209 protein-coding genes, 1 rRNA gene, 7 pseudogenes and 2 riboswitches (1 of these 219 cut by a window edge) are annotated in these 225,184 nt (G+C 72.8%); of the genes and pseudogenes, 101 read left to right on the top strand and 116 right to left on the bottom strand.

The genetic code is table 11. The annotated features are described in order from the left end of the window. Positions 1–1,482 carry the 5' portion of a choline dehydrogenase gene (gene betA, locus ACIRPX_RS17610; RefSeq protein WP_404194792.1) on the bottom strand. The gene continues 189 nt to the left of window position 1, outside the view, so the window shows 1,482 of its 1,671 coding nt (coding positions 1–1,482); the start codon lies at positions 1,480–1,482; its stop codon lies off the left edge, out of view. 201 nt (positions 1,483–1,683) lie between these two features. Here betA and ACIRPX_RS17605 point away from each other — a divergent pair, with 201 nt between their 5' ends. After that, positions 1,684–2,430 carry an IclR family transcriptional regulator gene (locus ACIRPX_RS17605; protein ID WP_404194882.1) on the top strand — a complete coding sequence of 249 codons (747 nt, stop codon included), beginning with the start codon at positions 1,684–1,686 and terminating at the stop codon, positions 2,428–2,430. Between the two features lie 15 nt (positions 2,431–2,445). On the opposite strand, the gene ACIRPX_RS17600 is transcribed toward ACIRPX_RS17605, so the two are convergent. From ACIRPX_RS17600 to ACIRPX_RS17575, 6 genes and pseudogenes are all read right to left on the bottom strand, one after another. Continuing rightward, positions 2,446–3,579 (bottom strand): aromatic ring-hydroxylating dioxygenase subunit alpha, encoded by a 1,134-nt coding sequence (locus ACIRPX_RS17600; protein ID WP_404194790.1) that lies wholly within the window; start codon positions 3,577–3,579, stop codon positions 2,446–2,448. A 110-nt stretch (positions 3,580–3,689) separates the two neighbouring features. Then, positions 3,690–4,850, bottom strand: coding sequence for an NAD(P)/FAD-dependent oxidoreductase (locus ACIRPX_RS17595; protein WP_404194787.1), 1,161 nt, complete (start codon positions 4,848–4,850; stop codon positions 3,690–3,692). 23 nt (positions 4,851–4,873) lie between these two features. Next, positions 4,874–5,017 (bottom strand): annotated as a pseudogene (locus ACIRPX_RS17590) (bifunctional 3-phenylpropionate/cinnamic acid dioxygenase ferredoxin subunit); the annotation flags it as partial. Between the two features lie 157 nt (positions 5,018–5,174). Further along, positions 5,175–5,807 carry an MBL fold metallo-hydrolase gene (locus ACIRPX_RS17585; protein WP_404194784.1) on the bottom strand — a complete coding sequence of 211 codons (633 nt, stop codon included), beginning with the start codon at positions 5,805–5,807 and terminating at the stop codon, positions 5,175–5,177. Beyond that, positions 5,807–6,895, bottom strand: a complete 1,089-nt coding sequence (locus tag ACIRPX_RS17580; RefSeq protein WP_404194781.1) for an S-(hydroxymethyl)mycothiol dehydrogenase — start codon at positions 6,893–6,895, stop codon at positions 5,807–5,809. Before ACIRPX_RS17580 ends, ACIRPX_RS17585 begins: the two co-directional genes overlap by 1 nt. A gap of 229 nt (positions 6,896–7,124) precedes the next feature. Continuing rightward, on the bottom strand, positions 7,125–10,499 hold the full coding sequence (locus ACIRPX_RS17575) for a pyruvate carboxylase (RefSeq protein ID WP_404194879.1): 3,375 nt from the start codon (positions 10,497–10,499) through the stop codon (positions 7,125–7,127). Positions 10,500–10,931: 432 nt separating this feature from the next. Between ACIRPX_RS17575 and ACIRPX_RS17570 the strand changes: the two genes are divergently transcribed. After that, on the top strand, positions 10,932–12,197 hold the full coding sequence (locus ACIRPX_RS17570; RefSeq protein WP_404194779.1) for a YhgE/Pip domain-containing protein: 1,266 nt from the start codon (positions 10,932–10,934) through the stop codon (positions 12,195–12,197). A 103-nt stretch (positions 12,198–12,300) separates the two neighbouring features. Here the strand turns inward: ACIRPX_RS17570 and ACIRPX_RS17565 are convergent, their stop codons facing one another. Next, positions 12,301–12,732, bottom strand: coding sequence for a hypothetical protein (locus tag ACIRPX_RS17565; protein WP_404194777.1), 432 nt, complete (start codon positions 12,730–12,732; stop codon positions 12,301–12,303). Positions 12,733–13,271: 539 nt separating this feature from the next. Here ACIRPX_RS17565 and ACIRPX_RS17560 point away from each other — a divergent pair. After that, on the top strand, positions 13,272–14,195 hold the full coding sequence (locus ACIRPX_RS17560) for a L,D-transpeptidase family protein (RefSeq protein ID WP_404194774.1): 924 nt from the start codon (positions 13,272–13,274) through the stop codon (positions 14,193–14,195). A 74-nt stretch (positions 14,196–14,269) separates the two neighbouring features. Here the strand turns inward: ACIRPX_RS17560 and ACIRPX_RS17555 are convergent, their stop codons facing one another. From ACIRPX_RS17555 to ACIRPX_RS17500, 12 genes are read right to left on the bottom strand one after another with little or no spacing between them, the layout of a single operon-like run. After that, complete coding sequence (locus ACIRPX_RS17555; RefSeq protein ID WP_404194772.1) at positions 14,270–15,274, bottom strand: sugar kinase; 1,005 nt, start codon at positions 15,272–15,274, stop codon at positions 14,270–14,272. Continuing rightward, positions 15,271–16,146 carry an SMP-30/gluconolactonase/LRE family protein gene (locus tag ACIRPX_RS17550; RefSeq protein WP_404194769.1) on the bottom strand — a complete coding sequence of 292 codons (876 nt, stop codon included), beginning with the start codon at positions 16,144–16,146 and terminating at the stop codon, positions 15,271–15,273. The genes ACIRPX_RS17555 and ACIRPX_RS17550 overlap by 4 nt, the downstream gene beginning before the upstream one ends. Further along, the gene (locus ACIRPX_RS17545; RefSeq protein ID WP_404194766.1) at positions 16,143–16,775 is read right to left on the bottom strand and encodes a bifunctional 4-hydroxy-2-oxoglutarate aldolase/2-dehydro-3-deoxy-phosphogluconate aldolase; all 633 of its coding nucleotides are present in this window, start codon (positions 16,773–16,775) and stop codon (positions 16,143–16,145) included. Before ACIRPX_RS17545 ends, ACIRPX_RS17550 begins: the two co-directional genes overlap by 4 nt. A gap of 26 nt (positions 16,776–16,801) precedes the next feature. After that, positions 16,802–17,599 (bottom strand): hypothetical protein, encoded by a 798-nt coding sequence (locus tag ACIRPX_RS17540; protein ID WP_404194763.1) that lies wholly within the window; start codon positions 17,597–17,599, stop codon positions 16,802–16,804. Then, the gene (dgoD, locus tag ACIRPX_RS17535; protein WP_404194760.1) at positions 17,596–18,741 is read right to left on the bottom strand and encodes a galactonate dehydratase; all 1,146 of its coding nucleotides are present in this window, start codon (positions 18,739–18,741) and stop codon (positions 17,596–17,598) included. The genes ACIRPX_RS17540 and dgoD overlap by 4 nt, the downstream gene beginning before the upstream one ends. Continuing rightward, complete coding sequence (locus ACIRPX_RS17530) at positions 18,738–19,478, bottom strand: FadR/GntR family transcriptional regulator (protein WP_404194758.1); 741 nt, start codon at positions 19,476–19,478, stop codon at positions 18,738–18,740. The genes dgoD and ACIRPX_RS17530 overlap by 4 nt, the downstream gene beginning before the upstream one ends. Before the next feature lie 40 nt (positions 19,479–19,518). Beyond that, positions 19,519–20,292, bottom strand: a complete 774-nt coding sequence (locus ACIRPX_RS17525) for an SDR family NAD(P)-dependent oxidoreductase (RefSeq protein WP_404194757.1) — start codon at positions 20,290–20,292, stop codon at positions 19,519–19,521. A 52-nt stretch (positions 20,293–20,344) separates the two neighbouring features. Beyond that, positions 20,345–22,438, bottom strand: coding sequence for an alpha-galactosidase (locus ACIRPX_RS17520; RefSeq protein WP_404194755.1), 2,094 nt, complete (start codon positions 22,436–22,438; stop codon positions 20,345–20,347). After that, positions 22,435–23,283 carry a carbohydrate ABC transporter permease gene (locus ACIRPX_RS17515; RefSeq protein ID WP_404194752.1) on the bottom strand — a complete coding sequence of 283 codons (849 nt, stop codon included), beginning with the start codon at positions 23,281–23,283 and terminating at the stop codon, positions 22,435–22,437. The genes ACIRPX_RS17520 and ACIRPX_RS17515 overlap by 4 nt, the downstream gene beginning before the upstream one ends. Continuing rightward, the gene (locus tag ACIRPX_RS17510) at positions 23,283–24,218 is read right to left on the bottom strand and encodes a carbohydrate ABC transporter permease (protein WP_404194750.1); all 936 of its coding nucleotides are present in this window, start codon (positions 24,216–24,218) and stop codon (positions 23,283–23,285) included. The genes ACIRPX_RS17515 and ACIRPX_RS17510 overlap by 1 nt, the downstream gene beginning before the upstream one ends. Position 24,219: 1 nt before the next feature. Next, complete coding sequence (locus tag ACIRPX_RS17505; RefSeq protein WP_404194747.1) at positions 24,220–25,512, bottom strand: ABC transporter substrate-binding protein; 1,293 nt, start codon at positions 25,510–25,512, stop codon at positions 24,220–24,222. 14 nt (positions 25,513–25,526) lie between these two features. Next, positions 25,527–27,632, bottom strand: a complete 2,106-nt coding sequence (locus tag ACIRPX_RS17500; RefSeq protein WP_404194744.1) for a glycoside hydrolase family 27 protein — start codon at positions 27,630–27,632, stop codon at positions 25,527–25,529. 161 nt (positions 27,633–27,793) lie between these two features. Here ACIRPX_RS17500 and ACIRPX_RS17495 point away from each other — a divergent pair, with 161 nt between their 5' ends. From ACIRPX_RS17495 to ACIRPX_RS17485, 3 genes are all read left to right on the top strand, one after another. Beyond that, positions 27,794–31,864 carry a discoidin domain-containing protein gene (locus ACIRPX_RS17495; protein ID WP_404194742.1) on the top strand — a complete coding sequence of 1,357 codons (4,071 nt, stop codon included), beginning with the start codon at positions 27,794–27,796 and terminating at the stop codon, positions 31,862–31,864. Between the two features lie 109 nt (positions 31,865–31,973). After that, on the top strand, positions 31,974–32,351 hold the full coding sequence (locus ACIRPX_RS17490) for a DUF779 domain-containing protein (RefSeq protein ID WP_404194739.1): 378 nt from the start codon (positions 31,974–31,976) through the stop codon (positions 32,349–32,351). A gap of 192 nt (positions 32,352–32,543) precedes the next feature. Beyond that, a complete protein-coding gene (locus ACIRPX_RS17485) occupies positions 32,544–33,695 on the top strand; it encodes a phosphodiester glycosidase family protein (RefSeq protein ID WP_404194736.1) in 1,152 nt (383 codons plus the stop codon). Between the two features lie 3 nt (positions 33,696–33,698). Here the strand turns inward: ACIRPX_RS17485 and ACIRPX_RS17480 are convergent, their stop codons facing one another. The 6 genes from ACIRPX_RS17480 to ACIRPX_RS17455 form a co-directional block, all read right to left on the bottom strand. Continuing rightward, positions 33,699–33,893, bottom strand: coding sequence for a hypothetical protein (locus tag ACIRPX_RS17480; protein WP_404194734.1), 195 nt, complete (start codon positions 33,891–33,893; stop codon positions 33,699–33,701). Positions 33,894–34,016: 123 nt separating this feature from the next. Further along, positions 34,017–34,880, bottom strand: coding sequence for a phosphatidylinositol-specific phospholipase C/glycerophosphodiester phosphodiesterase family protein (locus tag ACIRPX_RS17475; protein WP_404194731.1), 864 nt, complete (start codon positions 34,878–34,880; stop codon positions 34,017–34,019). A 171-nt stretch (positions 34,881–35,051) separates the two neighbouring features. Continuing rightward, entirely contained in the window at positions 35,052–36,134 is a 1,083-nt protein-coding gene (locus ACIRPX_RS17470) for an acyl-CoA dehydrogenase family protein (RefSeq protein WP_404194728.1), read from the bottom strand. Further along, positions 36,131–37,312 (bottom strand): acyl-CoA dehydrogenase family protein, encoded by a 1,182-nt coding sequence (locus ACIRPX_RS17465; protein ID WP_404194726.1) that lies wholly within the window; start codon positions 37,310–37,312, stop codon positions 36,131–36,133. Before ACIRPX_RS17465 ends, ACIRPX_RS17470 begins: the two co-directional genes overlap by 4 nt. After that, positions 37,309–38,286: an NADPH:quinone oxidoreductase family protein gene (locus tag ACIRPX_RS17460; protein ID WP_404194723.1), complete on the bottom strand. Its 978-nt coding sequence runs from the start codon at positions 38,284–38,286 to the stop codon at positions 37,309–37,311. The genes ACIRPX_RS17465 and ACIRPX_RS17460 overlap by 4 nt, the downstream gene beginning before the upstream one ends. Positions 38,287–38,379: 93 nt before the next feature. Next, the gene (locus ACIRPX_RS17455) at positions 38,380–38,991 is read right to left on the bottom strand and encodes a helix-turn-helix domain-containing protein (RefSeq protein WP_404194721.1); all 612 of its coding nucleotides are present in this window, start codon (positions 38,989–38,991) and stop codon (positions 38,380–38,382) included. Between the two features lie 80 nt (positions 38,992–39,071). Here ACIRPX_RS17455 and ACIRPX_RS17450 point away from each other — a divergent pair, with 80 nt between their 5' ends. The 10 genes and pseudogenes from ACIRPX_RS17450 (at position 39,072) to ACIRPX_RS17405 (ending at position 49,166) form a co-directional block, all read left to right on the top strand. Beyond that, positions 39,072–40,037 carry an NAD(P)/FAD-dependent oxidoreductase gene (locus ACIRPX_RS17450; protein WP_404194718.1) on the top strand — a complete coding sequence of 322 codons (966 nt, stop codon included), beginning with the start codon at positions 39,072–39,074 and terminating at the stop codon, positions 40,035–40,037. Positions 40,038–40,088: 51 nt separating this feature from the next. Further along, complete coding sequence (locus ACIRPX_RS17445) at positions 40,089–41,627, top strand: ATP-dependent DNA ligase (RefSeq protein ID WP_404194715.1); 1,539 nt, start codon at positions 40,089–40,091, stop codon at positions 41,625–41,627. After that, positions 41,624–42,100, top strand: coding sequence for an NUDIX domain-containing protein (locus ACIRPX_RS17440; protein WP_404194713.1), 477 nt, complete (start codon positions 41,624–41,626; stop codon positions 42,098–42,100). The genes ACIRPX_RS17445 and ACIRPX_RS17440 overlap by 4 nt, the downstream gene beginning before the upstream one ends. Before the next feature lie 78 nt (positions 42,101–42,178). Then, positions 42,179–43,573 (top strand): NADP-dependent succinic semialdehyde dehydrogenase, encoded by a 1,395-nt coding sequence (locus ACIRPX_RS17435; RefSeq protein WP_404194710.1) that lies wholly within the window; start codon positions 42,179–42,181, stop codon positions 43,571–43,573. Between the two features lie 25 nt (positions 43,574–43,598). Then, positions 43,599–43,835 (top strand): DUF6213 family protein, encoded by a 237-nt coding sequence (locus ACIRPX_RS17430; protein ID WP_404194707.1) that lies wholly within the window; start codon positions 43,599–43,601, stop codon positions 43,833–43,835. A 284-nt stretch (positions 43,836–44,119) separates the two neighbouring features. Next, a pseudogene (locus ACIRPX_RS17425) lies at positions 44,120–45,193 on the top strand (type III polyketide synthase); the annotation flags it as partial. 5 nt (positions 45,194–45,198) lie between these two features. Then, on the top strand, positions 45,199–46,413 hold the full coding sequence (locus ACIRPX_RS17420; RefSeq protein WP_404194704.1) for a cytochrome P450: 1,215 nt from the start codon (positions 45,199–45,201) through the stop codon (positions 46,411–46,413). Positions 46,414–46,420: 7 nt separating this feature from the next. Then, on the top strand, positions 46,421–46,942 hold the full coding sequence (locus ACIRPX_RS17415) for a cupin domain-containing protein (protein ID WP_404194702.1): 522 nt from the start codon (positions 46,421–46,423) through the stop codon (positions 46,940–46,942). Between the two features lie 246 nt (positions 46,943–47,188). Then, the gene (locus tag ACIRPX_RS17410; RefSeq protein ID WP_404194699.1) at positions 47,189–48,517 is read left to right on the top strand and encodes a sensor histidine kinase; all 1,329 of its coding nucleotides are present in this window, start codon (positions 47,189–47,191) and stop codon (positions 48,515–48,517) included. Continuing rightward, complete coding sequence (locus tag ACIRPX_RS17405; RefSeq protein ID WP_404194696.1) at positions 48,486–49,166, top strand: response regulator; 681 nt, start codon at positions 48,486–48,488, stop codon at positions 49,164–49,166. Before ACIRPX_RS17410 ends, ACIRPX_RS17405 begins: the two co-directional genes overlap by 32 nt. 122 nt (positions 49,167–49,288) lie before the next feature. Here ACIRPX_RS17405 and ACIRPX_RS17400 read toward each other — a convergent pair whose 3' ends face one another. Continuing rightward, a complete protein-coding gene (locus ACIRPX_RS17400; RefSeq protein WP_404194693.1) occupies positions 49,289–50,515 on the bottom strand; it encodes an acyl-CoA dehydrogenase family protein in 1,227 nt (408 codons plus the stop codon). Between the two features lie 171 nt (positions 50,516–50,686). Between ACIRPX_RS17400 and ACIRPX_RS17395 the strand changes: the two genes are divergently transcribed. Next, positions 50,687–51,340: a TetR family transcriptional regulator gene (locus ACIRPX_RS17395; RefSeq protein WP_404194689.1), complete on the top strand. Its 654-nt coding sequence runs from the start codon at positions 50,687–50,689 to the stop codon at positions 51,338–51,340. 6 nt (positions 51,341–51,346) lie between these two features. Here the strand turns inward: ACIRPX_RS17395 and def are convergent, their stop codons facing one another. Further along, positions 51,347–51,892 (bottom strand): peptide deformylase, encoded by a 546-nt coding sequence (gene def / locus ACIRPX_RS17390; RefSeq protein WP_404194687.1) that lies wholly within the window; start codon positions 51,890–51,892, stop codon positions 51,347–51,349. 111 nt (positions 51,893–52,003) lie between these two features. On the opposite strand from def, the gene ACIRPX_RS17385 reads away from it, so the two are divergent. The 7 genes from ACIRPX_RS17385 to ACIRPX_RS17355 all read left to right on the top strand — a co-directional run bounded on the left by ACIRPX_RS17385 (position 52,004) and on the right by ACIRPX_RS17355 (position 59,989). Next, the gene (locus ACIRPX_RS17385; RefSeq protein ID WP_404194685.1) at positions 52,004–53,242 is read left to right on the top strand and encodes a MurT ligase domain-containing protein; all 1,239 of its coding nucleotides are present in this window, start codon (positions 52,004–52,006) and stop codon (positions 53,240–53,242) included. Between the two features lie 17 nt (positions 53,243–53,259). After that, positions 53,260–53,988 (top strand): type 1 glutamine amidotransferase, encoded by a 729-nt coding sequence (locus ACIRPX_RS17380; protein ID WP_404194682.1) that lies wholly within the window; start codon positions 53,260–53,262, stop codon positions 53,986–53,988. A 201-nt stretch (positions 53,989–54,189) separates the two neighbouring features. Continuing rightward, positions 54,190–55,215, top strand: coding sequence for a 6-phosphofructokinase (locus tag ACIRPX_RS17375; protein WP_404194679.1), 1,026 nt, complete (start codon positions 54,190–54,192; stop codon positions 55,213–55,215). A gap of 173 nt (positions 55,216–55,388) precedes the next feature. Beyond that, a complete protein-coding gene (locus tag ACIRPX_RS17370; protein WP_404194676.1) occupies positions 55,389–56,339 on the top strand; it encodes a cytochrome c oxidase assembly protein in 951 nt (316 codons plus the stop codon). 109 nt (positions 56,340–56,448) lie between these two features. Continuing rightward, positions 56,449–57,927 carry a DUF6777 domain-containing protein gene (locus tag ACIRPX_RS17365; RefSeq protein ID WP_404194673.1) on the top strand — a complete coding sequence of 493 codons (1,479 nt, stop codon included), beginning with the start codon at positions 56,449–56,451 and terminating at the stop codon, positions 57,925–57,927. 27 nt (positions 57,928–57,954) lie between these two features. Beyond that, complete coding sequence (locus tag ACIRPX_RS17360) at positions 57,955–59,802, top strand: protein kinase (protein ID WP_404194670.1); 1,848 nt, start codon at positions 57,955–57,957, stop codon at positions 59,800–59,802. A 13-nt stretch (positions 59,803–59,815) separates the two neighbouring features. Continuing rightward, a complete protein-coding gene (locus tag ACIRPX_RS17355) occupies positions 59,816–59,989 on the top strand; it encodes a hypothetical protein (RefSeq protein WP_404194667.1) in 174 nt (57 codons plus the stop codon). 3 nt (positions 59,990–59,992) lie between these two features. Here ACIRPX_RS17355 and ACIRPX_RS17350 read toward each other — a convergent pair whose 3' ends face one another. The 4 genes from ACIRPX_RS17350 to ACIRPX_RS17335 are packed head-to-tail and all read right to left on the bottom strand — an operon-like array spanning position 59,993 to position 64,079. After that, positions 59,993–61,243, bottom strand: a complete 1,251-nt coding sequence (locus ACIRPX_RS17350) for a sensor histidine kinase (RefSeq protein ID WP_404194664.1) — start codon at positions 61,241–61,243, stop codon at positions 59,993–59,995. Beyond that, positions 61,240–62,952 (bottom strand): cation acetate symporter, encoded by a 1,713-nt coding sequence (locus ACIRPX_RS17345; protein ID WP_404194662.1) that lies wholly within the window; start codon positions 62,950–62,952, stop codon positions 61,240–61,242. Before ACIRPX_RS17345 ends, ACIRPX_RS17350 begins: the two co-directional genes overlap by 4 nt. Before the next feature lie 12 nt (positions 62,953–62,964). Then, positions 62,965–63,327: a hypothetical protein gene (locus ACIRPX_RS17340; RefSeq protein ID WP_404194659.1), complete on the bottom strand. Its 363-nt coding sequence runs from the start codon at positions 63,325–63,327 to the stop codon at positions 62,965–62,967. Between the two features lie 2 nt (positions 63,328–63,329). Beyond that, the gene (locus ACIRPX_RS17335) at positions 63,330–64,079 is read right to left on the bottom strand and encodes a LytR/AlgR family response regulator transcription factor (RefSeq protein ID WP_404194657.1); all 750 of its coding nucleotides are present in this window, start codon (positions 64,077–64,079) and stop codon (positions 63,330–63,332) included. A gap of 77 nt (positions 64,080–64,156) precedes the next feature. Between ACIRPX_RS17335 and ACIRPX_RS17330 the strand changes: the two genes are divergently transcribed. The 6 genes from ACIRPX_RS17330 (at position 64,157) to ACIRPX_RS17305 (ending at position 71,731) form a co-directional block, all read left to right on the top strand. Continuing rightward, positions 64,157–64,654: an Lrp/AsnC family transcriptional regulator gene (locus ACIRPX_RS17330; RefSeq protein WP_404194655.1), complete on the top strand. Its 498-nt coding sequence runs from the start codon at positions 64,157–64,159 to the stop codon at positions 64,652–64,654. A gap of 152 nt (positions 64,655–64,806) precedes the next feature. Next, the gene (ddaH, locus tag ACIRPX_RS17325) at positions 64,807–65,631 is read left to right on the top strand and encodes a dimethylargininase (RefSeq protein WP_404194653.1); all 825 of its coding nucleotides are present in this window, start codon (positions 64,807–64,809) and stop codon (positions 65,629–65,631) included. Further along, the gene (gene rocD / locus ACIRPX_RS17320; protein ID WP_404194650.1) at positions 65,628–66,848 is read left to right on the top strand and encodes an ornithine--oxo-acid transaminase; all 1,221 of its coding nucleotides are present in this window, start codon (positions 65,628–65,630) and stop codon (positions 66,846–66,848) included. The genes ddaH and rocD overlap by 4 nt, the downstream gene beginning before the upstream one ends. A 128-nt stretch (positions 66,849–66,976) precedes the next feature. Continuing rightward, positions 66,977–69,439: a SpoIIE family protein phosphatase gene (locus ACIRPX_RS17315; RefSeq protein ID WP_404194646.1), complete on the top strand. Its 2,463-nt coding sequence runs from the start codon at positions 66,977–66,979 to the stop codon at positions 69,437–69,439. A gap of 68 nt (positions 69,440–69,507) precedes the next feature. After that, positions 69,508–70,737 carry a PP2C family protein-serine/threonine phosphatase gene (locus tag ACIRPX_RS17310; RefSeq protein ID WP_404194876.1) on the top strand — a complete coding sequence of 410 codons (1,230 nt, stop codon included), beginning with the start codon at positions 69,508–69,510 and terminating at the stop codon, positions 70,735–70,737. A gap of 262 nt (positions 70,738–70,999) precedes the next feature. Next, positions 71,000–71,731 carry a lysophospholipid acyltransferase family protein gene (locus ACIRPX_RS17305; protein WP_404194643.1) on the top strand — a complete coding sequence of 244 codons (732 nt, stop codon included), beginning with the start codon at positions 71,000–71,002 and terminating at the stop codon, positions 71,729–71,731. Positions 71,732–71,796: 65 nt separating this feature from the next. Here ACIRPX_RS17305 and ACIRPX_RS17300 read toward each other — a convergent pair whose 3' ends face one another. The 8 genes from ACIRPX_RS17300 to ACIRPX_RS17265 all read right to left on the bottom strand — a co-directional run bounded on the left by ACIRPX_RS17300 (position 71,797) and on the right by ACIRPX_RS17265 (position 78,903). After that, positions 71,797–73,401 (bottom strand): alpha/beta hydrolase, encoded by a 1,605-nt coding sequence (locus ACIRPX_RS17300; protein ID WP_404194640.1) that lies wholly within the window; start codon positions 73,399–73,401, stop codon positions 71,797–71,799. 128 nt (positions 73,402–73,529) lie between these two features. Then, positions 73,530–74,297 carry an urease accessory protein UreD gene (locus ACIRPX_RS17295; RefSeq protein WP_404194637.1) on the bottom strand — a complete coding sequence of 256 codons (768 nt, stop codon included), beginning with the start codon at positions 74,295–74,297 and terminating at the stop codon, positions 73,530–73,532. Further along, positions 74,285–74,968 carry an urease accessory protein UreG gene (gene ureG, locus ACIRPX_RS17290; RefSeq protein ID WP_404194634.1) on the bottom strand — a complete coding sequence of 228 codons (684 nt, stop codon included), beginning with the start codon at positions 74,966–74,968 and terminating at the stop codon, positions 74,285–74,287. Before ureG ends, ACIRPX_RS17295 begins: the two co-directional genes overlap by 13 nt. 118 nt (positions 74,969–75,086) lie before the next feature. Next, complete coding sequence (locus ACIRPX_RS17285; protein WP_404194631.1) at positions 75,087–75,761, bottom strand: urease accessory protein UreF; 675 nt, start codon at positions 75,759–75,761, stop codon at positions 75,087–75,089. Between the two features lie 55 nt (positions 75,762–75,816). Continuing rightward, a complete protein-coding gene (locus tag ACIRPX_RS17280; RefSeq protein ID WP_404194629.1) occupies positions 75,817–77,538 on the bottom strand; it encodes an urease subunit alpha in 1,722 nt (573 codons plus the stop codon). After that, positions 77,531–77,842, bottom strand: coding sequence for an urease subunit beta (locus tag ACIRPX_RS17275; RefSeq protein ID WP_404194627.1), 312 nt, complete (start codon positions 77,840–77,842; stop codon positions 77,531–77,533). The genes ACIRPX_RS17280 and ACIRPX_RS17275 overlap by 8 nt, the downstream gene beginning before the upstream one ends. Further along, the gene (locus tag ACIRPX_RS17270; protein ID WP_404194624.1) at positions 77,839–78,153 is read right to left on the bottom strand and encodes an urease subunit gamma; all 315 of its coding nucleotides are present in this window, start codon (positions 78,151–78,153) and stop codon (positions 77,839–77,841) included. The genes ACIRPX_RS17275 and ACIRPX_RS17270 overlap by 4 nt, the downstream gene beginning before the upstream one ends. Before the next feature lie 111 nt (positions 78,154–78,264). After that, positions 78,265–78,903 (bottom strand): TetR/AcrR family transcriptional regulator, encoded by a 639-nt coding sequence (locus tag ACIRPX_RS17265; RefSeq protein ID WP_404194622.1) that lies wholly within the window; start codon positions 78,901–78,903, stop codon positions 78,265–78,267. A 137-nt stretch (positions 78,904–79,040) separates the two neighbouring features. On the opposite strand from ACIRPX_RS17265, the gene ACIRPX_RS17260 reads away from it, so the two are divergent. Further along, on the top strand, positions 79,041–80,054 hold the full coding sequence (locus tag ACIRPX_RS17260; protein WP_404194619.1) for an ABC transporter permease: 1,014 nt from the start codon (positions 79,041–79,043) through the stop codon (positions 80,052–80,054). Between the two features lie 116 nt (positions 80,055–80,170). Here ACIRPX_RS17260 and ACIRPX_RS17255 read toward each other — a convergent pair whose 3' ends face one another. Further along, positions 80,171–80,449: a type II toxin-antitoxin system Phd/YefM family antitoxin gene (locus ACIRPX_RS17255; RefSeq protein WP_404194617.1), complete on the bottom strand. Its 279-nt coding sequence runs from the start codon at positions 80,447–80,449 to the stop codon at positions 80,171–80,173. Positions 80,450–80,522: 73 nt separating this feature from the next. Here ACIRPX_RS17255 and ACIRPX_RS17250 point away from each other — a divergent pair, with 73 nt between their 5' ends. The 3 genes from ACIRPX_RS17250 (at position 80,523) to ACIRPX_RS17240 (ending at position 82,501) form a co-directional block, all read left to right on the top strand. After that, entirely contained in the window at positions 80,523–81,158 is a 636-nt protein-coding gene (locus ACIRPX_RS17250) for an ATP-dependent Clp protease proteolytic subunit (protein ID WP_404194614.1), read from the top strand. 8 nt (positions 81,159–81,166) lie between these two features. Continuing rightward, the gene (locus ACIRPX_RS17245; RefSeq protein WP_404194611.1) at positions 81,167–81,475 is read left to right on the top strand and encodes a hypothetical protein; all 309 of its coding nucleotides are present in this window, start codon (positions 81,167–81,169) and stop codon (positions 81,473–81,475) included. Positions 81,476–81,812: 337 nt separating this feature from the next. Then, a riboswitch (cyclic di-AMP (ydaO/yuaA leader) is annotated at positions 81,813–82,024 on the top strand. Between the two features lie 3 nt (positions 82,025–82,027). Beyond that, complete coding sequence (locus tag ACIRPX_RS17240) at positions 82,028–82,501, top strand: C40 family peptidase (protein ID WP_404194609.1); 474 nt, start codon at positions 82,028–82,030, stop codon at positions 82,499–82,501. A gap of 290 nt (positions 82,502–82,791) precedes the next feature. Here ACIRPX_RS17240 and ACIRPX_RS17235 read toward each other — a convergent pair whose 3' ends face one another. Continuing rightward, positions 82,792–83,250 (bottom strand): ATP-binding protein, encoded by a 459-nt coding sequence (locus ACIRPX_RS17235; RefSeq protein WP_404194606.1) that lies wholly within the window; start codon positions 83,248–83,250, stop codon positions 82,792–82,794. Between the two features lie 213 nt (positions 83,251–83,463). On the opposite strand from ACIRPX_RS17235, the gene ACIRPX_RS17230 reads away from it, so the two are divergent. Both ACIRPX_RS17230 and ACIRPX_RS17225 read left to right on the top strand, forming a co-directional pair. After that, entirely contained in the window at positions 83,464–84,324 is an 861-nt protein-coding gene (locus tag ACIRPX_RS17230; RefSeq protein ID WP_404194604.1) for a helix-turn-helix domain-containing protein, read from the top strand. Positions 84,325–84,333: 9 nt separating this feature from the next. Next, positions 84,334–84,561 (top strand): DUF397 domain-containing protein, encoded by a 228-nt coding sequence (locus tag ACIRPX_RS17225; protein WP_404194601.1) that lies wholly within the window; start codon positions 84,334–84,336, stop codon positions 84,559–84,561. 41 nt (positions 84,562–84,602) lie between these two features. Here ACIRPX_RS17225 and ACIRPX_RS17220 read toward each other — a convergent pair whose 3' ends face one another. Then, positions 84,603–85,730 (bottom strand): 8-amino-7-oxononanoate synthase, encoded by a 1,128-nt coding sequence (locus tag ACIRPX_RS17220; protein ID WP_404194599.1) that lies wholly within the window; start codon positions 85,728–85,730, stop codon positions 84,603–84,605. 147 nt (positions 85,731–85,877) lie between these two features. On the opposite strand from ACIRPX_RS17220, the gene bioB reads away from it, so the two are divergent. Genes bioB through bioD form a run of 3 tightly spaced genes read left to right on the top strand, consistent with a single transcriptional unit; the run spans position 85,878 to position 89,066 of the window. Further along, complete coding sequence (bioB, locus tag ACIRPX_RS17215) at positions 85,878–87,074, top strand: biotin synthase BioB (RefSeq protein WP_404194596.1); 1,197 nt, start codon at positions 85,878–85,880, stop codon at positions 87,072–87,074. Next, positions 87,067–88,347 carry an adenosylmethionine--8-amino-7-oxononanoate transaminase gene (locus tag ACIRPX_RS17210; protein ID WP_404194593.1) on the top strand — a complete coding sequence of 427 codons (1,281 nt, stop codon included), beginning with the start codon at positions 87,067–87,069 and terminating at the stop codon, positions 88,345–88,347. The genes bioB and ACIRPX_RS17210 overlap by 8 nt, the downstream gene beginning before the upstream one ends. A gap of 2 nt (positions 88,348–88,349) precedes the next feature. After that, on the top strand, positions 88,350–89,066 hold the full coding sequence (gene bioD, locus ACIRPX_RS17205; protein ID WP_404194873.1) for a dethiobiotin synthase: 717 nt from the start codon (positions 88,350–88,352) through the stop codon (positions 89,064–89,066). 60 nt (positions 89,067–89,126) lie between these two features. On the opposite strand, the gene pqqE is transcribed toward bioD, so the two are convergent. From pqqE to ACIRPX_RS17175, 6 genes are read right to left on the bottom strand one after another with little or no spacing between them, the layout of a single operon-like run. Continuing rightward, complete coding sequence (gene pqqE / locus ACIRPX_RS17200) at positions 89,127–90,308, bottom strand: pyrroloquinoline quinone biosynthesis protein PqqE (RefSeq protein WP_404194870.1); 1,182 nt, start codon at positions 90,306–90,308, stop codon at positions 89,127–89,129. Then, the gene (gene pqqD / locus ACIRPX_RS17195; RefSeq protein WP_404194591.1) at positions 90,296–90,565 is read right to left on the bottom strand and encodes a pyrroloquinoline quinone biosynthesis peptide chaperone PqqD; all 270 of its coding nucleotides are present in this window, start codon (positions 90,563–90,565) and stop codon (positions 90,296–90,298) included. Before pqqD ends, pqqE begins: the two co-directional genes overlap by 13 nt. After that, positions 90,562–91,278 (bottom strand): pyrroloquinoline-quinone synthase PqqC, encoded by a 717-nt coding sequence (gene pqqC / locus ACIRPX_RS17190; protein WP_404194867.1) that lies wholly within the window; start codon positions 91,276–91,278, stop codon positions 90,562–90,564. Before pqqC ends, pqqD begins: the two co-directional genes overlap by 4 nt. Positions 91,279–91,292: 14 nt before the next feature. Continuing rightward, complete coding sequence (pqqB, locus tag ACIRPX_RS17185; protein ID WP_404194588.1) at positions 91,293–92,192, bottom strand: pyrroloquinoline quinone biosynthesis protein PqqB; 900 nt, start codon at positions 92,190–92,192, stop codon at positions 91,293–91,295. A 9-nt stretch (positions 92,193–92,201) separates the two neighbouring features. Further along, positions 92,202–92,342 carry a pyrroloquinoline quinone precursor peptide PqqA gene (gene pqqA / locus ACIRPX_RS17180; RefSeq protein ID WP_404194585.1) on the bottom strand — a complete coding sequence of 47 codons (141 nt, stop codon included), beginning with the start codon at positions 92,340–92,342 and terminating at the stop codon, positions 92,202–92,204. 47 nt (positions 92,343–92,389) lie between these two features. Beyond that, positions 92,390–93,523, bottom strand: a complete 1,134-nt coding sequence (locus ACIRPX_RS17175; RefSeq protein WP_404194582.1) for a PQQ-dependent sugar dehydrogenase — start codon at positions 93,521–93,523, stop codon at positions 92,390–92,392. A gap of 350 nt (positions 93,524–93,873) precedes the next feature. Here ACIRPX_RS17175 and ACIRPX_RS17170 point away from each other — a divergent pair, with 350 nt between their 5' ends. Further along, positions 93,874–94,575 (top strand): class I SAM-dependent methyltransferase, encoded by a 702-nt coding sequence (locus tag ACIRPX_RS17170; RefSeq protein WP_404194579.1) that lies wholly within the window; start codon positions 93,874–93,876, stop codon positions 94,573–94,575. On the opposite strand, the gene ACIRPX_RS17165 is transcribed toward ACIRPX_RS17170, so the two are convergent. Both ACIRPX_RS17165 and ACIRPX_RS17160 read right to left on the bottom strand, forming a co-directional pair. After that, positions 94,576–94,953 (bottom strand): fic family toxin-antitoxin system, toxin component, encoded by a 378-nt coding sequence (locus tag ACIRPX_RS17165; protein WP_404194577.1) that lies wholly within the window; start codon positions 94,951–94,953, stop codon positions 94,576–94,578. It lies immediately after the preceding gene. Positions 94,954–94,957: 4 nt separating this feature from the next. Beyond that, a complete protein-coding gene (locus tag ACIRPX_RS17160) occupies positions 94,958–95,200 on the bottom strand; it encodes a toxin-antitoxin system HicB family antitoxin (RefSeq protein ID WP_404194574.1) in 243 nt (80 codons plus the stop codon). Between the two features lie 238 nt (positions 95,201–95,438). Here ACIRPX_RS17160 and ACIRPX_RS17155 point away from each other — a divergent pair, with 238 nt between their 5' ends. The 10 genes from ACIRPX_RS17155 (at position 95,439) to mug (ending at position 106,043) form a co-directional block, all read left to right on the top strand. After that, a complete protein-coding gene (locus tag ACIRPX_RS17155; protein WP_404194571.1) occupies positions 95,439–96,257 on the top strand; it encodes an ABC transporter ATP-binding protein in 819 nt (272 codons plus the stop codon). Between the two features lie 4 nt (positions 96,258–96,261). Then, entirely contained in the window at positions 96,262–98,829 is a 2,568-nt protein-coding gene (locus ACIRPX_RS17150; RefSeq protein ID WP_404194569.1) for an ABC transporter permease, read from the top strand. A 46-nt stretch (positions 98,830–98,875) separates the two neighbouring features. Then, positions 98,876–99,763, top strand: coding sequence for an LLM class F420-dependent oxidoreductase (locus tag ACIRPX_RS17145; RefSeq protein WP_404194566.1), 888 nt, complete (start codon positions 98,876–98,878; stop codon positions 99,761–99,763). 63 nt (positions 99,764–99,826) lie between these two features. Then, positions 99,827–100,252, top strand: coding sequence for a GNAT family N-acetyltransferase (locus ACIRPX_RS17140; RefSeq protein ID WP_404194563.1), 426 nt, complete (start codon positions 99,827–99,829; stop codon positions 100,250–100,252). 177 nt (positions 100,253–100,429) lie between these two features. Next, positions 100,430–101,782 carry a hemolysin family protein gene (locus tag ACIRPX_RS17135; RefSeq protein WP_404194560.1) on the top strand — a complete coding sequence of 451 codons (1,353 nt, stop codon included), beginning with the start codon at positions 100,430–100,432 and terminating at the stop codon, positions 101,780–101,782. After that, positions 101,779–102,792, top strand: a complete 1,014-nt coding sequence (locus ACIRPX_RS17130) for a hemolysin family protein (protein ID WP_404194558.1) — start codon at positions 101,779–101,781, stop codon at positions 102,790–102,792. The genes ACIRPX_RS17135 and ACIRPX_RS17130 overlap by 4 nt, the downstream gene beginning before the upstream one ends. A 60-nt stretch (positions 102,793–102,852) precedes the next feature. Then, entirely contained in the window at positions 102,853–103,635 is a 783-nt protein-coding gene (locus tag ACIRPX_RS17125) for an SGNH/GDSL hydrolase family protein (RefSeq protein WP_404194555.1), read from the top strand. A 50-nt stretch (positions 103,636–103,685) separates the two neighbouring features. Next, positions 103,686–103,985 (top strand): hypothetical protein, encoded by a 300-nt coding sequence (locus ACIRPX_RS17120; protein ID WP_404194552.1) that lies wholly within the window; start codon positions 103,686–103,688, stop codon positions 103,983–103,985. Positions 103,986–104,058: 73 nt separating this feature from the next. Continuing rightward, entirely contained in the window at positions 104,059–105,501 is a 1,443-nt protein-coding gene (gene purB / locus ACIRPX_RS17115) for an adenylosuccinate lyase (RefSeq protein ID WP_404194549.1), read from the top strand. Continuing rightward, a complete protein-coding gene (mug, locus tag ACIRPX_RS17110; RefSeq protein ID WP_404194863.1) occupies positions 105,498–106,043 on the top strand; it encodes a G/U mismatch-specific DNA glycosylase in 546 nt (181 codons plus the stop codon). Before purB ends, mug begins: the two co-directional genes overlap by 4 nt. Positions 106,044–106,047: 4 nt before the next feature. Here the strand turns inward: mug and ACIRPX_RS17105 are convergent, their stop codons facing one another. Next, on the bottom strand, positions 106,048–106,443 hold the full coding sequence (locus ACIRPX_RS17105) for a hypothetical protein (protein WP_404194546.1): 396 nt from the start codon (positions 106,441–106,443) through the stop codon (positions 106,048–106,050). Between the two features lie 168 nt (positions 106,444–106,611). Between ACIRPX_RS17105 and ACIRPX_RS17100 the strand changes: the two genes are divergently transcribed. After that, positions 106,612–107,769 carry an ROK family transcriptional regulator gene (locus ACIRPX_RS17100; protein WP_404194543.1) on the top strand — a complete coding sequence of 386 codons (1,158 nt, stop codon included), beginning with the start codon at positions 106,612–106,614 and terminating at the stop codon, positions 107,767–107,769. 58 nt (positions 107,770–107,827) lie between these two features. On the opposite strand, the gene ACIRPX_RS17095 is transcribed toward ACIRPX_RS17100, so the two are convergent. Both ACIRPX_RS17095 and ACIRPX_RS17090 read right to left on the bottom strand, forming a co-directional pair. Next, positions 107,828–108,589: a GntR family transcriptional regulator gene (locus ACIRPX_RS17095; protein WP_404194541.1), complete on the bottom strand. Its 762-nt coding sequence runs from the start codon at positions 108,587–108,589 to the stop codon at positions 107,828–107,830. 193 nt (positions 108,590–108,782) lie between these two features. After that, the gene (locus tag ACIRPX_RS17090) at positions 108,783–109,661 is read right to left on the bottom strand and encodes an RNA polymerase sigma-70 factor (RefSeq protein ID WP_404194538.1); all 879 of its coding nucleotides are present in this window, start codon (positions 109,659–109,661) and stop codon (positions 108,783–108,785) included. Between the two features lie 111 nt (positions 109,662–109,772). Here ACIRPX_RS17090 and ACIRPX_RS17085 point away from each other — a divergent pair, with 111 nt between their 5' ends. Together ACIRPX_RS17085 and ACIRPX_RS17080 are read left to right on the top strand one after the other, a co-directional pair. Continuing rightward, entirely contained in the window at positions 109,773–110,426 is a 654-nt protein-coding gene (locus ACIRPX_RS17085) for an NADPH-dependent F420 reductase (protein ID WP_404194535.1), read from the top strand. A 103-nt stretch (positions 110,427–110,529) separates the two neighbouring features. Further along, positions 110,530–111,378 (top strand): alpha/beta fold hydrolase, encoded by an 849-nt coding sequence (locus ACIRPX_RS17080; protein WP_404194532.1) that lies wholly within the window; start codon positions 110,530–110,532, stop codon positions 111,376–111,378. 45 nt (positions 111,379–111,423) lie between these two features. Here the strand turns inward: ACIRPX_RS17080 and ACIRPX_RS17075 are convergent. After that, positions 111,424–112,260: pseudogene (locus ACIRPX_RS17075) on the bottom strand (EamA family transporter); the annotation flags it as partial. A gap of 47 nt (positions 112,261–112,307) precedes the next feature. On the opposite strand from ACIRPX_RS17075, the gene ACIRPX_RS17070 reads away from it, so the two are divergent. From ACIRPX_RS17070 to ACIRPX_RS17050, 5 genes are all read left to right on the top strand, one after another. Next, positions 112,308–113,783 carry a PLP-dependent aminotransferase family protein gene (locus ACIRPX_RS17070; RefSeq protein WP_404194530.1) on the top strand — a complete coding sequence of 492 codons (1,476 nt, stop codon included), beginning with the start codon at positions 112,308–112,310 and terminating at the stop codon, positions 113,781–113,783. Positions 113,784–113,978: 195 nt separating this feature from the next. Continuing rightward, positions 113,979–115,562, top strand: a complete 1,584-nt coding sequence (locus ACIRPX_RS17065; protein WP_404194528.1) for an alkaline phosphatase D family protein — start codon at positions 113,979–113,981, stop codon at positions 115,560–115,562. A gap of 138 nt (positions 115,563–115,700) precedes the next feature. After that, positions 115,701–117,107 (top strand): SWIM zinc finger family protein, encoded by a 1,407-nt coding sequence (locus tag ACIRPX_RS17060; RefSeq protein ID WP_404194525.1) that lies wholly within the window; start codon positions 115,701–115,703, stop codon positions 117,105–117,107. Further along, positions 117,104–119,764 (top strand): DUF6493 family protein, encoded by a 2,661-nt coding sequence (locus tag ACIRPX_RS17055; protein WP_404194522.1) that lies wholly within the window; start codon positions 117,104–117,106, stop codon positions 119,762–119,764. Before ACIRPX_RS17060 ends, ACIRPX_RS17055 begins: the two co-directional genes overlap by 4 nt. 151 nt (positions 119,765–119,915) lie before the next feature. Then, positions 119,916–121,190 (top strand): GNAT family N-acetyltransferase, encoded by a 1,275-nt coding sequence (locus ACIRPX_RS17050; protein ID WP_404194519.1) that lies wholly within the window; start codon positions 119,916–119,918, stop codon positions 121,188–121,190. An 18-nt stretch (positions 121,191–121,208) separates the two neighbouring features. Here ACIRPX_RS17050 and ACIRPX_RS17045 read toward each other — a convergent pair whose 3' ends face one another. Next, on the bottom strand, positions 121,209–122,408 hold the full coding sequence (locus tag ACIRPX_RS17045) for a trans-sulfuration enzyme family protein (RefSeq protein ID WP_404194516.1): 1,200 nt from the start codon (positions 122,406–122,408) through the stop codon (positions 121,209–121,211). Between the two features lie 59 nt (positions 122,409–122,467). Between ACIRPX_RS17045 and ACIRPX_RS17040 the strand changes: the two genes are divergently transcribed. Together ACIRPX_RS17040 and ACIRPX_RS17035 are read left to right on the top strand one after the other, a co-directional pair. Then, positions 122,468–122,959 carry an Lrp/AsnC family transcriptional regulator gene (locus tag ACIRPX_RS17040; protein WP_404194513.1) on the top strand — a complete coding sequence of 164 codons (492 nt, stop codon included), beginning with the start codon at positions 122,468–122,470 and terminating at the stop codon, positions 122,957–122,959. A gap of 33 nt (positions 122,960–122,992) precedes the next feature. After that, positions 122,993–124,684, top strand: coding sequence for a DUF885 domain-containing protein (locus tag ACIRPX_RS17035; RefSeq protein ID WP_404194510.1), 1,692 nt, complete (start codon positions 122,993–122,995; stop codon positions 124,682–124,684). A 33-nt stretch (positions 124,685–124,717) separates the two neighbouring features. Here ACIRPX_RS17035 and ACIRPX_RS17030 read toward each other — a convergent pair whose 3' ends face one another. The 3 genes from ACIRPX_RS17030 to ACIRPX_RS17020 all read right to left on the bottom strand — a co-directional run bounded on the left by ACIRPX_RS17030 (position 124,718) and on the right by ACIRPX_RS17020 (position 126,735). After that, positions 124,718–125,563, bottom strand: a complete 846-nt coding sequence (locus ACIRPX_RS17030; protein ID WP_404194508.1) for an SDR family oxidoreductase — start codon at positions 125,561–125,563, stop codon at positions 124,718–124,720. A gap of 136 nt (positions 125,564–125,699) precedes the next feature. Then, positions 125,700–126,212 carry an immunity 21 family protein gene (locus ACIRPX_RS17025; RefSeq protein ID WP_404194506.1) on the bottom strand — a complete coding sequence of 171 codons (513 nt, stop codon included), beginning with the start codon at positions 126,210–126,212 and terminating at the stop codon, positions 125,700–125,702. 46 nt (positions 126,213–126,258) lie between these two features. Continuing rightward, complete coding sequence (locus ACIRPX_RS17020; RefSeq protein ID WP_404194504.1) at positions 126,259–126,735, bottom strand: rhodanese-like domain-containing protein; 477 nt, start codon at positions 126,733–126,735, stop codon at positions 126,259–126,261. Between the two features lie 94 nt (positions 126,736–126,829). On the opposite strand from ACIRPX_RS17020, the gene ACIRPX_RS17015 reads away from it, so the two are divergent. Beyond that, positions 126,830–127,276: an Lrp/AsnC family transcriptional regulator gene (locus tag ACIRPX_RS17015; RefSeq protein WP_404194501.1), complete on the top strand. Its 447-nt coding sequence runs from the start codon at positions 126,830–126,832 to the stop codon at positions 127,274–127,276. An 18-nt stretch (positions 127,277–127,294) separates the two neighbouring features. Here the strand turns inward: ACIRPX_RS17015 and ACIRPX_RS17010 are convergent, their stop codons facing one another. From ACIRPX_RS17010 to ACIRPX_RS16990, 5 genes are all read right to left on the bottom strand, one after another. Then, the gene (locus ACIRPX_RS17010) at positions 127,295–130,288 is read right to left on the bottom strand and encodes an AAA family ATPase (protein WP_404194499.1); all 2,994 of its coding nucleotides are present in this window, start codon (positions 130,286–130,288) and stop codon (positions 127,295–127,297) included. Then, complete coding sequence (locus tag ACIRPX_RS17005) at positions 130,285–131,448, bottom strand: exonuclease SbcCD subunit D (protein WP_404194497.1); 1,164 nt, start codon at positions 131,446–131,448, stop codon at positions 130,285–130,287. Before ACIRPX_RS17005 ends, ACIRPX_RS17010 begins: the two co-directional genes overlap by 4 nt. A gap of 107 nt (positions 131,449–131,555) precedes the next feature. Beyond that, positions 131,556–132,182, bottom strand: a complete 627-nt coding sequence (locus ACIRPX_RS17000) for a YigZ family protein (protein WP_404194494.1) — start codon at positions 132,180–132,182, stop codon at positions 131,556–131,558. A 25-nt stretch (positions 132,183–132,207) separates the two neighbouring features. Next, on the bottom strand, positions 132,208–132,762 hold the full coding sequence (locus ACIRPX_RS16995) for a SixA phosphatase family protein (RefSeq protein ID WP_404194492.1): 555 nt from the start codon (positions 132,760–132,762) through the stop codon (positions 132,208–132,210). Beyond that, entirely contained in the window at positions 132,759–133,484 is a 726-nt protein-coding gene (locus ACIRPX_RS16990; RefSeq protein WP_404194490.1) for a hypothetical protein, read from the bottom strand. Before ACIRPX_RS16990 ends, ACIRPX_RS16995 begins: the two co-directional genes overlap by 4 nt. A gap of 504 nt (positions 133,485–133,988) precedes the next feature. Here ACIRPX_RS16990 and ACIRPX_RS16985 point away from each other — a divergent pair. The 3 genes and pseudogenes from ACIRPX_RS16985 to ACIRPX_RS16975 all read left to right on the top strand — a co-directional run bounded on the left by ACIRPX_RS16985 (position 133,989) and on the right by ACIRPX_RS16975 (position 136,151). After that, positions 133,989–134,396 (top strand): CoA-binding protein, encoded by a 408-nt coding sequence (locus ACIRPX_RS16985; RefSeq protein WP_404194487.1) that lies wholly within the window; start codon positions 133,989–133,991, stop codon positions 134,394–134,396. Between the two features lie 194 nt (positions 134,397–134,590). After that, a pseudogene (locus tag ACIRPX_RS16980) lies at positions 134,591–134,839 on the top strand (amino acid permease); the annotation flags it as partial. Positions 134,840–134,930: 91 nt separating this feature from the next. Then, positions 134,931–136,151, top strand: a complete 1,221-nt coding sequence (locus ACIRPX_RS16975; RefSeq protein ID WP_404194484.1) for a 4-hydroxybenzoate 3-monooxygenase — start codon at positions 134,931–134,933, stop codon at positions 136,149–136,151. Positions 136,152–136,175: 24 nt separating this feature from the next. Here ACIRPX_RS16975 and ACIRPX_RS16970 read toward each other — a convergent pair whose 3' ends face one another. Then, positions 136,176–136,535: an ArsR/SmtB family transcription factor gene (locus ACIRPX_RS16970; protein WP_404194481.1), complete on the bottom strand. Its 360-nt coding sequence runs from the start codon at positions 136,533–136,535 to the stop codon at positions 136,176–136,178. 61 nt (positions 136,536–136,596) lie between these two features. Here ACIRPX_RS16970 and ACIRPX_RS16965 point away from each other — a divergent pair, with 61 nt between their 5' ends. Then, positions 136,597–137,685 carry a cation diffusion facilitator family transporter gene (locus ACIRPX_RS16965; protein WP_404194478.1) on the top strand — a complete coding sequence of 363 codons (1,089 nt, stop codon included), beginning with the start codon at positions 136,597–136,599 and terminating at the stop codon, positions 137,683–137,685. Positions 137,686–137,743: 58 nt separating this feature from the next. Here ACIRPX_RS16965 and ACIRPX_RS16960 read toward each other — a convergent pair whose 3' ends face one another. Both ACIRPX_RS16960 and ACIRPX_RS16955 read right to left on the bottom strand, forming a co-directional pair. Beyond that, the gene (locus tag ACIRPX_RS16960; RefSeq protein ID WP_404194476.1) at positions 137,744–138,298 is read right to left on the bottom strand and encodes a YbaK/EbsC family protein; all 555 of its coding nucleotides are present in this window, start codon (positions 138,296–138,298) and stop codon (positions 137,744–137,746) included. A gap of 46 nt (positions 138,299–138,344) precedes the next feature. Continuing rightward, entirely contained in the window at positions 138,345–138,917 is a 573-nt protein-coding gene (locus tag ACIRPX_RS16955; protein WP_404194473.1) for a helix-turn-helix domain-containing protein, read from the bottom strand. Positions 138,918–139,068: 151 nt separating this feature from the next. On the opposite strand from ACIRPX_RS16955, the gene ACIRPX_RS16950 reads away from it, so the two are divergent. After that, positions 139,069–139,926: an EamA family transporter gene (locus tag ACIRPX_RS16950; RefSeq protein WP_404194470.1), complete on the top strand. Its 858-nt coding sequence runs from the start codon at positions 139,069–139,071 to the stop codon at positions 139,924–139,926. A gap of 67 nt (positions 139,927–139,993) precedes the next feature. Here ACIRPX_RS16950 and ACIRPX_RS16945 read toward each other — a convergent pair whose 3' ends face one another. Beyond that, positions 139,994–140,758, bottom strand: a complete 765-nt coding sequence (locus tag ACIRPX_RS16945; RefSeq protein WP_404194468.1) for an acyltransferase — start codon at positions 140,756–140,758, stop codon at positions 139,994–139,996. A 157-nt stretch (positions 140,759–140,915) separates the two neighbouring features. Here ACIRPX_RS16945 and ACIRPX_RS16940 point away from each other — a divergent pair, with 157 nt between their 5' ends. The 6 genes from ACIRPX_RS16940 to ACIRPX_RS16915 all read left to right on the top strand — a co-directional run bounded on the left by ACIRPX_RS16940 (position 140,916) and on the right by ACIRPX_RS16915 (position 148,080). Then, positions 140,916–141,563: a hypothetical protein gene (locus ACIRPX_RS16940; protein WP_404194465.1), complete on the top strand. Its 648-nt coding sequence runs from the start codon at positions 140,916–140,918 to the stop codon at positions 141,561–141,563. Continuing rightward, positions 141,560–142,006 (top strand): RDD family protein, encoded by a 447-nt coding sequence (locus ACIRPX_RS16935; protein ID WP_404194462.1) that lies wholly within the window; start codon positions 141,560–141,562, stop codon positions 142,004–142,006. Before ACIRPX_RS16940 ends, ACIRPX_RS16935 begins: the two co-directional genes overlap by 4 nt. Before the next feature lie 127 nt (positions 142,007–142,133). Continuing rightward, the gene (locus ACIRPX_RS16930) at positions 142,134–142,550 is read left to right on the top strand and encodes a hypothetical protein (protein ID WP_404194460.1); all 417 of its coding nucleotides are present in this window, start codon (positions 142,134–142,136) and stop codon (positions 142,548–142,550) included. Positions 142,551–142,568: 18 nt separating this feature from the next. Then, positions 142,569–143,492 (top strand): polyphosphate kinase 2 family protein, encoded by a 924-nt coding sequence (locus tag ACIRPX_RS16925; protein ID WP_404194457.1) that lies wholly within the window; start codon positions 142,569–142,571, stop codon positions 143,490–143,492. Between the two features lie 41 nt (positions 143,493–143,533). Beyond that, positions 143,534–146,419 carry a cation-translocating P-type ATPase gene (locus tag ACIRPX_RS16920; RefSeq protein WP_404194455.1) on the top strand — a complete coding sequence of 962 codons (2,886 nt, stop codon included), beginning with the start codon at positions 143,534–143,536 and terminating at the stop codon, positions 146,417–146,419. After that, positions 146,308–148,080 (top strand): SulP family inorganic anion transporter, encoded by a 1,773-nt coding sequence (locus tag ACIRPX_RS16915; RefSeq protein WP_404194452.1) that lies wholly within the window; start codon positions 146,308–146,310, stop codon positions 148,078–148,080. The genes ACIRPX_RS16920 and ACIRPX_RS16915 overlap by 112 nt, the downstream gene beginning before the upstream one ends. 396 nt (positions 148,081–148,476) lie before the next feature. Here ACIRPX_RS16915 and ACIRPX_RS16910 read toward each other — a convergent pair whose 3' ends face one another. After that, a complete protein-coding gene (locus ACIRPX_RS16910; RefSeq protein ID WP_404194449.1) occupies positions 148,477–149,793 on the bottom strand; it encodes a diacylglycerol/lipid kinase family protein in 1,317 nt (438 codons plus the stop codon). A gap of 160 nt (positions 149,794–149,953) precedes the next feature. Here ACIRPX_RS16910 and ACIRPX_RS16905 point away from each other — a divergent pair, with 160 nt between their 5' ends. After that, positions 149,954–150,487: a gamma carbonic anhydrase family protein gene (locus ACIRPX_RS16905; protein WP_404194447.1), complete on the top strand. Its 534-nt coding sequence runs from the start codon at positions 149,954–149,956 to the stop codon at positions 150,485–150,487. A 72-nt stretch (positions 150,488–150,559) separates the two neighbouring features. Here ACIRPX_RS16905 and ACIRPX_RS16900 read toward each other — a convergent pair whose 3' ends face one another. Both ACIRPX_RS16900 and ACIRPX_RS16895 read right to left on the bottom strand, forming a co-directional pair. Next, complete coding sequence (locus ACIRPX_RS16900) at positions 150,560–151,219, bottom strand: DedA family protein (protein WP_404194444.1); 660 nt, start codon at positions 151,217–151,219, stop codon at positions 150,560–150,562. A gap of 359 nt (positions 151,220–151,578) precedes the next feature. Beyond that, positions 151,579–153,159: a ricin-type beta-trefoil lectin domain protein gene (locus ACIRPX_RS16895; RefSeq protein ID WP_404194441.1), complete on the bottom strand. Its 1,581-nt coding sequence runs from the start codon at positions 153,157–153,159 to the stop codon at positions 151,579–151,581. A gap of 361 nt (positions 153,160–153,520) precedes the next feature. On the opposite strand from ACIRPX_RS16895, the gene galU reads away from it, so the two are divergent. Beyond that, the gene (galU, locus tag ACIRPX_RS16890; protein ID WP_404194438.1) at positions 153,521–154,465 is read left to right on the top strand and encodes a UTP--glucose-1-phosphate uridylyltransferase GalU; all 945 of its coding nucleotides are present in this window, start codon (positions 153,521–153,523) and stop codon (positions 154,463–154,465) included. A gap of 57 nt (positions 154,466–154,522) precedes the next feature. Here the strand turns inward: galU and ACIRPX_RS16885 are convergent, their stop codons facing one another. Then, entirely contained in the window at positions 154,523–154,975 is a 453-nt protein-coding gene (locus tag ACIRPX_RS16885) for a DUF4442 domain-containing protein (protein ID WP_404194435.1), read from the bottom strand. A 340-nt stretch (positions 154,976–155,315) separates the two neighbouring features. Between ACIRPX_RS16885 and ACIRPX_RS16880 the strand changes: the two genes are divergently transcribed. Continuing rightward, complete coding sequence (locus tag ACIRPX_RS16880) at positions 155,316–156,356, top strand: hypothetical protein (RefSeq protein ID WP_404194861.1); 1,041 nt, start codon at positions 155,316–155,318, stop codon at positions 156,354–156,356. A 378-nt stretch (positions 156,357–156,734) separates the two neighbouring features. Here the strand turns inward: ACIRPX_RS16880 and ACIRPX_RS16875 are convergent, their stop codons facing one another. The 3 genes from ACIRPX_RS16875 to ACIRPX_RS16865 all read right to left on the bottom strand — a co-directional run bounded on the left by ACIRPX_RS16875 (position 156,735) and on the right by ACIRPX_RS16865 (position 159,885). Beyond that, positions 156,735–157,580: a spermidine synthase gene (locus tag ACIRPX_RS16875; protein ID WP_404194432.1), complete on the bottom strand. Its 846-nt coding sequence runs from the start codon at positions 157,578–157,580 to the stop codon at positions 156,735–156,737. A 91-nt stretch (positions 157,581–157,671) separates the two neighbouring features. Continuing rightward, positions 157,672–158,847 (bottom strand): elongation factor Tu, encoded by a 1,176-nt coding sequence (gene tuf, locus ACIRPX_RS16870; RefSeq protein ID WP_404194429.1) that lies wholly within the window; start codon positions 158,845–158,847, stop codon positions 157,672–157,674. Between the two features lie 315 nt (positions 158,848–159,162). Then, positions 159,163–159,885 (bottom strand): DNA alkylation repair protein, encoded by a 723-nt coding sequence (locus ACIRPX_RS16865; RefSeq protein WP_404194427.1) that lies wholly within the window; start codon positions 159,883–159,885, stop codon positions 159,163–159,165. Positions 159,886–159,934: 49 nt separating this feature from the next. Between ACIRPX_RS16865 and ACIRPX_RS16860 the strand changes: the two genes are divergently transcribed. Then, entirely contained in the window at positions 159,935–160,702 is a 768-nt protein-coding gene (locus ACIRPX_RS16860; RefSeq protein ID WP_404194424.1) for a TVP38/TMEM64 family protein, read from the top strand. A 97-nt stretch (positions 160,703–160,799) separates the two neighbouring features. On the opposite strand, the gene ACIRPX_RS16855 is transcribed toward ACIRPX_RS16860, so the two are convergent. Next, a complete protein-coding gene (locus tag ACIRPX_RS16855; RefSeq protein ID WP_404194421.1) occupies positions 160,800–161,969 on the bottom strand; it encodes a thiolase family protein in 1,170 nt (389 codons plus the stop codon). 106 nt (positions 161,970–162,075) lie between these two features. Between ACIRPX_RS16855 and ACIRPX_RS16850 the strand changes: the two genes are divergently transcribed. The 5 genes from ACIRPX_RS16850 to lnt all read left to right on the top strand — a co-directional run bounded on the left by ACIRPX_RS16850 (position 162,076) and on the right by lnt (position 166,324). Next, the gene (locus ACIRPX_RS16850; RefSeq protein ID WP_404194419.1) at positions 162,076–162,546 is read left to right on the top strand and encodes a winged helix-turn-helix transcriptional regulator; all 471 of its coding nucleotides are present in this window, start codon (positions 162,076–162,078) and stop codon (positions 162,544–162,546) included. 137 nt (positions 162,547–162,683) lie between these two features. Next, a complete protein-coding gene (locus ACIRPX_RS16845) occupies positions 162,684–163,559 on the top strand; it encodes an undecaprenyl-diphosphate phosphatase (RefSeq protein ID WP_404194416.1) in 876 nt (291 codons plus the stop codon). A 135-nt stretch (positions 163,560–163,694) separates the two neighbouring features. After that, on the top strand, positions 163,695–163,880 hold the full coding sequence (locus ACIRPX_RS16840; RefSeq protein ID WP_404194413.1) for a hypothetical protein: 186 nt from the start codon (positions 163,695–163,697) through the stop codon (positions 163,878–163,880). 313 nt (positions 163,881–164,193) lie between these two features. After that, positions 164,194–164,679, top strand: a complete 486-nt coding sequence (locus ACIRPX_RS16835; protein ID WP_404194411.1) for a nuclear transport factor 2 family protein — start codon at positions 164,194–164,196, stop codon at positions 164,677–164,679. A 70-nt stretch (positions 164,680–164,749) separates the two neighbouring features. Further along, a complete protein-coding gene (gene lnt, locus ACIRPX_RS16830; protein WP_404194409.1) occupies positions 164,750–166,324 on the top strand; it encodes an apolipoprotein N-acyltransferase in 1,575 nt (524 codons plus the stop codon). Here the strand turns inward: lnt and ACIRPX_RS16825 are convergent. Beyond that, positions 166,248–167,153, bottom strand: a complete 906-nt coding sequence (locus ACIRPX_RS16825) for a Gfo/Idh/MocA family protein (protein ID WP_404194406.1) — start codon at positions 167,151–167,153, stop codon at positions 166,248–166,250. The genes lnt and ACIRPX_RS16825 overlap by 77 nt on opposite strands. Before the next feature lie 216 nt (positions 167,154–167,369). Here ACIRPX_RS16825 and ACIRPX_RS16820 point away from each other — a divergent pair, with 216 nt between their 5' ends. The 3 genes from ACIRPX_RS16820 to ACIRPX_RS16810 all read left to right on the top strand — a co-directional run bounded on the left by ACIRPX_RS16820 (position 167,370) and on the right by ACIRPX_RS16810 (position 169,116). Then, positions 167,370–167,972, top strand: coding sequence for a TetR/AcrR family transcriptional regulator (locus ACIRPX_RS16820; protein WP_404194403.1), 603 nt, complete (start codon positions 167,370–167,372; stop codon positions 167,970–167,972). A 42-nt stretch (positions 167,973–168,014) separates the two neighbouring features. Then, entirely contained in the window at positions 168,015–168,536 is a 522-nt protein-coding gene (locus ACIRPX_RS16815; RefSeq protein WP_404194401.1) for a DinB family protein, read from the top strand. A 112-nt stretch (positions 168,537–168,648) separates the two neighbouring features. Then, the gene (locus ACIRPX_RS16810) at positions 168,649–169,116 is read left to right on the top strand and encodes a hypothetical protein (RefSeq protein WP_404194398.1); all 468 of its coding nucleotides are present in this window, start codon (positions 168,649–168,651) and stop codon (positions 169,114–169,116) included. A 17-nt stretch (positions 169,117–169,133) separates the two neighbouring features. Here ACIRPX_RS16810 and ACIRPX_RS16805 read toward each other — a convergent pair whose 3' ends face one another. The 7 genes from ACIRPX_RS16805 to ACIRPX_RS16775 form a co-directional block, all read right to left on the bottom strand. Beyond that, positions 169,134–169,655: a hypothetical protein gene (locus tag ACIRPX_RS16805; protein WP_404194395.1), complete on the bottom strand. Its 522-nt coding sequence runs from the start codon at positions 169,653–169,655 to the stop codon at positions 169,134–169,136. A gap of 169 nt (positions 169,656–169,824) precedes the next feature. Further along, positions 169,825–170,508 carry a uracil-DNA glycosylase gene (locus tag ACIRPX_RS16800; protein ID WP_404194392.1) on the bottom strand — a complete coding sequence of 228 codons (684 nt, stop codon included), beginning with the start codon at positions 170,506–170,508 and terminating at the stop codon, positions 169,825–169,827. An 89-nt stretch (positions 170,509–170,597) separates the two neighbouring features. Continuing rightward, positions 170,598–172,181 carry an ABC transporter substrate-binding protein gene (locus ACIRPX_RS16795; RefSeq protein ID WP_404194389.1) on the bottom strand — a complete coding sequence of 528 codons (1,584 nt, stop codon included), beginning with the start codon at positions 172,179–172,181 and terminating at the stop codon, positions 170,598–170,600. Positions 172,182–172,392: 211 nt separating this feature from the next. Further along, the gene (locus ACIRPX_RS16790; protein ID WP_404194386.1) at positions 172,393–173,154 is read right to left on the bottom strand and encodes an SDR family oxidoreductase; all 762 of its coding nucleotides are present in this window, start codon (positions 173,152–173,154) and stop codon (positions 172,393–172,395) included. Between the two features lie 14 nt (positions 173,155–173,168). Beyond that, positions 173,169–173,930, bottom strand: a complete 762-nt coding sequence (gene fabG / locus ACIRPX_RS16785; protein ID WP_404194384.1) for a 3-oxoacyl-ACP reductase FabG — start codon at positions 173,928–173,930, stop codon at positions 173,169–173,171. Positions 173,931–174,104: 174 nt separating this feature from the next. Continuing rightward, positions 174,105–174,554 (bottom strand): DUF3037 domain-containing protein, encoded by a 450-nt coding sequence (locus ACIRPX_RS16780; RefSeq protein WP_404194382.1) that lies wholly within the window; start codon positions 174,552–174,554, stop codon positions 174,105–174,107. Next, a complete protein-coding gene (locus ACIRPX_RS16775; RefSeq protein ID WP_404194379.1) occupies positions 174,551–175,315 on the bottom strand; it encodes a HipA family kinase in 765 nt (254 codons plus the stop codon). The genes ACIRPX_RS16780 and ACIRPX_RS16775 overlap by 4 nt, the downstream gene beginning before the upstream one ends. A 189-nt stretch (positions 175,316–175,504) precedes the next feature. On the opposite strand from ACIRPX_RS16775, the gene ACIRPX_RS16770 reads away from it, so the two are divergent. Continuing rightward, on the top strand, positions 175,505–175,978 hold the full coding sequence (locus tag ACIRPX_RS16770; protein WP_404194376.1) for a Rieske (2Fe-2S) protein: 474 nt from the start codon (positions 175,505–175,507) through the stop codon (positions 175,976–175,978). On the opposite strand, the gene ACIRPX_RS16765 is transcribed toward ACIRPX_RS16770, so the two are convergent. Continuing rightward, on the bottom strand, positions 175,965–176,612 hold the full coding sequence (locus tag ACIRPX_RS16765) for a cysteine hydrolase (RefSeq protein ID WP_404194374.1): 648 nt from the start codon (positions 176,610–176,612) through the stop codon (positions 175,965–175,967). The genes ACIRPX_RS16770 and ACIRPX_RS16765 overlap by 14 nt on opposite strands. Before the next feature lie 137 nt (positions 176,613–176,749). On the opposite strand from ACIRPX_RS16765, the gene ACIRPX_RS16760 reads away from it, so the two are divergent. Next, positions 176,750–177,217: a pyridoxamine 5'-phosphate oxidase family protein gene (locus ACIRPX_RS16760; protein WP_404194371.1), complete on the top strand. Its 468-nt coding sequence runs from the start codon at positions 176,750–176,752 to the stop codon at positions 177,215–177,217. Position 177,218: 1 nt separating this feature from the next. On the opposite strand, the gene ACIRPX_RS16755 is transcribed toward ACIRPX_RS16760, so the two are convergent. After that, positions 177,219–178,121 (bottom strand): LysR family transcriptional regulator, encoded by a 903-nt coding sequence (locus tag ACIRPX_RS16755; RefSeq protein WP_404194369.1) that lies wholly within the window; start codon positions 178,119–178,121, stop codon positions 177,219–177,221. Between the two features lie 73 nt (positions 178,122–178,194). Between ACIRPX_RS16755 and ACIRPX_RS16750 the strand changes: the two genes are divergently transcribed. Beyond that, entirely contained in the window at positions 178,195–179,127 is a 933-nt protein-coding gene (locus ACIRPX_RS16750) for a DMT family transporter (protein WP_404194367.1), read from the top strand. Between the two features lie 19 nt (positions 179,128–179,146). Here ACIRPX_RS16750 and ACIRPX_RS16745 read toward each other — a convergent pair whose 3' ends face one another. After that, complete coding sequence (locus tag ACIRPX_RS16745; protein ID WP_404194365.1) at positions 179,147–180,478, bottom strand: aminotransferase class I/II-fold pyridoxal phosphate-dependent enzyme; 1,332 nt, start codon at positions 180,476–180,478, stop codon at positions 179,147–179,149. Positions 180,479–180,555: 77 nt separating this feature from the next. On the opposite strand from ACIRPX_RS16745, the gene ACIRPX_RS16740 reads away from it, so the two are divergent. After that, complete coding sequence (locus tag ACIRPX_RS16740; RefSeq protein WP_404194362.1) at positions 180,556–181,239, top strand: pyridoxamine 5'-phosphate oxidase family protein; 684 nt, start codon at positions 180,556–180,558, stop codon at positions 181,237–181,239. Further along, positions 181,239–181,886, top strand: a complete 648-nt coding sequence (locus ACIRPX_RS16735; protein ID WP_404194360.1) for an FMN-binding negative transcriptional regulator — start codon at positions 181,239–181,241, stop codon at positions 181,884–181,886. Before ACIRPX_RS16740 ends, ACIRPX_RS16735 begins: the two co-directional genes overlap by 1 nt. 187 nt (positions 181,887–182,073) lie before the next feature. Here the strand turns inward: ACIRPX_RS16735 and ACIRPX_RS16730 are convergent, their stop codons facing one another. From ACIRPX_RS16730 to ACIRPX_RS16720, 3 genes and pseudogenes are all read right to left on the bottom strand, one after another. Then, on the bottom strand, positions 182,074–183,027 hold the full coding sequence (locus ACIRPX_RS16730) for a DMT family transporter (RefSeq protein ID WP_404194357.1): 954 nt from the start codon (positions 183,025–183,027) through the stop codon (positions 182,074–182,076). A gap of 175 nt (positions 183,028–183,202) precedes the next feature. Beyond that, positions 183,203–184,206: pseudogene (locus ACIRPX_RS16725) on the bottom strand (EamA family transporter). A 46-nt stretch (positions 184,207–184,252) separates the two neighbouring features. Continuing rightward, positions 184,253–184,798, bottom strand: coding sequence for a Clp protease N-terminal domain-containing protein (locus ACIRPX_RS16720; protein ID WP_404194354.1), 546 nt, complete (start codon positions 184,796–184,798; stop codon positions 184,253–184,255). A 199-nt stretch (positions 184,799–184,997) separates the two neighbouring features. On the opposite strand from ACIRPX_RS16720, the gene ACIRPX_RS16715 reads away from it, so the two are divergent. Both ACIRPX_RS16715 and ACIRPX_RS16710 read left to right on the top strand, forming a co-directional pair. Beyond that, positions 184,998–185,186, top strand: coding sequence for a hypothetical protein (locus tag ACIRPX_RS16715; protein WP_404194352.1), 189 nt, complete (start codon positions 184,998–185,000; stop codon positions 185,184–185,186). Positions 185,187–185,292: 106 nt separating this feature from the next. Then, positions 185,293–185,721 carry an SRPBCC family protein gene (locus tag ACIRPX_RS16710; RefSeq protein WP_404194350.1) on the top strand — a complete coding sequence of 143 codons (429 nt, stop codon included), beginning with the start codon at positions 185,293–185,295 and terminating at the stop codon, positions 185,719–185,721. A gap of 84 nt (positions 185,722–185,805) precedes the next feature. On the opposite strand, the gene ACIRPX_RS16705 is transcribed toward ACIRPX_RS16710, so the two are convergent. The 3 genes from ACIRPX_RS16705 to ACIRPX_RS16695 form a co-directional block, all read right to left on the bottom strand. Continuing rightward, a complete protein-coding gene (locus ACIRPX_RS16705; RefSeq protein ID WP_404194347.1) occupies positions 185,806–186,444 on the bottom strand; it encodes a PadR family transcriptional regulator in 639 nt (212 codons plus the stop codon). A 145-nt stretch (positions 186,445–186,589) separates the two neighbouring features. Next, positions 186,590–188,230, bottom strand: coding sequence for a thiamine pyrophosphate-binding protein (locus ACIRPX_RS16700; protein WP_404194344.1), 1,641 nt, complete (start codon positions 188,228–188,230; stop codon positions 186,590–186,592). Beyond that, positions 188,227–189,012, bottom strand: a complete 786-nt coding sequence (locus ACIRPX_RS16695; RefSeq protein ID WP_404194341.1) for a cyclase family protein — start codon at positions 189,010–189,012, stop codon at positions 188,227–188,229. Before ACIRPX_RS16695 ends, ACIRPX_RS16700 begins: the two co-directional genes overlap by 4 nt. A 153-nt stretch (positions 189,013–189,165) precedes the next feature. On the opposite strand from ACIRPX_RS16695, the gene ACIRPX_RS16690 reads away from it, so the two are divergent. Continuing rightward, complete coding sequence (locus ACIRPX_RS16690) at positions 189,166–189,975, top strand: PhzF family phenazine biosynthesis protein (RefSeq protein WP_404194339.1); 810 nt, start codon at positions 189,166–189,168, stop codon at positions 189,973–189,975. 6 nt (positions 189,976–189,981) lie between these two features. On the opposite strand, the gene ACIRPX_RS16685 is transcribed toward ACIRPX_RS16690, so the two are convergent. Further along, complete coding sequence (locus ACIRPX_RS16685; RefSeq protein ID WP_404194336.1) at positions 189,982–190,782, bottom strand: CPBP family intramembrane glutamic endopeptidase; 801 nt, start codon at positions 190,780–190,782, stop codon at positions 189,982–189,984. A gap of 120 nt (positions 190,783–190,902) precedes the next feature. Here ACIRPX_RS16685 and ACIRPX_RS16680 point away from each other — a divergent pair, with 120 nt between their 5' ends. Continuing rightward, on the top strand, positions 190,903–192,666 hold the full coding sequence (locus tag ACIRPX_RS16680) for a substrate-binding and VWA domain-containing protein (protein ID WP_404194334.1): 1,764 nt from the start codon (positions 190,903–190,905) through the stop codon (positions 192,664–192,666). A 28-nt stretch (positions 192,667–192,694) separates the two neighbouring features. Here ACIRPX_RS16680 and ACIRPX_RS16675 read toward each other — a convergent pair whose 3' ends face one another. Further along, positions 192,695–194,212 carry a glutamate-cysteine ligase family protein gene (locus tag ACIRPX_RS16675; protein ID WP_404194332.1) on the bottom strand — a complete coding sequence of 506 codons (1,518 nt, stop codon included), beginning with the start codon at positions 194,210–194,212 and terminating at the stop codon, positions 192,695–192,697. A 560-nt stretch (positions 194,213–194,772) separates the two neighbouring features. On the opposite strand from ACIRPX_RS16675, the gene ACIRPX_RS16670 reads away from it, so the two are divergent. Both ACIRPX_RS16670 and ACIRPX_RS16665 read left to right on the top strand, forming a co-directional pair. Beyond that, positions 194,773–195,357 (top strand): hypothetical protein, encoded by a 585-nt coding sequence (locus tag ACIRPX_RS16670; RefSeq protein ID WP_404194329.1) that lies wholly within the window; start codon positions 194,773–194,775, stop codon positions 195,355–195,357. Positions 195,358–195,744: 387 nt separating this feature from the next. Beyond that, positions 195,745–195,951, top strand: coding sequence for a DUF5999 family protein (locus tag ACIRPX_RS16665; RefSeq protein ID WP_108010071.1), 207 nt, complete (start codon positions 195,745–195,747; stop codon positions 195,949–195,951). A gap of 589 nt (positions 195,952–196,540) precedes the next feature. Here the strand turns inward: ACIRPX_RS16665 and ACIRPX_RS16660 are convergent. The 9 genes from ACIRPX_RS16660 to ACIRPX_RS16620 all read right to left on the bottom strand — a co-directional run bounded on the left by ACIRPX_RS16660 (position 196,541) and on the right by ACIRPX_RS16620 (position 206,896). Then, the gene (locus ACIRPX_RS16660; RefSeq protein ID WP_404194325.1) at positions 196,541–197,593 is read right to left on the bottom strand and encodes an endo-1,4-beta-xylanase; all 1,053 of its coding nucleotides are present in this window, start codon (positions 197,591–197,593) and stop codon (positions 196,541–196,543) included. Between the two features lie 52 nt (positions 197,594–197,645). Next, a complete protein-coding gene (locus ACIRPX_RS16655) occupies positions 197,646–198,410 on the bottom strand; it encodes a carbohydrate ABC transporter permease (RefSeq protein ID WP_404194858.1) in 765 nt (254 codons plus the stop codon). A 65-nt stretch (positions 198,411–198,475) separates the two neighbouring features. Further along, positions 198,476–199,474, bottom strand: a complete 999-nt coding sequence (locus ACIRPX_RS16650; RefSeq protein WP_404194322.1) for a carbohydrate ABC transporter permease — start codon at positions 199,472–199,474, stop codon at positions 198,476–198,478. 9 nt (positions 199,475–199,483) lie between these two features. Further along, positions 199,484–200,776, bottom strand: a complete 1,293-nt coding sequence (locus ACIRPX_RS16645) for an extracellular solute-binding protein (protein ID WP_404194855.1) — start codon at positions 200,774–200,776, stop codon at positions 199,484–199,486. Between the two features lie 420 nt (positions 200,777–201,196). Then, positions 201,197–201,829 (bottom strand): potassium-transporting ATPase subunit C, encoded by a 633-nt coding sequence (locus ACIRPX_RS16640; RefSeq protein WP_404194319.1) that lies wholly within the window; start codon positions 201,827–201,829, stop codon positions 201,197–201,199. A gap of 24 nt (positions 201,830–201,853) precedes the next feature. After that, positions 201,854–203,941, bottom strand: a complete 2,088-nt coding sequence (gene kdpB, locus ACIRPX_RS16635; RefSeq protein ID WP_404194853.1) for a potassium-transporting ATPase subunit KdpB — start codon at positions 203,939–203,941, stop codon at positions 201,854–201,856. A gap of 53 nt (positions 203,942–203,994) precedes the next feature. Then, complete coding sequence (gene kdpA / locus ACIRPX_RS16630) at positions 203,995–205,656, bottom strand: potassium-transporting ATPase subunit KdpA (RefSeq protein ID WP_404194315.1); 1,662 nt, start codon at positions 205,654–205,656, stop codon at positions 203,995–203,997. 7 nt (positions 205,657–205,663) lie between these two features. Beyond that, the gene (gene kdpF, locus ACIRPX_RS16625; RefSeq protein ID WP_404194312.1) at positions 205,664–205,753 is read right to left on the bottom strand and encodes a K(+)-transporting ATPase subunit F; all 90 of its coding nucleotides are present in this window, start codon (positions 205,751–205,753) and stop codon (positions 205,664–205,666) included. Between the two features lie 543 nt (positions 205,754–206,296). Further along, positions 206,297–206,896, bottom strand: coding sequence for a DUF1707 domain-containing protein (locus tag ACIRPX_RS16620; protein WP_404194309.1), 600 nt, complete (start codon positions 206,894–206,896; stop codon positions 206,297–206,299). A gap of 95 nt (positions 206,897–206,991) precedes the next feature. Here ACIRPX_RS16620 and ACIRPX_RS16615 point away from each other — a divergent pair, with 95 nt between their 5' ends. The 5 genes from ACIRPX_RS16615 (at position 206,992) to ACIRPX_RS16595 (ending at position 210,915) form a co-directional block, all read left to right on the top strand. Further along, positions 206,992–207,387, top strand: a complete 396-nt coding sequence (locus ACIRPX_RS16615) for a molybdopterin-binding protein (RefSeq protein ID WP_404194307.1) — start codon at positions 206,992–206,994, stop codon at positions 207,385–207,387. A 283-nt stretch (positions 207,388–207,670) separates the two neighbouring features. After that, positions 207,671–208,498 carry a molybdate ABC transporter substrate-binding protein gene (gene modA, locus ACIRPX_RS16610; protein WP_404194850.1) on the top strand — a complete coding sequence of 276 codons (828 nt, stop codon included), beginning with the start codon at positions 207,671–207,673 and terminating at the stop codon, positions 208,496–208,498. Beyond that, entirely contained in the window at positions 208,495–209,352 is an 858-nt protein-coding gene (gene modB, locus ACIRPX_RS16605) for a molybdate ABC transporter permease subunit (protein ID WP_404194304.1), read from the top strand. The genes modA and modB overlap by 4 nt, the downstream gene beginning before the upstream one ends. Then, complete coding sequence (locus ACIRPX_RS16600) at positions 209,349–210,467, top strand: ABC transporter ATP-binding protein (RefSeq protein WP_404194302.1); 1,119 nt, start codon at positions 209,349–209,351, stop codon at positions 210,465–210,467. Before modB ends, ACIRPX_RS16600 begins: the two co-directional genes overlap by 4 nt. A gap of 28 nt (positions 210,468–210,495) precedes the next feature. Further along, positions 210,496–210,915 (top strand): molybdopterin-binding protein, encoded by a 420-nt coding sequence (locus tag ACIRPX_RS16595; RefSeq protein ID WP_404194300.1) that lies wholly within the window; start codon positions 210,496–210,498, stop codon positions 210,913–210,915. 72 nt (positions 210,916–210,987) lie between these two features. Here ACIRPX_RS16595 and gcvP read toward each other — a convergent pair whose 3' ends face one another. Continuing rightward, on the bottom strand, positions 210,988–213,873 hold the full coding sequence (gene gcvP / locus ACIRPX_RS16590) for an aminomethyl-transferring glycine dehydrogenase (RefSeq protein ID WP_404194298.1): 2,886 nt from the start codon (positions 213,871–213,873) through the stop codon (positions 210,988–210,990). A 175-nt stretch (positions 213,874–214,048) separates the two neighbouring features. Further along, positions 214,049–214,144: riboswitch (glycine riboswitch) on the bottom strand. 113 nt (positions 214,145–214,257) lie between these two features. Here gcvP and ACIRPX_RS16585 point away from each other — a divergent pair. Continuing rightward, positions 214,258–214,626 (top strand): annotated as a pseudogene (locus ACIRPX_RS16585) (PRC-barrel domain-containing protein); the annotation flags it as partial. Here ACIRPX_RS16585 and ACIRPX_RS16580 read toward each other — a convergent pair. The 11 genes and pseudogenes from ACIRPX_RS16580 to rrf form a co-directional block, all read right to left on the bottom strand. Next, positions 214,551–215,993: pseudogene (locus tag ACIRPX_RS16580) on the bottom strand (DNA polymerase IV). The pseudogenes ACIRPX_RS16585 and ACIRPX_RS16580 overlap by 76 nt on opposite strands. A gap of 76 nt (positions 215,994–216,069) precedes the next feature. Next, complete coding sequence (locus ACIRPX_RS16575) at positions 216,070–216,741, bottom strand: MerR family transcriptional regulator (RefSeq protein WP_404194296.1); 672 nt, start codon at positions 216,739–216,741, stop codon at positions 216,070–216,072. A gap of 272 nt (positions 216,742–217,013) precedes the next feature. After that, positions 217,014–217,487: a bifunctional nuclease family protein gene (locus tag ACIRPX_RS16570; protein WP_004002801.1), complete on the bottom strand. Its 474-nt coding sequence runs from the start codon at positions 217,485–217,487 to the stop codon at positions 217,014–217,016. Positions 217,488–217,571: 84 nt separating this feature from the next. Further along, positions 217,572–218,306 carry a MerR family transcriptional regulator gene (locus ACIRPX_RS16565; protein WP_404194293.1) on the bottom strand — a complete coding sequence of 245 codons (735 nt, stop codon included), beginning with the start codon at positions 218,304–218,306 and terminating at the stop codon, positions 217,572–217,574. Positions 218,307–218,349: 43 nt separating this feature from the next. Then, entirely contained in the window at positions 218,350–219,255 is a 906-nt protein-coding gene (locus ACIRPX_RS16560) for an FHA domain-containing protein (RefSeq protein WP_404194291.1), read from the bottom strand. Between the two features lie 64 nt (positions 219,256–219,319). Beyond that, on the bottom strand, positions 219,320–220,234 hold the full coding sequence (locus ACIRPX_RS16555) for a DUF881 domain-containing protein (RefSeq protein WP_404194288.1): 915 nt from the start codon (positions 220,232–220,234) through the stop codon (positions 219,320–219,322). Positions 220,235–220,239: 5 nt separating this feature from the next. Continuing rightward, on the bottom strand, positions 220,240–220,572 hold the full coding sequence (locus ACIRPX_RS16550; protein ID WP_003988855.1) for a small basic family protein: 333 nt from the start codon (positions 220,570–220,572) through the stop codon (positions 220,240–220,242). Beyond that, positions 220,569–221,483 carry a DUF881 domain-containing protein gene (locus ACIRPX_RS16545; protein WP_404194286.1) on the bottom strand — a complete coding sequence of 305 codons (915 nt, stop codon included), beginning with the start codon at positions 221,481–221,483 and terminating at the stop codon, positions 220,569–220,571. The genes ACIRPX_RS16550 and ACIRPX_RS16545 overlap by 4 nt, the downstream gene beginning before the upstream one ends. 98 nt (positions 221,484–221,581) lie before the next feature. Further along, complete coding sequence (locus ACIRPX_RS16540) at positions 221,582–224,077, bottom strand: sugar phosphate nucleotidyltransferase (RefSeq protein ID WP_404194283.1); 2,496 nt, start codon at positions 224,075–224,077, stop codon at positions 221,582–221,584. Between the two features lie 90 nt (positions 224,078–224,167). Continuing rightward, positions 224,168–224,800 (bottom strand): CDP-alcohol phosphatidyltransferase family protein, encoded by a 633-nt coding sequence (locus ACIRPX_RS16535; protein ID WP_384265865.1) that lies wholly within the window; start codon positions 224,798–224,800, stop codon positions 224,168–224,170. Between the two features lie 109 nt (positions 224,801–224,909). Next, positions 224,910–225,026: ribosomal RNA gene (gene rrf / locus ACIRPX_RS16530) — 5S ribosomal RNA — on the bottom strand. Positions 225,027–225,184 lie beyond the last annotated feature (158 nt).

The following is a 225,184-nucleotide window of genomic DNA, read 5'->3' as shown; positions in this document are numbered from 1 at the left end:
CCGCATGCTGGTGGGGTCGACGACCGACATCTCGTCGGTGCCCATCTTGCAGGTGCAGGACGGGTGCAGGGCGGTCTCGCCGTCCTTGGCCACCCAGGCGAGGATCTCCTCGTCCGTCTCCACCGACGGGCCGGGCGAGACCTCTCCGTCGTTGTAGGGGGCGAGCGCCGGCTGGTTGAGGATCCTGCGGGCCACCCGGACGGCCTCGACCCACTCGCGGCGGTCCTGCTCGGTGGAGAGGTAGTTGAAGCGCAGCGCCGGGTGCTCGTCCGGGTCCTTGCTCCTGATCTTCACCGAGCCGACGGCGTCGGAGTACATGGGGCCCACGTGGACCTGGTAGCCGTGGCCGCCGGCCGGCACGGAGCCGTCGTAGCGGACCGCGATCGGCAGGAAGTGGAACATCAGGTTGGGGTAGTCGACGTCCTCGTTGCTGCGGGCGAAGCCGCCGGCCTCGAAGTGGTTGGTCGCCGCCGGGCCCGTGCGGAACAGCCACTGCAGGCCGATGAAGGGCGCCCGCCACTTCGCCAGGTACGGCTGCATGGAGACGGGCTGCTTGCAGGCGTACTGGATGTACACCTCCAGGTGGTCCTGCATGTTCTCGCCGACGCCCGGCAGGTCGTGCACGACGTCGATGCCGAGCGCGCGCAGCTCCTCGGCGTTGCCGACGCCGGACAGCTGCAGCAGCTGCGGGGAGTTGATCGCGCCGCCGCAGAGGATGACCTCCTTGGCGCGGACCTGCTGCAGGGCGCCCCCGCCGCGCCGGAACTCCACCCCGACCGCCTTCTTGCCCTCGAACAGGACGCGGGTGACCAGGGCGCGGGTCTTCACGGTGAGGTTGGGCCGCTTCATGGCGGGCTTGAGGTACGCCTTCGACGCCGACAGCCGGCGCCCGCGGTGGACGTTGCGGTCGAACGGGGCGAAACCCTCCTGGCGGTAGCCGTTGACGTCGCTCGTCGGGGCGTAGCCCGCCTCCTCGGTGGCCTTGAGGAAGGCGCCGAACAGCGGGTTGGTGGCCGGGCCGCGCTCCAGGACGAGGGGGCCGTCGTGGCCACGGAACTCGTCGTCCGGGTCGGCCGCCAGGCAGTTCTCCATCCGCCGGAAGTACGGCAGGCAGTGCGCGTAGTCCCAGCTCTCCATGCCGGCGTCGGCGGCCCAGCGCTCGTAGTCCATGGGGTTGCCGCGCTGGAAGATCATGCCGTTGATGCTGCTGGAGCCGCCCAGGACCTTGCCGCGGGCGTGGTAGACGCGCCGGCCGCCCATGTGGGGCTCGGGCTCCGACTCGTACTTCCAGTCGTAGAAACGGCTGCCGATCGGGTAGGTCAGCGCCGCGGGCATGTGGATGAAGACGTCCCACGGATAGTCGGACCGGCCGGCCTCCAGGACCAGCACACGGTGGGCCGGATCGGCGGTGAGTCGATTCGCCAGCGCACTGCCGGCCGAACCGCCGCCGACGATGACGAAGTCGTATTGCAGGGGAGCCATGGTGCCTCGTCTCGCTCGCGCCGTCGATGTGCGGAGCATGCTAGCGCCGGTATCGCCATGCGCACCAGGTTGCGAACGACGCAACTTCTCATACCTTCGTCCGGTCCCGCTACTTGCAGTAGTGTTGTTTACTGCGCGTATAGTTTCGTTGTGAGCAACCACAGCCAAGACACCGAGACAGGCAATGCGCAGGCCGGCGGAGTGCAGTCGGTGGACCGCGCCATCAGCGTCCTGGAGATCCTCGCCCAGCGCGGCGAGGCGGGCGTGAGCGAGGTCGCCGGAGAGATCGACGTCCACAAGTCCACCGCCTTCCGCCTGCTCGGCGCGCTGGAGGCGCGCGGGCTGGTGGAACAGGCGGGCGAGCGCGGCAAGTACCGGCTCGGCTTCGGCATCGTGCGCCTCGCCGGCGCCGTCACCGGACGTATCGACATCACCCAGCAGGGCCGGCCGGTGTGCGAGCGGCTCGCCGAGGAACTCGGCGAGACCGTCAACATCGCGGTTCTGCAGGAGCATTTCGCGATCAACCTCTACCAGGTGCGCGGCCCGGGCGCGATCACGGCGCACAACTGGGTCGGACAGCTGACCCCGCCGCACGCCACCTCCAGCGGCAAGGTCCTGCTGGCCCACCTGCCGGCCAAGGAGCGTGCCGCACTGCTGGCCGAGACCGGTCTGAAGAGGGTCACCCCGCACACGATCACGGCGAAGACGAAGCTCGAGAAGAACCTCGCCGAGGTGCGCGAGCGGGGCTACGCCTGGACCGTGGAGGAGTTCGAGATCGGCCTGCACGCCATGGCCGCGCCGGTTCGCAACCGTGACGGCGAGGTCATCGCCGCACTGAGCGCCTCCGGCCCGGGGTACCGCTTCACCGAGGAGCGGATGCACGAGCTGGCACCGAACCTGCTCAAGGGCGCGGAGGAGATCAGTCACCGGATGGGCTACCTGGGCTGAGCGGCCCGCAGGCCGTCACCCGGGCCGGCGGGCGCCCAGACGCTCACCGATCCAGTCGTGGAACGCACCGATGTGGTGCTCGCTCGGGACCAGCACGCCGCCCTTGGCGTACAGCCGGGAGCCCATGCCGGGCTGGGTGCGTTCGCAGGCGTCGAAGTCCTGGCGGTTGACCCGGTCGAAGAGCTCCACGGACCGGCTGACGTCCTTGCCGCTCTCGACGACGTGCGGCAGATAGAGCCAGTCGCACTCCACGACCGTACGGTCGACGGCCACCGGGTACATGCGGTGGAAGATCACGTGGTCGGGCACGAGGTTGATGAACACCTGCGGCCGCACCGTGATCGCGTAGTAGCGGCGGTCCTGGTCGTCGCCGACACCCGGGATGCGGTCCAGGCCCTCGGAACCGTCGACGGTGAAGCCCTGGACGTCCTCGCCGAACTCCGCGCCGTGGCCGACGTAGTACTGCGCGGCGTAGCCGTCGGCGAACTCCGGGAGCACTTCGGTCAGTTCGGGGTGGATCGTGGCGCAGTGGTAGCACTCCATGAAGTTCTCGATGATGAGCTTCCAGTTGGCCCGCACGTCGTAGACGATCCGCCTGCCGACGGAGAGGCTGCCGATGTCGTAGCGCTCGATCGACTCGACGTCCCCGAGGCGGGCGACCACGTCCCCGACGACCTCCTCCTCGAAGGAGGGCGGGTTCTCGGCGAGGCAGACCCACACGTAGCCGAGCCATTCGCGCACGGCGACGCTCACCAGGCCGTACTCGGTGCGGCCGATGTCGGGCATCTTGGTCAGGTTGGGCGCCGCCACCAGCTTGCCGTCCAGGCCGTAGGTCCAGGCGTGGTACGGGCACTGGAACGCCCGCTTGACCTCGCCGGACTCCTCCGTGCACAGCTTGGCGCCACGGTGGCGGCACACGTTGAAGAAGGCGCGGACCGAGCCGTCGCGTGCGCGGGTGACGAGGATGCTCTCGCGGCCCACGTCGACGGTGCGGAAGGCTCCGGGCCGGGCGAGCTCGGACGAGCGCACGGCGCAGAACCACATGGTCTCGAATATGCGCTCCTGCTCCAGGACGAAGGTCGCCGGGTCCGTGTAGGAGGAGCCGGGGAGGGTGGCGATCAGGCTGTCCGGCAGGCTGGTCGAGGTCACGGTGCACTCCTCGGGAACGGTGGATTCGGGGAGCGCCCCGATGGGGGCGCGGGCAACTGCGCGACCGGCCGCAACGGCGCCGCGCACGGACAACGGACCCATCTCGCTCGTCACAGCGAAGCGCCGAGTTGCTTGCGCAGGCGCATGAACAGCCGCGGCTGGTTCATGCCGAGCACGGCGACCGGGACGCCGGCCCGCCGGTAGACGGCCAGGACGTTGCGGTCCTCCGCGGCGCCTTCCTCGACGGTCACGCTGTCGGCGCCCGCGGCGTGACCGGCGAACTGGATCTTCACTCCGTACTGGTCGGACCAGAAGTACGGCGGCCGGGGCACACCCGGCTGCACCGCCCCGCCCGCCAGCAGGGTGGCGATCGCGGCGTCGGGGCGCTCGCGCGCGCCGGTCCAGTGCTCGACGCGGCGGTGGGCGCCCGCGCGCGGGTCGTACCAGTTGGCGCAGTCGCCGACCGCGACCACTCCGGCCAGGCTCGTACGGCCGTCGGCACCGCACTTGACGCCGTTGTCGAGTGCGACGCCGGAGCCTTCCAGCCACTCGACGCACGGGCGGGCACCGACTCCGACGACGACGATGTCCGCGGGAACGGTGCGGCCGTCCTCCAGCAGTACCGCCTCGACCTGGTGCTCGCCGCTGAGGCCCTTGACGCCGACGCCGCACAGCAGCCGTACGCCGTGGTCCGCGTGGAGACCGGAGACGATCGCCCCCATCTCCTCGCCGAGCGGTCCGGCGAGCGGGGTCGGGGCCGCCTCGATCACGGTCGCCTCCAGACCGAGGGCGCAGGCGGTGGAGGCCACCTCGGCACCGATGAAGCCGCCGCCGATCACCACCAGCCGCCCGCCGCGGGCCAGTTCGGCCCGCAGGGCGCGGGCGTCGTCCAGCGTGCGCAGGGTGTGCACCCCGGACAGGCCCGCGGAGCCCGGCAGGCTGCGCGCGGCGGCGCCGGTGGCGATGACGATCCCGTCGGCCCGCACCTCGGTGCCGTCGGCGAGCCGGACCGCGCGGCGCGCCGGGTCGAGTGCGGTGGCCCGGACACCGAGCAGCCACTCGGCCCCCAGGTCCTCGCCGTCCGTCTCCAGCACGAGATCGGCCTCGCCGATCGTGCCGGCCAGGAACTCCTTGGACAACGGCGGCCTGTCGTACGGGCGGTGGGGCTCGTCCCCGATGACGACGAGCTGCCCGTCGTAGCCCTGCTTGCGCAGGGAGCGCGCCGCCGACAGACCGGCCAGCGAGGCCCCCACCACGGCGACCTTCCTCACGCGAGACCTCCGGCGGGCCGGGCCGCGGCGTCCTGGCGGGTGCGGGTGTCGTCGAGGGCGAGGAGCTCGCCGTCGCCGGTGCGGAACACCGTGACCGGCGGATCGGTCTCGAGCCGGAAAGCCTCACCTCGCGGAAGGTCCGCGAGACGGCACGCGGGAATCATCATGACACCTCGGTGCGTATAGCGAAACGGATTGCGGTAAGCGCAACATCAGTCTGGGGTCGCCCCGAACCCCTGTCAAGAAGTTCAGGGGCCAGGTTCATGCGAGAAGCGACGTTGCTTCATATGAAACGCGCAGCACGATGAGAAACGATGGCCGCGGTCAGAAACCGCGGTCGATCCACTCCTGGAGATGCGGCGCCTCGGCGCCGACGGTGGTCGTCTCCCCGTGCCCCGTGTGCACCACGGTGTCCGCCGGGAGGGTCAGCAGCCGCTCCCGGATCGACTCGACGATGGTCGGGAAGTGGCTGTACGACCGCCCCGTGGCCCCTGGCCCGCCCGCGAAGAGCGTGTCGCCGCTGAAGAGTGCCCCCAGGGCCGGCGCGTACAGGCATACGGCGCCGGGCGCATGGCCCGGCGTGTGCAGGACGGTCAGCTCGATGCCGGCCACCGCCAGGGGCTGCCCGTCGGCCAGGTCGGCGTCGGGCATCCGGCCGGGATGCGTCAGCTTCCACAGCGGCAGGTCGTCCGGATGCAGGAGGACCGGGGCGCCGGTGCGGGCGGCCAGTTCGGGCGCCGCGCCGATGTGGTCGTCGTGCGCGTGGGTGCACACGACGGCCTTCAGCGCGCGCCCGCCGACCGCGTCCGCGATCGCGCCGGCGTCATGGGCCGCGTCGACGACGATCGCCTCGTGGTCGTCGCCGACGATCCACACGTTGTTGTCGACCTCCCAGGTGCCGCCGTCCAGGGAGAACGTGCCGGAGGTGACGAGCCGTTCGACGTGGACCCGGCCCATCAGAACACCACCACCGAGCGCAGGACGTCCCCGCCGCGCATCCGCTCGAAGGCCTTCTCCACCTCGTCCAGGGCGATCGTCTCGGTGACGAAGGCGTCCAGGTCCAGGCGGCCCTGGAGGTAGAGGTCGATCAGCATCGGGAAGTCGCGGCCGGGCAGGCAGTCGCCGTACCAGGACGACTTCAGGGCGCCGCCGCGGCCGAAGACGTCGAGGAGGGGCAGTTCGAGCTTCATCTCGGGGGTGGGCACGCCGACGAGGACCACCGTGCCGGCGAGGTCGCGGGCGTAGAAGGCCTGCCGGTACGTCTCCGGGCGGCCGACCGCCTCGATGACGACGTCGGCGCCGAAGCCGCCGGTCAGTTCGCGGATCGCCTCGACCGGGTCGGTCTCCCGGGAGTTGACGGTGTGGGTGGCGCCCAGCTTCCGCGCGGTGGCCAGTTTGCGGTCGTCCAGGTCCACGGCGATGACCTTCGCCGCGCCCGCCAGGTGCGCCGCGGCGATCGCCGCGGCGCCGACCCCGCCGCAGCCGATGACGGCGGCCGTGTCACCGCGGCCGACCCCGCCGGTGTTGATCGCCGCTCCGATGCCCGCCATGACGCCGCAGCCCAGCAGGCCGGCGGCGGCCGCGGACGCCTTCCGGTCGACCTTGGTGCACTGCCCGGCGGCGACGAGGGTCTTCTCGGCGAAGGCGCCGATGCCCAGCGCCGGGGACAGCTCCTCGCCGGTCGCGGCGAGGGTCATCCTCTGCTCGGCGTTGCGGGTGTCGAAGCAGTACTGCGGGCGCCCGCGCAGACAGGCCCGGCACCGACCGCACACGGCACGCCAGTTGAGGATCACGAAGTCGCCGGGAGCGACGTCGGTGACGTCCTCCCCCACCGACTCCACGACGCCCGCCGCCTCGTGCCCGAGCAGGAAGGGGAAGTCGTCGCTGATCCCGCCCTCGCGGTAGTGCAGGTCGGTGTGGCACACCCCGCAGGCCTCGACCCTCACCAGCGCCTCGCCCGGACCGGGGTCGGGCACGATGATCGTTTCCAGGCCGACCGGGGCCCCCTTGCCCCGCGCGACGACAGCGCGGACCTGATGCGTCATGACCACTCCTCGGCTGTGGAGAACTGAAACAGGGAAGCCACTCGAGATCGAGTTGCTCAATGCGGCACGTATTTCGTGTGCCGCAACACAGCATCATGGAGCGCCGACCGTGGGTCAAGGCTCGGGATCCGGCCGCGCGGTCAACGGCCCCGGCATCCCCCCACCGCACGCAGAGGCCCCGGCACGGCAGGAGCCGTACCGGGGCCGTCCGACGGGGCCGGAGCCGGGATCACCCGATCTCGACGAGCAGGTCACCACCCTCGACCTGCTGGATCTTGTTGATGGCCAGCCGGGACACCCGGCCCGCCTTCGGGGCCGTGATCGCGGCCTCCATCTTCATCGCCTCGATCGTCGCCACCGTCGCCCCGGCGTCCACCTCGTCGCCCTCGGAGACCGCGAGCGTGACCACGCCGGCGAACGGCGCGGCGACATGGCCCGGATCGGTCCGGTCGGCCTTCTCCGTGGCCGGGACGTCGGAGGCGGCGGAGGTGTCGCGCACCTGGATCGGCCGGAGCTGGCCGTTCAGCGTGGACATCACGGTCCGCATACCGCGCTCGTCGGCCTCGCCGACGGCCTCCAGCTCGATCAGCAGCCGGACGCCGGGCTCCAGGTCGACGGCGTACTCCGTCGCCGGACGCAGGCCGTAGAAGAAGTCCTTGCTGTCCAGCACGCTGGTGTCGCCGTAGACCTGGCGGTGGGCGTCGAAGTCGCGGGTCGGGCCGGGGAACAGGAGCCGGTTGAGCGTGGCACGGGGCTCCTTCGCCAGGCCCTCGCGGTCCTCCGGCGTCAGCTCCTGCACCGGCCGGGGCTCCGCGCGCCCCTCGAGTGCCTTGCTGCGGAAGGGCTCCGGCCAGCCGCCGGGCGGAGTGCCCAGCTCGCCGCGCAGGAAGCCGACGACGGAGTCGGGGATGTCGTAGCGGTTCGGGTTCGCCTCGAAGTCGGCCGGGGCCACCCCGGCGCCCACCAGGTGCAGGGCGAGGTCGCCGACCACCTTGGAGGACGGGGTGACCTTGACCAGGCGGCCCAGCATCCGGTCGGCCGCGGCGTACATCGCCTCGATGTCCTCGAACCGGTCCCCGAGCCCGAGCGCGACGGCCTGGGTGCGCAGGTTGGAGAGCTGGCCGCCGGGGATCTCGTGGTGGTAGACGCGCCCGGTCGGGGAGGCGAGGCCCGCCTCGAAGGGGGCGTAGATCTTGCGGACGCTCTCCCAGTACGGCTCCAGGTCGCCGACCGCCTGGAGATCGAGACCGGTCGGCCGGTCGGAGTGGTCGGTCGCGGCGACGATCGCCGACAGTGAGGGCTGCGAGGTCGTACCGGCCATGGAGGCGACCGCGCCGTCCACCGCGTCCGCACCCGCCCGGATCGCGGCGAGGTAGGTGCCGAGCTGGCCGCCCGCGGTGTCGTGGGTGTGCAGGTGCACCGGCAGGTCGAACTCGCGGCGCAGCGCGGAGACCAGCGTCGCGGCGGCCGGGGCGCGCAGCACACCGGCCATGTCCTTGATCGCGAGAACGTGCGCGCCCGCCTCGACGATCTGCTCGGCCAGGCGCAGGTAGTAGTCCAGCGTGTACAGGCGCTCGTCCGGGTTCGACAGGTCCGCCGTGTAGCAGAGCGCCACCTCGGCGACCGCGGTGCCCGTCTCGCGCACCGCCTCGATGGCCGGGCGCATCTGGCCGACGTCGTTGAGCGCGTCGAAGATGCGGAAGATGTCGATGCCGGTGGCGGCGGCCTCCCGCACGAAGGCGTCGGTCACCTCCGTCGGGTACGGGGTGTAGCCGACGGTGTTGCGGCCGCGCAGCAGCATCTGCAGACAGATGTTGGGGACGGCCTCGCGCAGGGCGGCCAGCCGCTCCCACGGGTCCTCGGCGAGGAAGCGCAGTGCCACGTCGTACGTCGCACCGCCCCAGCACTCCAGCGAGAGCAGCTCGGGCAGGGTGCGCGCGACCACCGGGGCGACCGCCAGCAGGTCCTTGCTGCGCACGCGGGTGGCGAGCAGCGACTGGTGGGCGTCGCGGAAGGTGGTGTCCGTGACGCCGATGGTCGGCGACGCACGCAGCCGGCGGGCGAAGCCCTCCGGGCCGAGCTCGACGAGCCTCTGCCGGGAACCGGCCGGCGGCTCGCCCGCGGGCAGCGGGGGCAGCTTGGTGGCCGGGTCGATCAGATGGGGGCGCTCGCCGTGCGGCTTGTTGACCGTGACGTCGGCGAGGTACGTGAGCAGCTTGGTGCCGCGGTCCGCGGAGGAGCGGGCCGTCAGCAGGTGCGGACGCTGCTCGATGAACGACGTCGTCACCCGCCCGGCCCGGAAGTCCGGGTCGTCCAGCACGGCCTGCAGGAACGGGATGTTCGTGGCCACGCCGCGGATGCGGAACTCGGCCACCGCGCGCCGCGCCCGGCCGATCGCGGCCTTGAAGTCCCGGCCCCGGCAGGTCAGTTTGACCAGCATCGAGTCGAAGTGGGCGCTGATCTCCGTACCGGCGTGGGTCGTTCCGCCGTCGAGGCGGATGCCCGAGCCGCCGGGCGAGCGGTAGGCGCTGATCCGGCCGGTGTCCGGGCGGAAGCCGTTGGCCGGGTCCTCGGTGGTGATACGGCACTGCAGGGCCGCGCCGTGCAGCTTCACCGTCTCCTGCGACAGGCCGAGGTCGGCGAGCGTCTCGCCGGAGGCGATCCGCAGCTGGGCCTGGACGAGGTCGACGTCGGTGACCTCCTCGGTGACCGTGTGCTCGACCTGGATGCGCGGGTTCATCTCGATGAAGACGTGGTTGCCGTCGGGGTCGAGCAGGAACTCCACGGTGCCCGCGTTGCGGTAGCCGATCTCGCGCGCGAAGCGCACCGCGTCGGCGCAGATGCGGTCGCGCAGCTCGGGGTCGAGATTGGGCGCCGGGGCCATCTCGATGACCTTCTGGTGGCGGCGCTGGAGCGAACAGTCGCGCTCGAAGAGGTGGATGACGTTGCCCTCGCCGTCGGCGAGGATCTGCACCTCGATGTGGCGGGGGTCGACGACGGCCTTCTCCAGGAAGACGGTCGGGTCGCCGAACGCGGAGGCCGCCTCACGGGAGGCCGCCTCGATGGACTCGCGCAGCGCGGCCGGGTCCTCGACGCGGCGCATGCCGCGCCCGCCGCCGCCCGCGACCGCCTTCACGAACACCGGGAAGCCGATCTCCTCGGCGGCGCGCACGAGTTCGCCGACGTCGTCGGAGGGCTCGGAGGAGCCGAGGACGGGGACGCCGGCGGCGCGGGCGGCGGCCACCGCGCGCGCCTTGTTGCCGGTGAGCTCCAGCGTGCGGGCGCCGGGCCCCACGAAGGTGATGCCCGCCTCCTCGCACGCGCGCGCGAGCTCGGGGTTCTCGGACAGGAACCCGTACCCCGGGTACACCGCGTCCGCGCCCGCCTGCCGCGCGGCGCGCACGATCTCCTCGACGGAGAGATACGCCCGCACCGGATGCCCCTGCCGGCCGATCTCGTACGCCTCGTCGGCCTTGAGCCGGTGCAACGAGTTGCGGTCCTCGTGCGGGAAGACGGCGACGGTCCTTGCGCCGAGCTCATAGCCGGCGCGGAACGCCCTGATCGCGATCTCACCACGGTTGGCGACCAGCACCTTGCGGAACATCACCGCTCCCTTCAGCCTGCCGATGACGTGCACCATGGTGTCGGTCACGATCCTGTCACGCCATGTGAGCCGGACCACTCACATCAAGGTGTGATCTCGGTTGGCGCCGTCCTGATTGCCTCGCGTGTGCGCGGGTAGCCGTCGCGCCGCCACATGTCCTCGATCCGGCTGGGGCGGCCTCGGGTGCGGGCGGCTCAGGATGCGGGCGGTCCTGCCGGGTGGGCCGGCACCGGCGCGGCCGGGGGCAGGCCGCGCGTGCCTGGACGTGGGCGTCGGACGCGGCCGCCGCCCCGGGCTCAGCGGCGCCGCCCGCGATGACTTCCGGCCTCACGCGCGCGGCTTGCCCTCCTTCGCCCCCTCGCCTCCGTAGGCTCTGGGTCCGTACCGGAGCCCTGCGGTGGACCCCCGTCCTCCGCCGACCCACGGAGAGCCATGGCCGACGCCAGCCCCCAGGCCCGTGCCGCCAGTCTGCTGGGCCACCCCAAACTGTGGCTCGTGCCCACCGTCCTGACCGGACTGCTCGCCATGCTGCTGGCGCTGCTGTACATGGGCGGCATCGTCAACCCGCAGGGCGCCCTGCACCATCTGCCCATCGCGCTGGTCAACAGCGACGCCGGCAAGCCGCCGCCCGGGCAGAGGCAGAACGCGGGCGCGCAGATCGCCGCGGCCATCACGTCCAGCACCTCCGACGACAGGGCCCAGTGGCGCACCCTCACCCGCGCCGAGGCCCAGGACCAGCTGGACTCCGGCAAGATCTACGGCGCCCTGGTCATCCCGCCCGACTTCACCGCGTCGCTCACGGCGCTCACCACCGCCCATGCCACGACCCGGCCGACGATGACGGTGCTCACCAACCCCGGCAAGGGCAGCCTGGGCTCCTCGCTCGCCAGTCAGATCACGACGGCGGCGGCGCACCAGTCCTCGCAGACCATCGGCAAGCAGCTGACCGCGGCCGCGGGAGGCCGGGCGAACGCCACGACCGGACTGCTGCTCGCCGACCCGGTGAACGTCGTCACCCAGGTCGGGCACCCGATCGGCAGCCACAGCGGGCTCGGGCTGAGCGCCTTCTACTACACGCTGCTGCTGGTGCTGGCGGGCTTCATGGGCGGGAACATCATCACCAACGCGGTCGACACCGCCCTCGGCTACACCGACAGCGAGATCGGCCCCTGGCACACCCGCCGCCCCACCGTGCCGATCAGCCGGACGCAGACGCTGCTGCTGAACATGGTGCTGACCGCGGGCATCACGGTCGTCAGCGTCACCCTCGTCATGGTCGCCACGATCGGCATCCTGGGCATGGACGCCACCCACATCCCGCTGCTGTGGGTCTACTCCTACTGCGCGGCCCTCGCCGTCGGGCTGGGTGTGCAGGCCATCAACGCCGCGTTCGGCGGAGTCGGCCAGCTGGTCTCCATGTTCGTGTTCATCGTCCTGGGCCTGCCGTCCTCGGGCGCGACCGTGCCGCTCCAGGCGGTCCCCGGCTTCTACCGCTTCCTCTCCCACTTCGAGCCCATGCGCCAGCTCAGCGACGGCGTCCGCGCCATCCTCTACTTCGACGCGCGCGGCGACGCCGGCCTGGCACGCTCCTGGATCATGATCGCGCTCGGCGCGGTGCTGGCCCTGCTCTTCGGGTTCGCGATGACGCGGTACTACGACCGCAAGGGGCACAAGCGGCTGACGCCGCAGCCGGCGTGAGCGCCGTGCCGGCGGCGGCGTACCTCCACCGGCTCCTCCCCGGGAAGGACGCCCCGCTCCCGGGGCTCCGCTCCGGGCAGGGCGTCGCCCCGAAGCGGCCCGTTCAGGCGGAGGCCCGCCGGGCCCGCCCGTGCAGAGTGAGATAGAAGGTCTGCAGGGACGCCTCCGGACCCCCGGTCTCGAACCGGTTGACGACCCGGCCGAGGGGGTTCCACATCCGCCCGTCGGGCATCCGCACACCCACCGGCTGGCGGAAGTAGGTGCGCTCGTGCTCGTCGAAGTCCACCCACACCGCCCCGGCACGCCGCACGAGCACCTCACCGACGTACGCGCCGAGCCCGAAGAGCGTGTCCCGCGCCTGCTCCAGGTCCGCCCCGCCCTTGCGGAGCCCGTCGACGAGGAAGTCGACCATTCTCAGGCTGCGTGCGGAGTAGTCCAGCGGCAGCCTGTTGCGGGCGGTCAAGCGGGCGACGAAGTCCGCCGTGTACGACCGCATCTCGTCCGCGCCTGGCCCGTGCTTGCCCACTTCACCCATGACCTGCTCCCCCTTCATCGGATCAGGAGGAACACGCCGTCTGCTCCCCCCGGTTGATGAAGCGGATACCGGCTCTCGAACATCACGGCCGGCCGCAGTGCCGAACACCACACAGCGAGGTCACGGCCGGCGCACAACCTTTTTGCCACTCACGCGTCCTTCGGCGACATTGCACCGAGCCGCGCAACGGTGTGCGGCTCGCCGGGAGGAGCTTTCCGCGATTGCGCCTCAATACGGTGTCCGCATCGGCTCGTTCGGACAGCAGTCCATATGCGATGCGCCCGAAATCAGGGTGCGCATCCGCGGCCGCCTCGCCATGGAAATCCACGAGGCGTGAGCCGAACCGGTCACCGGGTGTCCGATATTTCTGCTCGCTGGCAACCGGTCCGACGCATCGTGTACAACCGCCCGGTCCGACGCCCAGTGTTTTGATTTCGCGGGGAACATTCACGGGCGGACAGCCCGGAAATCTCCTGCCGTCCTCCGTTCCCCCGCTGGGCCCCGTTCACCCGGTTCACCCCGTTGGCAAGGAGCACAGTGTGCAGGTCTTCTCCCGTCAGATCCTCATCGCCACCGCCGTTCTCGGCGTCCTGGCGGTGACGTCCGCCTGCGGCGGGCAGGACGATCGGCAGGCGGCGGGCTCGGATTCGGCCGAGGTGCCGCAGACGCCGGAAGCGAGCCCCACCGTCGCCGCCGCCTCGGCATCGCCCAGCACCTCCGCATCCACGTCCGCCGACCCCTCCGCCTCCGACCGCGCGTCCGCGTCGGCATCCGCCTCCGCACCGGGCGGCACCGCGAAGAAGACCGCCGGCGCGGCGAGCGGCACGGGAACGGAGTCCGGCCGTACGGCGGCCCCGGCACCCGCCGCACCCGACTTCCCGGTACCGGTCGAGGCCGGCGACGCGACGCAGCTGATCACCGTCCGGGCCAGTGGCTCCTACGCCACCGTCACGGCCTGGGCCAAGGGATCCTCCGGCTGGAAGGCGCAGTTCAGCACGAGTGCGGGCCGGGTCGGCTCCAACGGCGTGACCGACGGGGCGACCCGGCGGCAGGGCACCTACACCACGCCCACCGGCACCTACACGATCACCGAGGGGTTCGGCGTCGGGGCCGGCGGCACCGCCATGCCGTACCACGTGGTCGCCTCCGACGACTGGTGGGTGGAGGACCCGGAGTCGAAGTTCTACAACTCCATGCGCGGCGAGCAGGGCGCGGACTTCCCGCTCACCGAGGCCGGCGACCGCGGCAGCGAGCACCTCGTCAACTACCCCACCCAGTACGCCAAGGCGCTGGTGATCAACTTCAACCGGTGGCCCGCCACCCCCGGCCGGGGCGCCGGCATCTTCCTCCACGTCAACGGCAACGGCGCCACCGCCGGCTGCGTCTCGGTCCCCCGAGCCACCATGGACCGCATCATGGGCTGGATCACACCGTCCGCCCACCCCCGGATCGCCATCGGCTGACCGGTCCCGGGACCGGCACCGGTCATCACACGAGGTGCTCCCCCTCATCGCGGGACCTGGCCGTTGATCGCCGGTCAGCGGGCGGTGCGGGCGCCCGCCGGCCAGTCCTCGTCGCCGAGGTCGAGGAGGCAGGAGATCGTGGCGGCGTCCGGCAGCGGGCCGTGGTCACCCGTCACGCGGAGCGCGGACGAGGCGGTGACGTGGCCCAGGCGCAGGGCGCGCCGCAGGTCCTCACCGCGCAGCAGCCCGGCCAGGAAGCCGGCGGCGAAGGCGTCGCCCGCGCCGACGGGTTCCACGACCTCGGTGCGCGGGGCCGGCACGGTGCACACCTCGCCGGCCGCCCCGGTGAAGGCGTGGGCGGCCCGCCCGCCGTCCTTGACGACCAGGACGCGCGGGCCGGTCAACAGCCGCCGCACGTCGCCCGGTTCGAGCTCGGCGCCCCACAGGTCCTGCGCCTCGTCGAGACCGACGAAGACGATGTCGGCGCGGTCGGCCAGGGCCCGCAGCACCTCGGCGGCCGTGCCCTGCGGCCAGAGCGCCGGGCGGTGGTTGACGTCGAAGCTGACGGCGTACGGGCGTCGGCAGGGTGGGGTGGCCAACGCCCGCTCCACCAGCTCCCGGCAGGACGGGGACAGCGCGGGCGTCACTCCCGTGAGGTGCAGCAGGGCCGCGGACCGCACCCGCTCGTCCTCCAGCCACTCCGGTCCCAGGGCCGAGGCCGCCGAACCGCGGCGGTAGTAGTGGACGCGGGTGCGCTCGCGCCCCGGGTCCTTGACGAGCAGTCCGGTGGGCCGCCGCGGGTCGGTCCGTACGCCCGTGACGTCGACGCCCGCGGCGGCCACGGCCGCCCGCACCCGCCGGCCGAAGGCGTCGTCGCCGAGGGCGGAGAGCCAGGACACGGCCCGGCCGAGGTCGGCGAGGTACATGGCGACGTTCGACTCGGCGCCGGCCACCGACAGGCGCAGGTCCTCGGCGGTGTCGAGGGGGCCGGGTGCGGAGGGCGCGAGGGCGGCCATGGTCTCGCCGAGGCAGACGACGGGGCCGTCCGGCGGGAACGGGACTCCGGGGGTGCCGTTCATGACACCTCCGGGGCGGGCCGGTAGGCGGCGGCCGGGGTGCCCGGCACGTCGACCCGGGCGGTGAACAGGGCGCCGTCCAGCGGGCCCGGTGCGGGCAAGCCCACACGGGCGGTCGTGACGTGCAGGACGTCCTCCCGCAGGCAGACCCCGGCGGGCAGGCTCACGGGCAGCCGGACGACGCGGTCGAGCCGGCCGTCCGGCAGATACCGGCGTACGGTGCCGGTGCCCCACACCGCGATCCACACGGCCCCCTCGACGTCGACGGTCATGCCGTCGGGGCTGCCGTCGTCCACGGTCACGAAGGGCTCCGGCGCGCCGAGTTCACCGCTCGCCGGGTCGACGGGGTGGCGGCGGACGACGCCGCGGGCGCTGTCGGCGAGGTACATCGTGGCGCCGTCGGCCGTGAACGCCGGCCCGTTGGGCACGGTGATGCCGTCGAGGACGCGGGTCACCGTGCCGTCGTGGTCGACCCGGTACAGCGACCCCGCGTCCTCGTCGGCGTCGTAGGCCATGCTGCCCGCCCAGAACCGGCCGGCGGGGTCGGCGGCCGCGTCGTTCATGCGCAGCGGGAGCGGGGCGCCGTCCTCGGGCCGCGCCAGCCAGCTCGGCGATCCGTCGGGACCGAGCAGGCAGATGCCTGTGCCGGCGGCGGCGATCCAGCTGCCGGGCCGGCCCGCGACGGGGGCGACCGCGCCCAACGGGACGGAGAGCCGGGCCAGTTCCCTCAGCGGGGCGGCCGGCTCTTCGGGCGCGGCGAGCAGCCGGCCCGTCAGGATGTCGACCAGCACGACGCCGGAGCCGGTCCAGCGGATGCCTTCGCCGAGTTCCAGGCGGTCGGGGCCGAATGCCTCGTCGGCTACCAGGGTCTTCACGGGGCGGACTCCCCCACCACGTTCCTGAAGGCGCGGGCGCGCGCCCGCAGTTGCGTGATGCTGCCGCCGTCCGCCGCGTCGCCGGCCAGGGGCGAGCCGACGCCGACCGCGATCGCGCCGGCGGCCAGATAGGCACGCGCGGCCGCCTCGTCCACGCCGCCCACCGGCACGAGCGGCGCGTCGGGGAACGGTCCGCGCAGCGCCTTGACGTAGGCGGGGCCGCCCGCCTGCGCGGCCGGGAAGATCTTCAGGGCGGCGGCGCCGAGGCCGCGGGCGGTCACGATCTCGGTCGGTGTCATCACCCCCGCCAGGACCGGCAGGCCCAGCTCCCGTGCCGTGCGGACACCTTCGCCGAGCGCGGGGGTGACGGCGAAGTCCGCCCCCGCCCCGTGCGCGGCCCGGGCGTCGTCGGCCGTCAGGACGGTGCCAGCGCCGAGGGGGCGGTCGGGGCCCAGTGCCTGCCGGGCCCGCTCGATGACGGTGAGGGCGTCCTTGCCGGTCAGCGACACCTCGATCAGCTCGATGCCCTCGGCGGCGAGCGCCAGCACGGTGCGCAGCGCGGCGGCGGGGTCGTCCCCGCGCACGATGGCGACGAGCCGGTGGGCGGCCAGGGCCGCTCGCAGATCCATGAACAGATACTCCAATGCGTGCGGTTTCAGGGGCAGTTGCAGTCGGCCGTCACGGTGAGCCGCCAGCGGGCCTCACCGCTCGCGGGCACCTCGGCCGCGTCGCCGGGGCCCGCCTCGGCGAGGTCGAAGACGCGGCCGAGCATCGGCTCGACGCCCGTGCTGCGGTAGGGGGCGGGGTCCGGGAAGCCGCCGAGGTTGCGCCAGAGCGCGATCGACAGGGGCTGGGCGTCTTCCCCGAGGACGTCGAGGGTGAACGACAGACGGTCCTCGCCGTCGTGGACGCAGGCGCGGGAGGCCTCGACGACCGCCCCGAGCGCCGTGCCGTCGTCCGGGCCGAAACGGTCCAGGCGTACGCCCCGGGGCGCGGGCCAGCTCCCCTCCACCCACGAGCCGTTCGCCGTCGGGTAGAGGCGCGTGGCCGCCCCCTCGGGCAGCTCCACCGTCGCCCGCTCGGAGAGATCGAGCAGTGCGTGCGCCGCCCACACGAACCGGAATCCGGGGTCGGCCGACAGCACGTAGTCCACCCGGCCCCCGTCCCGCACGGCCCGGCTCAGCGCGAACCGCTCGCAGCGCACGCTCTGCGTCCCCGTCCCGTCGCCGGTCCACGCCCGGGACCAGGCGTCCCCGTGGTCGGGCGTGCCCCGCACGGTCGGCACGCACTCCTCCAGGCCGCCCGCGTCCACGAACGCGTCGCCCGGGGACACACCCCCGCGCCCCGTCGGGGGCTCCCGCCGCCACAGCCACTCGCGCCCGCCCGCGTGCAGCGAGGTCCACCGCCCGCCGTGCGCCGGGTCGGTGACGATCCGAGGCGGGCCCACGGTCACCACTCCGCGAACGAGCCGTCCGCGTGCCGCCACACCGGGTTGCGCCAGGCGTGCCCGGTGCGGTCGGCGGCGCGTACCGCGGCCTCGTCGACGGCGACGCCGAGACCCGGGGCGTCGCCGCGCGGCGCGTGCCCGTCGACGAACCGGAACGGCTCGGGGTCGACGACGTAGGAGAGCAGGTCGGCGCCCTTGTCGTAGTGGATGCCCCGGCTCTGCTCCTGGATGAGGAAGTTCGGTGTGGCGAAGGCGACCTGGAGGCTGGCCGCCAGGGCGATCGGGCCGAGCGGGCAGTGCGGGGCGATCTGGGCGCCGTAGGTCTCGGCGAGCGAGGCGATGCGGTGGACCTCGGAGATGCCGCCGGCGTGCGAGAGGTCGGGCTGGGCGACGGCCACACCGGCGGCGAGGACGGGCAGGAACTCGGAGCGGGAGTAGAGGCGTTCGCCGGTCGCCAGCGGCACGGACGAGGAGGTGACCAGGCCCGGCAGCAGACGGCTCTGCTCCGGCAGCACCGGCTCCTCCACGAACAGCGGGTGCAGCGGGGCGAGTTCGGACAGCACGCGGCGGGAGGCGGCGGCACTGAAGCGGCCGTGGAAGTCGACGGCGACGTCACGGTCCGGGCCGAGGGCCTCGCGGGCGGCGGACACCCGGGCGACGACGGCCGCGGTCTCGGCGGCGGTGGAGACCGGCGAGGTGGCTCCGGCGCCGTTCATCTTCACCGCGGTGAAGCCGGCCGCCACCTGTTCGGCTATCTGCTCGGCGAGCTCGGCCGGCTCGTCGCCACCGACCCAGGCGTAGACCCGGACCCGGTCGCGCACGGGACCGCCCAGCAGGGCGTGCACCGGGGCGCCGTACGTCTTGCCCGCGATGTCCCACAGCGCCTGGTCGAGCCCGGCGACGGCGCTGGAGAGGATCGGGCCGCCCCGGTAGAAGCCGCCCTTGGTGAGGACCTGCCAGTGGTCCTGGATACGCAGCGGGTCCTGGCCGACGAGGTACTCGGCAAGCACCTCCACCGCGGACCGGACCACCTCGGCGCGGCCCTCCACGACGGGCTCGCCCCAGCCGACCACGCCGTCGTCGGTCTCGACGCGGCAGAACAGCCAGCGCGGTGGGACCAGGAACGTCTCGATACGGGTGATCTTCACTGGGGGCGGGTGCCTTCCGTCTCGTCGTCGGCGGTGCCGATCCGGTCCAGGTCGCGCCCGGCCTGGTCGAGCAGGGCCCGCATGGCGGCCTCGGCGGCCCGCGGATCCCGCTCGCGCACGGCGTCCAGGACCGCACGGTGGGCCGGTATCGGGTCCTCGCTGTGCGGGGAGCTGTGCACGATGCGGTCGCGGTGGGCGAGGCCGGACTCGATCACCATCTCCATGCGTTCGAGGAGTTCGTTGTGGGTGGCGGTGAGCAGGGCGCGGTGGAAGGCGAGGTCGGCCTCGACGGCGTGGGCGGCCCCGGCGCCCTCCTCCCCCATCGCCGCGATCGCCGCGTCGAGGGCGACCAGGTCGGCGTTGGTGCGGCGCTCGGCGGCGAGGCGGACGGCGGCGGGCTCGATGATGGCGCGGACCTCGGCGAGGTTGCGCAGCAGCGACCGGTCGGCCTCGCCGGCCCGGCCGCCCTCGAACTGCCAGCGCAGCACGTCGGCGTCGAGCAGGTTCCAGTCGGCCCGGGAGCGGACGAAGGTGCCGCGCTTCTGGCGGGCGTCGACCATCCCCTTGGCGGCGAGCACCTTCAGCGACTCGCGCAGGGCGGTGAGGCTCACGTCCAGCTCGCTCTGCAGCGCCACCAGGTCGAGCGTGGCCCCCTCGGGGATCTCGCCGCCCAGGATGCGGCGGGCGAGGGCCTCCACGGTCTGGCCGTGCACGCCGCGGCGGGCGTAGGGCGTCATGTCGTACAGCCTTTCTTCGTCTGCTTCACGGTGGGCGCGGTCATGCCGATGCCTTCACGACGCTCCAGCCGCCGTCCACCACGAGACTCGTGCCGGTGATGTAGGACGCCTCGTCGGCGGCGAGGAAGGCGATGGCCGCGGCCACCTCCCCGGGCGTCCCGAAGCGCCGGGCGGCGGTCTCCGCGACGCTGCGCCGGCGCTCCTCCTCGGGCACCCTGTCCCAGGCCCCGGTCAGGATCGGTCCCGGTACGACGGCGTTGACCCGCACCTCGGGCCCGTACTCGACGGCGAGCTGCCCGCACAGGGATAGCAGGGCGCCCTTGGCGGCGGCGTACGCGGGATGCCCGGGGATACCGCGGTGTGCGTGCACGGAGGACGTCAGCACCACCGCGCCGCTCCGCTCCCGGAGATCGGCCAGGAGGGCCCGGACGCCGAGGAAGCTGCCGGTCAGGTTCACGTCGAGCTGGCGCTGCCAGGACGGCAGGGTCATCTCGTGGGCGGGTGTGACGTCGACGGTGAAGGCGTTGCTGACCAGGACGTCCACCGGCCCGAAGGCGCGCGCGGCGGCGGCGACCCTCGCCCAGTCCTCCTCGGCCGCGACGTCGGCGGTCACGAACCGGGCCCGCCCGCCGTCCTTGCCGATCCGCTCCGCCACCGCCGCGCCGCGCTCCTCGGCGACGTCGGCGAGCACGACGGCCGCTCCCTCACCGGCCAGACGTGCGGCGGTCGCGGCTCCGATGCCGGAGGCCGCTCCGGTGACCACGGCCGTGCGGCCGGTGAAACGGGCGCCGTGCCGTCGTACGGGCTGGTCCATCGTGGAATCCGACTCCTTCGAAAGGGCTTGCTCGAAAACATAAGGGGCTCGCTCACCGGCCGGCACGACCGGGTTCACGTGTCAGCACGACCAGGTCCGCGTCGTAGCGGGCGCTCCAGGAGAACGGGAGCCCGTGGTGGAGCAGGTGGGCCCCGCCGTACGGCGTCCCGGTCGCCGTGTCGCGGTAGCGCGCCGCCGGGTCGAGTCCCCGCAGCCGCAGCCGGTCGGGGCGGCCGGGCAGCAGCGGGGCGCCGTCCAGGCGGCCGGTGCTCAGCGCGGCGACGACCGTCCGGTCGCCCGCGTCGTACTGCACGCCGCAGGTGCTGTCCTCGGGGCCGCCGAGCAGCCGGGCCTCCCCGTGGTGGATCACGTCCCGCACCTCCTTGTACCGGGCGATCCACCGCGCGGCCTCGGTCCGCTGCTCCGGGCTCCAGGCGCGGAAGTCGGCGCCGATGCCCAGGACCCCGCACATGGCGTTGACGAAGCGGAAGGCGAGGCTGCGCGGGCGCGGGTCGAAGATGCCGGGGGCGTCGGTGACCCAGGAGCTCATGAGGTGCGGGGCGTGCGCGTGCAGGAAGCCGTGCTGGGTGGCGAGCCGGTCCAGCGGGGCGGTGTTGTCACTGGGCCAGACGACGTCGGTACGGGCGATCGTGGCGTGCTCGATCCTGCCGCCACCGCCCGCGCAGCCCTCGACGGTGACGCCGGGGTGGGTGGTGCGCAGGTGGTCGAGGACGCGCAGGTATCCGGCGACGTGTCCGGCGTCGAGGTCGAGGCGCTCGGCGGCCCCGGCGCCGGGGCGGCCGCGCTCGGTGGGCGGGCGGTTCATGTCCCACTTGAGATAGCTGATGGCGTGGGCGCCCAGCAGCCGGTCCAGCGTGCCGATCACGAAGTCCTGCACGTCCGCGCGGCCGAGGTCGAGCAGGAGCTGGTTGCGGACCAGGCGGGCGGGGCGGCCCTCGATCCGGTAGACCCACTCGGGGTGCTCGGCGTACAGCCGGCTGCCCGGGCTGACCGCCTCGGGCTCGACCCACAGGCCGAAGTCCAGGCCCAGCGCGCGGACGTCGTCGACGAACCGCCCGAAGCCGTCCGGGAACGCCGCGGGGTCGGGGTCCCAGTCGCCGAGCCCCCCGGTGTCGTCGCCGCGCCCGGTGAACCAGCCGTCGTCCACCACGAACAGCTCGGCGCCGATGCCGGCGGCCGCCTCGGCCAGTTCGAGCTGCCCGGCCGCCTCGACGTCGAAGCCGGTCGCCTCCCAGGAGTTGTAGAGCACCTTGCGCGGGCGGTGCAGCCGCTCGCCGGAGAGCCGGCGCTCGTAGCGGTGCCAGACGCGGGAGAGGCCGTCGAGCCCTTCCGGGCTGAAGGCGCAGGCCAGACGGGGGGTCACCAGGGTCTCGCCGGGGGCCAGCGGCACGGCGCCCTCGTGCGGGACGCGGCCGGCGCGCACGCGCACGCTGCCGCCCGGCTCGGCCTCCGCCGTCATGTGCCAGTTGCCGGACCACTCCAGGGCGATGCCGTACGCGGCGTCGGCGTCCCCGTCCTGCACGGCGAGCCAGGGCGCGTAGGCGTGTCCGGGCGCGCCCTGCCGGCTGCCGATGCCGAACGTGCCGCGGGACAGGTCGAGTCGGGTGCGCCGGAACTCCTGCGACCACTGGCCGGAGAGGTAGGTGAGCCGAGCGGCCTCCCCGGTGACGGGGACGGTCACCGCGGCCGAGTCGAACCGCTCCAGCCGCAGTTCCTCCGGGCCGGCGGTGTGCTCCGTCCAGCGGAGGACCACGTCCGTGTCCGGCACGGTCTCGTAGCACAGGACCGTACGGAGGCCGAGCAGGCGGTCGGCGAAGGCCAGGCGCAGGGTGCCCTCGCCCTCCTCCGCGCCGTCGAACTCCCACCACACGCCCCGCTCCTGGCCCGGTCGCGCCGCCACCAGGTCGGCGCCGGCGAACGGCCGCAGCCCGTGGGGCAGGTACTCGGCCGGGGCCGCGTCGGCGGGTGTGACGAAGTGGGTGCGGTGCGACCAGTCCAGCGCGGAGGGGCCGTCCTCGACGCCGAGCGGGCCCCAGGCGTCGAGCTCGGCCCACGGGCCGTCCGGGGACAGGCGCACGGTGTAGCTGGTGTGCCCGGTGCGCAGGGTCCAGCGCCGGTGGGTCACTTGACGGCTCCCAGGTTGAGGCCGGCCACGAAGTGCCGCTGGAAGCGCAGGAAGACGGCGACCGTCGGGGCGGCGGCGATGACGGAGCCGGCGGCGATCACGTTCCACATCGACACGTACTGGCCCTGGAGCCCGATGAGCGCGGCGGTGATCGGCATCTTGGTGTCGCTGCGCAGGACGGTGATCGCCCACAGCAGGTCGTTGAAGATCCAGGTGAAGGACAGGGCGCTCAGCGCGGCCAAGGCGGGGCGGGTCAGCGGCAGGATGATCCGCCAGAAGATCTGCCAGGGTCCGGCGCCGTCGACGACCGCGGCCTGCTGGATCTCGGCCGGGATGGACCGCATGAAGCCGTGCAGGACGAAGACGTAGAAGCCGACGCCGAAGCCGATCTGCACGCCGATCAGCGCGGGCAGGGTGTCGTAGACGCCCATCATCTCGCTGAGCTTGGAGACCGGGATCAGCAGGATCTGGGGCGGGAGCAGGTTGCCGCCGAGCATGAGCAGCAGCAGCGCGCGGCGGAAGGGGAGTGCGTAGCGGCTGAGGGCGAACGCGGCCATCGCGGCGAGGGCGAGCGTGATCAGGACGCAGGGCACGGTCACGATCAGGCTGTTGATCAGGGCGCGCTGCTGGCCGCCGTCGGACCACGCCCGACCGAAGTTGGACAGGGTGAAGGAGTGCGGCCGGCTGCCCAGGCCGTGGGCGGCGATGTCGTCGAAGGAGCGCAGGCTGGTCACGAGGACCAGGGCGATGGGCAGCAGCCACAGGACGGCCAGGGCGCCCGCGCCGAGGTGGAATCCGGCCGTCGTGGCCCGCTTACGGCGCACCGCCGTGGAGTTGGCGGACATCAGTCGGCCTCCCGGAAGGCGCGGACGAGGTAGGAGGCGATGACACCGAAGGCCAGCACGAAGATGACGACGGCGAGGGCGGAGCCGTAGCCCAGGCGCAGGGACTGGAAGGCGGTCGAGTACATGTAGGTGCTCAGCAGCTCGGACGAGTGGTAGGGGCCGCCGCGGGTCAGGGACCACACGACGTCGAAGGAGCGCAGCGAGTCGATGATGATGACCGACAGAACGACCGCGTTGACGCTGTGCAGTTGGGGCAGGGTGACGTGGCGGAAGCGCTGCCAGGCGCTCGCGCCGTCGACCTTCGCGGCCTCGTAGAGCGCCGGGTCGATGCCCTTGAGCCCGGCCAGGTACAGGACCATGACGTAGCCGATCTGCCGCCACAGCGCGGGCACGATCACCGCGTACAGGGCGGTGTCCTGGTCGGCGAGCCAGGGGTGCCGGAGGCCGCCGAAGCCGACCGCGTCCAGCAGGCGGTCGAGGACGCCGTCGGGCTGGTAGATCGCCTGCCAGACCAGGGCCGTCGCGACCAGGGAGAAGACGACGGGCAGGAACAGCGCGGCGCGGTAGAAGCCGACGCCCCGCCGCTCCTGCTGGAGCAGCAGGGCGGCGGCGAGCCCGAGCACGGCGGACAGGCCGCCGAAGACGACCAGCCACAGCACGGTGTGGCCGGCCGCGCTGCGGAAGACGTCGTCGTGGGCCATCTCCCGGAAGTTGTCCAGGCCGACGAACCGTGGCGCCGAGACGCCGTCCCACCTGGTGAGGGCGAGGTAGAAGCCCTGCAGCGCGGGCCAGAAGACCCACACGGACTCGGCGAGCAGCGGGACCAGGACGAAGGCGAGGACGAGGGGCGGGGTGCGCCGGGAGCCCCGGGCCCGCCTGCCGCCCGCGGGCGCGCGGGCCGGGGACTTCCGTTCGGGTGCGGTCAGGACGGCCATCTCAGGCGTTCCAGATCTTCTCGGCGTCGCGCTGCCAGTCGGTCAGGATGGAGCCGATCGACTTGGGCCTGGCCAGGAACTTGGTCAGCGCGGTGTCCGCGGTGGGCTGGAGCGCGTCGCTGGAGTCGCGGTTGAAGAACTGGGTGATCTCGGCGGCCGAGTCGACGTGCTCGCGGCCCTTCTTCACCAGTGCGGTCCCGGCGTCCTTCGCGTCGGGGTTGCAGGGCAGGACGGTGCCGGAGGACCCCTTGATGTAGGTCTCCTGGGCCTCCGCGGTGGCGAGGTAGCGCATCAGGTCGTAGACCTGCTCGCGACGGCCGGTGCGGGCGCTGGCGAAGTAGCCGTCCACGGGGGCCTCCTCGGCGAGGGGGACCTTGGCGTCGATGACCGGGAAGCGGAAGAAGTCGATGTCGTCCAGGGCGTTCTTGGGCGCGGCGTCGGCGAAGAAGGTGCCGATGAGCATCATGCCGGTCTTGCCGTTGAGCAGGGCGGTCGTGGCGTCCTGGAAGGGGATGGCGACGCCGTTCGGGTCGAAGTAGGGATGCGCCTCCTGCCAGCGGTCGAAGACCCTGCGCACCTCGGGGTCGTCGAACCGGTGCTTCCCGGCGAGGAGTTCGCGGTGGTACCGGGCGCCGTTGATCCGTATGTCGAGGTAGTCGAACCAGGCCGACGCCACCCAGGGCGTGTTGCCGCCGGCGCCGAGCCCGATCGGCGCGATGCCCTTGCTCTTGAGCTTGTCGCACAGGCCGAGGAAGTCGTCCCAGCTCTTGGGGAGTTCGCGCACGCCCCACTTGGCGAAGTGGGACTTCCGGTAGAACATGCCCCACCAGTAGTAGGTGGCGGGCACGAAGACCTTCTTGCCCGAACTGGCGGTGCACAGACGGTTCTGCGCCGTGGAGTAGCGCTTGAGGTCGGGCGAGGAGTCCCACACCTCGTCGAGGTCGAGCAGCAGGTTCTTCCTGGCGTACGCGTCCGCCACCGAGCCGGGGTACCAGGTGTAGACGTCCGGCGGGTTGGCCGAGGTGAGGTACGTGGGCAGCTGGGTGCGGAAGGTCTCGGCGGCGACCGTGTTGAGACTCGCCCTGCCGGAGCCCTTCTTGGCGTAGGCCGCGACGATGTCCTGCATCGCGGCCTTGGCCTGCGGGGCGGAGAGGTTGGACTGGAGGGTCACATCTCCCTCGGAGGACGTCTTGCCCGAGGAGGTCGAGGTGACGCAGCCGCTGAGCAGTGCCGCCGTCCCGGCGGCTCCGAGTCCGGCCAGGACCCGGCGGCGGCTGGGCTGAAGGTTGGTCATGTCGGATTCCTCATTTACGTGAACTGGATGCGGTGCAGGTAGCCGTCGACTCCGCGGAAGACCGCGTCCACGGCTCCGTCCGCTCCGGCGACCGCGCCGAGCGAGCCGTCGAAGGCCGCGCTCGGGAACTCCTGGTGCTTGCTCCACCCCTGCCAGGCGCCGTCGGCGTACCGCTGCTGCCAGAGGGTGTAGTCGGCGGCCCGCGCGTACAGCAGCACCGTGTCCCCGGTGGCGACCAGGGTCGGGCTGCCGCTGACGGTCCCGCCGAGCGAACTCCACGGCGACCACTGGCCCGACGCGTCCCGCGTCCGGGTCCAGATGTCGTCCGCGGCCGTGCGCACGGCGACATGCACGCGGCCCGCGGCGTCGACGGCGGCGGACGGACGGCCGTAGGTCTGCCTGCCGCCCGGCAGCCCGAGCGAGGTCCAGCCGCCCGCCGGGCCGCGCCGGACGACCGAGCCGTCGGCGCCGCGCGCGAACAGCGTCCAGTGCGCCGGGCCGGAGAAGGCCACCGAGGGCGCGTCGGTCAGCTGCCCGCCCAGGCTCTGCCACGGGCCCCAGCGGCCGTGGTCGTACACCCGCCGGTAGGCGCGGTCGTCGGTGCCGCGCACGAACACGTCGACACGGCCGCCGGCGGAGGCGTAGGCGGCGGGCTGGCCGAGGATCCTGTGGTGCACGGGCCCGCCCAGGCGGCGGGCCCGTGCGCCGTCGGTGCGCTGGACGAGCGCGCCGTCCGGCCCCCGGAAGAACGTGGTCAGCCCGGATCCGTCGCGCACCACGGCCGGGCTCGCGGACGTCCGTTCGCCGAGGCTCGTGCCGGGCACGGCGTCCGCGCCGGTCAGCTTCAGGAACGCGGTGCCGTGCGCGGGGACCTCGACGGTGTACGAGCTGGCGTGCGTGCCCCGGTCGGCGCGTGCCCGCAGGTCGCGGACCCGCACCCGGCCGCCGAGGCCGACGTCGGCGAAGCGCACGGTCCGCTCGGCCGCCCGGTCGGACCGGTTGAGCAGGACGACCGCCCGCCGGCCGTGTCCCTGCAGGACCTTGCTGTAGACGTCGCCGGTCGCGTCGGTGGCCACCCGTACGCCCTGGACGGCGAGCGGGTCCTGGTCGACCGCGATGATCTCCGGGTTGCGCAGCGTCCTCAGCATCTCGTCGGAGAGGGTGCGCGGATCGGAGCCGAGCATCAGCGGCGAGCCCATCTCGGCCCACATCACGAACTGGCTGGTGGACTCCTCCCGCGTCAGCTCGTACGTCCCGTCGGTCATCCTCCGCATCGGGATGAGGTAGTCGGGGTCGTTGTAGTGGCCGGGGCCCTGGGCCTCCGGGTGCCAGGCGTTGGCGTCCATGTTGCGCAGGATGTTGGGCCACTGGCCGGGACTCGGGGTGCCCCAGGCGATGTCGGTGCCGGTGCGCCAGGAGTCGGCGGTCGTCGGGCCGTAGACGTAGGTGTTGTGCGCGTCCTGCTCGGGGGTGTGCGGCAGCCCCCAGTCGTCGGTGAGCGGGTTGCACAGGTTCAGCAGCATCTTGCGGCCGGACTTGGCGACGGCGTCGCTGAACTCCTTGAACGCGGGCCCCGGATCGAGCTGGGCGCCGATGCCGCACAGGAAGTCGACCTTGATCGCGTCGACCTTCCAGTCGGCGAACTGCCGCGCGTCCTGGTCGTAGTGGCCGCGGCTGCCCAGCCCGCAGCTCTTGCCGCCGTCGTAGGTGCCCGCGTCGGTGTAGATGCCGACCCGCAGCCCTCGCTCGTGCAAAGCGGAGACCAGCGCCGGGATGCCGGAGGGGAATCGCTCCGGGTTGGCGGTCAACCGGCCCTGTGCGTCACGGGGGTTGTCGGCCTGCCAGCCGCCGTCGAGCCACACGATGTCGTAGCCGGCGTCGCGCAGACCGCTGTCCACCAGTGTGTCGGCGACGGCGCGCACCTCCTTCTCGGTGGGTGCGCCAAGACCGTAGTAGGTGTTCCAGCCCATGTAGGGCCGGGGCGCGAGACCGCTGTCGTAGTAGGCGGGAGCGCCCTGGTCGACGGCGCTCTGCGCGGTGGCCGTGGGGACGGCGGTCACGGTGAGAACGGTCGCGATGGCGGCGGTCGCCGCCAGTCCTTGCAGGGGTGAAGTCGTCACGGCGAAGACTGTGGCCCGTGGCCGGAATCCTGTCAATATTAATTCCTAATTTATTCAAACAAGCCGATGGAGCGCGTCGCGGGCCTTGACACCACCCAGGCCCGGGTGCACTGTTTGGCAACGTTGTCAGAGGTCAATGTCCCTGATCGGAGCCGCAGTTCATGTCGGACCAGTCCTTCAGACCGTCGCGTCGCACCCTGCTCTCCACCGGGTCCACGCTCCTCGCGGGTTTCGGCCTCGGCACGGCCTTCCCCGCCGACGCCCTCGCGTCCGTTTCCGGCCGGCCGGCCCGGCCCGGCGAACTCGCCGCCTACCGCCCGGTCGCGGTGTCCTCCACGGACTACGCGCCCACTCCCGCCGAGTTCGCGGTGGACGGCGTCCCCCGGGCGGGCGTACGCGGCACCGGCTGGCGCGCGGCGGCCGGCGACCCGCAGTGGATCTCCGTCGACCTCCAGGCGCAGTGCGAGGTCACCTCCGTCCACCTCACCTTCGAGGCGACCTCGGACGACCCGCCCTACGTCGACGCGCCCGGCGGCAACCCGCGCAACGACACCACGGGGCAGGAGATCCTCTCCAGCTGCGCGGTGGAGTACGTCGTCGAGACCTCGCGCGACCACACGACGTGGACCGAGGTCCACCGGACCGACTCGGGCCAGGGCGGGGCGGTGGAGATCGAGCTGGCGAAGCCGGTCACCGCACGCTGGGTCCGGATGACCGTGCACAAGCGCTCCAACGCGAACCCGCTGGGCCTCAACGGCTTCCAGGTGTACGGCACGTGCCGCGGCGGCCGCCCGCACGTCACCGGCTGGACCGACTGGGGCACCCACCACCGCACTCCCCCGGCCCTGAAGGTCGCCGCCGACGGCACCGTGCCGCTGGAGTCCGGCTGGGACCTGACCATGGACGACTGGGCCGGCGCGGACGGCGCCGCGCTCTCCGGGCCGTCGGCGGTTACCAGCCGGTGGCTGCCCGCGACCGTGCCCGGCACCGTGCTGACCTCGCTCGTGGACCAGGGCAAGCTCCCCGACCCGGTGGCCGGCCTCAACAACCTCCACGTCCCGGAGGCCCTCTCGCGTCACTCCTGGTGGTACCGGCGCGCCTTCGGCCTGCCCAAGGGCCTGCGCACCGGCGCCGGGCGCCACCTCTGGCTGGAGTTCGACGGGGTCAACCACAAGGCCGAGGTGTGGCTGAACGGCAGCCAGGTCGGCGACGTGACCTTCCCGTTCGCCCGCGCCGCCTTCGACGTGACGAGCCTGATCGGCGACGTCGACGGCGGCGACGGTCCCGGCGGCAAGGGGGAGCACGCGCTGGCCGTGCGGATCTCGCCGATGCCGTTCCCGGGCAGCCCGGGTGACAAGGGACCGGCGGGCCTGTCCTGGGTGGACGCCGGTGCGAACATGATGAACCGCAACTCGCCCACGTATCTGGCCTCTTCGGGCTGGGACTGGATGCCCGCCGTGCGCGACCGCGCGGCCGGCATCTGGAACCACGTCCGGCTGCGCTCCACGGGTGCCGCGGTCCTCGGCGACCCCCGGGTCGACACCCGGCTGCCCGACCTGCCGGGCACCACCACCGCCGAGCTGACGATCCTCGTCCCGGTGCGCAACGCCGACGCCGACGACCGGCGTGTCACCGTCTCCGCGGCCTTCGGCGGCATCCGCCTGAGCCGGACCGTCACGGTCCCCGGCGGCAAGACGGCGGACGTCACCTTCGCACCCGCCGATCACCCACAACTGCGCCTGAGAAACCCGAAGCTGTGGTGGCCCAACGGCTACGGCGACCCCGCCCTGCACGACCTCACCCTCACCGCCACGGTCGACGGCGCGGAGAGCGACCGGCGCACCACCCGGTTCGGGATACGCCAGTTCGGCTACGAGTGGGACGTGCCGCTCACCTTCCAGTCCGGCAGCGACGCGTACGCGCAGACGGTGACCTTCACCCGCCGTACCGCCCGTCACGTCCGCATCATGTGCCGTACCAGGGCGACCAGTTGGGGCTCGTCCATGTGGGCCCTGAAGGTGGCCGACAGCTCCGCGCCCGACACGGACCTCGCCCTGCACAAGGACGCCACCGCCTCCTCCGTCGACGACCCGGGGAACAAGGCCGCCAACGCCACCGACGGCGACGACGGCACGCGCTGGTCCTCGGCGTACGAGGACGACCAGTGGATCCGGGTCGACCTGGGGGCGTCCGTCTCCTTCGACCGCGTGGTCATCACCTGGGAGCAGGCCTACGCCCGCACCTTCACCGTCCAGGTCTCCGACGACGGCGACAACTGGACGGACGCGGCGGACGTCGACAACACGGCGGTCCCGCTGCCGTTCCGCAGCAGCGGCTCGGCGGCCCTGCAGACCGTGGACTTCACCGCGCGGACGGCCCGGCACCTGCGGGTCTTCTGCCACCAGCGGGCCACGAGCTGGGGGGCGTCGATGTGGAGCCTGTCGGTCCTGGACAGCTCCGCCCCCGGCAAGGATCTCGCCCTGCACCGGCAGGCCACGGCGTCGTCGGCCGACGAGGACGACCACGAAGCGGGCAACGCCACCGACGGCGACCCCGACTCCCGCTGGTCCTCCTCCTTCGAGGACGACCAGTGGATCCAGGTCGACCTCGGCTCACCGGTGACGTTCGACCGCGTGGCGATCCTGTGGGAGACGGCGTACGCGAGGACGTACACCGTCCAGGTCTCCGACGACGGCGAGACCTGGACGGACGTGAAGTCCGTCGACAACGACACCGTCCCGCTGAAGATCAGCGTCAACGGTGTGCGGGTCTTCTGCCGCGGCGGCAACTGGGGCTGGGACGAACTGCTGCGCCGCATGCCGGCCTCCCGCACGGACACCGCGGTGCGGATGCACCGGGACATGAACTTCACCATGATCCGCAACTGGGTGGGCAGCGCCGACCGCGAGGAGTTCTACGCCAGTTGCGACGAGCACGGGCTGCTGGTGTGGAACGACTTCCCCAACGCCTGGGGCATGGACCCGCCGGACCACAAGAGCTTCCTGGACCTGGCCGAGGACACGGTGCGCCGCTACCGCATCCATCCGAGCGTCGTCGTGTGGTGCGGCGCCAACGAGGGCAACCCGCCCGGGCCGGTCGACGACGGCATGCGGGCCGCGGTGCGCGGCCAGGCACCGGACGTGCTCTACCAGAACAACTCGGCGGGCGGGATCGTCTCGGGCGGCGGCCCCTACGGCTGGGTGGAGCCGGAGCGCTACAACTCCCCCGCCACGTACGGCAGCGGCAGTTTCGGGTTCCACACCGAGATCGGCATGCCGGTCGTACCCACCGCGGACTCGATGCGCGGTCTGGTCGGCGACGGGCCCGAATGGCCGATCGGCGGCGCCTGGTACTACCACGACTGGAGCACCAAGGGGAACCAGGCCCCGCAGAACTACCGCGCCGCCATCGAGAGCCGGCTCGGCACGGCCGAGGACCTCGACGACTTCTGCCGCAAGGCGCAGTTCGTCAACTACGAGAACCACCGCGCCATGTTCGAGGCCTGGAACGCCCACCTGTGGCACGACGCGAGCGGGCTGATGCTGTGGATGTCCCACCCGGCCTGGTACAGCACGGTGTGGCAGACGTACGACTACGACTTCGACGTCAACGGCGCCTACTACGGGGCCCGCAAGGCCGGTGAGCCCGTCCATGTGCAACTGGGCGCCGAGGACGGCCGGGTGATCGCCGTCAACCACACCCCCGGCTCGATCGAGGGCGCCACGGTCTCCGCCCGCCGCTACGACCTGGCGGGCCGTGCGCTCGGTGCCGAGCGGCGCGCCTCCGTCGACGTGGCCCCCTCGTCGACGGCGGACGCGTTCACCCTGGACGGCGGGGACGGCCTGCCGGCGCTCCACCTGCTGCGCCTGCGGCTGACGGACGCGCACGGCGGACTGCTCTCCGAGAACACCTACTGGCGCTACGGCAAGCCCGGGGACATGCGGGCGCTGAGCTCCCTCGCCCCGTCGCGGGTGTCCGTCGACACCACCGGGAGGCGCCGCACGGGCCCGCGCCGCGAGCTCACGGCGCGGCTGCGCAACCGCGGTTCCTCGGTGGCGGCGATGGTCCGCGTCTCCCTCGTCGACGCGAGGGGGCACCGGGTGCTGCCCGCCCTGTACAGCGACAACTACCTGTGGCTGCTGCCCGGCGAGTCCCGCACGCTGACGGTGTCGTGGCCGGCCGAGGCGGCGGCGGCCGCGACGCTGCGGGTGGAGCCGTACAACACCCGCTGACAACACCCGCTGAGCGGGTCGGGCGGCGTCCGCCGCCTCCGGCAGCGACCCGATCTGCCGCCGGGCCGGTGCAACCCTCTCGCAACCTTGCCCGTGCTGCTGTGGTGGCATGGCTGAGGAGAGCTCGCAGTACGAGGAGATCCCGCGCGTCGAACTCACGCCCGCGGCCGCCGATCTGGTGCGGCATCTGCGTGCCACCCATGGTCCGCTGATGTTCCACCAGTCCGGCGGCTGCTGCGACGGCAGCGCCCCCATGTGCTACCCGGAGGGCGAGTTCCGCACCGGGGGCTCGGACGTGCTGCTGGCGGAACTGCGGGTCGAGGGGGTGGTGGAGCCGGTGACGTTCTGGATGTCGCGCAGCCAGTACGAGGTGTGGAGCCATACCCGGCTGATCGTGGACGTCGTGGCGGGCCGTGGCAGCGGCTTCTCGCTGGAAGCACCCGAGGGGGTGCGTTTTCTCACCCGTTCTCGCGTCGTCGACGCGTAGCCGTCCCCCGGACCGCCCCGGTCTGCTGCACTTCCCCTGAGACACCCGTCGGTTGACGAACCCTCAGGGGGCACTGTGACGCATCGTCAGAGACGTTCCGCAGCAGTCAGGTCGGACGGACCGGTTCGGAGGCCGGCGAGATCCGCGCTGACGTTTCTCACGGCATTCGGCGCGCTGGCCGGTGCGGCCCTGGTGGGGGCGGCACCGGCCGGCGCCGTGCAGCGCTCCACCCCGCTCGCGCCGGGGGTCACCTACCGGCAGTTCGACATCCAGGGCGCCAAGGGCCCGGTCCACGCCCATGTGGTCACCGTCGACCTGCGCGACAGGCACGTACGGCTCGGCCTGCTCCACCCGGGGGCGGTGGCCGCGCGGGCACCCGTGTCCCGAATGGCCGACGCCCAGGGCGCCGTCGCGGGCGTCAACGGCGACTTCTTCGACATCACCGAGACCCAGCACCCGGGCGTGGAGGCGACGGGCTCGACCGACGGCCCGGCGATCACGCACGGGCACGTGCTCAAGGCCGCGGTGCCCGACGGGCAGCGCTTCGGGCCCGCGCTGCCGCCCGGCACCAGCACCCGGGACGTCCTCGGCGTGGGCGTGGACCGGCGGGCCCGCCTCGACGACATGACCCTCACCGGGTCGATCCGCACGTCCGCGGGACGGCTGCCGCTCGGCGGGTTCAACCAGTACGCGCTGCCGGAGGGTTCGATCGGCGCCTTCACCTCCGACTGGGGCAGCGTCTCCCGCCTCCGCGCCACCTGCGGCACGGACACCGACCGGGCGGCCCCCTGCAGTACGGACACGTATGAGGTGACGGTCCGCGGCGGCCGGGTCGTCGCCGCGTCCGACAGCCCCGGCACGGGCGCCGTCCCGAGGGGCACCACGGTCCTCGTCGGCCGGGAGGCGGGCGCGCAGCGGCTGCGGAAGCTCTGGGCGGGCGAGCCGGTGAAGGTCGCGCACGCGCTGGTCGCCGCCCGCTCCCGCATCCCGTACAGCTTCGCGCTCGGCGGCTATCCGGTGCTGCGGGGCGGGAAGCCGGGGGCCGGGCTGGACGACGCGACCGCGGCGGTGCGCACCGCCGTCGGCATCGCGGCGGGCGGCAGGCGTGTGTTCCTGTTCGCGCTGGACGGCGCGCCCGAGTACCGCAAGGGCCTCACGATCGCCGAAGTGGCCGCCGCCATGCGGGCGCTGGGCTCGGTCGACGCCTTCAGCCTGGACGGCGGCGGGTCGACGACGCTGGTCGCCCGCGCCCCCGGGGCGAGCTCGGCGACCGTGCGCAACCACCCGTCCGGGGGCGCGGAACGTCCGGTCCCCAACGGCATCGGGGTGTTCAGCGGCCCGTGATCCTCACGGCCGCAGACTGCCGACGATCTCCGCCGTCGCCGTGACGCCGCTGCGGATGGTGGGCGCGATGCTCGTGCTCGCGAGACAGAAGCCGAGCAGCGCGCACACCAGCGCGTGGGAGAACTTCAGCCCTCCGCCGCGCACGAAGATCACCGCAAGGATGGTCAGCAGCAGCACCACAGAGAGGGAAATCGTCATCGTCGGCCTCCTCCGCCACGCCGCCGGGTCCGGTGCACGGCGTTCGACCGTCAGTGTGGCGCGGCGGAGGGTTCGTCGGGACGGCTGGGCCGTCGTCCGAACGGGTGGTGTCCGGACCGATCCTCAGGCCGCCCGGTGGGCGTCCAGGAACGCCTCGAGTCCGGCCAGGTCGTCGGTGTTGAGGTAGTCGACGCCGGCCGCGAGGAGTTCGGCCCACAGGGCGTCCCGGGCGGGACCCGCCAGGTCGGGCGTGTTCCAGAAGCGCACCTTCTGCCCGCGCCGATGCGCCTGGCCGACGATGCTTCGCAGCGTGTGCCGCTCGGCGTCGGGGAACGCCCCCTCGCCCAGCCAGGTGAAGTGGAGCTGCCAGTTGTCGCTGATCAGCGGGACGAAGGAGGCGGGCGCGGTGGTGCCGAGGTCGGTGAGCCGGCCGTCGTAGAAGGCGCGCCGTACGGTCTGGGCCTCCATCGGCGTACGGGCGGCGCGGTCGCCGGAGATCACGTTGGTGACCGCGCCGGGGTACACCCGCCCGTGGGCGTACGTGGTGAACAGGTGCCGGTGGCGACGGAGATGGCGGTCGAGTTCGAGATACGTCGACGCGCCCTCGGTCTTGATGTCGATCAGCAGCTGCAGGGACCCGCGGTGACCGCGGTACACGGAACCGTGGTTGGCCTCGACGATCCTGGCCAGCGGGTCGAGGTAGAGCGACTCCAGGGTGCGGGTGGGGTCCAGGTCGTCCGGGGTGTGCCCGATCAGCAGCTGGTCGCCGACGAGGAAGATGTCTGCCTCGACGCTGCCGAAGCGGTGGTCGAGGGCGTCGAGGAGGGGGTGCGGGTGCTCGTAGTCGTTGTGGGCGTGGGCGCGCCACAGCGGGCGGGGCCGGTGCCTGTTCCCCTCGGCGAACGCGCTGCCGGCGGGCGGGGCGAGTACGGCGGCGAGTGCGGCACCGAACGTGCCGAGGGCTCTGCGGCGGGTGGTGAGGGCCATGGTGTGCCTCCCTGTGGGGCGGGTCGGAACCACAGGGAGTATGGGGCGGATCACCCCTCAACGAACCTGTACACGGCAGGAGTTGGCCGGACGGCCGCCCCTTGTTCACTCCTTCCGCGCAGCCGCACGCAAAAGCCCGCCCCAGGTGGGGCGGGCTTCACGGGCAGGCGGTCAGGGGGCTTGCAGACCGACGAGTTCGGCCACGGCGGACCGGTGGGCGCCGGCCGATCCGTAGGCGATCGAATCGGCCTTGGCCCGCTTGAGGTAGAGGTGGACCGGGTGCTCCCATGTCATGCCGATACCGGCGTGCAGCTGGAGCGCCTCCTCGGCGGCGTGCACGGCGACCGGTGCCGCGTAGGCCTGCGCGACGGCGACCGCGACGTCGACGTCCTCGCCGGTGGCGAGTGCGTCCGCCGCGTTGCGGGCGGCGGCGCGCAGGTGGACGGTCTCCAGCCACAGCTGGGCGAGCCGGTGCTTGAGCGCCTGGAAGCCGCCGACCGGCCGGTTGAACTGCTTGCGCTCCTTCAGATAGCGCACGGTCTCCGTCAGCGCCCAGTCGGCGAGGCCGAGTTGCTCGGAGGCCAGCAGCCCGGCGCCGGCCCGCAGGGCACGGCGGACGGCGGGCTCGGCGGCACCGAGCCGGCGTGCCCGGGCCCCGTCGAGGGTGACGGTCGCCAGCGGCCGGGTGAGGTCGAGGGACGCCTGCGGAGTGACGGTGGCGTCGGAGGCGTCCACCGCGTACAGCCCGCCGTCCTCGGCCGGCACCAGCAGCACGTCCGCGGCGGCCGCGTCCGCGATGCCTCTCAACTCCCCGTGCAGGGCGCCGCCGTCCAGCCGTACGGAGTGGAAGGCGGTCCCGGGGGCGCGGTGCAGGCCGACCGCGAGCACACCGACGGCGCGGCCGGAGGCCAGCCGCTCCAGCAGCTCCTGGTCCCCGCACTCCAGCAGGGCCTCGGTGGCCACGACGGCGCTGGAGAGGTAGGGCACGGGAGCGACCGCACGCCCCAGCTCCTCCAGGACCACGGCGGCTTCGCGGTGGGTGGCGCCCTGGCCGCCCTGTGCCTCGGGCACCAGCAGGCCGGCCAGGCCCATGCCGTCGGTGAGCGCCTTCCAGGCCGCGAGGTCGTGCGGGGCGCCGGACTCGGTGCGCGCGATGACGCCGGGCGCGTCGCAGTGGTCGGCGAGCAGGTCCCGTACGGCGGCCCGCAGCGCCTCCTCCTCTTCCGAGTACAGCAGGTCGGGCGGTGTGCTCATCGGGCGAGGTCCTTCCAGGCGACGTCCTTGTCGGTGCGCGGCTCGGCGGGCAGGCCCAGAACGCGTTCGGCGACGATGTTCAGCAGGATCTCGCTGGTCCCGCCCTCGATGCTGTTGCCCTTGGCGCGCAGGTAGCGGTAGCCGGCCTCGCGCCCGGTGAAGTCCACCAGTTCGGGGCGGCGCAGCGTCCAGTCGTCGTACAGCAGGCCCTCCTCGCCGAGGAGTTCGACCTCCAGGCCGCTGATCTCCTGGTTGAGGCGGGCGAAGGCGAGCTTCATGCCGGCCCCCTCCGGGCCGGGCTGCCCGGCGACGAGCTGCTGACGCAGGCGTTCACCGGTGAGCCGGGCGACCTCGGCCTCGACCCACAGCTTCAGCAGCCGCTGGTGCAGGTCGTGGGTGCGCAGTTCGGGGCGTTCGCGCCAGGTCCCGGCGACCGGCCCGATCATGCCGCCCTCACGGGGCAGCCGCATGCCGCCGATGGCGACGCGCTCGTTGTTGAGGGTGGTCTGCGCGACCCGCCAGCCGTCGCCGACCTCGCCGAGACGGCGGGCGTCGGGGATGCGCACGTCGGTCAGGAAGACCTCGTTGAACTCGGCCTCGCCGGTGATCTGGCGCAGCGGACGGACCTCGACGCCGGGGTCGGTCATGTCGCAGACGAAGTAGGTGATGCCCGCGTGCTTGGGCACGTCCGGGTCGGTGCGGGCGATCAGGATGGCCCAGCGGGCGTTGTGCGCGCCGGACGTCCACACCTTCTGCCCGTTGACGATCCACTTGTCGCCGTCCCGGACCGCCCGGGTGCCGAGCGCCGCCAGGTCGGAGCCGGCGCCCGGCTCGCTGAAGAGCTGGCACCAGACCTCCTCGCCGGTCCACAGCGGCCGCAGATAGCGCCGCTTCTGCTCCTCGGTGCCGTACTTGAGGATGGTCGGGGCGGCCATGCCGAGCCCGATGCCGTTGCGCCGCGGGTCGTTGTCGGGGGCGCCGGCGGCCTCCAGTTCCGCGTCCACGACGGCCTGCAGGGAGCGGGGCGCGTCGAGTCCGCCGAGCCCCTCGGGGTAGTGCACCCAGGACAGCCCGGCGTCGAAGCGGGCCCTGAGGAAGTCGAGGCGGTCGGTCGTGGCCGGTGGATGCGCGGCCAGCAACTCGGCCGTACGGCGGGTGAGGTCGGCTGCGTCGGTCATACCGCGGCTCCGTTCGCGAGGGACGGTACGACCGCCACCCGGCCGGTGGTCACCCCGTCGCCGACGCGCTGCACCGCGGCCGCGGCACCGTCCAGCGGTACCCGCTCGCTGACCAGCGGCTTGATCGCGCCGCGGGCGGCCAGCTCGGTGAGCTGCTCGTGGCAGCGCAGGATCAGCTTGGGGTTCTTGGTGCCGTACAGGCCCCAGTGCAGGCCGAGGATCGAGTAGTTCTTCACCAGGGCGTGGTTGAGCCCCGGGCTGGGGATCGTGCCGCTGGCGAAGCCGACGACCACGATCCGGCCCTCGAAGGCGACGACCTTGGTGGACTGGGTGTAGGCCTCGCCGCCCACCGGGTCGTAGATCACGTCCGCGCCCCGGCCGCCGGTCGCCTCCTTCACGGCGGTGACGACGTCCTCGCTCCTGCGGTCGATCACCACGTCGCAGCCCAGTTCGCGGGCGACCGCCGCCTTGTCGGCCCCGCCGACGACACCGACGACCGTGGCCCCGGCCGCCTTGCCGAGCTGCACGGCCGCGCTGCCGACCCCTCCTGCGGCGGCGTGCACCAGCAGCGTCTCGCCGGCCTCCAGGCGGGCGCGGCGGTGCAGACCGAACCAGCCCGTCTGGTAGCCGATGTGCAGGGCCGCGGCCTCGGCGTCGTCCAGCGACTCCGGCGCGGGCAGCAGGGCGGCGGCGTCCGCGACGGCGTACTCGGCGAAACCGCCGTGGGGCAGCGCGGGGTTGGCGAGCACGCGGCGGCCGTCCTCGGTCTCGCCGCAGATCTCCACGCCCGGCGTGAACGGCAGCGGCGGGCGCACCTGGTAGTGGCCGCGGCACATCAGCACGTCCGGGAAGTTGATGTTCGCGGCTCGCACCTTCAGCAGCACCTGGCCGTCGCCGGGCGTGGGCCGCTCCACCTCCTCGAGCCGCATCACCTCGCTCGGCTCGCCGTTCTCGTGCACTTGCCATGCCTGCATGCGGTGCCTCCACGGGACTGCTTCGTCTGACCGGAGTCTGACCGGGTCCCTCGCATACTAAGCGGTCGCTTGTCGCGGAGGGAACAGCCGACGTCAGCCGTTTTCGCCACCCTTGCGCCGCGGCCGCGCCCGCACGTGCATCCGCTCGCCCTGCGGCCCGAACAGGCTCAGGAACTCCACCGGGCCCTCCCCCGTCGAGCCGAACCAGTGCGGCACCCGCGTGTCGAACTCGGCCGCCTCCCCCGCCGTGAGCACGACGTCGTGGTCGCCCAGCACCAGCCGCAGCCTCCCGGAGAGCACGTACAGCCACTCGTAGCCCTCGTGCGTCCGCGGCTCCGGCTCCGGCTTCCGCTGCGGCTCCAGCACCTTGAACGCCTGCAGGCCGCCGGGCTGACGGGTCAGCGGCCAGTGTGTGCGGCCGAAGTGGACGATCGGCTCGGAGCGCACGCGCGGGTCGGCGGGCGAGGGCGCCCCGACCAGTTCGTCGAGGGGGACCTGGTGCGCCCGCGCGATCGGCAGCAGCAGCTCCAGGCTGGGCTTGCGCAGCCCGGACTCCAGCCGGGACAGCGTGCTGACCGAGATACCGGTCGCCGCCGACAGCCCGGCGAGCGTCGCACCCCGCTCCTTGCGGATCCGGCGCAGCCGGGGGCCGACCTCCGCCAGGACCTCGTCGGTACCGTCCGTCGTCCGCGTGTCGTCCGTCATGCCTTCATTGCAGTTTCGGCAAACCGGTTTGTCAATGTGGCAGTCCTCGCGCGACCGTCGGGCCAGGAGGTGGTCACCCCATGACGGAGCAGACCGAGAAGTACGAAGTGATCGTCGTCGGCGGCGGGGCGGCGGGGCTGTCCGCCGCCCTGGTCCTGGGCCGGGCCCGGCGCCGCACGCTGGTGGTGGACGCGGGCGAGCCGCGCAACGCGCCCGCCGCCCATATGCACGGCTTCCTCTCCCGGGACGGCATGGCGCCCGCGGAGTTCCTGGCGGCCGGCCGCGAGGAGATCGCGCGCTACGGCGTCGGGCTGGTCCGGGACCGGGCGGTCGACGCGACGCGCGAGGGGGACGGCGGGGACTTCGCCGTGACTCTGGCCGGCGGCCGCACCGTGCACGCCCGCGCGGTGGTGATCGCCACCGGCCTGAGGGACGAGCTCCCGGAGGTTCCCGGGGTGGCCGAGCGCTTCGGCCGGGACGTGCTGCACTGCCCCTACTGCCACGGCTGGGAGGTGCGCGACCAGCCCTTCGGCGTGCTGGCCACGACGCCGATGAGCGTGCACCAGGCGCTGATGGTCTCCCAGTGGTCCAACGACGTGACGCTCTTCCTGCACGAGGTCGCCGAGCAGGAGCTGCCGGACGACGACCTGCGCCGGCTCGCCGCGGCCGGGGTCCGGGTCGTACCCGGTGAGGTGGCCGGCCTGCTGGTCGAGGACGACCGGCTGACCGGGGTGCGGCTCGCCGGGGGCACCCCCTCCGGGGGAGGCACCACGCACGACCGGTCGGTGCTGTTCGTCGCGCCGCGCGCCGTCCCGCGGAACGAGCTGCTGCTGAAGCTCGGCGCCGAGATGTCCGAGACGCCCTTCGGCGCGTACCCGGTGATCGACGGCCGCGGCCTGACGACCGTGCCGGGGCTGTGGGCCGCCGGCAACGCCTCCGGCTTCGCCGAGCAGGTGATCAACGCGGCCAGCCGCGGCTACCGCGCGGGCGCCGCGATCAACGGGGAGCTGCTGATGGCCGACCTCGACGCGAAGATCGGGGTGTAGCGCCGGCGCCGTCGGGGTGTGGAGGCGCCGCCTCCGTTGCACCATGGCCGCATGCTGCTAGCCCGTCTGGCCCAGGTGTCCCAGGAGGTCGCCGCCACCTCGGCGCGGTCCCGGAAGATCGCCCTGCTCGCCGAGCTGTTCCGGGACGCCGAGGCGGACGACGTCCCGATCGTGATCCCGTACCTGGCGGGACGGCTGCCCCAGGGGCGCATCGGCGTCGGCTGGAAGGTGCTGGGCCGTCCGGTCGCACCGGCCGCCGAGCCCTCGCTCACGGTGCGCGAGGTGGACGCGCTGCTCACCGGCCTGGGCACGGTCGCGGGCGCCGGCGCGCAGGCGGAACGGGCCCGGCTGGTCGGGCAGTTGCTGGGTGCGGCCACCGAGGAGGAGCAGCGGTTCCTGTTCGGGCTGCTGACCGGCGAGGTGCGCCAGGGCGCCCTGGACGCGGTCGCCGTCGAGGGCCTGGCACAGGCCACCGGGGCGCCCCCCGCCGACGTGCGCCGGGCGGTCATGCTCGCGGGCTCCCTCCCGTCGGTGGCGCGGGCGCTGCTCGCCGACGGCCCGGCGGCCCTCGGCCGCTTCCGGCTCACCGTGGGCCGCCCGGTCCTGCCGATGCTGGCGCACAGCGCCCCGTCCGTCGCGGAGGCGGCCGGCAAGCTCGGCGCCTGCGCGGTCGAGGAGAAGCTGGACGGCATCCGCGTCCAGGTCCACCGGGACGGCGACACCGTGCGGATCTACACCCGCACCCTCGACGACATCACCGACCGGCTGCCCGAAGTCACCGCCGCCGCACGGGAGCTGACGGATCGGCGGTTCATCCTGGACGGCGAGGTGATCTCCTTCGGCGAGGACGGGCGGCCGCGGTCCTTCCAGGAGACGGCCGGGCGGGTCGGCTCCCGCGTGGACGTCGCGGCGGCCGCCGAGAGCGTGCCCGTCTCCCCCGTCTTCTTCGACGCGCTCTCCGTCGACGACCGCGACCTGCTCGACCTGCCCTTCGCCGAGCGGCACGCCGCACTGGCCCGGCTGGTCCCCGAGCCGATGCGGGTGCGGCGCACCCTCGTGTCCGGCCCCGGCGACGTGGCCGCGGCGGAGGACTTCCTCGCCGCGACGCTGGAGGGCGGCCACGAGGGCGTCGTCGTGAAGGGACTCGACGCCCCCTACAGCGCCGGCCGGCGCGGCGCGTCCTGGCTGAAGGTCAAGCCCGTGCACACCCTGGACCTCGTCGTCCTGGCCGCCGAGTGGGGCCACGGGCGCCGCAGCGGCAAGCTCTCCAACCTCCACCTCGGCGCCCGCAGCGCCGACGGCTCCTTCGCGATGCTCGGCAAGACCTTCAAGGGCATGACCGACGCGATGCTCACCTGGCAGACCGGACGCCTCCAGGAACTGGCCGTCGACAGCGGCGGCCACGTGGTCACCGTACGGCCCGAACTCGTCGTCGAGATCGCCTACGACGGCCTGCAGAGGTCCACCCGCTACCCGGCCGGCGTCACCCTCCGCTTCGCCCGCGTGGTCCGCTATCGCGAGGACAAGCGCCCCGAGGAGGCGGACACGGTGGAGACACTGCTCGCCGCGCACCCGGAGGTCCGCCCGTGAGCGGCGGGCACAGCGCGGGCCTGCTGCTGTACCGGCACACCGGCGGCAGGCCGGAGGTGCTGCTCGGCCACATGGGCGGCCCCTTCTTCGCCCGGCGTGACGCCGGCGCCTGGACCGTGCCCAAGGGCGAGTACGTGCCCGGGCAGGAGTCGGCCTGGCACGCGGCCCGGCGCGAGTTCCAGGAGGAGCTCGGGCTGCCGCCGCCCGACGGCGCGGCGGTGGAGCTGGGCGAGGTCCGCCAGTCCGGCGGGAAGACGGTGACGGCCTGGGCGGTCCGGGCCGACCTGGACCCGGCGGCGATCGTCCCCGGCACGTTCGTCATGGAGTGGCCGCCGCGCTCCGGCCGGACGCAGGAGTTCCCGGAGCTGGACCGGGTGGCCTGGTTCGGGCTGGACGGCGCCCGCGAAGTGATCGTCAAGGCGCAGAGCGTGTTTCTCGACCGGCTCGCCGAGCACTCGGAAGGTGCGCGGTAACCGCACAGCCGCCCACGCGTTGCGGTCGGCGGCGGCGCGCGGGAAGGTCGATTCAAGCCCGCCCTGAGGAGGTCAGCCATGCCCATCGCAACGGTGAACCCGGCGAACGGCGAGACGCTCAAGACGTACGAAGCCATGGGCGAGGAGGAGCTCGAGCGCCGGCTCCAGCTCGCGGAGGCGACGTTCCGCACGTATCGCACCACGACGTTCGCCGAGCGCGCCCGCCTGATGCACCGGGCCGCCGATCTGCTCGACGAGAGCGGCGAGGACATCGCCCGCGTGATGACCACCGAGATGGGCAAGCCGATCAAGCAGGCCCGCGCGGAGGCCGCCAAGTGCGCCAAGGCGATGCGCTGGTACGCCGACCACGCCGAGGAACTGCTCGCCGACGAGGAGCCCGCGGAGTCCGACGTGAAGGACTCCGGCGCCTCGCGCGTCCTGGTCCGCTACCGGCCGCTCGGCCCGGTGCTCGCCGTGATGCCGTGGAACTTCCCGCTCTGGCAGGTCGTCCGGTTCGCGGCGCCCGCGCTGATGGCGGGCAACGTGGGCCTGCTCAAGCACGCCTCGAACGTCCCGCAGACCGCGCTGTTCCTGGAGGACCTCTTCCACCGGGCGGGCCATCCCGAGGGCTGCTTCCAGACGCTGCTGATCGGCTCCGCCGCGGTCGACGGCGTCCTGCGCGACGAACGCGTCAAGGCGGCCACCCTCACCGGCAGCGAGCCCGCGGGACGCGCGGTCGCCTCCACCGCCGGGGACATGGTCAAGAGGACGGTGCTGGAGCTGGGCGGCAGCGACCCCTACATCGTCATGCCGTCCGCCGACCTCGACCGGGCCGCCCGGATCGCGATCACCGCCCGCGTCCAGAACAACGGCCAGTCGTGCATCGCCGCCAAGCGCTTCATCGTCCACGCGGACGTCTACGACGCCTTCGCCGAGCGGTTCGTGACGGGCATGAAGGCGCTGAAGGTCGGCGACCCGATGGAGGAGGACACGGACGTCGGGCCCCTCTCCAGCGAGCAGGGGCGGGACGACCTCGAGGAGCTGGTCGACGACGCCACGCGCAGCGGGGCCACGGTGCTGTGCGGCGGCCACCGGCTGCGGCGGCCCGAACTGCCCGGCTGGTACTACCCGCCGACCGTCCTCGCCGACGTCACCCGGGAGATGCGCGTCCACCGCGAGGAGGCCTTCGGACCGGTCGCCACGCTGTACCGGGCGGCCGACCTGGACGAGGCGGTACTGATCGCCAACGACTCACCGTTCGGACTGAGTTCGAACGTATGGACGCGGGACGACACCGAGATCGACCGGTTCGTCCGGGATCTGGAGGCCGGGGGCGTCTTCGTCAACGGGATGACCGCCTCGCACCCGGCCTTCCCGTTCGGCGGGGTCAAGCGGTCCGGATACGGGCGTGAGCTGTCCGGGCACGGAATCCGGGAGTTCTGCAACATCACCACCGTTTGGCACGGTGCGTGAGTGCCGCGCGGCTACCATCCCGTCTGTGAACCGCGAAGTGACTCTGCCTCTGATCGTCGACGACCGCGGGACCTTGCAGGTGGCTGCCTCCGATGTGAGCAAGTTGCTGCGGACGGTCGGTGGCAGGTGGCTGCATCTCGTCGAGTCCGGGGAGAAGGAGCTCGACGAGGACACGGTCGCGGCGCTGACCATCGAGCTGGCCAAGCTGGCCGACCGGATCGATGTGGCGTGCATCGCGCACAGCAGCGGGGGTGCGCCGTAGCCGGTGCCCCGCCTTTGGCGAGCCGCGGCGGGGTCGTCCGGAACGGGGACTCGTAGCTCTGGAGCAGGCGGCCGTACCGGCACGCCTGCTCCTCGTCGACGGTGCCGCTCTCCAGGGCCGGTCGCGGATGCGGGACCGCTCGGCCGGCCCCGGCACGGGGTCCCCGATTCGGAGTAGTCCGACGCGAGATAGTCGCCCCGTCGGGTGATCGTGAGGGGACCACCCCAAGAGGTGAACCACCTTTGTGACCGGGGGGCCGAGGGCCTTCCGGACGGCGAAAGCAGGCACGGTTCATGGCGACTTTGTGCAGGCCCTCGGTGTCCGTACCGGAGCACGTGATCACGATGGAGGAGACACTGGAGCTCGCTCGCTCCCGCCACACCGACCATCCACAGCTTCCGCTGGCCCTCCGGCTGATCGAGAACACCGGTGTGCGCACCCGGCACATCGTGCAGCCGATCGAAGAGACCCTGAAGCACCCGGGCTTCGAGGAGCGCAACAAGGTCTACGAGCACGAGGCGAAGGCCCGCGTCCCCGCCGTCGTCCAGCGGGCGCTCGACGAGGCCGAGCTCCTCACCACCGACATCGACGTGATCGTCTACGTCTCGTGCACGGGCTTCATGATGCCCTCGCTCACGGCCTGGCTGATCAACGCGATGGACTTCGACAGCACCACCCGCCAGATACCCATAGCCCAGCTGGGCTGTGCGGCGGGCGGCGCGGCGATCAACCGGGCGCACGACTTCTGCTGCGCCTATCCGGACGCGAACGTGCTGATCGTCGCCTGCGAGTTCTGCTCGCTGTGCTACCAGCCCACCGACCTGGGCATCGGATCGCTGCTGTCCAACGGCCTGTTCGGCGACGGGATCGCGGCCGCGGTCGTGCGCGGCCGGGGCGGTGAGGGCATCGAGCTGGAGCGCAACGGCTCGTACCTGATCCCCAAGACCGAGGAATGGATCATGTACGACGTGCGGGCCACCGGATTCCACTTCCTGCTGGACAAGCGGGTGCCGGGCACCATGGAACCCCTGGCCCCGGCGCTGCAGGAACTGGCCGGGACGCACGGCTGGGACGCCTCCGACCTGGACTTCTACATCATCCACGCCGGCGGCCCCCGGATTCTGGACGACCTCAGCACGTTCCTCCAGGTCGACCCGCACGCCTTCCGGTTCAGCCGGGCCACGCTGACCGAGTACGGCAACATCGCCAGCGCCGTCGTCCTCGACGCCCTGCGCCGGCTCTTCGACGACGGCGGCGCCCAGCACCGGGCGCGCGGGCTGCTGGCCGGGTTCGGCCCCGGCATCACCGCGGAGATGGCCCTGGGCCGCTGGCGCCGCCCCGGCGAACGGACGGAGTGAACGGCATGACCGAGGAGACGCTCACCGGGACCCTGCCACCGGTCCGGCACTGGCCGGCGCTCGATCTGACCGGCCTGGACTTCGACCCGGTGCTGACCGAGCTGATGGCCGAGGGCCCCGTCACCCGCATCCGGCTGCCCAACGGCGAGGGCTGGGCCTGGCTGGTCACGCGCATGGACGACGTCCGCATGGTGACCAACGACCCGCGCTTCGGCCGCGAGGCGGTCATGGACCGGCCGGTCACCCGGCTCGCTCCGCACTTCATCCCCGAGCGCGGTGCGGTCGGCTTCCTCGACCCGCCGGACCACACGCGGCTGCGCCGCTCGGTGGCCGCCGCCTTCACGGCGAAGGGCGTGGAACGCATCCGCGAGCGGTCCCGGCTCCTGCTCGACGAGCTGGTGGACGAGCTGCTCCAGGACGGTCCGCCCGCCGACCTCACCGCGACGGTCCTCAGCCCGTTCCCCATCGCGGTGATCTGCGAGCTGATGGGGGTCCCGGCGGCCGACCGGCACAGCATGCACACCTGGACCCAGCTCATCCTGTCCTCCTCGCAGGGCGCGCAGGTCAGCGAGAGGGCCAAGCACGAGATGGGCGCGTACTTCGCCGATCTCGTGGGGCTGCGGGAGGGCTCCACGGGCACGGACGTCGCCTCCCTGCTCGGTGCGGCGGTGGGGCGCGGCGAGATCACCTCGCAGGAGGCCGTCGGTCTCGCCGTGCTGCTCCAGATCGGCGGCGAGGCGGTCACCAACAACAGCGGCCAGATGTTCTACCTCCTGCTGACCCGCCCGGAGCTGGCCGAACGGCTGCGTGCCGAACCGGGGATCCGCCCGCGGGCCATCGACGAGATGCTGCGCCACATCCCGCACCGCAACGCGGTCGGCCTGTCGCGCATCGCCCTGGAGGACGTGGACATCAAGGGCGTGCGGATCCGGGCCGGCGACCCCGTCTACGTCTCCTACCTCGCCGCGAACCGGGACCCGGAGGTCTTCCCCGACCCGGACACGATCGACTTCTCCCGCAGCCCGAACCCGCATGTGTCCTTCGGCTTCGGCCCGCACTTCTGCCCCGGCAACATGCTGGCGCGGCTGGAGTCCGGGCTGCTGGTCGACGCGCTGCTGGACCGGGTGCCGGACCTGAGGCTGGCCGTGCCGCCGGAGCAGGTGCCCTTCAAGAAGGGCGCGTTGATCCGCGGTCCCGAAGCCCTGCCGGTCACGTGGTGACGCTCCGGTGAGCGCCACGGAGGGCCTGCTGGTGCCGCCGGGCCACGGCAGGGTCGTCCAGACATCCGCCCAGCGCGTGACCTTCAAGGTCACCGGCACCCATTCGCGCACCGCCTCCACCTTCGAGGTGGAGGTGCCGCCCGGCTTCGACGTCGGTGCGCATGTGCACACCCGCAGCGAGGAGCTGTTCTACGTCCTCGACGGCGAGCTGGACGTCCTCGCCTTCGAGCCCCGCATCCGCACCCCCGACGCCTGGCAGAAGTGGGAGTCCGGTTCGGGGGGCCGGGTGGTGCGCGCGACGCCCGGCACGGTCGTCGTCGTACCGCCGGGCTGCCCGCACGCGTTCGCCAACCCGACGGACCGGCCCGCGAAGATGTTCTTCCAGGCGTCCCCGCCCCCGGACCACGAACGCTACTTCGAGGAGCTCCTGGAGATCCTCGGCAGCGGCGGCCCGCCGGACCACGCGGCGATCGAGGAACTGAGGTCCCGCTACGACATCGAGCAGCTGACTCCCCTGCGGCACCGGTGAGTCCGCCGGGCGGCGACGCATCCCCGCCGGCGGTCCCCTCCTGCGACGGTCCGTGAGGGATGCCTCAAGTGCACCGGCGCAAAAGCCACTTGGACTCGGCCGTGCCGCAGGACCGGTGTCCCGGCCGGGCGGGCGGGGTGGCCGGGCGTCTCCTCCTTCCGGAGGAGTCTGCTGGGAGGAGAGCGGGCGCGGGCTCTCCGCCCCAGGGGAGATCACGGGCGCGGGAGATCCGTCTACGGTGGTGGCATGGACCGGATGGAGTCGCTCGCGGGGCGCCCGATACCCCGGGCCGTCACCGACACGGCCCTGGCCCTGCTGCTGACCGCCGGATGCCTGGCCCTGCCGACGGCGATGCCGCCGGGCGGTCCCGAACTGCGGTCCCCGGACGCTTACTTCGTGGTCCTCGTCCTGCTGACGACACTGCCACTGGCCGTGCACCGGCTCTGCCCGCTGCCCGCGCTGCTGGTGGCGGCGGCCTCCGCGGGCGTGCTCCAGAGCCTGCACTACGTACCCGAGCTGTCCGGGCCCGGGGGGACGTCCATCGGGCCGACCTACGTCGCGGTCGCCACGGCCGTCCTGCTGACCGCGACGCGCTGCACGCCCGGGATCGCCGCCCTGGTCGGGGCGGTGGTCATCCCGGCGGCGGCCGTGACCGAGGCGGTGCTCGCCCCGGCCGGGCACCGGATCACCGCGCTGTCCACCGAGGCGGTGCTGCTGGTCGCCGCCTGGGCGCTGGGGCGGCTGGCCCGGGCCCGCGCGGCCATCCGCGACCAGGCGCTGGAGCGGGCCGCCGCCCTGGAGCGGGAGCAGGCCGCCGACGCGCGGGCCGCGGTCATGGAGGAACGGGCGCGGATCGCCCGCGAGTTGCACGACATCGTCGCGCACAACGTCAGCCTGATGGTCGTGCAGACCATCGCCGCGGACCGGGTCCAGGAACGCAACGCGGGCACGGCGCACGAACTGCACGGCACCATCGAGGAGACCGGACGGGCCACGGTCACCGAGCTGCGCCGGCTGCTGGACGTGCTGCGTACCGACGAGGAGGCGGCGGGCGATGTCACCAAGGAGCCGCCGCAGCCCACCGTCGAGGCCCTGCCCGCGCTGGTGGACTCGGTCCGCGCGGCCGGGCTCGAGGTCGACCACCGCACCACCGGCACGCCCGCCGAACTGCCCGCCGGGTCGCATCTGACGGTGTACCGGGTCGTGCAGGAGGCGCTCACCAACACCCTCAAGCACGCGGGCCGCACCCGGACCGCGCTGCGGATCGACTGGGAGCCGGAGCGGCAGCGGCTCACCGTCCGGGTGTGCGACGACGGGCCCCGGCCCGACGGCGAACCGGTCCGGACCCCGGTCGCGGCGCACGGCACCGGGCACGGCCTGGTCGGCATGCGCGAGCGCGTGGCGGCCGTGGGCGGTTGCCTGCACACCGGTGTCCGGCCCGGCGGCGGCTACTGCGTGCACGCCGTCATCCCGATCCCCCCGTCGGTGTCCGTTCCCGCATCCGTCACCGCTTCCGCACCACGGCACGAAGGGCACTCCCCGTATGCAGGTCATCCGCGTCCTGCTGGTCGATGACCAGCCGATGATCCGGACGGGTTTCCGGCTCATCCTCGAATCGGAGCCGGACATCGACGTCGTCGGCGAGGCGTCGGACGGCGACGAGGCCGTGGCGGGCACCGAGGCCCTGCAGCCGGACATCGTCCTCATGGACATCCGCATGCCCGGCACGGACGGGGTGGAGGCGACGCGGCGCATCGTGCGGTCCGGTTCGCCCAGCCGGGTCGTGATCCTGACGACGTTCGACCTGGACGGCGACGTGGTGGACGCGCTGCGGGCGGGAGCCGGCGGGTTCCTGGTGAAGGACGGTCCCGCCGATTCGCTGGTGGCCGCGATCCGTACCGTCGCCGGCGGCGACGCCATGCTCTCGCCGCGCATCACCCACCGGCTGCTCGACCGGTTCGCGCACCTCGGCGCGCCCGACGAGGAGCCGGTGCCGCGCCGGCTCGACGCCCTCACCGGCCGCGAACTCGACGTGCTCCGGGCGCTCGCCCGCGGCCTGTCGAACGCGGAGATCGCGCGCGAACTCGGCGTGGGCGAGACGACCGTCAAGACGCACATCGCCCACATTCTGGACAAGTACGGCCTGCGCGACCGGGTCCAGGCCGTGATCCTGGCGTACGACAGCGGTCTGGTGGTCCCGCGCGGAGGCCGGCCGACCGCCTGACGGCGACGGCGGCACCGCGCCCCCGGCAGGGGCGCGGGGAACTGCGCGACCAGCCACGACGGCGCCGCGGCCGCACCACGACCGCGTGGCGGGAACGCACCGCTCCCGCCCGGCCCGAGCGGTCAGCGGATCGGCATGCCCGCGAGCGTGCGGGCGATCACCAGGCGCTGGATCTCGCTCGTGCCCTCGAAGATCGTGTAGATCGCGCTGTCGCGGTGCATCCGCTCGACCGGGTACTCGCGGGTGTACCCGTTGCCGCCGAGGATCTGGACGGCCTGCGCGGTGACCTGCTTCGCGGTCTCGCTCGCGAACAGCTTGGACATCGAGCCCTCGGCCGCGGTGAACGGCTTGCCGTTGACCGCCATCCACGAGGCGCGCCACACCAGCAGCCGGGCCGCGTCGATCTGCGTCCTCATGTCGGCCAGCTGGAAGGCGACGCCCTGGTTGTCGATGATGGGACGGCCGAACTGCTCACGGGTCCTGGCGTAGTCGAGGGCGACCTCGAAGGCGGCCCGGGCGGTGCCCACCGCCATCGCGCCGACGGCCGGGCGCGACGCCTCGAACGTCGCCATGGCGGCGTTCTTCACCCGCTCGCCGCCCGCCCTGGCCCGCTCCCGGGCCCGGGCGAAGCGCTCGTCGAGCTTCTCCTTGCCGCCGAGCAGGCAGGACCCGGGGACGCGCACGTCCTCCAGGACGACCTCGGCGGTGTGCGAGGCACGGATGCCGTGCTTCTTGAACTTCTGGCCCTGGGACAGGCCCGGGGTGCCCGGCGGGATGATGAAGGACGCGTGGCCCTTGGAGCCGAGCTCGGGGTCGACGACCGCGACGACGACGTGGACGTTGGCGATGCCGCCGTTGGTCGCCCAGGTCTTCGTGCCGTTGAGCACCCACTCGTCCTTGGCCTCGTCGTACACGGCACGCGTGCGCATGGAGGCCACGTCGGAGCCGGCGTCGGGCTCGGACGAGCAGAAGGCGGCCACCTTGACGTCGTTCGCGTCGCCGTACATCTGCGGGATCCAGGTGCCGATCTGCTCCTCGGTTCCGTTGGCGAGAACGCCCACGGCGGCCAGGCCGGTGCCTACGATCGACAGAGCGATGCCCGCATCGCCCCAGAACAGCTCCTCCATCGCCATCGGGATACCGAGCCCGGTGGGGTCGAAGTACTGCTGGGCGTAGAAGTCGAGGGAGTAGATGCCCACCTTCGCGGCCTCCTGGATGACAGGCCAGGGAGTCTCCTCACGCTCGTCCCATTCGGCGGCCGCGGGCCGTATGACGTCTGCGGCGAAGCCGTGCAGCCAGTCCCGGACCTCCTTCTGTTCGTCGTTGAGCTCCATGGTGAACTCGGCCATGTCCCCTCCAGCGGCGGCACATCTACGTGTTACTAGCGGTAACACTAATGTGTTACCCGTGGGTAGGAAAAGTCAACTCCCGATGGCGGTCGGCAGCCAGTTCGATGCAGAGGGCATGTTGAGTGTTAGTTTGCGCAGGCGTCACCGAAACAGCACGGGTGGGGAGAACTCATGGACACCACGCAGCGGACCGAGCAGCAGCGGTCCGCCGACCGACGTCGGCGCGAACTTCTGGAGGCCGCGGACCGGGTCGTGCTGCGTGACGGGCCGCAGGCCTCGATGAACGCCATCGCCGCCGAGGCCGGCATCACCAAGCCCATCCTGTACCGGCACTTCGGCGACAAGGGCGGGCTCTACGCCGCGCTGGCGACGCGCCACACGGACGCCCTGCTGGATTCGCTGCGGGCGGCCCTGGACGCGCCGGCCGACCGGCGTGAGCGGGTCGAGGCCACACTGGACACCTATCTCGCCGCAATCGAGGCACGTCCGCAGGTCTACCGGTTCCTGATGCATCCGGCGGAGGGCTCCCAGAGCGATCAGGGCAGCGACCAGGGCTTCGACGTCGGCAAGCACTCCGCCCCGCTGCTGCGCAGGATGGGCGAGGAGCTGGCCCAGGTCATCGAGGACCGCCTCGACCTCGGTCCGGAGAGCCAGCGACTGGCCCGGGTGTGGGGCCACGGGATCGTCGGCATGATGCACGCCGCCGGCGACTGGTGGCTCTACGAACAGCCCTGCTCACGCACGGACTTGGTCCGCATCCTGGCCGACCTCCTGTGGGGCAGGCTGGCCGCCGCGGGCGACCGGATCGGCGGTCCGGGGTTCTAGCCCCGGCTAACCCCGGCTACCCCAGGTCGCCTTCGCCGCCTGGCGCAGCACCCTGCGTCTGCGCCATCCGGCGAGGCGGTCCACGTACACCCGTCCCTCCAGGTGGTCGCACTCGTGCTGGAGGCAGCGGGCGAAGAACCCCGTGCCGTGCACGGTGACCGGCTCCCCGGTCACCGTCACGCCCTCGACCACCGCATGGTCGTGGCGCTCCGTCCCGGCCTCCAGGCCCGGCAGGGACAGGCAGCCCTCCGGCCCCCGCACCACCACTCCGTCGGCCTCGACCAACCGGGGGTTCACCACGTGCCCGAGGTGCCGCACGTCATCGTCGTCGGGGCAGTCGTAGACGAACACCCGCAGGGAGCTCCCCACCTGGTTCGCCGCGAGGCCCACTCCGCGCGCCGCGTACATCGTCGCGAACAAGTCCTCCACCAGGGACGCCAGTTCGGGCCCGAAGTCGGTCACCTCCGCACAAGGGGTGCGAAGCCGCGGGTCACCGTGGACGGTGAGGGGTCTCACGCGTCCGCGGGTGCCCGGGATGAAGCCGTTTCGCATGACCGCAAGGGTACGGCGATTCGGGAGTGCGAATGGATCTCGATAGGCTGACCACCACCACGTTGCCGTCAGGCAGGAGCGCGGCGCGTACGCAAGGAGGATCGAGAACTGATGTCAGGCAACTCGGACCCGCTCACGCCGCGGGCCAAGCTCGCCGTGACCGCGGGCAAGGCGGTCGCTGCGGCGTCCCGTGCGGCGGGCCGCGGCAGTGGATCGGTGATCGGCGGCCGGGTCGCGCTCAAACTCGACCCCGACCTCCTGGCGCGGCTCGCCCAGAGCCTGGACGTGATCCTGGTCTCGGCGACCAACGGCAAGACCACCACGACCCGGCTGATCGCCGAGGCGCTGCGGGCCGCGGGCCCGGTCGTCTCCAACGCGCTCGGCGCCAACATGCCCGCCGGCATCACCTCGGCGCTGGCCGGCAACTCGGACGCCCGGTACGGCGTGATCGAGGTCGACGAGAAGTACCTCGCCGGCGTAGCCCGGGACACCGACCCCAAGTGCATCGCACTGCTCAACCTCTCCCGCGACCAGCTCGACCGCGCGGCCGAGACCCGCATGCTCGCGGAGAACTGGCGTGAGGGACTCGCCGGCTCGAAGGCCGTGATCGTCGCCAACTGCGACGACCCGCTCGTCGTGTGGGCCGCGTCCTCCTCCCCCAACGTCATCTGGGTCGCCGCCGGCCAGATGTGGAAGGACGACGCCTGGTCCTGCCCGTCCTGCGGCGGAGTGATGCAGCGGCCCGGCGACGACTGGTTCTGCGGCGAGTGCGGCTTCCGCCGTCCCACGCCCAGCTGGGCGCTCTCCGGCGACCACGTCCTCGACCCGCACGGGTCCGCCTGGCCCATCCACCTCCAATTGCCCGGCCGCGCCAACAAGGCCAACGCCGCCAGCTCCGCCGCCGTGGCCGCCGTCTTCGGCGTGCCGCCGCAGGTCGCCCTGGAACGCATGTACCAGGTGCAGGCCGTGGCCGGCCGCTACGACATCGTCCAGTTCCAGCAGCGCGACCTGCGCCTGCTGCTCGCGAAGAACCCGGCCGGCTGGCTCGAGACGTTCAGCCTGATCGACCCGCCGCCCACCCCGGTGATCCTCTCGGTGAACGCGCGCGGCGCCGACGGCACCGACACCTCCTGGCTGTGGGACGTCGACTACACACGCCTGACCGGCCACCCGATCTGCGTGATCGGCGACCGGAAGCTGGACCTCGCGGTGCGCCTGGAGGTCGCGAACCAGCAGTTCCAGGTCTGCGAGGACCTCGACCAGGCGGTGCAGGCGTGCCCGCCGGGCCGTATCGAGGTCATCGCCAACTACACCGCGTTCCAGGACCTGCGCCGCCGCGTCGGCAACTGACACCTCAGGGGACACAAGTGAGCGACAACAGCCTGCGGGTCGTCTGGGTCTACCCCGACCTGCTCAGCACCTACGGCGACCAGGGCAACGTCCTGGTCGTGGAGCGCCGGGCCCGGCAGCGGGGCCTCGACGTGGCCCGGCTCGACGTGCGCAGCGACCAGCCGATCCCCACCTCCGGGGACATCTACCTGATCGGCGGCGGCGAGGACCGCCCGCAGCGGCTGGCGGCCGAGCGGCTGCGCCGCGACGGCGGCCTGAACCGCGCCGCGGAGAACGGCGCGATCCTGTTCTCGGTCTGTGCCGGCTACCAGATCCTCGGTCACGAGTTCATCAACGACCTCGGCCAGCGCGAGCCCGGCCTGGGCCTGCTCGACGTGGTCTCGGTGCGCGGCGAGGGCCAGCGGTGCGTCGGCGACGTGCTCGGCGACATCGACGAGCGCCTCGGTCTGCCGCCGCTGACCGGCTTCGAGAACCACCAGGGCGTCACCCACCTCGGCCCGACCGCCCGCCCGTTCGCCCAGGTGCGGATCGGCAACGGCAACGGCACGGGCGACGGCACGGAGGGCGCGTACAACGACACGGTCTTCGGTACGTACATGCACGGACCCGTGCTGGCGAGGAACCCGCAGATCGCGGACCTGCTGCTGAAGCTCGCGCTGGACGTGAACGCGCTGCCCCCCACCGACGACCGGTGGTACGAGGCGCTGCGCAACGAGCGCATCGCGTCGGCACAGCAGCCCGCCTAGGAGTCCGGCGGCCCGCCCCGCACGCGGGGCGGCCGGCCTCCGGGAACCAGCCCGTCTGACGGCGCGTCCGCACAGGTGAGCGCGGTCGTCCAGCAGTCGGACGTACAGTGCGGCCCCGCCCCCTCCTGCCGTTAGGGTGGCGGGGTTCGAGCCGGACAGCGTGGTCCGGTCCCGACCACGTTGGAGAAGGTTTCTCGGGCTATGCGCATTGGTGTCCTCACGTCCGGCGGCGACTGCCCCGGCCTGAACGCCGTCATCAGGTCCGTCGTGCACCGCGCCGTGGCCGACCACGGCGACGAGGTCATCGGCTTCCGGGACGGCTGGAAGGGCCTCCTGGAGTGTGACTACCTCAAGCTCGATCTCGACGCGGTGGGCGGCATCCTGGCCCGCGGCGGCACGATTCTCGGCTCCTCCCGGGTCCAGCCCTCGCATCTGCGCGACGGGGTGGAGCGGGCCAAGGGCCACGTCGAGGAGCTCGGGCTCGACGCGATCATCCCCATCGGCGGCGAGGGCACGCTCAAGGCGGCCCGGCTGATGTACGACAGTGGGCTGCCGATCGTCGGCGTCCCCAAGACCATCGACAACGACATCGCGGTGACCGACGTCACCTTCGGCTTCGACACGGCCGTCGGCGTCGCCACCGAGGCGCTGGACCGGCTCAAGACCACCGCCGAGTCCCATCAGCGGGTCCTGGTCGTGGAGGTCATGGGCCGCCACACCGGCTGGATCGCGCTGCACTCCGGCATGGCGGCCGGCGCCCACGCCATCGTCGTACCGGAACGGCCCTTCGACATCGAGGAGTTGGCCCGCAAGGTCGGGCAGCGCTTCGAGGCGGGCAAGCGGTTCGCCATCGTGGTGGCGGCGGAGGGTGCCAAGCCCAAGGCCGGGTCCATGGAGTTCGACGAGGGCGGCAAGGACATCTACGGCCACGAGCGCTTCGCCGGGATCGCCCGCCAGCTCTCCATCGAGCTGGAGGAGCGGCTGGGCAAGGAGGCGCGGCCGGTGATCCTCGGGCATGTCCAGCGGGGCGGTACGCCGACGGCGTACGACCGCGTGCTGGCCACGCGGTTCGGCTGGCATGCCGTGGAGGCCGTGCATCGCGGGGAGTTCGGCAACATGACCGCGCTGCGCGGGACGGACATCGTGATGGTGCCGCTCGCCGAGGCCGTGGAGACGCTGAAGACGGTGCCGGTGGAGCGGTACGACGAGGCGGAGTGCGTGCTCTGACCTCGCCCTGGGGCTCACCGTCCCGTCGCCGGGCGCGGGTGCTTCGCGACGTGTCGCGCGGTTGCCCGCACCCCGTACGGGGTTGCGGTGGCCCCGGTCGGCGGTGCGCGTCGGCACGGTTCTAGTCTGTGGGGGACACACCTGCACAACCCCCACGAATCAGGAGCCAGCCGATGGACCACAGCGGGCACGGCATGACCATGGACCTGCCGCCGTTCACGCTGGGGCGGGGGCTTCACTGGTCGGCGGACCCGTTCTTCCTGCTGGCCTGCCTGGTGGGGCTGGCTCTCTACGCGTACGGCGTGGTGCGGCTGCGGCGGCGTGGTGACACGTGGCCGGCCGCGCGGACGGTCTCGTTCGTGCTCGGCGTGCTGACCATCGTCCTGGTGATGTGTACCGGGCTGAACGACTACGGCATGGTCATGTTCAGCGTGCACATGGTGCAGCACATGATCATCAGCATGCTGTCGCCGATCCTGATCCTGCTCGGCGCCCCGGTCACGCTCGCCCTGCGCGCGCTGCCGACCGCCGGCCGGGGCCGCAGGGGCCCGCGCGAGCTGCTGCTGATGCTGCTGCACAGCCGGTACCTGCGGATCATCACGCACCCGGCGTTCACCATCCCGCTGTTCATCGCGAGCCTGTACGCCCTGTACTTCACCTCGCTGTTCGACCTCCTGATGGCGTCCAGGACCGGGCACATCGCGATGATGGTGCACTTCTTCGCCGTCGGTGTCGTCTTCTTCTGGCCGATCATCGGCGTCGACCCCGGGCCGCACCGCCCGGGCTACCTCATGCGGATGCTGGAGCTGTTCGCGGGCATGCCGTTCCACGCGTTCTTCGGCATCGCGCTGATGATGGGGTCGACGCCCATGGTGGGGACCTTCAAGAACCCGCCGGCCTCGCTCGGCATCGACGCCCTGTCCGACCAGACCGCGGCGGGCGGCATCGCCTGGGCGTTCAGCGAGGTCCCCTCCGTACTGGTGCTGCTCGCCCTGCTGTTCCAGTGGTACGGCTCCGAGCAGCGGCAGGCCCGGCGCAAGGACCGGGCGGCGGACCGCGACGGCGACAAGGAACTCGAGGCATACAACGCCTATTTGGCCTCATTGAACGCACACGGCCGGTGAAGGCTCCGTCTTTCGGCGGCATTCAGTAGCATGAAGTGCATCGGGGGAACCGCCGGGGGGAGCGGTGATGACACTTCACGCATTTATGCATGGAGCGGGGAAATCGGCGATGGGAAAGATCGCCGTCCTGCTCTTCTTCGTACTCGCACTCAGCGGATGTGACCGGAGTGCACCGCTGCTACTCGTGAAGGCGGCGGCCGCGGGAGTTCCGTCTCTCGCGCCCTTCTTCGACGAGAACAGCGGTCTGGGACACGATGCCGAGGGGGTCCGGCCGCAGACCGTCCCCGGCAGCCTGCAGCAGGGGGACACACCCGGCCTGTACGGCGGCACACCTGGTCTGTACGGCGGCACGAGGCAGCCGACGACCTGCGACGTCAAGCGGCTCAAGGCCTTTCTCACGGACCCCGCCCAGCGCCGGAAGGCGCGGGCGTGGGCCGACGCGCTGGGCATCGACACGGCCGGGATTCCGGGATATCTGGACCGGCTCACTCCTGTCCTCCTGCGTCACGACACTCTCGTGGTGAATCACGACTACAAAAAGGGAAAGGCCACCCCCTTCAACTCCTTGCTGCAGACGGGAATCGCCGTTCTGGTCGACGAACGGGGAGTTCCGGCCGTGAAGTGCTCGTGCGGAAATCCGCTCCGCCCCTTCACGGGTGACACGCATCGGATTTCGGTCACGTTCGACGGCGGCAACAAGAAGTGGCACGGATATCGGCGTTCCACCGTCGTGGCCGTGCGGCCCGCGCCGCGGGAAATGGGGCGGCTCGCCCTGGTCGACGTCCACGATCCGGGCCGGGGCATCGACCGGCCGGTGGGCACGACGGGCGCGCGGGACAGCACCTTCGACGCGGCCCGTCGGCGGGCGGTGCCCGACCTCTCGGGGAGCACGTTCGCCGACGCGGTCCGGGAGCTGGCCGCGCAGGGGCTGGCGTCCGGGTACGCCGGGGAGGAGCGGCCCCCAGACGACGCACGGGTGACGGCGTCCGATCCGCCGGCCGGGGCCGAGCTGGAGTTCGGCGCGTACGTGACGCTGAGCGCGACCGGGGACACGGCGGGAAGCATCTCCGGACCGCCTGCCGGCCCGTCCGCAGAGACGCCGAGCGCCCCGTCGGGCGACCGGTCCGGTGGTACGCCGGGCGGCCCGTCCGGCGACCGGTCCGGAGGGACGCCGGGCGCCCCGTCGGGCGGGGCATCCGGGACGGCGGGGACCGCGTCCGGAGGATCCGCCACTCCCCCGTCGTCCCCGGCCTCCCAGCCGTCCACGACTCCGCCGGCGTCACCCTCGTCGCCCGCTCCCCCCGCGAGCGGCGGCCCCGGTACGTCGTCCGCCGGCTCCACGTCGGCTCCGCCGCCCGGCTCACCTCCGCCGGTCACGGCCGGCTCCAGCACCCCGGTCACCAGCAGCGCCCCACCGCCCCGCACCCCCGTCACCAGCAGCGCGCCACCCGGTACCCCCGTCACCGGCAGCGCCCCGCCCGGCACCCCGGTCACCACGAGCGCGCCCGCCGGCGGTGAGCCGGCGGGCAGCGCCTCCGCCACGCGTGGGCCCGCGTCCTCGGGGCCCGCCTCCGTCGCGATCACCTAGCGCCCCGCACAACCCGGGAGTCACCGGATGCAACCAGGATCACCGACGTCGGGAGTGGGCCGGGTCATCGCCGGCCGCTATCTGCTGCTGAACCGTCTCGGCAGCGGCGGCATGGGCCATGTGTGGCTCGCCCACGACCGGAGACTCGCCTGCGAGGTCGCGCTCAAGGAGATCGTCTTCCAGGACGCGGACCCGGGTGCCGAGGAGCGCGAGGCCCGGGTCGCCCGCGCCCGCGCGGAGGCCCGGCACGCGGCGGGGCTGCGCGGCCATCCGCACGTGGTGACGGTGCACGACGTGCTGGAGCACGACGGGCTGCCGTGGATCGTGATGGAGTACGTCGCGGGCGCCGTCGACCTCAAGGAGCTGGTCGCCACGCGCGGCCCGCTCGCGCCCGCGGAGTGCGCCCGTCTCGGGCTCGCCGTGCTGGACGCGCTGACGGCCGGGCACGAGCGGGGCGTGATGCACCGGGACGTGAAGCCGGCGAACATCCTGCTGGCTCCGGACCGCACGGGGGCTCCGTACGGCCGCATCCTGCTCACCGACTACGGCATCTCGGTGCAGCCGGACGCCGGCGAGACCCGGTACACCAGGGCGTCCGTGCTGGTGGGCACCTCGGGCTACCTGGCGCCGGAGCGCGCCACGGGCGGGACACCCACCCCCGCCGCCGACCTGTTCTCGCTGGGCTGCACGCTCTACTACGGCGTGGAGGGCCGCGGCCCCTTCGAGCGCGAGTCGAACCTCGCCGAGGTCACCGCGGTGGTGATGGAGGAGCCGCGGCCGGCCGTGCGCGCCGGCGCGCTGGGCCCCGTCCTGCTGAACCTGCTCGCCAAGGATCCCGGCCGGCGGGCGTCCGCGACGGAGGCGGAGGCGGCGCTGTCGCGGATCGTGGTGCCGCAGGCCGACTCCTACGCCCGGACACAGACCGGCCTCGGCTCGCAGCCGCCGTGGGCCGCGGTGGCACCCGCCCCTCCCCCGCCGGGGCACGACCCCGCCCCGGACGCCTTCGGGCCGGTCGTCGTGCGGCGCCAGGCGCCCGCGCACCGCCGCCGCGAGCTGCCCCGGGCCCTGCGCGCCGCCCTGGCCGCGTCGCTCGGCCTGGTACTCGCCCTGGGCGGGGTCTGGTACGCCATGGCGCACCAGGACTCGGCCGGGGGCGGCGCACAGGCGTTGCCGTACGGCACGGCGGTCGGGCTCGCCAAGCCGCTCCGGGACGGCGACTGCGTGCTCGCCAACTGGCCGGACTCGGCCCGGTTCCACGGCACGCCCCGGCTGCGCCTGGTCGCCGCCTGCTCGGGCGGGCCTCCGGACGGGCAGGTGATGGCGTTCGTGCCGGCGGCCTCGGCGGACGACGCGCGCCGCCGGGGGCCGGCCCGGTGCGAGGAGCGGACGCGGCAGGTGCGGGAGCGGCTGGCGGACGTGCGCAGCGTCGCCGTCGTGCCGGGCGGCGGCGGCTTCGAGGCCGCGGGGCGGCGCACCGCCTGTCTGGTGCTGGGCGCGCACGGGCCGGTGTACGGGCCGCTCGGCGCCCACCGCAAGATCGGCTCCGCCTTCGCCGACACGGCGAACATGCAGCGGCGGGACTGCCTGGAGACCCGCACCAACCGCGACGCCCGCCTGGCGTCCTGCTCCGGCCCGCACGACGAGCAGGTGCTCGGCTTCACCCGGCTGGGCAAGGGCGTCACGCTCGCCGGGGCCCGTACGGAGTCGGACGCGGCGTGCGCCAGGGACGTGCCGCCGCGCGACTACGGCTTCGACCCCTCGGTCTACACCTCGGGCTCCTGGACCAGCGCCGGAGCGTGGAGGTCGGGCACGCATTTCGTCGTGTGCACCGTGCGGAGGCAGAACGGGGGCACCATGGAGGGGAACGAATCCTGAGGAGGGTGTCGCGATGCCCGGTTCCACGGACAGTTCCACGAAGGCGATGGGAGCGCTCACCGTCGGCGGTCTCGTCGTGGTGACGGCCTACACGGTGGCGCTCGGCTCCAACGGCTGGCTGTGGTTCGGCTGGGTCGTGCTGGGGCTGCTCACGCTCGGGATGATCGCCACCCGCAGCAACGCCTGAGGCTCATCCTCCGGAGAGCTCGCCCGGGAACTCCCCGGCGAGCTCCTGGGTGATCCGCCCCGCGGGGTGCACGCCCGGCTGGTACTTGGGCAGCCGGGCGGTGATCTTCATGCCCGCCCCCACGGCGGTCTCGATGACGAGCCCGTAGTCGTCGCCGTAGACCTGGCGGAGCCGGTCGTCGACGTTGGACAGGCCGATGCCGCCCGAGGGGCTGAGCTCGCCCGCCAGGATGCGGCGCAGCAGGGCGGGGTCCATGCCCGCGCCGTCGTCCTCGATGACGACCAGGGCCTCGGCGCCCGCGTCCTGCGCGGTGATGCTGATCCGGCTCTTGCCGGCGGGCGGCGCCTTGCCCTCCAGGCCGTGCTTGACGGCGTTCTCGACCAGCGGCTGCAGGCACAGGAAGGGCAGGGTCACCGGCAGCACCTCGGGGGCGATCTGCAGGGTGACGGAGAGGCGGTCGCCGAAGCGCGCCCGGACGAGGGCCAGGTAGTGGTCGATGGCGTGCAGTTCGTCGGCGAGCGTGGTGAAGTCGCCGTGCCTGCGGAACGAGTAGCGGGTGAAGTCGGCGAACTCCAGGAGGAGTTCACGGGCGCGCTCGGGGTCGGTGCGGACGAACGAGGCGATCACGGCCAGCGAGTTGAAGATGAAGTGCGGGGAGATCTGCGCCCGCAGTGCCTTGATCTCCGCCTCGATCAGCCGGGTGCGGGACTGGTCCAGGTCCGCCAGTTCCAGCTGGACGGAGACCCAGCGCGCGACCTCCCCGGCCGCCCGGACGAGCACCGCGGACTCGCGGGGCGCGCAGGCGACGAGCGCGCCGTGCACGCTGTCGTCGACGGTGAGGGGAGCCACGACGGCCCAGCGCACCGGGCAGTCCGGGGTGCCGCAGGACAGCCGGAAGGCCTCGCCGCGGCCGGTCTCCAGCGCTCCGGCCAGCCGCTCCATGATCTCGGTGCGGTGGTGGCCGCCGACGCCGTCCCAGACCAGGACCTCCTTCCGGTCGGTCAGGCACAGCGCGTCCGTGCCCAGCAGGGTGCGCAGTCTGCGGGCGGACTTGCGCGCGGTCTCCTCGGTCAGGCCCGCCCGCAGCGGGGGCGCCGCGAGCGAGGCGGTGTGCAGGGTCTCGAAGGTGGCGTGCTCGACGGGGGTGCCGAGACCCCAGAGGCTCTCCGGGCGGGCCGTGCGCCGGCCGAGCCAGAACCCGGCGGCCAGCAGCGGCAGGACGGCCACGCACAGCCCGGCCAGGAACCCGCTCATGCCTTCACCTCCGCCCGCAGCTGCTCCGGCAGATGGAACCGCGCCAGGATCGCCTCCGTCCCGGCCGGCACCCGCCCCGGCGTGGCCAGGGACACCAGCACCATCGTGAGGAAGCCCAGCGGCACCGACCAGAGGGCGGGCCAGGCGAGCAGGGTGTGCAGCGGGCCCGTGCCGGGAAGGCCCGCCATGGTGGCGGCGACCGCCACGAAGGCGCAGCCGCCGCCGATCAGCATCCCGGCCGCCGCGCCCGGCGGGGTCAGCCGGCGCCACCAGATGCCGAGGACGAGCAGCGGGCAGAAGGACGAGGCGGACACCGCGAAGGCGAGGCCGACCGCGTCGGCGACCGGCAGCCCGCCCACGATGGCGCTGGCCGCGAGCGGCACGGCCATGGAGAGCACCGTGCCGAGCCTGAAGTGCCGTACGCCGCGCGTCGGCAGGACGTCCTGGGTGAGCACGCCCGCGACCGCCATGGTCAGCCCGGAGGCCGTGGACAGGAAGGCGGCGAAGGCCCCGCCCGCCACCAGCGCGCCGAGCAGGTCGCCGCCGACGCCGCCGATCATCCGGTCGGGCAGCAGCAGCACGGCGGCGTCCGCGTCACCGGTGAGGGTGAGTTCGGGGGTGTAGAGCCTGCCGAGGGCGCCGTAGACGGGCGGCAGCAGGTAGAAGGCCCCGATCAGGCCGAGCACGGCCACCGTGGTGCGGCGGGCGGCGACGCCGTGCGGGCTGGTGTAGAAGCGCACGACGACGTGCGGCAGCCCCATCGTGCCGAGGAAGGTCGCGAGGATGAGCCCGTACGTGGCGTACAGGGGGCGTTCCTCGCGGCTCGACTCCAGCGGGGTGGACATGCCGCCGCCGGTGTCGCGGTCCGCCGCCGGGACGGGCGCGCCCTGGGCGAAGGTCAGCCGGGTGCCGGCCGCGATGCGGTGGCTGCCGGCAGAGAGGCGTACCCGCTCGCCGGCATGGGTCCTGCCGTCGATCGTGCCGCTCGCCGTCACGGTCAGCGGGCCGCGCAGGGTCAGGTCGACGCTGTCGGCGACGCGCACCACGCGCTGCTCGCGGAAGGTCGCCGGCTCCTGGAAGGGGTGGCGGGGCGCGCCGTCGCCCTGCCAGGCGAGGACGAGGAAGAGGGCGGGCACGAGCAGCGCGGTCAGTTTGAGCCAGTACTGGAAGGCCTGCACGAAGGTGATGCTGCGCATGCCGCCGGCGGCGACGGTGGCGACCACGACGAACGCCACGATGATCCCGCCGAGCGACTGGGGCGCACCGGTCAGCACCGTCAGCGTCAGTCCGGCGCCCTGGAGCTGGGGCAGCAGATACAGCCAGCCGACACCGACGACGAACGCCCCGGCCAGCCGCCGTACCGGGTGGGAGGCGAGCCGGGCCTCGGCGAAGTCGGGCAGCGTGTAGGCGCCGGAGCGGCGCAGCGGGGCGGCGACGAACAGCAGCAGCACCAGATAGCCGGCGGTGTAGCCGACCGGGTACCAGAGCATGTCGGGGCCCTGGACCAGGACCAGGCCCGCGATGCCGAGGAAGGAGGCGGCGGAGAGGTACTCGCCGCTGATCGCGGCGGCGTTGAGGCGGGGGCCGACGGTGCGGGAGGCGACGTAGAAGTCGGAGGTGGTGCGGGAGATGCGCAGGCCGAACGCGCCGACGAGGACGGTGGCCACGACGACGAGGGCGACGGCGGGGACGGCGTAGCTGGAGTTCATCGGCGCACCACGTCACCGGTCTTCGACGAGGCGGACGAAGTCCCGTTCGTTGCGCTCGGCACGCCGTACGTACCACAGGCCGAGCAGGACCAGCGGGGCGTAGAGGCAGAAGCCGAGGACGGCCCATTCGAGGCGGCGGGCGTCCGGCATGGCGGCGAAGACCAGCGGCAGCGGGCCGACCAGCAGCACGAGGAAGGCGAACACGGCGAGCGCGGCGCGCAGTTGGGTGCGCATCAGGGAGCGGACGTAGGTGTGGCCGAGGGTGGTCTGCTCGTCGATCTCGGTGCGGGGCCGGTAGTAGCCGAACGCCCTGCGGGCGCGGCGGGGCGGGCCGGTGACGACGACGCGCCGCTCGGCGGGGTCCTGGCCGGGCACGGCTAGGGCCTCCTCATCAGCAGGTCCCGCAGCTCGCGGGTGTGGCGGCGGCTGACCTGGAGCTCCTCGCCGCCCACCAGGACGCTCACCGTGCCCGCGTCCAGGCGCAGTTCACCGACGTGGCGCAGGGCCACGAGATGGCGGCGGTGGATGCGGACGAAGCCGCGCGAGCGCCAGCGGTCCTCCAGGGTGGACAGCGGTATGCGGACGAGATGGCTGCCCTTGTCGGTGTGCAGGCGGGCGTAGTCGCCCTGGGCCTCGACGTGGGTGATGTCGTCGACGGACACGAAGCGGGTCACGCCGCCGAGCTCCACGGGGATGTGGTCGGGGTCGGGCTCGTGCACGGGAATGCGGGGGGCGGCGCCGGCGAGTTCGACGGCCCGGCGCACGGCCTCGGCGAGCCGCTCCTTGCGGACGGGCTTGAGGACGTAGTCGACGGCCTTGAGGTCGAAGGCCTGTACGGCGAAGTCCTCGTGGGCGGTGACGAACACGACGAGCGGCGGCTTCGCGAACCCGGTCAGCAGCCGTGCGAGGTCGAGCCCGTCGAGGCCGGGCATGTGGATGTCGAGGAAGACGACGTCGATCGCCTCCGGCCCGCCCGGCCCGGACTGCAGCGCGCGGTTGATGCGGCGCAGCGCCTCGGTCGCGTCGCCCGCGCCCTCCACGCTGCCGATGCGCGGGTCCGCGTTCAGCAGATAGAGCAGTTCCTCCAGCGAGGGGCGTTCGTCGTCGACGGCGAGGGCGCGCAGCATGAACCCGGAGTCTAGGAGGAATCCGCACGTGTGGACATGTGCCGGGCGTGGCCGTATTCGCTGGATACAGTGCCGACATGAACAGCAGGCCCGCGCCGTTCGACGAGCTCGACCGGAAGATCATCACCGCGCTGATGGCCAACGCCAGGACGAGCTTCGCCGAGATCGGCGCGGTCGTGGGGCTGTCGTCGACAGCCGTCAAGCGCCGCGTCGACCGGCTGCGCGACACGGGGGTGATCACCGGGTTCACGGCCACGGTGGAGCCGTCCGCGCTGGGCTGGCGCACGGAGGCGTACGTCGAGGTGTACTGCGAGGGCGCGGCCCCGCCGCGGCGGCTGGCGGAGGTGGTGCGCAACCACCCGGAGATCACGGCGGCGATGACGGTGACCGGCGGGGCGGACGCGCTGCTGCACGTGCGGGCGCGGGACGTGGAGCACTTCGAGGAGGTGCTGGAGCGCATCCGCACCGAGCCGTTCATCCGCAAGACGATCAGCGTGATGGTGCTCTCCCACCTGCTCCCCGAGAGCCCCGAGGCGGGCGCCACGCAGCCCGCGCCCGAGGCACCGCCCGAATAGGCGTCCGAGTACGCAGCAGCGCTGCGCAGGATCGGCCAAAGACGCAGCATTCCTGCGCAGACACGCAATTCATGTTGCTTGTCGCGTGTCTCCGTCACTTCCTACCTTGGTGTCAACCCTCAGTGACGCTCAGGAAGCGGAGGAACCCCTCTGTGTCCGACACCCGTGTGCCGCGCCGGCGGCGCTTCCTCGTCTGCGAACCCAGACATTTCGCCGTGCAGTACGCGATCAACCCCTGGATGCATCCCGACGCCCAGCCCGACGCCGACCTGGCCCGTGCGCAGTGGCGGGCGCTGATCGGCGCCTACCGGACCCACGGCCACATGGTCGACACCGTGGAGCCCGCCCCCGGGCTCCCGGACATGGTCTTCGCCGCCAACTCGGCGGTCGTCGTCGACGGCCGCGTCTTCGGCTCCCTCTTCCACGCGCCCGAGCGGCGCCCGGAGTCCACGCACTACGACACCTGGTTCACGACGGCCGGCTTCGCCGTCCACCGTCCCGAGTCCGTCTGCGAGGGCGAGGGCGACCTGGTCTGGACGGGGCGCTACATGCTGGCCGGCACCGGATTCCGCACCACCCGCGAGGCGCACCGCGAGGTGCAGGAGTTCTTCGGCCACCCGGTGATCAGCCTGACCCTGGTGGACCCGCGCTTCTACCACCTGGACACCGCGCTGTTCGTGCTGGACGACTCCGCCGAGGGCAACAACGTCGCGTACTACCCGGAGGCGTTCTCGCCGGGCAGCCGGGAGGTGCTGGCGCGGCTGTACCCGGACGCCGTGCTCGCCACCCTCGACGACGCACTGGCCTTCGGCCTCAACTCCGTGTCCGACGGCCGCAACGTCTTCATCGCGCCGCAGGCCGAGGCGCTCACCTCCGCTCTCGCCGACCGCGGCTATGTTCCCGTACCCGTCGACCTGTCCGAGTTCCGCAAGGCAGGCGGCGGCATCAAGTGCTGCACCCAGGAGATCCGTTCATGACCGCTGCCGTGACCTCCCGTTCGTCCGCCGACCTGATCCGCGCCGAGGAGCCGGTCCTGGCGCACAACTACCACCCGCTGCCCGTGGTGGTCGCCCGCGCGGAGGGCACCTGGGTGGAGGACGTCGAGGGCCGCCGCTACCTCGACATGCTGGCCGGCTACTCGGCCCTCAACTTCGGCCACCGCCACCCGCGGCTGATCGAGACGGCCCACCGCCAGCTCGACCGGCTCACCCTCACCTCCCGCGCCTTCCACAACGACAAGCTCGCCGAGTTCGCCGAGCGGCTGGCCGCCCTGACCGGCCTCGACATGGTGCTGCCGATGAACACCGGCGCCGAGGCGGTCGAGTCCGGCATCAAGGTGGCCCGCAAATGGGCCTACGAGGTCAAGGGCGTGCCCGCCGACCGGGCGACGATCGTGGTCGCCGCGGACAACTTCCACGGCCGTACGACGACCATCGTCAGCTTCTCCACGGACGAGACGGCGCGGGCGGGCTTCGGCCCTTTCACGCCCGGCTTCCGGATCGTGCCGTACAACGACCTGGCGGCGCTGGAGGCGGCGGTCGACGAGACCACCGCCGCCGTGCTCATCGAGCCCATCCAGGGCGAGGCGGGCGTGGTCATCCCGGACGACGGCTATCTGACCGGCGTGCGCGAGCTGACCCGGCGCACGGGCTGTCTGTTCATCGCGGACGAGATCCAGTCGGGGCTCGGCCGCACCGGCCGCACCCTCGCCGTCGAGCACGAGGACGTCGTCCCCGACATGCTGCTGCTGGGCAAGGCGCTGGGCGGCGGCATCGTGCCGGTCTCCGCGGTGGTCGCCCGCCGGGACGTGCTCGGCGTGCTGCGCCCGGGCGAGCACGGCTCGACGTTCGGCGGCAACCCGCTGGCCGCCGCGGTCGGCACGGCGGTGGTCGGGCTGCTGGAGACCGGCGAGTTCCAGCACCGGGCGGCCGAGCTGGGCGTGGTGCTGCGCGGCGGTCTCGCAGCCCTCCTCGGCAAGGGCGTGGCCGGCTTCCGTGCGCGGGGCCTGTGGGCGGGCGTCGACATCGAACCGGCCATCGGCAGCGGGCGCGAGATCAGCCGCCGGCTGATGGACGAGGGGGTTCTGGTCAAGGACACCCACGGTTCGACCATCCGGCTGGCACCGCCGCTCACCATCACGCCCCAGGAGCTGGAGTCGGCCCTGGGAGCACTGGAGCGGGTGCTCGCCGCGTGACCCCGGGGGGGGCGGCCCGGTGCCGCCCCCCGCGCACTTCTCCCGCCCGGGTGCCTCCACGCAACGCCCGAAGGGTGAAGACTGGGACAAGTGGTGGTAGACCACTCTCAGCGACAGAGAGGTCGGCCGTGGGCACACAGGAGGAGCAGGCTCTCGCCCGGCAGCGGTTCGACGTGGCCGATGCCGTGCCCTTGCTGCTCGATGCGCGGGGCGTGGTGATCAGCTGGACGCACGACGCCCAGCGGCTGCTGCAGTACACGTCCGCCGAGGTGGTGGGCACCAGGGTGACCGGGCTGCTGGCGGCCGAGGACGCCGCGCGTGTGCCCCAGCTGGCCGAGCGCTGCCGCACGGACGGCGGCTGGGCGGGGCTGCTCACCGCCCGCCGCAAGGACGGGCAGCAGGTCAGGGTGATGGTGCGCGTCACGCCGGCCGCGGACCCCGACGGCGCCACCCGGTGGCTCGCCCTCGTCTCCGACATGGCCGGAGCGCCGGGCTGGGACATGAGCCGCCCGGTGCTGGAGCAGATGGTCACGCACTCGCCCGTCGGCATAGCGATCGTGGACACGACCCTGCGCTGCGTGTGGTCGAACGCGGCGCTGGAGCAGTTCGGCGGCGGCTCCGCCCGAGAGCGGCTCGGGCGGCGGATGGCGGAGATCCAGCCCGGTCTGGACGCCGAGGGCATCGAGGACCGGATGCGGCACGTGCTGCGCACCGGCGAGCCGGTCTTCGGCTACGAGCAGGTGGGCCATGTACGGGCCGCGCCGCACCGGGAGACGGCGCACATGCTGTCCTTCGCCCGGCTCGACGACGAGCAGGGCCGTGCGATGGGCGTCTACTACACGGTCGTCGACGTCACCGAGCGCCACCGCGCCCGCCAGCGCCTGGCCCTGCTCGACCGGGCCGGCGAGCGCATCGGCCGCACCCTCGACGTCGTACGCACCGCGCAGGAACTGGCCGACGTGGCCGTGCCCGAATGCGCCGACTTCGTCGCCGTGGACCTGCTGGACACGGTGCTGCGGGGCGCGGAGCTCACCCCGGGGCCGCTGAGCGTCTCGGACCGGGTGCCGCTGCGCCGTGCCGGGCACCAGTCGGTGAACCCGGGCGTCCCGGAGGCCGTGGTCGAGATCGGCGAGGTGGCCCGGTATCTCTCCGGGTCACCGCCGGTCCGCTGTCTGAGCACGGGCACCTCCTGGCTCGAGGAGCGGCTCGACCCGCTCGCCACGGAGTGGGACGCGGACATGGCCGGCAGGCGGGCGTCGACCTTCCTGGAGCTGGGGCTGCACTCCGTGATGATCGTGCCGATCCGCGCGCGGGGCGTCACGCTGGGCGTCACCACCTTCTTCCGGCGCCGCCGGCAGGAGCCGTTCGACGCGGACGACCTGAGCCTGGCCGAGGACCTCGTGTCGCGGGCGGCGGTCTGCGTGGACAACGCCCGCCGCTACACCCGCGAACGCGATGCCGCCCTGGTGCTCCAGCGCAGCCTGCTGCCCCGCCGGCTGCCCGAGCAGAACGCGGTGGAGGTGGCCGCCTGCTACCGGCCGGCCGACGAGCTCACCGGCCTGGGCGGCGACTGGTACGACCTGATCCCGCTGTCCGGCGCGCGCGTCGCCCTGGTCGTGGGCGAGGTTCCCGGCCACGGCATCGACGCCGCCGCGGCCATGGGCCGCCTGCGCACCGCCGTACGCACCCTCGCGGCGCTGGACCTGCCGCCGGAGGAGGTGCTCGCGCACCTCGACGACCTGGTGGCGCGCACGGCCCGCGAGGAGGGCGTCGCGCCGGACGCGACCGAGGGCGCCGGCAGGGAGGTCGCCGGATCCGGGTGTGTCTACGTCGTCTACGACCCCGTCGACGGGCAGTGCACGATGGCCGCCGCCGGCCATCCCGCGCCCGCCGTCGTGCTGCCCGACGGCAGCGTCACCTTCGTCGACCTCCCGCAGGGCTCACCGCTCGGCGCGGGCGGCCCGCCCTTCGAGGCGGTGGAGCTGGCCCTGGCGGAGGGCAGCACGCTCGCCCTGCACACCGACGGGCTGCTGGCCCGCGAGGACCGCGACTGGGCCGTGGACACGGACCGGGAGCGGCTGCGCGAGGCCCTGGAGCAGGTCGAACCGGCGCTGGACGTGCGCTGCCTGGCCGTGGTGGACGCGCTGGTCCCGGCCCGGCCGCACGACGACGTGGCCCTGCTGCTGGCCCACACCCGGCTGCTCGGCGTCGACCAGGTCGCGGACTGGGATCTGCCCGCGGACCCGGCCGTGGTCGCGGACGCCCGCAAGGAGGCCGCCCGGCAGCTCGCCGAGTGGGGCCTGGAGGAGCTGGCCTTCACCACGGAACTCGTGGTCAGCGAGCTGGTCACCAACGCCATCCGGTACGCCTCCGGACCCGTCCGGCTGCGCCTGATCAGGGACCAGACCCTGATCTGCGAGGTCTCCGACGGCGGCGCCACCGCCCCGCACCTGCGCCATCCGCGCGCCACGGACGAGGGCGGCCGCGGGCTGCTGCTGGTCTCGCAGTTCACCCAGCGCTGGGGCACCCGCTTCGTGCCCGAGGGCAAGGTCATCTGGGCGGAGCAGTCCCTGGAGGATCCTCCGGGCTGACGGACGAGCGGTGCGCAGGGCGCGGGACGCGGGAAAATGACGTGAGACCGGCGGTGGAGGCGATGGCCATGGACGACGAGGCGATCGACTACGCGGCGGTGTTCCAGTGCCTGCCGGGGATGGTGGCGCTGCTGACGCCGGGGCTGGTCTACGCGGACGCGAACGAGGAGTTCCTGCGGACGGCCGGCCGCACCCGTGAGCAGGTGGTCGGCCGCTATCTGTTCGACGTCTTCCCGGACAACCCGAACGACTCCACCGCGTCGGGCATGCGCAACCTCGCGGCCTCGCTGAAGCGGGTGCTGGAGACCGGCGAGCGCGACGCCATGGCCCTGCAGCGCTACGACGTGGAGGACCCCGAGCGGCCCGGGGAGTGGCAGGAGCGGTACTGGAGCCCGGTCAACGCCCCGGTGCGCGACGCGGACGGGAACGTGGTGCTGTTTGTGCACCGCGTCGAGGAGGTCACCGAGCTGATCCGGGCCCGGGGCGGCCCGAGCGGCAGCCGGGCGCGGGTGCTCGAGGCCGAGCTCTACACCCGCGCGCGCGAGCTGCAGGAGCTCAACGAGCGGCTGCGGCAGGCCCACGCCCGCGAGCGGGAGGTGGCCCTCGCGCTCCAGGAGGCGATGCTGCCCGCCCGCCGGCAGGTCGGCCACCACGACGCGGCCGTACGCTACCGTCCCGCCGTCGGCGCGCTCAACGTGTGCGGGGACTGGTACGACGTGGTCGACCTGGTGGGCGGCAACCGCATCGGGGTGGCGGTGGGCGACGTGGTGGGGCACGGCCTCCCGGCCGCCGGGGTCATGGGGCAGCTGCGCAGCGCGCTGAGCGCCGCCTCCCGCGTCGCCGTGGGACCGGCCGAGGCGCTGAACGTCCTGGGCCGGTACGCGCACGTGGTCGACGGCGCCGAGTCCGCCACCGCTGTGACGACCTTCATCGACTTCGACGAGCACACCATCGCCTACAGCAGCGCCGGGCATCCGCCGCCGGTCCTGGTCCACGCCGACGGGCGCATCGAACTCCTCGACCAGGCCACCGACCCGCCGCTCGACGCCCGCTTCGACCCCCTCCCCCGGCCCCAGGCCATCACACGCTACGACGAGGGCGCCACCCTCGTCCTCTACACCGACGGCCTGATCGAGCGCAGACACGAGGACATCGACACCGGCCTGGAGCGGCTCACCGACGCCCTCTTCCGCCACCGCTCCGACGACCCCGAGACCCTCGCGGACGCGGTGCTCCTGGAGCTGCTGCCACCAGGGGGTGCCACCGACGACACCGCCTTGGTCATCGTCCGGCTGTGAGCGAGCAGAGGGGTGCGCGTGGGCACAAGAGCCGTTCGTACGCCAGCAGTTGAGCGCGATCGCGCCATGATGCGGCATCGGGTTGCTGTCTACCGGCCGGTAACTGGAGGCTGGTGCCGCAGTTGTCCCCACGCACGCTACGCGGTGTCCGCCGTGTTCCGGCGAACTGCGCCTGCACATAGACTGGCGACCCCACGACACGCCGGTTGACCTGCTGGAACGAGGCGGCCCAGGCGATCCGCCGGAGTGAGGAGCGACCCCTTTGTTCTACTACGTACTCAAATACGTGTTGTTGGGACCACTGCTGAGACTGTTCTTCCGGCCCCGTATCGAAGGTCTCGACAACGTACCGGCACAGGGCCCGGCCATCGTCGCCGGCAACCACCTGTCCTTCTCCGACCACTTCCTGATGCCGGCGATGCTCAAGCGCCGCATCACCTTCCTCGCGAAGAAGGAGTACTTCACCGGACCGGGCGTCAAGGGCCGGCTGACCGCGGCCTTCTTCCGCAGCGCCGGGCAGATCCCGGTCGACCGCACCGGCAAGGAGGCGGGCCAGGCCGCGATCCGCGAGGGCCTCGGCGTGCTGGGCAAGGGCGAGCTGCTCGGCATCTACCCGGAGGGCACCCGCTCCCACGACGGCCGCCTCTACAAGGGCAAGGTGGGCGTCGCGGTGATGGCCCTGAGGGCCCAGGTCCCGGTGATCCCCTGCGCGATGATCGGCACCTTCGAGGCGCAGCCGCCCGGCAAGGTCGTCCCGAACCTCCACCCCGTGGTCATCCGCTTCGGCAAGCCCCTGGACTTCTCCCGTTACGCCGGCATGGAGAACGAGAAGGCGGTCCTGCGGGCCATCACCGACGAGATCATGTACGCCATCCTGACGCTGTCCGAGCAGGAGTACGTCGACCAGTACGCGGCCGTCGCCAAGGCGGAGCAGGCCGCGGCGGCCAAGACCGCGGAGAAGGAGCGCCGGTTCCCGCGGATGCCGCTGGGCTAGAGCGCGAGCGCGGATGAGGGGTGGCCGGAGATCTCCGGCCACCCCTCATGTCGTCGCGGTGGCGGTTACGGCCTGGGTGTGGCGTGCGGGGTGCAGGTCACGTCCGCGGCGTCCAGCCTGCCGTGCACCAGGTAGGCGTCCACCCTCTGGTTGATGCACGGGTTGACCAGGCCGGTCACGCCGTGCGAGCCCGCGTCCTTCTCGGTGATCAGGCGCGAGCCCTTGAAGCGGTGGTGCAGTTCGACGGCGCCGCCGTACGGAGTGGCGGCGTCCCGCGTGGACTGCACGATCAGGACCTGCGGCAGGCCCTTGTGCGTTCTGACGTTCACCGGGTGGTGCTGCTTCACCGGCCAGGTGGCGCACGGCAGGTTCAGCCAGGCGTTGGCCCACGTCATGAACGGGTAGTTCCTGTTGAGCGCGGTGTTGTCCCTGTCCCACTTCCGCCAGCTGCTGGGCCACTTGGCGTCCGTGCACTCGACCGCCGTGTAGACCGCGTTGCCGTTCTCCGCGGAGATGTTGCCCGCGGTGTCGGCCATGTCCGGGGCGGCGGCGTCGATCAGCGCCTGGGTGTCGCCGGCCACGTACTCGCTGAACACCGTCGCGATCGGCACCCACGCGGAGTCGTAGTACGGGGCGCTCTGGAAGAAGCCGATGAGCTCGGCCGGGCCGACGACCCCGCCGATCGGGCTCTTCTCGGCGGTGGCGCGCAGCTCGAGCCACTTCGCCTGGACCGCGGCCCGCGTGGTGCCGAGGTGGAAGGCGGCGTCGTGCGCGGCGACCCAGTCCTCCCAGTCCTTCCAGCGGCCCTCGAAGGCGACGTCCTGGTCCAGGTTGGCCTGGTACCAGATCTTCTCCCGCGACGGGTTGACCACGCTGTCCACGATCATCCGGCGCAGATGGCCGGGGAACATGGTGCCGTAGACGGCGCCGATGTAGGTGCCGTATGAGACGCCCAGGTAGTTGAGCTTCCGCTCGCCGAGGGCGGCACGGATCACGTCCAGGTCGCGCACGGTGTTCGGCGTGGTCATCTGGGAGAGCATCGCCCTGCCGGTGCGCTCGGCGCAGCCGTCGGCGTACTCGCGGGCCAGCTTGCGCCGGGCCAGTTTGTCCGCCCCGCCGTCCGGCACCGGGTCCAGCTTGGGCGCCTTGACGAACTCCTGCGGATCGGCGCAGGAGATGGGCGCGGAGTGGCCGACGCCGCGCGGGTCGAAGCCCACGAAGTCGTACGCCTTGGCCACGTTCGCCCACACCGGGTTCCTGGTGGTGACCCGGGTCGGGAAGCGCAGTCCGGAACCGCCCGGTCCGCCCGGGTTGTAGACGAGCGAGCCCTGCCGCTCGTCCTTCGTCCCGGTGTTGCCGACACGGTCCACGGCGAGCTTGATGTGCTTGCCGTACGGTCGGGCGTAGTCCACCGGCACGCTGACCCAGCCGCACCGAATGGGCTTGGCCAGACCCCAGTCGGCCGGGCAGTCCGCCCAGTCGACACCGGTGCGGGCCGCCTGCCGGGCGGCGATGGCGGCGCCGCGGGCCTCGCGGTCCTGCCCGCCCCACGAACTCGCGCTCGCGCTCGCACCGGGCGCCGCGACGGCGCCGGCCAGGAGCGTGACGGTGACGAGCGCGCGGGCCGAGCCGAGCGCGGTCACCCGCCTGTTCGGTCTCATTCGCCTCAAGTGTGACCCTCCCCATGCGTCAATGGCGGTAGAGGGATCCTGTCGGCTGTGAACTGCCTGAGAACAGAGGGCATTTACGCTTTTTGCCAATCCGATAAACGGAGACGGGTGTCCCGCTCAGCGGAGCGTCACCGAAGAGCGGCCAGCGCCTCGTCCAGCAGCCGCCGCAGCCGCAGCCCGTCGGCCGCCACGGCACCGACCAGTGCGGCGGGCCCGGCGAGCGGCATGACGACGGCACCCTCGCCCAGCACCCGCGCCGCCACCGGTTCCGCGGCGAACTCGGGCCGTACGACGACGAGTTGACCGACCGCCCGGTGCCCGCCCAGCACGGCGGGACCGTCCCACCCGCCAGGGGCCCCGGGCCCGCAGGCCAGCTCCTGGTCGAGCACGGTCCGTCCCTCGACGCACACCGTAAGACGGCTGGTCAGCCGACCGGGTTCCTCCCCGGCCCGCCCGAGTACCTGTTCCTCGCGCAGCACGAGCCGCGCCCCGGCGGCGAGTTCGGCCCGGGTGCCGACGTGAAGATCGCTGCCCCGCGCGGAGATCAGCTGCTCGGGCAGCCACTCCAACTCGCCCCCGGCGGCCACCCGCAGCCGCACGTCGTAGCGCGCGGCCCCCTTGGCCTGCCCCGGCAGCGCGATGGTGGCGGCGGCCGACCCGACGCGCAGCCGTGCTCCGGCCGCCACCTCCGCCCGCACCGCGAACGCGTCCCCGCCCAGCGGCCCGCTCATCGCCCCGACGAGCACGACGCGGGCCTCCTCGGCGCTCCCCCGGGTCCGCCGCGGGGCGAGGGGCCCGTCCCCCTCCAGCACGGGCAGGGCCGTACCGCCCCTGCCGTCCGGGCGGGCGACGATCCGGGCGGCGGCGCGCACCCCGCTCACGTTCACGCCGTCCACGCGGCGAGCTGCCCCCGAACCCAGCCGGCCACGTCCCGCACGCCGGCCTCGCCCCGCAACGACTGCAGGACGACGGGGAGTTCGGCCCGCTGCGCCTTGGCGTCGGCCGCCATCCGCCCGAGATCGGAGCCGACGTACGGCGCGAGGTCGGTCTTGTTGACGACGAGCAGATCGGCCGTGGTCACCCCGGGCCCGCCCTTGCGCGGAATGTCGTCGCCTCCCGCGACGTCGATCACGAAGATCTGGGCGTCGACCAGCCCCTTGGAGAAGGTCGCCGTGAGATTGTCCCCGCCGGACTCCACCAGGATCAGGTCCAACGGCCCTACCTCGTCCTCCAGGTCCTCCACGGCCTCCAGATTGGCGGAGATGTCGTCCCGGATCGCGGTGTGCGGGCAGGCCCCCGTCTCCACGGCCGTGATCCGCTCGGGGGGCAACACGGCCTCCCGCAGCAGGAATTCGGCGTCCTCGCGGGTGTAGATGTCGTTGGTGACGACGGCGAGCGAGATCTCGTCCCGCAGCGCCCGGCAGAGCGCGGCGACGGTCGCGGTCTTCCCGGATCCGACGGGCCCGCCGAGCCCGATCCGCAGGGCCCGGCGTGTGCCGTCGGGGCGATGGGCGTCCGCGCCCAGGGCGGAGGGCCCGGCGTGGGTGTGAGCGTGGTCGAGGTGCAAGGGAAACAGCTCCAATGATTCGGTCCGTCCGGCGTTCGCGGCCGCGGCCGTTCGAGCCGGACGGGGGTCGGGGGCGCAGCCCCGGGGTCGGGACGGAGGACGGCGAGGGGCGGACGACTCAGGACGCGAACAACCGGACACCCCAGGCAGCGTGCGACTCGGCGGAGATCTCCAGCAACGGGGCCGACGCCGCAGGCAGCGCACCGACCCCCTCGTCGGCGACAACCCGCGCCACCTCCACGGCCCGATCGGCCACCCGGTCCATCTCCGGCGCCAGCCGGGCCAGCACCCCCGTCGCGTCGAACGGATCGAGGCTCAGCAGCCGCACGACCGCGCCGGCCGGCCCGCTCACACACTCGTACGCCGCACAGTGGGCGGCATCCTCCGGACCCAGTCCGGCCGCCCGGGCCACCCGCCCCAACACCACGGGCTGGTGGGCCCCCTTGGGGAACTCCCGTGCGACGGCGTCGAGTTCGCCGGACGGCCACGTCGCCCGCCCGGCCCGCAGCAACTGCCGCCCCAGCTTGCGCGCGGCCAGCCGCAGGGCGGGCGACGGAGTCCGCGCGTCCGCGGCCGCGTCCAGCTCCCCCGCGTCCACGCCGAGCGCGCCCGCGGCGGCCAGCGACGCGGCGACCAGCCCCGCCGTGTGCAGCCGCCCCCGGCAGAACTCCTCCAGGCTCGCGGCCCCGGTGATCCGCCCGGCCTTCACCGCCGCCTCGGCCCCGCCGGAGTGTGCGTGCCCCCCGGCGGGAAACCGCCCGTCGGCCAGGACCAGCAGCGCGGCCCTAGACATCACGCACCCCGGCATCACGCACGCGGGCATCACTCCACCTCGGCATCGCTCCGCCTCAGAAGAGGAAGTACCGCTGGGCCATGGGCAGTTCGGCGGCGGGCGTCGCCTCCACCAGCTCACCGTCGATGTGCACGGCGAAGCTGTCGGGGTCGACCCGCACCCGCGGCCGCGCGTCGTTCTCGCGCATGTCCGCCTTGGTCACCCCGCGCGTCGACTCGATCGCGGCGAACCGCTTGCCCAGCGAGAGCCGCTCCGGCAGCCCGTCCTCGATCGCGAGCGGCGCCACGAAGTTGACGGAGTTCGCGGCGGGCGCCCGCCCGATCGCCCCGTACATCGGCCGCGGCAGGACCGGCTGCGGCGTCGGGATCGAGGCGTTGGCGTCGCCCATCTGCGCGTAGGCGATCTGCCCGCCCTTGAGGACGAGGTGCGGCTTGACCCCGAAGAACGCGGGTTCCCACAGGACGAGGTCGGCGAGCTTGCCGGTCTCCACCGACCCGATCTCCCGGGCGAGCCCCTGGGCGAGCGCGGGGTTGATCGTGTACTTCGCGACGTAGCGCCGCACCCGCCGGTTGTCCGCCGCCCCGTCGCCGGGCAGCGCACCGCGTCGCCGCTTCATCACGTGCGCCGTCTGCCAGGTGCGCAGGACGACCTCGCCGACCCGCCCCATGGCCTGGGAGTCGGAGGAGATGATCGAGATGGCGCCCAGGTCGTGCAGGATGTCCTCCGCGCCGATGGTGGAGGGCCGGATCCGCGACTCGGCGAAGGCGAGGTCCCCGGGCACCGCCGGGTTGAGGTGGTGGCACACCATCAGCATGTCGAGGTGCTCCTCGGCGGTGTTGACGGTGAACGGCCGCGTGGGGTTGGTCGAACTCGGCAGCACGTGCGGCTCGGAGACGACGGTCATGATGTCCGGCGCGTGCCCGCCGCCCGCGCCCTCGGTGTGGTACGCGTGGATGCCGCGACCCGCGATCGCGGCGAGCGTGTCGCCCACGAAGCCGGCCTCGTTGAGCGTGTCCGTGTGGATGGCGACCTGGATGCCGGTCCGCTCGGCGACGGTCAGCGAGGCGTCGATGACGGCCGGGGTCGAGCCCCAGTCCTCGTGCAGCTTCAGGCCCAGGGCGCCGCCGCGGATCTGCGACAGCATCGCCTCGTGCGAGACGGTGTTGCCCTTGCCGAGCAGGCCGATGTTGAGCGGGTACTGCTCCATCGCCTCCAGCATCCGCGCAATGTGCCAGGGCCCGGGCGTCACCGTGGTCGCCTTCGAGCCCTCGGCCGGTCCGGTGCCGCCGCCCACCAGCGTCGTGATGCCGGCGGACAGCGCCTCGTCGGCGATCTGCGGGCAGATGAAGTGGACGTGCGCGTCGATGGCGCCGGCGGTCAGGATGCGCCCGTTGCCGGCGATGACCTCCGTCTCGGGGCCGATCACCAGGTCCGGGTGGACGCCGTCCATGGTGTCGGGGTTGCCGGCCTTGCCGATGCCGGTGATCCGCCCGTCGCGCAGCCCGACGTCGGCCTTGACGATGCCCCAGTGGTCGACGACGACCGCACCCGTGATGACCGTGTCCGGGGTGCCGTCCGCACGCGTGGCACGCGACTGGCCCATGGACTCGCGGATGACCTTGCCACCGCCGAACACCGCCTCGTCGCCGGCGAGTCCGGGCCCGCCGCAGCGGTCCTCCTCGATCTCGATCAGCAGATCGGTGTCGGCGAGCCGGATCCGGTCGCCGGTGGTGGGCCCGAACAGGTCGGCGTACGCCGCGCGCGAGATCTCAGCCATCGAGGGCACCTCCGGTCTCCCCGCGCAGCCCGGGCACCACCCGGGCACCGGTGAGCGGGACGAGTTCCACCTCGACGGGGATGCCGGGCTCGAAGCGCACGGCCGTACCGGCGGCGACGTTGAGCCGCAGGCCGCGCGCGGCGGCGCGGTCGAAGTCCAGGCCGGGGTTGGCCTCGGCGAAGTGGTAGTGGGAGCCGACCTGGACCGGCCGGTCCGCGGCGTTGAGGACGGTCAGCCGGGTGACCTCGCGGCCCTCGTTGCAGACGACGGGCTCGTCCGCAAGCAGGATCTCGCCGGGAATCATCGAGCCTCCTGGACGATCGGGTCGTGGACGGTGACGAGCTTGGTGCCGTCGGGGAAGGTCGCCTCGACCTGGACGTCGTGGATCATCTCGGGGATGCCTTCCATGACGTCGTCGCGGGTGAGCAGCGTGCGCCCGGAGGCCATGAGTTCGGCGACCGTGCGGCCGTCGCGTGCGCCTTCGAGGATGTGCGAGGTGATGAGGGCGACCGCTTCGGGGTGGTTGAGCCTCAGCCCACGGGCCCGGCGCTTCTCGGCGACGTCGGCCGCGACGTGGATCAGCAGCCTCTCTTGCTCGTGCGGGGTCAGTTGCACGTCCCACCTCACAGTCCTCGCCCGGACCGTGCGGGGTCCGGTTGCCGCGGCCCCGGGGCAAACTCCCTGGTGGCGTGGACCGGAGGCTAGTTGGGCCGAGTTTCGGCCACGTTAACCGGACTGTGATCCGGTGTGCCGCTCCCGCACGCTCATCAGCCCCCGCAGGCCGTCGCGCAGGATCTCGGCCGGCGCCGGGCCGAACAGGGCCTGCTGGGCGAGGAATCCCATCGCCGCGGCCATCATGGTGCGCGCCACGTGGTCCGGGGTCACGTCCGGGCGCATCATCCCGGCGTCCTGGTACGCCTCGGCGATCCGTGCCCAGGTCTGCTGCACCGCGCCGTAGCCCTCACGCAGGAGGGACGCCAGCTCGTCGTTGCGGAGCGTCTCCGTCCACACCTGGACGACCAGCCGCGGGAACGCGGGCCGTCCGTCCACGGTGACCGACTCCTTGGTGGCGAGCACCCGGCTGAGCACCGAGGACACCAGGACGTCCGGCGGCGGGGGCGGAGCGCTGCGGGCGGCCTCCTCGAAGCCTTCGTGGACCTGGCCGAGCACCTCGCCGACGATCGCGGCGATGAGCGCGTCCTTGCCGCTGAAGTAGCGGTACACCGCCCCGGCCGACAGGTCGACCTCCTTCAGCACGTCCTGCATGGACGTGGCGTGGAAGCCGTTGCGGGCGAAGCACACGGCGGCACCGTCGAGGATCTGCCGGCGGCGGGCGTCGAGGTGTTCCTGGGATACGCGGGCCATGGCCCCCAAAGTAAAACGAACATTCCTTCTTGACAAGGCCCGGCATCCGCAGGACGGTGGTGACACCGCTAAAACGAACGATCCTTCTTTTTACGGCCCGCCACCCCGGCCGACCGCCGCTCCCCGGAGAGGAACCCATGTCCCCCGCATCCGCTACCCCCGCACGGACCCACACGCGCCGCCTGATCGCGATCACCGTGCTCGTCCCGGCGCTCGCCGCGCTCGCCCTGTGGGCCTTCGCCTGGCCCGCCGCCCGTACCGCACCCCGCGACCTGCCGCTCGGCGTCGCCGGTCCCACCGCCGCCACCGCACCGATGGAGCAGCGACTGGCACGGCACGAGGGCGCCTTCGAGATCCACCGCTACGCCGACGAGGCCGCCGCCCGGCAGGCGATCGAGGACCGGACCGTATACGGCGCGCTGGTGGTGACCGCCCAGGGCCCGGAGCTGCTGACCGCGTCCGCCGCGAGCCCGGTGGTGGCGCAGACGCTCCAGCAGGTGGTGGTGCGGCAGGCGTCGGCCACCGGCACCCCGGTGCGGACCGTCGACGTCGTGGCCGCCCCGCCGAAGGACCCGCGCGGCGCCGCCCTGACCTCGAGCGTGCTGCCGCTCGCCCTGGCCGGGATCGCGGCCGGCTCGGTGGTGACCCTGCTCGGACTGCGCGGTATGCGGGCCGTGGCCGCACTGGTGGGCGCCGCCGCCCTGACCGGCACGGCCGCGGCGGGCATCGCGCACAGCTGGCTCGGGGTGCTCACCGGTGACTGGTGGGCCGAGGCGGGCGTGCTGGGCCTGGCGACGCTGGCCGTGAGCGCCGCGGTCGCCGGGCTGGCCGCGCTGCTCGGCACGGCCGGCATCGGGGTCGCCGCGGGCGTGGTGATGCTGTTCGGCAACCCGTTCTCCGGCGCTCCCTCGGCCCCGGAGATGCTGCCCCACCCGGTCGGCGAGATCGGCCAGTGGCTGCCGCCGGGGGCCGGCACCACCCTGCTGCGCTCGGTGTCGTTCTTCGACGGCGCCGCGGCGACCGGCCCTGCCCTGACGCTCACCTGGTGGGCCGCCCTGGGGCTGGGCGCCGTACTGCTCGGCAACGCGCTGCGCGGACGGGCGCGGTCGGCCACCACGGCCGGTGAGCGGGAGCTCGTGGCGGTCGGCTGACCGCGGGAACCGGCCGCACACGATCGACCGTGCACCCCCGCTGTAGCGGACGGGGGTGCACGGTCTCCTTCGTTCGGGCGCGGGACCGCCCGGCTCCGGACGGGGTACCCGTGGCCCTACGAGGGGCTGGGACCCCGGTGCTCGGCGGTGATGCCGAACCGCTGCCGTTCGCGGGGAGCGGAACCCACCTCGCGGACCCGGGAGACCGCGCTGACCACCTGGTCCTCCGCGGGCTGGTCGAGCGCGTCGAGTCGCTCCAGATCGGCGGCGGAGACCAGGGCGACGAGGGGCTTTCCGTGGCGCGTGACGACGACGCGCTCATTGCCGTACACCACCCGGTTGATCAGGTCGGCGAGCTCAGCCCTGGCTTGCGTCACCGGAATCTCGTAGGCCATACCTCCATCATAACGTCATGTACGTCCTGTACATTTTTTACAGAGACAGCTCTGTCGCGAGGAGGGGTATGCCATGACCCGACCGTCCGCCCGCCACGTCCTGCCGCAGTTCACCGAGCGCACCAGCGCCGGGCAGAAGACGCTGGATCCGTACGCGAAGCTGCTGGAGGAGCGGATCGTCTTCCTCGGCACGCCGATCGACGACACGTCGGCGAACGACGTGCTGGCGCAGTTCATGCATCTCGAGCACCAGGACCCGGACCGGGACATCTCGCTGTACATCAACTCCCCCGGCGGCTCCTACACGGCCATGTCGGCGATCTACGACACCATGTGCTTCGTCGGTTGCGACGTGGAGACGATCTGCATGGGACAGGCGGGCTCGTCGGCGGCGGTGCTGCTCGCGGCCGGCACGCCCGGCAAGCGGCTGGCGCTGCCGGGCGCACGGGTGGTGATCCACCAGCCGGCGCTGTACGAACCGGTCCAGGGCCAGGCCAGCGATCTCGCCATCCAGGCCGACGAGCTGACGCGGACGCGGGAGCGCCTCGAGGAGATGCTGGTCCGGCACACCGGGCGCAGCCACGAGCAGGTGAGCGCCGACATCGAGCGCGACCACATCCTCGACGCCCAAGGGGCGCTGGAGTACGGGCTGGTGGACCGCATCGTCACCAGCCGCACGGCCACCCTGGCCCCGCCCACCGGGCGGTGAGCGGCCCGATGCTCCCACCCGAACTGCCTCCGCTGCCCGCCCTCACCCGCGCCGAGGGCGAGTTGATCGACCGTTACCTCGACGTCGTCGACCTGCTCGGACGCATCAATCCGGCACACCACGGAGACACCTACGGCGGACTGCGGGCCGCGCAGGCGCTGGTGAGCAAGGCGGCAGAGCTGCGCGACGCGCTGGCGCTGATGCACCAGCGCGGCGAGACGGAGGTGCACGCGCCGACGCTGATCCGCGCGCTGCGGGTCCTGGACGGCGAGCGGCGCACCGCACGGGTCACGGTGCCCTCGCTCCCCGACAGTTGACGCGTGCTCGGACGGTCCGGACATCGCGTTTCGACGGCGGGACGTCCGGACCAGCCTCTAAACGGACCAAATGGTGTACCGCCTTTCGGAGTAGACACAGGTCCAATTTTTCGACGGTCCGAGTTGCGCAACACGTCGGCCCCAGGGCGGAACAGAGCGTTCCGCCGCTGGTCCGAGGCTCGTCCGGGCCCTCAACACCGGTTCGAACACAGGGGTGTCCACCCGAACGGGCGAGTGGTGAGTAACAACACAAACCCCCGGTTCCATTGGGATTTTCGGACATCGGTAGGCGAAGATCCCTGTCTGACGACAAGCCCCCGCTGCAGCGGCGGGGCGATCCGGGCGGACGCCGAGTCCTGCCGCCGCCCGGATGACTGGTCGACAGGAGTGGATCGGCAGGAGTGGAGGACCCAAGCACGACGGGTCGCCGGAACGGTCACGCCATGGCCGGGTCGAGCAGCCCTTGGGGTGAAGCCGCGTCAGCGGCCGGGCAACTTCGCCAGCCCGAATCCGACAGGTCATCCTTCACAGGCGGCTGACGAAGGGTTGCGCATGACTGCGCTCAATCGTGTCCCGTCGCTCATGGTCCGGGCCGGTACGGCCTCGGCTCTCACCCTCGCCGCGGTGGGCGGCTCGGTCGTGGTGCCGGGTGTCGCCTCCGAGGCCGCGGCCGCCACGTCGGCGACGAAGGCACTTCACATCGCGGCCGCCAAAAAGGGTTCTCCCTACAAGTGGGGAGCCGCGGGACCGCACAGGTTCGACTGCTCCGGGCTCACGCTGTACTCGTTCAAGAAGGCGGGCAAGAAACTGCCCCGCACGGCGGCCCAGCAGTACAACCGGACCCACCACGTCTCCGCGAAACACCGTAAGGCCGGAGACCTCGTGTTCTTCCACTCCGGCCACAGCGTCTACCACGTGGGCATCTACGCCGGGAAGGGGAAGATCTGGCACGCCCCGAAGACGGGCGACGTCGTGAAGCTGCAGAAGATCTGGACGAAGAGCGTCTGGTACGGCCGGGTCAGCTGACTCTCCCGCGGGGGCGGGGGCGACCTGACACGCCGTCGCCCCCGCGGGGCCTGACCCGGGCTCGACGGGTTACCCGCGGGGCATGGCCGAGCACCGTCCCCGCACCGCGCGCACCGAGACGCCGCTCGGGCGCGCCGACCACGGCGTCGCCGGACCGGCGCGCCCGCCGCCGTGTGCGCCACGGCCGAGCAGGGGCGTGCTGACGTCCACCACCACCGGGTCGTGCTGCCGGTGGTCGAGGTGACGACGCGCAGCCGCGCCGCCGCGTCCGGCTGAGGCCCGCCGCTCCGCTACGGCTCCTGCTGCCCCGCCGCCGTCACGGGCTGCGCGGGGGCGGTCCAGGGAAGTTCGATGGAGACCGTCTTGCCGCCCTCCCTGGTGGGCCGCACCCGCAGTCTTCCGCCGCACTCGGCGGCCAGCCAGCGGATGATCACCATGCCCCGGCCGTTGTCCTGCTGGACGGCGGCGGGCAGTCGCTTCGGGAAGCGGGGGTGGGAGTCCGTGACGCCGATGCGCAGTTCCTCGTCACGGTGGAGTTGGATGTCCACGGTGAAGGTGGGTGACTGCCCGAAGGTGTGCTGTACGGCGTTGGTGGCCAGTTCGGAGACGATGAGCCGGACGGTCTCGGCCGTGTCGCTGCTCGCTGGAAGGCCCCACTCCGCGAGCGTGTCGACCACGTAGCCACGGGCCGCGGAGACCGAGGCCGGCTCGCTCGGCAGAGTGACGGATGCTTCCAGATGGTCTGCCATGGCGCGGTCGTCCCTTTCCCACGGGGCCGGAGTCCGACACGGAGCGGATGGTTCGAGTACGGTCCCGGACTGGTGCTTCGTCGCCAGACTGCCATTACTGCGCCTGTCACGGGTGGCGATCCACCAAGATATGCATATATCTGTCGCTCGATGCGGTGAACTCTGCGACGGGAGACCGTATTTGGGTGGCCCGTAAGGAGTAAGGAGTAGCGCATGCAGCACGGTCCCGCGGTGCGCCGCCGGAAGCTGGGCGCCGAACTGCGTGAGTTGCGCGCGAGTGCGGGGCTCACGAGCGGTGAGGCGGCCCGGCTCGCGGGCTGGCACCAGTCGAAGGTGAGCCGCATCGAAACCGGCGCCAGCGGGGTGAAACCGGCCGATGTGCGGTTACTTCTCGACGTCTACGCCGTGTCGGACGCCCAACTGCGGGAGTTGCTCCTGGTGTTGGCGGGTTCCGACGAGAGCGGCGGCCGGCACCACTGGTGGCACGCCTATCGCGGGGTGCTGCCGCCCACCTACCGGGACTTCATCAGCCTGGAGTCCCAGGCGAGTGCGATGAGCACGCTGGAGACGTCCGTCGTGCCCGGCCTGCTCCAGACGCCCGAGTACGCACGCGCGGTGACCAGGGCGGCGGTCGGCGGACCGGACGACGACCGGCTCGACGCCCTGGTCGAGGTCCGGCTGGCCAGGCAGGACGTGCTGCGCTCGGACCGGCCGCTGAGCCTGAGCGCGGTGCTCGACGAGGCGGTGCTGCGCCGGGAGGTCGGCGGCCCCGACGTCATGGCGCTTCAGCTGCGGCGGCTGCTGGACACGGCGCAGCTGCCTCAAGTGCGGCTGCAGGTACTGCCGTTCGCCGCCGGTGCGCATGTCGGCGTCACCGGCCCTTTCGTAATCTTCTCATTTTCGAGCACTTCTGATCTGGACGTGGTTGTTCTCGACCACTTGACGAGTAGCCTCTACCTGGAACGGAAAGAAGACCTCCGGGCTTACAGCGAGGCCTTCAAGGACCTCCAGTCCCACGCCCTTTCGCCCGAGGACTCGTTGGATTACATCGCCGCGATAGGTGACGGCGCGTAAGGAGGCACCATGTCCGCACTGCCTCGGAACGTACCTTCCAGCAACGATCTGCACGACGTGCGGTGGCTGCGCAGCAGCTACAGCACCGGAGCCAACAACTGCGTCGAAACGGCGCGCCCGCGCTCCGGGCCCCTGGCCGGGCTGCTCGCCGTGCGCGACTCCAAGGACCCGAGCGGTCCCGCCCTGCTCTTCTCCCCCGGGAGCTGGACGGACTTCACCGCCGCAGTCGTGTCCTGATCAGTCCTGCGTCGTGCGGCACACGGCCGTGTCACGCCGACTCATGGTCGCGTCTCGCCGATCACCAGGACAGCGCGTTCGATCTCTGCCCCGGTCAGGTCCGCACGGGCGGTCAGCCTCAGCCGTGAGATGCCGTCGGGCACCGAAGGAGGACGGAAGCACCCCACGGCGAGGCCGGCCGTACGGCAGTCGGCCGCCCACCGCACGGCCTGTTCCGGGGAGGGCGCGCGCACCGAGACCACCGCGGCGTCCGGGCGTACCGCCTCATGCCCCGCGGCGGTCAGCCGTGCGTGCAGTTCTGCGGCCACCGAGCGCGCCCGTGCCGCCCGCTGCGGCTCGCGGCGCAGCAGCCGGAGGGCCGCGAGGGCCGCGCCCGCCGCGGCGGGCGCGAGTCCCGTGTCGAAGATGAACGTCCGGGCCGCGTTGACCAGATGGTCGACGACCCGGGCGGGACCGAGGACGGCTCCGCCCTGGCTGCCGAGCGACTTCGACAGCGTGACCGTGACGACGAGGTCGTCCGCGCCCGCCAGCCCTGCGGCCTGTGCGGCACCGCGGCCGCCCTCGCCCAGGACGCCCAGGCCGTGGGCGTCGTCGACGAGCAGTCCCGCGCCGCGCTCACGGCAGGCCGCGGCCAGTTCGGCCAGCGGGGCCGCGTCGCCGTCGACGGAGAAGACGGTGTCCGACACCACGACGGCCGGACCCTCGTGCGTCCGCAGCGCCTTGCGCACGGCCTCCGGGTCGGCGTGCCCGACCACCTGCCGGGTGCCCCGGGCCAGCCGGCAGCCGTCGATCAGGGAGGCGTGGTTGCCCGCGTCGGAGACGATCAGCGAACCGTGCGGGGCCAGCGTGGCGACCGCGGCGAGGTTGGCCGCGTAGCCGGAGGAGAAGACCAGGGCCGCCTCGAAGCCGCAGAAGTCCGCGAGCTCCCGCTCCAGCTCGGTGTGGAGCTCGGTGGTGCCGGTGACGAGCCGGGAGCCCGTCGCGCCGCCGCCCCAGGTCCGCGCCGCACCGGCCGCGCCCTCGGCGACCTCCGGGTGACGGGCGAGACCCAGGTAGTCGTTGCTCGCGAGATCGAGGAGCGCGGAGTCCGCGGGGCGCGGCCGCAGGGTCCGTACGAGTCCGGCGCGACGGCGCTGCCGCGCCTGTTCGTCGATCCAGCCGAACGCCATGACTCCTCCGGGGCTTTTGTAGGCAGTGAACAGACACTAGCCGGACGCGCGCCACCCCATGATGTGGCAATACACACACGACGAAGTGACTCTCTTGTTCCATCTCTCCTTGGCCCCGAGCGGGTCGGTAGGACAGGATCGGCTCTCATGGACCTGCTGAACACGCTGGTGGACAAGGGGCTTCGGCGCGAGCTGCCGACCCGCGAGGAAGCTCTGGCCGTTCTCGCCACGTCGGACGACGACGTGCTCGACGTGGTGGCCGCGGCCGGGAAGGTGCGCCGGCAGTGGTTCGGCCGACGGGTGAAACTCAACTATCTCGTCAACCTCAAGTCGGGCCTGTGTCCCGAGGACTGCTCGTACTGCTCCCAGCGGCTGGGCTCGAAGGCCGACATCCTCAAGTACACCTGGCTCAAGCCCGAACAGGCCTCGCAGGCCGCCGCCGCGGGACTGGCCGGCGGCGCCAAGCGGGTGTGCCTGGTGGCCTCCGGGCGCGGCCCGACCGACCGGGACATCGACCGGGTCGCGGGCACCATCAAGGCGATCAAGGGCGAGAACGAGAACGTCGAGGTGTGCGCCTGCCTGGGCCTGCTCTCCGACGGCCAGGCCGAGCGGCTGCGTGAGGCCGGCGCGGACGCCTACAACCACAACCTCAACACGTCCGAGGCGACGTACGGGGACATCACGACCACCCACACGTACGCCGACCGGGTGGACACGGTGTCCAAGGCGCACGCGGCCGGGCTGTCCGCCTGCTCGGGCCTGATCGCCGGCATGGGCGAGAGCGACGAGGACCTGGTGGACGTCGTCTTCTCGCTGCGCGAGCTGGACCCGGACTCGGTGCCGGTGAACTTCCTGATCCCGATGGAGGGCACCCCGCTGGCCACGGAGTGGCACCTCACCCCCCAGCGCTGCCTGCGCATCCTGGCGATGGTGCGGTTCGTGTGCCCGGACGTCGAGGTGCGCATCGCGGGCGGCCGCGAGGTGCATCTGCGCACGATGCAGCCGCTCGCGCTGCACCTCGCCAACTCGATCTTCCTCGGCGACTACCTCACCAGTGAGGGCCAGGCGGGCCGGACCGACCTGGAGATGATCGCGGACGCCGGGTTCGAGGTGGAGGGCGCCGGCGAGGTGACGCTGCCGGAGCACCGGGCGACGGCGGGCGGCGGGTGCGGTACGCACGCCGGTGCCGGCTGCGGGTCCCACGAGGACGCCGGCTGCGGGGCGCACGAGGGCGGCGACGTGCGCGGTACGGCCGCGGCCGTGCCCGCGGCGGGCGAGCTGCGTTCCGACCTGGTCGCCGTCCGCCGCCGCGGTGCCGGAACGGACCTCGCGCCCAATGCCTGACCTGCCCGTCCCCGACCTGCTGGAGCTGGACCGGCGACATGTGTGGCATCCGTACGGCCCCATGCCCGGCCGGGCCGAACCGCTCGTCGTGGAGTCGGCGAGCGGGGTGCGGCTGCGCATGGCGGACGGCTCGGGCGAGCTGGTCGACGGGATGTCCTCCTGGTGGTCGGCGATCCACGGCTACAACCACCCGGTGCTCAACGAGGCCGCGCGCGAGCAGCTGGGCCGGATGAGCCATGTGATGTTCGGCGGGCTCACGCACGAGCCCGCCGTCCGGCTCGCGAAGCTCCTTGTCGACATGTCGCCCGACGGTCTGGAGCATGTCTTCCTCGCCGACTCCGGCTCGGTGTCGGTCGAGGTCGCGGTCAAGATGTGCCTGCAGTACTGGCGCTCGCTGGGCCGCCCCGCCAAACGGCGGCTGCTGACCTGGCGCGGCGGCTACCACGGCGACACCTGGCAGCCGATGTCGGTGTGCGACCCCGAGGGCGGGATGCACGAGCTGTGGACCGGGGTGCTGCCCCGGCAGGTGTTCGTGGACGCGCCTCCGGCCGAGTACGACGACTCGTACGCGCAGCGGCTGCGCGCGGCGATCGAGCGGCACGCCGACGAACTGGCCGCCGTGATCGTGGAACCGGTGGTGCAGGGCGCCGGCGGGATGCGCTTCCACTCCCCCGCGTATCTGCGGGTGCTGCGCGAGGCGTGCGACGCGCACGGCGTCCTGCTGGTGTTCGACGAGATCGCGACCGGGTTCGGCCGTACGGGCTCGCTGTTCGCGGCCGGGCACGCGGCCGTGACGCCGGACGTGATGTGCGTCGGCAAGGCGCTCACCGGCGGCTACCTGACCATGGCGGCCACCCTGTGCACGCCGAAGGTGGCCGAGGGCATCTCGCGGGGCGAGGTGCCGGTCCTGGCCCACGGCCCGACCTTCATGGGCAACCCGCTCGCCGCCTCCGTCGCCTGCGCCTCGATCGAGCTGCTGCTCGGCCAGGACTGGCTGGCGGAGGTCAAGCGGATCGAGGCGGGGCTGCGGGCGGGGCTGGCGCCGGCGCTGGAGCTGCCGGGCGTGCGGGACGTGCGCGTCCTCGGCGCCATCGGCGTGGTCCAGCTGGATCACGCCGTGGACATGAGGGCCGCGGCGCAGGCGGCCGTACGCGAGGGCGTGTGGCTGCGGCCCTTCCGCGACCTGATCTACACGATGCCGCCGTACGTCACCGGGGACGCCGACGTGGCGCGGATCGCGCGCGCGGTGTGTGCGGCGGCGCGGGAGGGATGAACATGCCGATCCTGATGATCACGGGTACCGGCACGGAGGTCGGCAAGACGATCACGACGGCCGCGGTGGCCGCCAACGCGCTCGCGGCCGGCCGGTCGGTGGCCGTGCTCAAGGCCGCGCAGACCGGTGTGCGGCCGGACGAGCCCGGTGACGCCGCGGAGGTGGCGCGGCTCGCGGGCGCCGTCACGACGGCCGAACTCGCCCGCTACCCCGAGCCGTTGGCACCGGAGACGGCCGCGCGGCGCGCCGGGATGACGGCGGTGCGCCCGCAGGACGTCGCCGAGGCCGCCGCCAAGCTGGCCACCGGGCACGACCTGGTCCTGGTGGAGGGAGCGGGCGGCCTGCTGGTCCGCTTCGACCCGGCGGGCGGCACCCTGGCGGACGCGGCCGCACTGCTGCGCGCACCGGTCCTGGTCGTCACGTCGCCGGGCCTCGGCACCCTGAACACCTCGGAGCTGACGGCACGCGAACTGCGCGCCCGCGGCCTGGATCTGCTGGGCATGGTGATCGGCGCCTGGCCCGGCTCCCCCGACCTGGCCTCCCGCTGCAACCTGGCCGACCTCCCGGACGTCACGGACGCACCCCTGCTGGGCGCCCTTCCGGCCGGTGCGGCGGCCCTGGAACCCGCCGGCTTCCGCACCGCGGCCCGGGACTGGCTGGCCCCACGGCTGGACGGGACGTGGGACGCAAGGGCGTTTCGGGAGCGGGAAGCACCCTAGGGCAAGTCGCGAAAGTGGCGTCGTCCGCCCGCCGGGCGGGCGGGACTTTCGCAACACGCCTTAGGTGCGCCGGCCCGCGGCGGTGTCGACACGGGTGTCCGGTGGCCGCCCGGCCGGCTCGGGGCGGGTCGGTGCCCGCCGGACGATCGTCGCCGGTCCGGCCGCCGCGGGCCCGTCCGTCAGGCTCCGGACCAGGGCGTGGTCCGGGGACAGGCGGCAGGCCGGGTCCGTGCGGGCGGGGTCGCCGGTGAGCGCGTAGGACTGGCAGCGGCAGCCGCCGAAGTCCTCGTCGCGGCGGGAGCAGCCGCGGCAGGGGGCGGGCATCCAGTCGGTTCCGCGGTAGCGGGCGAAGGCTCCGGAGTGGTCCCAGATCCAGGTCAGCGGGTGGTCGCGGACGTTGGGCGGATCCAGGTCCGGCAGACAGGCCGCGGCCGGGCAGGGCAGGGCAGTGCCGTCCGGGGTGACGGTGAGCGAGACGGCCCCCCAGCCGCCCATGCAGGGCTTGGCCACGCCGTCGAAGTAGTCGGGGACGACCCAGACCAGGGCGGGGCCGTCGGGTGTGAGCCGCTCGCGCCATCGCCCGACGGCCGCCTGGGCGCGGGTGAGCTGGTCGCGGGTGGGCAGCAGTGCGGCACGGTTGAGCAGCCCCCAGCCGTAGAACTGCGTGTTGGCCAGTTCGATGCGGTCCACGCCCCAGGACAGGCCGAGTGCGACGACGGCGTCGATCGCGTCGAGGTTCTCGCGGTGCAGGACGACGTTGAGGCCGAGCGGGAGCCCGGCGGCCCGTACGAGTGCCGCGGCGCGTTCCTTGTCCGCGAAGGACCGGCGCCCGGCGATCCGGTCGGAGGCGTCCGGATCGGCGTGCTGGACGGACAGCTGGACGCTGCGCAGCCCCGCGTCGGTGAGCGCCGACAGCCGGGCGCGGTCCAGGCCCACGCCGCTGGTGACGAGCTGGGTGTAGATGCCGGCGCTCTCGGCCGCGGCGACGATCTCCTCCAGGTCGCGCCGCACCAGCGGTTCACCGCCGGAGAGATGGGTGTGCACCACGCCCAGCTCGCCGGCCTGGCGCAGCACGTCCGCCCACTGCCCGGTGCTCAGCTCGCGCGAACGCCGGGTCAGCTCCAGCGGGTTGGAGCAGTACCCGCAGCGCAGCGGGCAGGCGTGGGTGAGCTCGGCCAGCAGGGCCCAGGGGCGGCCGGGGGCGGGTACGGGGGTCGGATCGGCCGTGGTCAACGCAGCCAGCCCTCCTCGCGCATGTCCTCCAGGAAGGGAGGCACGTCGGTGGCCACGGGGGTACCGGGGAAGCGGCCGGCCAGCTCGCCGACGATGTCGCGCACGCTGCGCGTCCCGTCGCACAGGCCGACGACCGCCCCGGCCGCGCCCCGCAGGACGACGACGCGTTCGGGGAGCAGCAGCAGATCCGTGTCCCGGACGCGGTCGTGGCGCAGGACGATCGCGGGCGCGAGCCTGGGCCGCCAGTCGGCCGACGTGGCCGTCACGCCTCCTCCCGGTGACCGGCCTGGTCCACCGCGTCGAGCAGCGACCACAGCACGTCGCACTTGAACCGCAGTGCCGTCACGGCCCGTTCCTGCTCGTCCCGGGTGCGGGCCCAGCCGAGCACCAGGTCGAGGGCCTCCCGGCTGTCGCGCCGTCCCTGGGAGACGCGGGTGCGGAAGTAGGCGAGCCCCTCGGCCTCGATCCATGGGTAGTGGCGCTCGAAGGCCTCGATGCGGGTGCGCATCAGGTCGGGGGCCGACAGTTCGGTCAGCGACGCGGCGACCGCGTCGAGGGGCGGGCGCAGCCGGCAGAAGTTGACGTATCCGTCGACCGCCAGCCGTACGCCCGGGAGCACGGTGCCGGCGCCGAGCAGCGTCCCGCGGTCCAGGCCGGCCGCCTCGCCCAGCCGCAGCCACCGCTCGATGCCGCCCTCGCCGTCCTGCTGCCCGTCGTGGTCCTGGATGCGCCGCAGCCACGTCCTGCGCAGCGCGGGCGTCTCCAGCTTGGCGGTGATCAGCGCGTCCTTGACGGGGATGTGGCGCTGGTAGTGGAAGCGGTTGGCGATCCAGCGGCGCAGTTCCTCCCGGCTCAGATCGCCGCTGTGCATACGGAGGTTGAAGGGGTGGCGGTCGTGGTACCGCTCCTCGCCCACGGCACGCAGCCGCGCCTCGAACTCCGCGGCGCCCCAGGGCTCCGCGAGCGGGGCGGACGTCAGCGGTGCTGCGGTGCTCACAGGTCGATCTCCATCCCGTCGGCGGCCACCTCGATGCCCAGCCGGGCGAGCCGCTTGTGCTCGGGCGCCGCCGGGTCGACGAGGGGGTTGGTGTTGTTGAGGTGCGTGTAGAGGCATCGGGCGGAGAGACGGGCGAGGCGCGCGGCGGTGCCGTTCGGCCCGTCGACGGGCAGATGGCCCATGCCGGTGGCGGTCCGTCCGGAGATGCCCGTGCGGCGGGGTTCCTCGTCGTCCCAGAAGGTGCCGTCCACGATGACGCAGTCGGCCTCCTCGGCGGCCTGCTGGAGGCGGTCCGGCCAGTCCGCCAGGGCCGGGGCGTAGAGCGCGGTGGTGCCGCAGACCGGGTCGTACAGCCGCAGCGCGACGACCCAGGCGTCGTCGTCCGGGGCGTCGGCGGCGTAGCGCGGGCGCTTGCCCGACACGGGGATGCCGCTGATCTGCAGGCCCGGCGTGCCGGGGTGGAGTGGTCCGGCGCCGTGCCGCGGCAGCTCGCGCCAGGTCACGCGGGTGTACGGCGCCAGTACGTCGCCGAGGTGCAGCCGGTCCAGGAGCGCGCGGCGCACCGGGGCCGTCGCGACCACCTCGATGCCGTCGGCCTCCCGCAGCCGCGCGATGCCGAGCGTGTGGTCGAGTTCGGCGTCGGTGAGGACCAGCCCGGCGACGGGCGTGCGGCGGGGGCCCGGCCCGGGGTGCAGTTCGGGCCGGCTCTCGATCTGGTCGCCGATGTCGGGGGTCGCGTTGACGAGGTACCAGCGGCCGTCAGGGGCGCGTACGGCCAGGGAGGCGTGGCGCCGGCGCCGGTCGGGATGCGCGCGTGCCCCGCGGCAGCCGGGACACGCGCAGTTCCACTGCGGGATGCCGCCGCCGGCGGCGGTGCCCAGTACCAGCAGCTGCATGGTGCCGGCTCAGCGGGAGCTGAGGGAGTAGGCGGTGACCTCGAGTGCGGTGTCGACGACCTCGTAGGAGGGGGTCTGCCAGGTGGCACCGTCCGGCTCCCGGGCGGGGGTCTGCTCGACGGTCCTGACCTGTTCGGTGACGTCGTTCATGGTGGGGCGTCCTTTCCGGGAGGGGTGGAGGGGTCGACGTGCGGGGGTCACGTGACGGACAGGCGCAGGATCCTGTCCTTGCCGTATCCGGCGTCGCTGGTGCCGATCAGCAGGTCGTCGGTGCCGGGCACGACGGCGAGCGCGCGCAGCCGGCCGAACTCGCCGGGGTAGAAGTCGACCGCGGTGCCGAGGCGGCCGCTGTCGCCGTCGATCGGGATGCGCCACAGCCGCTTTCCGCGCAGCGACGACACGTACAGGACGTTGCGTACGACGGCGATCTGGGCGGGCACGCCCCACTTCGGGGAGAAGACCACCTTGGGATTGGTCATGCCCGGCCTGTCGCAGCCGCCCTCGCAGGCGGGCCAGCCGTAGTTGCGGCCCGGCTCGATGAGGTTGAGCTCGTCCCAGGTCTGGTCGCCGATCTCCGTCTCCCAGAGGTTGCCGTTGCGGTCCCAGGCGAGGCCCTCGGGGTTGCGGTGGCCGAGGCTGTAGACGCGGTCGCCGAACGGGTTGCCCGGGGCGGCGGCGCCGGTCCTGGTGATGCGCAGGATCTTGCCGTTGAGCGACGTGCGGTCCTGGGCCAGCCGCGGGGTGTAGGCGTCGCCGGTGGTGACGTAGAGGTATCCGTCGGGACCGAAGCGGATCTGGCCGCCGTTGTGGTTGCCGATCCGCTTGATCCCCTTGATCAGCACCTTGTAGTGGCTGAGCGACCTGCCGTCGTAGTCCATCCGGACGACGCGGGTCTCGGTCCTCGTGGTGTGCACGAAGAAGACCTGCTTGTCCTTCTTGCCGTCCCAGGTGGGTGACGGGGCGACGCCGAGCAGGCCGCCGGGGCCGTCGTCGTAGGGCTCGGGGACGGTGCCGGGCACCTCGCCGACCCGTGTCTTCTTTCCGTCGAGGCCGAGCCGGAAGACCTGGTAGTCGAGCCGCTGGGTGACCAGCGCCGAGCGGCCGTCCGGCATGAACGTGATGTCCCAGGGCGTCTGGTAGCCCGTCGAGAACGTGCTGATCGCGGACGGGACGCCGCCGTCGGCGGTTCCGGTGGCGGTGGTTCCGGTGGCGGTTCCGGTGGCGGCGGCCGTGGCCGGGCCGACGGTGGACGCGAGCAGCGCGGCCGACGCGGCGAGGGCGCCGAGGACGAACCGGGACGGACGCCGCCTCGAGCGGCCTGGCGCTGGCATGTCGACACCCTTCGTCGTTCCTCGTGCGAGCTGTCGCGAAGGGCAGACTATTTCCGTTTCGTCCGTGCGCTCCGTATTGAAATCATGCCGATGAGTGCCCGTTCTGCCATTCGGACGAGCGGACGGGGGTGCCGTCGGACCGGGTCACCGTCACCGAGCAGGCGGACCCGCTCGATCCGTGCGCGGAGGCCCGACCGGGCGAACGCGCCGCGCGGATGGTGGTCGATGGCGCGGGGCCGAGGGCGAGTCGGGCCGCCGGCCCGGGCCGGGTTCACGCGGGTGGCGGCGGGGGTGCGCGAGGCCGTCACGGGGGAGAATCGCGGTAAGGAACATCGTGCGAGGGAGGTCCCATGCCACTGCGGTCCCCCGGCGCCGGCAAGGTGGCGCGCGATCCCGTGCACCATCCGCTGTTCGCCCGCTGCTACGCCCGGATCAGCGTGCGGGCCGAGACCCGGATGGGGATGGGCGCCGTCCGCGAACGGCTCCTGTCGGGGCTGTCCGGGCGGGTGATCGAGATCGGCGCGGGCAACGGTCTGAACTTCGCGCACTATCCGGGCACCGTCTCGGAGGTGGTGGCGATCGAACCGGAGCGCAGGCTGCGGCAGTTGGCCGTCGAGTCCGCCCTGCGCAGCGAGGTGCCGGTGGACGTCGCACCGGGCGCCGCCGAGGCCCTGCCTGTCAAGAGCGAGGCCTACGACGCGGCGGTGGTCTCGCTGGTGCTGTGCAGCGTGCGCGACGTCCCGCGCGCGCTGGCCGAGGTACGGCGGGTGCTGCGCCCCGGCGGGGCGGTGCGGTTCTTCGAGCACGGCCGCGGCGGCGGCCGGTTCATGCGCCTCACGCAGCGCGCCCTGGACCGCACGGTGTGGCCGCCGCTCAACGGCGGCTGCCACGTGGGCCGGGACCCGGTCGCCGCCCTGCGCGCGGCCGGGTTCGTGCTCGGCCCCTACCGGCGGACGATGATGCCCGAGGCCGGACCGACCCTGCCGACCTCGTACTGCGTACTGGGCACGGCCTGGCGGCCGGAGTCCCGGGATCCCGCCGCCGCGAGATGATCAGGCGGTCGTCCATCCGCGCAGCTCGGCGGCGATGTCCTGAACCGTCGCGTCGCCCCGCTTGACCAGCCGGGCCAGATCGCGGACCTGCACCGGGGAGGTGGCCACCTTCAGTCCGCTGGCGACCAGGTAGGCGTAGGCCACGGCGGAGGCGAACAGCGCGTTGGAGCGTTCCAGGGCCGGTACGTGGATGAGGAGTTGGAGCAGTGCGGCGGCGCGCGCGTGGGGGCTGTCGTAGACGGGGACGCCGAATATCTCCGCCTCGTGGCGTGCGACGGCGGCGATCAGGGCACCCCAGTCGGTGACCTGGGGGTCCCCGGGCGTCTTCTGTTCGGCGAGCATGAGGAGCCAGGCGAGGTCGATGCTGAGTCGGCTCAAGGGATCAGTGACGACCTTCGCCGCGTCCGGACGTGCGCTCCGCGTCGAACTCCTCGGCGAACACGGCCTCGTACTGCTTCATGAAGTCGGCGGCGGCCTCCACGAAGGTGTGGCCCACCTCGCCGGTGTCCTGTCTGACCAGCTCTTCTATGTAGCGATTGACGCTCATGCCGCGGGCCAGGGCGCGCTCGCGGGCGGCGCGGGCCGTGTCCTCGTCCACGCGCACGTTCAACTGGGTCTTCGCCATACCTAGAAGCTAGCGCCGAGGCGCTAGCAGGGGCAAGTGGTCCTCCCCCCCCCGCTCTCCCCGCCGGCCCTTGCCGCGCTCCTCCCGCGGGTGGAGCGTGCCCCTTACATCGGTATCCGGGACACGACCTGGGGTGGAGACGGACCTGCACCCCCGGTGGATTCCGGCTGTGGGCCCGCTCACACTAGGCTCGGCCGCGACGAGGGAGTGGCACGTCCAGGTGAGCGAGGAGGCAGCCTTGTCCACATCAGCTGCGGAGCACGTCCCCGGCCATGCGCCGGCCGGCGGGATCGCGGCCCGAGCCCGCGGCCTGACCAAGGCGTACGGCTCGGGCGAGACGACCGTGCTCGCCCTCGACTCGGTGGACGTGGACATCGCACGCGGCCGCTTCACCGCGGTCATGGGGCCCTCGGGCTCCGGGAAGTCGACACTGATGCACTGCCTGGCGGGGCTCGACACCGTGTCGGCCGGTCAGGTGTGGCTCGGCGACACCGAGATCACGGGGCTGAAGGACCGCGAGCTGACCCGGCTGCGCCGGGACCGGATCGGGTTCATGTTCCAGTCGTTCAACCTGATCCCGACGCTGAACGCGGCCGAGAACATCACCCTGCCCATGGACATCGCGGGCAAGAGGCCCGACGAGAAGTGGCTGGACCAGGTCATCGACACCCTGGGGCTGCGCGACCGGCTGAAGCACCGGCCCGCGCAGCTCTCCGGCGGCCAGCAGCAGCGCGTGGCCTGCGCGCGGGCGCTCGCCTCCCGCCCGGAGCTGATCTTCGCGGACGAGCCGACCGGCAACCTCGACTCGCGGGCCGGCCTGGAGGTCCTCGGCTTCCTGCGCGAGGCCGTGGACCAGCTCGGCCAGACCGTCGTCATGGTCACCCACGACCCCGGTGCCGCCGCCCACTCCGACCTGGTGCTCTTCCTCGGCGACGGCCGGATCGTCGACGAGATGCAGCGGCCGACGGCCGAGGCGGTGCTGGAGCGGATGAAACGCTTCGACGTGATCCGCGGCCAGGCCGGGGCGGACGGCGCCCCGGCGGTCGAGGAGGGCTGACGCCGTGCTCAAGGCAACGCTCAGGAGCTTCCTGGCGCACAAGGGCAGGCTTCTGCTGTCCGCGCTCGCGATCATCCTGTCCGTGGCGTTCGTCGCGGGCAGCCTGATCTTCTCCGACACGGTCACCCGCACCTTCGACCGGCTGTTCGCCTCCACCTCCGCCGACGTGACGGTGGAACCGAAGCAGGACCTCAAGTCGCAGGTCCCCACCGGCCAGGCGCAGACCGTGCCCGCCGCGCTCGCACAGCGCCTGGCGAAGGTCCCCGGGGCCGGTTCGGTGCACGCCGACGTGAGCGTGCAGAACATCACCGTCGTCGACAGCGCGAACAAGTCGGTGGGGCCGACCACGGGCGCGCCCACCATCGCCTCCGACTGGTACGTCACCGACCGCAGCCCCGTGGCGCTGACCTCGGGCGAGGCCCCGCAGAGCGGCGACGAGGCCCTGCTGGACGCCGACACGGCCGACAAGAAGCACGTGAAGATCGGTGACACCCTGACCGTGCTCGCGCAGCCGGGCACCTTCAAGGTCCGCGTCGTCGGCATCGCCACCTTCAAGACCACCAACCCCGGTGCCGCCCTGGTCTTCCTCGACCCGGGGACCGCGGCCACCCAGCTGCTCGGCTCGGCGAGCAGGGCCACCAGCATCGAGGTGAACGCGGCGAAGGGGGTGAGCGACGCGCAGCTCAAGCGCCGCGTCGCCGCCGCGGTCGGCACCGGCCCCTACGACATCAAGACGGCCGACGAGCAGGCCAAGTCGGCCGCCGCGGACCTCGGCGGGTTCCTCGACGTCATCAAGTACGTGATGCTCGGCTTCGCCGGGGTCGCCGTCCTGGTCGGTGTCTTCCTGATCGTCAACACCTTCTCCATGCTGATCGCCCAGCGCACCCGGGAACTGGGCCTGCTCAGGGCGCTGGGCGCCGACCGGCGGCAGGTGCGGCGGTCGGTGCTCACCGAGGCCGTGCTGCTCGGCCTGGTCGGCTCGACGCTCGGCCTGGCGGCCGGCATCGGGCTGGCCGCCGGGCTGATCAAGCTCATGAGCACGTTCGGGATGAACCTCAAGACCACGGAGATGGTGGTCGGTTGGGGCACTCCCGTGGCGGCCTACGTCGTCGGGATCGGCGTCACCTTCGTCGCGGCGTACCTGCCGGCCCGCCGCGCGGCGGGCGTCTCCCCGATGGCCGCCCTCGCGGACGCCGAGATCGCCGGGATCGGCAAACCGCTCAGGACCCGGGCGATCGTCGGCTCGGTCGTCGGCGTGCTCGGCGCGGCCGCCCTGGCCGGCTGCGCCACGGCGACGAGGACGGCCTCGTCCGCCTCGCTGCTGGGCCTCGGCGTGGTCCTCACCCTCATCGCGACGGTGATCGCCGGACCGCTCCTGGTCCGGCCCGTCATCCGGGTGCTGGGCGGCGCCTTCCCGGCCCTGTTCGGCTCCGTCGGCCGGATGAGCCAGCGCAACGCCCTGCGCAACCCCCGCCGTACCGGCGCCACCGCGGCCGCCCTCATGGTCGGACTCGCCCTGGTCGGCGGCATGTCGGTGGCCAGCGCCTCCATGTCCAAGTCCTTCGACCAGCAGATCGACAAGACGCTGGGCGCCGACTTCGTGATCCAGAACAGCAACTTCGTGCCGTTCACGCAGGAGGTCACCGACGCGGTCCGCGGCACGAAGGGCGTGGGCCTCGTCGTACGGCAGCGGTTCGCACCGGTCGCCGTACGGCTGCCGGACGGCAAGCGGGTCGAGACCACCGCGGCGGGCTACGACAACGGCGTGGACGACGTCGCGCACGTGACCTACGTGGCCGGGAACACGGCGGCCGCGCTGGCGCCCGGCAGCCTCGGCATGGACCGCGGCTTCGCGGACGACCACCATGTGCGCGTCGGCAGCACGCTTCCGGTCGAGTTCCCCGGCGGACAGCGGACCTCGCTGAAGGTCGGCGCCCTCACCGACCAGGACAACAGCGGCGGCTTCGGCATGCAGGGCGGGCTGTTCTTCGGGATCTCCACGGTCGAGAAGTACGTGCCGGGCGGCCAGGACTCCGCACTGTACGTCGACAAGTCCGCCGGCACGAACGCCGACCGGCTGCGCGCGAACCTCGACCGGACCCTCGCGCCGTATCCGCAGGTCCAGGTGCGCGACCAGGCCGACTACAAGAAGCTGGTGCACGACCAGATCGCCGTGCTGCTCTACCTCGTCTACGCCCTGCTGGGGCTGGCGATCATCATCGCGGTGCTCGGCGTGGTCAACACCCTCGCCCTGTCGGTGGTGGAGCGGACCCGGGAGATCGGGCTGCTGCGGGCCATCGGACTCGCCCGGCGGCAGCTGCGCCGGATGATCCGGCTGGAGTCGGTGGTGATCGCGGTCTTCGGCGCCGTGCTCGGGCTCGCCCTGGGGCTCGTGTGGGGCGTGTGCACCCAGCAGGTGCTGGCGCTCCAGGGCATGAAGGCGCTCGCGATCCCGTGGTCCACGATCGTCGCGGTGGTGATCGGCTCGGCGGTGGTGGGCATCGTGGCGGCGCTGCTGCCCGCGCTGCGCGCGTCCCGCATGAATGTGCTGGCGGCCATCGCGCACGAGTGATGGACTCCCGGCAGACGCTCATGTCACAGGCAGGTGAGGAGAGTTCATGCCGCGCCCCTTCCGCTTCGGTGTCAGCCTGACCGTTCCCGCGCCCGCCGCGGAGTGGCGCGCCAAGTGCCGCCGGGCCGAGGAGCTCGGCTACGACGTGATCCATGTGCCCGACCACCTGGGCATGGTCGCGCCGTTCCCGGCGCTGGTCGCCGCGGCCGCGGTGACCGAACGGCCGCGGCTGGGCACCTTCGTGCTCAACACGGGCTTCTGGAACCCCGCGCTGCTCGCCCGTGAGGTGGCCACCACGGATGCCCTGACCGGCGGCCGGCTGGAGCTCGGCCTCGGCACCGGCTACGTCCGGTCCGAACTCGACGCGGCGGGGCTGCCGTTCGGCTCCCCCGGCGAGCGCGTGGACCATCTGCGCCGGACCGTCGAGGAGGTGGACCGCCTGCTCGGCTCCGACGACCACCAGCCGCGGCCGGTGCAGAAACGCGTGCCGCTGATGATCGGCGGCAACGGCGACCGGATGATGCAACTCACCGCCGAACACGCCGACATCGCGGCGTTCACGGGTGCGCGCCTGGTGCCGGGGAGCACGACCGGGCGGCTGACGCCGGTCGCTCCCGGCGAGCTCGGGGAGAGCGTGGCGCGCTACCGGCGGCTGGCCGAGGGCCGCGGTGAACCGGCCGAACTGAACCTGCTCCTGCAGATGGTGGCGGTCACCGACGACCGCGCGGCCGCCGTGCGGCCGCTCGTGGAGCGGCTGCCGGACTCGACCGTCGAGCAGGCCCTGGAGCTGCCCATCCTCCTGGTCGGCACGGTCGGGCAGATCGTCGCCCAGGTACTGGCCCGGCGCGAGCGGTTCGGCTTCACCTATCTGACGGTCCTGGAGCCGTACATGGAGGCGTTCGCGCCGGTCGTCGCGGAGCTGGGCGGGCGCTGACGGCCGGACGTCCGGATGCTGGAATTCCGGGTCCGGGACGGGACCGGGTGATGGGATCACCGCATGCCCGATCTTCGTATACGTGCCGCGACGCCCGCCGACCTCGACGCCGTCCTCGCCTTCTGGAGGACGGCCGCCGAGGGCACCAGCATCAGCGACGACCGGGCGGGCGTCCGGCGACTGGTCGAGCGGGACCCCGAGGCCCTCGTCCTGGCCGAGCAGGACGGCGAGCTCGTCGGCACGGTGATCGCCGGCTTCGACGGCTGGCGCTGCCATCTGTACCGGCTGGCCGTGCACCCCGCGCGGCGGCGGCAGGGCATCGGCTCGGCGCTGCTGGCCGCCGCCGAGGAGCGGCTCGTCCTGCTCGGCGGGCGGCGCGGGGACGCGATGGTGCTGGTGCGCAACGAGCGGGCGCACCATGCCTGGCGCGCCGCGGGGTACGCGCCCGAGGAGCACTGGAGGCGCTGGGTGAAGCCCCTCACCGGCTGACCTACTTTGCTCATCCTTTACCATGGGAGGGCCTTCCGGTCCTTCCCGTGAGGGTCATCCGGTCCTGCATGAAAGGTGTGAGCGTCCGCCCATGGGCGAACCCCCCGGTAGTCCGCGCGCCGCACGACATCGCGCGTTCCTCCCTCCCCTGTCCGACGATGGGACGGAGGTGACCCGATGACCGAAGTGCTCCTCCTGCTGGTGGCGATCCTGCTCTCGCTCGCCTGCGGCGCCTTCGTCGCGGCCGAGTTCTCCCTGACCACGGTCGAGCGCGGCGAGCTCGAACGGGCCGCCGAGCGCGGTGAGCGGGGCGCCACGGGCGCGCTGAAGGCCGTACGGAACCTGACGTTCCAGCTCTCCGGCGCCCAGCTCGGCATCACCGTCACCAACCTGGTCGTCGGCATGCTCGCCGAACCGTCCATCGCCAAGCTGATCGCGGGGCCGCTGGAGGCCCTGGGCATCCCCTCGTCGGCGGCGAGCTCCCTCGCGCTGGTGCTCGGCACCGCGCTGTCCACCGTCTTCCTGATGGTCGTCGGCGAGCTGGTGCCCAAGAACTGGGCGATCTCCTCGCCGCTGCCCGTGGCCAAGCGGGTGGGCAGCGGCCAGCGCTGGTTCAGCGCGGCCTTCCGCCCCTTCATCAGCCATCTCAACAACACCGCGAACCGCGTGGTGCGCCGCTTCGGGCTGGAGCCCACCGAGGAGCTGGCCTCCGCCCGCGGGCCCAAGGAACTGGCGGCCCTGGCCCGGCACTCCGCCAAGGAGGGCGCCCTGGAGCCCGACACCGCCGAGCTGTTCGTCCGGACGCTCAACCTCGCCGATCTCACCGCGGAGAACGTGATGACGCCCCGCGTGCAGGTCATCGCCCTCGACGCGCAGGCGACCTGCGAGGACGTGGCGAACGCGACCCGGGCGACCGGCCTGTCCCGGTTCCCGGTCTACCGCGGCACCCTCGACGCGGTGGTGGGCACCGCGCACGTCAAGGACGTCCTCGCGATACCCGCCGAGCGCCGCACCCGCACCCTCGTCTCCGAGCTGATGCGCGAACCGCTCCTGGTCCCGGAGACGCTCACCGTCGACCGGCTGCTGGACCGGTTGTCCGGCAGGCGCACCATGGCCGTCGTCATCGACGAGTACGGCGGCACCGCGGGCGTGGCCACGCTGGAGGACATCGTCGAGGAGGTCGTCGGCGAGGTCCGCGACGAGCACGACCCGCACGAGACGCCCGACCTGGCCGCCGCGGGCACCGACGACGAGGGCCACGCGCTGTACTCGGCCGACGGTTCGGCCCGCGTGGACCAGCTCGCACGCGTCGGGCTCCGGGCCCCCGAGGGACCGTACGAGACGCTGGCCGGCCTCGTCGCGGCGGAGCTGGGCCGGATCCCGGCCGTGGGTGACCGCGTGGAGGTCGCCGGGTGGCGGCTGGACGTGGTGGACGCCTCGGGGCGCCGGGCCGCACGGGTCGTGCTGCACGCGCCGTTCGACGACGGGGAAGAGGCCGCGGCCAAGGACGAGCAGGGGGACGCCCGATGACCGCCGTACAGCTGCTGATCGGTTTCGCGACCCTGGTCGTCAACGCCTTCTTCGTCGGGGCGGAGTTCGCCCTGATCTCCGTGCGCCGTTCGCAGATCGAGCCGTACGCCGAGGACGGCGACCGGCGGGCCAGGAGCGTTCTGTGGGGCCTTCAGCACGTGTCCGCGCTGCTGGCCGCCGCACAGCTCGGCATCACGCTGTGCACGCTGGTCCTCGGCGTGGTCGCGGAGCCGGCCATCGCGCATCTGCTGGAGCCGGTCTTCCACGCCGTCGGCGTGTCCGAGAGCGCGGGGCACGTGGTGTCCTTCGTCATCGCGCTGACCCTGGCGACGTATCTGCACATGCTGCTGGGCGAGATGGTGCCGAAGAACATCGCACTGGCCGAACCGGTGCGCAGCGCGCTGCTGCTCGGCCCGCCGCTGGTCGCCCTCTCCCGGGCGCTGCGCCCGGTGATCTTCGCGATCAACGCCTTCGCCAACGCACTGCTGAAACTGCTGCGGGTGGAGACCAAGGACGAGGTCGCGGCGACCTTCTCGGACGCCGAGCTGGCCCGGATCGTACGGGACTCCGGCGAGGCGGGCCTGATCGACGAGCGCGCCCGGGAGCGCCTGCACGACGCCCTGGAACTGGGCCGCCGCCCGGTGCGCGACGTCGTCCTGCCGCTGGAGGGCGTCGTCTACGCGCGCGTGGGCGTGACACCGGACGAACTGGAGCGGCTGTCGGCCCGGTCGGGCTTCTCCCGCTTCCCGGTGGTGGACGAGGGGCGCCGCATCGTCGGCTATCTGCACGTCAAGGACGCGCTGGACGCCCCGGGCCGGGACGTGCCGTTCCGCGTGGAGGACATGCGGTCCATCGCCCGCGTCCGCGCGGGCACACCGCTGGACGACGTGCTCACCGCCATGCGCGGCAGCCGCACGCACCTGGCGGCCGTCCTCGGCGACGACGGCCGGCTCGCCGGCCTGGTGACCATGGAGGACGTGCTGCGGGAGCTGTTCGGGCAGCGGGCGTGAGGTGAGCCGCCCGGGCCGACCGACCGGCGGGTATGGTGCCGGGATACCATCGCTGTCGCCATGCAGAAGAACCCCACGCACACCAGCCTGGTCGCGGTCGGCGACTCCTTCACCGAGGGCATGTCGGACCTGCTGCCGGACGGCTCCTACCGCGGCTGGGCCGACCTCCTCGCCGCCCGGATGGCGGCGGTCGCCCCCGGCTTCCGGTACGCCAACCTCGCCGTCCGCGGCAAGCTGATCCAGCAGATCGTCGACGAGCAGGTCGACGTGGCCGCGGCCATGCGGCCCGATGTGATCACTCTGGTGGGCGGCCTCAACGACACCCTGCGGCCCAAGTGCGACATGGGGCGGGTGCGGGGTCTGCTGACCGAGGCCGTGGAGCGGCTGTCCCCGGCCTGCGAGCAGCTGCTGCTGATGCGCAGCCCGGGCCGGCGCGGACCGGTCCTGGAGCGCTTCCGGCCGCGTATGGAGGAGCTGTTCGACCACGTCGACGCGCTCGCCTCCCGCCACGGCGCGGTGGTCGTCGACCTGTACGGCGCGCCCTCGCTCGGCGACCCCCGCCTGTGGGACGTCGACCGGCTGCACCTGACGGCCGAGGGGCACCGCAGGGTCGCGGAGGCGGTCTGGCAGAAGCTCGGCTACGCCCCCGAGGACGCCGAGTGGCACACGCCGATGGCGGTGACCGCGCCTCCGGGGTGGGCCAGCCGGCGGATCGCGGACGTCCGCTTCGCCCGGCAGCACCTGCTGCCGTGGATCGGCCGACGGCTCACCGGCCGCTCCTCGGGCGACGGGCTGCCGCCCAAGCGCCCCGAGCTGCTGCCCTACGAGGGCCCGGCGGCGTAGCGTCCGGCCGTGATCACCCGGGTGACCGGCGTCAGGGGCCGCATCCACGCGTGGGGCCCCGGCCCGGACACGCCCCGGCCGGAATCGTCCACGCCGTCCGCCGCCGGACCGTGGGCGGCCGGAACCTGCCCCGGCAGCCGCCGTACGGCCCCTTCGCCCACGACACCCCCGAGCGCCGCCGGGCCGGCACCCGCGCCGAGGTGACGGCGACGTACCGGGCGTACCCGCCGGCGCGCGCCGAGCTGCTGGAACTGGCTCCCGCGCCGCGCCGACGGACGCCGGCCTGCCGGTGCGCGCCCGCGCTGTGGCACGGTGACGTGCCGGCGGAGCCGGCCGACTCCCCGTGGTGACGCGGGTCTCGTAGCTTCCGACGAAGGGGGGCGCGGCGCTGGCCTGCACGAATCGCCAGTAGAATCCGTCCACGTGACTTCTGCGCCCGCCAAGCCCCGCATCCCGAACGTCCTCGCCGGACGCTACGCCTCCGCCGAGCTCGCCACGCTCTGGTCGCCCGAGCAGAAGGTGAAGCTGGAGCGGCAGCTCTGGCTCGCCGTGCTGCGGGCCCAGAAGGACCTCGGCATCGAGGTGCCGGACGGGGCGATCGCCGACTACGAGCGTGTCCTGGACACCGTCGACCTCGCGTCCATCGCCGAGCGCGAGAAGGTCACCCGGCACGACGTGAAGGCCCGGATCGAGGAGTTCAACGACCTCGCCGGGCATGAGCACGTGCACAAGGGCATGACCTCGCGCGACCTCACCGAGAACGTCGAGCAGCTCCAGATCCGGCTGTCGCTGGAGCTGATGCGCGGCCGCACGGTGGCCGTGCTGGCGCGTCTGGGCAAGCTGGCGGGCGAGTACGCCGAGCTGGTCATGGCCGGCCGCTCGCACAACGTCGCCGCGCAGGCCACGACGCTGGGCAAGCGGTTCGCGACCGCGGCCGACGAGCTGCTCGTCGCGTACGGCCGGGTCGAGGAACTGCTCGGCCGCTACCCGCTGCGGGGCATCAAGGGCCCGGTGGGCACGGCGCAGGACATGCTGGACCTGCTGGGCGGCGACGCCTCGAAGCTCGCCGAGCTGGAGGACCGGATCGCCGGGCACCTGGGCTTCTCGCAGGCGTTCACCTCGGTCGGCCAGGTCTACCCGCGCTCGCTGGACTACGAGGTCGTGACGGCGCTCGTGCAGCTCGCGGCCGCCCCCTCCTCGCTCGCCAGGACGATCCGCCTGATGGCCGGGCACGAGCTGGTCACCGAGGGCTTCAAGCCCGGCCAGGTCGGTTCCTCCGCGATGCCGCACAAGATGAACACGCGGTCCTGCGAGCGCGTCAACGGCCTGATGGTGATCCTGCGCGGCTACGCCTCGATGACCGGCGAGCTGGCGGGGGACCAGTGGAACGAGGGCGACGTGTCCTGCTCGGTGGTCCGCCGGGTGGCCCTGCCCGACGCGTTCTTCGCGCTGGACGGCCTGCTGGAGACGTTCCTGACCGTGCTGGACGAGTTCGGCGCCTTCCCCGCGGTGATCGCGCGCGAGCTGGACCGCTACCTGCCGTTCCTCGCGACCACGAAGGTGCTCATGGGCGCGGTGCGCTCGGGCGTCGGCCGCGAGGTCGCCCACGAGGCGATCAAGGAGAACGCCGTCGCCACGGCGCTCGCGATGCGCGAGCAGGGTGCCGAGCGCAACGACCTGCTCGACAAGCTGGCCGCCGACGAGCGGCTGCCGCTCGACCGCGAGCAGCTGGCGGACCTGATGGCGGACAGGCTGTCCTTCACGGGCGCGGCCGCCGCCCAGGTGGGAGCCGTCGTCGCCCGTGTCGAGGAGATCGTCAAGCAGCACCCGGAGGCCGCGGGCTACACGCCGGGGGCGATCCTCTGACCCGCTTCACCCAGGCGGAACTGGAGGCCGCTCGCGGCCGTCTCGTCCCGGACGTGGCCGCCGACGGCCTCCAGGTGCTCTTCTGCGGCATCAACCCGGGGTTGACGACGGCCGCGACGGGCCACCATTTCGCCCGGCCCGGCAACCGGTTCTGGCCGGTGCTGCACCTGTCCGGGTTCACGCCGAGGCTGCTGAAGCCGGCCGAGCAGCAGGAGTTGCTGTCGTACGGGCTGGGGATCACGAACGTCGTGGCGCGGGCGACCGCGCGGGCCGACGAGCTGACGGCCGAGGAGTACCGCGAGGGCGGACGGCACCTGGCCTTGAAGGTCGCGCGGCTGCGTCCGCGCTGGCTGGCCGTGGTCGGGGTCACCGCCTACCGGGCGGCCTTCGACGACCGTACGGCGCAAGTGGGGCCCCAGGAGCGGCTGATCGGGGATGCGCGGGTATGGGTCCTGCCGAATCCGAGCGGCCTCAACGCCCACTGGACGGCGGCGACGATGGCGGAGGAGTACGGGCGGCTGCGGGTGGCCGCGCAGGCGTGACCCGTCAGTCCGGGACGACGTCCGTGACGGCGAGGAGCAGCCGGACCCCGGCCTCGGGGTCGGTGTCCGCCACGGTGACGATGAGCCAGCGGCCGCGGGCGTTCTCCCAGCCCCGCAGCTCCACCGCCTGGGCAGCGAGCCGCGCCCAGGGGTCGGGTATCTCCTCCCCGCGGCTCATGCGCTCCCGCAGCGTCCCGGTCCCCCAGCGGGCGGCCGCTCCTCGCCGGGTGGTCAGCCGCTCGGTGAGGGCTTCTTCCAGGGCGTAGACGTCCTCCGCCGTCAGGCGGCCGTCCGGGCACTCGCCGCCGCTCACCGCTAACTCGACCATGCCGGGACCGGGCCCGCCCACGTCCCGGTCCCACAGCTCGTCGACCAGGGCGAGGCACTTCGCGATGTCCATGTGATCCAGTAAAGCGGGTGCCACTGACAATTGGCGGTCCGTCAGGCGACCCCGCGCAGCGCACGCTCCGCGGGCCGGCCGGTGTGTCGGTCCCCCCTGGCACTCGCCGGGCTCCCCGCCGCCGAGTACCATCCGGCCAACACGCGCACGAGCTGGGAGGACGGGACCTTGGGGCAGCTGACCGGCGGGGATCCCTCACTGCTGCGAAGGATCAACTCCGCGGTGGTGCTGCACGCGCTGCGGGCCACGGACGCGGCGACACTGACCGAGATCACCCGGGTGACCGGACTGTCCCGGCCGACCGTCGAGGGTGTCGTCGAGGGCCTCATCGAAGCGGGCTACGTCGTCGAGAAGGCGGCCGACGAGAGCCTCGTACGGCGGCAGGGGCGGCCCGCCCGGCGCTTCCGGTTCCGGGCCGAGGCCGGACATCTGCTGGGCCTGGACATCGGCTCCCACCGCGTGGCCGCGCTGCTGGCCGACCTCGACGGGCGGGTACTCGGCTCGGCGAGCAAGGACGTCGACGAGTCGGCGCCCGCCGAGGAGCGCCTGGACCGGGCCCGTACGACGGTGGCGGAGCTGCTGCGCCGGGCCGGGGTCTCCCGTGGCTCGCTGCGGGCCGTCGGCGTGGCCTCGCCCGGGATCGTCGAGGCCGACGGCACGGTACGGCTGTGCGCGGCGCTGCCGGAATGGACGGGACTGGCCCTCGGCGAGCGGCTGAGCCGGTCCTTCAAGTGCCCGGTGCTGGTGGAGAACGACGCCAACGCCGCCGCCGTCGCCGAGCACTGGAAGGGCGCGGCCACCGAGTCCGACGACATCGTGTTCGTGCTCGCCGGACTCAGCCCGGGGGCGGGCTCGCTGATCGGCGGACAGCTGCACCGCGGGTACGGCGGGGCGGCGGGTGAGATCGGCGCGCTGCACCTGCTGGGCCGCGAGGTGACGCCCGAGACGCTGCTGTCCACCACGGACGAGCCCCTGCATCCGCTCGACGAGCAGGCCGTCGCCGAGGTCTTCGCGCAGGCCCGCGAGGGCGACCAGCGGGCCCGCGCGGCCGTCGAGCGCTTCATCCAGCGGCTCGTGCACGACGTGGCCGCCCTCGTGCTGGCCCTCGACCCGGAGCTGGTCGTCGTCGGCGGCTGGGCCTCGGGCCTGGACGGCGTACTGGACCCGCTGCGCCGCGAGTTGGCGCGCTACTGCCTGCGCCCGCCGGAGGTGGCGCTGTCGCTGCTCGGGGAGGCGGCGGTGGCGACCGGCGCGCTGCGGCTCGCCCTGGACCACGTGGAGGAGCAGCTGTTCGCGGTGGAGGGCACCGTGACGGCGCGCCGCTGAGAGGGCCGTGCGGCGCTGTGCCCCGGAGCGGCTCCGGGGCACAGCGGCAGGCCGGGGGTCAGGACGCCTGGCGCTCGGGTCCCTGGTGGATCTCCACACCGCCCGAGTCGCCGAAGGTCAGCCGGCAGGTGTCCGCGCGGTACGTGGCGACGGACAGCGCCGCGGTGCGGCCCTCGGCGAGGAAGCGGGTGGTGACGACGAGGACGGGCGCGCCCGGGAGCCGGTCCAGTTCCTTCGCGTCGTCGGCGCGCGCGGAGCCCAGTTCCACGGAGCTGTCGCGGCGCTCCAGCTCCAGCCGGTGCAGCTCGCGCAGCACCGCACGCGCGCGTGCCGGGCCGGACGGCGCGTCTATGGCCGACAGGTCGGGCACCGAGGCGGTCGGGATGTGGAGCAGCTCCGCCGCGACGGTCTGGCCGTGCGAGGTACGGGAGCGGCGCACGGTGTGGACGGCCTCGTCCGGGGCGATCTCCAGCGCCGCGGCGACGGCGGCGGACGCGGCCCCCTGGACGCAGTCGACTGCCTGCCAGACGTCGTCGGCGCCCCCCGGCCAGGCGTGCTGCTCCGTGCCGACCGCGACGCCCACGCGCGGCGGGGCGACGGTCGTGCCGACCCCGCGGCGGCGCTGCAGCCTGCCCTCCAGTTCGAGCTGCTCCAGGGCCTGGCGGAGCGTGGCCCGGGCGACGCCGAAGCGGGCCGCCAGGTCCCGTTCGTTGGGCAGGATCTCGCCCACGGAGAACTCGGAATCCAATGCCTCGCTGAGCACGGTCTTGAGGTGCCAGTACTTCGGTTCCGGCACCGACTCCAACTGCGTGGTCCCCACCCTGTCCTCCGCAATCGCCGTGATCCGGCGGCGTTTTAGCGCCCTTGTTTATTAAAGGTTGTTGCACTTATCTGCGACCATAAGGCGGCCCAAACCCTTGGTCAAGACCAATCCTCGATCCCGGTGGGCACGGCACGGGGCGCCCGCCGCGCAGCGTTCACACGGCGTTCGTAACGGAGCTGCCTCCTCCGTTTCAGGGAGCCATGAGGGAGAGGAATTTGTCCGGGTTGCGCATGATGTAGATCGCCTGGATGCGGTCCTCGTAGACGTCCACCTGGAAGACGCTGTCGGGCTTGCCCGCGGACAGGACGACGACCGCGACGCCGCCGTTGATTTCCATGAACCGGAACGTCGGGTCCGGCACGCCCTTCCCGGCGGCGCCGATGAGGAAGCGGCCCACCTTGTCGGAGGTCTCCAGGACCCGCAGGGGGGCGCGGGACTTGCCGCCGCTGTCGCCCACGAGCCGCACGTCGGGGGCGAGCAGGGCCATGAGCGTCTCCAGGTCGCCGCCACCCGCGGCGGCGAGGAACTGCTCGGTCAGCTCACGGCGCCGGGCGGGATCGACCTCGTAGCGCGGCCTGCGCTCGTCGACGTGCTTGCGGGCCCGCCCGGCGAGCTGGCGTACCGCCGCCTCGCCCCGGTCGAGCATGGCGGCGATGTCCGCGTACGGGTAGCCGAAGGCCTCGCGCAGCACGAACACGGCCCGCTCCAGCGGCGAGAGCGACTCCAGCACGACGAGGACGGCGAGCGAGACGGAGTCGGCGAGCACGGCGCGCTCGGCGGTGTCCGGGACGCCGTCCCCGAAGTCGGTCAGGTACGGCTCGGGCAGCCACGGGCCGACGTACGCCTCGTTGCGGGCCTTGACCTGGCGCAGCCGGTCGATGGCGAGGCGCGTGGTGACGCGCACCAGGTAGGCGCGCGGCTCGCGCACGCCGCCGCGGTCCGCGCCGGACCAGCGCAGCCAGGCGTCCTGGACCACGTCCTCCGCGTCGGCCACCCTGCCGAGCATGCGGTAGGCGACTCCCATCAGGACGGGGCGGTGCTCTTCGAAGACGTCGGTGTCGGTGGTCACGGTCCCATCCCATGCGACGCGTGCGGCCGTGTCCAGGAGAATTCCGCGTGTTCCGGAGCAGAATGGCCCGCGGGCCGCCGGCGGTCGGCGGCGAAGGCAGCGGAGGCGGCCATGCGGTACGCGGTTCTGGGAACGGGCACGGTGGGGCGGAAGCTCGGCGGCAAACTGGTGGCACTGGGCCACGAGGTGACGCTCGGCTCGCGCACCAAGGACAATCCGGCCGCCCTGGAGTGGGCGCGCCAGACCGGCGCGGGGGCGCGGGCCGGCACCTTCGAGGAGGCGGCCTCGCCCGCGGAGGTGGTCATCACGGCCGTCGGGGGCCGGGTGACCCTCGCGGCGCTGGAGGCGGCCGGGGCGGCGCAGCTCGACGGGAAGATCGTCGTCGACGTCTCCAACCCCATCGCCTTCGAGGACGGGCAGGTGCGGCTGGACCCGGTCGGGTCGGACAGCGTGGGCGAGCAGGTGCAGCGCGCGTTTCCGCACGCACGCGTGGTGAAGACGCTCAACACCGTCAACTGCGACGTGATGGTGGAGCCCTCCCTGGTGCCCGGTGAGCACCAGATCTTCGTGTGCGGGGAGGACGCGGACGCCAAGGAGCAGGTCACCCGCATGCTCGGCGAGTTCGGCTGGCCCGCGCACCGGGTGCTCGACCTGGGCGGGATCACGGCCTCGCGCGGCGTCGAGATGTTCATGCCGCTGTGGCTGGACCTCATGCGCCGGTTCGGGACGCCGCATTTCAACATGGAGTTCCGCCCGGGGCGTTGACGTCCGCGGTGTTGCCCGCACCCGGGGGCTACCCGTCGGTAGCAATTGCTGACAAGCTGTCTACGGCGTGTCCGTCAGCGAGCCCCAGACGAGGAGCACCTCCATGTCCGCCACCGTCTCCTTCAAGGTCCCCTCACCAGGCGGTCCGCAGCCCGTGACCGTCTCCTACGCGCGCGTGGGCAGCGGCGAGCCGCTGCTCCTGCTGCACGGCATCGGCCACCACCGGCAGGCCTGGGACCCGGTGGTGGACATTCTGGCGACCGAGCGCGACGTGATCGCCGTGGACCTGCCCGGCTTCGGCGTCTCCCCCGGGCTGCCGGACGGGCTCGCCTACGACCTGGCGACGACGACGGCCGTGTTCCGCGCGTTCTGCGAGGCACTGGAGCTCGACCGTCCGCATGTGGCGGGCAACTCCCTCGGCGGTCTGCTCGCGCTCGAGCTCGGCCGCGAGAAGGTCGTGCGGTCCGTGACCGCCCTGTCCCCGGCCGGTTTCTGGTCGGAGGCCGAACGGCGTTACGCCTTCGGTGTGCTGACCGCCATGCGGCGGATCTCGCGGCGGCTGCCGCCGCCACTGGTGCGGCGGCTGTCGCGTTCGGCGGCCGGGCGGACCATGCTGACGAGCACCATCTACGCCCGCCCGGGCCGGCGTTCACCCGAGGCCGTGGTCGCCGAGACGCTCGCCCTGGCGCAGGCGACCGGGTTCGACGCGACCCTCCGGGCGGGCAGCAGCGTGCGGTTCACCGACGACCTGCCCGGTCTTCCGGTCACCGTGGGCTGGGGCAGCAGGGACATGCTGCTGGTACGCCGCCAGGGCGTGCGCGCCAAGCAGATCATCCCCCGGGCCCGGCTGGTGCGGCTGCCCGGCTGCGGGCACTGCCCGATGAGCGACGACCCGGCGCTGGTCGCCCGCGTAGTCCTCGACGGCAGCCGCGCGCCCGGGCGCAGCAGCTGAGGCGGTGCGCCCGCGGGCCGGGGCACCGGATCCCAGGGCGACGCCGGCGCCGACGAGGACGCTGCCGAGGGCCTGGGCGGCCCCGTAGGAGCCCGCTCCGACCAGCGGGGCCGTGCAGGCGGCGGCGACCGGGATGAGGCCAGAGAAGAGCGTCGCGCGCTCGGCACCGAGCCGCTGCATGCCCCGGTACCAGCACACGAAGCCGACGACGGTGACGACCACCGCCTGCCACAGCAGCGCGGCGGCCTCGGTGGTGTCGGGGCGCCGCAGCCACGCCGGGCCGTCCACCAGCGGCCCGGCCGCCGCCGATCCGGCCGCGGCGATGCCGCACACCGTGGCCGACAGCAGCCGGGGGCCCAGGGGCCGCAGGACGGGCACGGCGAGTACGGCGAACCCGACCTCCCCGGCCAGCGCGCAGGCCGAGAAGGCGATCCCGGTGCCGTCCGTGCGCCCCCATCCCTGCACCGTGAAGGCACCGCAGGCGACCAGCAACGCCCCGTACAGCACCGCGCGTCGGGGCCGGCGTCCGTCCAGGAGCGGCACCAGGACGGCGACGACCACGGGCGCGCATCCCACGAAGACCCCGGGCACGGCCGGTTCGGCGGAACGCTCCGCCGCGATCACGGCCAGGTTGAAGCCGACCATGCCGACGGCGGCGAGCAGTGCGAGGCGCAGCCACCGGCGGGGCGCGAGCGCGCGCAGCCGTGCCGTGGCGCCCTTGCCGGCCAGGGGCAGGAGCAGCAGGCAGGCGAGACCGTAGCGCAGGAACTGGCCGCCCGCGTACGGGTAGCGGCCCAGGACGCTGTTCGCCGTGAAGGACCCGCCGACGAGGACGCAGGCGAGCGCGGCCGGCAGGGCGCCGCGCGTGGTGGTGGCGTTCATGGCGGCGACGCTAGGCAGTGCGGCGGTCCGGTTTAAGGTCCATTTCCATGACGTCATCGCAGACCAATCGGGACGAGCCCGCCGCCCCGGCCGCGGCCACGCAGCCCGTCGGGGCCGGCTCCCCCGCCTGGGAACTGCTCCTGCCCGCCGTCTCCGCCCCGGCACGCACGCGCGGGCGCTCGCTGCAGGCGGCACTTCGGGAGGCGGTGCGGACCGGGAGGCTGGCGCCGGGCACCCGGCTGCCGTCGAGCCGGGATCTCGCCGCCGACCTGGGGGTGTCGCGGGGGCTGGTCACCGAGGCGTACGAGCAGCTGACGGCGGAGGGCTATCTGCGCAGCGGGCGCGGGGCCGGCACCTGGGTGGGCGGCGCCGTGCGGGCCGCGCCGCCACGCGCGCGTGACCTCGCGCCGCGCTCCCCCGGCGTGCGGGCGGACTTCGTGGCGGGCACGCCGGATCTGTCGCTGTTCCCGCGCTCCGCCTGGGCGGCGGCGCAGCGTGCCGTCCTGGCCGGGCTGCCGCACCAGGACCTCGGCTATCCCGATCCGCGCGGACTGCCGCGGCTGCGCACCGCGCTGGCCGAACTGCTGGCGCGCCGCCGGGGCGTGGTCGCGGACCCGGAGCGCATCGTCGTCGTCTCCGGGGTGGCACAGGCGACGACCCTGCTCGGATTCGCGCTCCACGCGCGCGGGGTGCGCGCCGTCGGTGTGGAGGACCCCGGCAGCCCGCAGCACGACGCCCTGTACGCCTCGGCCGGCGTCACGACCGTGCCCCTGCCGCTGGACGACGAGGGAATCGTCCCCGGCCCGCTGCGGGACTCGGGCGTCCGGGCCGTCGTGACGACACCCTCCCACCAGTTCCCCACCGGGATCGCCTACTCCGCACGCCGGCGCACCCGGCTGCTCGCCTGGGCACGGTCGGTGGACGGGCTCGTCCTGGAGGACGACTACGACGGCGACTTCCGCTACGACCGCGCTCCCGTGGGCGCGTTGCAGGGCCTCGACCCGGAGCACGTGGCCTACACGGGCTCCGTCAGCAAGTCGCTCGCCCCGGGACTGCGGCTCGGCTGGCTGCTCGTGCCGGAGTCGCTGGCCGACGAGGTGATCGAGCGCAAGCGCACCATGGATCTCGGCCATCCCACCCTCGACCAGGCGCTGTTCGCCCACTTCGTCGAACGCGGCGACTACGACCGCCAGCTGCGCCGCTGCCAGCGCGCGTACCGCGAACGGCGCGACGTGCTGGTGGCAGCGCTGCGGGAGCACTTCCCCGGTGCGGAGGTCTCGGGGATCGCGGCCGGACTGCACGTCATCGCCGCGCTGCCGGAGCGGTACGGCCCGCGGGAGGACTTCCTCGCGCGCGTCACCGCGGCCGGCGTCGCCGTACGCCCGCTGGCGGACTACACGCACGCGCGTGCCGACGCGGACGGGGCAGAGGGCGTACGGCTGGTGCTCGGCTACGCCCATCTCGCGCCCGCGCGCATCCGGGCGGGCGTAGGGCTCATGGCCGAGGCCGCGACGGGGGCGTGAGAGCAGGGCGAGCACGGCGCACGGGGATCGGCGGCCGGCCCGGAGCCTGCGGTCCGACGTCGGGGCCACGGGCGTCGCGCGCCCTTTCCCCTGCCCGTGCGGTCAGTTGTTCACCCGTGGTTTCCGCGCGCGCTGCGGCGCACCAGTAGGTGTGGCATCGCACACTGGCCGGAGCCCGTTCCTGGAGGCGCATCCATGACACACAGCCCGTTCCCGGGCCGCCGCAGCCTGCTGCGCGGCACCCTCGCCGCGCCCGCGGCACTGGCCCTGCCCACCGCCCTCGGCACGGCGCCGGCCTTCGCCCTCCCGGGTCGCCCCAGGGCGGGTTGGGGCGTGCAGGCGGGAGACGTGACCTGCGACTCCGGGCTGGTGTGGGTGCGCTCCGACCGCCCGGCCCGGATGGTCGTGGAGACGTCCGCGACGGATTCCTTCCGCACGGCGCGCAGGTGGCGCGGACCGCTGCTCGGCCCGGACTCCGACTTCACCGGCACCACCCGGCTGCACGGGCTCCCCGCGGGCGAGCAGGTCCACTACCGCGTGCTGCTCGCCGACCCGGACGACCCGCGCCGCACCGGCGAGCCCGTGACCGGCACCTTCCGCACGGCCCCCGCGAGGCGGCGCCAGGACGTCAGGTTCGTGTGGTCAGGAGACCTGGCGGGCCAGGGCTGGGGCATCAACGAATCCATCGGCGGCTACCGGATCTTCGACGCCATGGCGAAGCTGGACCCGGACTTCTTCCTGTGCAGCGGCGACAACATCTACGCCGACGGCGCCATCGCGGCGACGCAGACGCTGCCCGACGGCGGCCTGTACCGCAACGTCACCACCGAGGAGAAGGCGCACGTCGCGGTCACGCTCGACGACTTCCGCGGCAACTTCCGCTACAACCTGCTGGACCAGGCGCTGCGCCGGTTCAACGCCCAGGTGCCCAACGTCGTCCAGTGGGACGACCACGAGGTCCGCAACAACTGGTACCCGGGCGAGGTCATCGGCTCGGGCACCCCCTATCCGGCCGGTACGAAGCTGGACGACCTGGCGCTGCGCTCCCGGCGCGCGTTCTCCGAGTACTTCCCCGTCTCCACGATCGGCGGCCGCCCGGACGGACGGATCTACCGCGTCCACCACCACGGTCCGCTCCTCGACGTCTTCGTGCTCGACATGCGGACGTACCGCAACGCCAACTCGCCCGACGACCAGACGGCCGATCCGCAGGGCATCCTCGGCGCCGAGCAGCTGGCGTGGCTCAAGCGGGAGCTGTCGCGGTCGCGCACGGTGTGGAAGGTCGTCGCCGCCGACATGCCGCTCGGCCTCGTCGTGCCCGACGGGCTCGAGGGCAAGCCCCACTTCGAGGCCGTCGCCCAGGGCGACCCGGGTGCGCCGCTCGGCCGTGAGCTGCAGATCGCGGAGCTGCTGCGGTACATCAAGCACCGCCGGATCACGGGGACGGTGTGGCTGACGGCCGACGTGCACCACACCTCGGCCCAGCACTACGACCCGTCACGGGCGGCGTTCAAGGACTTCGAGCCGTTCTGGGAGTTCGTCTCGGGCCCGCTCAACGCCGGCGCCTTCCCGGCCGGCGCGCTCGACGCCACCTTCGGTCCGGACCGGGTGTTCGTGAAGGCGCCGACCGCCTCGAACGTCTCGCCGGCCGAGGGCTACCAGTTCTTCGGCGAGGTCGACATCGACGGCTCCAGCGGCGAGCTGACGGTGCGGCTGCGCGAGTACGACGGCACCGTTCTGTTCACCAGGACGCTTCAGCCCGGTCGCGTGGGCCAGTGACTCCCGTACCCTTTGCCTGGGCCGCGCACCGGCGTCATCCCCCGGTGCGCGGCCTCGGTACGCCTCCGAACTCGCCCTCCGCACCGGCGTCTTCGCAGGCCGGAGCCGATTGTCAGTGGTCGCCTCTACGGTTTTTCCATGACGCGATCTTTGCAGGCCGTGGCCTATCGCCGACCCTCCACGCTGGAGTCCTCGGCGGGTGAACGGCGCCTGGGGCTGGAGACCGCCCAGGGTGCGACGCCGATGGGCGTCCAGGACCATCCCCGTTTCTTCGCGGGCTTCCTGACGTCGCCCCAGGTGGCCTCCGCCGGGCTGCTCGCGGTCGCGGACGTGGCCGCCGCGCGCTACTACCGGCGGCAGCTGCCCGCCTCGCTCGACCCGGTGGTGACGGGCAACGGCGACCGGCTGCGCTTCGAGTCCTTCTCCGGCTGCTGCGGGGTCTACGCCCGCCTGGACGTGCTGCGGCCGGGCCTGGACGGCGGCGAGGTGGGGCACGGCACGACGAACGTCGACGTCAACAACCCGCTGCGCGAGGCGCTTTCGCGGATCGGCTCGGACGATCCGCTCCATCTGCGCGTCGGACCTGACGAGCTGGCCGTGACGACGTCGGGCGGCCCGGTCGTGGAGAAGAAGGTGCCGCTGCCGGACCGGTGGCTGCGCGGCTTCGCGGAGGCCCAGGTGATCGCGGCCGGCTTCGATCTGCGCGCCGAACTGCCCGCGGCCGAGGCCGTGCGGTTCCTGCGCGCGCTGCCGCGTGGCGGAGGGCGCGGCGCCTCGGCGGGCCCCGGGTGGGTGGTGCCCGCGGGCCGCACGCTGCGCCCGACCACGCGCCCCGTGCCCGGCGCGGTGTGCCTGCCCGGCCCGGAGCGGCTGACCGCCCTCCGGCGCGTGCTGCGCCACGCCACCGCGCTGCGGGTCTACGGCCCCGCGGCCGCCGGCGCCACCGCCGCGGCCGGCGCGTGGGAGGCCGTGCTGCCGGGGATGCGGCTGACGCTCACGCTGTCACCGGACGCCTCCCGCGGCTTCTCCGGGGAGGGCGGCGTCCTGGACGCGCTCGCCACCGACGAGGCGGCCGAGGACGCGGAGCTGATCTCGGTGCTGCTCGCCTGGGAGCCGCGGATCGACGTCACCGGCCTGGCCGCCTCCTCGGGCCTGACCGCCGAGCGGGTCCGTGCGGCCCTGGTGCGCCTGGGCACCTCGGGACGGGTCGGCTACGACCCGGCGGAGGCGGCCTACTTCCACCGTGAGCTGCCGTACGACGCCGAGCGCGTGGAGCGTCACAACCCGCGCCTGCGTGCGGCCCGGACGCTGGTGGGGACGGGCGCGGTCGCCCTGGACGGCGCCCTCGGGACGGTGACCGCGCAGGACGGTCACGTGCACCGGGTGCGGGACGAGGCGGGGGTGCTCAGCTGCAGCTGTCCGTGGTGGGGGAAGTACCGGGGCGGGCGCGGGCCGTGCAAGCACGCGCTGGCGGTGCGGATGGTGCGGCGGGGCGGCGCCGCGGTGGAGCAGGGCAGGACTCGGGTCGACGGGGGTGTGCGATGAGCGTGCTGACGGATGCGGTACGGGCGGGCCGGACGGCCGAGGTGGTGAGCCTGCTCGACGAGCTGACGGACGGCGAACGGCGTGCGGTCTTCGGCGAGTTGAAGAACGTGCGCAAGGAGCTGAGAGCGGCCCCGTGGGACGCCGACTCCCGTCGCGCCTATCCGCCGCTGTATGTGGCCGGGGTGGCGTGCCAGACGGGCGCGGCGGCCGTCGCGACGTGGATAGCGGCCGCCGACATGCGCTGGTCCAGGACGTCACCGGCGCTGCTGCTGCGGATCCTGGGCGACCGCGAGCCGAGCTGGCTCGCCGATCTGACCCACCGGCTGGCGCAGCGTCCCGAGAGCGCCGGGGTGCCGTACGAGCTGATGGCCGGGCTGGTACGGCTGTCGGGCTGCCCGGTGCCGACGACGGACGCGTACGTACGGGGCTGGCTGGGGCACGTCGCCGGGACCTGGCAGCGAGCGGAGAGCGTGCTGGACCGGCTTCGGCAGGACCCGTATCTGCCGCAGCTCGTGGCCGCGCTCTTCGAGACCGAGGACGTCGGCGGCTTCTTCGGATGGCTGGCCGGGGACGGCCCGAACAGCTGGTACGGCGCGCTGACGCAGCTGGCCGACGAGGGCACCCTGGACCGCGGGGCGATGGTGGACGCGTGCGTGGCCCGGCTGCTGCGGGGCGGTTCCACCGCCGATCAGCGGGCGTTCCTGCGCCTGCTGAAGGAGCTGTCCCTCACGCCCGCCGAGCAGCGCGGGCGGATCGCGGACTGGCTCGCCCTCGTCTGCGACGCGGCCTCCCCGGTGGCCTCGCACGCCCAGTCGGTGCTCGGTTCCCTCGCCCTGGCGGGCGAGCTGACACAGCGGCAGCTGGCGGAGATGACCGACGCGGTGCTGTTCCGTACCGAGCGGAAGCTGGCGCGCGCCCAGATCGTCCTGCTCGGAAAGGTCCTCACCCGGGACGGCTCCGGGGCCGAGACCCTGCTGCCCGCCCTCGCGCAGGCCTTCGGGCACGAGGACTCCGATGTGCAGGAGCGCGCACTCAAGCTGGTGGAGCGCCATCTCAGGAAGGTCGGATCGGCCCAGACCCGGGCCGAACTGGCGGCCGCGGCGGAGCAGTTGGTGCCGGCGCTGCGCATGCGGGCGGTCTCGGCACTGGGCGCCGAGCGGGCGGCGTTCGAGCCCTCGGCGTACGAGGAGACCCTGCCCCCGGCTCCCCGGCCGGTGCGGCCGGCACCCGCGCCCGCGTCGGCGGCGGAGGTCGCCGAGGAGGTGAGCGCGCTGATGGCCGCGGAGGGGGACGTGGCCACGTTCGAGCGGGCGCTGGACGCTCTGGTGCGGCACGCCCACCGGGACCGGGGCACCCTCCTCGAAGCGCTCACGCCGGTGGTCGCCCGCCGCTGGTGGAACCGCCCCGACTCAGGGTACGTCCGGCACCCGGACGACCACTTCAGCCGGGCCAACCGCGTCCTCACGGCCGCGGACGGGCTCGACCTCCTCCTCGCCACGCTCCGGGGACGCGTGCGCACCGCGACGCTGTCGGCGCCGATTCAGCACGGGACCGCGGACCAGGCCTGCGTCCACAGCCCGCTCTCCCGGGCCTTCGCCGCCCGCCTGTGGGAGGTGGCGTACCGGCTGCGGACCGAGCCGCTGCCGTTCCTGCTGTCGACGCCCACCTGGAGCACGGGTCTGCTGGAGCCCGACGAGCTGGTGGCCCGCCTGGACGCGTACCGGCGCCTGGGCGCGCGGGTCTCGGCGGCGGACTTCGCACAGGCACTGCTGCGGGTACGCCGTGCCGACCGTGCCGCGGCCGAGGCGGCCGCCGGGCGCGCGGCGGCGCTCGGCACGGCGGAAGGCGCGCGGCTCGCCGCCTGGCTGACGTACGAGGGCCCCGACCTGCCGGCGGGCCGGCGGCGGTCCTCGGGCACCCGCATCCTGCTCGAATGCGGTGAACTCCTCCAGCTCCAGGAGGACTTCCCGGCGGAGTTCCGTCCGCTCGGCGGGCCGGTGAGCGTGTTCGGGGAGCGCTGGCACTGCTACCACTGGGACCCGGGCCTGCGCGGCCACTGGCTGGCCGTGCTGCCCGAGCGGCGCGAGCTGGTGGCGACGCGCCTGCTGCGCGAGGCGTCCACCGCGGCCGTCGACGACGTGCGGGGCGCCGCCGCCTTCCTGCCCCTGCTCGCCGAGTCGGGCGGTGCGGCGGGCGAGGCCGTCCACCTGTGCCTGGCGTACGGTCTCGGCGCCCGGCAGCCTCAGGACCGGCTCGCCGCGGTGGACGCGCTGCTGACGCTGGCGGCGCGCGGGCAGCTCGACGGGGCCCGGCTGGGCGCGGATCTGGGACAGCTGATACGCCGCGGGGCGGTGAAGCCGCTGCGGCTGGCGGAGTCGGCCCGCACCGCGGCGGCCACCGGCGCGAGCGCCACGATCTGGGGAATGCTCCGGCACACCCTGCCCGTCCTGCTGGCCGAGCTCGCGGTGGGCGGCCCGGGGGCGTCGGCTCGCGGCCTCGGCGAGCTGCTGGCGGTGGCCGCGGAGTGCGCGGAGCGTGCCGGAGCGCGGGGCGAACTGCCGCACCTGGCGCAGACCGCGCAGCGCCGCGGCTCGTCCCGGCTGGTGTCGCAGGCCCGCCGGCTGCGCAGCGCGCTCGCGCCGGAGCCGGCCGCCTGATCGCGTGGGGGCACATGGTGCGCGTGTCCGGCGGCGCGCCACAACAGTCAAAAATTCCACAAAAGGCACATAGGCATGCTTTACCCATCGGTCACAGAGCGTTCGTGATCACGCAACACCCTTCCTTCACAGTGGTTCCATGAGTCGATACATGTCTGACGTGACGCGTGCGCAGCAGGGTGGTTCGGTTCGGACGGCGGTCCGGGCCGCCAGGGACGGGTTCCGGAGGTGGTGGACACGCCGCCACGATCTCGCGCCGCCGTCGGGCGATACCGGCGCCCGGTCGCTGCCGTCGGCGCAGCAGGCCGGGCCGTCCGTGGAGAGTTCGCTGTGGCGGATGCGGACGACGGTGAAGGACGAACCGGGTTCGCTGGCCGCGCTGTGCACGGCGCTGGCCGGGCGGCGGGTCGACATCCTGAGTCTGCAGACGCATCCGCTGGCCACGGGCACGGTGGACGAGTTCCTGCTGCGGGCTCCCGCCGACCTCATGGCAGCAGAGCTCACCCAGATGGTGTCGCAGGCCAGCGGGGCCGACATCTGGCTGGAGCGGGCCGACGCCCACGACCTGGTCGACGCGCCCGTGCGGGTCCTGGGCCTGGCCGCGCGTACCGCCCTGGACTCGTCCGAACTGCCGCTCGCGCTGCGGCAGTTGCTGGGCCGGTGCACGATCCGCCAGCTGCCGGCCGGGCCCGTCGGCAGCGGCCGGGCCGCACCAGATGTGCCCGACGAGGGAGCGCTGGAGGAGACCGTCATGCGGCTGCGGGCGCCCGACGGCGGGGTGATCAGCGTGGAGCGGCCGTATCTGGCCTTCACGCCCACCGAGTTCGCCCGGGCCCGGGCGCTGGTGGAGCTGGACGCCCGGCTCGGGCCGCGCCTGCCGCTCGGCCGGGACGTGCTGACGCTGCCCGAGGGCAACGAGATCACGGTGCGCCGGGCCGACGCGCGCGACCTGGAGGCCGCGAAGGCGATGCACGAGCGGTGCTCGTCGCGGACGCTCGGCCTGCGGTACCACGGGCCGGTCGGCGACGCGGACCGCTACCTCAGCCACCTGCTCAGCCCGCGCTTCGGCCGCACCCTGGCGGTGCAGACGGCGTCGGGGCGCATCGTCGGCCTGGGCCACCTGCTGTGGGACGGGGACGAGACGGAGGTCGCGCTGCTGGTCGAGGACACGTGGCAGCACCGCGGCATCGGCGGTGAACTGCTCCAGCGGCTGGTGTCGTTGGCGGCCGAGGCGCGCTGCGCCAGCGTGTACGCGGTGACGCAGGCGTCCAACACCGCCATGGTCGGGGCGATGCGGGGCCTGGGGCTCCCCCTCGACTACCAGATCGAGGAGGGCACCCTGGTGATCACGGCCCGGCTGGAGGAGGGCCCGGCGCGCGGAGAGCTGTCCGGCGCCGGTGAGTTCGGGCGGGTCGAAGCGCCGTAGGGGGAGGTCGCCGGGCGGCTACAGGTGCGCCGTGGCCGGTCGCGCGGTTCCCCGCGCCTCTGCGGGGGTGCCGGCGCACCCCAACGCCTCATCCAGGTCCGCCCAGAGGTCGTCCACGTCCTCCAGGCCCACCGACAGGCGCAGCAGGCGGTCGCCGACGCCCGCGCCTCTGCGGTCGTCGGCGTCCACGATGCGGTGGCTGATGGAGGCGGGGTGCTGGATGAGGGTGTCGACGCTGCCCAGGCTCACCGCCGGGGTGATCAGGCGGACGGCGGCGATGACCTCGTGCGGGTCGCCGGTCACCTCGAAGGCGATCATCGCGCCGCCGATGCGCGGGTAGTGGACGCGCGAGACACGGGGGTCGGCGGCGAGGCGGCGGGCGAGTTCGGCGGCGTTCGCGGACGCCGCGCGCACGCGCACCGGAAGGGTCGCGAGGCCGCGCAGCAGCAGGTAGCCGGCGAGCGGGTGCAGGACGCCGCCGGTGGCGAACCGGACCTGCCGCAGCTGCCCGGCGAGCTCCTCGTCGCAGGCCACCACGCCCGCCATCACGTCCCCGTGTCCGCCGAGGTACTTGGTGGCGCTGTGCAGCACCAGCCGTGCGCCCTGCTCGGCCGGGCGTTGCAGCACCGGCGTGGCGAAGGTGTTGTCGGCGAGCAGCGGGACCGTGCCGCAGGCGTGGGCGACGGCCCGCAGGTCGAGTTCGGCCAGGGTGGGGTTGGCCGGGGACTCGACCAGCACCAGGCCGGTGTCGGGACGCAGCGCGTCGGTGATCCCGGCGGGGTCGGTCCAGGTCACCTCGGAGCCGAGCAGGCCCGCGGTCAGCAAGTGGTCGCTGCAGCCGTACAGGGGCCGCACGGCGACCACGTGGCGCAGGCCGGCCGATGCCCGCACGAGCAGGACGGCGCTGAGCGCGGCCATGCCGCTGGCGAACGCGACGGCGGACTCGGTGCCCTCCAGCCGGGCGAGCGCGGTCTCGAAGCGGGCGACCGTCGGATTGCCGAGGCGCCCGTAGACGGGCGGGCCCTCGGGCTCGGCGCCGGTGGTGGCGAAGGCGTCGATCCGGACGGCCTCGCCCCGGCTGTCGTACGAGGGGTAGGTGGTCGACAGGTCGATCGGCGCGGCGTGGAGTCCCTGCCGGGCGAGGTCGTCGCGGCCGGCATGGACGGCTTCGGTGGCCAGTGCTCTCGGTGAGCCGGGCAGCGCTCTCGTGGAGTCCATGGACGCAGGATGAACAACCACCGGGTCACAGGGGGTCCACCCCGTGCTACGTTCGACCGATGGCCGAATCTGTCGTACTGGATCCGGTGGACCTCCATCTGCTGCGGCTGCTGCAGAACGACGCCCGGACCACCTACCGCGATCTCGCCGCCCAGGTCGGCGTGGCGGCGTCGACCTGCCTGGACCGCGTGACGCGGCTGCGCCGGGCGGGCGTGATCCTCGGGCATCAGCTCCGGCTCGATCCGGCCAAGCTCGGACGGGGTCTGCAGGCGCTGCTCTCGGTGCAGGTCAGGCCGCACCGGCGGGAGCTCGTGGGGCCGTTCGTGGACCGGATCAAGGCGCTGCCGGAGTCCCGTACGGTCTTCCATCTCACCGGCCCCGACGACTACCTCGTGCACGTGGCGGTCGCCGACATGGCGGATCTGCAGCGGCTGGTCCTGGACGAGTTCACCTCACGGCGCGAGGTGGCCCGCGTGGAGACCCGGCTGATCTTCCAGCAGTGGGACTGCGGGCCGCTGCTCCCGCCTTCGCCCTCGGCACAATCCACGTGACGTGCCACGGCCCCTCGTACGAGGATGGACCGCATGTCACAGACCACGAACCCGCTGCCCCGAGAGGTCGCCGACGCCTACGTCGACGAGCTCATCGCCCTCGACCCGGTGACCGGCACGTACCTCGGCGTGAAGGAGAGTTCGAGCAGACTGCCCGACCTGTCGCCCGCGGGCCAGGAGGCGCAGGCGGAGCTGGCGCGGCGGACGCTGGCGCGGCTCGACGAGGCCGAGCGGCAGCCCGGCGCCGGCAGTGACATCGAGCGCCGGTGCGGCCGCCTGCTGCGCGAGCGGCTGACCGCCGAACTCGCCGTGCACGAGGCCGAGGAGGGCCTGCGCGCGGTCGGCAACATGGCGACTCCCGCCCACTCGGTGCGCGACGTCTTCACCGTGACCCCGAACCAGTCCGACGAGGACTGGGCGGCGATCGCCGAGCGGCTGCGTGCCGTGCCCGCGGCCCTGGCGGGCTACCGCGAGTCCCTCACCCTCGGCCTGGAGCGCAAGCTCCTCGCGGCTCCGCGTCCGACGGCCACGTTCGTCGGGCAGCTCACCGAGTGGTCGGACGGGGACGGCGAGGGCCGCGGCTGGTTCGAGGACTTCGCCTCGGCGGGCCCCGAGGCGCTGCGTGCCGAGCTGGACGAGGCGGCCCGTGCGGCGACCGCGGCCGTGGTGGAGCTGCGCGACTGGATGCGCGAGGTGTACGCGCCGGCCGTCGAGGACGCCCCGAACACGGTGGGCCGCGAGCGGTACGCGCGCTGGGCGCGCTACTTCAACGGCACGGACCTCGACCTGGACGAGGCCTACGCGTACGGCTGGTCCGAGTACCACCGGCTGCTCGGCGAGATGAGGCAGGAGGCCGAGAAGATCCTGCCCGGCGCCGCGACGCCATGGGTGGCGCTCGCCCATCTCGACGAGCACGGCAAGCACATCGAGGGCGTCGACGAGGTCCGCGACTGGCTGCAGGGCCTGATGGACCAGGCGATCGACGAGCTGGACGGCACGCACTTCGAACTCGCCGAGCGGGTGCGGAAGGTGGAGTCGTGCATCGCCCCGCCCGGCAGCGCGGCGGCGCCGTACTACACGGCCCCCTCGGAGGACTTCTCCCGCCCCGGCCGCACATGGCTGCCGACGATGGGACAGACGCGTTTCCCGGTCTACGACCTCGTCTCGACCTGGTACCACGAGGGTGTTCCGGGGCATCACCTCCAGCTCGCGCAGTGGGCCCACGTCGCCGGGAACCTCTCCCGCTACCAGGCCACCATCGGCGGGGTCAGCGCCAACGCCGAGGGCTGGGCGCTGTACGCGGAGCGGCTGATGGACGAGCTCGGGTACCTGACGGACGCGGAGCAGCGCCTCGGCTACCTCGACGCGCAGATGATGCGGGCCGCCCGGGTCATCGTCGACATCGGCATGCATCTGGAGCTGGAGATCCCGGCGGACTCGCCCTTCCGTCCCGGCGAGCGCTGGACCCCTGAGCTCGCCCAGGAGTTCTTCGGCTCGCACAGCAGCCGCCCGGCGGACTTCGTGGAGAGCGAGCTGACCCGCTACCTCACGATTCCCGGCCAGGCGATCGGCTACAAGCTCGGCGAGCGGGCCTGGCTGCTGGGCCGCGAGAAGGCCCGCGAGCGGCACGGCGACGCCTTCGACCTCAAGGCCTGGCACATGGCGGCCCTCTCCCAGGGCTCGCTCGGCCTGGACGACCTGGTGGACGAGCTCGCCCAGCTCTGAGCCTGGCTCGGACCGGCCCGGACCAGGCCCGGCTCAGCGGCGGAAGCCGCCCTCCGAGTCGATCACCTGACCCGTGATCCAGTCCGCCTCGTCCGTGGCGAGCCACGCGATGAGGCGGGCCGGATCGTCGGGCCTGCCCCAGCGGCCCGCGGGGAAGTGGGCGGCGACCGCCTCGTAGGTCTCCCCCGTGGCGTAACCCGTGTCCACCGGGCCCGGGTTGACGGTGTTCACCGTGATCGCCTGTTCGGCGAGGGTGGTCGACAGGGAGCGGGTGATCGAGGCGAGGGCGCCCTTCTGGAGGGCGTAGGCGATCTCGTCCGGCATGCCGCCCGCGATGTCCTGGCCCGAGGTCATCGTCACGACGCGTCCGCCGGGGGCAGGCGCGGGCAGGGCGGCGCGGTGACGGGCGTAGGCCTGGACGAGGAGCAGCACGGAGCGGGTGTCGACCGCCCAGTGCGCGTCGAGCATCGCGGCGTCGATCGTGTCGAGGGTGCCGTCGCTGCCGCTGAGGGCGTGGTTGGCGACGAGGACGTCGAGCCGGCCGCCGAGCGCCGCGGCGGCCGTGGCGATCAGCTTCGCGGGGGCGGCCGGGTCGCTCAAGTCGCCCGGTCCCGCGACGACTTGGGCCGCGGGGTCGCCGAGCGCCGCGCGGACGGAGGCGGTCACGTCCTCGGTACGGTCGCCGCCCCAGGGCATGGCGGTGTCGTGCGGCACGTGATGGTGCAGATAGACGCTCGCCCCGTACGCGGCGAGCCGCCGGGCCACGGCGTGTCCGATGCCGGCGCGTCTGCTCGCCCCGGTCACCAGGGCGGTACGGCCGCGCAGGGGCAGCGGGTCACGGCGCAGGTCTTCGGGTGCGGGGTGCGGCAGGAGAGGCATGGACGACCATGATGGAGATCGCCGCACGCCCTCGCACCCGAATATCCGTGCGGGACCGGTGCGCCGTCCCGGCCGCCCGCGCGGAGCGAGTGCGAGGGCCTGGTGCGAGAGTTCCGCCGTCCGCCCGCACCGGGCCCTACGGCAGCGGCCGCAGTTGGACGAGCCCCAGCCAGGTCTCCGGTCCCGGCTGGGCGTGCGCCGCGCGCACCGCGTACCTGCCCGCGGCCAGCTCGACCCGGAGCGTGTCGGTGCGGTGCGTCTCGTTGCCGGGCCAGGCCGAGTCGAACAGCAGCACCGGCCCTGGCACCGCCCAGTGCACCTCCTGCCCCCAGTCCGCGGCGGCGAGGGCGGCGGGGACACCGGCCAGGAGTTCGTCCTCGGTGTTCGCGGCCCACCACCGTACGAAGGTCGCGTGCTCCGGCAGGTAGGCGGTGGAGGCGGGTTCGTCGCCCAGGACCAGGGCGGCGGAGTCGCCGACCGGGAGCAGTCCCACGAAGCCGTCGACCTCGCAGGCCCGGTCGTAGTCCGAGGCGTTCTCCTCGCCGTCGGCGCCCGCCCAGAACGGCAGCACCGTCTCCGGCACCGCGATGAGCGGTCCACCGCCCGACTCGACCCACTCCACCGTTCCGGCCTCCGCGTATCGCACCATGGTGCGGAACGGTACACGCACAGGAACTCGTGACTCCGCTTGCCTCTCAGCAGCCGCAGTCGCCGCCGGACGCGGGTGCCGTCAACGGGTCCGGGGGACGCCGCTCGTGTCCCTCCCAGGTCTCGAACTCGAAGCCCTCACGCACCCAGTACTCGAAGCCGCCGAGCATCTCCTTGACCTGGTAGCCGAGTTCGGCGAGCGCGAGGGCCGCCCGGGTCGCGCCGTTGCATCCGGGGCCCCAGCAGTAGGTGACCACCGGCACGGACGGGTCGAGGAGTCGCCTCGCCTGCTCGGGGACGAGCGCGGTCGGCAGATGGACCGCCCCGGGGACGTGGCCCTGGTCCCAGGCCGCGGTGGAGCGGGAGTCCAGGACGACGAACCCGGCGTCGCCGCCGGCCGCGAGCGCGGCGGCGACGTCGGACACGTCGGCGTGGAAGGCGAGGCTCGCGCGGAAGTGGGCGGCGGCCTCGGCCGGGGCGGCGGGGGGCGTGCGCAGGACGGGATTCACGGTGGCAGCGGTCATGCGCAGAAATCTATGCCGGTCGCACGGGCCCCTGAAGCGGCGATCCCCGGCCCTGCTCTTGATCGGCCGGGGATTCCTCTGCTATCCATCCCGGATGGCCACGTTTTCCCCGGACGCCACCGACTGGCGCATCCTGGACGTCCTCCAGCGCGAGGGGCGCGCCAGCTTCGCCGAGCTGGCGCGCGCCGTCTCCATGTCGCCGAGCGCGGTGACCGAACGGGTGCGCCGGCTGGAGGAGGCGGGCGTCATCCAGGGGTACGCCGCCGTCGTCGATCCGGACCGGCTGGGGCTGCCGATCCTGGCGTTCGTACGGCTCAGGTATCCGAACGGCAACTACAAGCCCTTCCACGACCTGGTCGCCGTGACGCCGGAGATCCTGGAGGCCCACCATGTGACGGGCGACGACTGCTTCGTCATCAAGGTCGCCGCGCGCACGATGCGCCATCTGGAAGAGGTGGCCGGCCGGATCGGCGTGCTGGGCTCGGTGACCACGAGTGTCGTCTACTCGTCCCCGCTGCCCCGGCGGCCTCTCGGTCACTGACGCGGGGGTCAGAGAGTCCTACCCGGCCCCCCGTTGCCGCAGCACGGACCCCGATCTCCCCTTCACGACCTCCAGTTGGGCATGGATACGGCGTCTCAGATCGGCCACGTGACTGACGATGCCGACGCTGCGGTCCCGCTCGCGCAGGGAGTCGAGCACGTCGAGGACCTCGTCGAGCGTCTGGTCGTCGAGGCTGCCGAAGCCCTCGTCGATGAAGAGCGTGTCCAGCCGGACCCCGCCGGCCTCGTCGGTGACGACGTCCGCGAGGCCGAGGGCGAGCGCGAGCGAGGCGAAGAACGTCTCGCCGCCGGACAGCGTCGCCGTGTCCCGCTCCCGTCCGGTCCACGCGTCGACGACGTGCAGCCCGAGACCGCTGCGGCCGCGTCCGGCCCGGTCGTCGGAGTGCACGAGGGTGTACCGGCCGGACGACATCCGCTGCAGCCGCACGGTCGCCGCGGCGGCCACCTGCTCCAGACGGGCCGCCAGCACGTACGACTCCAGGCGCATCTTGCGTTCGTTCTCCGCCGAGGTGCCCGCGGCGAGTGCGGCCAGACGGGCCACCCGGTCGTACTCCTCGCGCAGCGGCGCCAGGCGGCGTACGGCCGCGGCCGACCGGGCGGAGAGCCGGTCGAGTTCGCCGCACCGGCGGGCGGCCGCGTCGCGCGCGGAGGCGGCGTCGCGCAGCCGCCGGGCCGCGGCGGAGGCGGCCCGCTCCGCCGCCTCGACGTCGGCGGCGGGCCGCCGGGCGGCGGCCGCGGTGTCGGCCTCGGCGAGGACGGCGCGCACGGCGGCCTCCTCCGACTGCCGGGCGTCCAGGCGGTGTTGCAGCTCGCGGTGGGCGGCGGCGTCGAGCAGTGCGGCGGCCGCGGCCTGCGGAGTGTCGAAGCCGGCGCGGAAGGCGGCGTCGGACAGCCGGGAGTCGGCGTCCTTCAGCCGCTGTGCGGTGTCCTCGGCGGCCCGCGCGGTCTCGGCGCCCTCGGCCAGCAGCTCGGCCTGCCGCTCCAGCTGCGCCGCCCGCGCGGCGACGCTCGACGCCGTGCCGCGCGCCTGGGCCAGCTCCTCCTCCAGCTCCGACCGTTCACGGTCGAGCCGGTCGCGGTGGCCGACCCGGGAGGCGGCCCGGACCGCCGCCTGCTGGCGTGCCGTGGTCCGCCGCTCGTGCTCCTGCTCCGCCTGCCGCAGCTCCTCGTGCGCCGCGTGCAGGGCACCGGCCCCGGCCCGCGCCCGGCCGTAGAGCCGCTCCAGCTCCTCGACCTCTTCGGCGAGCCGGGCCGTCGGGGTGTCGCCCGCCTCCGCGGTGGCGGCCGCCAGGGCCTCGCGTACGACGCCGAGGCGGCGCTCCTCCTCGGCGCGCTCTTCGTCGGCGCGCCGGGAGGCGGCGAGCGCGCGCTCCTCCGCCTCGCGGTCGACGTGGCCGGCGACCTTGCGCGCGGGCGCGGGGTGCTCGGTGGCTCCGCAGACGGCGCACGGCTCGCCGTCGGCGAGGTTCGCCGCGAGCTCGGCCGCGATGCCGGTGAGCCGCTGTTCCTTGAGGTCGAGCCAGTGGGCGCGGGCCTCGGTGGCCCGTTCGCGGGCGGCCTGCACGCGCGCGTGGGCGTCCTCGGCATCGCGGGCGAACGCGTCGCGCTGGCGGGCCGCGCCGAGTCTGCGCTGCGCGGGTTCGCGCTGCACGCCGAGCTGTTCGGCCCTGGTCGCGGCCCCCTGCGCGGACTCGATGCGGGTCTGCAGGCCGGCGCGGGCCGCCTCCCAGTCCCCGAGCCAGGCCTCGGCCTCCTGGAGCACGTCCTCGTCGGCGCGCTCCTGCCGGTCCAGGTCGGCGCGCTCCGCGACGAGGGCGGTCAGCCGCTGCTCGGCGCGGCGGGCGGACTCCAGGCCGCCGAGTTCCTCGGCGCTGCGGCGGGCCGCGGCCGCGAGCCCGGCGGCACCGGCGTCGGCCCAGGTGCCGGGCAGCAGCGCACGCGCGCGCGCCTCGGCGGAGGCGGCCCGCCGGTGTTCGGCGTCCGCGGCCTCCCTGAGCTCCAGGGCGGGCGCGACCGCCTCGGCCTTCCGGGACCGCTCCATGCGGGCCTGCGCGTCCCGGTGGGCCCCGGCCCGCTCCTCCAGCCGGGCGGCGCGCTCGCGTGCCTCCCCGAACCGCCGCTGCAGCCGGGCCAGTTCGCGCACGTCCTCCAGCGCCCGCTCGGCCGCCGCCTGCGCGGATTCGGTGGCGGTGAGCCGGCAGTGGGCGATGGTCAGCTGCTCGCGGGCGGTGCTGCGGGCGACGGCCGCGGCCGCGACGACGGCCTCGGCGAGACCCGGCTCGCCCGGTGCCAGCTCCGGCAGCTCCAGGGCGCCGTCGGCCGCCTGCTGCATGCGGTGGGCGTCGGCGAGCAGCGCGGCGTCCCCTTCGCGGACCTCGGTCTCGGCGGCGCGGCGGCGCTCGGCCAGGCGCTTCTCGACCTCGGCGAAGCGGTGGGTGTCGAACAGGCGGCCGAGGAGCTTGCCGCGTGCCTCGGCGTCGGCCCGCAGGAAGCGCGCGAAGTCGCCCTGGGGCAGCAGCACGACCTGGCAGAACTGCTCGCGGCTCATGCCCAGCAGCTGGGTGATCTCCTCGCCGATCTCCTGGTGCGAGCGGCTGAGGTCCTTCCAGCCGCCGGCCGTCGCGTCGTACGCACGCAGCCTGCTCTGCGCCTTCTCCGTCGTCGTGCCCGAACCGCGCTTCTTGGGGCGCTCCCAGGGCGGCTGCCGGGTGATCTCCAGCCGCCGTCCGGCGACGGTCAGTTCCAGGGTCACCTCGGTGCGCGTACCGGCCGCGGCGTGGTCGCTGCGCAGGGCCAGGCCCTGGCCGCTCTGCCGGGCGCCGGGGACGGAGCCGTAGAGCGCGAAGCACACGGCGTCCAGGACGGAGGTCTTGCCCGCGCCGGTCGGGCCGTGGAGCAGGAAGAGCCCGGCCGCCGACAGCTCGCCGAAGTCGACGCTCTGCGATCCGCCGAACGGCCCGAAGGCGGTGATCTCCAGCCGGTGCAGCCTCATCGCGCGACCTCCCGCACGGCCTCGTCGGCGCGCACCGCGTCGAACGCGTCCCGCAGCACGGCCTGTTCGCGCTCGTCGGGTCCGGCGCCGCGCACATGGGCCACGAAGTCCTCGGCGATTTCCTGGTCGCTGCGGTCCGCGAGCCGCCGGGCGTACGACACGTCCGGGTCGTCCGGTGCGCGCTCGGGGTCGAAGACGAGGCTGAGGGTGTGCGGGAACCGCTCCGCGAGCCGGGCCATGGGGTCGGTGGGGCGGACCGGGTCGGTGAGGGTGGCCTCGACCCACGCCGCCTCGTGCCGGGTCAGTCCCGGATCGGCCAGCAGCTCCTCCAGCGTCCCGCGGATGCGGGCCAGGGCGCGGGGCACCGGGCAGTCGACGCGCTCGGCGGTCACGGAGCCGTCCGCGCCGAGGTCGACGAGCCACATGGTCTTGCGGTGATCGGTCTCCGAGAAGGAGTACGGCAGCGGGGAGCCGGAGTAGCGCACACGCTCGGTGATGGTCTGGCAGCCGTGCAGGTGGCCGAGTGCCGCGTAGTCCACCCCGTCGAAGACACCGGCGGGTACGGAGGCGACCCCGCCGACGGTGATGTCCCGCTCGCTGTCGCTGGCCGAGCCGCCGGTGACGAAGGCGTGCGCGAGGACGACGGAGCGGGTGCCCCGCGCGCGGGTGGCGAGGTCGGCGCGGACCCGGTCCATGGCGGCGGCGAGCACGGCCTCGTGGCCCGCCTTCTCCACCCCGAACGCGTCCTTCACCAGGGCGGGTTCGAGATACGGCAGGCCGTAGAAGGCCACGTCGCCGTGGGCGTCGGTGAGGACCACCGGTGTCCCGCACGCGGACGGCTCGGTCCGCAGATGGATGCCCGCGCGTCCGATCAGGCCGGCGCCGACGCCGAGCCGGCGGGCCGAGTCGTGGTTCCCGGAGATCATCACCGTCGGCACGCCCAGCTCGGCGAGGCGGTGCAGCGCGTCGTCGTACAGCTCGACCGCGGCGAGCGGCGGCACCGCGCGGTCGTACACGTCCCCCGACACGACCACCGCGTCCACGCCGCGCTCGCGCACGGTCGTGACGAGGTGGCCGATGAACCCGGCCTGGGCGTCGAGCATGTTCACCCGGTGGAACGCCCGGCCGAGATGCCAGTCGGAAGTGTGCAGCAGCCTCATGATCCCCGACCCTAACGGCCGGGTCCGACAGCCCGGGTGGTTACTCCCGTATCGGCCCGTCATGGGCCGTCTCCTGCCGGTCCGTCATGCCCGTTTCCTCCGGAACGTCACACGTCTCCGTAGGCTTCGCCACCCGGTTCGAACCGGGCCGTTCCGGCGGTCGCGTCCGCGAGCCAGGAGCGGAAGGCGTCCACGTCGGCGTCCGGCAGGGCGATCTCGAGGGTGACCGCCTCGCCGTAGCGCACCTCGCGCACCTCGCGCCCGGTCGAGCGCAGGTCGTTCTCCACCTTGCCGGCGCGCTGGTGGTCGACGGTGACCGTGGCGAGCCGGAACCGGCGGCGGGTGCGGGTGCCGACCGCGTCCAGGGCCTCGCCGACCGCGCCGCCGTACGCCCGGATGAGCCCGCCCGCGCCCAGCTTGACCCCGCCGTAGTAGCGGGTGACGACGGCCACGACGTACCGCATGTCGCGGCGCAGCAGCATCTGGAGCATCGGCACGCCCGCGGTGCCGCCCGGTTCGCCGTCGTCGCTCGCCCTCTGCACCGCGGCGTCGGCGCCGATGACGTAGGCCCAGCAGTTGTGGGAGGCGTCCGCGTGCTCCTTGCGTACACCGGCGACGAAGTCCTGGGCCTCCCGCTCGGTGGCCGCCGGCGCCAGGGCGCACAGGAAGCGGGAGCGGTTGACCTCGGTCTCGTGCACGCCCGCGTGGGCCACCGTGCGGTACTCGTCCTGCATCCGGCCAGCCTATGCGGCGCCCGCGCTACTTCTTCCCGGTGCCCTTCCGGCCTCGCGGCACGAGCACGCCCGTCAGCAGCGCGGTGCCCGGGACGAGCGCGTCCCAGGCGGGCCCGTGCCAGGCCAGCACCGCGATCGCGGAGGTCGGGAACTTCGCCCGCACCACCGCCAGCGCGTCGTCGAGGCCGTCCCCCGCCAGGTCGAGGACGAGCTCCTCGAGGCCGGGGTTGTGGCCGACCAGGAGCAGCGTCTCGACCTCGGCGGACACCTCGTGCACGACGCTCAGCAGCCCGGCGGCGCCGGCGCCGTACAGCCGCGGGTCGTGACGCACCGGTGGCGGGGTGCCCCACTGGGCCGAGGCCAGCTCCCAGGTCTGCCGCGCGCGTACCGCGGTGGAGCACAGCGCGAGGTCCGGCAGGCAGTCGGCCTCGGCCAGGGCTCGTCCCGCGGCCGGCGCGTCCCGCAGGCCGCGGGTGGCGAGCGGGCGCTCGTGGTCGGCGGTCCCCTCCGGCCAGGCCGACTTGGCGTGCCGGAGCACCACGAGGCGGCGCAGCGGGCCGGTCACCGCGCGCGCGATCACGCCGGGGATCCGAGATCGCGGGTGAGGTCGAGGCCGAGCAGCCGGTCGGCGTAGGCGAACGTCTCGAAGCGGGCGCCGTCGGGCAGTTCGGACTCCGTCTCGACCCAGGTCAGCACCTGGAGCACGGCGGGCACGTCCAAGTCGTCCTCCCAGGCGGTGCGAAGGCGTGTGCGCGCCTCGTCGGGGATCGGCCGCGACGGCTGCCGCGCCCAGGCGGCGACCGCACGGCGCCGGCGTACGAGGGTGGCGCGGGCCTCGGCGAGGGCGGCGGCGTCGAGGGTCACCGGCTCGTCGCGGCGCCGGGCGAGCAGGACGAGGCGCAGGACGGCCGGGTCGTCGGCCTCCGGGATGCCGGGCTCGCCCGGGTGCACGGGTGCGACGGCGATCCTCACGCCTTCGGGCGGCGCGTCGCCCTCCCCGACGACGTGCAGGACCTGCGCCTCACCCAGCCCGGGGCCCACGTCCCGCCGGTCCTCGAAGGGCCGGACGCCGAGGGCCGCCGCCCCCGACCGCAGCCCGGCGTGGTCACGGGCGGCGTCCAGGACCCCCCACACCGGGGTGCCGCCGAGTTCCAGGGCGCGGACGAGGACGTCGGCGACGAGCAGCACCCGCAGGGAGCGCGCTCCGGCTCCGGGAACATGGGCCTCGACCCGGGTCAGCCCCCGTCGGGCCGGGGCGGCGTCGGTGGAGCGGCCGGTTCGGGCGTCGATGATGCGCAGCACCTGGCGAGCCTAGGCGTGCGCGCGCCCGTACGCAGGCGTCCGGACCGAAATCAGGACATGGCGGCGGGATTCAACAAGGGGTGCGAGGGTGCCGCGCACGCGCGCGTGGCGTGTGGATCCGTACCCGGTCGAGCACCGTGACCGCGCCGCCTCCGCCGGACGTCCGCCACGTGCGTCGGGAAGTCCCGCAGAGAGGCCTCCTCGTCGGCGAGGGCCACGGCGCACGGGTCCGCGGGTCCGGGGCCGTGCCAGCCGTGATCACCCTCCGGGCCGGTGGTCCCGCAAAGAGCACCGGCTCCGGCGTCGAGGTGGCCGGTCAGGCGCGCGGCGCGCATGTCGTGCGCGGGAACCGGGCACCCGCCGCCGTGCGGGACGCCCGGAAAACGCTGCGCCGCCGGTGCTCCGAACAGGTGTCAGGGGCGCGCCGTGGCCGGGGAATCATCGTGCGGCGCGAGCCGTTCAAGGAACACGACAGCAGCTGTCCGAGGCGCAGGGAGGCCCAGGGTGTACGGCGACGAGGCAACGATCCGCAAAATCCTCACCGAGTCCGGCGACACCTGGGCCGTGGTGGGCCTGTCGTCGAACCAGCGGCGCGCCGCGTACGGCGTGGCCCAGGTGCTGCAGCGCTTCGGCAAGCGGATCGTGCCCGTCCACCCCAAGGCGGAGACGGTGCACGGCGAGCAGGGGTACGCCTCCCTGGCCGACATCCCCTTCGACGTGGACGTCGTCGACGTCTTCGTCAACAGCGAACTCGCCGGGCCGGTGGCCGACGAGGCGGTGGCGAAGGGCGCCAAGGCGGTCTGGTTCCAGCTCGACGTGATCGACGAGGCGGCCTACGACCGCACGCGCGCGGCGGGGCTCGACATGGTGATGGACCGCTGCCCCGCGATCGAGATACCGCTCATGCGCTAGGGATTCTCGCAACGGGCCCCGGCCGTCACAGGCGGGTCTCCACTCCGTACAGATCACTTGAAGCCCTGTTCAGGAACCCCTCTGCCGCTGGTCAAAACTTCACCACGGGTCTTCTGCCCGCCCTCGCCTGATTCCTAATCTGCGACGTCCCACTGACTGAAAGAATTCATTCAGAATATGAGGGGTCGCCGCACCGCCCCGACGCGCCGCGGATGGACTTCAGGGCCGCCCAGTGGCTGCCCGCCTACCTGCTGGGCATGGGCGTCCTCTCCGCGCAGGGCCAGTTCGGCGGCGCCGGCCGCATCCCCCTGTGGTGGGACATCCTCGTCGTCGGCGCGTTCTCGCTGGCCGTCTACTACTGGGCCCGGGCGACCGCCTCGCGCCCCGAGGAGATCGAGCGCAGCATCGACGAGGTCGTGGTCACCGACGCGCCCGCGCACTGACCCCTCGTCCCCGGGCACGGCGTCCCGCGGGCAGGGCCCGTCGGCCGCGGCTCCCCTGCCGCGGCTGACGGGCCACCGTCATAATGCTCTCGTGACGTCGACCCCCGCACAGCCCAACTCCCCGTCCGCGCACCGTTTTCCGGTGGTGATCGTGGGCGCGGGCCCCGCCGGTCTCACCCTCGGCAACATCCTGCGAGCCGCCTCCGTCGACTGCCTGGTCCTGGAGATCGAGACGCGCGAGTTCATCGAGCGGCGGCCCCGCGCCGGCGTCATCGAGGAGTGGGCCGTGCGCGGGCTCCAGGAGCGCGGACTGGCGGACCGCCTGCTGGAGCGGGCGGAGCTGCACACCCAGTGCGAGTTCCGGGTCGGCGGGGAGCGGCACCGGTTCTCCTACACCGAGCTGACGGGGCAACACCACTTCGTCTATCCACAGCCGTTGCTGGTGACGGACCTCGTGCGCGAGTACGCGGACGTGCGCGGCGGGGCCATCCGGTTCGGTGTGCGGGACGTCCAGCTGCACGGCCTGGACTCGGACCGCCCCACGGTGTCGTACACCGACCCGGACAGCGGCCGACGCGAGCTCCTGGACGCCGAGTTCGTCATCGGCTGCGACGGGGCACGCGGCGTGACCCGCGCCGCGCTGCCGCAGCACGCCCGCATCGCCCGGCAGGACTACGGCGTGGGCTGGCTGGCGCTGCTCGCCGAGGCACCGCCCTCCAGCGACTGCGTGGTGTTCGGCATCCACCCGCGCGGTTTCGCCGGGCACATGCCGCGCAGCCCCGAAGTCACCCGCTACTACCTGGAGTGCCCGCCGGGCGAGGACCCGGAGAGCTGGTCGCACGACCGGGTCTGGGCCGAGCTGCAGGAGCGGCTCGGCGCGGACGACCGGCCGCCGCTCACGGAGGGGCGGCTGATCGAGAAACGCGTCCTCGACATGCACAACTACGTCGTCGAACCCATGGTGTTCGGGCGGCTCTTCCTCGCCGGGGACGCCGCACACCTCACCGCGCCCATCGCCGCGAAGGGCATGAACCTCGCGCTGCACGACGCCTTCCTGCTCGGCGACGGACTCGTCGCGCACCTCACCAAGGGCGAGAGCGCCGGCCTGGAGAGCTACTCGGCGGCCTGCCTGGAGCGCGTGTGGGACTACCAGGAGTTCTCGCAGTGGCTGTCGGAGGTGTACCACGGCACGTCGTCGGGCGACGCGTACCGGGCGGGCACGACGCAGGCCCGGCTGCGGCGCCTGTTCACCTCGCCCGCGGCGGCGGCCTCGTTCGCGCAGCAGTACCTCGGGAAGAGCCCGGCGCCCTGACCCGGCCGGCCTGGCGGGCGGTGCTCAGTCGTGCGGCGGGCGGTCGCTCAGGCGGTGGTCGGCGACCTTCAGCGCCTCGTCCACGAGCCGCCGCAGGTGCCCGTCGCGCAGCGAGTAGACGACTCTGCGGCCTTCCTTGCGGGTGTCCACCAGGCCCGCGAGCCGCAGCCGCGCCAGATGCTGGCTCACCGCGGGACGCGCCGCCCCGCAGGACTCCGTGAGCGTCGTGACGTCGGCCTCCGACCTGGTCAGGGCATGCAGCAGGGCGAGCCGGGTGCGGTCGCCGAGCAGGCCGAGGAGCTCGGCGGCGAGGGCGAACTCCTCCTCGCCCGGGGTACGCGGATGCGCATCGTGCGCAGGTGACAGGTGCATGCGTGCGCTCATACGCACATAATGGCCTCGTGGGCCCGGGCGGGTCCACCCCGCGGCCCGGAAGGGGATCCACGTGAGCGACCGGCACGACCACCACGAGCACGGCGCACCCACGCATCCGCGCCCGCACGCCCACGGCTCCCCCGGCATCCGGCACCGCCTCGGCCACCTGCTCACCCCGCACTCCCACGAGAGCGCCGACAAGGTGGACTCCGCCCTGGAGTCCTCGGCACGCGGGATGCGCGCGCTGTGGGTGTCCCTCGCCGTGCTCGGCGTGACGGCGCTGGCGCAGGCCGCGGTGGTCGCCGCGTCCGGTTCGGTGGCGCTGCTCGGCGACACCGTGCACAACGCCGCGGACGCGCTGACGGCCGTACCGCTGGGCATCGCGTTCGTGCTGGGGCGGCGGGCGGCCACGCGGCGGTTCACCTACGGCTACGGGCGGGCCGAGGACCTCGCCGGGATCGCGATCGTGCTGACGATCGCCGCGTCGGCGGCGTTCGCGGCCTGGGCCGCGGTGGACCGGCTGCTCGATCCGCGGCCCGTGACGCACGTACCGGCGGTGGCCGTGGCGGCGCTGGCCGGGTTCGCCGGGAACGAGTGGGTGGCCCGGTACCGGATCCGGGTGGGCCGGGACATCGGGTCGGCGGCGCTGGTCGCCGACGGGCTGCACGCCCGCACCGACGGGTTCACCTCGCTGGCCGTGCTGCTGGGGGCCGGCGGTTCCGCGCTGGGGTGGCAACTCGCTGACCCGATCGTGGGGTTGGCGATCACCGCCGCGATCGTGCTGGTGCTGAGGGACGCGGCGCGCGAGGTGTTCCGGCGCGTGCTGGACGCGGTCGACCCGGCCCTGGTGGACCGCGCCGAGCGGGCGCTGCGCGGGGTGCCGGGCGTGCGCGGGGTGGGCGAGCTGCGGCTGCGCTGGATCGGGCACCGGCTGCGGGCCGAGGTCGCGGTGACGGTCGACGGCGACGCGACCGTACGGGCCGCGCACACGATCGCCGTCGAGGCCGAGCACGCCCTGCTGCACGCGATCCCCCGGCTCACCGCGGCCCTGGTCCACGCGGACCCCGCCCCGGCACCGGGCCAGCAGGACCCCCACCTGGCACTGGCCCATCACGCCGGGGCCCGGCCACCGGGACTCGGGACCGTGCCGTCGGCGTGAGGCACCGGCGCGCCGCACGGGAGCCGAGGCCGACCGCACCGCACGACGGCATCGCCCCCTAGGCGCCCAGGCCCTCCAGGACCACCGCGCCCGGCAGTTCCGCGAACGCCTTGCCGGGGACCAGGAGTTTGCCGCGGCGGCGGCCGCTGCCCACCAGGACGTAGGGAAGGTCCACGACGGCCGAGTCGACCAGGACGGGCCAGCCGGCGGGGAGGCCGACGGGGGTGATGCCGCCGTACTCCATGCCGGTCTCGCCCGTCGCCGTGTCCATGGAGGCGAACGAGGTCTTGCGGGCGCCCAGTTGGCGGCGGACGACGCCGTTCACGTCGACGCGGGTGGTGGAGAGCACGACACACGCGGCCAGGGTGGTCCCGCCGCCCCGCTTGCCGGCCACCACCACGCAGTTCGCCGACCGGTCCAGCAGCTCCTGCCCGTAGTGCTCGACGAAGACGGCGGTGTCCGCCCACCGCGGGTCGGTGTCGACGTAGACGATCTGGTCGGCGGGGACACTGCCCTGCCAGGTCCGTACGGCCTCGGCGACCGGGGCGGTCAGGTCGCCGAGGGCGTCGGGGGCGGGGACGGCGATGTCGAAGTGTCCGATCGGTGGGCGCATGGCCGCACGCTAACAGGCCCCCTGACCGCGGCTCCCGGACGCCGCCTCAGCGCACCGGCGGGACGGAGACCGCCATGACCATCTCCATCGGCTCGCCGCCCTCGTTGCCGTAGGTGTGCGGGGTGTCGGCCTCGAAGGAGGCGCTGGCCCCGGCCGGGACACGGTGCTTCGCGCCGTCGACGGTGAGCGTCAGTTCGCCGGCCAGGACGTGCACCAGCTCGACCGTGCCGGTGGGGTGCGGATCGGACGGGCTGCTGTCGCCGGGCATGAGCCGCCAGTCCCACATCTCCAGCGGGCCGGGGGCCTCCGTGCCCGCGAGCAGCCGGTTGTAGCTGCCGGCGTCGGTGCTCCACAGCCGGACCGCCTGCTCGGCGGGGACGATACGGACCTGCGGGCCCTGCTCGTAGTCGAGCAGGGTGGTGATGCTGACACCGAGCGCGTCACCGATCTTGACGACCGTGCCGATGCTCGGGTTGGTGCGGGCCTGCTCGATCTGGATGAGCATGCCGCGGCTGACCCCGGCGCGGGCGGCCAGCGCGTCCAGGGTGAAGCCGCGCTCGTTGCGCCAGCGCTTGACGTTGCGCGCCAGGGACTGGGTCAGCAGGTCGAGGTCCGACACGTTCCGTCCAATGTCCGTCTGCGGGGGGAGGGAGCGGGGGCGAGGAGAGCCAGCACCCGGAGAGGCCATTATTTTCAATTCCCCGGTCCACTTGACTGTACTACGCTGTGCTGCACCCGATCGTTCACCGAACTGTACTGCGAGGCACCCCGTGACAGCACTCTTCGCCCTGGCCACCAGCCTGCTGTGGGGGCTGGCCGACTTCGGCGGCGGACTGCTGACCCGGCGCAGCCCGGCCCTCACCGTGGTCGTCGTCTCGCAGGCGATCGCGGCGGCGGTGCTCGGCGCGGTCGTGGCGGCGACGGGCGGCTGGAGCGAGGCGGGGCCGCGGCTGTGGTTCGCCTTCGCGGCGGGCCTGGTGGGCCCGGTGGCGATGATCGCCTTCTACAAGGCGCTCGCCCTGGGCCCGATGGGCGTGGTCTCCCCGCTCGCCACGCTGAGCGTGGCCGTCCCGGTGAGTGTCGGGCTCTTCCTCGGCGAGCGCCCGGGCCTGCTGCAGGTCGCCGGGATCGCCGTCGCCGTCACCGGCGTGGTGCTCGCGGGCGGGCCCCGGCTCGGGGGCGCCTCCGTGCAGCGGCGCACGATCCTGCTCACGCTCGTCGCCGCGCTCGGTTTCGGCACGGTGTTCGCGCTGATCGCGGAGGCCTCGACGACCCTGACCGGCCTGTTCCTCGCGCTCTTCGTGCAGCGGGTGACGAACGTGGCCGCGGGCGGGATCGCCCTGTTCGCCTCCGTCCGGCGGGGCACCGCGGCCCTGCCCGCCGGGGGCTTCCCCTGGGCCTCGCTGCCCGCGCTCGCCTTCGTCGGCCTCGCGGACGTCGCGGCCAACGGCACCTACTCGGTCGCCGCCCGGCACGGCCCCGTCATGGTGGCCGCCGTACTCGCCTCGCTCTACCCGGTGGTGACCGCCCTGGCCGCCCGCGGCTTCCTCCGCGAACGCCTCCTGCGCATCCAGGCGGCGGGCGCGGGCCTCGCCCTGGTGGGCACGCTGCTGCTGGCGACGGGATAGGTGACTGACCGCAGGCAGCGTCGCGCACACGGCTGCTGGGTGGCCGGCCCGGCCCGGGAGGCCGGGCCTACGCGTCCGCGTCCAGTTCCGCCAGTCTCGACACCGTCTCGTCGTCCAACTCCGAGAGCGCCAGGAGCTGTTCGGGGGTCACGCCGTCCGGTATGGGGACCGGTGCCGGTGTCCGCAGCGGTGGCTGCCAGCCGTCCTCGGCGGTCCAGCGGCGCACGACGCGGGCCGGTGCCCCGGCCACCACGGCGTGGTCGGGCACGACACCCCGCACCGCCGCACCCGCGGCCACCACCACGTTCCGCCCGATCCGCGCGCCGGGCAGGATCACCGCTCCGGTGCCGATCCAGCAGCCGGGCCCGATCTCCACCGGCTCCATCCGCGGCCACTGCTTGCCGATGGGCTCGTGCGGATCGTCGTAGGAGTGGTTCGTGGACGTCACATAGACGTACGGACCGAAGTAGCAGTCGCTGCCGATGGTGACCGACGTGTCGGCGATGACGTGGCTGCCGCGGCCGAGGACGACGCCGTCCCCGATGCGCAGGATCGGCTCCGGGCCGAGGTCGAGGTCGGGCATGAGGCCGGCGGTCAGCGTGACCTGCTCGGCGACGATGCAGTGGGACCCGATGTGGATCCAGGGCTCGCCGAAGACGGTGCCGAGCGGGAAGGCGAGACGGGTGTGGGCACCCAGCGCACCGAAGCGGAAGCGTCCCGGACGCTCGGCGGTGACCGAACCGGTGCGCTGCACCCAGGCCCAGCCCGCGTGGACGGCGCGCTGGGTGAGGCTTCGCCGCCAGGATGAGAACGTGTTCTTGCGCTTGGGCACCCGCACACCGTACTCAGCGCGGGGTGCGCGGACGCGGTGCACGCCCTGTGATCTTCACCCCACCGCGAGCAGCCGCGCCGCGCGCGTGCGCCGCCCCGGACGCGGATCACCCGTAGCGGATGAGGCGGCGACGGCGGAGCTGTGGTGCCGTGCAGAGATGACCAGGATCGGCCTCGTGAATCCCTTCGCCCTCGCCGGACGGGTGGCGCGGTACGCGCTGGGGACCGCGGGACTGATCGCCGACCGGGTGGTTCCCGCGGTGACGGCCGCCGTGCTGGACCGGCTCGATCTGGACGACGTGGCCGCCCGTCTCGACGTCAACCGGGTCGCCGACCGGGTGGACGTGATGCGCGTGGCCCGCCGGGTGGACGTCGACGAGATCGCCGAGCAGGTCGACGTCGACCGGGTGGCGGCCCGGGTGGACGTCGACGCGGTCGCCGCCCGGCTGGACGTGGACCGCGTCGCCGAACGCATCGACCTCGACCGGATCGTGGCGCGTCTCGACATCGACCGGATCGCGGCGGGCGTCGACGTCGACCGGATCGCCGCCCGCCTGGACGTGGACGCCGTGATCGACCGGGTCGACCTGGTCGCCCTCACCCGGGCCGTGCTGGAGGAGATCGACCTCGGCCGGATCGTCCGCGACACCAGCGGCGGGATGGCCGAGGAGACCGTCGACGCGCTGCGGCTGCGGAGCATGCGCGCCGACCGGATGGTCAACCGCGTCGCCGACCGGTTGCTGCACAGACCCGGTCCCCCGGACCGGGTCGAGGGACTCGCACCGCCGCAGGGGCAGACACCGTGACACAGCCGGAGCGGGGGGAGGCGCCGGCCGGCACGGCGGGGGTCGTGTCGCGGTGCCTGGCGGCCGTGGTCGACGCGATCGTGGTGGTCTGCGTCGGGCTGGCCGTGCAGCTCGCCTTCGGCGGGCTGCGGCTGATCATCACCGGGCCGCCCTTCCACATGCCCGACCTCTCGCTCTGGCTGACCGGCGTGCTCGGCTGGGCCATCGCCGTCCTCTACCTGGGCATGAGCTGGGCCACCACCGGCGGCACCCTCGGCGACTGGCTGCTGGGACTGCGCGTGACCTGCCGCACCGGACGGCTGCTCGGCATCCCCCGCTCCCTGCTCCGGGCCGTCCTGTGCCTCGCCCTGCCCGTGGGTCTCTTCTGGATCCCGTTCAGCCGGCGGCACGCCTCCGTCCAGGACGTCGCCGTGGCCAGCGCCGTGCACTACCACCGCTTCTGAACCGTCCGGCCCGGCCGGCCACGCCCCCGCCCTCACCCTTCGGAGGTGACGCCGGGGCTGCGGCGCCGGAGTAGGAAGAGGAGAAGACGCCGCGTCACGCGGCCGACCCGAGGACGGAGGTCCTGCCATGACCACCACCACGCATCACCGTCGTTCGGAGGGAACCCTGGCGGTCGCGGGCGGGCTGACGGCGTTCGCCGCAGTGATGCTCGTCATGTGCGGCATGCTCGACGTCTTCCGCGGCATCATGGCGATCGCGGACGACGAGGTCTTCGTCAGCACCCCCAACTACGTCTTCAAGTTCGACCTGACGAGCTGGGGCTGGATCCATCTGGCACTCGGGGTCGTCGCCATGGCCGTGGGCATCGGCCTCGTCATGAGGGCGACGTGGGCGCGGATCATGGGAGTGGTCGTCGCGTCGCTGCTGATCATCGCCAACTTCCTCGACATCCCCTACCAGCCGTTCTGGTCCGTGACCCTGATCGCGCTGTACGGATTCATCATCTGGGCCCTGTGCGTGGTGCGGCCGGACGAGTCCTACTGACGGCGGGGGAGCGCGCTCATGACGGACGAACGCGCCGAGCGGATCGCCGAGTTCATCGCGCCACTGCGCGTGGAACCGGGGTCGAAGGTGGACCTGTCCAGCGACTTCGACCCCGGCGACAAGACCGGCATCCGCAGGAAGAAGGACGGGCAGGAGCTGCTGGAGACCGGTGTCGCGCTGCTGGCCGACTACCAGCGGCGGCTGGCCGCCGAGGGCAGGAACGGCGTGCTGCTGTGTCTGCAGGCCCTGGACGCCGGCGGCAAGGACGGCACGATCCGGCACGTGATGACCGGGGTGAACCCGCAGGGCGTGCACGTGTCGAACTTCAAGGTGCCCTCGGAGGAGGAGCTCGACCACGACTTCCTGTGGCGCTACGCCTGCCGGCTGCCCCGGCGCGGCGAGATCGGCATCTTCAACCGCTCGCACTACGAGGAGGTCCTGGTGGTGCGGGTGCACTCCGAGCTCCTCGACCGCCAGCGGCTGCCGGACGAGGCCAGGCGCAAGGGCAGGTGGTGCCGGCGCTACCGGGAGATCAACGACTGGGAGCGGTATCTGCACGACAACGGCTTCCGGGTGGTGAAACTGTTCCTGAACCTCTCCAAGGAGGAGCAGCGCACCCGCTTCCTCAAGCGCATCGACGTACCGGAGCGCAACTGGAAGTTCTCCGCCTCGGACGTGCGTGAGCGCGCCTGGTGGGACGACTACCAGCTGGCGTTCTCCCGCATGCTGTCCGCCACCAGCACCCGCTGGGCGCCGTGGTACGTCATCCCCGCGGACCACAAGTGGTACGCCCGGATCTGCGCCGCCGCGGTACTCGCCCACACCCTGATCGACCTCGACCCCCGGTACCCGGAGGTCGGCGAGAAGGCCCGGCACGAGCTGTCGCTGGTGAAGCAGGACCTGGAGGCGGAGGCCCCGGCCGGTGCGCCGGCCGATCCGTAAGCCGCGTCGGTCGCGGCCCACGGGAAGCGGAGGCATGGACGATGACCGCCCCGGCGGAGCGGGAACCGGACCGCGCGGCCGCGGCCGAGCCCTGGTACGCACAGCCGCCCCAGGCCGTGGCGGACCTCCTCGGCGTGGACCCCGCCGTCGGGCTCGGCGGCGCGCAGGCGGCCGAACGGCTCGGCCGGGACGGCCCGAACGCCCTGCCCGAGGAGCAGCCCCGGCCGGGCTGGCTGCGGATGCTCGACCAGTACCGCAGCTACATGCAGCTGATCCTGGTGGCCTCGGCGATCGTGTCGCTGGCCATCCAGGAGTGGGGCACCGCGGTGCTGCTGCTGGTGCTGACCCTGCTCAACGCGGTCATCGGCATGCGTCAGGAGGGCAAGGCCGAAAGCGCCATGAACGCCCTCAAGTCGATGATGAAGGCGACCGCGCGGGTACGGCGGGACGGCACGGAGAGGGAGATCCCCGCCGAGGAGGTCGTCGTCGGTGACGTCGTGCTGCTCACCGCCGGGGACGACGTGCCCGCCGACGGGCGGATCGTCACCGCGAGCGCCCTGCAGATCGACGAGTCCGCGCTGACCGGCGAGAGCACGCCGGCCGCCAAGGGCACCGAGATCCTGCGCGGCGAGAACCTCAATCCCGGGGACCGGGTCAACTCGGCGTTCATGAACACCCCCGTCACGCACGGCAGCGGCGTCATGCTCGTCACCGGGACGGGCTCCGCCACCGAGCTGGGCAAGATCTCCGGGATGCTCTCCGCCACCCCGCGCGAGCAATCACCGCTGACGCGGGAACTGGACCGGCTGACCCTGTGGATCGCGGGCGCGGCCGGGCTGACCATGATCGTGATGTTCGTGCTGGGGCGCTCGCGCGGCGACGCCTGGGACGCGCTGTTCGTCGCGGCGGTGTCGCTGGCGATCGCGGCCATCCCCGAGGCCCTGCCGACCGTGACGCAGACGATCCTGTCGATGGGCAGCCTGGACCTGGCCAGGCAGCACGCCATCGTGAAGGACCTGCCGTCGGTGGAGACGCTGGGCTTCACCTCCGCGATCAACTCGGACAAGACCGGCACGCTGACGCTGAACCAGATGACGGCGGTCGAGATCGTCGACGCCTGCGACCGCTACACCGTCTCCGGCTCCGGGTACGAACTGGAGGGCCGTGTCCACCATGCCGCCGGACGCTCCTCCGACCTCGAGGACGCGATCCTGCCGTACCTGGTGGCGAGCGACGCGAAGCTGGTGGGCGGCACGGTGGTGGGCGACCCCACCGAGGGGGCGCTGCTCGTGCTCGGTCACAAGGCGGGCCTGGACATCGACGCCACGCGGGAGCGGTTCCCCCGCCTGGCCACCCTCCCCTTCGACCCCTCGTACAAGCTGATGGCCACCTTCCACCAGGCCACCGACGCCCAGGGCCGGCCCGTGGTGCGCTGCTTCGTGAAGGGGGCGGCGCCCGCGGTGATGCGGCGGGCCGCGAGCGCGCTGTCGGACGGCGCGAGCATCCCCTGGGACGCCGGGCTCGACAAGCGGGCGCACGAGGAGATGGAGCGGATGGAGCGGGCGGGCCGGCGGGTGATGGCCGCCGCCACGTGCGACATCGACCCGGCCGGCTTCTCGGCCGACGACGACCTGCTCGACCATGTCACCCGGCTCCGGATCACCAGCCTGGTCGGCATGGAGGACCCGCCGCGGGAGGAGTCCAGGAAGGCGGTGGAGGGAGCGAAGGCCGCCAACATCCGGGTGCGGATGGTGACCGGCGACGACGTCGTCACGGGTGCGGCCATCGCCGCACAGGTCGGCATCGAGGGCGAGGCCGTCCTCGGCTCCGACTTCGCCGCCCTCGGCGAGGAGGAGCGCCTGGCGCGCATCGACGGCATCGGGGTGATCGGCCGGGTCGCGCCCGAGCACAAGGTGCTGCTCGCCGACACCCTGAAGAAGAAGGGCGACGTGGTGGCCATGACCGGGGACGGCGTCAACGACGCCCCCGCCATCAAGGCGGCGGACATCGGGATCGCCATGGGCTCCGGCACCGAGGTGGCCAAGAACGCCGGGCGGCTGATCCTGTCCGACGACAACTTCGCCACGATCGTCTTCGCGGTGGAGCAGGGCCGCAAGATCTACGACAACCTCACCAAGTACATCCGCTTCGTCCTGGTGCTGCTGGTCGTGTTCGTGCTGACCTTCCTCGGCGCGTCCCTGTTCAACATCGCGGACGGGGAGCCGTTCTCACCGGCCCAGGTGCTGTGGATCCACTTCATCGTCAACGCCGCCTTCGGCTTCGCGCTGGGCTTCGACCGGGTCAGCCCGGGGCTGATGCAGCGCAGGCCGCGGCCCCGCGGCGAGCCGGTGATGACGAGGAGCCTGATGTGGACGGTCGGGCTCGCCGGGCTGGCGATCACGATCGGGCTGCTGTCGCTGATCAAGCTGGGCCAGGCGCACTTCGACAGCACCGAGATCGGCAATTCCATCGCCTTCACCTCGTTCGCGCTCTGCCTGATCGTGGCCGCCGTCGAGTGCCGCAGCGAGACGGAGACCGCGGTGACGCCGGACACCTTCGACAGCCGGCAGATGAACTGGGCGATGTTCGGCGAGTTCGTGCTCGCCGTCCTGGCGACCCAGACGGACGTCTTCAACCGGCTGCTCGGCACCACCCCGCTCACTCTCGGGCAGTTCGGCTGGGCACTGCTGCCGGCGCTCGCGTTGCTGGGGCTGTGGGAACTCGGCAAGGCCGTCGCCCGGGGTCGCGGCCACACCTCCACGGCGGACCGGCAACCCCCGCCCGGCAGGTCGTCACGGGCTGACGGAGGTCCGGGATGGCAGAAGACGACCGGAAGGGGCAGCGCCGGGGCCCGCCGGGGCTGCGCACGCTTGGGGCCTACCGGCGCGCGTGGCTGGTCAAGGACGTCGTCGCGGGGATCGTCCTGACCACGCTGCTCGTCCCGCAGGGCATGGCGTACGCGGAGCTGGCGGGCCTGCCGGCGATCACCGGCCTGTACACGTCGGTGGTGTGCCTGCTGGCCTACGCCGTCTTCGGCCCGTCGCGCATCCTGGTGCTCGGCCCGGACTCCTCGCTCGGCCCGATGATCGCGGCGACGATCCTGCCGCTGATCGCCGCCGGGGGCGACAGCGGCCGGGCGGTGGCCCTCGCCTCGATGCTGTCCCTGATGGTCGGCGCCGTCACGATCCTGGCCGGAGTGTGCAGGCTGGGCTTCATCGCCGACCTGATCTCCAAGCCCACCATGATCGGTTACATGAACGGGCTGGCGCTGACCATCCTGATCGGGCAGCTGCCGAAGCTGTTCGGCTTCAAGACCGACGCCGACGGGCTCATCGACGAGGTGCGCGCCTTCGTACGGGGCGTGGCCGACGGCGGGACGGTCGCCGCGGCGGTCACGGTGGGGCTCGGCGGGATCGTGCTGATCCTGGTGCTGCAGCGCCGGCTGCCCAAGGTGCCCGCGGTGCTGGTGATGGTGGTGCTGGCGATCGCCGCGGCATCGGTCTTCGACCTGGGCGGCCACGGCGTCAGCCTGGTGGGCGAACTGCCCCGGGGGTTCCCGCCGTTGACCCTGCCGTCGGTCCACTGGGGCGATCTCGGCCCGCTGTGCGCCGGAGCGCTGGGCATCGCCCTGGTGTCCCTCGCGGACACCATCTCCAACGCCTCCGCGTTCGCCGCCCGCACCGGCCAGGAGGTGCGCGGCAACGAGGAGATGACGGCGATCGGGGCGGCCAACGTGGCGGCCGGACTGTTCCAGGGCTTCCCCGTCAGCACCAGCGGCTCCCGCACGGCGGTGGCCGAACGGGCGGGCGCCAGGAGCCAGTTGACCGGTGTCATCGGCGCGGTCCTGATCGTGCTGATGCTCGTCCTGCTGCCCGGGCTGTTCCGCAACCTGCCGCAGCCGGCCCTGGCCGCCGTCGTCATCACCGCCTCGCTGTCACTGGCCGACCTGCCGGGGACGCGGCGGCTGTGGCATCAGCGCAGGATGGAGTTCTCGCTGTCCGTCGCGGCGTTCCTGGGGGTCGCGCTGCTCGGTGTGCTGCCGGGCATCGCGGTCGCGGTCGGGCTGTCGATCCTGAACGTCTTCCGGCGCGCCTGGTGGCCGTACAACACCGTGCTGGGGCGGGTGCCGGGGCTGCCCGGATACCACGACGTCCGCTCCTACCCGCAGGCCGAGCAGCTGCCGGGTCTGGTGATCCACCGTTTCGACGGGCCGCTGTTCTTCGCCAACGCCAAGTCCTTCCGGCACGAGATCATGCGGCTGACCCGCGGGGAGCCGAAGCCGGTGTGGGTCCTGCTGGCCGCCGAGCCCGTGACGGACGTGGACACCACGGCGGCGGACGAGCTGGAGGAGCTCGACGAGGCGCTGAACGAGCAGGGCGTGAGCCTGGTGTTCGCCGAGCTCAAGGACCCGGTACGGCGCAAGATCGAGCTCTACGAGCTGACCCGCACCCTCGACCCGGCCCACTTCTTCCCCACCCTGGAGGCGGCCGTCGCCGCGTACCGCGCCCAGACCGGCGCGGAGTGGACCCCGGCGGCGACCGGGCGGCCCCCGACGCGGACGGCCCTCGACCGACCGCCGACCGGCTAGTGCGGTGACCGGGAGGGTCACCGGCTCGCGCCGCCCGGCGAACCTTCCCGACCACAGCGCTGGGGATCAGGGCGCCGCCCACGCCGCCATGTCCGCGTGCTCGACCGGCTGTCGACGGCCTCCCGGCCCCCAGGGACATCGCCCCCGAGTCGCCTTCCCGCACCTGCCCGGCCCGCCGCGGCCCACGCCGGGGGCACCCTCGCCACCCGCGCGCTGCTCCCCCGCACCGCGCCACCCGGCGCGATCGGCCGCCGTCATCGCACTCGCCCACGACCGATCCGATCACCGATCACCGGCCACCGGCCACCGGCCACCGGCCACCAACAGCCGCAACGAGACGCGCACGGACCTCGACGCGCCGCGGCGACCGGCGTGTCCTGGCCGGCGCATCCGTCCTCAGCGGTGCGGTCCCCGCACGGCCGGGAGGCCCATCCGGGCCAGTCGGCGCCATTCGAGCCGGGGCCGCGCCGCCCGCATGCCCGGGCGGTGCCGGGGCACCAGCACGCGCAGCGCCCGCGGCCGTACGACGCACCGCACGGGCACGGGCAGGACCAGCGCCTCGCCGTCGACACCGGCCGGGATCGACGGCCGGTCCGCGTCGACGACCACCTCGGCCGCCGTCGCCTGCGTCAGTCCGGCGGCCCGGCGCCCGCGCAGCAGACCGGCGGCCTGGGCGGCGTTGTTCACCACCACGCCGACGGCCCCCAGCACCCCGCCGTCCAGGCGCGCCCGGCGGCCGAGCCCCGCGATGTCACCGGTGCCGTAGGGGTTGTTGCTGATCAGCAGGGCCTGCGGCGAGGTGAACCGGGTGTCGCCCGCGCGGGCCGTCAGGGTGGCGCCCTTCTCCCCCAGGAGCAGGTCGGGCAGGAGCTCCAGGGTGGTGCGCGTCTTGCCGTCGCGGTACGCCGGGCTCTGCACCACCTCGGCGTAGGCGCCGAAGGACACGTTGTTGACGAAGGGGCGCCCGCCCGCCCGGCCGAGGTCGACCCGCAGCTCCACGCCGTCGCGCAGGGCGTCCAGCGCCTTCGAGGGGTCCTCACGGTCCAGGCCGAGGTCGAGCGCGAAGTGGTTGCGGGTGCCGGCGGGGATCACCAGGAACGGCAGGTCGAGCGCCGCGGCGACGTCGGCGACCAGCGCCTGGGTGCCGTCCCCGCCCGCGACGCCGAGCAGGTCGGCGCCCTCCGCCGCGGCCTTGCGGGCGAGCTCGCAGACGTCGGTCTCCCCCGGGCCCTCCAGCAGCAGCACCTGGGCCCCCAGCGACTCGGCCCGCTCCCGCAGCCCGAACCGCTCGACCTTGCCGCCGCCCGACCGCGGGTTCATGATCAGCACGGCGCGCTCGACGGGCGGCGTGGGACGCTCGGCCGGTGCGACGGTCCGGTCGGCCCGTCCCAGGGCGCCGCGGCCGGCCGCGAGCGCGAGCAGCCACAGCGCCCAGGCCACGAGGACGACCCAGAGCAGACGGGCGCCGGTGTAGGCCACCAGCATCCAGACCGGCGCGGCGACGGCCAGCAGCCCCGCGAGCAGGCGGGACGGGCCCCGGCGGGTGAGGATCCACCACAGGGCCGCCACCGTCGCGACCGTGCCGATCAGTCCGACCAGCAGCAGGCCGAAGGTCTTCAGCCCGGCGAACACGGCGAGGACGAGCACCGACGCCACGGCGGCCGTCAGTGACGCCCGGGCCAACCAGCGCTGACGCGGCGTCGTGGGTTCCATGGCACCACGGTCCTTCGCCGCCGCCCGCCGGGCCTCACCCACGGCAGGTGACCCGCGCCGCGCTCCCCGCTCGCCCGCGGCGGGTGACGCACGGCCCCGGCAGGGCGCCCGGGGACGCCATCCCTTACGGTGCGTCCTGAACCGAGGACGAGGAGAGGCGATGACGCACAAGGCGTTGATCACGGGGATCGGCGGCAGGGAACCGAAGATCGACGACGAGGCCTTCGTGGCCCCCACGGCGTCGGTGATCGGCGATGTGACGCTGGGGTCCGGGACGAGCGTCTGGTACGGCGCCGTCCTGCGCGGCGACGTCGAGCGGATCTCCGTGGCGGCTCAGGCGAACATCCAGGACAACTGCACGCTCCACGCCGACCCGGGCTTCCCGGTGAGCATCGGCGAGCGGGTGTCGGTCGGGCACAACGCGGTGGTGCACGGGGCGACCGTCGGGGACGACTGCCTGATCGGCATGGGGGCGACGGTCCTCAACGGCGCGGTGATCGGCGCCGGGTCGCTCGTCGCCGCACAGGCGCTGGTGCCGCAGGGCATGCAGGTGCCGCCGGGGTCACTGGTGGCGGGTGTGCCGGCGAAGGTACGGCGGGAACTGACGCCGGAGGAGCGCGAGGGCGTCACCCTGAACGGCACCCTGTACGCGGAGCTGGCGAAGGCACACCACGAGGTGCACGAACAGCCGTAGCCGAACGACGGGCAGCGGGCAGCGGGCAGCGGGCAGCGGGCGACTGTGGCGCGGGCGACCGCGGCGTGGCCGTCAGTCGACGGCCGGGACGGCCTCCGCGGCCTGGGCCGCCTCCCGCTCCCGGGCGGCGGCCGCCTTCTTCGCCCTGCGCCTGACGAGCAGCATGGACGTCAGGCCGATCAGCACCGCGGCCGCCAGCCCCAGGTAGGAGAACCGCTTCAGCCAGTCCTCGGCGACCACGCCCACGTAGTGGACGACGGCCGTCGTGCCGCCCGCCCAGCAGATGCCGCCGAGGACGTTGGCGATGAGGAACTTCCAGTAGGGCATGTGCAGCACACCGGCGAGCGGGCCCGCGAAGATGCGCAGGAGGGCGACGAAGCGGCCGAAGAAGACGGCCCACATGCCCCACTTCTCGAAGGACCGCTCCGCGGTGGCGACATGGCCCTCGCTGAAGTGCCTCGGGAACTTCCTGCCGAGCCAGGCCAGCAGCGGCCGACCGCCCTTGCGGCCGATCGCGTAGCCGATGGAGTCGCCGACGACGGCACCCGCGGTCGCGCACAGGCCGAGCACGACCGGGTTGATCCCGGAGTGCTGGGAGGACATCAGGGCGGCGGAGACCAGGACGATCTCGCCGGGCAGCGGGATGCCCAGGCTCTCCAGTCCGATGACCAGCGCCACCACGGCGTAGACGGCACCCGCGGGTACCGTGTCGAGCCATTCCTGGACGTGCACCGCCGGTCCTCCCCTGTGTGACCTTGTGTCCCTGCAGTTCCCGTCGTCCCCGCAGTTCCCGGCGCGGGCCGCCGCGGGGCGCGCACCGGGAAGCCTACCGGGTCAGCCGTTCGAGGGACCGCCCCGCGGACCGCACCGGCGTTCACGAGTCCCCTGTCCGTCCGCCCCGGCCCGCACGGCGTGGCCGCCGGTGCCGAGCACCCGGCCGTGGCACCCGGTGTCCCAGGAGGCCAGGGTGCGCGGGGTGCCGTCCGTCGTGACACGCCGGCGCTCGCCCGCGCGCAGGGTCAGCGGCCGGTGACCGCCCAGTACCCCTGCCGCCCGCTCGGGTCGGAGGTGCGGCGCGGGCCCGACGCCGATCAACTCCCCGGTCCGGCCGCGCCGTTTCCGGCGCGGCCGGCGTCGAGCAGCCACCGCTGCCCGGCCGTACGGTTCCGTGCCGCGACCACGACGGATCGCCCCGGGCCCGGCGCGAGGAGCAGGCCCTTGCCGCCGCCCGGCAGGAACTCGCCCCGAGCCGTGCGGTCGTAGCGGATCCCGCCGCCGCGTTCGAGGCGCCCCGTCAGCGTCACCGAGCCCCCGCCGGCGTCGGAGGCGAGGCACAGCGTGGGGTCGAGGACGCTGCGCGGCAGGGCGGCGTCCTGGTACGACCACCGCTGCGAGCCCGCCGCGGAGGAACAGACCGCCAGGACGGCCGCGGCGCCGGACGTGGCCCGGCCGCCGTCGATGTCGAGGCAGCGGCCGGAGGCGGCACTGCGGGGCCTGGCGCGCCCGGACCCGACGGGCTGCCCCGCGGCGGCGGGCCGCCCCATGGAACCGGGCCGCCCCATGGAGCCGGGCCGTGCCGCGGAGGCGGGCCGTGCGCCGTCCGGCGGGGTGTCGACCGGGGGATGCGACGGGCGCGGCGAACTGCCGCTCTCCGCGCCCCAGGTGGCCTGCGTCCCGGGGACACCGTTGTCGTCGGTCCAGCCCTTGGCGACGAGAACGGTGGCGAGCAGGGCGAGGGCCGCCACACCGACGCCCACGGCGAGCGCCACGGTGTGTCCGCGCGAGCCGGCGGGGCGGTGGCGGCCCTCGCCGCCCGGACGCAGGGGGCCGCGCCCGGGCCCGGGGCCAGGTCCGCCGCGCCGGGGGCGGGAGTCGAGGTAGCGCCGCGCACCCCAGCCGAGCACGGTCTCGGTGAGCAGGTCCGCCAGACCACCCTCGAAATGGCTGAGCTGCTCGGCGGCGTGACGGCAGTACCGGCAGACCGTCAGATGCTGCTGGACATCCGGGAGCAGGGCGCCGCCCCGGCGTATCGGGACATCGAGGAGGCGGTTGTAGAAACGGCATTCCCTGCCGGGTGCGAGTTCCCGGTGGGCACGCACGCAGCCTGCTCGGAATTGCTCGCGCGCCTGCTCCAGCGCGGCCGCCGCGGTGCCCGGATCCACCCCCAGCAGACCGGCCGGTACGGATATGGGCTCCGCCTCGACCTCGGTGTGCCACAAGAGGCATTGCGAAGCTCCCGGAAGTGCCTGAAATGCCCGCTCCGCAAGGCGCCGCCTTTCCGGCGTCACGGGCCGTGCGGCCCGCAGTCCGCGCCCGCCGGTCGTTTTGCGGAGTTCCGGCAGAAGAACGGAGGTTCCGTCATCTGCCGCCCACTCCTTGACCGTGTCCCGGACGGCGGCGAGGAGCTGCGGCCGCAGGGCGCCGTCGCCCGGCCGGCCCAGCACCCGGTGGCACGCGGCGGCCGCGGCCATGGCCGCCGCGTCCTCGCCGGAGGCCAGGCAGACGACCGCGTAGTCGAAGGTCGCTCGCCAGTGCCGGGCCAGCAGCAGCGCGGTCGCCCGGGCTCCCTCGGAGCCCTGGCCCAGCCGCGCCAGAAGGTTGCGGTCGGACTCCGGTGCGCCCGATCCGGGACGGGGCGGATAAGGCGGGCGTGGGGGGTAGGGGGATTGCACGGAACCATTTCCTTCCATGCCGCAGGACGGTGGGTGGAAAACGCATCCAACGGATATCGGACGCTCGATTGGTGCGTACCTGTACCGCGTCGAGTTCTGGGGCCGCCACAGGGCCGCTCACTTTCGCACAATGGACAGACGCGCAACAAGGAGTTCGAACGGCCTCCGATCGAAAAAGCGGAATCCTTACATGAGTTACCGACGGTACCCGTACCCGTATTCGAAATATTCGTTGAGCAATCCACCAAGTTGTGTGCGCCGCAGGGCGGTTGGCACACGAAATCTCCACCGCCGTGGACGCACAGCGGGCTCCGAGGTTTTTCTCGGCCGGCTCTCATCCGCGTCCGTGAGCATGGGCCGCATGATCGCCCCCCACGCTTCCAGCACCCCCGCCCGCACCGTCCGCAAGGCCGTCGTCCCGGCGGCCGGACTCGGCACGCGGTTCCTGCCCGCGACCAAGGCGACCCCGAAGGAGATGCTGCCCGTCGTCGACAAGCCGGCCATCCAGTACGTCGTCGAGGAGGCGGCCGCGGCCGGACTGGACGACGTCCTCATGGTCACCGGCCGGCACAAGCGGGCCATCGAGGACCATTTCGACAACGCCGTCGAGCTGGAGCAGGCGCTCGCGGCCAAGGGGGACGCCGTACGGCTGGACGCCGTACGCGATCCGGCCCGGCTGGCGAACATCCACCACATCCGCCAGGGCGAACCCCTCGGCCTCGGACACGCCGTGCTGTGCGCCCGCCGCCACGTCGGCGACCAGCCCTTCGCGGTACTGCTCGGCGACGACCTGATCGACCCGCGCGAGACGCTGCTCAGCCGGATGCTCGACGTCCGCGAGCGGCACGCGGGAAGCGTCGTCGCGCTGATGGAGGTCGCGCCCGAGCAGATCCACCTCTACGGCTGCGCCGCGGTGGAACCGACCGGCGAGCGGGACGTCGTCCGCGTCACCGGCCTGGTGGAGAAGCCGTCGCCCCCGGACGCCCCGAGCGGGTACGCGGTGATCGGCCGCTACGTCCTCGACCCGGCCGTCTTCGACACCCTGGAGCGCACCCCGCCCGGCCGCGGCGGCGAGATCCAACTCACCGACGCACTGCAGGAGATGGCCACCGACGGCACGGTGCACGGCGTCGTCTTCGACGGGCTGCGCTACGACACCGGCGACAAGGCCGACTATCTGCGCACGGTGGTCCGACTCGCCTGCGACCGGGACGACCTGGGCCCCGAATTCGTCGCCTGGCTCAGGGAGTTCGTGGCCGGACTGGACGGCGGCGCGGCGGCGCAGGGCCGCCGGTTCGCGGCCTGACGGCCCAGCGAGGGCCCGGGGACGACACGCTCCCGGGCCTCAATTCACCGTCGCCGCTCAGCCGTTGGGACGCAGGGTCCACACCACGGTCATCTCGCCGGTGACCGCACCGTCCGCGCGCCGGATCTCGATCGACACCGGGAACTCGGGCCGCTCCCCGGCGTCCAGTTCCGCCACGACGTCGGCGGCGGGCCGGCCGAGGGTCGCGGTGGCGGTGACGGCACCCATCGCCAGCTTCCGGTAGGCGATCTCGGCGCTGACGGCGAGCGGCACGGCCCGCGCCAGCTGCTCCCCGAACGCGGCCAGCACGATCGCCCCGCTCGCGGACTCCCCGAGCGTGAACATCGCGCCGGCGTGCGGTCCGCCGACGTGGTTGTGGTACTCACTCCGGTCCGGCAGTGCCACGACGGCCTTGTCGCCCGTCGTCTCGAGGAACTCGAGATTCAGGGTGCGGGCCATCGGCACCGTCGCGGCGAGCATCTCGCCGATCGACATCTGGTCTGCGCTCATGGGGTGGATGTTACCCACGAGTAGCGACGGCTGACCAGACTCGTACGGTGATCGCCGTATCGTGACGCCGCATGCGGCCAGCACGGCCGCGGCCCCGCCCCCGTGCGAGGCGGCCCTCTCCGCGGGGCGGGCAGCCGCGGACCGCCGCCGCACCGAGGTGATCGCCGTCACCACGGCCATCGCGATCGCCGTCACCACGGCCGGCCTGATCGCCGCCACGGCGGCAGGCGACCGCCGTCTCGGCACCCTGTCCGAGGAATCCCGACGCCCCCGTTTTGCTACGGCCCTGACAAGTCACGGTGACCGAATCGTGTCCCGGGCGGCACTAGGGTGGCTCTTCATGTGGCCAGGACAGCAGCCGCCCGGGGGCGAGCAGAATGCGCAGGGGCAGAACCCCCAGGCGCAGAACAACCCGTACCAGCAGCCGGGGTACCAGCAGCCGAATCCGTATCAGCAGAGCGGGTACCAGCAGCCCAACCCCTATGCGCAGCAGCCGCAGTGGGGGGCGCCGGGAGCGCCGGGAACCCCTCAGCCGCCGGCCGGCGGCGGTGGCGGCGGCGGTAACCGGACGAAGCTGATCGCGATCGTGGCGGCCACGGCCGTGGTCGTGGCGGCGGGGGTCACCGGCTTCCTGGTCCTCGGCGGCAAGGACGACGACAAGGCCGACAGCGCCAAGGGCAAGAAGGTCAGGGAGTCGCCCACCGCGTCGGCCGATCCGAGCGCGTCGGCGTCGGGGTCCGACGACAACCCCCGTGGCGGCGAGGGCGCGAAGGCGACCATTCCGGGCTGGAAGGTCGTGGTGAACCCCAAGTGGGGCACCGCCTTCGACGTGCCGGCGGACTGGGAGGTCGACTCCCCCGGCATGTCGATCGGCTTCGAGGACGACAAGGACCCGAGCGGCAAGCCGCTCATCGTCATGTCCGCACCGGCCTACTACAAGTCCAAGTGGTGCACCTCGGACGACGACAAGGACGGCCACTCGGACAACACGGCGCTCGCCGCCGTGGGCACCAAGGGTGCGGACGGCGCCAAGAACACCGACGAGGTCGCCGTGAACCAGGTGCCGTGGTGGGTCTTCGGCGGCTACACGCAGCCGGACAAGAAGAGCCTCACCTTCGACAAGAAGGCCAAGAGCTTCACGACGGCCTCCGGCATCACCGGCAAGTACGCCTGGGCCAGGTCCCACAACAGCCCGCAGATCGGCAAGTCCAAGTGCGCGAGCGACGGCAAGGCGATCACGTTCGGCTTCAAGAACTCCGCCGGTGACTACGTGGCCTGGAACCTCTACGGCGCGACCGGCGTCAAGGGAGAGGTCCCGGACTCGACGATCATGAAGATCATGGGCACCGTCCGGCTCTCCGGCGACCCGACCGGCGGCTGACGGCCCCGGGCGCGCCACGGTCCGCCGTATCGGTTCGCCGCGGGACGGGGCCGACGGCGATGGCACGACGGTGGCCGAACCGGGTTCGGCTCCGTCGCGCCGGTCCCCGTGGCGACGGTCCCCGTGGCGACGGCCCTCGCGGGCCCCGCGGAGGAGGCGTTCGGCCGTGGGGCGTCCCGTCCTCGTCGTGGCCGTCACGGGCACCGTGCCCTGCGTGCCGGACCTGCGCGGCCTCCGGCGGGCCACCCGGCCCGTGCGGGAGGGCCCGGTCCGCCGGTCCGTGCGGGAGGACCCGGCCTGTGCGGGAGGGCCCGGTCCGCCGGTCCGTGCGGGAGGACCCGGCCTGTGCGGGAAGACCCGGCCCGCGCGAAGGACGCCTCAGCCGATGCCGAAGGCCCCGTCGGGGGGCTCGGGTGACGGCACCGCCTCCTCGTCCCCGACCGGACGGGCGTCGGCGATGAAGTGCTTGACGCCCGGGCCGTGTTCGACGCGCGCGGGGAACGCGTCCGCGGCGGTGAGGCGGGCCAGCGCCAGGATGTCGACGGGGCGGTGGGCGGCGACCAGGATCGCGTTGCCGAAGCGGCGGCCGCGCAGGACGGCCGGTTCGGCGATCAGGACCAGCTCCTCGAAGACCGTGGCGAAGGTGGCCAGTTGGGAACGGAGGAAGGCGAAGGGCGCGGCGTCGGCGAGGTTGGCCAGATAGACGCCGTCGTCGCGCAGCACCCGCTCGGCCTCGCGGGCGTAGGCGAGCGTGGTGAGGTGCGCCGGGACGCGGGAGCCGCCGAACACGTCGGCGACGAGCACGTCCGCGCAGCCGGCGGGGGCAGCCTCCAGCCAGGCGCGGGCGTCGGCGGTGTGCAGGGTGATGCCGGCGTCGTCCGGCAGCGGCAGCTGCTTCACGACCAGGTCCAGCAGGGCGCGGTCCGCCTCGACGACGTCCTGCCGTGAGCCGGGCCGGGTCGCGGCCAGGTAGCGGGGCAGGGTGAGCCCGCCCCCGCCGAGGTGCAGCACGTCCAGCGGGCTTCCCGGCTCCGCGACGGTGTCCAGCACGTGCCCGAGCCGCTGCGCGTACTCGAACTCCAGGTGTTCCGGGGCGTCCAGGTCCACGTACGACTGGGGCGCCCCGTCGACCGTGAGCAGCCAGGCACGCGCGCGGTCGACGTCCGGCATGAGCTTCGCGACACCGAAGTCGACGTCCGCGGTCACAGGTATGGGCTCGGTCACGGGTCCATTGTGCGACGCTCCCGGCAGGTGGGGCGCCTCCTGCCGGGAGCACACGGGGGACTGCGGTCCGGCGCGCAGTCCCCCGCCGCAATCAGGCTCGCGCCACGGCGGTCACCGTTCCCGCGCCCACCGTCCGCCCGCCCTCACGGATGGCGAACCCGAGCCCGGGCTCCAGCGGCACGTCCCGTCCCAGCTCCACGGTCATGGTGACCGTGTCACCGGGCCGGGCCACGGCCGTCTCGCCGAGGTCGACGTCACCGACCACGTCCGCGGTGCGGATGTAGAACTGCGGCCGGTAGCCGGTCGACACCGGCGTCGTACGCCCGCCCTCGCGCGTCGAGAGGACGTACACCCGGGCGGAGAAGCGCCGGCCGGGCTCGACGCTGCCCGGCGCCGCCACGACGTGCCCGCGCCGCACCGCGTCCCGGGGAACTCCGCGCAGCAGCAGCGCGACGTTGTCCCCGGCCTGCGCCTCCTCCATGGGCTTGCCGAAGGTCTCCAGGCCGGTGACGACGCTCCCCAGCCCGGCGCCGAGCACGTCGACCCGGTCGCCCACGCGGACGACACCCCGCTCGACGGCGCCCGTCACCACGGTCCCCCGGCCGGTGATGGTGAGCACGTTCTCCACCGGCAGCAGGAACGGCGCGTCCAGGTAGCGCTCGGGCATGGGCACATACGTGTCCACGGCGTCGAGCAGCGCCTCGACGGACGCCGTCCAGCGGGGGTCGCCCTCCAGCGCCTTGAGCCCGGAGACGCGCACGACGGGTACGGAGTCGCCGCCGTAGCCCTGCGCGGTGAGCAGTTCGCGGACCTCCAGCTCGACCAGGTCGGTGAGCTCCTCGTCGCCGGCGTCCGCCTTGTTGAGCGCGACGACGATGTGGTTCACCCCCACCTGCCGGGCGAGCAGGACGTGTTCGGCCGTCTGCGGCATGATCCCGTCGACGGCGGAGACGACGAGGATCGCCCCGTCGAGCTGGGCGGCGCCGGTGACCATGTTCTTGACGTAGTCGGCGTGGCCCGGCATGTCCACGTGCGCGTAGTGCCGGGTGTCCGTCTCGTACTCGACGTGCGCGATGTTGATGGTGATGCCGCGGGCGGCCTCCTCCGGGGCGCGGTCGATGCGGTCGAACGGCACGAACGTGCCGGTGCCGCGCTCGGCCAGCACCTTGGTGATGGCGGCGGTCAGCGTGGTCTTGCCGTGGTCGACGTGGCCCATGGTGCCGATGTTCAGATGCGGTTTGGTGCGCACGTATGCCGTCTTGGGCATGGCGATACCTCGAAGCCTCTTCGTAGGAGAGATCAGGACCCCAAGGACGTGCCGACCCTCCCCCTGCGGGGTCCGCCGGACGATCCGGGGAGGGTCAGCTTCGGGCGCCGTCGACTGCGGCGACGAGAAGGGAGACGGCAGCCTTCGTGGCATCCGCGACCGCGGATGCTGCGAGGTGGAAGGCGTACCGGAACATGACGCCGATCTTCGCCGACCGGTCGTCGGGCGTCCAATGGTTTTTCCCCGCCCGCCCGTTCGCCCGCCCCGAGTTCGCGCGGCCGCCTTCGGGCGGCGGGGTTCGGGCCGGCCGGCCGCTCAGGCGCCGATGTTCTTCAGCGCCTCCCGGACCGACAGCGGCGCGAACCGCCCGCGTTCGCGCGCCAGGAAGGCCCGTACCGCCTCGGGGTCGGTCTTGGCGTACTCGCGCAGACACCAGCCGATGGCCTTGCGGATGAAGAAGTCGGGGTGGCCCGACTGGCGCAGGCAGTAGGTGAAGAGCCGCTCGGTGTCGGTGCGTTCCTTGCGGCGCAGCTGGTGCAGCAGGGCGGTACGGACCACCCACAGGTCGTCGTCCACGATCCAGGCGTCCATGTCCGCCGTCAGCGCCGGATCCGCCGCCACCAGCGCGCCCACGACGTGGGCGGCGAGGAGGTCGACGGTGTCCCACCAGGAGACCGTGGAGACGAGGTGCCGGGCCACCGGCAGGAAGCCGGAGGTGCACACGCGCACGTGGCGGCGCAGATAGTCGACCGCGAAGTAGTGGTACTCGCGCTCGGGCAACTGCCAGCAGCGCACGGCGATCGCCGTGCAGTCCGCCTCGGCGGGGCGGGGCAGGCCCGCCACCACGGTGCGGGACAGGGCGCGGCGCACGGGCGTGGTGAGGCCGAGGAAGGGTGCCACGTCCTTCATGTACGCGCGCATGGGACCGGCCCGCTCCGGGTCGGCGGCCGCGGCGTACGTGGCGGTGAGCCGCTCCAGCACGGTGTCGGCGAGTGTGCTGGACGGCACACGCGCGCCGACCGCCCCTGTGACGCTCATGAGACGAACCATACGGCGATCACGGACACGGGTCGGTTAGTGTCACGGGATGCTCGATGCCACCACCCGCTCTGGGGGCACCGCCACGGCCTCTCCCCGGGCCGCCGCCGCACAGCTCGCCGTCGCCGTACCCGCGCCACGGGGACCGGGTGCGCACGTCGCGCGTGCGCTGCTCTCGCCGTGGTCGCGCCTTTGCCTGCTCGTCGTTCTGCTCGCGGCCGCCGCGGGCGCCGTGCTGTTCTACGAGCCGCAGCGGCTGCTGGCGCACGGCTGGCCGCCCCAGTTCGGCGGGGCCGCGGCGGCCGTGGTCTACGCCGCGGCCTACGGACTGTGCAGCGTGGCGTTCGTGCCGCGGCCCCTGCTGAATCTCGGCGCGGGCGCGCTCTTCGGCTCCCAGCTCGGCACCGGGGCGGCCCTGACCGGCACGGTGCTCGGGGCCGGCATCGCCTTCGGCCTGGGCCGGGTGCTGGGGCAGGACGCGCTGCGGCCGCTGCTGCGGGGCCGCCTGCTGAAGGCCGCGGACGGGCAGCTGAGCCGGCACGGCTTCCGCTCGATGATGGCGGTCCGGCTCTTCCCCGGTGTGCCGTTCTGGGCGGCGAACTACTGCGCCGCCGTCTCCCGCATGGGCTGGTTCCCCTTCCTGCTCGCCACCGGGCTCGGCTCCATTCCGAACACCGCCGCGTACGCCGTGGCCGGCGCCCGCGCCTCGTCGCCGACGTCCCCCGCCTTCCTGATCGCGATGGCCCTCATCGCCGTGCCGGCCCTGATCGCCGCGGTGGTCGCCTGGCGCACACGCCACCACCTGCGCGCACCCTGAGTTCGGACGGACCGGGGAGGACCGGGGGGACCCGGGGGGGGAGCTGGGGGGACCGGGGGGTACCGGACGAATCGCGGGCGGCGGCAGCGGGGACCGCTCAGACGCTCTCCAGGATCATCGCGTTGGCCAGTCCGCCCGCCTCGCACATCGTCTGCAGGGCGTAGCGGGCGCCCCGCGCGCGCATGGCGTGCACCAGGGTGGTCGCCAGACGGGTACCGCTGGCCCCGAGGGGATGACCGAGGGCGATCGCTCCGCCGTGCACGTTGACCTTGGACAGGTCGGCACCCGTCTCCTGCTGCCAGGACAGCACGACGCCGGCGAACGCCTCGTTGACCTCGAACAGATCGATGTCGTCGAGGCTGAGACGCGCCCTGCGCAGCACCTTCTCGGTCGCCGGTACGACGCCCGTGAGCATCAGCAGCGGGTCGGAGCCGGTGACGGCGAAGCTGTGCAGCCGCGCGAGCGGGCGCAGGCCGAGGCGGGCCGCGGTCTCGCCGGACGTGATGAGCACGGCGGAGGCACCGTCGTTGACCGGGCTCGCGTTGCCCGCGGTGACGTTCCACTCGATCTGCGGGAACCGCTCGGCGAACACCGGGTCGTGGTAGGCGGGCCTGAGTCCGGCGAGGATCTCGGTGGTGCTGCCCGGCCGTACGCACTCGTCCCGCGTGACGCCCTCCAGGGGCGCGACCTCCGCGTCGAAGAGGCCCTGGTCCCAGGCCGCGGCGGCCTTGCGGTGCGAGGAGACCGCGAAGGCGTCCATCCGCTCGCGGGAGAGCGACCACTTCGCGGCGATGAGTTCGGCGCTGATGCCCTGCGGGACCAGCCCCTCCGGGTAGCGCTCGGCGACGCCGGGGCCGAAGGGGTCCGTGCCGGGCGGCACGTTCGACCACATCGGCACCCGGCTCATCGACTCCACGCCGCAGGCCACGACGAGGTCGTACGCACCCGAGAGGACTCCCTGCGCCGCGAAGTGCACCGCCTGCTGGGAGGAGCCGCACTGGCGGTCCACGGTGGTCGCCGGGACGCTCTCCGGGAAGCCCGCCGACAGCAGGGCGTAGCGGGTGGTGTTCATGGCCTGCTCGCCGACCTGGTCGACGGTGCCGCCGATGACGTCGTCGATCAGCGCGGGATCGACACCGGAGCGGTCCACCAGGGTGCGCAGGGTGTGGGCGAGGAGTTCGACGGGATGGACGTGCGCGAGGGCGCCGCCCGGCTTGCCCTTGCCCATCGGGGTGCGTACGGCTTCGACGACGACTGCGTCACGCATGTGCGGCCTCCATGACGGGCGGTGAGCGACTACTGGTGAGTAGGAAATCCAAACTCACCATAGCGCGGTGAGTTGGAAAATCAAACCCTCCCCTAGACTGGGCTTCATGGCCGCCCCGAAAGATCCGCGCCCCTGCTCGATCGCCGACACCCTGGCGCTCGTCGGCGAGAAGTACTCGCTGCTGGTGCTGCGGGAGGTGTGCCTGGGCAACGGCCGCTTCGACCAGCTGGTGCGCAACATCGGCGCCCCGCGCGACGTCCTGGCCGCCCGCCTGCGCCGCCTCGTCGACGCCGGCGTCCTGGCCAAGCGCGTCTACAGAGAGCGGCCGCAGCGCTTCGAGTACCGGCCGACGCCGGCGGGGCTCGACCTGGAGCCGGTCCTGATGACCCTCATGGAGTGGGGGGACAAGCACCTGCGCGCGGAGGACGGCCGCCCCATGGTGGTCGAGCACGTCTGCGGCCACGAACTCGTCCCCGTCGTCACCTGCCGGGCGTGCGGCGAGGCGGTCCGGCACGAGGACCTGACGGCCCATCCGCAGGCCGAGGGCTGGACGGTCGCGGGCCCGACGGCGGCCTGACCCCCGCCAAACCCCCGTGACGGGCGCGTCGGCCGGGGACGCTACGCTGCCGGTGATCACCCGGACCGGTGATCCCCCGCCCGGTGGCGCGGTGCGCCCGGGCCCTTCCACGCCCAGCACTTGGACTCCGTAACGTCATGTCTTGGTTTGAATCCCTCGTCCTCGGACTCGTCCAGGGGCTGACCGAGTTCCTTCCGGTCTCCTCCAGCGCGCATCTGCGGCTGACCGCCGCCTTCTCCGGCTGGAAGGACCCGGGCGCGGCCTTCACGGCGATCACTCAGATCGGCACGGAGTCGGCCGTGCTGATCTACTTCCGCAGGGACATCGGGCGGATCGTCTCGGCATGGGCGCGTTCGCTGGCGAGCAAGGAGATGCGCACGGACCACGACGCGCGGACGGGCTGGCTGGTGATCGTCGGCTCGATTCCGATCGGCGTGCTCGGGCTGCTGTTCAAGGACCAGATCGAGGGGCCGTTCCGCGATCTGCGGATCACCGCGACCATGCTGATCGTGGTCGGCCTGGTCATCGGCGTCGCCGACCGGCTGGCGGCACGCGACGAGACCGGCGGCCGGCACCGGGCGCCCAAGCAGCGCAAGACACTTGAGCACCTCGGCGTGAAGGACGGCCTGATCTACGGCCTGTGCCAGTCGGCCGCCCTCATCCCCGGTGTCTCCCGTTCCGGCGCGACCATCAGCGGCGGCCTGTTCATGGGCTACCGGCGGGAGTCGGCGGCCCGCTACTCCTTCCTGCTCGCCGTTCCCGCGGTCCTGGCGTCCGGTCTGTTCGAGCTGAAGGACGCCATGGAGAGCGACCATGTCTCCTGGGGCCCGACCCTGTTCGCCACGGTGATCGCCTTCGCGTCCGGCTACGCCGTCATCGCCTGGTTCATGAAGTGGATCTCGACCAGGAGCTTCATGCCGTTCGTCTGGTACCGCGTCGCCCTCGGCATCGTCATCATCGCCCTGGTCACGGCGGGCGTACTGAGCCCGCACGCGGCGGAGTCGGCGGACTGAGCGCTCAACACCCCCGCGGCCAGGGCTTGTTCAAGATCCCGGCCGCCGGATGCGGAAAAATCCGTGACCCATCACATACGGCCTCGGTAGCCGTCCGGTAGCGCACTGTCAGTCCTTCCCCCTAGGCTTGTGCACATGTCCCCCGACTCCATGACCCCTGGTTCCGTACGCTTACGGTCCGCCGCCGAGGTGAACGAGCAGATCCGTGCGCTGTGGATGCGCGCGGGCGGCACCTTGTCGGCCCAGGAGCGCGCCGAGTACGAGCTGTTGGTGGTGGAATGGGCGGCCGCGATCCGCGGCGACGTCATCGAGGCGGCATGACGTCGTCCGCCGAGGCCGCGTCCGCCACCGCCCCCATCACCGGACGCTCGCCCGCGGCGCCGGTAAGGCCGCGGGCACGCTGAGCGCGGAAAACCGCCGGAGCCGGCCGGCTCCAGCTCCCAGCTCCCAGCTCCCAGCTCCCAGCTCCCAGCTCCCAGCTCCCAGCTCCCAGCTCCCAGCTCCATGATCACCCGGTCGGCACGGGAAGCCGCAGGCGGCGACGGGGGCCGCGAACGGCCCGTGCGGGCGCGGAAGTTGTGTTGGTGGCGCGCACCCTCTTGGCCCTTCACGCCCCATGCCCAACACTGAGCCGATGACCCAGCGCGTGGAGCTCGCGACCGTGATGGACCGGCTGGCCGTCGACGAAGTCGTCACCGACTACGCGGCGGCCGTGGACGACGGCGACTGGGAGGCGTACCGCAGGCTGTTCACGCCCGCGGGGCGGGCCGACTACCGCTCGGCCGGCGGCATCGAGGGAAGCGCGGGGAAGGTGGCCTCCTGGCTCGCCGAGAGCCTGCGGCTGTTCCCGATGCGGCAGCATCTGATCGTCAACCGCCGGGTGCGCTTCGAGATCCTGGAACGGGACACCGGCGACACCGCGCGCGTGCGGGCCGACTACGTCAATCCGATGCGGTTCACGGCGGACGGCGTGGGCTCGGCCACCCCCGACTTCGTGTGCGGCGGCCGCTACGCCTTCGCACTGCTGCGCACCCACGACGGCTGGCGGCTGACCGAGGTCGTCGTGCAGGAGAAATGGCGCCGCCTCCCGGCGCCGGACGCGGCGAGCGCGGTGGGCTGACCCAGGTGCTCTGTCCACGATCAGCGAAACCACGCACACTGGAGCCACCTGCCGGGTAGGGAGGCTCCGTATGAAGTCCTTCGGTCACTGGCTCGCCTCCCCGTGGCGCCGCTCGGCGGTCGCCGCGCTGGCGGGTGCCCTGCCCGTGCTGGCCTTTCCCGCCCCGTCGCTGTGGTGGTTCGCCTACGTCTGCCTGGTCCCCCTGATCGTCCTGATCCGCTCGGCGCCGACCGGGAGACGGGCTGCCTGCGACGGCTGGTGCGGCGGCTTCGGCTACCTGCTGGCGGTGCACCACTGGCTGCTGCCGAGCCTGCACGTGTTCATCTTCCTGATCGCGGTGCTGCTGGGCGCGCTGTGGGCCCCGTGGGGCTGGCTGGTGCGGCGCTTCCTGGGCGGGTCGCCGGGGCCGGGCCGGGGCCTGGCCGCCCTCGCCGTGCTGCCCTCGGGGTGGCTGGTGGTGGAGCTCGTCCGCTCCTGGCAGGGTCTGGGCGGGCCCTGGGGCATGCTCGGCTCCAGCCAGTGGCAGGTGGGGCCCGCGCTGCGGCTCGCCTCAGTCGGCGGGGTGTGGCTGCTCAGCTTCCTGGTGGTGGCCGTCAACGTCTCGGTGGCCGTGCTGGTGTCGGTGCGCGAGTCGCGGATGCCGGCCGTGGCGGGTCTGGTCGCCACGGCCGCCGCGACCTCGGCGGCCTGGGTGTGGTCCCCGCGCCCCGACGTGGACGGCCGGGTGCGGATCGCCGTGGTGCAGCCCGGTGTCGTCGACGGCGCGGGCGGTGGCGACGAGCGCTTCGCCCGCGAGGAGCAGCTCACCCGGCAGCTCGCCGGACGCGACCTCGACCTGATCGTCTGGGGCGAGAGCAGCGTCGGGTTCGACCTCGGTGACCGGCCCGACCTGGCCCGGCGGATCGCGGCGCTCTCCCGGCAGACGGGGGCCGACATCCTGGTCAACGTGGACGCCCGGCGCTCCGACAAGCCGGGCATCTACAAGAGCTCGGTGCTGGTGGGCCCGGACGGCCCGACCGGTGACCGCTACGACAAGATGCGGCTGGTGCCGTTCGGCGAGTACATCCCGTTCCGCTCGGTGCTGGGCTGGGCGACCTCCGTCGGCAAGGCGGCGGGCGAGGACCGCAGGCGCGGCACGGAACAGGTCGTGATGAACGTCGGGCACGGGCTGCGCGTCGGGCCGATGGTCTGCTTCGAGTCGGCGTTCCCCGACATGAGCCGCCATCTGGCCCAGGACGGCGCGGAGGTGCTGATAGCCCAGTCGGCCACCTCGACCTTCCAGCACAGCTGGGCCCCGGAGCAGCACGCGTCCATCGCCGCGCTGCGCGCCGCGGAGACCGGCCGCCCCATGGTGCACGCGACGCTGACCGGCGTCTCGGCGGTGTACGGTCCCGGCGGGCGGCGGATCGGCTCGTGGCTGGGGACGGAGGCGAGCGCCTCGGAGGTGTTCGACATCCCGCTGGCCCGCGGCGTCACGCCATACGTCCGCTACGGCGACTGGCCGGTGGACGGCGCCCTGCTCGTGCTCGCCGTGTGGTGCGCGAGCGAGGGCGCTCGGGCCGTCCGGCTCAGGCGGCCCGGTCCCGCACCGCACGTACCACCCGCTCGCACAGTTCGTGAGTCGCCAGCGCATCCCGGGCGCTGAGCACCTTGCCCGCGCGCACGGCGTCGAGGAAGGCCAGCACCGCCTGCTCGATGCCGCGCTGGCGGGCCACGGGCACCCAGTCGCCACGCCGCCGCACGGTCGGCTGGCCCTTGTGGTCGACGACCTCGGCGAGGTTGAGCACCTGCCGCTTGGTGTCCTGCCCGGACACCTCCAGGATCTCCTCCGCCGAACCGCTGAGCCGGTTCATCACGCCCAGCGCGGTGAACCCCTCCCCGGACAGCTGGAGCACCACGTGGTGCAGCAGCCCGTCCTCGACGCGGGCGCGCACGGTCACGTCGTCGACCGGCCCGGGCGCCAGGAAGCGCAGCGTGTCCACGACGTGGATGAAGTCGTCGAGGATCATCGCGCGCGGTTCCTCCGGCAGACCGATCCGGTTCTTCTGCATGAGGATCAGCTCGCGCGGGTGGTCGGCGCACTGCGCGTACCCGGGCGCGTGACGCCGGTTGAATCCGACGGCGAGTGAGACGCCGCGCTCCTCGGCGAGGCTCACCAGCCGTTCGGAGTCGGCGAGTTCGTAGGCGAGCGGCTTGTCGACGTAGGTCGGCACGCCCGCTTCCAGGAGCCGCGTCACGATCTCCGGGTGCACGGCGGTCGGGGCGTGCACGAAGGCGGCGTCCAGGTTCTGGGCGAGCAGCGCGTCCAGTGTGGCGTGCCGGTGGTCCGCCGGCAGGTGCAGCCCGTCGCCGACGCGGTCGAGCGTGGCCGGCGTCCGGGTCTGCAGATGCAGCTCGATGCCGGCCAGACCGCCGAGCACCGGGAGATAGGCCTTCTGCGCGATGTCGCCGAGTCCGATGCAGCCGACCTTCACGGGATGGTCTCCTCTAGCGCTTGCCTGCCGGTGTGCTGCCGGAAGCATACGGCCGCTGCGGCGGCCGCCGGCCGGCGACGGCGTCGAAGCTGCGCAGGAGAAGCCCGGGCACCGCCCTGGACAGGGCGGCGATCGCGGTGTCGCGGACGGCGATCGCGGCGGGCCGGGTCATCCTCGACCGCACTACAGACGTAGTGCGGCGGGTAGGTTGGCGCCATGCCGACCTCCGCCCCCGCGGGCACCTCGGGCGCCTCACGCGCCGACCTCGTCGCCGACGCCGCGCTCGCCCTGCTCGCCGAGCGCGGGATGCGCGGGCTCACCCACCGGGCGGTCGACGGCGCGGCCGCGCTCCCCGAGGGCTCCACGTCGAACGTGGCGCGGACCCGGCAGGCCCTGCTGGAGCTGGCGGTGCGCCGGCTGGCCGACCGCGAGGCGCGGGTGCTGGCGCCGCACGAGATGCCGGACCCGGCGACCGGACTCGCCGGCCTGGTGGACGCGCTGGCCCTCGCCACGCACCGCGCGCTGACCCGCCACCGCGATCTGACACTCGCCCGCTACGAACTGGCCCTGGAGGCCACCCGCCGCCCCGAGCTGCGCACCCACTTCGACGCGGCCGGGGCCCGCTTCCGCGATCGGCTCACGGCACTGGTCACCGCGATGGGCTCGGCCGATCCCGCCCGGCACGCGCTCTCCCTGGTGGCCTGGGCGGACGGGCTGATGTTCTCCTGCGTGGCCGGGTCGTTCGGCGCCGAGGCGCCGGGCCTCGACGAGGTCCGGGCGGGCCTGCGGGAACTGCTGGACGGGATGCTCGGCCGGTGAAATCCGCTGGTGCGGGCGGGGCGGCCGGGACAGGATGCGGTCATGACCACCGAGCGCCGTGAACCCGCGACCACCGCCGACGAACGCACCATGCTGGAGGGCTGGCTGGAGTACCACCGCCAGACCCTGGCCTGGAAGTGCCAGGGCCTGACCGACGAACAGCTCCGCACCCGGTCGGCGGAGCCCTCCACCCTGTCGCTCATGGGGCTGGTGCGGCACATGGCGGAGGTGGAGCGCGGCTGGTTCCGCCGCGTCCTGGCGGACGAGACGGACGAGCAGGCCGGGCCGATCTACTGCGGGGACGCCGACCCGGACGGCGATTTCCATCTCACCGCGGCGGACACCTGGGCGGAGGCGTCCGCCACCTGGCAGGCGGAGATCGAGGCCGCACGGCGCCATGCCGCCCGCTTCGGTCTGGACGACCTCTCGGCCGGCAGGCACCGGCGCACCGGCGAGCAGTTCAACCTGCGCTGGATCTACACCCACATGATCGAGGAGTACGCACGGCACAACGGCCACGCCGACCTGCTGCGCGAGCGCATCGACGGCGCCACGGGCGACTGACGTCACCCGGGCCGCGCGCACGGCCTCCGTACGGGGCCTGAGATCACCCGTGCGGGGCATCCTCCGGCCGTCCGGCATCCTCCGGGCCGCCGGAACCGACATCCTTGCCCGGGTGCATCGATCGACGACCGCAGCAGCACTCCTGGTCACCGTGGCCGTCTCGGCCCTCACCGGCTGTGTGACCGTGTCGCGCGCGCCCGCACCCGGCCCGCCGCCGGCGCCGCCCCGGCCGTCCGCCCCGCACCCCGACGGCGCGGCCGGGCCGCGGATCGTGCAGGCGCCGGCCCGCGAGGCGCTGGAGATGGTCGGCCCGTCCCGGTCCGCCGCGCCGACGGCGCCGGAGCGGCGCGAACCGCCGCGGGCCACGGCACCGGCCCGGCGGCCGGCGGCACCCCGCCCGTCCCGGCAGCCGTCCCGGCCGCGGGCGGCGCGGCCGACGGCGGGCAGCCGCCGGCCGCCCCACGTCGAGCTCCCGGACCTGGGGGGCGGCACGGACGTGTGCGCCCTCGGCAGGCAGTACGGAAGCTGGCGCGAGGACAGCCCGGAGGCGGTCATCTGTGAGCAGACGTACGGGAGTTGAGGTCGCCCCAGACCGGGTCAGGGACGCTGGCGCGGCGGCCCCCACCGGCCGGCCCCGTCCGGGTCCTCCTCCGCCAGCCGCAGTTCCAGCCGTGCGATGGCCGCCCGCACGCCCTTTCCGTACCCGTCGTCACCCAGCGATCCGGCCGCGCCGCGGGCCCGGCGCACATGGGTGCGGGCGGCGCCGCGGCGGCCGAGCTTGAGGTAGTCGGCCGCCAGGTTCACATGCAGCGAGGGGTAGAGCGCGCGGGCCGCGGGCGCGCCCTCGTGCGCCGCGGCGCGGTCCCCGGTGAGCTCCTCGGCCGCCGTCAACGCCCTCAGATCCCAGGCGAGTTCGTCGGCCGGGTCGTCCTGGGTGTCGGCCATGTAGTGGGCCAGGGTGCAGCGGTGCAGCGGGGCGCCGTCCGCGCCGATCTCCGCCCACAGCTCCAGGAAGCGGTGCCGGGCCTCCTCGCGATCGCCGGCGTGGTGCAGCATGACGACCTGCCCGATCCGTGTCATCACGGCATCCGGTGCCGTCTGCTCCTGTCCCTGGGCCACCGCGTCCTCCGCACCCTCGCCGGCTGGTCGGCTGTCCCGACCGACGCTAGCCGCAGCCCGCGGCGATCACGCCCAGGCGGCACCGGGCCGGTTCACGGGAGAGCCGGCCGGCGGCGCCCGGCTTGCGGTCCGCGGCGACCTGGTGTCGCCTTGGCAGCCCAGGTGCCGCTCAGCCCAGGTTCGGGATCGTCCAGTCGATCGGCCGGTGGCCCTGGCGGGCGACCGCCTCGTTGATCTGGGTGAAGGGGCGGGAGCCGAAGAACCTCTTCGCGGACAGCGGCGAGGGGTGCGCGCCCTTGACCACCACGTGCCGGGTCTCGTCGATCAGCGGGAGCTTCTTCTGCGCGTAGTTGCCCCACAGCACGAAGACCGCCGGGTCGGGGCGCTCGGCCACCGCGCGGATCACGGCGTCGGTGAACTTCTCCCAGCCGCGGCCCTTGTGCGAGTTGGCCTCGCCGCCGCGCACCGTGAGGACCGCGTTGAGCAGCAGCACGCCCTGCCGGGCCCACGGCATCAGATAGCCGTTGTCCGGGACGGGCAGGCCGAGCTCCTCCTTCATCTCCTTGTAGATGTTGCGCAGGGAGGGCGGGGTCTTCACACCGGGACGGACCGAGAAGCACAGCCCGTGCCCCTGCCCCTCGCCGTGGTACGGGTCCTGGCCGAGGATCAGGACCTTCACCCGCTCGTACGGAGTGGCGTCCAGCGCGGCGAAGACCTCCTCGCGCGGAGGGTGGACGGGACCCCGCGCCCGCTCCTCCTCGACGAACTCCGTCAGCTCCTTGAAGTAGGGCTGCTGCAGTTCGTCGCCCAGAACCCCGCGCCAGGACTCGGGCAGCATGGCGATGTCGGTCACGTCAACGTCCTTATGTCGTGCGGTCGCTTCAGGTCTCAGAACCTACAGGCGGCCACTGACAACGGCTCCGGTCGCGCCCATCTCGCCGGCTACCAGCTGGTCTTGCGGTGCAGCTCCCACATCAGCATGATCGTCGAGGGGTCCAGGGCCTGCTCCGCCCCGGCGATGTCGTCGCTGGCGGCCACGTACTGCTTGCCCTGCCACAGCGGCAGCAGCCGGGCGTCGTTCACCAGGATCTGCTGGGCCTGCTCGAAGTCCGAGACCACGTTGGCGCGGTCGCTCTCGCCGCGGGAGCGGGGCAGCAGCACGCCGGTGATCTCGGGCGCGGGGTACGGCGTGCCGAGTGCGTTCTGGTCGCCGACGAACGGCGCGATGAAGTTGTCGGGGTCCGGGAAGTCGGGGAACCAGCCGCGCCCGAACACCGGGTACTCGCCCTTCTGGTAACCCGTCACATACGTCTTCCAGGGGCGGCTCTTGAGCGTGATCGTGAACAGCCCGGAGGCCTCCAGCTGGCGCTTGATCTCCGCGAACTCCAGCTTCGTGGCGGAGCCGTAGCGGTCGGTGGTGTACCAGAGAGTGAGCGGGACGCGTTCGGTGATGCCCGCGGCGGTGAGGAACTTGCGGGCCTTGGAGACGCTCGGGCTTCCGAAGTCGTCGAAGAAGTCGGTGGTGTGCGCGGTCAGGCCCTTCGGGACCATGGAGTACAGCGGCTCCACCGTGTCCTTGTAGACCTTGTGCGCGATCGCCCCGCGGTCGATGACCTGGGCGACCGCCTTGCGGACCGCGGGCTTGGCGGCCCAGGGGTCCTTCGGGTTGAACACCAGGTAGTTGATCTCGACGCCGGCGCCCTCGTTGATCTGGAGGCTGCCGTCCGTGTTGTGCTTCTGGAGGTCGACGATGTCGTCGGCGTTCAGACCGCGGAAGGCGACGTCGATGTCCTTGTCCTTCAGCGCGGCGACCATGGTGGCCGAGTCGTGGAAGTAGCGGATGGTCACCGCGCTGTTCTCGCGCTGGGCGTAGCCCTGGTAGCTGCCGTTCTTGGCGAGCTCGGCCTTCTTGCCCTCCTCGTAGGCCTGGAGCGTGTACGGCCCGGAGCCGTAGACCTTGCCGTCCTTGCGCAGGGAGCCGGCCGGGTACTCCTCGGGGTCCACGATCGACATGGCGGGTGTCGCGAGCACGAACGGGAAGGTGGCGTCGGGCTTGTTGAGGTGGAAGACGACCTTCAGGTCGCCGGTCACCTGGACCCGGTCGAGGCTGCCGAGCAGGCCGGCGGGGCCGCCGTTGACGTTGATCTTCCGTATGCGGTCGATCGAGTACTTGACCGCCCGGGCGTCGAGCGTGTGCCCGTCGGCGAATCGCAGGCCCGCGCGCAGCTCGCACGCGTAGGTCCGGTTCGAGCTGTCGGAGAAGCGGCAGTTTTCGGCCGCGTCCGGCTGGGGCGTGGTCGCCCCGGAGGGGTAGTTGAGGAGGGTCTGGTAGATGTTGCGGAACAGCTCCCAGGACTGGTCCCACGAAGCGGCGGGGTCCAGCGTGCTGGGCGCGCTGGTCGTCCCGACGACGATGGGTCCCTTGTCGCCGGAGGAGTCCGACGAGAGGATTCCGCATCCGGCCACCAGCGACGACATGGACGCGATGGCCGCCATGTTCCGCAGGCCTCGGTTCCGGTTGAACACGCGCTCGCTCCTCGATCCGCCGTGCCAAGGGTCGGCAGACCATACCGCAGTGCAACGGTGGTTGAACCCGCTTTGTACAAGGCCCTTGATCAGGTTGTTTATGACGACGTTGTCATGGAGCTGTGCCCTCGTTGTGCCATGACAAGGGCGCCGTTTCCGTCAAGGAAACGGCGCCCTCGGGTACCCGATCGTTACGGTCGCAACGGTTGCTTCAGGCGACGCCGGCGTTCAGGAAGATGCCTCCGTCGACGACGAGCGTCTGGCCGGTGATCCAGTCGGACTGCCCGGAGGTGAGGAACGCCGCGGCACCGCCGATGTCGGACGGCACACCGAGCCGCGCGAGCGGGTAGGCGGACGCCGCCTCCTCCTCGCGGCCCTCGTACAGCGCCTGCGCGAACTTGGTCTTCACCACGGCCGGGGCGATCGCGTTGACCCGCACCTTCGGCGCGAACTCGTGCGCCAGCTGCTGGGTCAGGTTGATCATCGCGGCCTTGCTGACGCCGTAGGCGCCGATGAACGGCGAGGGCGCGAGGCCGGCGATCGAGGCGATGTTGACGATGGCGCCGCCGTTGTCCTTCTGCCAGGCGTGCCAGGTCTTCTGCGCGAAGCCGAGCGCGGAGATCACGTTGGTCTCGAAGACCTTGCGGGCCACGTTCAGGTCGAGATCGGCGATCGGCCCGAACACCGGGTTGGTACCGGCGTTGTTGATCAGGTGGTCGACGCGGCCGAAGGCCTCCATCGTCCGCTCGACGGCCTCGGCCTGGTGGTCCAGGTCGTGCGCCTTGCCGGCGATGCCGATGACGCGCTCGGCGCCGAGCCTGTCGACGGCCTCCTTCAGCGCGTCCTCGTTGCGTCCGGTGATGGCGACGCGGTCGCCGCGGGCGACGAGCGCCTCGGCGACGCCGTAGCCGATGCCGCGGCTGGCGCCCGTGACGAGGGCGACCTTGCCGGAGAGTGCGGGCAGTTCAGTCATGGCTGGGAGTTCTCCTAGTCGAGCGGTCCGCCGGCGACGTACAGCACCTGGCCGGAGACGAAGCCGGCCGCCTCGCCGGTGAAGAAGGCGATGGCGTTGGCGATGTCGTCCGGCTCACCGACCCGGGCCACCGGGATCTGGGTGGCGGCCGCGGCCTTGAAGTCCTCGAAGCCCATGCCGACGCGGTCGGCGGTGGCCTTGGTCATCTCGGTGGCGATGAAGCCGGGGGCGACGGCGTTGGCGGTGACGCCGAACTTGCCGAGCTCCTTGGCGAGGGTCTTGGTGAAGCCCTGCAGACCGGCCTTGGCGGCCGAGTAGTTGACCTGGCCGCGGTTGCCGAGCGCCGAGGACGAGGACAGGTTGACGATCCGGCCGAAGCCGGCGTCGACCATGTGCTTCTGGCAGGCCTTGGACATCAGGAAGGCGCCGCGCAGGTGCACGTTCATGACGGTGTCCCAGTCGGAGACGCTCATCTTGAACAGCAGGTTGTCGCGCAGCACGCCCGCGTTGTTGACCAGGATCGTCGGCGCGCCGAGCTCCGCGGCCACCCGCGCGATCGCGGCCTCGACCTGGGCCTCGTCGGAGACGTCGGCGCCGACCGCGAGGGCCGTGCCGCCGGCCGCGGTGATCTTCTCGACGGTCTCCTTGCAGGCGGCCTCGTCGAGGTCGATCACGGCGACCGCGCGACCCTCGGCGGCCAGCCGTACGGCGGTGGCGGCGCCGATGCCGCGCGCTCCGCCGGTGACGACCGCGACCCGCTGCTCAGTGGTGGACATTGCTGCTTCTCCTCGCCCTCGAGAAAGTACGCCCGCTTGAAGGTACGTCCGCCGGGAAGCACCTCCCCCGACGCACCGCGCCGCTGGGTGAGCGACCGCTTAGTACCTTCGGCAGACGTGACGCTAGAAGGCCTGGCACCCGGTGTCAACGGCACACGGCCCGGGTGTGATCCATTACCTCACCAGCAGGTCGAGCAACCGCTCCGTCTCGGCCGCCGGATCGGTGGTGAGCCCAGTGTGCACCGGTCCGGGCCGCACGACCGTGGAGCGCGGCGCGATCAGCCAGCGGAAGCGCCGTCCGGCGTCCTCCCCGGCGGCCTGTCCGGCCGCCTCTCCCCCGTCGCACACCCGCTGCACAGCAGCGAGCGCGGCCCGGACACCGGCCACGTCCGCGGCCGGGTCGAGGGCGAGCAGCCGCGCCTCGTCGAGATGGGTGCGGGCTCCGACGTAGGCCCGGGCCCGGCAGTAGACGAGCACGCCGGCGTTGATGCACTCGCCGCGCTCCACCCGCGGGACGACCCGCAGCAGCGCGTACTCGTAGACGTCCCGGTCGCCTCCCTGGCCACCGCGGATGATGTGACGCTCGACCACCGAGCCGGCCATGTGGATGTGGCGCTCGCTCATGCGCTCTCCTCGATTCCGGTGACGCGCTCGTGGACGGCGGCGGCCCGGGCGAGCAGCGGCCGCGCGTACGCCTGTCTGAGGTCGTCCGGTGTGCCGAAGCCGGGCTCGCCCGTCAGCCAGGCGTCCGGGACCTGCGCGGTGACCTCGGCCAGCAGCTCCTCGGTGACGCGGGGCGCGAGCTCGGCGGCGGCGCCCGCGAGATCGGGACGGAAGCGGGCGAGGGCGTGGTCGGAGGCGTCGTAGGAACGGGCCGCGGAGGCTTCGGCGCCGGGCCAGTTGTGGTGCCAGATCAGGGTGGCGCCGTGGTCGATGAGCCACAGGTCGCCCCGCCACATCAGCAGGTTGGGGTTGCGCCAGGAGCGGTCGACGTTGTTCACCAGCGCGTCGAACCAGACGATCCGGCCGGCCTCCTCGGAGCTCACCTCGAAGGCGAGCGGGTCGAAGCCGAGGGCGCCGGAGAGGAAGTCCATGCCCAGGTTGGTGCCGCCGCTGGAGCGCAGCAGATCCTGCACCTGCTGCTCGGGCTCGCCCAGTCCCAGCACCGCGTCGAGGCCGACGGTCACCAGGCCCGGCACCCGCAGTCCGAGCCTGCGGGCGAGCTCGCCGCAGACCACCTCGGCGACCAGTGTCTTGCGGCCCTGCCCCGCGCCGGTGAACTTCAGGACGTAGGTCCCGAAGTCGTCGGCCTCGACGAGCCCCGGCAGCGATCCGCCCTCCCGCAGAGGCGTGATGTAGCGGGTCGCGATGACGTCCTTGAGCATCGCCCCAGGTTACCGGGGTCCCGGCGGGCGCCGGGCGAGCGGTGGGCCGACATCGACAGCAAAGCGACAGCGCGGCTTTACCCACCTCGGGACGGGACCTTGCCAAGCTCGGGATCGGCTGAACAACCCACGGCGACCGGCCGTACCCCTGTACAGATCCACGACGCTTGAATGGAAGGGAACGTCAGCATGACCAGCGAATCAACTCCCCCCGCCCAGGCACCTGCCCGCCGGGCCGTCATGGCGGCGGCGGGCGCGGCGGGGCTCGCCGTCGCGCTGACCGCGTGCGGATCGTCCGACAGCGACTCCTCGGGCAGCTCGGACACCCAGGCCGGTGCGAACGCCCCGGGCGGCGGCTCGGGGAGCGGCTCCGGCGGTACGGCGCTGGCCAAGACCTCCGACATCCCCGAGGGCGGGGGCAAGATCTTCAAGGACCAGAGCGTGGTGGTCACCCAGCCCGCCGCCGGGACCTTCAAGGCCTTCTCCACCAAGTGCCCCCACCAGGGCTGCGCCGTGAGCAGCATCGCCGACGGCATCATCCACTGCCCCTGCCACGGCAGCGAGTTCTCGGTCGAGGACGGCAGCGTGAAGAAGGGCCCGGCGACCTCCGGGCTCAGCGCCGAGAAGGTCACCGTCACCGGGGACTCGATCACGCTCGCCTGACGCGCGGCCTCCTGAGGCAGCCCAGCACCTCGTCCGTGGTCGCGACCGTGGCGACCCATGCGAGGGTGTTGCGGATCATCGCCGGGGTGTAGTCGGACGGCACCCCCGCGATGGCGTCGGACGGCACCACGGCGTCGTAGCCACGGTTCACCGCGTCGAAGACGGCGTTCGGGACGGCCACGTTGGCCGAGACCCCGGTGACGACCAGGGTGCGGCAGCCGAGGTTGCGCAGCAGCGCGTCCACGTCGGTGCCCTGGATCGGGGACAGCCCGTGCAGCCGCCGTACGACGAAGTCCTCCTCGGCGACCTCGATCGGGGCCGCGACGCGCACCGCCGTGGTGCCGGACAGCTGCTGGACGGGCAGGCGTTCGGCGGCGCGGAAGAGCCGGGCGTTGCGGTTCGCGCCACGGCCGTCCGGGCGGCGCTCGGCGATCGCGTGCACCACCTGGACGCCGCTCTCGTGCGCGGCCGCGACCAGCCGGGCGACGTTGGCGAGGGCGCCGGACGAGCGTGCCTCGCGGGCGAGTTCGGGCAGGGCGCTGTCCGTCCCCACCACGCCCTGCTGGCATTCGACGGTCAGCAGCACCGTGGAGTCCGGTGCGAGGAGTGCGCGGAGCTGTTCCTGCGACGGCACGGTTCCCCCTCGTCGGCGGCGGTCCGGGGCGGGCGAGCGTAGCGGTCGTTGCGCGGGGAGGGAAGACGATCCATCCTTTTCTGACGTGATGTCAGAGGATCTCTCCTCTGACACGACGTGAGAGAAGAGGGGGCCGCATGACCGTCACTCAGCGCCGGGGCCGGAAGATCATGATGACGCCTGGTGAACTGGACGATTTCCTGACCACCCAGCGCACCTGCCGCGTGGCCACCGTCTCGGCGAGCGGCGCGCCGCACGTGAGCACGCTGTGGTTCGCCTGGGACGGGACGTCGCTGTGGCTGTACTCCGTGGTGCGCAGCAAGCGCTGGACGGACCTGCGCCGCGATCAGCGGGTCGCGATCGTGATCGACACGGGCGAGGAGTACGACGAGCTGCGCGGCGTCGAGCTGTCGGGAGCCGTCGAGTTCGTGGGCGAAGCGCCGCGCACCGGGGAGCTGTGCGCCGAACTCGACGTCCCCGAGACCCTGTTCGCCCGGAAGAACTTCAACCTGGAGGAGATGCCGCACGACGGCCGGCACGCCTGGGCGCGGCTGACTCCGGAGAAGATCGTGTCCTGGGACTTCCGCAAGCTGGGCGGCGCCTGAGTCAGCCCACCTTGCGGGCCGCGTCCTGCAGCGCCTGCACCGCCGCGCGGATCGACGGGCGGCGGTCGGCGTCGGCGCGCCAGACCACGTAGACATGCCGGCGGACGCGCTGCCGGAGCGGGACGGTGACGACGCCGGCGGGCACCGGATGGCGGCCGAGCAGCGGAGCGATGCACACCCCGAGTCCGGCCGCGACCAGGCCCATCTGGGTGTGGGTCTCGGCGGCCCGGTGGCCGACGAGGGGCTCGACGCCGCGCGAGCGGAGCGTGAACATCAGCCACTCGTGGCAGAACTCGCCCTCGCCCCAGGTGATCCACTCGTCCTCGGCGAACTCCCCGAGGTCCACCTCGTCGCGCCCGGCGAGCCGGTGCCGGGCCGGCATCGCCACGTCCGCGGGGTCGTCCAGGAGCGGCGCCTTCACCAGGCCGTCGGGCAGCGGCATCGGCTTGTTGTACCAGTCGAGCACCACCGCGAGGTCGAGGTCGCCGCGGACCACCCCGGCGATGCCGGCCTCCGGCTCCAGCTCGCTGGAGCGCAACCGCAGCGCCGGGTGCTCGGCGCGCAGGGCGGCGAGCGCGGTGGGGAACAGGCCGCGCGCGGCGGTCGGGAACGCCGAGAGCCTGAGCTCGCCGACCACCTGCCCGCGGTGCGCCTCCAGATCGGACTGGGCGAGCTCGACCTGCGACAGGATGCGTGTCGCGTGCTCGGCGAGGAGCCGGCCCGCGTCCGTGAGCCGCACGCCCCGCCCGTTCTTGGCGAGGAGCTGCTGGCCGACCTCCCGCTCCAGCTTGGCCATCTGCTGGGAGACGGCCGACGTCGTGACGTGCAGCGCGTCGGCGGCGCCGCTGACCGAGCCGTGCCGGGCGAGGGCGTCGAGGGTGCGCAGGCGCTCCAGGTTCAACATGTAAGTGATGCTACGAGATACCTCGCGAGAAGTCTCGATTGTGCTACGAAGTGGTGTGCTGCATCGTGGCGGCATGACCACCGCCACCGCCACCACTCCCCGGACCCCCGTCCCCACTCCAGCCCGCCGCCCCGCCCTGGACTGGCGTCTGCGCTTCGCCGCCCTGTCCCTGATCTGGGGCTTCAGCTTCCTGCTCATCAAGGTCGGCACGGAGGGGTACGCGCCCTTCCAGGTCACCCTGGGACGGCTGGTGTTCGGCACGGCCGTGCTCGCGGCGGCGATGGCGGTCAAGCGGGAGCGCCTGCCGCGGGGCCCGCGGACCTGGGGGCATCTCGCGGTCGCCGCGCTCCTGCTCAACGCACTGCCGTTCTCGCTGTTCGCGTTCTCCGAACTGACGATCCCCTCGACGCTGGCGGGCATCTGCAACGCGACGTCGCCGTTGTGGGGGATGGCACTGTCCGTGGTCGCACTGTCGGAGGACCGGCCCACGCGGGTGCGGGTGGCGGGGCTGGGGATCGGATTCCTCGGCGTGCTGACGGTTCTCGGCGCGTGGGAGGGCTTCAGCGGGCTGGACGCCCGGGGAACGGCGATGGCGCTGCTGGCGTCGTTCAGTTATCCGGTGGGATGGATCTATGTGCGGCGGACGCTCGCGGGGTCCGGGAACTCCCATCTGTCCATGACCGGGGCCCAGTTACTGTTGGCGACAATCCAACTGGCCGTGGTGACACCGTTGTTCACGTCGGTTCCGGCGCACTTCGCCGTGGTGCCGTTGGTTGCCGTCGCCGCGTTGGGGGCGCTGGGCACGGGGGTCGCCGTTCTGCTCCAGTACGGGTTGGTGGCCGAAGTCGGGCCTACGACCGCGCAGATGGTCACGTACTTCATTCCCGTTGTCGCCACGGCGGCGGGGGTTGCGGTTCTCGGGGAGTCGCTGCGGTGGTCGACGCCCGTGGGGGCGGTGGTCGTGCTGGCCGGGGCGGCGCTCACCCAGGCCAGGCGGCGCGCCTGAGGGGATCGCGGCTGGGTGCCTACACATAGGCCCTGGCCGGTGCCGGGCCCAGGGCCCTGGCCGTCGCCTCGGCCAGCGGGGTCGTCTCCTGCGGGGTGAGGGTGGCGACGGTGATCCGGATGCCGGGAGGGGACGCCAGGCGGAAGCGGGCCCCCGGGGCCACCGCCCAGCCGGCGTGCAGGAGGCGGGAGACGGCGGCCGTTTCGTCGGGCACCGGGATCCACACGTTGAGGCCGGAGCGGCCGTGGGCCTCGATGCCACGCCGGGCGAGGGCGTCGACCAGGAGGTCCCGGCGGGTTCGGTAGGCGGTCGCCACCGCCCGCGTGTCGAGGGCCTCGTCCGCCCAGAGGCGGACCACCGCCCGCTGGATGACGCGGCTGACCCAGCCGGGGCCCAGACGGTGGCGGCCCGTGACGCGGTCGACCGTGGTCGTGTCGCCGGTGAGGACGGCGAGCCGCAGGTCGGGGCCGTAGGCCTTGGCGACCGAGCGCACGAAGGCCCAGTGCCGGGTGACGCCGGCCAGGGGGTGTACGGGGAGGTCGACGATGCCGTGACCGTGGTCGTCCTCGATCAAGAGGGTCTGCGGGTGCTCGCGCAGCACGGCGCGCAGGGCACGCGCACGCGTGGCGGTGACGGCGGCGCCCGTCGGGTTCTGGGCGCGGTCCGTGACGATCAGGGCGCGGGCGCCGGCGTCCAGGGCCCGGCGTACGTCCTCGGGGCGCGGGCCCTCGTCGTCCAGTCCCACCGGGGCCGTGCGCAGCCCGAGCGCCGGGACGAGGTCGAGCAGGCTGCCCCAGCCGGGGTCCTCCACGGCGACGGTGTCCCCCGGTTTCAGATGGGCGGCGAGCACGCGCTCGACGGCGTCCAGCGAGCCGGAGGCGACGGTCAGCGGGCCCTCCGGCACCCCGTCGGCGTCCAGAGCGGCACGCGCCCTTCGCGCGAGGTCCGGTTCCACCAGGGCCTCTCCGTAGAGCACCGGCTCGCGGTCCCCCTGTTCGGCCGCCGCCGCGAACGCCTCCGCCAGCGACGGCAGCAGCGCCGGGTCGGGGTTGCCGTTCGCCACGTCACGCGCGCCCTCGGGTACGTCCATGCGGGCGTACTCGCGCCCGGTGGTGGCCGGCATGGAGCGCACCCGGCTGCCCCGGCGTCCGGACGTCTCGATGACCCCGCGCTCACGCAGGATCCGGTACGCGGACGCGACCGTGTTCGGGTTCACGCCCAGCTCGACCGCCAACTCCCGCATGGGCGGAAGCAGTTGGCCCGGCTCCAGCTCTCCGGACCCCACCGCGTGCTCGACGCTCGCCGCGATGTCCGCTGCGCGCCGTCCTTCGATCCGGTATTCTCCTAGCACAAAGCAGAGTATGCACTAGTGCAATACATGGTGCAAGACGAGCAGCCAGTGCCGGACGAACAGCCTTGGAGAGAGCCATGCAGGGGACCGCCCAGCCGACGTCGCAGCCCATCGCCTACACGCCGACCGACCGCACCGTCCCCACGCGTTCCGCGGAGCGGGCGTCGTACGACAGGGAGCTGGTGCACGCGATACTCGACGAGGCCTACGTCTGCCATCTCGGCTTCGTCCGCGACGGCCGGCCGGTGGTGCTGCCCACGCTGTTCGCCCGGGTGGGCGAGCGGCTGTACGTGCACGGCTCGACGGGCTCGCGCCCGCTGCGGATGACCGGCGGGCAGGACCCGGGGCTCGCGGTGTGCCTGACGGTCACCCACGTCGACGCACTGATCCTGGCCCGCTCGGCCTTCCACCACTCGATCAACTACCGGTCCGTGGTGGTCCACGGCACCGCCCATGACGTGACGGACCCCGGGGAGAAGCGGGCCGCCCTGGACGCGCTGGTCGACCACGTCGTGGCGGGCCGGTCGGCCGACTCCCGGCCCGCGAACAAGAAGGAGCTGGCTGCCACCGCCGTGATCCGTCTCGACCTGGACGAGGTCTCCGCCAAGCTCCGCACCGGCGGCGTGGACGACGAGCCGGAGGACCTGGGCCTGCCCCACTGGGCCGGCGTCGTCCCGCTCCGCAAGGGGTACGAACGCCCGCTCCCCGCCGCCGACCTGACGCCTGGCATCGGGCTTCCCGGCTACCTGGCCGCGCGCTGATGCTGATCCATCCCTGGGACGCGCCCCGCGACGACGCCGAGTGGCAGCAGTGGCTCGGCACGCACGACTTCGGGCAGCTCGCCGTCAACGGCCTGCCCGGCGAGCCGCCCTGCGTCCAGCCGCTCCACTTCGCCTACGACGCCGGTCGCGCCGAGGCCGTCACGCACCTCGCACGGCCCAACCCCCTGTGGCCCGCGCTGGAGGCCGATCCGGACGTGCTGCTGAGCGTGGTCGACGACTACGTGTACGTCCCGGGGCCCTGGCAGGCGCCGCCCGGCGCGCCGCCCGAGCACGGCACTCCGACGAGCTTCTACGCCGCGGTCCAACTCCGTTGCACGGCCCATGTCGTGGACGATCCGGCCGAGAAGGCCGAGCTGCTCAACCGTCAGGTCGGCCACTTCCAGCCCGAGGGCGGCTCCGCCCCGGCGGCGGAGGACGAGGCGCCGTTCGGCAGACTCCTTGCGGGCATCCGCGGGCTGCGGCTCGAAGTGGTCGGCGTACGGGCCAAGTTCAAGTACGCCGGCCACAAGCCGCGGGAGGTGCAGGACCATGTGGTCGCGGGCCTCGCGGCGCGCGGCGGCGCCCGGGACGCCGCGGCCCGGGAGCACCAGACCCGCCGACGGGGGATGTGGCCACCCGGGCGGTGAGCGGCACCCGGGCACTGACCCACACCCCGAGACGCGCCACCCCCGGCGCGGCAGGCAGGGACGCCGCACCGGACAAGAGCGCTGCGCCGGACAAGACCGCCACACCAGGCAGGGACGCCGCACCGGGCGAGAGCGCCGCATCGGGCAAGAGCACCGCACCAGGCAGGGCGGGAGCCGGTGGCCGGTGCTACGCCGGTGCCGGTTCCGTCGCCGCTCCACGCGCCGCCCCCCGCGCCTCCGCGAGGGCCAGGCCCGCGACCGAGGCCAGCATCAGCACCGTGCCCGCCAGGGTGGCGGTGGTGAGGTGTTCGCCGAGCAGGACCACGGCGAGCACCGCCGCGGCCACCGGTTCGAGCAGCATGATCACGGACACCGTGGCCGCGCGGACGACGGCCGCACCCGCGAAGTAGAGGCCGTAGGCGAGCGCCGTGGGGACCGCGGCGATGTAGAGCAGCAGCCACAGGGTGCGGGCGGGGTGGTCGGCGTGCGGGACGATCCCCTCGGCCAGGGCGAACGGCAGCAGGCAGAGCCCCGCGACCGCGAACGCCCCCACCGACGTGCTGGACGCGTCCGTCTCGCCGTGCCGGCCCCACCAGCGGATGAGCAGGGTCATCACGCAGTATCCGGCCGCGGCCAGCAGGGCGAACAGCACTCCCGCCGGGCGGACGGTCGCCCCGCCGCCGCCGAGCACCAGGACCGCCAGACCCGCGAGCGCCCCGGCGACGGCGGCCACGCCACCGCGGCCGAGCCGCTCCCCCAGGGTGAGGCGGGCGCCCAGCGCGATGAACACGGGTCCGGCGCCCAGGGTGACGACGGTGCCGACCGCGAGACCGGTGGCGGACACGGCGGCGAAGTAGGCGGTCTGGAAGACGGCGAGCCCCACGCCGGTGGCACCGGCCCGCAGTGCCCGGCGGCGCAGCGGTTCCCGCACGGCGGTCCGGGCGCGCGGCCCCGGCAGCCGGGCGGCGAGCAGCAGGACGAGGCCCGCGGCACAGCGCCAGAAGGAGAGGGCGACGTAGCCCATGTCACTGGCCTGGTAGACCAGGGAGGCGGCGGCGCCCGCGGTGCCCCAGGCGACACCGGCGACGATCAGGAAGAAGAGGCCTCGCCCGACGGGCAGGCCGAGAGCAGCATGCGACACGAATGGTCTCCGCAAGGTGCAGAAGGTCGGAAGGGGACCGGTCGGGGCCGGGTCCCAGGGACGTCTTCTGCGGGCAGCGCCGTTCGGCCCGACACCGTCGGGCGTGGATTCCGGGGGCCCGCCTCAGGCGGCCGGAGGCGGAAGAACGCGTGCGTCCGAATGCATGATCCGCACCTTAGGCCGCGGTTTCGCGGGAGGGCAACGCCGTTTCCGGGCCGCCGCTCGCCACCGGCTCCGGGGAGCCCTTGGCGGGCGCCGACGACTGCGCGATGAACGCGCCGACCAGGACGACGCCACCGCCGACGATCTGCGGCGCCGACAGGTGCTCGCCGAGCAGCACCCAGGCGAGGACCGTCGCGACGACCGCCTCCAGGCAGGCCACGACGCCTGCGACCTGCGGCGACAGCCGTCGTACCGACACCACCCCGGTGACGTAGGCGAGGACGGTGGCGACCAGCACGATCCAGGCGAGCAGGTACGGGGCGGCGACGGGCGTGCCGTTCAGCCGCGCGGTGCCGGTCAGCACGGAGAAGTCCATGGTCCACAGGGGCGGGCCACCGCGGTCAGCACGACGGCGCCGATCAGCAGGCCGTACGCGATGACGCCGAGCGGGTCGGGCGCCTCGTCCCCGGCGTCGCCGCCCTGGTCGGACAGGACGAAGTAGCCGACCTGGCAGCATGCCGCGCCGAGCGCGAGCAGCAGCCCGAGGGCGTCGAAGCTCAGCCCCGACCAGACCTCCACGACACAGGCCAGGCCGCCGGCCGCGAGGACCACGCCGGCCGCCGCGGCGCGCGTCACCGGCCGCCGCTGCACGAACCGGACCCAGCCCAGCACGAGGGCGGGCGCGAGGTACTCGACGAGCAGGGCGACCCCCACGGGGATACGGGAGATCGCGGCGAAGTAGCACGCCTGCACCCCGGCCACGGCGAGCAGCCCGAACCCGGCGAGCAGCGCCGGGCGGCGCAGCAGCAGGGCGCGGTGGCGCACCGCGACGGGCAGCATCACCACGGCGGCGCCCGCCACCCGCAGCCAGACCACGTGGAGCGGGTCGAGTCCCGCCTCGATCAGCGGCTTGGCCGCGACCCCGGACCCGCCGAAGGCGACCGCGGACCCGAGGGCGAGACCGAGGCCCATCCCCTTGCCGCCGCCGCGACGGCTCTCAGACGTATGCACCGGCACATGATGACAGGCGACGACAGGAGCGTCACCCTCGATGACACCTGTCTCAGCGGCTGGACCGGCGCGGCGGTGCCGACCGGTCCTCGATGCCCCCGAGCAGAACCCCGGGATCGATGCCCGCACGGTGGAGCACCTCGACCGCACGCGCCTCGGGGTCGGCGGCGAGGGCCGCCAGCAGGTCGATACCGCGAGCCGGTCCGGCTCCGCGGGCGGCGGCCCGCTCGCAGGCGTGCTCCATGGCGCCCGCGGCCAGCGGCGAGAGACCGTCGGACTCCGCGACGACGGGCACGGCGCCGGAGTCCTCCACGGAGCCCTGCCAGCGCAGTCCGTATCCGATGCTGCGCTGCACGAGGTAGCCGAGCAGCCGGGCGATCCCGGGCCCTTCGCCGAAGACGGCCCGCACCTCCGGGTCGTGCTCCAGGAGCGAGTGCAGCAGGTGGGCGGAGTCGATCTGCCGGTCCCCGTCGCGCACCGCACGGCGGCGGGCGGCGGAGACCACCGCCGCCAGCTCGCCGGTGAGCCTGGCATCGCTGTCCGCGCGAGCTGCCACGACCTGCTCGTCGGCCGACTGACGGGGAATACGGGGTTGCACGTCCCCCACCCCATCAGCCCCGTCGTCCGCGGTCATCCCCGGCGGGAAGCATCTTGGCGTCCCACACAGAGTGGACCCCGGGCGCCGGAATCTCCTCCTTACGGAGGAGATCAGGCCGTTTCGCCCGCAGGGGCGCGCGCCGCCCCGCCGTGCGCGACCCGCGCAACCACGGCACTGCGCCGCACGTCCCAGCAGGTGCATGGAGCGCAGGTACTGGCTGGTGTCCCTGCCGGCCGTCGACGGCAAGCAGTACGTGTACCGGGTGGACGCGCCGGAGGACGCACTGCCCGCCGACCTGTTCTGGGACGCCTGGCACTGCCACGACGAGAGCGCCTTCCCCCGGGCCTGGGACCTCTTCGACGCCGCGGCGATCCGGCACGTGCGCTGAGCGGCGCCGGGCACGCCCACATTTTCTGACGGTTCATCAGTATTGAATGTTCCAGGCCGTGCCGCTACTTTCCGCGACACCGGAGCCCGACAGAAGAGGTGGTCGCATGGCCGAAGTCAGCGCGGAGGCGCGTATCGAGGCACCCGCCGAGAAGGTGTGGGCGCAGCTCACCGACTGGTCCGCCTACGGCGAGTGGAACGCGACCCACACGGGCTTCCCCAAGGGCGGTCCCCAGGCCCTCGAAGTGGGCGGGACCTACGAGGAGAACATGAAGCTGATGGGCTTCCCGGCCGAGGTGGAGTGGACCATCGACGAGCTGGAGCCGGCCCGGGTGTTCGCCACCCGCGGCAAGGGCCCGATGGCGGTGAGCCTGGTCAACCGCTACACGCTGATCCCCGACGGCGACGCCACGACGGTCCGTATCGACAGCGAGTTCACGGGCGCCGCGGTGTCCCTGATGGCGGGCAAGCTCAAGGACTCGGCGACGGCGGCGCTGACCGAGTCGCTGCGGAAGCTGTCCGGGCTGGTGACCTGAGGACGCGGGCACGCGAAGGCGCCCCGTGCTGTTCCACGGGGCGCCTTCGCGCGGCGGGGAGGCCGTCGTCCTCGACGCGGGCGGTCAGTCCTCGTCGGCGAGGATCAGGTACAGCTTCTTGCGGGCTTCGTTGATGACGGTCAGCGCCTTCTCGCGCTGCTCCTTGCTGCCGGTCTTCCAGACCTGGCCGAAGGCCTCCATCAGGCCGAAGCCGGCCTGCCGGATCTCACCGAGCGCCTCGAAGTCGATACCGCGGGAGGCTTCCTCCCACGGCGCGTCCGGGCCCTCGTCGGCCGCCGCGCGGCCCGTGTCGGTGAGGGAGAACAGCTTCTTGCCGCCCTCGCTCGCACTGGTGATCAGGCCCTCGTCCTCCAGCAGCTGGAGGGTCGGGTACACCGAACCGGGGCTGGGCTTCCACGCCCCGCCGCTGCGCTCGGCGATCTCCTGGATCATCTCGTAACCGTGCATGGGCCGGTCCTTCAGCAGGGCCAGGATCGACGCCCTCACGTCACCCCTGCGTGCCCTGCCGCGGGGTCCGCCCCTCCCCCGTGGGCCCCAGGGGCCCGGGCCGAAGCCGGGACCGCCGAAACCGAAGCCGGGGCCGTGGCCGCCGCCGGGGCCGCCCGGCCCGAAGGGGCCGAAGGCGCCGCGCCGGTCCTCGAAACCACCCCGCCCGCGAGGGCCGGGTCCACCGTGTCCACGTTCGAATCCATGGGAACGCATGGCGATCACTTCCATTCCATCGTTGATCTGTCGCGATGCGTCAACGATATATCGGAATACTTCGCAGAACAAGACCTGGCGGAAAAACGACAGCGGAAGGGCCCGGCCCCAGGTCAGGGCCGGGCCCGTGCGGCGCCAGGCGGCCTCAGTGGCCTCGGAACGCCTCCTCCAGCCACCAGGAGCCGTGCTCGCGGGTCACCTTGGCGTCGATCAGCAGCGGCGCCGAACGCGGACCGGCCACCCAGTCCCGTACGGCCTTGAGGTCGGCCGGGGTGCGGACGGTCACGGCCTCGAAGCCGTAGCCGCGGGCGACGGCGGCGACGTCCGTCTCCGGGAAGGTGACGGTGCCCAGCGGGAACCCGTCGGGTCCGAAGTGGTGGACCTCCGCCCCGTAGGCCTCGTCGTTGTAGACGACCACCACCATCGGCAGGCCGAGCCGGCGCACGGTGTCGAGCTCGACGGCGCTCATCAGCGCACCGCCGTCGCCGAGAGCGGCCACGGGCAGGCGGTCCGGCTGCGCGAGGGCCGCGCCGATCGTGGTGGCGAGGCCCAGGCCGATCGACTGGAACGCCTGGGTGAAGCAGAACCCGTTGTGGTCCGGCACCGAGAGGTACGCGCTCGGGTGGCCCATGAAGTTGCCCGAGTCGACGCCGACCACCCGCTCGGCGGGCAGGATGTCGTCGAGCCCGATGCTGAGCGTCCTCGGGTCGATGCGCTCACGGGTGCCCTCGTCCTCGTACGGAACGTCGCGCCACCGGCCCCGCGCGGCGAGCGCCGCGGCGGTCTCCGGGGTCCGGTACCCCTCGCGGGGCTCGCCCTCCGCCTCCAGGACCAGCCGTGCCGTGCGTTCCACGTCGCCGGTGACACCGAGGCCGATCTCCCGGTGCGCGCCCAGTGCCTCCGGGTCGTCGTCGACCTGGACCACGGTCGCCCCGGGGCCGACGAGACGGCCGTGCCGCATGGTCCACATGTTCAGGGCACAGCCCCAGCCGACGATCAGATCGGCGTCCTGGACGAGTTCGGCCACCAGCGGCGGGGCGAAGCCGCCGGACACGTCGAGCGAGAAGGGGTCGCCGTGGAAGAGGCCGCGGGCGACGGCGGAGGTGGCGAGCAGGGCTCCGTGCCGGGCCGCGAGCGCGGCGAGGGCGTCGCGGCCGCCCGGGGTGCGGGCGCCGCGGCCGGCCACGAACACCGGACGCCGGGACGCTTCGAGCGCCCGCGCCAGCCGCGCCACCGCCGTGCGGGACGGCTCGACCGGCTCCCGTTCGGGCATGCGCACGCCGGCGACGGAGACACCCTCGGGCAGGTCGAGGGCCTGTACCTCCAGCGGCAGGTTGAGCAGGACGGTGCGGCGTTCGTGCCGGGCCCGGCGCAGGGCGGCGAGGGCCTGGTCGACCGCGTCGTGCGCGGTCGTCAGGCGCGCGCTGACGGCCCCGACGGCGTGCACCGCCAGCGCCTGGTCGATACGGAAGTTGGAGTGCTGCGCGGTCGCCTCGGCGGCGAGCACGAGCAGGGGTGTACGGCTCTTGGCCGCCTCGGTGATGCCGGTGAGGGCGTTGGTCAGACCGGGGCCCTGGTGGACGCTGAGCGCGGCCGGTGCCCCGCTCGTGCGGGCGTAGGCGTCCGCCATGGTCGCCGCACCGCCCTCGTGGCGGGCGGCGACGAACCGGGCGCCCGCGGCCACCATGGCGTTGGTGACATGGAAGTTGCCGGAGCCGACCACGCCGAAGACGTGGCCGATCCCGGACGCGGCCAGGGCCCGCCCGACGGCTTCGGCGACCTTCACGACCGCTCCACCAGGGCGAGGACGCGGGCGGGGGCGCCGGAGCCCGAGACGATGGGCAGCGGTCCCGCCACGACCAGGGCGCCGGTCGGCGGCAGGTCCCCCAGGTTCTGCAGCTGGGTGAGGCCGTACTTGCCGCTGCCGAGCAGGTACGAGTGGCAGGGGAAGGCCGGTTCGAAGGAGTGCGCCCGCCCCGCGTCGGTGCCGACCGTCTCCACGCCCAGCCCGACCACGGGCGCCTCCTCGGCGACCCAGCGGGCGCACTCCGGCGACAGGCCGGGGGTGTGCGGGCCGTTCTGGTCGGCGTTCAGGAACTCCTCCTGCGACCGGGAGCGGGCGTCCCAGCCGGTGCGCAGCAGCAGCCAGCCGCCTTCGGGCAGGGCCCCGTGGTCGGCCTCCCAGGCCTTGATGTGGTCGACCTCGACCAGGAAGTCGGGGTCCTTCGCGGCCGCCGCGGAGAAGTCCAGCACGGCCGCCGGCGCGATCAGCCTGTCCACCGGCACGGATGCCACGTCGCCGAGGTCCTTGCCGGTGACCCAGTGCACCGGCGCGTCGAAGTGGGTCCCGGTGTGCTCACCGCTGCGGAAGTTGTTCCAGTACCAGGCCGGCCCCCGGTCGTCGTACCGGCTGATCTCCTCCAGCTCGAAGGTCTGCGTCTGCCCGAACGGGGGCGGCAGCTGGATCACCGGCGTCGACGACGACAGCGGCGACGTCAGGTCGACGACTTCGATCGACCCTCCCCGCAACCCGGACAGCAGAGCGGTGAGCACGGACGGCTGGGACATGACGGCCTCCTGGGGCGGGGCTGAACTGTCAGCGCCTTTCTGTACAGCCTGTCAGCCGGTGGGCGCCCGCGCCGAGACCGCTGCCGGCGAAATCGGTCCAGCGACCGGGAATTGGCCTTGGTGCACGGGGCCACCTCGTCCTAGCGTCGAGACATGCGGATTCGGGTTGTCGACGCCTTCACCGATCGCCCCTTCGGGGGAAACCCCGCCGGCGTGCTCCTGCTCGACGAGTTCCCCGGCGACGAGCGGCTGCAGCGGATCGCCCTGGAGGTGAATCACGCCGAGACGGCGTTCGCGCACCGGCTGCCGGAGGGCGGCGAGGCGGACTGGGCGCTGCGGTGGTTCACGCCGGTGGCCGAGGTGCGGATGTGCGGTCACGCCACGCTGGCGACGGCGCACGTCCTGCGGAGCAGCGGCGCGCACGAGGGGCCGGTGCGGTTCGCCACCCGCAGCGGAGTGCTCGTGGCGACACCCCGGGACGACGGCTCGATCACGCTGGACTTCCCGACCGCGCCGCTCACCGAGGTCGGGGTCCCGGCCGGGGTCGCCGAGGCGCTGGGCGCCGAGCCGCGCCGCGCCGTCGACACCGGGCCCGACGTCGGCGACCTGGTCGTGGAGCTGGCCGACGAGAAGGCGGTCCGTGCGCTCGCCCCCGACCACCGGGCGCTCGGCGCCTTCTCCGCGCGCGGCATCATCGCCACCGCCCGCGCCGAGGACCCGTCCCGGGGCTACGACTTCGTCTCCCGCTGCTTCTTCCCGAACGTCGGCATCGACGAGGACCCGGTCACCGGCAGCGCCCACACGGCCCTCGCCCCGTTCTGGTCGCCGCGCCTGGGCAGCGCCGTCCTGACCGGCCTGCAGGCGTCGCTCCGCTCCGGACTGGTCCGTACCGAGCTGCGGGGCGAGCGCACGCTGCTGAGCGGCCGCGCGGTCACCACGATCGAGGGCGAGCTGCTGGTCTAGGGGGTGTCAGGCCGTCGGCAGCCAGCCCACCTTGCCGGCCAGCAGCGCGTACCCCACGAACGCCCCGATGTCGAGCAGGGAATGCGCCACCACCAGGGGGCCCACCCGCCCCCACCGGCGGTACAGGAACACGAACACCACGCCCATCACCATGTTGCCGAGGAACCCGCCGACGCCCTGGTAGAGGTGGTAGCTGCCGCGCAGTACGGAACTGGCCATCAGGGCGGACCCCGGCGTCCAGCCCAACTGCCCCAGCCGGCGCAGCAGATATCCCACCACGACGACCTCTTCGAGGATCGCGTTCTGCATCGCCGAGAGCACCAGCACCGGGTACTTCCACCACACGTCGGGCAGCGCCTCCGGCACCACCGTGAGGTTGAAGCCCAGCCCGCGCGCGGCCAGGTAGAAGGCGATTCCGGTGCTGCCGATGACCGCCGCGACGCCGGCACCGCGGCCGAGGTCCGGCCAGGGCCGGGTGCGGTCGAACCCGATCGTGCGCATGCTCCGGCCCTCGCGCATAAGCAGATGCGCGACGAGGGCGACGGGCACCAGCGCCGACGCGATCCCGAACAGCTGCCAGGCGAGATCGAGCCATGGACGCCCCGGGGCCGCGGACGCGTTGAGGGTCGCCGCCTGATCCTTGAGCCCTCCCGGTTTCGTGACCGACCCGACAAAACTGATCAGGGCGGACACACCGCTCGCACCGAGCGAAAGCCCCAGAACGAGCAGCGTCTCGTCGCGGAGAATCCGCCGCGAGGGCCGTTCCGGCGGCACGGAATCGGCCACCGGCTCCGCCTCTGCCTGCACACCTGCCTCCAGTTGGGTAATCCCGCCCCATGCCCGTCGTCGCGCCGCTAGTGTCTCGAAAGCACTGACGAAGGCCGTGCGCACCGGACTGTCGGGGGGACAGGGAGGGGCACCACCGTCATGGGACGTCACAGCTTGCCCGATCAGTATGGGGCGGGCCGCAGCGACCCCCGCGTACGTGCGCGCCGCCGTTCGGTGGCCGTCGCCACGGCGCTCGTCCTCACCGTGGCCGGCGGCACGGCGGCCGCCGCGAGAAGCGGGCTGCTGTCGTTCGGCCCCTCGTGCCGCGACGATCCGCTGCGCCTGACGCTCGCCGCCTCGCCGGACATCGCCCCGGCCCTCACGGACGCGGCACGGCAGGCCCGCTCCGACGAGATCACCTCCGACGGCCGCTGCCTCGCCGTCACCGTGACGGCACGCGACTCCTACAAGGTCGCGGACACGCTCGCCGCGGGCCGCGGGACCGGTGCGCAGCTGTGGGTGCCGGACTCGGACGTGTGGGTCGACCGGATCACCGCCAACAACAGCGCGGTCGAGGCCACCCCGGCGGGGACCGTCGCCTCGACGCCGATCGGTGTCGCCGTGGTGCCGCAGGCCGCGAAGTCGCTGGGCTGGCCGCGGAGGACGTACACCTGGACCGAGCTGGCCGACGCCGCGCTGCGGGGCGGCTCGGTCAGGCTGGGCGCGGCCGACCCCGCGCGCAGCGCCACCGGGCTGCTCGCCCTCACGCAGCTCGGCGCGGCGGCCGCCGGGACCAAGGACGGCGACGTCCGGGCCGTGGCCATGATGAAGGCGCTGTCGCAGCGCACCTCGGACACCGACGGCCAGGTCGTGGAGACGCTCCCCCGCGACGCCTCGGGCGCCGAGCTGGGCAATCCGAGGCGGAACCAGGCCGTGGTGCTGTCGGAGCAGGCGGCGTACGCCTACAACTCCTCGGCCGACGGCGGCACCGGCCTCGACATGTTCTACCCGAAGGACGGCTCGCCCCGGCTCGACTACCCGTACACGATGGTCGGCGAGCTCAGCACCGACCAGAGCCGGGCCGCGCTGCGGTTCATGAACTACCTGCGGCAGCCCGCGCAGCTCCGGCTCCTGCGCAAGCACGGCTTCCGCGCCGCCGAGGACGAGACGCCGGCGGCGGTGGTCGCCAAGGCCGGCGGCAGCAGCCCGCAGCCGTACGCGGACGACCCTCCGAAGCCGGCCCCGGTCGTCGCCCTCCAGGAGACCCTCGGCATGTGGACGATCACCGTGCAGAGCGCGCGGATCACCACGGTCGTGGACGCCTCCTCGTCCATGGCGGAACCGGTGCCGGGGACCGGCCAGTCACGCATGGACGTCACCCGGGGCTCGCTGCTGCAGGCCCTCGCCACGTTCACGCCCGAGGACGAGATCGGCCTGTGGGAGTTCTCCAGGAAGCTGGACGGCGACAAGGACTACCGTGTCCTCGTGCCGACCGAGCGGCTCGGCGACCACGAGGGCGACGGCACCCAGCGCGACCGGCTCTCGGCGGCGTTCGGCCGTCTCAAGCCGCTGCCGGACGGCGCCACCGGGCTCTACGACACCACGCTCGCGGCGTACCGGGCCGCGACCTCGTCCTACGCCGGCGGGAAGTTCAACGCGCTGGTCGTGCTGACCGACGGCGTCAACCAGGACCCGGGCAGCATCTCCCGCGCCGAGCTCGTCGGCAGGCTGCAGAAGCTCGCCGACCCCGAGCGGCCGGTGCCGCTCATCATGATCGCCGTGGGCCCGGACGCCGACCGGACGGAGGCTCAGGAGATCGCCGGGGCCACCGGCGGTTCGGGCCAGTCGGTGAGCAGCCCCTCGCAGATCCAGTCGGTGATCCTCAAGGCGATCGTGGCGGCGGGCTCGCAGGGCGACGGCTGACGCGGCCCTGCCCCGGGCCCGCCGTCCCTCACCCCGTCGGCACCGGCTCCGGCAGCCCCACCGGCCAGGTGTGCACCGGGTCCCCCACGTGCATCAGCTGGCTGTACCGGCGCGTCGTCGCGGCCAGCGCGGCATCGCGCGACAGCCCCGACTCCAGGGCCCGGTGGAAGGTCGCCGCCTGCCAGGAGGCGCCGTTGGCCCGGCGCCGGCAGCGCTCCTCGACGACCCCGAGGTACAGATCCCGGTCGGCGGGCTCGACGCCCCACGCGTCCAGGCCCGTCGCGGCGAGCGGCAGGAGTTCGTCGCGTACCAGGCTGACCGCGTCGACCTGGGCGAGGCCGCCGTACCGGCCGCGCCGCGGCCACTCCAGGCGGGCGTCGATCCCGTCCTTGCACGCGGCGTCGAAGTTGGCCGCCGCCGCCTCGAAGGGCAGCCGCGTCCACACGGGCCGGGACTCCTCGGCGAGGGCGCGCACGAGGCCGTAGTAGAAGGCGGCGTTGGCGATGACGTCGGTGATGGTGGGGCCGGCGGGCAGCACGCGGTTCTCCACCCGCAGGTGCGGGACGCCGTCGGCGATGCCGTAGACAGGGCGGTTCCAGCGGTACACCGTGCCGTTGTGCAGGACGAGTTCGTGGAGCTTCGGCACGCCTCCCGCGTCCAGGACCTCCAGCGGGTCCTCCTCGTCGCAGATCGGCAGCAGGGCCGGGAAGAAGCGCAGGTTCTCCGCGAAGAGGTCGTGGGCCGAGGAGATCCACCGTTCGCCGAACCAGGTGCGCGGGCGCACCCCCTGGGCCTGGAGTTCGGGCGGGCGGGTGTCGGTGGACTGCTGGAACAGCGGCGGCCTGGACTCGCGCCACAGTTCACGCCCGAACAGGAAGGGCGAGTTGGCGCCGACGGCGATCTGGGCGGCGGCGACGGCCTGCGCGGCGTTCCAGACGTCGGCGAAGCGGTCCGGCGTGACCTGGAGGTGCAGCTGCACCGAAGTGCACGCGGCTTCCGGCGCTATGGACTTCGAGGTGCAGGTGAGGCGTTCCACGCCGTCGATGTCGAGGACGAAGTCCTCGCCGCGCGCCGCGACGATCTGCTCGTTGAGAAGGGCGTAGCGGTCGACGGCGGAGAGATTGGACGAGATCAGATCGTCCCGGTCGAGGGTCGGCAGAATGCCGATCATCATGATTCCCGCGTCGACCTCTCCCGCTTTTCGGTCGGCATATGCCAGCGACGTCCTCAGTTCCTCCGCGAGCCGGTCGAATACCCTCCCGCCCAATCGATGGGGGGCTATGTTGACTTCCAGATTGAACATGGCGAGTTCTGTTTGGAAATCACGGCTCGCGATCCGTTCCAGGACCTGAGCATTGAGCATTTTCGGCATGCCGTCGCCGCCGGTCAGATTCAGCTCGATCTCCAACCCCATGAGGTTCTGCGGACGGTCGAACCGCTTCTGGGCCAGGAGCCGCTCCAGCCCCGTCAGGCACCTGCGGAGCTTGTCGCGGTAGAGCTGCCGATCGGACAGGTCGAACCGCCCTGCCACGACCTTCTCCCCCATCGAAGCGTCCCTCCTCGGATGCGCGGCCCAAGATCCCGGCCGCCGGTGTCGGGGTCACGTGCAATGATGCCCAGCCTCGGCGATCGATAACGTCCCCGCGCGCGCCCGGCGAGCGCTACCCTGAGGGACGTGACCGGGGGCACATTCGCCAGGCATGAACATGCCGTGGTTTCCGGGCCATCGCGAACTCGTGAAAAACGCCGACGAGAATTGGCCGACCCCTCTCAGGCTGTTGACCGAGGTCATCGCCGCACGGTCGGAACGGAATCGGGAGGATCCCCGCGAATCGCCGACCGCATACAGCCTTGCCGGGGGGACCGGAAACGACTAGCCGAAACATTGTGTGAACACCGGTCGTATAAACTCCGCGAACAAGACAGAGTGTCGGGCGCCAACGGTCATGGAACCTGCCGTCGAGTACGTGCGGCAGGCCTCACCCACGTTCTCCGTTCCCGGGCCCGGCCACCCGGCCCTCTGGCCCCGTGAGCAGACAGCGCCGTCCGCCCCCGCCCCGCCCCGCCCTCGCGCCACCGTGCCTGTCGAATGAGAGGCGACCCACCATGCCGCTGCATCTCCCCCCGGCTCCCGCGCCTGCCCTACGCACCGTTCTCACCGCGCTCGGTTCCCCCACCGCGGTACGCGAGGCCCGAACGCCCTCACTGCTCCACGCCCAGGCCCCGGCCACGCCCGAACTGCCGCTGCCCGTACACGTACTGGACCGGTTGACCCCCGCGGGCGCGACCGCCACCCGGCTGGCCGGGTGGCGCTTCCTGATCCGCTGCGGGGAACGCTCGGTGGCCGCGGCGGACACCATGCTGACGCCGGACGGCTGGGCGTTCTCGCGCTTCTTCGAGGGCCCCTACATCACCTCCACCGAGCGCGCCCTGCGCCAGGCGGAGTCGATGCCGCAGCCGTACCAGCCGCGCCTGCTCTCGGTGCCCGGCCTCTACATGCTCACGCTGTGGCTGCACGGGGACTGCACCGCGGACGGCGCCGCCGGCCGCCCCGCCGCCACGGACCTGCTCGTGCCGCTGGCGCCGGCCCCGCCCGGCATCGCGGCCCACCGCCCGCACCGCGTCGCCGAACTGCTCCCGGTGCTGACCCATCGGGTGACTCCCGCCCCGCTGCTGGGCTCGCCCGCCTGATCACGACCCGCACGGGCACCTGCCGTACCCCGCCCCGGAATGCCGGACGGCGGGGTACGCCGTTTCCCCCTCCGGCGGTGTGCTCGTACGAGCTTTCGCACGCTCGTACGAGCCGAAAAGGCTCTCTGACCAGGACGGACTAGCCCCATCCGGCCAGCGAGAACCACCCGAAGTGACAGTGCAGTTGGACTGAACCGTCCGCGCGGGTGATGCGTCCTGAACCTGTGAGAAGCCGTGCGGTCAAATCCCTGCGGAACGACGCCCGTGGGGCAACACTGGGACTGGACCGCATCATCGCCACGGGGGGCGGCCATGAACGGGGCATCAAGCCGCGGAACAGACAAGACAGCCATCTCACACATCACGACAGAGCGAAAGATCCCATCAATGTGCCAGCACCAGCCACCGTGTCCGACAGCCGACTCCGCCGACCGGGAATCCGCCCGACTCGTGGCGCACCACCCGGAGCAGGGCTGGAGCCTGCTGTGCAACGGCGTTCTGCTCTTCGAGGACACCGGTGAGCTCCTGCCGGACGGCCAGATCATCGCCCCGCACCGCCCGCCGGGCGCCAGCCAGGTGATGACGGCCGCCTGAGTGCGGACGGGCGGTGCGCCTCGCCGCCCGGAGATCCGAGGGGCCGGTCGCGGAGACATGCTGCGAGCCGGCCCCGACGCGTGTCCGGCGTCGATCACTCCGTGTAGTCCCCCGTGCCCGTCGCGGTCATCGCCGCCCCTCGCGCGTGCTCACCCTTCCGACCGCGGGTCCCGGACGCCCCTTCGGATCACGGAGACCGCCCGGCGGGCGGGGGTGCCGCCGCCGGCCGTGTCCCGGGTGGCCGACGTCCGTCGCGACGTCCCACCGACCGCCCGTGCCGGGATCGAGGACCCGCCGCCCCGGCACGGCCACCGTCGGCGGGCCGCCGCTCAGGCCCCCGCGAGGCCCTGCTCGACCTGGCCTCCGACGGCCTCGGCAGCCCTCGTCACCGCCCGCCGGCTGCGACGGCCCGACGGGGTCCGCCGACCGGCCCCTCCGCTCACCACCCCGCGCCGGCCGCTCGCGGACCCGGGCGAGCCGGCCGCGCGGTCGCTCGGGCACCCCCGGCACCCTGACCGGAGGTGCCCGGACCCCGGCGGTGCTCCCCACTGCACCCCCGGGGCGTTCCGGAAATCCGCGGCGTGCTCCGCTACACGCCTGCGAGTGCCTGGCGGATCGCGAAGTACGCGGGCTTCGGCATGAGCTGCTCGTCCCATGGCAGGGCCGCGCCCTCCCCGGGGAAGAACCCCGGGATCCACGAGTACTTGTCGGTGTAGTCCCACACCGTGATGCCCACGCACCGCCGTACCGCGAGACACGCCTTGGTCAGGTCCCCGTACCACTGGGCCTGCGTGGCCAGCTTCGCCTCGTCCGCGGGCAGGAGCATGCGCACGTCGACCTCGGTGAGCGCGGTGTCGAAGCCGAGGTTCGAGAAGCGGCGGAGGTTGTCCTGCAGGGTGGCGGGATAGCCGTACTGCAGGGCGAGATGGGCCTGCAGGCCGATGCCGTCGAGCGGGACGTGCGCAGCCTTGAGGTCCCGGGCCAGCCGGTAGTAGGCGTCGGACTTCGGGCCGACGGCTTCGATGTTGTAGTCGTTGAGGTACAGCTTGGCGTGCGGGTCGGCCTGGTGGGCCCAGCGCAGGGCGTCGGCGATGTAGCCGGGGCCGAGCGTCTTGTACCAGAGGGTCTCGCGGTAGGTGCCGTCCTCGTTGAAGGCCTCGTTGACGACGTCCCACGAGTAGACCTTGCCGCGGTAGTGCCGTACCTCGGTCCGGATGTGGTTCTTCAGGACCGCCCGCAGCTCGTGGGCGGTCCACTCGCGGCTCGTGAGCCAGTCCGGCAGCTGGCTGTGCCAGACGAGGGTGTGGGCGCGCACCCGCTGATGGTTGCTGCGGGCGAGGTGCACGATCTCGTCGCCGTTGCTCCAGTCGAAGACGCCCTGCCGGGGCTCGGTGGCGTACCACTTCATGCCGTTGCCGGGCGTGATCATGTCGAACTCGCGGCCGAGCAGCGCGGTGTAGGCGGTGTCGGTGAGTTCGGGATTGTCGGTGGCGCTGCCGAAGTAGCGTCCGTGGCGCTGGGCCAGCTCCGCGAGCGTCGGCTCCTTCGGGCTCGCCTGGACGGCGGGAGCGCTCGCGAGGCCGGCCGCCACCACGGTGGCGGCGAGCACGCCGGCGAGTCTGAGACGGGTGGTCGTGCGCATGGTGCGACTCCTCACGGTAAGGGGTGCGGCGTCGTACGGCCGCCGGCGGACGTCATCCCTTGGTCGCGCCGGCGGTGAGGCCGCCGACGAGCTGGCGCTCGGCGACCGAGTAGAAGGCGAGGGCGGGGACCATCGCGAGCACGAGATAGGCGAAGACCCGGGCGTAGTCCGCCGAGTACTGGCCCTGGAACTGCTGCACGCCGATCGGGAGCGTCCACCACTTGGCATCGGTGAACACCAGCAGCGGCAGGAAGAAGTTGTTCCAGCTGGTGACCACCGCCAGCACGGAGACCGTGCCGAGCGCGGGCCGCGCCATGGGCAGCAGCACCCGCCAGAAGAACCCGAACGCGGTGCAGCCGTCGAGCGTGGCCGCCTCCTCCAGCTCGCCGGGGATCTGCCGGAAGAACCCGCGCAGGATGATGATGGTCATCGGCAGCCCGAAGGCGGCCTGCGGAAGGATCACGCCCAGCGGGTTGTCCAGCAGCCCCAGGGAGCGCAGCAGCAGGAACAGCGGCAGGGCGGCCACCGCGAAGGGGAACATCAGGCCCATCGTGAAGAAGGTGAACAGCATCTCCCGCCCGCGGAAGGCGAAGCGCGCGAAGGAGAAGGCCGCGAGCGCGGAGACGGCGACCACGAGCACGGTCGTCGCCACGGCGACCAGCGTGCTGTTGCCCAGCAGCCGCCAGAAGTCGCCGGAGCCGAGGATGCCGGTGTAGTTGCCGCTGAGCCAGTGCTCCGGCAGCCCGAAGGGGTTGCGGGAGAGCTCGTCGGTCGACTTGAAGCCGGACAGCGTGGCGTACAGCAGGGGTACGAGCATCACCGCGCCGACGGCGACGAGGACGAGGTGCAGCGGCAGGGACCGTACGGCAGTGGGTTTCCTGGTCACTTGGCGTTCCCCCGCATCGTCGTGGTGGCCCCTTCGAGATCGCGGCGGAGCACGAACCGCTGGTAGGCGAGGGCGAAGACGAGGCAGATGCCGAACATGACCACGCTGATCGCGCTGGCGTAGCCGACCTGGTAGCGCTTGAAGCCGAACTGGAACATGGTCACGGCCATCGTCTCCGAGTGGTGGTCGGGCCCGCCCTGGGTGATCACCCACACCAGGTCGAAGAGCTGGATCGACCCGATCACCGAGAGGAAGACGCTGATGCGCAGGGTGGGCGCGAGCAGCGGCAGGGTGACGTTGCGGAAGCGCTGCCAGGGGCCCGCTCCGTCGATCAGCGCGGCCTCGTTCAACTCGGCCGGGACGGACTGGAGTCCGGCCAGGTAGAGCATCATGTGGAAGCCGAAGTACTTCCAGGTCATGACGAGGAAGAGGGTCGCCATGACCCAGGAGGGGTCGGCGAACCACTCGCCGCCGAGCCCGTCCAGGCCGACGGCGCCGAGGAGGTGGTCGGCCAGCCCGTCGCCCGGGGCGAAGACCATGCTGAACAGCACACCGGTGATGGCCTCGGACAGGACGTACGGGGCGAAGAACAGCATGCGGTAGACGGCCCGGCCGCGCAGCCGCTGGTTGAGGGCGACGGCCATGGCGAGCGCGAACGGCAGCTGCAGGGCCAGCGAGAGCAGCACCAGCAGCAGGCAGCGCCACAGGTCGCCGAGGAAGACGTCGTCCTGGAAGAGGCGGGTGAAGTTGTCGCCGCCGATGTAGTCGGAGGGCATGCCGAAGCCGCCCCAGCGGAAGAAGGCCGCGTACAGCGCGAACAGCATCGGCAGCAGCACCAGCCCGATGAACAGCACCAGCGCGGGCACCTGGAAGCCCACCGCGGTCAGCCAGTTCACAAGGCGCCGGCGCGCCCGTCCCCGGGCCGACGTGGCGGCCGGGGACGGGACGGCGACGTCGGGACCCGTCCGCTTGTCCGGAAGGTAGGTCGAGGTCATCGCCGTTGACTACGCTTCCTTCGCGGTCTTCGTGATCGACTGCGTGACCTGCTCGGGCGACTTGGACCCGGCGATGAGCGCGGCGACGCTGTCGTTGACCTCCTGGCCGACCGCGGGGTCGTAGGCCTGGTCGAGGTAGAGCTGGAAACCGGTGGCGCCCTTCAGCTGGGCCTGCACGGCCTTGGTGTTGGGGTCGGACAGCGCCTTCTCGGCGCCGGGGACCACCGGGAGGGTGTTGGTCTTCTTGACCAGCTCCAGATCCGTGGCCTCGGAGGCGAAGAACTTCAGGAAGTCGACGGCCGCCTGCGGGGCGCCCTTGCGCAGGGCGTGCCCGCCGCCACCGCCGAACACCTCGGTGATGGCGCCCTGGCCGCCCTCGACCGCCGGGAAGGGGAAGAAGCCGAGGTCGGAGCCGAGGCCCTTGCCCGAGTCGGCCTCGACGACCGGCGCCCACTGGCCCATGAGCTCCATGGCCGCCTTGCCGTTGCCCACGGTGGCGGCCTGCCCGGTGGGCGTCGAGTACGCGGCCCCGAGGAACCCCTTCTGGAACGGCTGGAGTTTGACGAGGTCTTCCAGGTGCTGTCCGGCCTGGACCAGACCCGGGGCGGTGAAGTCCTTGTTGTCGTTGGCCTTGGCGAGTTCCTCGATGCCGGCCGTGCGCATGGCGAGGTAGGCCCAGTAGTACATGCCCGGCCACTTCTCCTTGCCGGCCAGGGCGATGGGCGTGATGTTCTTCGCCTTCAGCTTCTTCACGGCGTCGAGGTAGCCGCTCCAGGTGGTGGGCGGCTCGCTGATGCCTGCCTGCTTGAAGAGGGCCTTGTTGTACCAGAAGCCGATCATGCCGATGTCGAACGGGATGCCGTACGTCTTGTCGTCGATGAGGTACGGCTGCTTCGCGACCGACAGCATGCCGTCGACCCACGGCTTGGTCCGGTCGGTCAGGTCCTCGACGAGCCCCGCGTCCACCTGCTGCTTGAGCACACCCCCGCCCCAGGTGTGGAAGATGTCCGGCAGTTTCCCGGAGGCGGTCAGCGCCGTCATCTTCGACTTGTAGGCGTCGTTCTCGAGCTGGGTGATCTTCAGCTTCACCTTGGGGTTCTGCGCCTCGAACTTCTTGGCGAGGGCGGCCCAGACGGTCTTCGTGGGTTCGGTGGTGGAGATGTTCCACCACTCGATCGTGGTCGTCCCGTCCGACGACCCTCCGTCCGAGTCGCCGCCGCAGCCGCTCAGTGCCGTCATGCCCAGGCCGGCCGCGGCGGAGGCCGCCAGAAAGCCGCGGCGGGACAGTGCCCGGTCGCCCATCATGCGCTCCTAGGGGTAGGGACGGCGCGTCCACGACCGCCCCGGTGAGACCGAAAGTTTCGGAGAAGATCCAGAAAGATGCGTTGTTGCCGCACCCTAGAGACAGCTCCTAAACGGTGGCAACCCCCTGTGCACGGTGAATCTGGCGCGGGCCGGACAGCGGTTCACCCCGACCCGACAGAAGCCGAGTCGGGGTGAGCACCTCCGAGGACGGTTCACCGGGACCGGTCTTCGTAATGTTCGCCGAACGATTCGAATGTTTCGGCGCCGTCTGCAATGTCCGGGCTCGATGTGTACGTCACAGCCGCGGGTACTCTCCCGGGGACGCGCACCGCACCGGGAACCCGGCCCGGCCCGCGTGCCCGGCAGCCTCTCCGGGCCGAACGCCCTTCCGCCCGGCGCCGGGTCCCGGTGCGGCCATCAGCCCTTGGCCAGCAGTGCCTGGAGCGCGATGTCGAGTTCCAGGACGTTGACCCGGGGATCGCCGACGAAGCCGAGGGTGCGGCCCTCGGTGTGGTCCTCGACGAGCCGCTCCACCCGGGCGACGGGCAGGCCGTTGCGCTCGGCGACCCGGTGCACCTGGATCTCGGCGTACCGGGGGGAGATGTCCGGGTCGAGCCCGGAGCCCGAGGACGTGACCGCGTCGGCCGGGACCTGGGACGGACTGACCGCGTAGCCCGGCACCGAGTTGTCCTCGGCCACCTTCGCCCGGGCCTTCCGCACCGCCGTGACGAGGTCGGGGCTGTCGGCCGCGAGGTTCGTGGCACCGGAGAGGATCAGCCTGTACCGGGTGTTGAGCGAGTTCTCACCGAGACCGTCCGCCGGACGCGGCTGGAAGTACCGCAGGCTGTAGCCCTGCTGGCCGATCAGCGAGGAGCCCGCGACCTTGCCGGCCGCCTTGATCTCGGAGCCGTTCGCCCTGCCGCTGAACAGCCCCTGGGCGACACCGGTGATCACCAGCGGGTAGACGACACCCGTCACCAGCGTCAGCACCAGCAGGGCCCGCAGGCCCGCCCCGAGCAACCGGGCGGTGTTCGTCACGGAGTTGTTCATGCCGGTCAGCACGCCTTTCACGGACTACAGCCCGGGAACGAGGGAGAGGAGCAGGTCGATGAGTTTGATGCCGACGAACGGGGCGATCAGGCCGCCGATGCCGTAGATCGTCAGGTTGCGGCGCAACATCCTGTCGGCGCTCACCGGCCGGTACCGCACACCGCGCAGGGCGAGCGGCACCAGGGCGATGATGACCAGCGCGTTGAAGACGACCGCGGACAGGATCGCGGAGTCCGGCGAGGACAGGTCCATGATGTCGAGCTTGTCCAGGCCCGGGTGGACGGCCGCGAACAGCGCCGGGATGATCGCGAAGTACTTCGCGACGTCGTTGGCGATCGAGAACGTCGTCAACGCGCCCCGGGTGATGAGGAGTTGCTTGCCGATCTCGACGATCTCGATGAGCTTGGTCGGATCGGAGTCGAGGTCGACCATGTTGCCGGCCTCCTTGGCGGCCGACGTACCGGTGTTCATCGCCACGCCGACGTCCGCCTGGGCCAGCGCGGGCGCGTCGTTGGTGCCGTCACCGGTCATCGCGACGAGCCTGCCGCCCGCCTGCTCCCGCCTGATGAGCGCCATCTTGTCCTCGGGCGTGGCCTCCGCGAGGAAGTCGTCGACGCCCGCCTCCTCGGCGATCGCCCCGGCCGTCAGCGGGTTGTCGCCCGTGATCATGACGGTCCTGATGCCCATGCGGCGCAGCGCGTCGAACCGCTCGCGCATGCCCTGCTTGACGATGTCCTTGAGGTGGATCACGCCCAGCACCCGGGCGCCCCGCCGGTCCTCGATCGCCACCAGCAGCGGGGTACCGCCCGCCTGCGAGATCGTGTCGGTGAGCTCCTGTGCGTCCTGAGCGACCGTGCCGCCCCGCTCCTTGACCCAGGCCATGACCGAGCCAGCCGCGCCCTTGCGGATCCTGCGCCCGTCGACGTCCACGCCCGACATCCGGGTCCGGGCGGTGAAGGCGATCCACTCCGCGTGCGCCAACTCGCCCGGGTGGCGCTCGCGCAGTCCGTACCTCTCCTTCGCCAGGACGACGACGGAACGGCCCTCCGGTGTCTCGTCGGCCAGCGACGACACCTGGGCGGCGTCGGCGACCTCGGCCTCGGTGGTGCCGCTCACCGGCACGAACTCGGCGGCCCGGCGGTTGCCGAGGGTGATGGTGCCGGTCTTGTCGAGCAGCAGGGTGGACACGTCACCGGCGGCCTCGACCGCCCGGCCGGACATGGCCAGGACGTTGCGCTGCACCAGCCGGTCCATGCCGGCGATGCCGATCGCGGACAGCAGGGCGCCGATCGTGGTCGGGATGAGACAGACCAGCAGCGCGACCAGCACGACCATGCCGAGTTTCGACCCGGCATAATCCGCGAACGGCGGCAGCGTCGCCACCGCCAGCAGGAAGACGATGGTCAGCGACGCGAGCAGGATGTTCAGGGCGATCTCGTTCGGCGTCTTCTGCCGGGCGGCGCCCTCGACGAGGCTGATCATCCGGTCGACGAAGGTCTCGCCCGGCCTCGTCGTGATCTTGACGACGATGCGGTCGGACAGCACCCTCGTGCCACCGGTGACGGCACTCCGGTCACCGCCGGACTCGCGGATGACCGGGGCCGACTCACCCGTGACGGCCGACTCGTCGACCGAGGCGACGCCCTCGACGACGTCACCGTCGCCGGGAACGACGTCGCCGGTCTCGCAGACGACGAGGTCGCCGATCCTCAGCTCGGTGCCCGCGACCAGCGTCCCGTCCGTCTTGCGTGCCACGGCGTCGGTCCTGGCCCTGCGCAGCGTGTCGGCCTGCGCCTTGCCGCGCCCCTCCGCGACCGCCTCCGCCAGGTTGGCGAAGATCACGGTCAGCCACAGCCAGGCACTGATCGCCCAGCCGAACCAGTCGCCCGGGTCCTTGAACGAGAAGACGGTGGTGAGCACGGAACCGACCCACACCACGAACATCACGGGTGACCTGAACTGCACCCGCGGGTCGAGCTTGCGGAGGGCTTGCGGCAGCGACCTGAGCAGTTGCTCGGGGGCGAAGAGACCCGCGCCGACACGGCCCTGGGACGACGGGTGCCCGGTGGGTACCTCGCCGTGCGGCGCCCGGGTCGGAGTGGCTGTGGACATGGAGTCCTCCGGGTCCTGTGTACGAGTGGTGCGGATGGTGGCCCGGGTGGTCGTCACGCCAGCCCCTCGGCCAGCGGGCCCAGCGCGAGCGCCGGGAAGTAGGTCAGGCCGGCGATGACCAGGGTCGCGCCGACCAGCAGGCCGGTGAACATCGGTTTCCCGGTGCGCAGCGTGCCCGCGGTCACCGGCACCGGGTTCTGCGCGGCGAGCGACCCGGCCAGCGCGAGGACGCACACCATCGGCAGGAAGCGGCCCAGCAGCATCGCCAGCCCCGTCATGGTGTTGAACCAGTCGGTGTTCGCGTGCAGCCCGGCGAAGGCGGAGCCGTTGTTGTTGGCGGCGGAGGTGAAGGCGTAGAGCACCTCGCTGAAGCCGTGCGCGCCTCGGTTGAGCATCGAGTGGGGCGGGGTCGGCAGCGCCGTCGAGAGGGCCGTGAGGACCAGGACGAGCGCGGGCGTGATCAGGATGTGGAACGCGGTCAGCCTGATCTCGCGGGAGCCGATCTTCTTGCCCAGGTACTCGGGCGTACGGCCGACCATCAGACCCGCGATGAACACCGCGACGACCGCGATGATCAGCATGCCGTAGAGGCCGGAGCCGACACCGCCGGGTGCGATCTCGCCCAGCATCATCGACAGCATGGCGATGCCGCCGCCGAGGCCGGTGAAGGAGGAGTGGAACGAGTCGACGGCACCGGTCGAGGTCAGCGTCGTCGAGACCGCGAAGATCGACGAGGAGCCGACGCCGAAACGGACCTCCTTGCCCTCCATCGAGGCGCCCGCGATCTGCAGGGCGCCCTCGTGGTGGGCGAACTCGGTCCACATCATCAGGGCGACGAAGCCGAGCCAGATCGCGCCCATGGCCGCGAGGATCGCGTAGCCCTGCCGCACCGAGCCGACCAGCACGCCGAAGGTACGGGTCAGGGCGAACGGGATGGCCAGGATCAGGAAGATCTCGAACAGGTTCGTGAACGGCGTCGGATTCTCGAAGGGATGGGCGGAGTTGGCGTTGAAGTAGCCGCCGCCGTTGGTGCCCAGCTCCTTGATGGCCTCCTGCGAGGCGACCGCGCCGCCGTTCCACTGCTGCGAGCCGCCGGTGAACTGACCGACCTCGTGGATGCCGGAGAAGTTCTGGAGGACACCGCACGCGGCGAGGACGACCGCGGCCACGGCGGCGGCCGGCACCAGGACGCGGACGGTTCCGCGTACCAGGTCGGCCCAGAAGTTGCCCAGTTCGCCGGTGCGCGAGCGCGCGAAACCGCGCACCAGCGCCACCGCGACGGCGATGCCGACCGCGGCCGAGACGAAGTTCTGCACGGCCAGACCGGCGGTCTGCACGACGTGGCCCATGGTCTGCTCGCCGTAGTACGACTGCCAGTTGGTGTTCGTCACGAACGAGACGGCCGTGTTGAACGCCTGTGCGGGGCCGACCGAGGAGAAGCCGAGCGAGCCGGGCAGGATGCCCTGGAGCCGCTGCAGCAGGTAGAGGAGGAGCACACCGGCGGCGGAGAAGGAGAGCACCCCGCGCAGATACGCCGGCCAGCGCATCTCGGTGTCCGGGTCGACACCGATGCCCCGGTAGATCCACTTCTCGACGCGCAGGTGCCGGCCGGAGGAGTAGACCCTCGCCATGTAGGTGCCGAGAGGGATGTGGACGAGCGCCAGTGCGCCCGTGAGCGCCAGGAGCTGGAGGAGGGCGGCAGGTACGGGACCCATGTCCGGCTCAGAACCTCTCCGGGAAGATCAGGGCGAGGACGAGGCGGGCCAGCAGGGCGACGGCCACGACGAGGCCGACGATGTTCTCGGCGGTCACAGCTTGGCCACCCCCTTGGCGACGAGGGCCACCACAACGAAGCACGCGATCGTGGTGACGACGAAGGCCAGATCGGCCATCCTGAACTCCTGACGTGAGGTTCGGTCGGACGGGGACGGTTCGAGGAAACAGCCCCCGTGGCCGGGATCGAGCGCCGTTGACGGGTCCCATACGGCGCAGCACGCCCCTTTGACGGACCCCTGACGACGCCCGTTCGCCGCGGGTCCTCACATCTGGTCCGGCAGGGCACGCACGGCCACTCCCCGGCACGCGGCCCCCGCCGTCCCGACCGCTGCCCCGGGGTCCCGGCCCACCGGCGTCACCGATCGCGGCGAAACGGCCGCCCGAGGCCGTGGTCGAGGTGTGTCCCGGGCCTTGCGCAACGTGGCTGCCGACCTTGCGCAACGTGGCTGCCGGACCTTGCTCAAAGTGGTTGCCGGACCTTGCTCGAGGTGGCTGCCGGATCTCGCTCAAGGTGGCTGCCGGGCCTTTCCCGACCAGGTCGTGGGACGATCACGCGGCCCGGTCCCCCGAACGCCGGTCCTACCGTCCCCGGCCCCGCCGCTGTTGCCGTACGACCACCCGGCCGAGGCTGAGGCGCCCGTCGACCACCACCCGCAGCACCACGGGCACCTCCCGGCCCCGGCGCGGACGGGCCTTGATCTTGGCGTGGTGCGTCACCAGTGGATCGGTGTCCACCACGCCACCCGGCGGTGTCAGCAGCCGCAGCGCTCCCCCGCGCATGTCGAGGGCGATGTGAAGGGTGTCGTGGGTGATGACCGCGCCGGTGAAGTCGAGGGTCACATCGCCCCACTCGGAGTCGATCTCCAGCCGGCGCGGCACCGTCCATCCTTCGGCACGCCGGGCCGAACTGCCCTTCTGCTCGATGCGGACGACGTCCTTCACCTCGGGCACGGCACCGGCGGTCCCGGCCGGCGGGTCCGTCGTCAGCGCCGCCGGCTCGCCCGTGGTGCGGGCGGTGAGCGCGGCCTCCACCCGCTCGTCGAGCTCCCCCGCGGTCAGCCGGCCGTCCCCGGCGGCGACACGGAGGACGTCGACGACCCGGTCCCGGTCCTCGTGCGAGGCCCTCGGGTCGGGCGACTTCCCGCCACCGCGCGACACCTCACCGGACAGGGCCACCACCCCGCATCCCCGTCACCGCACCAACGCCATGTCGCGTTGTACCCGACGCCCAACCCCACGTCCACCAGGGCCCTTGCCGGCCCTATCGTGACGGCATGCAGAGCTACACGATCGGCCAGGCAGCACGACTGCTCGGCGTGAGTCCGGACACCGCACGCCGCTGGGCGGACGCCGGCCGGGTGGCGACCCATCGCGACGAGGGCGGACGACGGCTCATCGAGGGCCGGGACCTCGCCGCGTTCTCCGTCGAACTCGCCAAGGCGGACGGGGCCGAGGAGGAGACCTCCTACACCTCCGTGCGCAACGCCTTCCCCGGCATCGTCACCGCCATCAAGCTCGGCGACGTCGCGGCCCAGGTGGAGATCCAGGCCGGCCCGCACCGCCTGGTCTCCCTGCTGACCCGCGAAGCCGTCGAGGAGCTCAGCCTGGAGGTCGGCATGGAAGCCACGGCCCGGGTGAAGTCGACAAACGTACACATCGACACGACGTGACGTCCCCCGGGCGGCACCTCGCACACCACCCGACCACGCCGACCACGCCGGCCGCACCGGACACACCGGACACACCGGACACACCCGCCGCACCTGCCCCGCACCACCGCACCGCCGCACCCGTACGAACGCACATGCGAGCCTCTTTTCCCTCCAGCCCAGCTCATGCGATGTGACAGGAGACTTACACCTCGCATGTGCGCCAGTATGATCGACGCATCGGAAGAGTCCGGCGGCGGCCGTCGGCCTCTTCCCCCGTAGTCGTCGGAGGAGTGGACCCGTGATGACCCGTCCCATGCGCCGGACCCGCCGGACCCTGCAGGTGGCCGGTGCAGGAGCCGCCGCACTGCTGGCCCTGACCGCCTGCTCCTCGTCCGACTCGGACTCCGGCTCGGCGAAGTCCGGCTCCTCCACCTCGTCGTCCTCCCCGAAGCTCTCGGGCGAGGTGACCGTGTTCGCCGCGGCCTCCCTCCAGGAGAGCTTCACGGCCCTCGGCAAGGAGTTCGAGAAGCAGCATCCCGGCACCACGGTGAACTTCAGCTTCGGCGGCAGCGACAGCCTCGCCGCGGGCATCACCGGCGGCGCCCCGGCCGACGTCTTCGCCTCCGCGAGCCCGAAGACGATGAAGATCGTGACGGACCGGAAGGACAACGCCACCGCCCCGGCCACCTTCGCCCGCAACCAGCTGGAGATCGCCACCCTGCCGGGCAACCCCGACAAGGTCGCCTCCCTCAAGGACCTCACCGGGTCCGGCCTCAAGGTCGTCCTCTGCGACAAGACCGTGCCCTGCGGCGCCGCCGCCCAGAAGGCCCTGGCCGCCGGCAAGCTGAAGCTGACCCCCGTCTCCTACGAGCAGGACGTCAAGTCGGCGCTGAACAAGGTGGTGCTGAAGGAGGCCGACGCCGCCGTCGTCTACAAGACGGACGTGAAGGCCGCCGGCAGCAAGGTGGAGGGCGTGGACTTCCCCGAGTCGGCCGCCGCCGTCAACGACTACCCGATGACCCTGCTGAAGAACGCCAAGAACCCGGAGGCCGCCAAGGCGTTCATGGCGCTCGTGCTGTCCGCCGAGGGCCAGAAGGTGCTGACCGAGACCGGATTCCGCACGCCGTGACCCCGCCCGAGAAGTCCGACGCCGCGGCCGACACCCTGGAGGGCGGCCCGCGGCGCGGACGTGCGGGAACGGCCCGGCGCGGGGTCCCGCTGCCGCTGCTGCTGCCCGCGCTGATCGGCCTCGCGTTCCTGCTCCTGCCGCTCCTGTCGCTTCTCGTGCGGGCGCCGTGGAGCACGCTGCCCCAGCAGCTGACCAGCACCGAGGTGTGGCAGGCGCTCAAGCTGTCGCTGGTGTGCGCCACCTCGGCGACCGCGGTGAGCCTCGTCCTCGGCGTGCCGCTGGCCTGGCTGCTGGCCCGCACCGAATTCCCGGGCCGCGGCTTCGTCCGCGCCCTGGTGACCCTGCCGCTCGTGCTGCCGCCCGTGGTCGGCGGTGTGGCCCTGCTGTTCGCGCTCGGCCGCAACGGCGTGATCGGCCAGTGGCTGGACGCCTGGTTCGGCATCACGCTCCCCTTCACCACCACGGGTGTCGTCATCGCCGAGAGCTTCGTCGCGATGCCCTTCCTCGTCATCAGCGTCGAGGGCACGCTGCGCGCCGCCGACCAGCGTTACGAGGAGGCGGCCACCACCCTGGGCGCCTCCCGCTTCACCGCCTTCCGCCGGGTCACCCTGCCGCTGATCGCGCCGGGTGTCGCGGCGGGCGCCGTCCTCGCCTGGGCGCGCGCCCTGGGCGAGTTCGGTGCGACGATCACCTTCGCGGGCAACTTCCCCGGCAGGACCCAGACCATGCCCCTGGCGGTCTACCTCGCCCTGCAGAACGACCCGGAGGCCGCCATCGCCCTCAGCCTCGTCCTTCTGGCGGTGTCGATCGCGGTCCTGGCGGGCCTGAGGGACCGTTGGATGACGGCGTCATGACGCACACGCACCGCGCGGCCGCCGACGACGCCCAGCCCCACGAGGAGCCGTCCGCCACCCCGCGCCCGCACGCCTCCGACGGCCTCGACGCCCGTCTGGTCGTCGACCGCCAGACCTTCCGCCTGGACGTCACCCTCACCGCGGCCCCCGGCGACGTCGTCGCCCTGCTGGGCCCCAACGGCGCGGGAAAGACCACGGCGCTGCGAGCACTCGCCGGCCTGGCCCCCCTCACACACGGCCACCTGCGCCTGGACGGCGCGGAGCTGCAGCGCACGCCCCCCGAGAACCGCCCCGTAGGCGTCGTCTTCCAGGACTACCTCCTCTTCCCCCACCTCACCGCCCTCGACAACGTCGCCTTCGGCCCGCGCTGCCAGGGCGCGACGAAGGCGGAGTCCCGCGCCCGGGCGGCCGAGTGGCTGGACCGCATGGGCCTCACGGCACACGCCGGCGCCAAACCCCGCCGCCTCTCCGGCGGCCAGGCGCAACGCGTGGCCCTGGCCCGCGCCCTCGCCACCCGCCCCCGGCTGCTGCTGCTCGACGAGCCCCTCGCCGCCCTGGACGCCCGTACCCGTCTCGACGTACGCGCCCAGCTCCGGCGCCATCTGGCCGAGTTCGAGGCGGTGGCGGTCCTGGTCACGCACGACCCGCTGGACGCGATGGTGCTGGCGGACCGCCTGGTGGTGGTCGAGCACGGCCGCGTCGTCCAGGAGGGCACGCCGTCCGACATCGCCCGTCACCCCCGCACCGACTACATCGCCCAGCTGGTCGGCCTCAATCTCTACCGGGGGCGGGCCACCGGCCACACCGTCCGCCTCGACGCCGGCCCGTCCATCACCACCAGCGAGGACCTGTCCGGGGAGGTCTTCGTCGCGTTCCCGCCGAGCGCCGTCACCCTGTTCCGGGAGCCGCCCACCGGGTCCAGCGCACGCAACCACTGGCGGTGCGAGGTGGCCGGCCTGGAGACCCACGGCGACCAGATCCGCGCCGACCTCACCGGCGACCTCCCCCTCGCCGCCGACCTCACCACGGTCGCCGCGGCCGAACTCGACCTGCACCAGGGCGCACCGGTCTGGGCGACGGTCAAGGCGACGCAGACGCACGCCTACCCGGCCTGACCGCCCCCGCGCACTACGGTGAGGAGCCATGACCCTGAGCATCCGCAACCAGCTCCCCGGCACGGTCACCGCCATCACCCCGGGCGAGGCCATGGCCACCGTGAAGGTCCGTCTCGACGGCGGTCAGGTGATCACGGCGGCGATCACCCGGGAAGCCGTGGCCGACCTCGGCCTGACCGAGGGCTCCGCCGTGCGCACCCTGGTGAAGTCCACCGAGATCGCCCTGTCCACCTCCCCGGTCGGGGGCCTCTCGATCCGCAACCAGCTGCCCGGTACGGTCACCGCCGTCACCTCCGGTCCGGCCATGACCTCGGTGAAGGTCTCCGTCGAGGGAGGCGGGCTGACCGCCGCCATCACCACGGACGCCGCCACCGACATCGGCCTCCGGACCGGTGCCGCGGTCGTCGCCGTGATCAAGTCCACCGAGGTGTCGCTCGCGACCGCGTGACCCGCGCGGCACCCGGCACGACGCGGAAGGGCCCCGCGGCTGCGGGGCCCTTCTCGTACGTGGCTGCGGGTCTCAGTCCTCGTAGGCGTCCATCGGAGGGCAGGAGCAGACCAGGTTGCGGTCGCCGAACGCCTGGTCGATCCGGCGCACCGGCGGCCAGTACTTGTCGGCGGCGGAGACTCCGGCCGGGAAGACGGCCTCCTCGCGGGTGTACGAGTGCTCCCACTCCGCACCGAGCGCGGCGGCCGTGTGCGGGGCGTTGCGCAGCGGGTTGTCGTCGGCCGGCCACTCGCCCGACCCGACCTTCTCGATCTCCGCGCGGATGGCGATCATCGCCTCGCAGAAACGGTCCAGCTCGGTCAGGTCCTCGGACTCGGTCGGCTCGATCATCAGCGTGCCGGCCACCGGGAACGACATCGTCGGCGCGTGGAAGCCGTAGTCGATCAGCCGCTTGGCGACGTCGTCGACGCTCACGCCGGTCGCCTTGGTCAGCGGCCGCAGGTCGATGATGCACTCGTGTGCGACCAGCCCGCCGGGGCCGGTGTAGAGCACGGGGAAGTGCGGCTCGAGCCGCTTGGCGACGTAGTTGGCCGACAGCACGGCGACCTGCGTGGCCCGCTTCAGGCCCTCGCCGCCCATGAGCCGGACGTACGCCCACGAGATCGGCAGGATGCCGGCGCTGCCCCACGGGGCGGCCGAGACCGGCCCGACACCCGTCCGGGGACCCGCCGCCGGCTGCATGGGGTGGTTGGGCAGATACGGCGCCAGGTGCGCCCGTACGCCGACCGGGCCGACGCCCGGACCGCCGCCGCCGTGCGGGATGCAGAAGGTCTTGTGCAGGTTCAGGTGCGAGACGTCGCCGCCGAAGTGGCCCGGCTTGGCGAGGCCCACCAGGGCGTTGAGGTTGGCGCCGTCGACGTACACCTGACCGCCGGCCTCGTGCACCTGGGCGCAGATGTCGGCGACGTGCTCCTCGAACACCCCGTGCGTCGACGGGTACGTGATCATCAGCACGGCCAGCTCGTCGCGGTGCTGCTCGATCTTCGCCCGCAGGTCCTCGACGTCGATCTCGCCGTCCTCGGCGGTCTTCACGACGACGACTTTCATGCCGGCCATGACGGCGCTGGCGGCGTTGGTGCCGTGCGCCGAGGAGGGGATGAGGCACACGGTCCGCTGCTCGTCGCCGTTGGCGCGGTGGTAGCCGCGCACGGCCAGCAGACCGGCCAGTTCGCCCTGCGAGCCGGCGTTGGGCTGCAGCGACACCTTGTCGTAGCCGGTGACCTCCGCGAGCCGCTCCTCGAGCTCCTGGATGAGCGTGAGGTAGCCCCGCGCCTGCCCGGCGGGCGCAAAGGGGTGCAGCTGCCCGAACTCGGGCCAGGTGACCGGCTCCATCTCCGTGGTCGCGTTGAGCTTCATGGTGCAGGAGCCCAGCGGGATCATGCCGCGGTCGAGCGCGTAGTCGCGGTCGGCCAGCCGGCGCAGGTAGCGCAGCATCGCGGTCTCGGAGCGGTGCTGGTGGAAGACGGGGTGGGTCAGGACGGCGTCGCTGCGCAGCAGTCCCTGCGGGACCGCTTCCTCGGCGGCCGCGTCCAGCGCCTCGACGTCGGCCTCGATCCCGAACGCGCTCCAGACGGCGGCCACCTGGGCGCGCTTGGTCGTCTCGTCGCAGGCGATCGACACCTGGTCGGCGTCGACCAGGCGCAGGTTCACACCGTTCGCGCGCGCGGCGTCCACGATCTCGGCGGCGCGGCCCGGCACCCGCACGGTGAGCGTGTCGAAGTAGGAGCCGTGCACGACCTCGACCCCGCCGGCCCGCAGTCCCTCGGCGAGGACCGTGGCGTAGCGGTGGGTGCGCTGCGCGATGGCCCGCAGGCCCTCGGGCCCGTGGTAGACGGCGTACATTCCGGCCATGACGGCGAGCAGCACCTGCGCGGTGCAGATGTTGCTGGTGGCCTTCTCGCGCCGGATGTGCTGCTCACGGGTCTGCAGTGCGAGCCGGTAGGCCTTGTGCCCGTCGGCGTCCACGGACACGCCCACGAGCCGCCCCGGCAGGCTGCGCGCGAACTTCTCGTGCACCGCCATGTAGCCGGCGTGCGGCCCGCCGAAGCCCATCGGCACACCGAAGCGCTGCGTCGTGCCGACGGCGATGTCCGCACCGAGCTCACCGGGCGACTTCAGCAGCGTCAGCGCGAGCAGGTCGGCGGCGACGGTGACGAGCGCGCCCAGCTCGTGCGCCTGGTCGATCAGCGGCTTGATGTCCCGCACGGCACCGGAGGCGCCCGGGTACTGCACCAGCACGCCGTTGATCTCGCGCTCGGCGACCCCGGCCGGGATGCCGTCGGTGAGGTCGGCGACCACGACCTCCACACCGGCCGGCTCGGCACGGGTCTCGATCACGGCGATGGTCTGCGGCAGCACGTCCGCGTCGACCAGGAACAGGCCCTTCTTGTTCCGGCCCATGCGGCGGGACAGCGCCACGGCCTCGGCGGCGGCCGTGCCCTCGTCGAGCAGCGAGGCTCCGGAGGTGGGCAGTCCGGTGAGGTCGGCGACCATCGTCTGGAAGTTCAGCAGCGCCTCCAGCCGGCCCTGCGAGATCTCCGGCTGGTACGGCGTGTAGGCCGTGTACCAGGCCGGGTTCTCCATGACGTTGCGCAGGATGACGGGCGGCGTGAAGGTGCCGTAGTACCCGAGCCCGATCATGGAGTCGAGCACCTCGTTGCGGTCGGCGAGCGACCGCAACTCGGCCAGCACCTCGGGCTCGGTGCGCGCGCCCGGAAGCTCCAGGGCGTCGGCGTTCTTGATCACATCCGGGACCGCGGCGGCCGTGAGCTCGTCCAGCGAGCCGTAGCCGACCTGCGCGAGCATCTTGGCCCGGGCCTCGTGGTCGGGCCCGATATGACGCTGTTCGAAGGGAATCCCCTTCTCCAGCTCGGTGAGCGGAACGCGATGCGGGGTCATTGCGGAGGCCTCCTGGTCGACACGACCTTCGAGGGGCACCACGGCACGGGTACCCGGACGGCCTCCCCCTCTGTCATCTCAACCTGAGAGCTTCACCGGATCGCCCGAAGGCGTCCGGTTTTCACCGTCGGTGAGAGCGGAAGCCGTCGACACCCGCCCTGCTTTCCAGAGTGACCTCGTCCGCGCGGTACGTGTGCCTGAGAGATTCCGGGGAGGATTTGCTCCTTCGGCGCCTCCGATGACGTCTGGAGGACTCTCCCGCACGGGGTCAGCAGCCGCTGTCAGCCTACCAGCGCGCACAAAGACCGGTCTTCCGAGTGGCCACCTGGCCCGTTGTGTTCTTTTGTAGTGCTTACGGATGAGTTGCGACCAAGTGGAGGGACCGTGCAGACCGAGATCGATCCGCGCAACCTGATCGGCCGCAAGGCGTTCGACCGCAACGGCACCAAGCTCGGCACCATCGACGAGGTCTACCTCGACGACGCGACCGGGGTGCCGGAGTGGGCGGCCATACGCACCGGCCTGTTCTCCCGCGACGCCTTCGTCCCGCTGGCACCCAGCGAACTGGTCGAGGGCACCCTTCAGGTCCCCTTCGACCGGACCCTGATCAAGGACGCCCCGGACTTCGGCGTCGGCCGTCACCTCTCCCCCGAACAGGAGCTTCAGCTCTATCACCACTACGGACTCGACACCGCCACGCCTCCCTCCGCCCCGGACCGCTCCTTCGGCAAGCTCGCGGGCACGGGGGACACCGACACCTAGGACACCTCGGCAAAGGTGGTGCCCGGTCCCTGCGCCACCAACGGCAACGGATCGGCCGGCTCGAGGTCGGGGTCGTCGGTCCGGAACGTCCTCACCCGCCCGGGCTGCGAGGCGGGCGTCTCGAACCGCACCGTGACCCGTCCGAGGCCGCTGCCCTGCACCCACCCGTGCCCGAACTCGGTGTGCCGCACATCGTGTCCCGAGCGCCAGCGCCGCTCGGCGGGCGCCGTCTCCACCTGCGCGGGTTCGTCGGCCGGCTCCTCCACGGGTACGGCCGCCTCCTCCCCCGCCGCCTGCGCGAACAGATCCTCCTGCGTGTAGTCGGCGAGGCCGCTGACGCCGACCCCGAGCAGCCGTACCCCGCCGGTGGTGTCCACGGTGTCCAGCAGCCGGGCCGCCGCCTCCCGCACCACCGCCGGATCGTCGGTGGGACCGCGCAGCGTCTCGGAGCGGGTCAGTGTCGAGAAGTCGTAGCGCCGCACCTTGAGCACGATCGTCCGCCCGGAGAGCCCGGCGTCGCGCAGCCGCCGCACACACCGGTCGGCCAGCCGCTGCACCTCCAGGCCGACCCGGAGCCGGTCGTGGATGTCCACGTCGTAGGTGTCCTCGACCGACACCGACTTGGTCTCCCGCTCGGCGACCACGGGCCGGTCGTCGTGCGCCAGCGCCATGGCGTACAGCGCGTGCCCATGAGCCTTGCCCAGCAGCCGTACCAGCTCGTCCTCGCCCGCCTCGGCGATCTCGTCGACGGTGCTGATCCCGGCCCGTCTCAGATGGTCCCCCGTCGCCGGCCCCACCCCCGGCAGCGTCCGCACCGGCATCGACCCGAGCAGCGACCGCTCGGTCCCCGGCTCGATCAGCACCAGGCCGTCCGGCTTCGCCTCCTCGGAGGCGATCTTCGCGACCATCTTCGACGCGGCCAGCCCGACGGATCCGGTCAGGCCCGTCCCGGTCCGTATGTCCGCGCGCAGCCTCTCCCCCACCAGCCGCGCCGACGCGTCGTCCCAGGCCGCCTCCCCGGCCTCCAGGTCCACGAAGGCCTCGTCCAGGCTCAGCGGCTCCACCAACGGCGACAGCGCGTGCAGCAGCGCCATGACCTGCTCGCTGATCGCCTTGTAGATGCCGAACCGCGGCACCAGACAGGCGGCGTGCGGCGCGAGCCGCCGCGCCTGCGCCATCGGCATCGCGGAGCGCACCCCGAAGACCCGCGCCTCGTACGAGGCCGTCGCGACCACGCCGCGCGGCCCGAGCCCGCCCACGATCACGGCCTTTCCGCGCAGACTCGGCTTGGATGCCTGCTCCACCGAGGCGTAGAAGGCATCCATGTCGAGATGCAGGATCGTGGCCGCGTTTCTCACATGTCCGATGCTGCCCTACGCCACTGACAATGCGGCCTCACCTGCGCCCGGCCCCGGGGCGCCGGTGAGGAGGCGGTCAGACGGCCCGGTTGCGCCGCCGCGCCAGTTCGTCCGCCGGGTTGTGCCCGATCAGCGTCTCGCCGGTGTCGATCCGCTCGCCGTGCAGCTGGGAGAGTGCGCTCTCGACGTCCCGCCACACCACGCCGACGGCGATTCCGAAGATCCCCTGGCCACCCTGGAGCAGCGCGTGCACCTCGTCGGGCGACGTGCACTCGTAGACCGTGGCGCCGTCGCTCATGAGCGTCATCCGCTCCAGGTCCCGGAAGCCCCGCTCACGCAGATGCTGCACCGCGGTGCGGATGTTCTGCAGGGACACGCCGGTGTCCAGGAACCGCTTGACGATCTTCAGGACGACGACGTCCCGGAAGCTGTACAGGCGCTGCGTTCCCGACCCGTAGGCGGGCCGTACGCTCGGCTCGACGAGCCCGGTGCGGGCCCAGTAGTCCAGTTGCCGGTAGGTGATGCCGGCCGCCGCGCAGGCCGTCGGCCCTCGGTAGCCGATCTCCTCGGACGCCGCCGCGCCGCTCGGCACGGCCGCCGGTCGCTGCGGAGCGTGGTCGGCCGCGCCTCCGTGCTGGGTGGAGCCCCCGCCCGGGCGGAGCCGAGAGCCAGGGGGAGGGTACGGACCGCTCTCCCCCGGACTGCGTCCAGGGGCTCCCCCAGCCGTACCGTCGCCGCTACTTCTCACGCCGACCTCCGTCCTTGACCTGCCTCCTCGACGGTAGGCAGCCACCAGGGGTGCGTCAACGACCGCCACACTCGGCACGCCGAGTGATAATCACCCTGCGAGTGGTTTCCCGCACCCGACCGCGGGGAAAGGCTAGCCGAATGGCTTCGGGGAGAGCCGTAGGACGCTCCCTCCCACCCCCGGCACGTGACTGGCAGATGTCGGCATTTGTGCCGTCTCCGGCCGCGGTCCGCCCGTGTCGCCCGCCACGGGTCCACCGGGCCGCGTCCGTCTCACTGGCTGCTGGTCCCGAAGTCCTCGGGCGAGATCTGGTCGAGGAACTCGCGGAACTTCTCCACCTCGTCCTCCTGCTCGTCCGGGATCGCGATGCCGGCGTCGTCCAGCACACCGTCGCTGCCGTAGATCGGCGTGCCGGTGCGCAGCGCCAGCGCTATGGCGTCGGACGGACGGGCGCTGACCTCGACCCCGCTGGCGAACACCAGCTCCGCGTAGAAGACGCCTTCCCGCAGGTCGGTGATGCGTACCTCGGTGAGCTCCTGGCCGACGGCCTCCAGCACGTCCTTGAACAGGTCGTGGGTCAGCGGTCGCGCGGGAGCCATGCCCTGCTGGGCGAAGGCGATCGCGGTCGCCTCCCCCGGACCGATCCAGATGGGGAGGTAGCGATCGCCTCCCACTTCACGCAGGAGCACGATCGGCTGGTTGGAGGGCATTTCGACCCGGACACCTACGACATCGAGCTCGTTCACACAGTAACCCTAGGACGTGCCCGGGACGTTTGGGTAGTCGGGCAGACAACGGGGGGACGATCCGGCCTGCGCCCGCACGCCCGATCAGGGCAGTCGCACACCGAGCGCGGTCTGCACGAGCGCGGCGTGCAGCTTCACCGTGAGCGCCGCCAGCTCCTTCGTGCGCGCCTCGGCATGTGCCCTGGTCTGCGGGTTGCGGTGGCGCTTCAACGGGGCCACCACCTGGTCCACGAGCCCCGCCTCACGCTCGGCGGCGCCCTTCATCGCTCTCAGGTGCCTGGGCTCGATCCCGAACCGGCCCAGTTCTACGACGAGCGAGGCGACGGTCGCCGCCTCCGCGTCGTAGGTCCCGTCCGGCATCGGAACGACGAGCCCGTACGACTCCCATTCCGCGAGCTGCTGTTCACCGATCCCGGCGGCCGCGATCAGCTCGTCCCGCCCGATCCGGGCCACCGTGGGCCCCTCGGGCGCCTCCAGCAGGGGCTCGCCCTCCCGCTGGCGGCCCACCGCGGGCAGGGGTACCGCCTCGCCGCGCCCCATCGCGTCCAGGTGCTCGCGGATCACCTTGAGAGGCAGGTAGTGGTCCCGCTGCATCCGCAGGACGTAGGCGAGGCGCTCGACGTCCTGCGCGCCGAACTTGCGGTATCCCGAGGGGGTGCGCCGAGGCTCGACGAGCCCCTCGGACTCGAGGAATCTGATCTTGGAGATGGTGACTTCGGGGAACTCGTCGCGCAGCACGTTCAGCACCGTGCCGATGCTCATCAGACCGTCCGTGGCGGCGGTGCCGTGTCCGGCACCGCCGCTCGGTGTTCGCAGCATGGCCATTCCCTGTTGGGCCCCGGGGCCGAGTCCGGGGGCCTCGTCAGTAGCCCTGCTGGCTCGCGTAGAAAACCAGCCGGTACTTTCCGATCTGCACCTCGTCACCGTTGTTCAGACCGACCTGGTCGATCCGCTCGCGGTTGACGTACGTGCCGTTCAGACTGCCCACGTCGGCCACCGTGAACGAGCCGTCCGCGCCGCGGCGGAACTCCACATGCCGACGGGAGACCGTCACGTCGTCCAGGAAGATGTCGCTCTGCGGATGGCGCCCGGCCGTCGTCAGATCGCCGTCCAGCAGGAAGCGGCTGCCCGAGTTCGGGCCGCGGCGCACGACCAGGAGCGCGGAGCCGAGCGGCAGCGCGTCCACGGCCGCCTGGGCCTCCGGGGAGAGCGCCGGCATCTGCGTCTGCCCCGTGGTCTCGGCGTCGTACGCCTCGATCCCGGAGATGGAGATCGTGGACGTCGTCTCCGAAGGCCGCTCGGGGGTGGCGCCCGCCCGCAGGGGGGCACCGCAGTTGGAGCAGAAGCGGCTGTTCTCCGCGTTGCGGTTACCGCACCTCGTACACACCAGGGCCGACATAGGGGAAAACCCTCCACCCGTACTTGAGGTTGACGGTTGCCCGAAACCTATGCCGCCGGACTGCGCAGGGTCAACAGACGGCGCGCCCTGACCACCGGAAATGTCGCCGCCCGGCCCGGGGACCTGGTCCCGGAACAGCGGTCGCTGGCCTTCCGCATCAGTCTGGGCACGATGTCGAGCGGTCGCGTTGGCGTTGTCCTCTCGCGCGCTCTTGCCGAACAACTTCGCAAACAACTTCACGGGCGATTCCCCTTGACCGAAACAGACCCGCCCGTGGGGCAGGACGAACCCTGATTGCATACACCGGCCGACCCGGACATCCTCACAACGTCCGTATCCACCAGACAGTTTCCACCACGCACCACCCATTCGGTGCGCCGACCCCCCGCAACCTCATGCCCTCGCCGGACTCCCCCCATGCACCGCCGGTTCACTAGGAGGACGACCGAGCGTAGTCAGGCCGCTTCGCCGCTCGCAAGGCGTCCACGACGATCTTGCTCGACCGCTCCACGGTGACCGTGGCCTGCTCCTTCTCAAGGGTCTGCACCACGCCTCCAGGGATGTTGAGCGCCGGTTCGAGGTCCTCCGGCTTGCCGATGACCTTGAAACGATAGGGGGCTTTGATCTTGTTCCCGTCGACGCTCACGCTCTTGCCCTCGTCGGTGAGATACGTGTCGGCGACGACCCGTATGTCGTTCACCTGGATCGCCTCCGCACCGGCGGCGCGCAGTTCCTGGATCGCGTCGAGCAGCATGTCCGCCTGGACCGCCCCCTTCGTGTCCTCGATGGTCATCGTGATGCCAGGTCCCTGAGCCGCCACCGTGCCCGCCAGGATGCCGAGTTGCTTCTCCTTCTCGACGGTCTGCTTGCGGGCCTCCTCGGCCTGGTCGGAGCTGTTCTCCAGCTCGTCGCGCTGCTTCTCCAGTCCCTGCTTCTCGTCCTCAAGACGTTGCGTACGGTCATCGAGTTCATCCAGGATGCGAACAAGATCTTCCTGGCGCGCGCCGCGCAGGGCGCTGTCGCTGTCGCTGTTCGACGCGACCTGGATCGCGAGGCCGAAGCCGAGGCCGAACAGCAGGACGGCGACGATGAGTTGGGCACGGGTCACACGCGGCGGCCAGATCCCCTTGAGCAGCCGCTGCCGCCCGGTGAGCCCGTCCTGCTCGGTCCCGGCAGCATCCGGAGTCCCGGGAGCCCGTGGCGTCACGGGCGCCTCCGGTGTCACGGGCTCCGCCGCGGCGCCTGCGCCCTTCTCGGGAGCCTCCGCGGCCTCGGGCGCCACCGCCGGCACCTCTTCCGGGAGCTCCTTGCGCAGCCTGTTCTCAGGCCTCTCGTCCTTGTCGCTCATCCGACTCACGCCCGGAACACGTGCCGGCGGATCGCCGCGGCGTTCGAGAAGATACGGATACCGAGCACCACGACGACACCGGTGGACAGCTGCGCGCCCACGCCCAGCTTGTCGCCCAGGAACACGATCAGGGCCGCCACCACCACGTTGGACAGGAACGACACCACGAAGACCTTGTCGTCGAAGATCCCGTCGAGCATGGCCCGCAGGCCACCGAAGACGGCGTCGAGCGCCGCGACGACGGCGATCGGCAGGTAAGGCTCGACGACCGCCGGAACCTCAGGCCGGACCAACAGTCCTGCCACGACTCCGACGACGAGGCCCAGTACGGCGATCACGATGTACCCTTCCCAGATTTCTCGGTGTTCGGCTGTGCGGTACGTACGATCACACTCGGTGCGGCCGGCAGCCTCAGGTCGCTCTGCACGGAGAGGCTGTTGCGGATGCCGAAATTCTCTTGCAGGGCATGCAGATACAGCCCGTCGGCGCTGTCCTGGAACCGGGCGCTCAGCTGCTTGCCGTTGCCCACGGCCAGCACCGTGTAGGGCGGGACCAGCGGCTTGTTGTCGACCAGTATCGCGTCCCCCGCGGCCCGGATCGCCGAGAGGGCCGTCAGCCGCCGGCCGTTGATCGAGATGGCCTCGGCGCCCGACTCCCACAGGCCGTTCACCACGCGCTGCATGTCGCGGTCGCGCACCCGCCCGGTGTCGGAGAAGTCCGAGGTCTCCCGCGGGTTTCCGTTGCCGCCGCTGGTGGCCTCCTTGGCGTCGTTCACGACCAGCTTCACGCCGGGGCCGTGCACCTCGACGGCCCCCGACAGAATGTCCACCAGCTCGCTCTTGTCCCCGCCGCCGCTCTGCTTCAGCGCCGTCCGCTGCCGCGCGCTGACATCGTCACGCAGCTTGTCGACGGAGGCCTCCAGCTTGTCCGCCGCCGCGCTCTCGCGGTCGATGCGGTCGACCAGTTCCTGACGCTCCTTGGCGACGGTGGGGGCCGCCACGCGCGCCTGCGCCGCTCCCACCGTGACGACGAGGGCGGCGAGCACCAGCCCGGCCGCCAGACCGAGCCGGGCCCGGAGGGTCTTCGGCACGCCCCCCGCGCCCGCGGCCTTCTTCCGGGCGGCCGCCTCCGCGTAGCCGTCGTCCAGGCTGTGGTCCATGACATTGGTGAGCAGCGACATGGAGGCGTCCGGGCGCGAGGGTCGCGTGGGTGTGCTCCGAACGGGGGGCTGCTGCGGCATGCCGCACATCGTCGCATGTCGCGGGCGCTACCTCCGAATGGCCCCACCCACGTGCCGGACAGGCCCCGTTGGGGGCGGCTGTCCGGCACGCGCGCGTGCTGCGGTTTTCAGCGGCCGGCGCTGTCCACGACCGCCGACCACTCGTCGAGCAGGGCCTGCGCGGAGGAGTCGTCCGGCCCCTCCGCCCACAGATGGGTGACCGCCTCGGCCGGGTCGGGCAGCACCATCACCCAGCGGCCGTCGGTCTCCACCACGCGCACGCCGTCGATGGTGTCCACGAAGCGATCTCCGGCCGCCTCGACGACGCGCCGCATCACGAGCCCCTTGACGGCCCACGGCGTCGCGAGATCCTTCTTGAGGACGTGGGCCCGCGGAATCCGGGCGTCGATCTGGCTCAGCGTGAGCTGCGTCCGCGCCACCAGCCCGATCAGCCGTACGAAGGCGGCCGTGCCGTCGAAGACGCTGCTGAACTCCGGGACGATGAAGCCGCCCTTGCCGTCACCGCCGAAGATGGCCGCGTCGTCCCCACCGACCCGCGTCAGGTCGTCGGGCGAGGTCGTCGTCCACTCCACCTGCGTGCCGTGGTACGCCGCCACCTGCTCGGCGATCCTGGTCGTGGTCACCGGCAGCGCCACCCGCCCGCTGCGCCGCTCCGCGGCCACCAGGTCGAGCATGACGAGCAGGGCCCGGTCGTCCTCGACGATGCGCCCCTTCTCGTCGACGAGCGACAACCGCTCGCCCACCGGGTCGAACCGCACGCCGAAGGCGGCTCGCGACGATGCGACGATCTCGCCGAGCCGCACCAGCCCGGAGCGCCGCACGTCGGCGGTCTCGGTGGGCCGCGACTCGTCGAGCCCCGGGTTGATGGTCAGCGAGTCCACACCGAGCTTGCCGAGCAGGCTGGGCAGCACCAGGCCGGCGCTTCCGTTCGACGCGTCGACGACGACCTTCAGTCCGGACTCGCTGATCCCGGTCGTGTCGACATTGCGCAGCAGCGAACCGGTGTACGAGTCGAAGACGCTGGACGGGAAGCGCAGATCGCCGATCTCGCCGGGGAAGGCCCGCCGGTACTCCTGCCGCGCGAACACCCGGTCCAGCTTGCGCTGGCTCCCCTGCGACAGGTCCGCGCCGTTCCCGTCGAAGAACATGATGTCCACGGAGTCGGGCACCCCGGGCGTGGTCCGGATCATGATGCCGCCGGCACTGCCGCGCGCGGTCTGCTGCCGGGCTACGGGCAGCGGTACGTTCTCCAGGTCGCGTACGTCGATGGCACTGGCCTGGAGGGCGGAGATGACCGCCCGCTTGAGCGCCCGGGCACCACGGGAGTGGTCACGGGCGGTGGTGACGGTCGAGCCCTTCTTCAGGGTCGTCGCGTAGGCACCGGCCAGCCGCACCGCGAGCTCCGGCGTGATCTCGACGTTCAGGATGCCCGAGACGCCGCGGGCACCGAACAGGTGCGCCTGGCCCCTCGACTCCCAGATCACCGAGGTGTTGACGAAGGCACCGGCCTCGATGGTCTTGAACGGGTAGACGCGCACATTGCCCTGAACGATCGATTCTTCACCGATCAGGCACTCGTCACCGATGACCGCGCCGTCCTCGATCCGCGCGGCCCGCATGATGTCGGTGTTCTTGCCGACCACGCAGCCGCGCAGATTGCTGTGCTGGCCGACGTACACGTTGTCGTGGACGACGGCCTTGTGCAGAAAGGCCCCGCTCTTCACGACGACGTTCGACCCCACGACCGTGTGCTCGCGGATTTCGGCACCGGATTCGACCTTGGCGTAGTCGCCGATGTAGAGCGGACCGCGGAGCACGGCGTCGGGATGCACCTCGGCGCCCTCCGCGACCCAGACACCCGGGGAGATCTCGAAGCCGTCGAGTTCGACGTCGACCTTGCCCTCCAGGACGTCTGCCTGAGCCTTCACATAGCTCTCGTGGGTACCGACGTCCTCCCAGTACCCCTCCGCGACATAGCCGTAGACCGGCTTGCCTTCCTTCATCAGCTGCGGGAAGACATCTCCGGACCAGTCGACGGACACATCGGCCTCGACATAGTCGAAGACCTCGGGTTCCATCACGTAAATGCCGGTGTTCACGGTGTCGGAGAAGACCTGGCCCCAGGTGGGCTTCTCCAGGAAGCGCTCGACCTTGCCCTCTTCGTCGACGATCGTGATGCCGAATTCCAGCGGATTCGGCACGCGCGTCAGGCATACGGTGACGAGCGCGCCCTTTTCCTTGTGGAAATTGATCAGGTCGGTGAGGTCGAAGTCGGTCAGGGCATCACCGGAGATGACCAGGAAAGCATCGTCCTTCAACGCCTCTTCGGCGTTCTTGACGCTACCGGCAGTACCGAGTGGCTTCTCCTCGTTGGCATAGGAGAGCTCCATTCCGAGCTCCTCGCCGTCACCGAAGTAGTTCTTGACCAACGAAGCCAGGAACTGGACAGTGACAACGGTCTCGGTCAGCCCATGCCTTTTCAGCAGCCGCAGCACATGCTCCATGATCGGGCGGTTCGCCACGGGCAGGAGCGGCTTGGGCATGCTCGAGGTCATGGGGCGAAGGCGTGTGCCTTCGCCGCCGGCCATCACGACGGCCTTCATGTCGGAAGCGTCCTCCTCAAGAGACGACGGTCTAGCCGACTTCACCCGTCCTGATTGTCCCGCACTTTTGAGCCGAGGGCCATCGAGCCACTACGGCCGGGGCAATGGGCGAGAGCTGTCGGCCATGGCGTCCGCACGGACCAGGCGGCGGACTTGTACCACGTAGAGGACTCCTGCCCACCAGTAGAGGGTTGTACCCCATCCTGCGAACGCCCATCCGAAAATAGCAGCGAGTGACGAGATCCAACCAGTTCCGTCACTGAGCAGGAGCAACGGGAAGGCATACATCAGGTTGAACGTGGCTGCCTTCCCCAGGAAGTTCACCTGCGGCGGCGGATAGCCGTGGCGCCTGAGGATGCCCACCATCACCAACAGCACGAGCTCGCGCAGGAGAAGTACAGCGGTCAACCAGAGCGGCAGAATCTCACGCCACGTGAGGCCGACCAATGTCGAGAGAATGTAGAGCCGGTCGGCCGCGGGATCGAGGAGCCGGCCGAGGCTGCTGATCTGGTTCCAGCGCCGGGCGAGCTTGCCGTCCAGATAGTCGCTGACGCCGCTCAGAGCCAGCACCAGCAGTGCCCACCCGTCACTCTTGGGCCCCCCGAACTCGGGCCTCAGAATCAGCCACAGGAAGACCGGCACGCCAACGAGCCGCGCCATGCTGAGGATGTTGGGGATGGTGAGCACCCGGTCCGTCTGGACGCGGGTCTCCTGGACCTCCACCCGGGGGCCTCCTGTGGGAAACGTGCCGACGATGCCCCCTGACCCTACCTCAACGCGAAAAAGCTCTGGCTCTTGGGCTGCGTGCCCAAGAGCCAGAGCTCTAAAGGTAGTTCGGCGGCGTCCTACTCTCCCACAGGGTCCCCCCTGCAGTACCATCGGCGCTGTAAGGCTTAGCTTCCGGGTTCGGAATGTAACCGGGCGTTTCCCTCACGCTATAACCACCGAAACACTATGAAACTGTGAACGCCGCACCACCTTCACAGGCGGGGCTGTTCGTGGTTTCAGAACCAACACAGTGGACGCGAGCAACTGAGGACAAGCCCTCGGCCTATTAGTACCGGTCACCTCCACCAGTCACCTGGCTTCCAGATCCGGCCTATCAAC

This window comes from Streptomyces sp. NPDC101225 (genome assembly GCF_044767585.1).
In the GTDB taxonomy this organism is placed as follows: Bacteria; Actinomycetota; Actinomycetes; order Streptomycetales; family Streptomycetaceae; genus Streptomyces.
This window is presented reverse-complemented; position numbering and strand designations above follow the sequence as displayed.

Bases quoted from the DNA above. Each gene is read 5' to 3' on its own strand.
- ACIRPX_RS17585 (WP_404194784.1), bottom strand. From the start codon at position 5,807: ATGGGCCGGGTCCACGTCGAACGGCTCGTCACCTCCGGCACGTTCTCC.
- ACIRPX_RS17580 (WP_404194781.1), bottom strand. From the start codon at position 6,895: ATGACGCATCAGGTCCGCGCTGTCGTCGCGCGGGGCAAGGGGGCCCCG.
- ACIRPX_RS17575 (WP_404194879.1), bottom strand. From the start codon at position 10,499: ATGTTCCGCAAGGTGCTGGTCGCCAACCGTGGTGAGATCGCGATCAGG.
- ACIRPX_RS17570 (WP_404194779.1), top strand. From the start codon at position 10,932: ATGGCCGACGCCAGCCCCCAGGCCCGTGCCGCCAGTCTGCTGGGCCAC.
- ACIRPX_RS17565 (WP_404194777.1), bottom strand. From the start codon at position 12,732: ATGGGTGAAGTGGGCAAGCACGGGCCAGGCGCGGACGAGATGCGGTCG.
- ACIRPX_RS17555 (WP_404194772.1), bottom strand. From the start codon at position 15,274: ATGAACGGCACCCCCGGAGTCCCGTTCCCGCCGGACGGCCCCGTCGTC.
- ACIRPX_RS17545 (WP_404194766.1), bottom strand. From the start codon at position 16,775: ATGGATCTGCGAGCGGCCCTGGCCGCCCACCGGCTCGTCGCCATCGTG.
- ACIRPX_RS17530 (WP_404194758.1), bottom strand. From the start codon at position 19,478: ATGACGCCCTACGCCCGCCGCGGCGTGCACGGCCAGACCGTGGAGGCC.
- ACIRPX_RS17525 (WP_404194757.1), bottom strand. From the start codon at position 20,292: ATGGACCAGCCCGTACGACGGCACGGCGCCCGTTTCACCGGCCGCACG.
- ACIRPX_RS17515 (WP_404194752.1), bottom strand. From the start codon at position 23,283: ATGTCCGCCAACTCCACGGCGGTGCGCCGTAAGCGGGCCACGACGGCC.
- ACIRPX_RS17510 (WP_404194750.1), bottom strand. From the start codon at position 24,218: ATGGCCGTCCTGACCGCACCCGAACGGAAGTCCCCGGCCCGCGCGCCC.
- ACIRPX_RS17505 (WP_404194747.1), bottom strand. From the start codon at position 25,512: ATGACCAACCTTCAGCCCAGCCGCCGCCGGGTCCTGGCCGGACTCGGA.
- ACIRPX_RS17495 (WP_404194742.1), top strand. From the start codon at position 27,794: ATGTCGGACCAGTCCTTCAGACCGTCGCGTCGCACCCTGCTCTCCACC.
- ACIRPX_RS17490 (WP_404194739.1), top strand. From the start codon at position 31,974: ATGGCTGAGGAGAGCTCGCAGTACGAGGAGATCCCGCGCGTCGAACTC.
- ACIRPX_RS17480 (WP_404194734.1), bottom strand. From the start codon at position 33,893: ATGACGATTTCCCTCTCTGTGGTGCTGCTGCTGACCATCCTTGCGGTG.
- ACIRPX_RS17475 (WP_404194731.1), bottom strand. From the start codon at position 34,880: ATGGCCCTCACCACCCGCCGCAGAGCCCTCGGCACGTTCGGTGCCGCA.
- ACIRPX_RS17470 (WP_404194728.1), bottom strand. From the start codon at position 36,134: ATGAGCACACCGCCCGACCTGCTGTACTCGGAAGAGGAGGAGGCGCTG.
- ACIRPX_RS17465 (WP_404194726.1), bottom strand. From the start codon at position 37,312: ATGACCGACGCAGCCGACCTCACCCGCCGTACGGCCGAGTTGCTGGCC.
- ACIRPX_RS17460 (WP_404194723.1), bottom strand. From the start codon at position 38,286: ATGCAGGCATGGCAAGTGCACGAGAACGGCGAGCCGAGCGAGGTGATG.
- ACIRPX_RS17455 (WP_404194721.1), bottom strand. From the start codon at position 38,991: ATGACGGACGACACGCGGACGACGGACGGTACCGACGAGGTCCTGGCG.
- ACIRPX_RS17450 (WP_404194718.1), top strand. From the start codon at position 39,072: ATGACGGAGCAGACCGAGAAGTACGAAGTGATCGTCGTCGGCGGCGGG.
- ACIRPX_RS17445 (WP_404194715.1), top strand. From the start codon at position 40,089: ATGCTGCTAGCCCGTCTGGCCCAGGTGTCCCAGGAGGTCGCCGCCACC.
- ACIRPX_RS17435 (WP_404194710.1), top strand. From the start codon at position 42,179: ATGCCCATCGCAACGGTGAACCCGGCGAACGGCGAGACGCTCAAGACG.
- ACIRPX_RS17420 (WP_404194704.1), top strand. From the start codon at position 45,199: ATGACCGAGGAGACGCTCACCGGGACCCTGCCACCGGTCCGGCACTGG.
- ACIRPX_RS17410 (WP_404194699.1), top strand. From the start codon at position 47,189: ATGGACCGGATGGAGTCGCTCGCGGGGCGCCCGATACCCCGGGCCGTC.
- ACIRPX_RS17405 (WP_404194696.1), top strand. From the start codon at position 48,486: ATGCAGGTCATCCGCGTCCTGCTGGTCGATGACCAGCCGATGATCCGG.
- ACIRPX_RS17400 (WP_404194693.1), bottom strand. From the start codon at position 50,515: ATGGCCGAGTTCACCATGGAGCTCAACGACGAACAGAAGGAGGTCCGG.
- ACIRPX_RS17395 (WP_404194689.1), top strand. From the start codon at position 50,687: ATGGACACCACGCAGCGGACCGAGCAGCAGCGGTCCGCCGACCGACGT.
- def (WP_404194687.1), bottom strand. From the start codon at position 51,892: ATGCGAAACGGCTTCATCCCGGGCACCCGCGGACGCGTGAGACCCCTC.
- ACIRPX_RS17385 (WP_404194685.1), top strand. From the start codon at position 52,004: ATGTCAGGCAACTCGGACCCGCTCACGCCGCGGGCCAAGCTCGCCGTG.
- ACIRPX_RS17375 (WP_404194679.1), top strand. From the start codon at position 54,190: ATGCGCATTGGTGTCCTCACGTCCGGCGGCGACTGCCCCGGCCTGAAC.
- ACIRPX_RS17370 (WP_404194676.1), top strand. From the start codon at position 55,389: ATGGACCACAGCGGGCACGGCATGACCATGGACCTGCCGCCGTTCACG.
- ACIRPX_RS17365 (WP_404194673.1), top strand. From the start codon at position 56,449: ATGGGAAAGATCGCCGTCCTGCTCTTCTTCGTACTCGCACTCAGCGGA.
- ACIRPX_RS17360 (WP_404194670.1), top strand. From the start codon at position 57,955: ATGCAACCAGGATCACCGACGTCGGGAGTGGGCCGGGTCATCGCCGGC.
- ACIRPX_RS17355 (WP_404194667.1), top strand. From the start codon at position 59,816: ATGCCCGGTTCCACGGACAGTTCCACGAAGGCGATGGGAGCGCTCACC.
- ACIRPX_RS17350 (WP_404194664.1), bottom strand. From the start codon at position 61,243: ATGAGCGGGTTCCTGGCCGGGCTGTGCGTGGCCGTCCTGCCGCTGCTG.
- ACIRPX_RS17345 (WP_404194662.1), bottom strand. From the start codon at position 62,952: ATGAACTCCAGCTACGCCGTCCCCGCCGTCGCCCTCGTCGTCGTGGCC.
- ACIRPX_RS17335 (WP_404194657.1), bottom strand. From the start codon at position 64,079: ATGCTGCGCGCCCTCGCCGTCGACGACGAACGCCCCTCGCTGGAGGAA.
- ACIRPX_RS17330 (WP_404194655.1), top strand. From the start codon at position 64,157: ATGAACAGCAGGCCCGCGCCGTTCGACGAGCTCGACCGGAAGATCATC.
- rocD (WP_404194650.1), top strand. From the start codon at position 65,628: ATGACCGCTGCCGTGACCTCCCGTTCGTCCGCCGACCTGATCCGCGCC.
- ACIRPX_RS17310 (WP_404194876.1), top strand. From the start codon at position 69,508: ATGGACGACGAGGCGATCGACTACGCGGCGGTGTTCCAGTGCCTGCCG.
- ACIRPX_RS17285 (WP_404194631.1), bottom strand. From the start codon at position 75,761: ATGTCTAGGGCCGCGCTGCTGGTCCTGGCCGACGGGCGGTTTCCCGCC.
- ACIRPX_RS17280 (WP_404194629.1), bottom strand. From the start codon at position 77,538: ATGGCTGAGATCTCGCGCGCGGCGTACGCCGACCTGTTCGGGCCCACC.
- ACIRPX_RS17275 (WP_404194627.1), bottom strand. From the start codon at position 77,842: ATGATTCCCGGCGAGATCCTGCTTGCGGACGAGCCCGTCGTCTGCAAC.
- ACIRPX_RS17265 (WP_404194622.1), bottom strand. From the start codon at position 78,903: ATGGCCCGCGTATCCCAGGAACACCTCGACGCCCGCCGCCGGCAGATC.
- ACIRPX_RS17260 (WP_404194619.1), top strand. From the start codon at position 79,041: ATGTCCCCCGCATCCGCTACCCCCGCACGGACCCACACGCGCCGCCTG.
- ACIRPX_RS17255 (WP_404194617.1), bottom strand. From the start codon at position 80,449: ATGGCCTACGAGATTCCGGTGACGCAAGCCAGGGCTGAGCTCGCCGAC.
- ACIRPX_RS17250 (WP_404194614.1), top strand. From the start codon at position 80,523: ATGACCCGACCGTCCGCCCGCCACGTCCTGCCGCAGTTCACCGAGCGC.
- ACIRPX_RS17245 (WP_404194611.1), top strand. From the start codon at position 81,167: ATGCTCCCACCCGAACTGCCTCCGCTGCCCGCCCTCACCCGCGCCGAG.
- ACIRPX_RS17240 (WP_404194609.1), top strand. From the start codon at position 82,028: ATGACTGCGCTCAATCGTGTCCCGTCGCTCATGGTCCGGGCCGGTACG.
- ACIRPX_RS17235 (WP_404194606.1), bottom strand. From the start codon at position 83,250: ATGGCAGACCATCTGGAAGCATCCGTCACTCTGCCGAGCGAGCCGGCC.
- ACIRPX_RS17230 (WP_404194604.1), top strand. From the start codon at position 83,464: ATGCAGCACGGTCCCGCGGTGCGCCGCCGGAAGCTGGGCGCCGAACTG.
- ACIRPX_RS17225 (WP_404194601.1), top strand. From the start codon at position 84,334: ATGTCCGCACTGCCTCGGAACGTACCTTCCAGCAACGATCTGCACGAC.
- ACIRPX_RS17220 (WP_404194599.1), bottom strand. From the start codon at position 85,730: ATGGCGTTCGGCTGGATCGACGAACAGGCGCGGCAGCGCCGTCGCGCC.
- bioB (WP_404194596.1), top strand. From the start codon at position 85,878: ATGGACCTGCTGAACACGCTGGTGGACAAGGGGCTTCGGCGCGAGCTG.
- ACIRPX_RS17210 (WP_404194593.1), top strand. From the start codon at position 87,067: ATGCCTGACCTGCCCGTCCCCGACCTGCTGGAGCTGGACCGGCGACAT.
- bioD (WP_404194873.1), top strand. From the start codon at position 88,350: ATGCCGATCCTGATGATCACGGGTACCGGCACGGAGGTCGGCAAGACG.
- pqqB (WP_404194588.1), bottom strand. From the start codon at position 92,192: ATGCAGCTGCTGGTACTGGGCACCGCCGCCGGCGGCGGCATCCCGCAG.
- pqqA (WP_404194585.1), bottom strand. From the start codon at position 92,342: ATGAACGACGTCACCGAACAGGTCAGGACCGTCGAGCAGACCCCCGCC.
- ACIRPX_RS17175 (WP_404194582.1), bottom strand. From the start codon at position 93,523: ATGCCAGCGCCAGGCCGCTCGAGGCGGCGTCCGTCCCGGTTCGTCCTC.
- ACIRPX_RS17170 (WP_404194579.1), top strand. From the start codon at position 93,874: ATGCCACTGCGGTCCCCCGGCGCCGGCAAGGTGGCGCGCGATCCCGTG.
- ACIRPX_RS17160 (WP_404194574.1), bottom strand. From the start codon at position 95,200: ATGGCGAAGACCCAGTTGAACGTGCGCGTGGACGAGGACACGGCCCGC.
- ACIRPX_RS17145 (WP_404194566.1), top strand. From the start codon at position 98,876: ATGCCGCGCCCCTTCCGCTTCGGTGTCAGCCTGACCGTTCCCGCGCCC.
- ACIRPX_RS17140 (WP_404194563.1), top strand. From the start codon at position 99,827: ATGCCCGATCTTCGTATACGTGCCGCGACGCCCGCCGACCTCGACGCC.
- ACIRPX_RS17135 (WP_404194560.1), top strand. From the start codon at position 100,430: ATGACCGAAGTGCTCCTCCTGCTGGTGGCGATCCTGCTCTCGCTCGCC.
- ACIRPX_RS17130 (WP_404194558.1), top strand. From the start codon at position 101,779: ATGACCGCCGTACAGCTGCTGATCGGTTTCGCGACCCTGGTCGTCAAC.
- ACIRPX_RS17125 (WP_404194555.1), top strand. From the start codon at position 102,853: ATGCAGAAGAACCCCACGCACACCAGCCTGGTCGCGGTCGGCGACTCC.
- ACIRPX_RS17105 (WP_404194546.1), bottom strand. From the start codon at position 106,443: ATGGACATCGCGAAGTGCCTCGCCCTGGTCGACGAGCTGTGGGACCGG.
- ACIRPX_RS17085 (WP_404194535.1), top strand. From the start codon at position 109,773: ATGCGGTACGCGGTTCTGGGAACGGGCACGGTGGGGCGGAAGCTCGGC.
- ACIRPX_RS17080 (WP_404194532.1), top strand. From the start codon at position 110,530: ATGTCCGCCACCGTCTCCTTCAAGGTCCCCTCACCAGGCGGTCCGCAG.
- ACIRPX_RS17070 (WP_404194530.1), top strand. From the start codon at position 112,308: ATGACGTCATCGCAGACCAATCGGGACGAGCCCGCCGCCCCGGCCGCG.
- ACIRPX_RS17065 (WP_404194528.1), top strand. From the start codon at position 113,979: ATGACACACAGCCCGTTCCCGGGCCGCCGCAGCCTGCTGCGCGGCACC.
- ACIRPX_RS17060 (WP_404194525.1), top strand. From the start codon at position 115,701: ATGACGCGATCTTTGCAGGCCGTGGCCTATCGCCGACCCTCCACGCTG.
- ACIRPX_RS17055 (WP_404194522.1), top strand. From the start codon at position 117,104: ATGAGCGTGCTGACGGATGCGGTACGGGCGGGCCGGACGGCCGAGGTG.
- ACIRPX_RS17050 (WP_404194519.1), top strand. From the start codon at position 119,916: ATGTCTGACGTGACGCGTGCGCAGCAGGGTGGTTCGGTTCGGACGGCG.
- ACIRPX_RS17045 (WP_404194516.1), bottom strand. From the start codon at position 122,408: ATGGACTCCACGAGAGCGCTGCCCGGCTCACCGAGAGCACTGGCCACC.
- ACIRPX_RS17040 (WP_404194513.1), top strand. From the start codon at position 122,468: ATGGCCGAATCTGTCGTACTGGATCCGGTGGACCTCCATCTGCTGCGG.
- ACIRPX_RS17035 (WP_404194510.1), top strand. From the start codon at position 122,993: ATGTCACAGACCACGAACCCGCTGCCCCGAGAGGTCGCCGACGCCTAC.
- ACIRPX_RS17030 (WP_404194508.1), bottom strand. From the start codon at position 125,563: ATGCCTCTCCTGCCGCACCCCGCACCCGAAGACCTGCGCCGTGACCCG.
- ACIRPX_RS17025 (WP_404194506.1), bottom strand. From the start codon at position 126,212: ATGGTGCGATACGCGGAGGCCGGAACGGTGGAGTGGGTCGAGTCGGGC.
- ACIRPX_RS17020 (WP_404194504.1), bottom strand. From the start codon at position 126,735: ATGACCGCTGCCACCGTGAATCCCGTCCTGCGCACGCCCCCCGCCGCC.
- ACIRPX_RS17015 (WP_404194501.1), top strand. From the start codon at position 126,830: ATGGCCACGTTTTCCCCGGACGCCACCGACTGGCGCATCCTGGACGTC.
- ACIRPX_RS17010 (WP_404194499.1), bottom strand. From the start codon at position 130,288: ATGAGGCTGCACCGGCTGGAGATCACCGCCTTCGGGCCGTTCGGCGGA.
- ACIRPX_RS17005 (WP_404194497.1), bottom strand. From the start codon at position 131,448: ATGAGGCTGCTGCACACTTCCGACTGGCATCTCGGCCGGGCGTTCCAC.
- ACIRPX_RS17000 (WP_404194494.1), bottom strand. From the start codon at position 132,182: ATGCAGGACGAGTACCGCACGGTGGCCCACGCGGGCGTGCACGAGACC.
- ACIRPX_RS16970 (WP_404194481.1), bottom strand. From the start codon at position 136,535: ATGAGCGCACGCATGCACCTGTCACCTGCGCACGATGCGCATCCGCGT.
- ACIRPX_RS16960 (WP_404194476.1), bottom strand. From the start codon at position 138,298: ATGCGCCCACCGATCGGACACTTCGACATCGCCGTCCCCGCCCCCGAC.
- ACIRPX_RS16940 (WP_404194465.1), top strand. From the start codon at position 140,916: ATGACCAGGATCGGCCTCGTGAATCCCTTCGCCCTCGCCGGACGGGTG.
- ACIRPX_RS16930 (WP_404194460.1), top strand. From the start codon at position 142,134: ATGACCACCACCACGCATCACCGTCGTTCGGAGGGAACCCTGGCGGTC.
- ACIRPX_RS16925 (WP_404194457.1), top strand. From the start codon at position 142,569: ATGACGGACGAACGCGCCGAGCGGATCGCCGAGTTCATCGCGCCACTG.
- ACIRPX_RS16920 (WP_404194455.1), top strand. From the start codon at position 143,534: ATGACCGCCCCGGCGGAGCGGGAACCGGACCGCGCGGCCGCGGCCGAG.
- ACIRPX_RS16915 (WP_404194452.1), top strand. From the start codon at position 146,308: ATGGCAGAAGACGACCGGAAGGGGCAGCGCCGGGGCCCGCCGGGGCTG.
- ACIRPX_RS16910 (WP_404194449.1), bottom strand. From the start codon at position 149,793: ATGGAACCCACGACGCCGCGTCAGCGCTGGTTGGCCCGGGCGTCACTG.
- ACIRPX_RS16905 (WP_404194447.1), top strand. From the start codon at position 149,954: ATGACGCACAAGGCGTTGATCACGGGGATCGGCGGCAGGGAACCGAAG.
- galU (WP_404194438.1), top strand. From the start codon at position 153,521: ATGATCGCCCCCCACGCTTCCAGCACCCCCGCCCGCACCGTCCGCAAG.
- ACIRPX_RS16885 (WP_404194435.1), bottom strand. From the start codon at position 154,975: ATGAGCGCAGACCAGATGTCGATCGGCGAGATGCTCGCCGCGACGGTG.
- ACIRPX_RS16880 (WP_404194861.1), top strand. From the start codon at position 155,316: ATGTGGCCAGGACAGCAGCCGCCCGGGGGCGAGCAGAATGCGCAGGGG.
- tuf (WP_404194429.1), bottom strand. From the start codon at position 158,847: ATGCCCAAGACGGCATACGTGCGCACCAAACCGCATCTGAACATCGGC.
- ACIRPX_RS16865 (WP_404194427.1), bottom strand. From the start codon at position 159,885: ATGAGCGTCACAGGGGCGGTCGGCGCGCGTGTGCCGTCCAGCACACTC.
- ACIRPX_RS16860 (WP_404194424.1), top strand. From the start codon at position 159,935: ATGCTCGATGCCACCACCCGCTCTGGGGGCACCGCCACGGCCTCTCCC.
- ACIRPX_RS16855 (WP_404194421.1), bottom strand. From the start codon at position 161,969: ATGCGTGACGCAGTCGTCGTCGAAGCCGTACGCACCCCGATGGGCAAG.
- ACIRPX_RS16850 (WP_404194419.1), top strand. From the start codon at position 162,076: ATGGCCGCCCCGAAAGATCCGCGCCCCTGCTCGATCGCCGACACCCTG.
- ACIRPX_RS16845 (WP_404194416.1), top strand. From the start codon at position 162,684: ATGTCTTGGTTTGAATCCCTCGTCCTCGGACTCGTCCAGGGGCTGACC.
- ACIRPX_RS16840 (WP_404194413.1), top strand. From the start codon at position 163,695: ATGTCCCCCGACTCCATGACCCCTGGTTCCGTACGCTTACGGTCCGCC.
- ACIRPX_RS16835 (WP_404194411.1), top strand. From the start codon at position 164,194: ATGACCCAGCGCGTGGAGCTCGCGACCGTGATGGACCGGCTGGCCGTC.
- lnt (WP_404194409.1), top strand. From the start codon at position 164,750: ATGAAGTCCTTCGGTCACTGGCTCGCCTCCCCGTGGCGCCGCTCGGCG.
- ACIRPX_RS16820 (WP_404194403.1), top strand. From the start codon at position 167,370: ATGCCGACCTCCGCCCCCGCGGGCACCTCGGGCGCCTCACGCGCCGAC.
- ACIRPX_RS16815 (WP_404194401.1), top strand. From the start codon at position 168,015: ATGACCACCGAGCGCCGTGAACCCGCGACCACCGCCGACGAACGCACC.
- ACIRPX_RS16790 (WP_404194386.1), bottom strand. From the start codon at position 173,154: ATGACTGAACTGCCCGCACTCTCCGGCAAGGTCGCCCTCGTCACGGGC.
- fabG (WP_404194384.1), bottom strand. From the start codon at position 173,930: ATGTCCACCACTGAGCAGCGGGTCGCGGTCGTCACCGGCGGAGCGCGC.
- ACIRPX_RS16780 (WP_404194382.1), bottom strand. From the start codon at position 174,554: ATGAGCGAGCGCCACATCCACATGGCCGGCTCGGTGGTCGAGCGTCAC.
- ACIRPX_RS16775 (WP_404194379.1), bottom strand. From the start codon at position 175,315: ATGCTCAAGGACGTCATCGCGACCCGCTACATCACGCCTCTGCGGGAG.
- ACIRPX_RS16770 (WP_404194376.1), top strand. From the start codon at position 175,505: ATGACCAGCGAATCAACTCCCCCCGCCCAGGCACCTGCCCGCCGGGCC.
- ACIRPX_RS16760 (WP_404194371.1), top strand. From the start codon at position 176,750: ATGACCGTCACTCAGCGCCGGGGCCGGAAGATCATGATGACGCCTGGT.
- ACIRPX_RS16755 (WP_404194369.1), bottom strand. From the start codon at position 178,121: ATGTTGAACCTGGAGCGCCTGCGCACCCTCGACGCCCTCGCCCGGCAC.
- ACIRPX_RS16750 (WP_404194367.1), top strand. From the start codon at position 178,195: ATGACCACCGCCACCGCCACCACTCCCCGGACCCCCGTCCCCACTCCA.
- ACIRPX_RS16740 (WP_404194362.1), top strand. From the start codon at position 180,556: ATGCAGGGGACCGCCCAGCCGACGTCGCAGCCCATCGCCTACACGCCG.
- ACIRPX_RS16735 (WP_404194360.1), top strand. From the start codon at position 181,239: ATGCTGATCCATCCCTGGGACGCGCCCCGCGACGACGCCGAGTGGCAG.
- ACIRPX_RS16715 (WP_404194352.1), top strand. From the start codon at position 184,998: ATGGAGCGCAGGTACTGGCTGGTGTCCCTGCCGGCCGTCGACGGCAAG.
- ACIRPX_RS16710 (WP_404194350.1), top strand. From the start codon at position 185,293: ATGGCCGAAGTCAGCGCGGAGGCGCGTATCGAGGCACCCGCCGAGAAG.
- ACIRPX_RS16705 (WP_404194347.1), bottom strand. From the start codon at position 186,444: ATGCGTTCCCATGGATTCGAACGTGGACACGGTGGACCCGGCCCTCGC.
- ACIRPX_RS16695 (WP_404194341.1), bottom strand. From the start codon at position 189,012: ATGTCCCAGCCGTCCGTGCTCACCGCTCTGCTGTCCGGGTTGCGGGGA.
- ACIRPX_RS16690 (WP_404194339.1), top strand. From the start codon at position 189,166: ATGCGGATTCGGGTTGTCGACGCCTTCACCGATCGCCCCTTCGGGGGA.
- ACIRPX_RS16680 (WP_404194334.1), top strand. From the start codon at position 190,903: ATGGGACGTCACAGCTTGCCCGATCAGTATGGGGCGGGCCGCAGCGAC.
- ACIRPX_RS16675 (WP_404194332.1), bottom strand. From the start codon at position 194,212: ATGGGGGAGAAGGTCGTGGCAGGGCGGTTCGACCTGTCCGATCGGCAG.
- ACIRPX_RS16670 (WP_404194329.1), top strand. From the start codon at position 194,773: ATGCCGCTGCATCTCCCCCCGGCTCCCGCGCCTGCCCTACGCACCGTT.
- ACIRPX_RS16665 (WP_108010071.1), top strand. From the start codon at position 195,745: ATGTGCCAGCACCAGCCACCGTGTCCGACAGCCGACTCCGCCGACCGG.
- ACIRPX_RS16660 (WP_404194325.1), bottom strand. From the start codon at position 197,593: ATGCGCACGACCACCCGTCTCAGACTCGCCGGCGTGCTCGCCGCCACC.
- ACIRPX_RS16655 (WP_404194858.1), bottom strand. From the start codon at position 198,410: ATGCTCGTACCCCTGCTGTACGCCACGCTGTCCGGCTTCAAGTCGACC.
- ACIRPX_RS16650 (WP_404194322.1), bottom strand. From the start codon at position 199,474: ATGACCTCGACCTACCTTCCGGACAAGCGGACGGGTCCCGACGTCGCC.
- ACIRPX_RS16645 (WP_404194855.1), bottom strand. From the start codon at position 200,776: ATGGGCGACCGGGCACTGTCCCGCCGCGGCTTTCTGGCGGCCTCCGCC.
- ACIRPX_RS16640 (WP_404194319.1), bottom strand. From the start codon at position 201,829: ATGAACAACTCCGTGACGAACACCGCCCGGTTGCTCGGGGCGGGCCTG.
- kdpB (WP_404194853.1), bottom strand. From the start codon at position 203,941: ATGTCCACAGCCACTCCGACCCGGGCGCCGCACGGCGAGGTACCCACC.
- kdpA (WP_404194315.1), bottom strand. From the start codon at position 205,656: ATGGGTCCCGTACCTGCCGCCCTCCTCCAGCTCCTGGCGCTCACGGGC.
- ACIRPX_RS16615 (WP_404194307.1), top strand. From the start codon at position 206,992: ATGCAGAGCTACACGATCGGCCAGGCAGCACGACTGCTCGGCGTGAGT.
- modA (WP_404194850.1), top strand. From the start codon at position 207,671: ATGACCCGTCCCATGCGCCGGACCCGCCGGACCCTGCAGGTGGCCGGT.
- ACIRPX_RS16600 (WP_404194302.1), top strand. From the start codon at position 209,349: ATGACGCACACGCACCGCGCGGCCGCCGACGACGCCCAGCCCCACGAG.
- ACIRPX_RS16595 (WP_404194300.1), top strand. From the start codon at position 210,496: ATGACCCTGAGCATCCGCAACCAGCTCCCCGGCACGGTCACCGCCATC.
- gcvP (WP_404194298.1), bottom strand. From the start codon at position 213,873: ATGACCCCGCATCGCGTTCCGCTCACCGAGCTGGAGAAGGGGATTCCC.
- ACIRPX_RS16565 (WP_404194293.1), bottom strand. From the start codon at position 218,306: ATGCTGCGAACACCGAGCGGCGGTGCCGGACACGGCACCGCCGCCACG.
- ACIRPX_RS16560 (WP_404194291.1), bottom strand. From the start codon at position 219,255: ATGGGTGGTGCGTGGTGGAAACTGTCTGGTGGATACGGACGTTGTGAG.
- ACIRPX_RS16555 (WP_404194288.1), bottom strand. From the start codon at position 220,234: ATGAGCGACAAGGACGAGAGGCCTGAGAACAGGCTGCGCAAGGAGCTC.
- ACIRPX_RS16545 (WP_404194286.1), bottom strand. From the start codon at position 221,483: ATGTGCGGCATGCCGCAGCAGCCCCCCGTTCGGAGCACACCCACGCGA.
- ACIRPX_RS16540 (WP_404194283.1), bottom strand. From the start codon at position 224,077: ATGAAGGCCGTCGTGATGGCCGGCGGCGAAGGCACACGCCTTCGCCCC.